The 230,686-nt window shown below is 40.6% G+C and carries 217 protein-coding genes, 40 pseudogenes, 1 riboswitch and 1 other annotated feature (2 of these 259 running past the window's edge); of the genes and pseudogenes, 74 read left to right on the forward strand and 183 right to left on the reverse strand.

Going from position 1 to position 230,686, the window contains the following annotated elements; genetic code table 11:
• On the forward strand, positions 1-542 hold the 3' end of the coding sequence (locus tag M5V91_RS13885; RefSeq protein ID WP_284522226.1) for an ATP-dependent helicase. Its footprint begins 1,348 nt before the window's first position; 542 of the gene's 1,890 nt are visible here — the last part of the coding sequence; its start codon lies beyond the left edge, outside the window; it ends in the stop codon at positions 540-542.
• Between the two features lie 37 nt (positions 543-579).
• Here M5V91_RS13885 and spoVIF read toward each other — a convergent pair whose 3' ends face one another.
• The 8 genes and pseudogenes from spoVIF to M5V91_RS13925 all read right to left on the reverse strand — a co-directional run bounded on the left by spoVIF (position 580) and on the right by M5V91_RS13925 (position 4,290).
• Entirely contained in the window at positions 580-834 is a 255-nt protein-coding gene (spoVIF, locus tag M5V91_RS13890; protein WP_009331176.1) for a sporulation-specific transcription regulator SpoVIF, read from the reverse strand.
• A 144-nt stretch (positions 835-978) separates the two neighbouring features.
• Positions 979-1,092 (reverse strand): YjcZ family sporulation protein, encoded by a 114-nt coding sequence (locus M5V91_RS13895; RefSeq protein WP_019381501.1) that lies wholly within the window; start codon positions 1,090-1,092, stop codon positions 979-981.
• Between the two features lie 158 nt (positions 1,093-1,250).
• Entirely contained in the window at positions 1,251-1,610 is a 360-nt protein-coding gene (gene spoVAE / locus M5V91_RS13900) for a stage V sporulation protein AE (RefSeq protein WP_284522227.1), read from the reverse strand.
• 24 nt (positions 1,611-1,634) lie between these two features.
• Positions 1,635-2,648, reverse strand: a complete 1,014-nt coding sequence (spoVAD, locus tag M5V91_RS13905; protein ID WP_009331178.1) for a stage V sporulation protein AD — start codon at positions 2,646-2,648, stop codon at positions 1,635-1,637.
• 4 nt (positions 2,649-2,652) lie between these two features.
• Positions 2,653-3,117, reverse strand: a pseudogene (gene spoVAC, locus M5V91_RS13910) (stage V sporulation protein AC); the annotation flags it as partial.
• Positions 3,118-3,132: 15 nt separating this feature from the next.
• Entirely contained in the window at positions 3,133-3,603 is a 471-nt protein-coding gene (locus tag M5V91_RS13915) for a YhcN/YlaJ family sporulation lipoprotein (protein WP_009331180.1), read from the reverse strand.
• 12 nt (positions 3,604-3,615) lie between these two features.
• Positions 3,616-3,831 (reverse strand): hypothetical protein, encoded by a 216-nt coding sequence (locus M5V91_RS13920; protein ID WP_284522228.1) that lies wholly within the window; start codon positions 3,829-3,831, stop codon positions 3,616-3,618.
• 105 nt (positions 3,832-3,936) lie between these two features.
• Positions 3,937-4,290, reverse strand: coding sequence for a DUF1360 domain-containing protein (locus M5V91_RS13925; protein WP_071156859.1), 354 nt, complete (start codon positions 4,288-4,290; stop codon positions 3,937-3,939).
• A gap of 136 nt (positions 4,291-4,426) precedes the next feature.
• Here M5V91_RS13925 and M5V91_RS13930 point away from each other — a divergent pair, with 136 nt between their 5' ends.
• Positions 4,427-4,924, forward strand: a complete 498-nt coding sequence (locus tag M5V91_RS13930; protein ID WP_284522229.1) for a CotY/CotZ family spore coat protein — start codon at positions 4,427-4,429, stop codon at positions 4,922-4,924.
• 65 nt (positions 4,925-4,989) lie between these two features.
• Here M5V91_RS13930 and M5V91_RS13935 read toward each other — a convergent pair whose 3' ends face one another.
• The 4 genes and pseudogenes from M5V91_RS13935 to mgtE form a co-directional block, all read right to left on the reverse strand.
• Entirely contained in the window at positions 4,990-5,532 is a 543-nt protein-coding gene (locus M5V91_RS13935; protein ID WP_071156857.1) for a CotO family spore coat protein, read from the reverse strand.
• A gap of 116 nt (positions 5,533-5,648) precedes the next feature.
• Positions 5,649-6,419, reverse strand: a complete 771-nt coding sequence (gene fabI, locus M5V91_RS13940) for an enoyl-ACP reductase FabI (protein ID WP_284522230.1) — start codon at positions 6,417-6,419, stop codon at positions 5,649-5,651.
• A gap of 137 nt (positions 6,420-6,556) precedes the next feature.
• Positions 6,557-8,415 (reverse strand): annotated as a pseudogene (locus M5V91_RS13945) (monovalent cation:proton antiporter family protein).
• A gap of 11 nt (positions 8,416-8,426) precedes the next feature.
• A pseudogene (gene mgtE / locus M5V91_RS13950) lies at positions 8,427-9,805 on the reverse strand (magnesium transporter).
• A 386-nt stretch (positions 9,806-10,191) separates the two neighbouring features.
• Between mgtE and prpE the strand changes: the two are divergent.
• Positions 10,192-10,926, forward strand: coding sequence for a bis(5'-nucleosyl)-tetraphosphatase PrpE (gene prpE, locus M5V91_RS13955; protein ID WP_071156853.1), 735 nt, complete (start codon positions 10,192-10,194; stop codon positions 10,924-10,926).
• A 26-nt stretch (positions 10,927-10,952) separates the two neighbouring features.
• On the opposite strand, the pseudogene M5V91_RS13960 reads toward prpE, so the two are convergent.
• From M5V91_RS13960 to M5V91_RS13975, 4 genes and pseudogenes are all read right to left on the reverse strand, one after another.
• Positions 10,953-11,836, reverse strand: a pseudogene (locus tag M5V91_RS13960) (RluA family pseudouridine synthase).
• Between the two features lie 77 nt (positions 11,837-11,913).
• Positions 11,914-12,708: an NAD kinase gene (locus M5V91_RS13965; RefSeq protein ID WP_009331194.1), complete on the reverse strand. Its 795-nt coding sequence runs from the start codon at positions 12,706-12,708 to the stop codon at positions 11,914-11,916.
• A gap of 25 nt (positions 12,709-12,733) precedes the next feature.
• Positions 12,734-13,372, reverse strand: a complete 639-nt coding sequence (gene yjbM / locus M5V91_RS13970) for a GTP diphosphokinase (protein ID WP_009331195.1) — start codon at positions 13,370-13,372, stop codon at positions 12,734-12,736.
• A 119-nt stretch (positions 13,373-13,491) separates the two neighbouring features.
• Entirely contained in the window at positions 13,492-13,857 is a 366-nt protein-coding gene (locus M5V91_RS13975) for a UPF0738 family protein (protein ID WP_009331196.1), read from the reverse strand.
• 223 nt (positions 13,858-14,080) lie between these two features.
• Here M5V91_RS13975 and M5V91_RS13980 point away from each other — a divergent pair, with 223 nt between their 5' ends.
• From M5V91_RS13980 to M5V91_RS14000, 5 genes and pseudogenes are all read left to right on the forward strand, one after another.
• Positions 14,081-14,671 (forward strand): CYTH domain-containing protein, encoded by a 591-nt coding sequence (locus tag M5V91_RS13980; RefSeq protein WP_009331197.1) that lies wholly within the window; start codon positions 14,081-14,083, stop codon positions 14,669-14,671.
• Positions 14,672-14,704: 33 nt separating this feature from the next.
• Positions 14,705-15,345 (forward strand): annotated as a pseudogene (locus M5V91_RS13985) (lytic transglycosylase domain-containing protein).
• A gap of 461 nt (positions 15,346-15,806) precedes the next feature.
• On the forward strand, positions 15,807-16,211 hold the full coding sequence (locus M5V91_RS13990; RefSeq protein WP_071156849.1) for a globin domain-containing protein: 405 nt from the start codon (positions 15,807-15,809) through the stop codon (positions 16,209-16,211).
• Positions 16,208-17,082: pseudogene (locus M5V91_RS13995) on the forward strand (ClpXP adapter SpxH family protein). The gene M5V91_RS13990 and the pseudogene M5V91_RS13995 overlap by 4 nt, the downstream one beginning before the upstream one ends.
• Positions 17,083-17,383: 301 nt before the next feature.
• Positions 17,384-17,557, forward strand: a complete 174-nt coding sequence (locus M5V91_RS14000) for a hypothetical protein (protein WP_019381491.1) — start codon at positions 17,384-17,386, stop codon at positions 17,555-17,557.
• Positions 17,558-17,659: 102 nt separating this feature from the next.
• Here M5V91_RS14000 and pepF read toward each other — a convergent pair.
• From pepF to M5V91_RS14025, 6 genes and pseudogenes are all read right to left on the reverse strand, one after another.
• Positions 17,660-19,476 (reverse strand): annotated as a pseudogene (gene pepF, locus M5V91_RS14005) (oligoendopeptidase F).
• A gap of 121 nt (positions 19,477-19,597) precedes the next feature.
• Positions 19,598-20,545 (reverse strand): competence protein CoiA family protein, encoded by a 948-nt coding sequence (locus tag M5V91_RS14010; RefSeq protein ID WP_305137866.1) that lies wholly within the window; start codon positions 20,543-20,545, stop codon positions 19,598-19,600.
• Entirely contained in the window at positions 20,524-20,661 is a 138-nt protein-coding gene (locus tag M5V91_RS30980) for a competence protein CoiA family protein (RefSeq protein ID WP_305137867.1), read from the reverse strand. Before M5V91_RS30980 ends, M5V91_RS14010 begins: the two co-directional genes overlap by 22 nt.
• Before the next feature lie 312 nt (positions 20,662-20,973).
• Positions 20,974-21,636: an adaptor protein MecA gene (gene mecA, locus M5V91_RS14015; RefSeq protein ID WP_009331203.1), complete on the reverse strand. Its 663-nt coding sequence runs from the start codon at positions 21,634-21,636 to the stop codon at positions 20,974-20,976.
• Between the two features lie 414 nt (positions 21,637-22,050).
• Positions 22,051-22,446 carry a transcriptional regulator SpxA gene (gene spxA, locus M5V91_RS14020; protein ID WP_009331204.1) on the reverse strand — a complete coding sequence of 132 codons (396 nt, stop codon included), beginning with the start codon at positions 22,444-22,446 and terminating at the stop codon, positions 22,051-22,053.
• 474 nt (positions 22,447-22,920) lie between these two features.
• Complete coding sequence (locus M5V91_RS14025; RefSeq protein ID WP_009331205.1) at positions 22,921-23,496, reverse strand: GNAT family N-acetyltransferase; 576 nt, start codon at positions 23,494-23,496, stop codon at positions 22,921-22,923.
• A gap of 248 nt (positions 23,497-23,744) precedes the next feature.
• Here M5V91_RS14025 and M5V91_RS14030 point away from each other — a divergent pair, with 248 nt between their 5' ends.
• On the forward strand, positions 23,745-23,933 hold the full coding sequence (locus M5V91_RS14030; RefSeq protein ID WP_009331206.1) for a hypothetical protein: 189 nt from the start codon (positions 23,745-23,747) through the stop codon (positions 23,931-23,933).
• A gap of 115 nt (positions 23,934-24,048) precedes the next feature.
• Here the strand turns inward: M5V91_RS14030 and M5V91_RS14035 are convergent.
• The 7 genes and pseudogenes from M5V91_RS14035 to M5V91_RS14065 form a co-directional block, all read right to left on the reverse strand.
• Positions 24,049-25,115: pseudogene (locus tag M5V91_RS14035) on the reverse strand (putative glycoside hydrolase); the annotation flags it as partial.
• Positions 25,115-25,252: a hypothetical protein gene (locus M5V91_RS14040; RefSeq protein WP_284522231.1), complete on the reverse strand. Its 138-nt coding sequence runs from the start codon at positions 25,250-25,252 to the stop codon at positions 25,115-25,117. The pseudogene M5V91_RS14035 and the gene M5V91_RS14040, both read right to left, overlap by 1 nt.
• A gap of 399 nt (positions 25,253-25,651) precedes the next feature.
• Positions 25,652-26,586, reverse strand: a pseudogene (locus M5V91_RS14045) (ABC transporter ATP-binding protein).
• Between the two features lie 2 nt (positions 26,587-26,588).
• A pseudogene (locus tag M5V91_RS14050) lies at positions 26,589-27,655 on the reverse strand (ABC transporter ATP-binding protein).
• Between the two features lie 12 nt (positions 27,656-27,667).
• Positions 27,668-28,585: an ABC transporter permease gene (locus M5V91_RS14055; RefSeq protein ID WP_026041682.1), complete on the reverse strand. Its 918-nt coding sequence runs from the start codon at positions 28,583-28,585 to the stop codon at positions 27,668-27,670.
• Positions 28,585-29,520 carry an ABC transporter permease gene (locus M5V91_RS14060; RefSeq protein ID WP_009331211.1) on the reverse strand — a complete coding sequence of 312 codons (936 nt, stop codon included), beginning with the start codon at positions 29,518-29,520 and terminating at the stop codon, positions 28,585-28,587. Before M5V91_RS14060 ends, M5V91_RS14055 begins: the two co-directional genes overlap by 1 nt.
• Positions 29,521-29,615: 95 nt before the next feature.
• Positions 29,616-31,262: a peptide ABC transporter substrate-binding protein gene (locus M5V91_RS14065; protein ID WP_071156841.1), complete on the reverse strand. Its 1,647-nt coding sequence runs from the start codon at positions 31,260-31,262 to the stop codon at positions 29,616-29,618.
• Between the two features lie 614 nt (positions 31,263-31,876).
• Positions 31,877-32,096 (forward strand) — a binding site (T-box leader).
• A 110-nt stretch (positions 32,097-32,206) separates the two neighbouring features.
• On the opposite strand from M5V91_RS14065, the gene trpS reads away from it, so the two are divergent.
• Entirely contained in the window at positions 32,207-33,196 is a 990-nt protein-coding gene (gene trpS / locus M5V91_RS14070; RefSeq protein WP_009331213.1) for a tryptophan--tRNA ligase, read from the forward strand.
• Positions 33,197-33,228: 32 nt separating this feature from the next.
• Here trpS and M5V91_RS14075 read toward each other — a convergent pair whose 3' ends face one another.
• The 10 genes and pseudogenes from M5V91_RS14075 to M5V91_RS14120 form a co-directional block, all read right to left on the reverse strand.
• Entirely contained in the window at positions 33,229-33,975 is a 747-nt protein-coding gene (locus tag M5V91_RS14075; RefSeq protein ID WP_009331216.1) for a YjbA family protein, read from the reverse strand.
• 135 nt (positions 33,976-34,110) lie between these two features.
• Positions 34,111-34,326, reverse strand: a complete 216-nt coding sequence (locus M5V91_RS31125) for a YuzI family membrane protein (protein WP_009331217.1) — start codon at positions 34,324-34,326, stop codon at positions 34,111-34,113.
• A gap of 153 nt (positions 34,327-34,479) precedes the next feature.
• On the reverse strand, positions 34,480-35,400 hold the full coding sequence (opp4C, locus tag M5V91_RS14085) for an oligopeptide ABC transporter permease (RefSeq protein WP_009331218.1): 921 nt from the start codon (positions 35,398-35,400) through the stop codon (positions 34,480-34,482).
• 12 nt (positions 35,401-35,412) lie between these two features.
• Entirely contained in the window at positions 35,413-36,378 is a 966-nt protein-coding gene (gene opp4B / locus M5V91_RS14090) for an oligopeptide ABC transporter permease (protein WP_019381485.1), read from the reverse strand.
• A gap of 98 nt (positions 36,379-36,476) precedes the next feature.
• On the reverse strand, positions 36,477-38,207 hold the full coding sequence (gene opp4A / locus M5V91_RS14095; RefSeq protein ID WP_009331220.1) for an oligopeptide ABC transporter substrate-binding protein: 1,731 nt from the start codon (positions 38,205-38,207) through the stop codon (positions 36,477-36,479).
• A 34-nt stretch (positions 38,208-38,241) separates the two neighbouring features.
• Positions 38,242-39,261, reverse strand: a complete 1,020-nt coding sequence (locus M5V91_RS14100; protein ID WP_009331221.1) for an ABC transporter ATP-binding protein — start codon at positions 39,259-39,261, stop codon at positions 38,242-38,244.
• Positions 39,258-40,282 (reverse strand): annotated as a pseudogene (locus M5V91_RS14105) (ABC transporter ATP-binding protein). The gene M5V91_RS14100 and the pseudogene M5V91_RS14105 overlap by 4 nt, the downstream one beginning before the upstream one ends.
• A gap of 107 nt (positions 40,283-40,389) precedes the next feature.
• Positions 40,390-41,106, reverse strand: coding sequence for a DUF2268 domain-containing putative Zn-dependent protease (locus M5V91_RS14110; RefSeq protein WP_369425968.1), 717 nt, complete (start codon positions 41,104-41,106; stop codon positions 40,390-40,392).
• A gap of 242 nt (positions 41,107-41,348) precedes the next feature.
• Positions 41,349-42,586, reverse strand: a pseudogene (gene fabF, locus M5V91_RS14115) (beta-ketoacyl-ACP synthase II).
• Between the two features lie 48 nt (positions 42,587-42,634).
• Positions 42,635-43,567, reverse strand: coding sequence for a beta-ketoacyl-ACP synthase III (locus tag M5V91_RS14120; protein WP_009331225.1), 933 nt, complete (start codon positions 43,565-43,567; stop codon positions 42,635-42,637).
• A gap of 215 nt (positions 43,568-43,782) precedes the next feature.
• On the opposite strand from M5V91_RS14120, the gene M5V91_RS14125 reads away from it, so the two are divergent.
• Positions 43,783-44,166: a hypothetical protein gene (locus tag M5V91_RS14125; protein WP_009331226.1), complete on the forward strand. Its 384-nt coding sequence runs from the start codon at positions 43,783-43,785 to the stop codon at positions 44,164-44,166.
• A gap of 10 nt (positions 44,167-44,176) precedes the next feature.
• On the opposite strand, the gene M5V91_RS14130 is transcribed toward M5V91_RS14125, so the two are convergent.
• The 5 genes from M5V91_RS14130 to M5V91_RS14150 all read right to left on the reverse strand — a co-directional run bounded on the left by M5V91_RS14130 (position 44,177) and on the right by M5V91_RS14150 (position 49,061).
• Entirely contained in the window at positions 44,177-45,178 is a 1,002-nt protein-coding gene (locus M5V91_RS14130) for a nuclease-related domain-containing protein (RefSeq protein WP_232292456.1), read from the reverse strand.
• Between the two features lie 932 nt (positions 45,179-46,110).
• On the reverse strand, positions 46,111-46,305 hold the full coding sequence (locus tag M5V91_RS14135; protein WP_009331228.1) for a ComZ family protein: 195 nt from the start codon (positions 46,303-46,305) through the stop codon (positions 46,111-46,113).
• Between the two features lie 26 nt (positions 46,306-46,331).
• Positions 46,332-47,291, reverse strand: a complete 960-nt coding sequence (locus M5V91_RS14140) for a BMP family ABC transporter substrate-binding protein (protein ID WP_071157530.1) — start codon at positions 47,289-47,291, stop codon at positions 46,332-46,334.
• A gap of 117 nt (positions 47,292-47,408) precedes the next feature.
• Complete coding sequence (locus M5V91_RS14145) at positions 47,409-48,242, reverse strand: hypothetical protein (protein WP_071157531.1); 834 nt, start codon at positions 48,240-48,242, stop codon at positions 47,409-47,411.
• Positions 48,243-48,323: 81 nt separating this feature from the next.
• A complete protein-coding gene (locus tag M5V91_RS14150) occupies positions 48,324-49,061 on the reverse strand; it encodes a serine aminopeptidase domain-containing protein (RefSeq protein ID WP_009331231.1) in 738 nt (245 codons plus the stop codon).
• Positions 49,062-49,275: 214 nt separating this feature from the next.
• Between M5V91_RS14150 and M5V91_RS14155 the strand changes: the two genes are divergently transcribed.
• A complete protein-coding gene (locus M5V91_RS14155; RefSeq protein WP_009331232.1) occupies positions 49,276-49,467 on the forward strand; it encodes a DUF2929 family protein in 192 nt (63 codons plus the stop codon).
• Positions 49,468-49,536: 69 nt separating this feature from the next.
• Here the strand turns inward: M5V91_RS14155 and clpB are convergent.
• A pseudogene (gene clpB, locus M5V91_RS14160) lies at positions 49,537-52,133 on the reverse strand (ATP-dependent chaperone ClpB).
• Between the two features lie 165 nt (positions 52,134-52,298).
• Positions 52,299-52,478: a YjzC family protein gene (locus tag M5V91_RS14165; RefSeq protein ID WP_009331234.1), complete on the reverse strand. Its 180-nt coding sequence runs from the start codon at positions 52,476-52,478 to the stop codon at positions 52,299-52,301.
• 171 nt (positions 52,479-52,649) lie between these two features.
• On the opposite strand from M5V91_RS14165, the gene M5V91_RS14170 reads away from it, so the two are divergent.
• A complete protein-coding gene (locus tag M5V91_RS14170; RefSeq protein ID WP_372675459.1) occupies positions 52,650-53,462 on the forward strand; it encodes an undecaprenyl-diphosphate phosphatase in 813 nt (270 codons plus the stop codon).
• A gap of 36 nt (positions 53,463-53,498) precedes the next feature.
• Here M5V91_RS14170 and argF read toward each other — a convergent pair whose 3' ends face one another.
• From argF to M5V91_RS14220, 10 genes and pseudogenes are all read right to left on the reverse strand, one after another.
• Entirely contained in the window at positions 53,499-54,455 is a 957-nt protein-coding gene (argF, locus tag M5V91_RS14175; RefSeq protein WP_192908359.1) for an ornithine carbamoyltransferase, read from the reverse strand.
• Positions 54,452-57,577 carry a carbamoyl-phosphate synthase (glutamine-hydrolyzing) large subunit gene (carB, locus tag M5V91_RS14180; protein ID WP_192908358.1) on the reverse strand — a complete coding sequence of 1,042 codons (3,126 nt, stop codon included), beginning with the start codon at positions 57,575-57,577 and terminating at the stop codon, positions 54,452-54,454. Before carB ends, argF begins: the two co-directional genes overlap by 4 nt.
• Entirely contained in the window at positions 57,570-58,649 is a 1,080-nt protein-coding gene (locus tag M5V91_RS14185; protein WP_192908357.1) for a carbamoyl phosphate synthase small subunit, read from the reverse strand. Before M5V91_RS14185 ends, carB begins: the two co-directional genes overlap by 8 nt.
• Positions 58,650-58,726: 77 nt before the next feature.
• Positions 58,727-59,882, reverse strand: a pseudogene (argD, locus tag M5V91_RS14190) (acetylornithine transaminase).
• Positions 59,879-60,652, reverse strand: a complete 774-nt coding sequence (gene argB / locus M5V91_RS14195; RefSeq protein WP_192908356.1) for an acetylglutamate kinase — start codon at positions 60,650-60,652, stop codon at positions 59,879-59,881. The pseudogene argD and the gene argB overlap by 4 nt, the downstream one beginning before the upstream one ends.
• 12 nt (positions 60,653-60,664) lie before the next feature.
• Positions 60,665-61,894: a bifunctional ornithine acetyltransferase/N-acetylglutamate synthase gene (gene argJ, locus M5V91_RS14200; RefSeq protein WP_071157539.1), complete on the reverse strand. Its 1,230-nt coding sequence runs from the start codon at positions 61,892-61,894 to the stop codon at positions 60,665-60,667.
• 13 nt (positions 61,895-61,907) lie between these two features.
• Complete coding sequence (gene argC, locus M5V91_RS14205) at positions 61,908-62,939, reverse strand: N-acetyl-gamma-glutamyl-phosphate reductase (RefSeq protein ID WP_192908354.1); 1,032 nt, start codon at positions 62,937-62,939, stop codon at positions 61,908-61,910.
• A 196-nt stretch (positions 62,940-63,135) separates the two neighbouring features.
• On the reverse strand, positions 63,136-63,855 hold the full coding sequence (locus M5V91_RS14210) for a YwiC-like family protein (protein ID WP_192908353.1): 720 nt from the start codon (positions 63,853-63,855) through the stop codon (positions 63,136-63,138).
• A gap of 156 nt (positions 63,856-64,011) precedes the next feature.
• A complete protein-coding gene (gene mobB / locus M5V91_RS14215; RefSeq protein WP_192908352.1) occupies positions 64,012-64,554 on the reverse strand; it encodes a molybdopterin-guanine dinucleotide biosynthesis protein B in 543 nt (180 codons plus the stop codon).
• Complete coding sequence (locus M5V91_RS14220; RefSeq protein WP_019381466.1) at positions 64,542-65,807, reverse strand: molybdopterin molybdotransferase MoeA; 1,266 nt, start codon at positions 65,805-65,807, stop codon at positions 64,542-64,544. Before M5V91_RS14220 ends, mobB begins: the two co-directional genes overlap by 13 nt.
• Positions 65,808-66,320: 513 nt before the next feature.
• Between M5V91_RS14220 and ric the strand changes: the two genes are divergently transcribed.
• Complete coding sequence (ric, locus tag M5V91_RS14225; RefSeq protein WP_009331248.1) at positions 66,321-67,013, forward strand: iron-sulfur cluster repair di-iron protein; 693 nt, start codon at positions 66,321-66,323, stop codon at positions 67,011-67,013.
• 112 nt (positions 67,014-67,125) lie between these two features.
• On the opposite strand, the pseudogene moaA reads toward ric, so the two are convergent.
• Positions 67,126-68,140, reverse strand: a pseudogene (gene moaA, locus M5V91_RS14230) (GTP 3',8-cyclase MoaA).
• Between the two features lie 286 nt (positions 68,141-68,426).
• On the opposite strand from moaA, the pseudogene M5V91_RS14235 reads away from it, so the two are divergent.
• A pseudogene (locus tag M5V91_RS14235) lies at positions 68,427-69,099 on the forward strand (Crp/Fnr family transcriptional regulator).
• A 29-nt stretch (positions 69,100-69,128) separates the two neighbouring features.
• Here the strand turns inward: M5V91_RS14235 and M5V91_RS14240 are convergent.
• The 3 genes from M5V91_RS14240 to M5V91_RS14250 all read right to left on the reverse strand — a co-directional run bounded on the left by M5V91_RS14240 (position 69,129) and on the right by M5V91_RS14250 (position 71,623).
• Positions 69,129-70,256, reverse strand: coding sequence for a TIGR04053 family radical SAM/SPASM domain-containing protein (locus M5V91_RS14240; protein ID WP_009331251.1), 1,128 nt, complete (start codon positions 70,254-70,256; stop codon positions 69,129-69,131).
• Positions 70,257-70,473: 217 nt separating this feature from the next.
• Positions 70,474-70,782, reverse strand: a complete 309-nt coding sequence (locus M5V91_RS14245) for a metal-sulfur cluster assembly factor (protein WP_009331252.1) — start codon at positions 70,780-70,782, stop codon at positions 70,474-70,476.
• Positions 70,783-70,855: 73 nt separating this feature from the next.
• Positions 70,856-71,623 carry an alpha/beta fold hydrolase gene (locus M5V91_RS14250; protein WP_009331253.1) on the reverse strand — a complete coding sequence of 256 codons (768 nt, stop codon included), beginning with the start codon at positions 71,621-71,623 and terminating at the stop codon, positions 70,856-70,858.
• A gap of 279 nt (positions 71,624-71,902) precedes the next feature.
• On the opposite strand from M5V91_RS14250, the gene M5V91_RS14255 reads away from it, so the two are divergent.
• The 3 genes from M5V91_RS14255 to M5V91_RS14265 all read left to right on the forward strand — a co-directional run bounded on the left by M5V91_RS14255 (position 71,903) and on the right by M5V91_RS14265 (position 73,190).
• Positions 71,903-72,721, forward strand: a complete 819-nt coding sequence (locus tag M5V91_RS14255; RefSeq protein ID WP_192908350.1) for a Cof-type HAD-IIB family hydrolase — start codon at positions 71,903-71,905, stop codon at positions 72,719-72,721.
• A 128-nt stretch (positions 72,722-72,849) separates the two neighbouring features.
• The gene (locus M5V91_RS14260; protein ID WP_009331255.1) at positions 72,850-73,002 is read left to right on the forward strand and encodes a hypothetical protein; all 153 of its coding nucleotides are present in this window, start codon (positions 72,850-72,852) and stop codon (positions 73,000-73,002) included.
• A 2-nt stretch (positions 73,003-73,004) separates the two neighbouring features.
• Complete coding sequence (locus tag M5V91_RS14265) at positions 73,005-73,190, forward strand: DUF3813 domain-containing protein (RefSeq protein ID WP_009331256.1); 186 nt, start codon at positions 73,005-73,007, stop codon at positions 73,188-73,190.
• A gap of 35 nt (positions 73,191-73,225) precedes the next feature.
• Here the strand turns inward: M5V91_RS14265 and M5V91_RS14270 are convergent, their stop codons facing one another.
• On the reverse strand, positions 73,226-73,981 hold the full coding sequence (locus M5V91_RS14270) for a BsuPI-related putative proteinase inhibitor (RefSeq protein WP_009331257.1): 756 nt from the start codon (positions 73,979-73,981) through the stop codon (positions 73,226-73,228).
• A 19-nt stretch (positions 73,982-74,000) separates the two neighbouring features.
• Positions 74,001-74,828: pseudogene (locus M5V91_RS14275) on the reverse strand (YitT family protein).
• Between the two features lie 356 nt (positions 74,829-75,184).
• Here M5V91_RS14275 and M5V91_RS14280 point away from each other — a divergent pair.
• Together M5V91_RS14280 and M5V91_RS14285 are read left to right on the forward strand one after the other, a co-directional pair.
• Entirely contained in the window at positions 75,185-76,039 is an 855-nt protein-coding gene (locus M5V91_RS14280; protein ID WP_009331259.1) for a DegV family protein, read from the forward strand.
• A 106-nt stretch (positions 76,040-76,145) separates the two neighbouring features.
• Positions 76,146-76,277 carry a DUF3941 domain-containing protein gene (locus tag M5V91_RS14285; RefSeq protein ID WP_009331260.1) on the forward strand — a complete coding sequence of 44 codons (132 nt, stop codon included), beginning with the start codon at positions 76,146-76,148 and terminating at the stop codon, positions 76,275-76,277.
• Between the two features lie 45 nt (positions 76,278-76,322).
• Here the strand turns inward: M5V91_RS14285 and M5V91_RS14290 are convergent, their stop codons facing one another.
• Entirely contained in the window at positions 76,323-77,186 is an 864-nt protein-coding gene (locus M5V91_RS14290; RefSeq protein WP_192908349.1) for a CvfB family protein, read from the reverse strand.
• Between the two features lie 158 nt (positions 77,187-77,344).
• Here M5V91_RS14290 and M5V91_RS14295 point away from each other — a divergent pair, with 158 nt between their 5' ends.
• Positions 77,345-77,836, forward strand: a complete 492-nt coding sequence (locus M5V91_RS14295; RefSeq protein ID WP_009331262.1) for a YajQ family cyclic di-GMP-binding protein — start codon at positions 77,345-77,347, stop codon at positions 77,834-77,836.
• A 119-nt stretch (positions 77,837-77,955) separates the two neighbouring features.
• Here the strand turns inward: M5V91_RS14295 and M5V91_RS14300 are convergent, their stop codons facing one another.
• A complete protein-coding gene (locus M5V91_RS14300; RefSeq protein ID WP_019381462.1) occupies positions 77,956-78,459 on the reverse strand; it encodes a GNAT family N-acetyltransferase in 504 nt (167 codons plus the stop codon).
• Between the two features lie 120 nt (positions 78,460-78,579).
• Here M5V91_RS14300 and M5V91_RS14305 point away from each other — a divergent pair, with 120 nt between their 5' ends.
• A complete protein-coding gene (locus M5V91_RS14305; protein ID WP_192908347.1) occupies positions 78,580-79,449 on the forward strand; it encodes an SDR family oxidoreductase in 870 nt (289 codons plus the stop codon).
• A gap of 182 nt (positions 79,450-79,631) precedes the next feature.
• Here the strand turns inward: M5V91_RS14305 and M5V91_RS14310 are convergent, their stop codons facing one another.
• The 5 genes and pseudogenes from M5V91_RS14310 to M5V91_RS14330 form a co-directional block, all read right to left on the reverse strand.
• Positions 79,632-80,678, reverse strand: a complete 1,047-nt coding sequence (locus M5V91_RS14310; protein WP_009331265.1) for a LacI family DNA-binding transcriptional regulator — start codon at positions 80,676-80,678, stop codon at positions 79,632-79,634.
• Positions 80,679-80,798: 120 nt separating this feature from the next.
• Entirely contained in the window at positions 80,799-82,337 is a 1,539-nt protein-coding gene (locus M5V91_RS14315) for an alpha-amylase family glycosyl hydrolase (RefSeq protein WP_009331266.1), read from the reverse strand.
• Positions 82,338-82,431: 94 nt separating this feature from the next.
• Positions 82,432-83,274: a sugar ABC transporter permease gene (locus tag M5V91_RS14320; protein ID WP_019381459.1), complete on the reverse strand. Its 843-nt coding sequence runs from the start codon at positions 83,272-83,274 to the stop codon at positions 82,432-82,434.
• Positions 83,275-83,276: 2 nt separating this feature from the next.
• Positions 83,277-84,559: pseudogene (locus tag M5V91_RS14325) on the reverse strand (carbohydrate ABC transporter permease).
• A 299-nt stretch (positions 84,560-84,858) separates the two neighbouring features.
• Complete coding sequence (locus M5V91_RS14330) at positions 84,859-86,151, reverse strand: extracellular solute-binding protein (RefSeq protein ID WP_009331269.1); 1,293 nt, start codon at positions 86,149-86,151, stop codon at positions 84,859-84,861.
• A gap of 317 nt (positions 86,152-86,468) precedes the next feature.
• Here M5V91_RS14330 and M5V91_RS14335 point away from each other — a divergent pair, with 317 nt between their 5' ends.
• Both M5V91_RS14335 and M5V91_RS14340 read left to right on the forward strand, forming a co-directional pair.
• Entirely contained in the window at positions 86,469-88,238 is a 1,770-nt protein-coding gene (locus M5V91_RS14335) for an alpha-glycosidase (protein ID WP_192908346.1), read from the forward strand.
• 125 nt (positions 88,239-88,363) lie between these two features.
• Positions 88,364-89,713, forward strand: coding sequence for an MATE family efflux transporter (locus tag M5V91_RS14340; protein ID WP_284521275.1), 1,350 nt, complete (start codon positions 88,364-88,366; stop codon positions 89,711-89,713).
• 176 nt (positions 89,714-89,889) lie between these two features.
• On the opposite strand, the gene asnB is transcribed toward M5V91_RS14340, so the two are convergent.
• A complete protein-coding gene (asnB, locus tag M5V91_RS14345; RefSeq protein ID WP_071157557.1) occupies positions 89,890-91,737 on the reverse strand; it encodes an asparagine synthase (glutamine-hydrolyzing) in 1,848 nt (615 codons plus the stop codon).
• A gap of 157 nt (positions 91,738-91,894) precedes the next feature.
• On the opposite strand from asnB, the pseudogene M5V91_RS14350 reads away from it, so the two are divergent.
• Positions 91,895-92,457: pseudogene (locus tag M5V91_RS14350) on the forward strand (DUF2777 domain-containing protein).
• Between the two features lie 355 nt (positions 92,458-92,812).
• On the opposite strand, the gene M5V91_RS14355 reads toward M5V91_RS14350, so the two are convergent.
• From M5V91_RS14355 to M5V91_RS14380, 6 genes and pseudogenes are all read right to left on the reverse strand, one after another.
• A complete protein-coding gene (locus M5V91_RS14355; protein ID WP_284521276.1) occupies positions 92,813-95,416 on the reverse strand; it encodes a bifunctional diguanylate cyclase/phosphodiesterase in 2,604 nt (867 codons plus the stop codon).
• Positions 95,417-95,460: 44 nt separating this feature from the next.
• On the reverse strand, positions 95,461-95,733 hold the full coding sequence (locus tag M5V91_RS14360; RefSeq protein ID WP_284521277.1) for an FIST N-terminal domain-containing protein: 273 nt from the start codon (positions 95,731-95,733) through the stop codon (positions 95,461-95,463).
• A gap of 203 nt (positions 95,734-95,936) precedes the next feature.
• On the reverse strand, positions 95,937-96,293 hold the full coding sequence (locus M5V91_RS14365; protein WP_009331275.1) for a YisL family protein: 357 nt from the start codon (positions 96,291-96,293) through the stop codon (positions 95,937-95,939).
• 195 nt (positions 96,294-96,488) lie between these two features.
• Positions 96,489-97,396: pseudogene (locus M5V91_RS14370) on the reverse strand (fumarylacetoacetate hydrolase family protein).
• 84 nt (positions 97,397-97,480) lie between these two features.
• On the reverse strand, positions 97,481-98,668 hold the full coding sequence (locus M5V91_RS14375; RefSeq protein ID WP_192908342.1) for a DUF418 domain-containing protein: 1,188 nt from the start codon (positions 98,666-98,668) through the stop codon (positions 97,481-97,483).
• A gap of 197 nt (positions 98,669-98,865) precedes the next feature.
• Positions 98,866-100,457 (reverse strand): annotated as a pseudogene (locus tag M5V91_RS14380) (long-chain-fatty-acid--CoA ligase).
• A gap of 205 nt (positions 100,458-100,662) precedes the next feature.
• Between M5V91_RS14380 and M5V91_RS14385 the strand changes: the two are divergent.
• The 6 genes and pseudogenes from M5V91_RS14385 to M5V91_RS14410 all read left to right on the forward strand — a co-directional run bounded on the left by M5V91_RS14385 (position 100,663) and on the right by M5V91_RS14410 (position 102,585).
• Positions 100,663-100,884 (forward strand): spore germination protein, encoded by a 222-nt coding sequence (locus M5V91_RS14385; protein ID WP_009331280.1) that lies wholly within the window; start codon positions 100,663-100,665, stop codon positions 100,882-100,884.
• 12 nt (positions 100,885-100,896) lie between these two features.
• Positions 100,897-101,115 (forward strand): spore germination protein GerPB, encoded by a 219-nt coding sequence (locus tag M5V91_RS14390; RefSeq protein ID WP_284521278.1) that lies wholly within the window; start codon positions 100,897-100,899, stop codon positions 101,113-101,115.
• A 44-nt stretch (positions 101,116-101,159) separates the two neighbouring features.
• Complete coding sequence (gene gerPC, locus M5V91_RS14395) at positions 101,160-101,777, forward strand: spore germination protein GerPC (protein ID WP_269721465.1); 618 nt, start codon at positions 101,160-101,162, stop codon at positions 101,775-101,777.
• Positions 101,774-101,950: a spore germination protein GerPD gene (locus tag M5V91_RS14400; RefSeq protein WP_009331284.1), complete on the forward strand. Its 177-nt coding sequence runs from the start codon at positions 101,774-101,776 to the stop codon at positions 101,948-101,950. Before gerPC ends, M5V91_RS14400 begins: the two co-directional genes overlap by 4 nt.
• A gap of 6 nt (positions 101,951-101,956) precedes the next feature.
• Positions 101,957-102,355 (forward strand): spore germination protein GerPE, encoded by a 399-nt coding sequence (locus tag M5V91_RS14405; RefSeq protein WP_009331286.1) that lies wholly within the window; start codon positions 101,957-101,959, stop codon positions 102,353-102,355.
• A gap of 12 nt (positions 102,356-102,367) precedes the next feature.
• A pseudogene (locus tag M5V91_RS14410) lies at positions 102,368-102,585 on the forward strand (spore germination protein).
• 35 nt (positions 102,586-102,620) lie between these two features.
• Here M5V91_RS14410 and hlpB read toward each other — a convergent pair.
• The 3 genes from hlpB to addB all read right to left on the reverse strand — a co-directional run bounded on the left by hlpB (position 102,621) and on the right by addB (position 110,366).
• Entirely contained in the window at positions 102,621-102,932 is a 312-nt protein-coding gene (gene hlpB, locus M5V91_RS14415; RefSeq protein WP_009331289.1) for an HNH nuclease-like protein HlpB, read from the reverse strand.
• A gap of 191 nt (positions 102,933-103,123) precedes the next feature.
• Complete coding sequence (gene addA / locus M5V91_RS14420) at positions 103,124-106,882, reverse strand: helicase-exonuclease AddAB subunit AddA (RefSeq protein ID WP_251174420.1); 3,759 nt, start codon at positions 106,880-106,882, stop codon at positions 103,124-103,126.
• Positions 106,860-110,366 (reverse strand): helicase-exonuclease AddAB subunit AddB, encoded by a 3,507-nt coding sequence (gene addB, locus M5V91_RS14425; RefSeq protein WP_251174421.1) that lies wholly within the window; start codon positions 110,364-110,366, stop codon positions 106,860-106,862. Before addB ends, addA begins: the two co-directional genes overlap by 23 nt.
• 147 nt (positions 110,367-110,513) lie before the next feature.
• Between addB and M5V91_RS14430 the strand changes: the two genes are divergently transcribed.
• Complete coding sequence (locus M5V91_RS14430; RefSeq protein ID WP_284521279.1) at positions 110,514-111,524, forward strand: MFS transporter; 1,011 nt, start codon at positions 110,514-110,516, stop codon at positions 111,522-111,524.
• 176 nt (positions 111,525-111,700) lie between these two features.
• Here the strand turns inward: M5V91_RS14430 and M5V91_RS14435 are convergent, their stop codons facing one another.
• From M5V91_RS14435 to fabG, 3 genes are all read right to left on the reverse strand, one after another.
• Positions 111,701-112,240 (reverse strand): GNAT family N-acetyltransferase, encoded by a 540-nt coding sequence (locus M5V91_RS14435; protein WP_071157656.1) that lies wholly within the window; start codon positions 112,238-112,240, stop codon positions 111,701-111,703.
• Positions 112,241-112,318: 78 nt separating this feature from the next.
• Positions 112,319-113,497, reverse strand: a complete 1,179-nt coding sequence (locus M5V91_RS14440) for a thiolase family protein (RefSeq protein ID WP_019381450.1) — start codon at positions 113,495-113,497, stop codon at positions 112,319-112,321.
• A 54-nt stretch (positions 113,498-113,551) separates the two neighbouring features.
• Positions 113,552-114,292, reverse strand: coding sequence for a 3-oxoacyl-ACP reductase FabG (gene fabG / locus M5V91_RS14445; protein WP_019381449.1), 741 nt, complete (start codon positions 114,290-114,292; stop codon positions 113,552-113,554).
• Positions 114,293-114,543: 251 nt separating this feature from the next.
• Between fabG and M5V91_RS14450 the strand changes: the two genes are divergently transcribed.
• Positions 114,544-114,870: a hypothetical protein gene (locus M5V91_RS14450; RefSeq protein WP_009331304.1), complete on the forward strand. Its 327-nt coding sequence runs from the start codon at positions 114,544-114,546 to the stop codon at positions 114,868-114,870.
• A gap of 147 nt (positions 114,871-115,017) precedes the next feature.
• Here the strand turns inward: M5V91_RS14450 and lepB are convergent, their stop codons facing one another.
• The 4 genes from lepB to M5V91_RS14470 form a co-directional block, all read right to left on the reverse strand.
• Positions 115,018-115,572, reverse strand: coding sequence for a signal peptidase I (gene lepB / locus M5V91_RS14455; RefSeq protein ID WP_192908339.1), 555 nt, complete (start codon positions 115,570-115,572; stop codon positions 115,018-115,020).
• A gap of 27 nt (positions 115,573-115,599) precedes the next feature.
• Positions 115,600-116,223 (reverse strand): TVP38/TMEM64 family protein, encoded by a 624-nt coding sequence (locus tag M5V91_RS14460; protein ID WP_251174422.1) that lies wholly within the window; start codon positions 116,221-116,223, stop codon positions 115,600-115,602.
• 131 nt (positions 116,224-116,354) lie between these two features.
• A complete protein-coding gene (locus M5V91_RS14465; protein ID WP_284521280.1) occupies positions 116,355-117,266 on the reverse strand; it encodes an LCP family protein in 912 nt (303 codons plus the stop codon).
• Between the two features lie 575 nt (positions 117,267-117,841).
• On the reverse strand, positions 117,842-119,827 hold the full coding sequence (locus M5V91_RS14470; RefSeq protein WP_192908337.1) for a S9 family peptidase: 1,986 nt from the start codon (positions 119,825-119,827) through the stop codon (positions 117,842-117,844).
• A gap of 232 nt (positions 119,828-120,059) precedes the next feature.
• Between M5V91_RS14470 and M5V91_RS14475 the strand changes: the two genes are divergently transcribed.
• A complete protein-coding gene (locus M5V91_RS14475) occupies positions 120,060-120,449 on the forward strand; it encodes a YhjD family protein (protein WP_009331313.1) in 390 nt (129 codons plus the stop codon).
• 98 nt (positions 120,450-120,547) lie between these two features.
• On the opposite strand, the gene M5V91_RS14480 is transcribed toward M5V91_RS14475, so the two are convergent.
• Positions 120,548-121,102 carry a competence protein ComK gene (locus M5V91_RS14480; RefSeq protein ID WP_019381444.1) on the reverse strand — a complete coding sequence of 185 codons (555 nt, stop codon included), beginning with the start codon at positions 121,100-121,102 and terminating at the stop codon, positions 120,548-120,550.
• A 199-nt stretch (positions 121,103-121,301) separates the two neighbouring features.
• Here M5V91_RS14480 and M5V91_RS14485 point away from each other — a divergent pair, with 199 nt between their 5' ends.
• Entirely contained in the window at positions 121,302-121,538 is a 237-nt protein-coding gene (locus M5V91_RS14485) for an IDEAL domain-containing protein (RefSeq protein WP_009331381.1), read from the forward strand.
• A 203-nt stretch (positions 121,539-121,741) separates the two neighbouring features.
• Positions 121,742-122,245 (forward strand): Type 1 glutamine amidotransferase-like domain-containing protein, encoded by a 504-nt coding sequence (locus tag M5V91_RS14490; RefSeq protein ID WP_284521281.1) that lies wholly within the window; start codon positions 121,742-121,744, stop codon positions 122,243-122,245.
• 45 nt (positions 122,246-122,290) lie between these two features.
• Here the strand turns inward: M5V91_RS14490 and M5V91_RS14495 are convergent, their stop codons facing one another.
• The 3 genes from M5V91_RS14495 to M5V91_RS14505 form a co-directional block, all read right to left on the reverse strand.
• A complete protein-coding gene (locus M5V91_RS14495; protein ID WP_009331383.1) occupies positions 122,291-123,583 on the reverse strand; it encodes a M48 family metallopeptidase in 1,293 nt (430 codons plus the stop codon).
• A 166-nt stretch (positions 123,584-123,749) separates the two neighbouring features.
• Complete coding sequence (locus M5V91_RS14500) at positions 123,750-124,055, reverse strand: AzlD domain-containing protein (RefSeq protein WP_009331384.1); 306 nt, start codon at positions 124,053-124,055, stop codon at positions 123,750-123,752.
• The gene (locus M5V91_RS14505; RefSeq protein WP_217026618.1) at positions 124,048-124,776 is read right to left on the reverse strand and encodes an AzlC family ABC transporter permease; all 729 of its coding nucleotides are present in this window, start codon (positions 124,774-124,776) and stop codon (positions 124,048-124,050) included. The genes M5V91_RS14500 and M5V91_RS14505 overlap by 8 nt, the downstream gene beginning before the upstream one ends.
• 135 nt (positions 124,777-124,911) lie before the next feature.
• Between M5V91_RS14505 and M5V91_RS14510 the strand changes: the two are divergent.
• Positions 124,912-125,462: pseudogene (locus M5V91_RS14510) on the forward strand (helix-turn-helix domain-containing protein).
• Positions 125,463-125,561: 99 nt separating this feature from the next.
• Here M5V91_RS14510 and M5V91_RS14515 read toward each other — a convergent pair.
• The 7 genes and pseudogenes from M5V91_RS14515 to M5V91_RS14545 form a co-directional block, all read right to left on the reverse strand.
• Entirely contained in the window at positions 125,562-126,356 is a 795-nt protein-coding gene (locus M5V91_RS14515; protein ID WP_019381441.1) for an ABC transporter ATP-binding protein, read from the reverse strand.
• A 162-nt stretch (positions 126,357-126,518) separates the two neighbouring features.
• Positions 126,519-127,247, reverse strand: a pseudogene (locus M5V91_RS14520) (ABC transporter permease); the annotation flags it as partial.
• Positions 127,248-127,406: 159 nt separating this feature from the next.
• Positions 127,407-128,417, reverse strand: a complete 1,011-nt coding sequence (locus M5V91_RS14525; protein ID WP_192908333.1) for an ABC transporter substrate-binding protein — start codon at positions 128,415-128,417, stop codon at positions 127,407-127,409.
• 191 nt (positions 128,418-128,608) lie between these two features.
• Positions 128,609-129,385: an enoyl-CoA hydratase-related protein gene (locus M5V91_RS14530; protein ID WP_009331393.1), complete on the reverse strand. Its 777-nt coding sequence runs from the start codon at positions 129,383-129,385 to the stop codon at positions 128,609-128,611.
• Between the two features lie 126 nt (positions 129,386-129,511).
• Positions 129,512-131,066: pseudogene (locus M5V91_RS14535) on the reverse strand (fatty acid--CoA ligase family protein).
• A 204-nt stretch (positions 131,067-131,270) separates the two neighbouring features.
• The gene (gene lplA, locus M5V91_RS14540) at positions 131,271-132,260 is read right to left on the reverse strand and encodes a lipoate--protein ligase (RefSeq protein WP_009331397.1); all 990 of its coding nucleotides are present in this window, start codon (positions 132,258-132,260) and stop codon (positions 131,271-131,273) included.
• Positions 132,261-132,272: 12 nt separating this feature from the next.
• A pseudogene (locus M5V91_RS14545) lies at positions 132,273-133,006 on the reverse strand (MBL fold metallo-hydrolase).
• A 237-nt stretch (positions 133,007-133,243) separates the two neighbouring features.
• On the opposite strand from M5V91_RS14545, the gene yhfH reads away from it, so the two are divergent.
• The gene (yhfH, locus tag M5V91_RS14550; protein ID WP_251174426.1) at positions 133,244-133,378 is read left to right on the forward strand and encodes a protein YhfH; all 135 of its coding nucleotides are present in this window, start codon (positions 133,244-133,246) and stop codon (positions 133,376-133,378) included.
• 52 nt (positions 133,379-133,430) lie between these two features.
• On the opposite strand, the gene M5V91_RS14555 is transcribed toward yhfH, so the two are convergent.
• The 5 genes and pseudogenes from M5V91_RS14555 to hemE form a co-directional block, all read right to left on the reverse strand.
• Positions 133,431-135,599 carry a YhgE/Pip domain-containing protein gene (locus tag M5V91_RS14555; protein WP_251174427.1) on the reverse strand — a complete coding sequence of 723 codons (2,169 nt, stop codon included), beginning with the start codon at positions 135,597-135,599 and terminating at the stop codon, positions 133,431-133,433.
• Between the two features lie 73 nt (positions 135,600-135,672).
• Positions 135,673-136,245: a TetR/AcrR family transcriptional regulator gene (locus tag M5V91_RS14560; protein WP_009331405.1), complete on the reverse strand. Its 573-nt coding sequence runs from the start codon at positions 136,243-136,245 to the stop codon at positions 135,673-135,675.
• A gap of 113 nt (positions 136,246-136,358) precedes the next feature.
• Positions 136,359-137,797: pseudogene (gene hemY / locus M5V91_RS14565) on the reverse strand (protoporphyrinogen oxidase).
• A 30-nt stretch (positions 137,798-137,827) separates the two neighbouring features.
• On the reverse strand, positions 137,828-138,760 hold the full coding sequence (gene hemH / locus M5V91_RS14570) for a ferrochelatase (protein ID WP_009331409.1): 933 nt from the start codon (positions 138,758-138,760) through the stop codon (positions 137,828-137,830).
• A 126-nt stretch (positions 138,761-138,886) separates the two neighbouring features.
• Positions 138,887-139,932: pseudogene (gene hemE, locus M5V91_RS14575) on the reverse strand (uroporphyrinogen decarboxylase).
• A 304-nt stretch (positions 139,933-140,236) separates the two neighbouring features.
• On the opposite strand from hemE, the pseudogene M5V91_RS14580 reads away from it, so the two are divergent.
• Positions 140,237-140,748: pseudogene (locus tag M5V91_RS14580) on the forward strand (antibiotic biosynthesis monooxygenase family protein).
• Positions 140,749-140,940: 192 nt separating this feature from the next.
• On the opposite strand, the pseudogene M5V91_RS14585 reads toward M5V91_RS14580, so the two are convergent.
• The 3 genes and pseudogenes from M5V91_RS14585 to liaF form a co-directional block, all read right to left on the reverse strand.
• Positions 140,941-141,578: pseudogene (locus M5V91_RS14585) on the reverse strand (response regulator).
• Complete coding sequence (locus M5V91_RS14590; RefSeq protein ID WP_251174432.1) at positions 141,575-142,621, reverse strand: sensor histidine kinase; 1,047 nt, start codon at positions 142,619-142,621, stop codon at positions 141,575-141,577. The pseudogene M5V91_RS14585 and the gene M5V91_RS14590 overlap by 4 nt, the downstream one beginning before the upstream one ends.
• A 6-nt stretch (positions 142,622-142,627) precedes the next feature.
• Positions 142,628-143,452 (reverse strand): cell wall-active antibiotics response protein LiaF, encoded by an 825-nt coding sequence (gene liaF, locus M5V91_RS14595; RefSeq protein ID WP_251174433.1) that lies wholly within the window; start codon positions 143,450-143,452, stop codon positions 142,628-142,630.
• 249 nt (positions 143,453-143,701) lie between these two features.
• Between liaF and M5V91_RS14600 the strand changes: the two are divergent.
• Positions 143,702-144,154, forward strand: a pseudogene (locus M5V91_RS14600) (hypothetical protein); the annotation flags it as partial.
• Positions 144,155-144,201: 47 nt separating this feature from the next.
• Here M5V91_RS14600 and M5V91_RS14605 read toward each other — a convergent pair.
• From M5V91_RS14605 to M5V91_RS14615, 3 genes are all read right to left on the reverse strand, one after another.
• A complete protein-coding gene (locus M5V91_RS14605) occupies positions 144,202-144,453 on the reverse strand; it encodes a hypothetical protein (protein WP_284521282.1) in 252 nt (83 codons plus the stop codon).
• Between the two features lie 4 nt (positions 144,454-144,457).
• Positions 144,458-144,724, reverse strand: coding sequence for a hypothetical protein (locus M5V91_RS14610; protein ID WP_284521283.1), 267 nt, complete (start codon positions 144,722-144,724; stop codon positions 144,458-144,460).
• A 108-nt stretch (positions 144,725-144,832) separates the two neighbouring features.
• Positions 144,833-145,021, reverse strand: coding sequence for a hypothetical protein (locus M5V91_RS14615; protein ID WP_284521284.1), 189 nt, complete (start codon positions 145,019-145,021; stop codon positions 144,833-144,835).
• A gap of 107 nt (positions 145,022-145,128) precedes the next feature.
• On the opposite strand from M5V91_RS14615, the gene M5V91_RS14620 reads away from it, so the two are divergent.
• The 3 genes from M5V91_RS14620 to M5V91_RS14630 all read left to right on the forward strand — a co-directional run bounded on the left by M5V91_RS14620 (position 145,129) and on the right by M5V91_RS14630 (position 146,010).
• Entirely contained in the window at positions 145,129-145,404 is a 276-nt protein-coding gene (locus M5V91_RS14620; protein WP_284521285.1) for an LITAF-like zinc ribbon domain-containing protein, read from the forward strand.
• Positions 145,401-145,667, forward strand: a complete 267-nt coding sequence (locus tag M5V91_RS14625) for a hypothetical protein (protein ID WP_284521286.1) — start codon at positions 145,401-145,403, stop codon at positions 145,665-145,667. Before M5V91_RS14620 ends, M5V91_RS14625 begins: the two co-directional genes overlap by 4 nt.
• 124 nt (positions 145,668-145,791) lie before the next feature.
• A complete protein-coding gene (locus tag M5V91_RS14630; RefSeq protein ID WP_284521287.1) occupies positions 145,792-146,010 on the forward strand; it encodes a helix-turn-helix domain-containing protein in 219 nt (72 codons plus the stop codon).
• Between the two features lie 42 nt (positions 146,011-146,052).
• On the opposite strand, the gene M5V91_RS14635 is transcribed toward M5V91_RS14630, so the two are convergent.
• A complete protein-coding gene (locus tag M5V91_RS14635; RefSeq protein ID WP_284521288.1) occupies positions 146,053-146,406 on the reverse strand; it encodes a hypothetical protein in 354 nt (117 codons plus the stop codon).
• A 241-nt stretch (positions 146,407-146,647) separates the two neighbouring features.
• Between M5V91_RS14635 and M5V91_RS30505 the strand changes: the two genes are divergently transcribed.
• A complete protein-coding gene (locus M5V91_RS30505; RefSeq protein ID WP_369425878.1) occupies positions 146,648-147,427 on the forward strand; it encodes a M23 family metallopeptidase in 780 nt (259 codons plus the stop codon).
• Between the two features lie 37 nt (positions 147,428-147,464).
• Here the strand turns inward: M5V91_RS30505 and M5V91_RS14645 are convergent, their stop codons facing one another.
• The 31 genes and pseudogenes from M5V91_RS14645 to M5V91_RS14795 form a co-directional block, all read right to left on the reverse strand.
• On the reverse strand, positions 147,465-148,154 hold the full coding sequence (locus M5V91_RS14645; RefSeq protein ID WP_284521289.1) for an N-acetylmuramoyl-L-alanine amidase: 690 nt from the start codon (positions 148,152-148,154) through the stop codon (positions 147,465-147,467).
• Positions 148,155-148,278: 124 nt separating this feature from the next.
• Complete coding sequence (locus M5V91_RS14650) at positions 148,279-148,545, reverse strand: phage holin (RefSeq protein ID WP_284521290.1); 267 nt, start codon at positions 148,543-148,545, stop codon at positions 148,279-148,281.
• 13 nt (positions 148,546-148,558) lie between these two features.
• Positions 148,559-148,822 (reverse strand): hemolysin XhlA family protein, encoded by a 264-nt coding sequence (locus M5V91_RS14655; RefSeq protein ID WP_252246294.1) that lies wholly within the window; start codon positions 148,820-148,822, stop codon positions 148,559-148,561.
• 36 nt (positions 148,823-148,858) lie between these two features.
• Positions 148,859-149,005 carry a hypothetical protein gene (locus M5V91_RS14660; protein WP_252245775.1) on the reverse strand — a complete coding sequence of 49 codons (147 nt, stop codon included), beginning with the start codon at positions 149,003-149,005 and terminating at the stop codon, positions 148,859-148,861.
• An 86-nt stretch (positions 149,006-149,091) separates the two neighbouring features.
• A complete protein-coding gene (locus M5V91_RS14665; protein ID WP_284521291.1) occupies positions 149,092-149,499 on the reverse strand; it encodes a hypothetical protein in 408 nt (135 codons plus the stop codon).
• Between the two features lie 19 nt (positions 149,500-149,518).
• Entirely contained in the window at positions 149,519-153,616 is a 4,098-nt protein-coding gene (locus M5V91_RS30985) for a phage tail spike protein (protein WP_284521292.1), read from the reverse strand.
• Positions 153,613-154,827 (reverse strand): distal tail protein Dit, encoded by a 1,215-nt coding sequence (locus tag M5V91_RS14675; protein ID WP_284521293.1) that lies wholly within the window; start codon positions 154,825-154,827, stop codon positions 153,613-153,615. Before M5V91_RS14675 ends, M5V91_RS30985 begins: the two co-directional genes overlap by 4 nt.
• Positions 154,828-155,044: 217 nt before the next feature.
• The gene (locus M5V91_RS14680) at positions 155,045-155,434 is read right to left on the reverse strand and encodes a phage tail tape measure protein (protein ID WP_284521294.1); all 390 of its coding nucleotides are present in this window, start codon (positions 155,432-155,434) and stop codon (positions 155,045-155,047) included.
• Entirely contained in the window at positions 155,431-157,446 is a 2,016-nt protein-coding gene (locus M5V91_RS14685; RefSeq protein ID WP_284521295.1) for a hypothetical protein, read from the reverse strand. The genes M5V91_RS14680 and M5V91_RS14685 overlap by 4 nt, the downstream gene beginning before the upstream one ends.
• Before the next feature lie 227 nt (positions 157,447-157,673).
• Positions 157,674-158,075 carry a hypothetical protein gene (locus M5V91_RS14690; protein ID WP_284521296.1) on the reverse strand — a complete coding sequence of 134 codons (402 nt, stop codon included), beginning with the start codon at positions 158,073-158,075 and terminating at the stop codon, positions 157,674-157,676.
• Between the two features lie 6 nt (positions 158,076-158,081).
• Positions 158,082-158,711: a major tail protein gene (locus M5V91_RS14695; RefSeq protein WP_284521297.1), complete on the reverse strand. Its 630-nt coding sequence runs from the start codon at positions 158,709-158,711 to the stop codon at positions 158,082-158,084.
• Positions 158,712-158,723: 12 nt separating this feature from the next.
• Positions 158,724-159,089 (reverse strand): HK97 gp10 family phage protein, encoded by a 366-nt coding sequence (locus M5V91_RS14700; protein WP_284521298.1) that lies wholly within the window; start codon positions 159,087-159,089, stop codon positions 158,724-158,726.
• Positions 159,089-159,418, reverse strand: a complete 330-nt coding sequence (locus M5V91_RS14705; protein ID WP_284521299.1) for a hypothetical protein — start codon at positions 159,416-159,418, stop codon at positions 159,089-159,091. The genes M5V91_RS14700 and M5V91_RS14705 overlap by 1 nt, the downstream gene beginning before the upstream one ends.
• Positions 159,408-159,739: pseudogene (locus M5V91_RS14710) on the reverse strand (hypothetical protein). Before M5V91_RS14710 ends, M5V91_RS14705 begins: the two are co-directional and overlap by 11 nt.
• Positions 159,740-159,752: 13 nt before the next feature.
• Positions 159,753-160,046 carry a head-tail connector protein gene (locus tag M5V91_RS14715; protein WP_284521300.1) on the reverse strand — a complete coding sequence of 98 codons (294 nt, stop codon included), beginning with the start codon at positions 160,044-160,046 and terminating at the stop codon, positions 159,753-159,755.
• A gap of 11 nt (positions 160,047-160,057) precedes the next feature.
• Entirely contained in the window at positions 160,058-161,440 is a 1,383-nt protein-coding gene (locus M5V91_RS14720; protein ID WP_284521301.1) for a phage major capsid protein, read from the reverse strand.
• Positions 161,433-162,011, reverse strand: a complete 579-nt coding sequence (locus M5V91_RS14725; protein WP_284521302.1) for an HK97 family phage prohead protease — start codon at positions 162,009-162,011, stop codon at positions 161,433-161,435. Before M5V91_RS14725 ends, M5V91_RS14720 begins: the two co-directional genes overlap by 8 nt.
• A pseudogene (locus M5V91_RS14730) lies at positions 161,980-163,186 on the reverse strand (phage portal protein). Before M5V91_RS14730 ends, M5V91_RS14725 begins: the two are co-directional and overlap by 32 nt.
• A gap of 37 nt (positions 163,187-163,223) precedes the next feature.
• Positions 163,224-163,433 (reverse strand): hypothetical protein, encoded by a 210-nt coding sequence (locus M5V91_RS14735; protein ID WP_284521303.1) that lies wholly within the window; start codon positions 163,431-163,433, stop codon positions 163,224-163,226.
• Positions 163,434-163,445: 12 nt separating this feature from the next.
• A complete protein-coding gene (locus M5V91_RS14740) occupies positions 163,446-165,167 on the reverse strand; it encodes a terminase large subunit (RefSeq protein WP_284521304.1) in 1,722 nt (573 codons plus the stop codon).
• Positions 165,164-165,601: a P27 family phage terminase small subunit gene (locus M5V91_RS14745; protein WP_284521305.1), complete on the reverse strand. Its 438-nt coding sequence runs from the start codon at positions 165,599-165,601 to the stop codon at positions 165,164-165,166. Before M5V91_RS14745 ends, M5V91_RS14740 begins: the two co-directional genes overlap by 4 nt.
• Positions 165,602-165,699: 98 nt before the next feature.
• A pseudogene (locus tag M5V91_RS14750) lies at positions 165,700-166,089 on the reverse strand (HNH endonuclease); the annotation flags it as partial.
• Complete coding sequence (locus tag M5V91_RS14755; protein ID WP_284522280.1) at positions 166,086-166,385, reverse strand: Rho termination factor N-terminal domain-containing protein; 300 nt, start codon at positions 166,383-166,385, stop codon at positions 166,086-166,088. The gene M5V91_RS14755 and the pseudogene M5V91_RS14750, both read right to left, overlap by 4 nt.
• A gap of 162 nt (positions 166,386-166,547) precedes the next feature.
• Complete coding sequence (locus M5V91_RS14760) at positions 166,548-166,829, reverse strand: hypothetical protein (protein WP_284521306.1); 282 nt, start codon at positions 166,827-166,829, stop codon at positions 166,548-166,550.
• 70 nt (positions 166,830-166,899) lie between these two features.
• Positions 166,900-167,085 carry a hypothetical protein gene (locus M5V91_RS14765; RefSeq protein ID WP_284521307.1) on the reverse strand — a complete coding sequence of 62 codons (186 nt, stop codon included), beginning with the start codon at positions 167,083-167,085 and terminating at the stop codon, positions 166,900-166,902.
• Positions 167,086-167,345: 260 nt separating this feature from the next.
• A complete protein-coding gene (locus tag M5V91_RS14770) occupies positions 167,346-168,545 on the reverse strand; it encodes a DUF3800 domain-containing protein (protein ID WP_284521308.1) in 1,200 nt (399 codons plus the stop codon).
• Positions 168,546-168,797: 252 nt separating this feature from the next.
• Complete coding sequence (locus M5V91_RS14775; protein WP_284521309.1) at positions 168,798-169,340, reverse strand: tyrosine-type recombinase/integrase; 543 nt, start codon at positions 169,338-169,340, stop codon at positions 168,798-168,800.
• Entirely contained in the window at positions 169,337-169,795 is a 459-nt protein-coding gene (locus M5V91_RS14780) for an ArpU family phage packaging/lysis transcriptional regulator (protein WP_284521310.1), read from the reverse strand. Before M5V91_RS14780 ends, M5V91_RS14775 begins: the two co-directional genes overlap by 4 nt.
• Positions 169,796-169,892: 97 nt before the next feature.
• A complete protein-coding gene (locus M5V91_RS14785) occupies positions 169,893-170,093 on the reverse strand; it encodes a hypothetical protein (RefSeq protein ID WP_284521311.1) in 201 nt (66 codons plus the stop codon).
• A 1-nt stretch (position 170,094) separates the two neighbouring features.
• Positions 170,095-170,277, reverse strand: coding sequence for a DUF3954 domain-containing protein (locus M5V91_RS14790; RefSeq protein ID WP_369425879.1), 183 nt, complete (start codon positions 170,275-170,277; stop codon positions 170,095-170,097).
• A 57-nt stretch (positions 170,278-170,334) separates the two neighbouring features.
• The gene (locus tag M5V91_RS14795) at positions 170,335-170,514 is read right to left on the reverse strand and encodes a hypothetical protein (RefSeq protein ID WP_284521312.1); all 180 of its coding nucleotides are present in this window, start codon (positions 170,512-170,514) and stop codon (positions 170,335-170,337) included.
• Between the two features lie 774 nt (positions 170,515-171,288).
• Between M5V91_RS14795 and M5V91_RS14800 the strand changes: the two genes are divergently transcribed.
• Entirely contained in the window at positions 171,289-171,456 is a 168-nt protein-coding gene (locus M5V91_RS14800) for a hypothetical protein (protein WP_284521313.1), read from the forward strand.
• Positions 171,457-172,515: 1,059 nt separating this feature from the next.
• On the opposite strand, the gene M5V91_RS14805 is transcribed toward M5V91_RS14800, so the two are convergent.
• The 13 genes and pseudogenes from M5V91_RS14805 to M5V91_RS14865 form a co-directional block, all read right to left on the reverse strand.
• On the reverse strand, positions 172,516-172,779 hold the full coding sequence (locus M5V91_RS14805) for a hypothetical protein (protein ID WP_284521314.1): 264 nt from the start codon (positions 172,777-172,779) through the stop codon (positions 172,516-172,518).
• A gap of 13 nt (positions 172,780-172,792) precedes the next feature.
• The gene (locus M5V91_RS14810; RefSeq protein ID WP_284521315.1) at positions 172,793-173,062 is read right to left on the reverse strand and encodes a hypothetical protein; all 270 of its coding nucleotides are present in this window, start codon (positions 173,060-173,062) and stop codon (positions 172,793-172,795) included.
• Entirely contained in the window at positions 173,059-173,478 is a 420-nt protein-coding gene (locus M5V91_RS14815; RefSeq protein WP_284521316.1) for a YopX family protein, read from the reverse strand. The genes M5V91_RS14810 and M5V91_RS14815 overlap by 4 nt, the downstream gene beginning before the upstream one ends.
• A 41-nt stretch (positions 173,479-173,519) precedes the next feature.
• Positions 173,520-173,639 (reverse strand): DUF3983 domain-containing protein, encoded by a 120-nt coding sequence (locus M5V91_RS14820; RefSeq protein ID WP_284521317.1) that lies wholly within the window; start codon positions 173,637-173,639, stop codon positions 173,520-173,522.
• Positions 173,623-173,766 (reverse strand): hypothetical protein, encoded by a 144-nt coding sequence (locus tag M5V91_RS14825; protein WP_284521318.1) that lies wholly within the window; start codon positions 173,764-173,766, stop codon positions 173,623-173,625. The genes M5V91_RS14820 and M5V91_RS14825 overlap by 17 nt, the downstream gene beginning before the upstream one ends.
• Before the next feature lie 174 nt (positions 173,767-173,940).
• A complete protein-coding gene (locus M5V91_RS14830) occupies positions 173,941-174,141 on the reverse strand; it encodes a hypothetical protein (protein ID WP_284521319.1) in 201 nt (66 codons plus the stop codon).
• Between the two features lie 225 nt (positions 174,142-174,366).
• Positions 174,367-175,281, reverse strand: a complete 915-nt coding sequence (locus M5V91_RS14835) for an ATP-binding protein (protein ID WP_284521320.1) — start codon at positions 175,279-175,281, stop codon at positions 174,367-174,369.
• A gap of 437 nt (positions 175,282-175,718) precedes the next feature.
• Positions 175,719-176,079 (reverse strand): annotated as a pseudogene (locus M5V91_RS14840) (replication protein); the annotation flags it as partial.
• Positions 176,080-176,544: 465 nt separating this feature from the next.
• Positions 176,545-176,742 carry a hypothetical protein gene (locus M5V91_RS14845; RefSeq protein WP_284521321.1) on the reverse strand — a complete coding sequence of 66 codons (198 nt, stop codon included), beginning with the start codon at positions 176,740-176,742 and terminating at the stop codon, positions 176,545-176,547.
• A gap of 205 nt (positions 176,743-176,947) precedes the next feature.
• Positions 176,948-177,211 carry a helix-turn-helix domain-containing protein gene (locus tag M5V91_RS14850; RefSeq protein ID WP_252221162.1) on the reverse strand — a complete coding sequence of 88 codons (264 nt, stop codon included), beginning with the start codon at positions 177,209-177,211 and terminating at the stop codon, positions 176,948-176,950.
• Between the two features lie 69 nt (positions 177,212-177,280).
• Complete coding sequence (locus M5V91_RS14855) at positions 177,281-177,511, reverse strand: ORF6C domain-containing protein (RefSeq protein ID WP_252221161.1); 231 nt, start codon at positions 177,509-177,511, stop codon at positions 177,281-177,283.
• On the reverse strand, positions 177,508-177,633 hold the full coding sequence (locus tag M5V91_RS14860; protein WP_284521322.1) for a hypothetical protein: 126 nt from the start codon (positions 177,631-177,633) through the stop codon (positions 177,508-177,510). Before M5V91_RS14860 ends, M5V91_RS14855 begins: the two co-directional genes overlap by 4 nt.
• An 87-nt stretch (positions 177,634-177,720) precedes the next feature.
• The gene (locus tag M5V91_RS14865; RefSeq protein WP_284521323.1) at positions 177,721-177,918 is read right to left on the reverse strand and encodes a helix-turn-helix domain-containing protein; all 198 of its coding nucleotides are present in this window, start codon (positions 177,916-177,918) and stop codon (positions 177,721-177,723) included.
• A 161-nt stretch (positions 177,919-178,079) separates the two neighbouring features.
• Between M5V91_RS14865 and M5V91_RS14870 the strand changes: the two genes are divergently transcribed.
• The 4 genes and pseudogenes from M5V91_RS14870 to M5V91_RS14885 form a co-directional block, all read left to right on the forward strand.
• On the forward strand, positions 178,080-178,478 hold the full coding sequence (locus tag M5V91_RS14870) for a helix-turn-helix domain-containing protein (protein WP_284521324.1): 399 nt from the start codon (positions 178,080-178,082) through the stop codon (positions 178,476-178,478).
• 151 nt (positions 178,479-178,629) lie between these two features.
• Positions 178,630-179,118 (forward strand): ImmA/IrrE family metallo-endopeptidase, encoded by a 489-nt coding sequence (locus M5V91_RS14875; RefSeq protein ID WP_284521325.1) that lies wholly within the window; start codon positions 178,630-178,632, stop codon positions 179,116-179,118.
• Positions 179,119-179,122: 4 nt separating this feature from the next.
• Positions 179,123-180,325: a recombinase family protein gene (locus M5V91_RS14880; RefSeq protein WP_284521326.1), complete on the forward strand. Its 1,203-nt coding sequence runs from the start codon at positions 179,123-179,125 to the stop codon at positions 180,323-180,325.
• A 244-nt stretch (positions 180,326-180,569) separates the two neighbouring features.
• Positions 180,570-181,544: pseudogene (locus M5V91_RS14885) on the forward strand (hypothetical protein); the annotation flags it as partial.
• A gap of 38 nt (positions 181,545-181,582) precedes the next feature.
• Here M5V91_RS14885 and M5V91_RS14890 read toward each other — a convergent pair.
• Positions 181,583-182,245: a phosphatase PAP2 family protein gene (locus tag M5V91_RS14890; protein ID WP_251174435.1), complete on the reverse strand. Its 663-nt coding sequence runs from the start codon at positions 182,243-182,245 to the stop codon at positions 181,583-181,585.
• 148 nt (positions 182,246-182,393) lie between these two features.
• On the opposite strand from M5V91_RS14890, the gene M5V91_RS14895 reads away from it, so the two are divergent.
• Positions 182,394-183,602: a M20 family metallopeptidase gene (locus M5V91_RS14895; protein WP_071157574.1), complete on the forward strand. Its 1,209-nt coding sequence runs from the start codon at positions 182,394-182,396 to the stop codon at positions 183,600-183,602.
• A 139-nt stretch (positions 183,603-183,741) separates the two neighbouring features.
• Here the strand turns inward: M5V91_RS14895 and M5V91_RS14900 are convergent, their stop codons facing one another.
• From M5V91_RS14900 to M5V91_RS14915, 4 genes and pseudogenes are all read right to left on the reverse strand, one after another.
• The gene (locus M5V91_RS14900; protein WP_251174437.1) at positions 183,742-183,909 is read right to left on the reverse strand and encodes a hypothetical protein; all 168 of its coding nucleotides are present in this window, start codon (positions 183,907-183,909) and stop codon (positions 183,742-183,744) included.
• Positions 183,910-184,215: 306 nt separating this feature from the next.
• Positions 184,216-184,941, reverse strand: a complete 726-nt coding sequence (locus tag M5V91_RS14905; RefSeq protein WP_251174438.1) for an EcsC family protein — start codon at positions 184,939-184,941, stop codon at positions 184,216-184,218.
• A 63-nt stretch (positions 184,942-185,004) separates the two neighbouring features.
• Positions 185,005-186,225, reverse strand: a complete 1,221-nt coding sequence (locus M5V91_RS14910) for an ABC transporter permease (protein ID WP_192908325.1) — start codon at positions 186,223-186,225, stop codon at positions 185,005-185,007.
• Positions 186,218-186,957: pseudogene (locus M5V91_RS14915) on the reverse strand (ABC transporter ATP-binding protein). Before M5V91_RS14915 ends, M5V91_RS14910 begins: the two are co-directional and overlap by 8 nt.
• Positions 186,958-187,605: 648 nt before the next feature.
• On the opposite strand from M5V91_RS14915, the gene M5V91_RS14920 reads away from it, so the two are divergent.
• The 3 genes from M5V91_RS14920 to M5V91_RS14930 all read left to right on the forward strand — a co-directional run bounded on the left by M5V91_RS14920 (position 187,606) and on the right by M5V91_RS14930 (position 189,937).
• Positions 187,606-188,025 carry an HIT family protein gene (locus M5V91_RS14920; protein ID WP_009331425.1) on the forward strand — a complete coding sequence of 140 codons (420 nt, stop codon included), beginning with the start codon at positions 187,606-187,608 and terminating at the stop codon, positions 188,023-188,025.
• A gap of 173 nt (positions 188,026-188,198) precedes the next feature.
• Positions 188,199-189,281, forward strand: a complete 1,083-nt coding sequence (serC, locus tag M5V91_RS14925; RefSeq protein WP_009331426.1) for a 3-phosphoserine/phosphohydroxythreonine transaminase — start codon at positions 188,199-188,201, stop codon at positions 189,279-189,281.
• 128 nt (positions 189,282-189,409) lie between these two features.
• Positions 189,410-189,937, forward strand: coding sequence for a tryptophan transporter (locus M5V91_RS14930; protein ID WP_009331427.1), 528 nt, complete (start codon positions 189,410-189,412; stop codon positions 189,935-189,937).
• A gap of 98 nt (positions 189,938-190,035) precedes the next feature.
• Here M5V91_RS14930 and yhzF read toward each other — a convergent pair whose 3' ends face one another.
• On the reverse strand, positions 190,036-190,134 hold the full coding sequence (gene yhzF, locus M5V91_RS31130) for a membrane protein YhzF (RefSeq protein ID WP_500797327.1): 99 nt from the start codon (positions 190,132-190,134) through the stop codon (positions 190,036-190,038).
• A gap of 224 nt (positions 190,135-190,358) precedes the next feature.
• On the opposite strand from yhzF, the gene M5V91_RS14935 reads away from it, so the two are divergent.
• The 4 genes from M5V91_RS14935 (at position 190,359) to M5V91_RS14950 (ending at position 192,693) form a co-directional block, all read left to right on the forward strand.
• Positions 190,359-190,715: a YtxH domain-containing protein gene (locus M5V91_RS14935; protein WP_009331429.1), complete on the forward strand. Its 357-nt coding sequence runs from the start codon at positions 190,359-190,361 to the stop codon at positions 190,713-190,715.
• A 287-nt stretch (positions 190,716-191,002) separates the two neighbouring features.
• Entirely contained in the window at positions 191,003-191,578 is a 576-nt protein-coding gene (locus M5V91_RS14940; protein ID WP_009331430.1) for an HTH-type transcriptional regulator Hpr, read from the forward strand.
• A gap of 230 nt (positions 191,579-191,808) precedes the next feature.
• On the forward strand, positions 191,809-192,357 hold the full coding sequence (locus M5V91_RS14945; protein ID WP_009331431.1) for a DUF3267 domain-containing protein: 549 nt from the start codon (positions 191,809-191,811) through the stop codon (positions 192,355-192,357).
• Positions 192,358-192,513: 156 nt separating this feature from the next.
• Complete coding sequence (locus M5V91_RS14950) at positions 192,514-192,693, forward strand: hypothetical protein (protein ID WP_009331432.1); 180 nt, start codon at positions 192,514-192,516, stop codon at positions 192,691-192,693.
• Between the two features lie 87 nt (positions 192,694-192,780).
• Here M5V91_RS14950 and M5V91_RS14955 read toward each other — a convergent pair whose 3' ends face one another.
• The gene (locus tag M5V91_RS14955) at positions 192,781-192,873 is read right to left on the reverse strand and encodes a YjcZ family sporulation protein (RefSeq protein ID WP_019381425.1); all 93 of its coding nucleotides are present in this window, start codon (positions 192,871-192,873) and stop codon (positions 192,781-192,783) included.
• Positions 192,874-192,938: 65 nt separating this feature from the next.
• Positions 192,939-193,022 carry a YjcZ family sporulation protein gene (locus M5V91_RS14960; protein ID WP_019381424.1) on the reverse strand — a complete coding sequence of 28 codons (84 nt, stop codon included), beginning with the start codon at positions 193,020-193,022 and terminating at the stop codon, positions 192,939-192,941.
• A gap of 359 nt (positions 193,023-193,381) precedes the next feature.
• On the opposite strand from M5V91_RS14960, the gene M5V91_RS14965 reads away from it, so the two are divergent.
• Positions 193,382-194,278, forward strand: coding sequence for a peptidylprolyl isomerase (locus tag M5V91_RS14965; protein WP_009331433.1), 897 nt, complete (start codon positions 193,382-193,384; stop codon positions 194,276-194,278).
• A gap of 59 nt (positions 194,279-194,337) precedes the next feature.
• Here the strand turns inward: M5V91_RS14965 and M5V91_RS14970 are convergent, their stop codons facing one another.
• The 8 genes from M5V91_RS14970 to M5V91_RS15005 form a co-directional block, all read right to left on the reverse strand.
• Positions 194,338-194,523 (reverse strand): sporulation YhaL family protein, encoded by a 186-nt coding sequence (locus tag M5V91_RS14970; RefSeq protein WP_009331434.1) that lies wholly within the window; start codon positions 194,521-194,523, stop codon positions 194,338-194,340.
• A 264-nt stretch (positions 194,524-194,787) separates the two neighbouring features.
• Complete coding sequence (gene yhaM / locus M5V91_RS14975; protein WP_019381421.1) at positions 194,788-195,732, reverse strand: 3'-5' exoribonuclease YhaM; 945 nt, start codon at positions 195,730-195,732, stop codon at positions 194,788-194,790.
• A 207-nt stretch (positions 195,733-195,939) separates the two neighbouring features.
• On the reverse strand, positions 195,940-196,629 hold the full coding sequence (locus M5V91_RS14980; protein ID WP_009331436.1) for an LrgB family protein: 690 nt from the start codon (positions 196,627-196,629) through the stop codon (positions 195,940-195,942).
• Complete coding sequence (locus tag M5V91_RS14985) at positions 196,626-196,883, reverse strand: CidA/LrgA family protein (RefSeq protein ID WP_232292469.1); 258 nt, start codon at positions 196,881-196,883, stop codon at positions 196,626-196,628. The genes M5V91_RS14980 and M5V91_RS14985 overlap by 4 nt, the downstream gene beginning before the upstream one ends.
• 253 nt (positions 196,884-197,136) lie before the next feature.
• Complete coding sequence (locus tag M5V91_RS14990) at positions 197,137-198,690, reverse strand: ATP-binding protein (RefSeq protein ID WP_284521327.1); 1,554 nt, start codon at positions 198,688-198,690, stop codon at positions 197,137-197,139.
• Positions 198,633-199,562 (reverse strand): coiled-coil domain-containing protein, encoded by a 930-nt coding sequence (locus M5V91_RS14995; protein ID WP_284521328.1) that lies wholly within the window; start codon positions 199,560-199,562, stop codon positions 198,633-198,635. Before M5V91_RS14995 ends, M5V91_RS14990 begins: the two co-directional genes overlap by 58 nt.
• 17 nt (positions 199,563-199,579) lie before the next feature.
• The gene (locus tag M5V91_RS15000; protein ID WP_284521329.1) at positions 199,580-200,128 is read right to left on the reverse strand and encodes an AAA family ATPase; all 549 of its coding nucleotides are present in this window, start codon (positions 200,126-200,128) and stop codon (positions 199,580-199,582) included.
• 23 nt (positions 200,129-200,151) lie between these two features.
• Positions 200,152-201,372, reverse strand: coding sequence for a metallophosphoesterase family protein (locus M5V91_RS15005; RefSeq protein WP_251174440.1), 1,221 nt, complete (start codon positions 201,370-201,372; stop codon positions 200,152-200,154).
• 212 nt (positions 201,373-201,584) lie between these two features.
• On the opposite strand from M5V91_RS15005, the gene M5V91_RS15010 reads away from it, so the two are divergent.
• Complete coding sequence (locus M5V91_RS15010) at positions 201,585-202,217, forward strand: LysE family transporter (protein ID WP_009331440.1); 633 nt, start codon at positions 201,585-201,587, stop codon at positions 202,215-202,217.
• A gap of 342 nt (positions 202,218-202,559) precedes the next feature.
• Here the strand turns inward: M5V91_RS15010 and M5V91_RS15015 are convergent, their stop codons facing one another.
• Together M5V91_RS15015 and M5V91_RS15020 are read right to left on the reverse strand one after the other, a co-directional pair.
• The gene (locus tag M5V91_RS15015; protein WP_019381418.1) at positions 202,560-203,810 is read right to left on the reverse strand and encodes an ABC transporter permease; all 1,251 of its coding nucleotides are present in this window, start codon (positions 203,808-203,810) and stop codon (positions 202,560-202,562) included.
• Positions 203,803-204,701: pseudogene (locus M5V91_RS15020) on the reverse strand (ABC transporter ATP-binding protein). Before M5V91_RS15020 ends, M5V91_RS15015 begins: the two are co-directional and overlap by 8 nt.
• 180 nt (positions 204,702-204,881) lie before the next feature.
• On the opposite strand from M5V91_RS15020, the gene M5V91_RS15025 reads away from it, so the two are divergent.
• Entirely contained in the window at positions 204,882-205,067 is a 186-nt protein-coding gene (locus tag M5V91_RS15025; RefSeq protein WP_009331443.1) for a YhzD family protein, read from the forward strand.
• A 201-nt stretch (positions 205,068-205,268) separates the two neighbouring features.
• Here M5V91_RS15025 and M5V91_RS15030 read toward each other — a convergent pair whose 3' ends face one another.
• From M5V91_RS15030 to M5V91_RS15045, 4 genes are all read right to left on the reverse strand, one after another.
• A complete protein-coding gene (locus M5V91_RS15030) occupies positions 205,269-206,060 on the reverse strand; it encodes an enoyl-CoA hydratase (protein ID WP_019381416.1) in 792 nt (263 codons plus the stop codon).
• A gap of 164 nt (positions 206,061-206,224) precedes the next feature.
• Entirely contained in the window at positions 206,225-207,850 is a 1,626-nt protein-coding gene (locus tag M5V91_RS15035; RefSeq protein ID WP_251174441.1) for a long-chain fatty acid--CoA ligase, read from the reverse strand.
• Positions 207,851-207,997: 147 nt separating this feature from the next.
• Positions 207,998-209,512, reverse strand: coding sequence for a coproporphyrinogen III oxidase (locus tag M5V91_RS15040; RefSeq protein ID WP_009331446.1), 1,515 nt, complete (start codon positions 209,510-209,512; stop codon positions 207,998-208,000).
• A 215-nt stretch (positions 209,513-209,727) separates the two neighbouring features.
• Complete coding sequence (locus M5V91_RS15045) at positions 209,728-210,594, reverse strand: Cof-type HAD-IIB family hydrolase (RefSeq protein WP_009331447.1); 867 nt, start codon at positions 210,592-210,594, stop codon at positions 209,728-209,730.
• A 229-nt stretch (positions 210,595-210,823) separates the two neighbouring features.
• A riboswitch (TPP riboswitch) is annotated at positions 210,824-210,925 on the forward strand.
• A gap of 88 nt (positions 210,926-211,013) precedes the next feature.
• Between M5V91_RS15045 and M5V91_RS15050 the strand changes: the two are divergent.
• The 5 genes and pseudogenes from M5V91_RS15050 to M5V91_RS15070 all read left to right on the forward strand — a co-directional run.
• Positions 211,014-211,609: pseudogene (locus tag M5V91_RS15050) on the forward strand (YkoF family thiamine/hydroxymethylpyrimidine-binding protein); the annotation flags it as partial.
• Positions 211,610-211,618: 9 nt separating this feature from the next.
• A complete protein-coding gene (locus M5V91_RS15055; RefSeq protein WP_009331449.1) occupies positions 211,619-212,215 on the forward strand; it encodes an ECF transporter S component in 597 nt (198 codons plus the stop codon).
• Positions 212,199-213,899: an ABC transporter ATP-binding protein gene (locus M5V91_RS15060; RefSeq protein WP_019381413.1), complete on the forward strand. Its 1,701-nt coding sequence runs from the start codon at positions 212,199-212,201 to the stop codon at positions 213,897-213,899. Before M5V91_RS15055 ends, M5V91_RS15060 begins: the two co-directional genes overlap by 17 nt.
• The gene (locus M5V91_RS15065; protein WP_009331451.1) at positions 213,886-214,665 is read left to right on the forward strand and encodes an energy-coupling factor transporter transmembrane component T family protein; all 780 of its coding nucleotides are present in this window, start codon (positions 213,886-213,888) and stop codon (positions 214,663-214,665) included. Before M5V91_RS15060 ends, M5V91_RS15065 begins: the two co-directional genes overlap by 14 nt.
• Positions 214,666-214,904: 239 nt before the next feature.
• On the forward strand, positions 214,905-215,105 hold the full coding sequence (locus M5V91_RS15070; protein ID WP_009331452.1) for an alpha/beta-type small acid-soluble spore protein: 201 nt from the start codon (positions 214,905-214,907) through the stop codon (positions 215,103-215,105).
• A 70-nt stretch (positions 215,106-215,175) separates the two neighbouring features.
• Here the strand turns inward: M5V91_RS15070 and M5V91_RS15075 are convergent, their stop codons facing one another.
• From M5V91_RS15075 to M5V91_RS15085, 3 genes are all read right to left on the reverse strand, one after another.
• On the reverse strand, positions 215,176-215,700 hold the full coding sequence (locus M5V91_RS15075; protein WP_251174442.1) for a D-glycero-alpha-D-manno-heptose-1,7-bisphosphate 7-phosphatase: 525 nt from the start codon (positions 215,698-215,700) through the stop codon (positions 215,176-215,178).
• Positions 215,701-215,829: 129 nt separating this feature from the next.
• Positions 215,830-216,180, reverse strand: coding sequence for a YlbF/YmcA family competence regulator (locus M5V91_RS15080; RefSeq protein WP_009331454.1), 351 nt, complete (start codon positions 216,178-216,180; stop codon positions 215,830-215,832).
• 105 nt (positions 216,181-216,285) lie between these two features.
• Positions 216,286-217,431 (reverse strand): DUF445 domain-containing protein, encoded by a 1,146-nt coding sequence (locus M5V91_RS15085; protein ID WP_217026652.1) that lies wholly within the window; start codon positions 217,429-217,431, stop codon positions 216,286-216,288.
• Positions 217,432-217,655: 224 nt separating this feature from the next.
• Here M5V91_RS15085 and M5V91_RS15090 point away from each other — a divergent pair, with 224 nt between their 5' ends.
• The 4 genes from M5V91_RS15090 to M5V91_RS15105 are packed head-to-tail and all read left to right on the forward strand — an operon-like array spanning position 217,656 to position 222,609.
• On the forward strand, positions 217,656-219,071 hold the full coding sequence (locus M5V91_RS15090; RefSeq protein ID WP_009331456.1) for a YheC/YheD family endospore coat-associated protein: 1,416 nt from the start codon (positions 217,656-217,658) through the stop codon (positions 219,069-219,071).
• The gene (locus tag M5V91_RS15095) at positions 219,031-220,134 is read left to right on the forward strand and encodes a YheC/YheD family endospore coat-associated protein (RefSeq protein ID WP_009331457.1); all 1,104 of its coding nucleotides are present in this window, start codon (positions 219,031-219,033) and stop codon (positions 220,132-220,134) included. Before M5V91_RS15090 ends, M5V91_RS15095 begins: the two co-directional genes overlap by 41 nt.
• Positions 220,112-221,476 carry a YheC/YheD family endospore coat-associated protein gene (locus tag M5V91_RS15100; protein WP_192908319.1) on the forward strand — a complete coding sequence of 455 codons (1,365 nt, stop codon included), beginning with the start codon at positions 220,112-220,114 and terminating at the stop codon, positions 221,474-221,476. The genes M5V91_RS15095 and M5V91_RS15100 overlap by 23 nt, the downstream gene beginning before the upstream one ends.
• On the forward strand, positions 221,473-222,609 hold the full coding sequence (locus M5V91_RS15105; RefSeq protein WP_284521330.1) for a YheC/YheD family endospore coat-associated protein: 1,137 nt from the start codon (positions 221,473-221,475) through the stop codon (positions 222,607-222,609). The genes M5V91_RS15100 and M5V91_RS15105 overlap by 4 nt, the downstream gene beginning before the upstream one ends.
• A 119-nt stretch (positions 222,610-222,728) precedes the next feature.
• Here M5V91_RS15105 and M5V91_RS15110 read toward each other — a convergent pair whose 3' ends face one another.
• Positions 222,729-222,902, reverse strand: a complete 174-nt coding sequence (locus tag M5V91_RS15110; RefSeq protein WP_009331460.1) for a hypothetical protein — start codon at positions 222,900-222,902, stop codon at positions 222,729-222,731.
• Positions 222,903-222,998: 96 nt separating this feature from the next.
• Here M5V91_RS15110 and M5V91_RS15115 point away from each other — a divergent pair, with 96 nt between their 5' ends.
• Positions 222,999-223,205 (forward strand): YheE family protein, encoded by a 207-nt coding sequence (locus M5V91_RS15115; protein WP_009331461.1) that lies wholly within the window; start codon positions 222,999-223,001, stop codon positions 223,203-223,205.
• Positions 223,206-223,294: 89 nt separating this feature from the next.
• Positions 223,295-223,480, forward strand: coding sequence for a hypothetical protein (locus M5V91_RS15120; RefSeq protein ID WP_009331462.1), 186 nt, complete (start codon positions 223,295-223,297; stop codon positions 223,478-223,480).
• A gap of 311 nt (positions 223,481-223,791) precedes the next feature.
• On the opposite strand, the gene M5V91_RS15125 is transcribed toward M5V91_RS15120, so the two are convergent.
• Entirely contained in the window at positions 223,792-224,052 is a 261-nt protein-coding gene (locus tag M5V91_RS15125; protein ID WP_009331463.1) for a metal-sensitive transcriptional regulator, read from the reverse strand.
• Between the two features lie 127 nt (positions 224,053-224,179).
• On the opposite strand from M5V91_RS15125, the gene M5V91_RS15130 reads away from it, so the two are divergent.
• Positions 224,180-225,073: a PucR family transcriptional regulator gene (locus M5V91_RS15130; protein ID WP_009331464.1), complete on the forward strand. Its 894-nt coding sequence runs from the start codon at positions 224,180-224,182 to the stop codon at positions 225,071-225,073.
• A 113-nt stretch (positions 225,074-225,186) separates the two neighbouring features.
• Positions 225,187-226,296 carry an ABC transporter ATP-binding protein gene (locus M5V91_RS15135; protein ID WP_009331465.1) on the forward strand — a complete coding sequence of 370 codons (1,110 nt, stop codon included), beginning with the start codon at positions 225,187-225,189 and terminating at the stop codon, positions 226,294-226,296.
• Between the two features lie 49 nt (positions 226,297-226,345).
• On the opposite strand, the gene M5V91_RS15140 is transcribed toward M5V91_RS15135, so the two are convergent.
• The gene (locus tag M5V91_RS15140; RefSeq protein ID WP_019381408.1) at positions 226,346-226,588 is read right to left on the reverse strand and encodes a hypothetical protein; all 243 of its coding nucleotides are present in this window, start codon (positions 226,586-226,588) and stop codon (positions 226,346-226,348) included.
• A 292-nt stretch (positions 226,589-226,880) separates the two neighbouring features.
• On the opposite strand from M5V91_RS15140, the gene M5V91_RS15145 reads away from it, so the two are divergent.
• Positions 226,881-227,099, forward strand: coding sequence for an alpha/beta-type small acid-soluble spore protein (locus tag M5V91_RS15145; RefSeq protein ID WP_009331467.1), 219 nt, complete (start codon positions 226,881-226,883; stop codon positions 227,097-227,099).
• Between the two features lie 68 nt (positions 227,100-227,167).
• Here the strand turns inward: M5V91_RS15145 and fumC are convergent, their stop codons facing one another.
• Positions 227,168-228,550: a class II fumarate hydratase gene (fumC, locus tag M5V91_RS15150; protein WP_217029802.1), complete on the reverse strand. Its 1,383-nt coding sequence runs from the start codon at positions 228,548-228,550 to the stop codon at positions 227,168-227,170.
• A 427-nt stretch (positions 228,551-228,977) separates the two neighbouring features.
• Positions 228,978-230,686, reverse strand: a pseudogene (locus tag M5V91_RS15155) (ABC transporter ATP-binding protein); it runs 302 nt beyond the window's last position.

Raw genomic sequence — 230,686 nt, forward strand, 5'->3', positions numbered from 1 at the left:
TCCCTGTTACCAGATCAATCTCAGGACTTAGTCCCATCACTGCAATTGAAACTGTTGAAAAAGAACTGGGCTTCCAGGACTTTATAAAAAAACGCGGCAATGAAGGCAATAAAATGGATAAAGGCTCTGATGATATAAAAGATTTGAAGGTCGCTGCGCGCAACTTTCAATCTCTTCATGAGTTTCTGGAGCACACTGAACATATGAGAGCCATGAACAAAGAAATCAAGCGCCTCAGCAGGAATAATGATAATGCCATTACATTAAGCACTATCCACCGTTCAAAGGGGCTTGAATATAATGTGGTATATGTTGCCGGTGCAGTTGAAGGAAACCTCCCGCATGATCATGCACTGGAAGCTTACCGTTCAGGTGAGTCTGCACCGCTGGAGGAAGAACGAAGGTTAATGTACGTTGCCGTTACAAGGGCAAGGAAGGACTTATACATTTCTGTGCCGGAAAAAAGGCGGGGACGGAAGGCATATGCCTCAAGGTTCCTTGCCCCCATTACAAGAAGCGGCAGGAATAAAGGCGGAAAATAAACAGAAGACCTGGCTGCAACCCGGCCAGGTCCTTCTGTTATTTTTTATTCATCATCTGGGAAATTGTATTAAAGTCAAGCTGCTTTCCATCAGCAACAATCGATTTCACAATCTTATCTTCCATATCCTTGGAAACGGGTTTATTAGCAATTTGCGAAACTCTTTTGATTACATTTCGTACTGTTTTTTCATCTTTAAAATTTGCATTCTGCAATGAGCCGGCCAGTTCCAATACATCCTTCATATTTACGCCTGTTTTCTTTTCAAGGTTTTTAAAAAAGTTGTTATCCATCCTGCTCAATCACGCTCCTTCATTTACTCCTTTATATCTTATGAAGGTGGGCGAAAAACGTGAAATGTATTAAAAATTTATGTACTGATACGCAAAAAAGCCAACACAAAACCTGCTGCCGGTTCTGAGTCAGCCTTTGTGAATCTAATTGTAGAAACTTGCGCCGACGATAATGAGTAAAATGAATAGGACGACGATTAGAACAAACGTATTCCCATAGCCCCCGCCATATCCGCAGCCTCCATAGCCATAGCCCATGCCTCTCACCTCACTTGGATTTCTTCCTACAACATATGTGAAAATAAAGCAGGGGTATGGGCAAGCTCCCAAGGCAGGCTTGGTTTATTCAGTCAGATTGAAATAAGAGGCTTGTTTTTAAATAACTTGAAGGCATTCTTGTGTATTTACCATATCATTTACCCTTTTGGCTTGAAAATTAGTGCACCGATAAAACCGAAAATTATCGCAGCTGAAATACCGGAGCTGGTTACTTCGAACATTCCGGTCAATACGCCGACAAGCCCGTGCTGATCAGCTTCCTGAAGGGCTCCATGGACGAGGGAATTGCCAAAGCTTGTTATAGGGATTGTCGCTCCGGCCCCCGCAAAGTCCGCAAGCGGTTCATAAAGGCCAACACCATCAAGAACAGCTCCCAATACAACCAAAAGACTTAATGTATGGCCAGGTGTTAACTTAAAAACATCAAATAATATTTGTCCAAATACGCAAAATAGGCCTCCAATTACAAAAGCCCAAAAAACATAGGCAGCATACAAATATTCCTCCTTTTAACATCCTCTTTAAGTCATTTCGATTGAAACTGCATGTGCAATACAGGGGATGCTTTCACTCTGCTGGAATGTCAATGGTGATAATAAAGCGCCCGTCGCGACAACAAGGATTCTCTTGTAAGTCCCTTGTTTCATTTGATTCAAAAGGTGTCCGTACAAAACAGCAGCCGAGCACCCTGCGCCGCTTCCTCCAGACTGGACTGGCTGATCATCTTTATAAATCATTAATCCGCAATCTTTAAATTTCTCTCTATCTATGTTCAATCCATTATTTTTGAGCAGTTCATAAGCTGTTTCCTGGCCAATTCTCCCAAGATCCCCTGTGACAATCAGATCGTAATGAGATGGATCCAGCTGCATGTCTTTGAAGTGTGCAGTAATGGTATCTGCTGCTGCCGGCGCCATAGCTCCTCCCATATTAAAAGGATCTGTCAAACCCATGTCGATTACTTTGCCGATTGTAGCAGAAGTGGTAACCGGCAAATTCGAACCAGCTGCGTTTGCTGAGACCAGTGCCGCACCTGCACCAGTTACTGTCCACTGTGCTGTTGGAGGCTTTTGGCCTCCGTATTCTGTCGGGTATCTGAATTGTTTTTCAACAGCCGCATTATGGCTGGAAGCTCCTGTCAAAACGTGATCAGCACCACGGTAATTAACAATGAAGGATGCCAGCGCAAGTCCTTCCATTGAAGTTGAACAAGCTCCGAAAACCCCGAAATATGGGATTTGTATCGTTCTTGCACTTAAACTTGAAGGTGTTATCTGATTGATTAAATCCCCGGCAATATAAAATTGTACATCCTCCTTTTGGACATTTGCCTTATTTAAGGCAGTCTGTCCCGCCTCTTCCAAAAGGATCCGATGTGCTTTCTCATAAGAGTCTTCACCCATCCACAAATCATCATGCAGAACATCAAAATCCTCTGACAGATTGCCGTTTGCCTCAAATGGCCCGCCGGAAACACCTGCAGCTGCAATTACCGGACGGTTTTGAAAGACCCAGGATTGTTTTCCCTTTAGCATTAAATAACCCCCAAATAATTAATAGCGTTTTAATTAGGGCCACAACGAAAGCCGAAAACACACCAAAAAGAATAACCGACCCTGCAAGCTTGAACATGTTTCCCCCTACACCCAGGACAAAGCCTTCCGTTCGATGCTCAATAGCAGCTGAAATTACAGCATTTCCAAATCCCGTTACAGGAACTGCACTGCCTGCTCCGCCGAACTGCCCCAAACGGTCATAAACGCCAAAACCTGTCAGCAGCATGGAGATAAAGATCATGGTAGCAACAGTTGGATTTCCGGCTGTCTGTTCGGTAAAGTTAAAAAAGTAGATATAAAAATAAGTTATTGCCTGTCCAACAACACAGATGAGACCTCCCACCCAGAAAGCACGAATGCAATTTTTCAGGACTGGGCGCTTCAGCTCATGCTTTTGCTCGAGCTTCTCATATTGCTGCTGTTCCGGTGTTTTTGTTTTTTTACTCATGCCCCTGCTCCCTTCCTATGTCATTTCATTTTTAAGCTTTATGATTTTATCAAGTTTCTTTTTAGCCTTTTTGTCTGTAAAATTGGGATCTTTCATTTTTTCCTGGAGTTCTACTGCCTCAATAAAGATTTTATAATCGCTTGAAACAATGAAGTTCTCATCAGGGTATTTCTCCTCAAGCATTTTTGTCATTTTCTTTTCAATTTTTTTCATGTGGAATCGCTGCAAATGCTTCACTTTGTAAGCAACTAGAGTATCCCCATTGCTCTTTACCACTGCAACATCATAAAGTTCTTTCATTTTTTCGACGTCATGTTCAATGTTTTCAACTAAATCCAAATTTCCCTTTGTATTTTTATCAATTAATACAGCAGGGGGATTAGTCGTTTTGAGCAGCGCAAGGTCGCTCTCCGTCACCTTTCCATCTCCGCTGCAGCCTGATAATAAGATCAGTGAAAATGCAATAAACGATAAAAGTTTTTTCATAATAGTCCCTTCCTATGTAGAATCTTTAATTATATTGTCCTCGAATAGTTTTGGATTTATGAATATTACTTCCCATCCTATTTTTCCCAGAAGAAAACAATAAAAAAAGCCGGGACCTCCGGCTATTGAGCTTTCTTCGTTTTTTTCCGCAGCCGCACCCTTTTTCTTTTTCTTGCTGACCGGCTGTGTTTTTTCCGCGTGCTGATCCTTATGATTCTTTAACATCATTGAGGCCCTCCATTAACAATAATTTTCCTCTTTTTAATTTATGCTGAGCCTCAAAGCTTGTGTAAAACAAACGCCCACATGCTGGAACAAATAGCTATAAGCAAATTAATTAATTAATTTTTGCACCAGAGATTCTATAATAGCTGCAAGTCCGGCAACTGCTAAAATCAGCAGCACCGGAGCTGCCAATGATGCATAGAAGTAATATAACAAATATAAAAAAACCGCACTCCACACACCAGTACACCAGTAACAGCTTAAAAGTTCTCCCAAGAAACCTCGCAATTTTCCATCTTTCACAACCAAAAAAACTTCAATTTCGCCGTTTTCATCCTTTTCTTCAACCTCTTCCAAAAAAGGCTTGCGCAAAAACTCGGTAATTTTATCAAATACAATCAGTCTGGTCAGCCTGAAGCTTGCAAGAGCAAAAATCAGCAGTTCCATAGGTGTTATGTCCATTTTTTTCACCTCCAATGTAAAAAAATAGCCTATTTTTTCAAAAAACAAGGCGTTTGTCCGTAACCCATAGGGCACTTCGGCAATATGTTAGTAGTGTAGACCACAAGAAACAAACAAGGAGGAAAACAAAAATGGGTTGTGGAAAAAAGACGACTTCAAAGGCAAAAGCTGTGTATGTGAAGTAGTTCGTGCTATAAAAGATATTCAAGATAACGCAGAAGATGTGTGCGAATGCCCTTCAAACTGTTTCCTGGAGCCGCTTGGAGCGATATCACCTTCAAACAGAAAGCGCCATAAGCGTCCGGATACACGCGTATTCACATTAAAAACTGCGGACGGTTCACCATTCCATGCATTCTTTACAGGAAATGACTGTGCATGTGTTTCGATCTTTTTTAGAGTAGAAGAAGTATTCGATAACTGCTGCGCGGTGCTTCGTGTACTAGAGCCGGTTAACAGAAAAGAAGGCCCTGACAAGACAGTAAACCTTGCAGATGACTGCTGCATCGACTTAAGAAAGGTTTGCGAAGTTGACTACTTCCGCAGTACAAATGACTGTGTTACCGTTGATTTAACATGTTTCTGCGCTGTTCAATGTATTGCAGATGTTGACCTGGATATCTGTGAAGACTAATTAAATGCAGCCAGCCGACCATTCGGCTGGCTATTTTTTTGGCCGATTTCCGCCAGAGTTTAGTTTTACCTTCTTAGTCCAATCATTTTAACTGTATTTAAAGATTGAAGATTTAATTGCTCAATTGTATCATCGAACAACTTAATCTCGATCCATTCTTCATTTTTTGAAACCAGAAATCCTCTTATTGCCTTCTCGCCGGTTTCAAATATACAGGGTATAGGCGGAAGCTGTTTAGGAAAATCAATTAAGTAATCCAGGCGCTCAAGAGTGTCCATTTCCTTAAAGCTTTTTACACGATTGAAAGCCGGCTTTCTTTTTTCCGACGTAAACGCAAAGGATGCACTTTCTTTTTTCTCTTCCCTGCCTGCTTGGAATTCTTCAATAGCTTCCTTCACCTTTATTTCGGTCATATTTTCGTTTTTTTCTTCGGGCATCGCCTGTTCATTTATTTTGTCTGCGGGTTCCGGTACACTTTCTTTTTGTTCCAGTTTACGATCCAGCTCTGCTTTTCTGCTGGAGTAGACTGTTTGCATCCTGGTTTCTGGAAATTGAAAACTCGGCTGCTGTATATAAAATAATGGTTCCTTCACTTTTTTCTCAGCCATTTTTTGCCCACCTCCGCTAATCTTATTGTTCGTCGTATTATATGTATGCAGAAGATGGGCTTTCGTTTCTGATGGAAATAAAAAAAGCCCGCTCACATTGGAGCAGGCAATTTCTATTACAGAATATGATAACCGGAATCTACGTGAATATTTTCACCCGTTATTCCTCGGGACAGGCTGCTGAATAAGAATAAAGCTGTATCCCCTACTTCTTCCGGTGTTGTTGTTTTACGTAGAGGAGCCCGTTCTTCAATTTCTTTCAGGATAGAATTGAACTCGCTGATTCCTTTTGCAGAAAGAGTCCTGATTGGACCTGCTGAAATGGAATTGACCCGAATTCCATCTTTACCGAGGTCGTTTGCCAAATATTTGACACTTGCGTCAAGGGAGGCTTTTGCTACACCCATAACATTATAATTTTTCACAACCTTTTCACCGCCAAGGTATGTGAGAGTCACAATGCTTCCGCCTTCTGTCATTAAGCCTTTTGCTTCCTTGGCAACGGCAGTCAATGAATAAGAGCTGATATTGTGAGCTAAAAGAAACCCGTCTCTTGTGGTGTTCATATATTCTCCCTGAAGTTCTTCTTTATGGGCAAAGGCGATGCAGTGGGCAATTCCATGAATTACACCAGCTTCCTCCTTAATCGTGCCAAAGCATTTCGCGATGTCTTCATCACTTGTTACATCACAAGGAAGAACTAATGAATGTGCATCCTCCAATGATTCAGCCAGTTCACTCACACTTTTCTCAAGTCTTTCTCCCGCATATGTAAAAATTAAACGGGCACCAGCATCATGAAGGGATTTGGCAATTCCCCATGCAATACTTCTTTTATTTGCCACACCCATTACAACGAATGTTTTGCCATTTAGTGAAAGAGTCATTTTAAAATCCTCCTGATTTATTATTACATGTTATTAGTACCTAGTACTAATTGTACATCAATTTACCTGAAAAGAAAAGCCGAAAAAATCCTGCTATTAAAGCAGAACTTTATCGGCAAGAAAGATGCCGGAGAGCCCTAACACCATTCACAAAATTCAAGTTCCCTTTTTAATTCATCAACGTACTCCTTAGATCCCGTAACAATCAGGCGGTCATTAACATGCAGTTCAGTATCCCCGTGCGGAACAATAGAATCCTTTCCTCTAAATATACGTACGAATATTACATCCCCTGTAAACGGGAATCGCCGAAGCATCATGCCTTCAAACTGCTCATTCTTTAATCGGATCTCGTATAAAGCTGTTTCCTGGTTCGTTAAAATGTTTACCACACTCGGTGATTCGATTAAAGCACGAAGCAGCGCCTTAGACGAAAGAATGGTTGAAAACAGCTCAATATCATGTTCCCGTAATGTTTCTTCCATATCAGGGCTTTCCATCCGGCAAATGACACGATCCACTCCTTTTTCTTTAAAAGCAATAGATAATGTGGCATTTGTCTCTTCATCCCCTGTCGAGATTACTACAATATCTGACTCAACTGCTTCTGTACCTTCAAAATTTTCAATATCAAATTCATCAATTTCAATGATATCAAACAAAGAATCAGCTATCTGCTTTTCCGCCTTTTCCTGCTTTTTATGATACAAAGCTGGTTCGTAAAGGGATGATTTAAGTTCATTATAGATCGGCATCGTCATTTGATTAGCACCAATGAACGATACTTTTAGCTTTTTCTCTTCGGCCGCTTCCATAGGGAATAGCTTTTTAAAGACTACAGGAGTAAATATACTCGTTATGACAGCGACTAAAATCAAGGTTCCGCTCATTTCGGCGGTAATGACATCCATTCTTTCACCAATAGTTGCTGCAGCAATAACAAGGGAAAGAGTTGACGTTAATAAAAACCCTGTAGCAATAACAGTTTTAATGTCATACCATCTTTTAAAATATAGATTGGTAAAAGTTTTGAAAGCAGCAGTGCAATCAGCAGCAACGGAATAAGCATTAGCAATTTAGGATCTCCAAACAATGTCCATACGTCGAGATCCACCCCTACCATCACAAAGAAAATAGGGATGAGGAATCCATATCCAAAGGAATCCAGTTTATGGATCATTTCCTGATTTGGCGCCAGCAATGATACGAGCACTCCGGCCAGGAAAGCACCTAATATATTCTCTGCCCCAACTGTTTCTGATAACGCCACCAGGAAAATGATCAGTGCAAATACTGCTCTTGTTCCAATCTGAACAGTCCCAGTAGACATCGCTTCAAGAAAATTAAGGTTTTTGAACCTTCTGCCTAGGAAATACAGCAATACTCCTACGCCAAATAGGACGAGAAGCAGCCAGGTATTCCCTCCGCCTGTGTCATTTAAAGAAACAAACACAGCCAGAAGAATCATCGTAGCCAAATCAGCAATAACGGCAATCAGCAGAATGATTTGGCCTATGCCTGTTTTCATTAAATGGGCTTCCTTAAGTGTTGGAACCACTACTCCCAGAGAAATGGTCGAAATAATTAATGTCATTAAAAAGGCATTATCAATGAATCCTGCCCAGACAAATAAATACGATAGACCTAATGAAACCAAAAATATTCCTATAAATACAATAGAAGACACAGCAAAAGAGTTTGGCTCAAGCTTCCCGCTTGGGAGCTTTACTCTCTTCTTTGCCGAAGAGAAAGCTGTAAAGTCAATTTCCAGACCGCTCAAGAACATTAGAAATATAAATCCAAGAGTCGAAAGAGTTTCCAGCCACATATCCTCATGCACGATATCAAAGCCGCTTTTACCGATAATCAAACCTATAAGAATCTCTGCCACCACTACAGGGATGAAATTAATTTTCAGCCGGTGCAGCAAAATGGGCGTGATAAAAGCAGCCAATATCACAATGACCAGCGAAGCTACCGATGCTCCATGTTCCATAACATAACCCCTTAACCTGTTAAGTAGCTCATAAATAATGTCGCCATTCCAAAATAAATTAAAATACTGATTAGATCATTAATAGTTGTAATAAATGGACCTGAGGCTACAGCCGGGTCAATTTTCATCCTGTGCATTAGCAATGGGATCAGCGCACCGGCAAGGGTGGCGACTATCAACGTAAACAAAATTGAAACGCCAACTAAAACACCAAGAAAGAAATTTCCTTTCCAGAAGTAAACAATGAAAGTTACAAGAACTCCGCAAATTCCGCCATTAATTAACCCAGTCCCGGCTTCCCTTATCACCAGTTTCCACTTATTTTCTTTCTCCAGGTCACCTGTAGCAATACCCCGGACAGCAACAGCCAATGCCTGAGTCCCTGTATTTCCTGCCATCCCTGCAATAAGAGGAATGAAAACAGCCAGAATGGCAACCTTATCCAGGGTATCCTCAAATCTTCCGATAAGGCTTGCAGTTAACATACCCAAAAACAGCAGGATGATAAGCCAGGGGAGCCGTTTACGTGCTGCAGAAACTGGATTCCTGTCAATATGATCCATATCCGATACAGCAGCCAATTTGGAATAATCATCAGATGCTTCTTCTTCCATGACATCCATGACATCATCAACTGTAATAATACCCAGCAAATGGTTTTGAAAATCCACAACCGGTACGGCGAGGAAGTTATAGTCCTTAATTTTTCTTGCGACTTCTTCCTGATCTTCACCAACTGATACGGAAACTACCCTGTCATTTGTAATTTCCGAAATCATCGTATCATCATCACTTACTATTAAATCCCTTAATGAAATAACGCCAATAAGTTTTTTTCGTCATTTACAACGTACACATAATAAATGGTTTCCGCTCTTGGCGCTTCATTTTTCAGGATATACATAGCTGAACGAACCGTCTGATTGGCTGACAGTGAGACAAATTCCGTCGTCATGATACTTCCTGCTGTATATTCTTCGTAATGAAGCAAATCCTTAATTTCTTTTGCCGATTCATCATCCATAATTGTCAAATAGCTGACAACCTGGTCTTTATCCAGTTCATTTAAAACATCAACGGCATCATCGGCATACATTTCTGAAAGCATATCCGCCGCATAGTGGGGGTTCATCTCAGCAAGGACATCTTTATAATCTTCTTCCTCAATCTCCAGATTTTCAAATAGAGCTGCCATTTCTTCCGGAGAGAGATAAAGATAAATTTTCGCCCGGATTTCCTCATCCAGATCTTTAAAAAATGAAGCCTGATCATAAGGGTGCATATCAAGAAATTCTTTCCTGAAGATATCAATTTCTTCATTTTGTAAAGATTGGATTAAAAGACTGGTATTGATGTGGGAATCTGCCCTTTCCACTGTGTGATCTTCCATAGAGATTACCTCCTCTCATACAATGAAATCATCCTTTTGAAATTCATTCGCAGCACAGGAACCTGAGATAAATGGGAACAATTTCATTCTTGCTGTGGAACTGATATTGCCAGCGGTATTTTTGTTAAACACGAACCACGAGCATCTTGCCCGTTAAAAAACGTCACAGGAAAACGTACTTCACTATACTAGCAAATCTTTGTTTTTTTGTCGTCTCTGAACATTCATAACTTCAAATGAACGGTTATGTACTTTTCATAATTTTAATTTTCCCATTCCTTAAACTTAAAACCGTTAAAGCTTTCTCTGCAGGCTGAAAATAAACGTCATGATAAATATTATGAAAATTGATATCATAACAGTAGAACTATTAAAGGAGCCTATATATGAGACTTGATATTATTGGTGATATTCACGGCTGCTTTGCTGAATTTAAAGAACTGACTTTGAAAATGGGCTATAGTTGGAAGAGGGGATTTCCTGTCCACCCTAGTAATAGAAAACTCGCCTTTGTTGGAGACTTAACAGACAGAGGACCAGAATCTCTGGCAGTCGTCGAATCAGTATATAACCTTGCCGCAAATGACCTGGCGTACTATGTCCCGGGCAATCATTGCAATAAACTATACCGCTACTTTCTAGGGAATAAAGTTCAAATTACACATGGCCTGGAAACCACAGCAGCTGAATACGAGCAGCTGGACCCGCAATCACAGATGGAAATTAAACGTAAATTTATGGAATTATATGAAAGCGCACCGCTATACCATGTACTTGACAACAATAAACTGGTAATCGCCCATGCTGGAATTAAGGAAAGCTACATTGGGAAGCATTCATCCAAAGTTAAAACCTTTGTTCTTTACGGAGATATAACTGGAGAAAAAAATCCTGACGGGACCCCCGTGAGACGGGATTGGGCTAAACAGTATGAGGGTAAGCCAGCGGTCGTCTATGGGCATACTCCTGTAAAGGAAGTCAGGAAAATCAATAACACCTATAATATTGATACAGGTGCTGTTTTTGGAAATAAATTAACCGCAATTAGATATCCGGAAATGGAATTAATGTCTGTCCAATCAGGCATGCCTTATGCAGAAGAGAAGTTTAGGAAGATTTAATCCAAAAAGCCGGCAAATGCCGGCTTTTACAATAGACAATTCATATCTTCTGGGAGCTCCTGTTCAAACATGAGGGTTCTGTGCAGAAAGGGATGATAGAAGGAAAGGCTGCAGCAGTGCAGTGCCTGCCTCCTGATTAACTGTCTTGTGCCTCCATACAATTCATCACCTGCAAGAGGATAACCAAGCCATGCCAAATGGACTCTGATCTGATGAGTTCTGCCAGTTTCAAGCTTTAATTTTACATGTGTAAATTCTTTGCGCCGGCTGATTACCTGATAATGAGTACATGCATATTGTCCTGCCTCACTAACTTCCCGCTCAATAATACTGTCTTTTTTCTCGCAATCGGCTGTTCTATAGTACCCGCATCCCGGCTGATTGTCCCTTCTGCAAAGGCTTCATACGTCCGCTGGATTTTACGGAAGCGCTGCTGCTGGCTAAACAAATGATGCACGTGCCTGTGTTTCGCAATTAAAACCAAGCCAGAAGTATCTCGATCGAGTCGAGTCACGATATGCGCAGCAGACTTTAAGTCTATTCGCTGATAGTATCCAATCAGCCGATTAGCCAAACTTCCCGAAGGATGTTCTCTGGAAGGAATGGTACTCACACCTGCCGGTTTATTTACTATAAGAAGATAAGCATCTTCGTAAAGAATATCAAGGGGCAAGTCTTCCCCCTTCATACCTTTACTGGGAACTTCTTCAGGGAAACCAACCTGAAGAATATCTCCTTCCTTTAGTTCATAGCGGACATTGACTTCCTGATTGTTCACTTTAATGAAGCCCCCGGCAAATTTTATGTCAGTGAGTGCAGTTTTAGAAATATCATTTTCTTTTAAAAATCCCCTGATTAACGAGCCCGCCTGCGGGGCAGTAATTTTCCATTGTAATTCAAAACGCGCCATGAGCTATAGGCTCCTGTTCTGTTAGAAGTAACGGGCTTATTAAAATAAGCGATTCTAAATACTGCAGGGTTTCTTTTTCAATCAGCAACAAAGGAATCGTGTACCCTTTTCCAGAATGGGAATGGCCTGAACCTGGCAAAACGGATTTTTTCATCCGCCACTCTGAATTGTATTGATTTTACATCTTTATGAAGAAGAGTCAAATGATCAATAGTAATTTGAAAATCCGGCTCGTTCACAGGCTTCAGCATGCATGTATGGTGTGCCGGCAGTACGAGCGGAGAGCCCACTGTACGGAATACCTTGTTATTAATGGAAGCCATTTCAGCAAGCTGGATGGCAGGCAAGGAAGGATGCAGAATGGCACCCCCCAGCGCCTTATTATAAGCTGTACTCCCTGATGGAGTAGAAACACAAAGACCATCTCCCCGGAACCGTTCAAAATGCTGGCCGCGTATTTCCACATCCATTACTAATGTACCTTCCACCGCTTTGACTGTCGATTCATTCAATGCAAGATAACGGGTTTCTTTGCCTCCATGCTGGTAGCGGATAATCACTTCCAGGAGCGGATATTCAATCACCTGATACGGGGTTTTGGCAATTGCAATGACAAGCTTTTCGATTTCCTCCGGAACCCAGTCTGCATAAAACCCGAGATGCCCTGTATGTATACCCACAAACGCGGTCTTGTCCAGACGGCTGCTGTATCGGTGAAAGGCATAAAGCAAGGTGCCATCCCCGCCTACCGATATGACTATATCAGGCTCTTCTTCATCATATGTAAGCTCGAAGTCCAATAAATAGGTTCTCATTTTGTGCATGAGTGTATTAGATTTTGAATCTCCTTTTGAGGTAATGGCAAATTTCATCTTATCCAAGCTCCTCTTTTATACGTTAGTTTTCTCCCTTTTGCTGTTTTTCCTTTTTCCTTGTAAAGAATGCCTGGGCATCCTGAATCTCACCGCGAATGAGTGACATTTCTTCATCAAGCCTGAAAGCAGCCTCTGCCGCTCTCTGGAGCCTCATCTGGATATCTTCAGGGAATTGGCCCTTATATTTATAATTTAAGGAATGTTCAACCGTGGCCCAGAAATTCATGGCAAGCGTTCTAATTTGAATCTCTGCCAGGATTTTCTTCTCTCCTTTTATTGTCTGAACAGGATATCGGATCACGACATGGTAAGAGCGGTAACCGCTTGCTTTTTTATGAGATATGTAATCTCTTTCTTCAACTATTTCAAAATCATTTCTTTGTCTTAATAGTTCAACCACTCTCTTAATATCATCTACAAATTGGCACATCATTCTAACACCGGCAATATCCTGCATTTCAGATTCCAATTTGTCGAGAGGAATGCCTTTTTGGTTTGCCTTATCAAGAATGCTTGCAATAGGCTTTACCCTCCCAGTAACAAATTCAATCGGGGAATGAGTAGAATCCATTTCAAATTGGCTTCTCATGCCTTTTAGCTTTATTTTTAATTCTTCGACGGCCTGTTTATATGGCGCCAAAAATAAATCCCAATGCTTCACCTGCAACACCACCAAATATCCGAAGTTAGAAAAGCGCAAGCGCCTCGTTCACCCCCGACTTCGAGAGGGGTAACACAGCCTATCTCTTTATCCAAGTTTTTCGTTATTGAAACATTTAATTAAAATAAGTTCTCTACTTTTTCTACCATTTCATTTCCATAATTGCTGTTCCCACGGATATTTTCTACTAAATCTCCTAATTCCTCATGAAAGCCTGCCAGTTCAATGCGAGCATGATTACGATCTGAAGCAAATACACGCATCTGGCCATCCAGTGCCTTTTTTAGTTCCGGCCAGACTATTTCCGGAAGCGATATATATGTATAATCATCATTTTGTTCTGCTATGTAAATAAATGAAAGGTTGTCGGAATCAGCCAATATTTGCTGCATGGCAGTTAAGCCTGAGACTGTTCCAGCTTCTATCCCCAAAATTAATTCATTTTCAATCCATTCTGCATTTACAACTGTAAGTTTCTGTTTCATTTTTCTACCTCCATTGTCACTACCTATTCTATCGCAGATTTTATGGACAGTAAAACCCCTGATTCAATTTTCACTGCCCACAGTCCTGCACCCCGAAAGTTCAGTTAAACATGCAAACTCCCCTGATGACTTTATCACAATAATAAAAAAAACTTCAAAGATTGAAGTCCATGCTGATTAAGGAGATAATACAGGAAATTACTTATAGCTGAGGTGTAGTGGCTTGTCTAACAAAAATATTGAAATTGAATTTAAAAACATGGTCAACAGAGAAGAATTTTCCTCATTAATAGATTTTTTTAATATAAGAAGCGAGGATTTTTCCGAACAGGAGAATCATTACTTCGATACACCGGATTTTTTATTGAAGGCTAAAGGAAGTGCCTTAAGGATTAGGGAGAAAAACGGCTCATTTGAATTGACTCTTAAACAGCCTCACCCTGAAGGGCTATTGGAAACCAATGAGAATCTTACTGAGTCCGAAGCTGCAGAGATGATCCGGACTGGGAAAATCCCGGCTGAGCTGATAATAAGATCCATAAAAGAGCTGGGCATAGAGACAGATAAACTTCAATACTTTGGCACTCTCGCAACAAAACGTGCCGAAAAGGAATACATGAAAGGATTGGCTGTTCTTGATCACAGCCGATATTTAAATAAGGAAGATTTTGAGTTAGAATATGAAGTGGATAACAGGAATGAAGGTGAATTGACATTTCTTAATTTGCTCAAACAGCTTAACATTCCTGTCAGGAAGACCGAAAATAAAATTAAGAGGTTTTATAACGAAAAATACAGACAGCAAAAGGATTAACAGAAGTACACCTTTTGCCAAGGAGCAATACTAATGAACGTAAATCAGTTAAAAATATTAATGGAGCTGCAGGCACTGCAAGGTTTTAATAGTTCTACGCAAACGAATACTTCAAACCCTCTGTTTCAAGAGCTATTGGCCGGGTTAGTTACGGAAAGTCCCGGTTCATCACATCAAGTCACAGGAGGACTAGGAGCAATTGCGTCTCTGGAACCTTATATTAGTTCTTTACAAACAGATACCCTTGCAGCTGCAGCTCTTCCACCCCTTAAACTAACCAAATTTGCCGAAACTTCCAAAAGTGATTTTGATGATTTGATTCAAAAAGCCTCAGATTTGTTTAATGTACCTGTTAACCTGATTAAGTCAGTCATTAAACAGGAATCAAATTTTAATCCGAATGCAGTCAGCCATGCAGGTGCTTCCGGGCTTATGCAGCTGATGCCCGATACAGCCAAGGGGCTTGGCGTTGAAAATATCTTCGACCCTGAAGAGAACATTTTTGCCGGAGTCAAATATTTACGGCAAATGATGGACAGGTATGGTGAAAATGTTGAACTTGCACTGGCTGCCTATAATGCCGGACCTGGAAATGTAGATAAATACGGGGGAGTCCCCCTTTTAGAGAAACACTGAATTACATAAAGAAAGTGACCTCTTCCTTTATGGCTTAAGGCTAATTTCCGCCGCCCGAATTTACCGGGCGGCTTTTTCATATCCTTTTCTGTGAATGTTTCGGATTGACGGCATGTGCTTAATCCATACTATAAGAAAAGCGCAAGCGCCTTGCCCATGAAGGAACGCAGACTAAGAACGCCACGTTCTACCAAAAGCTACTGCTTTCAGTCATACGATTATCGCTGCCACAGCTTACCTGTCCTGTGGCAACGTCTGCATGACCCCCATCCTGGGTGCCTCACCTCGAGGTGGCAGGCTGATTGCTCCAGACAGTTATCTGCTTAAGAATTTAACATTTTCTTTTTAAAAAAAGAATCAAAGAGCGGGCGAAAGGGCTCAGTAAGCTATTTGTTTGAGATATAAATCCCTCATTGATAGAATATAAAGAGATCACATCACTCAATATTAAATAGGAAGTTTTTTTCAAACGAATTAACTCATAAAAGGAGTTTTAAATATGGCCGAGAAAATGCACACTCCCTTCGACGCTATTGGTGAGGAAAGGCTTCACCAGCTAATTGACGCTTTTTACCGGCGCGTAGGACAACATCCTGATCTCGTTCCTATTTTTCCAGATGACCTGACAGAGACAGCCAGAATACAAAAGCAGTTTATGACCCAGTATTTAGGGGGACCTCCTTTATATACTTCAGAACACGGACATCCGATGCTTCGTGCTCGGCACATGCCTTTTCCCATAACGGAAACACGGGCAAAGGCCTGGCTTTCATGCATGAATGAAGCAATGGACGAAATTAGGCTGGATGGGCGCTTGAGGGAAGACTTTTTTGCAAGGCTTGTGCTCACAGCCCAGCATATGATCAATACACCTGAAAACGGCGTGAAAGGTGAAAGCTCGTGAATAAGCCAGAATCGAATGCAAACAAGCTTACATCTCCACATTGCCACGGCAGTGAAAAAAGCCAATAGAAGTCTATATGTTTGTTGATCCCCTTTGCCCAGAATGCTGGGCTTTAGAGCCAATTTTAAAAAAGCTCCTGATTGAATATGGCCGCTATTTTTCCATAAAGCACGTATTAAGCGGCAGGCTGGCAACGTTAAATATGGGTAAAAGGCAAAACTACGAAAACATTGCTGATTTGTGGGAGAAAACAGCAAGCCGCTCTGGAATGTCCTGTGACGGGAACGTCTGGTTCGAAAATCCGATTTCTTCTCCCCACCTGGCTTCAGTTGCCATTAAAGCCGCTGAATTGCAAGGGAGAAAAGCAGGCATCAGATTTTTACGCAAGCTTCAGGAGGTCTTATTTCTTGAAAAGCAGAATGTGTCTAATTTTGAAGTATTAAAGGATTGTGCTAAGGAAGTCGGCCTGGATGTCGTAGAATTTGTTTCTGATATTCATTCAGATAGTGCAGCAAAGGCTTTCCAATGTGATTTAAAAATCACTTCTGAAATGGATGTTCAAGAAATACCCACTCTTGTCTTTTTTAATGAAAATATAGAAGATGAAGGCATCAAAGTCACCGGTTATTATCCCTATGAAATTTATGAACAGATTTTGGAGGAAATGCTTCCTGCTAAACCTGAGCGTGCTGCTTTGCCGCCACTGGAATATTTCTTAAAATACTTTAAGCTAGTGGCCAGCAAGGAAATCTCCGTTGTATATAATATGTCAGACAGCGAAGTAAACAGGGAAATGAAAAAGCTTCAGCTAAAGCAAATAGCTGAATATGTACCTGCAAAATACGGTAATTTCTGGAGATATTCAGGGTAATGTAAAGCTGTGCAAAATGCACAGCTTTATTTTTATTCAATGAAAAAACCATGCATTTCATACGCACGGCCTTTTCGGGTTTTATACGAACAAAGGGGATGGGAGAAATTTTTCACGTCACAAACAAAAGGGGTAAATGTTTGTATGTGATCAACTTCACATCTGTAATATATCATGAGGTAACAGAAAATGACAATAAGTTTGTGCCTTATTTCACAATATTGTCAAAATCAAGTCATGACTGTCTGGACAACCGCATAAAATAATAGGGATGAAATCTTGCCAAGGAGGAGAATGCAATATGAAAAAACTGCCTGTATTATTGATGCTGATGCTCATCTTGCTCTCCTTTATTTTAAATATTTTCGGATTGATGAAGCTTATCCCCATTTTCATCACTTCACCTATTCTTTTTATTTCTCTCCTGATTCTATTTTTATATTTGAATGACCGAAGACGATTTAAGGGATTTTGAACAATACTTAAAAGGTGCCAGACAAACGCCTGGCACCTTTTTATGAACTGCTTCTTAGCACGCAGCCTGCCCCTCGAGGTGCCTGGGGCAAGGCACTTTCGCTTAAGAAAGCAAGCTTTCCATTTCGTTAAGCTTTTCCTCGAATACTTTGCAGGCATCTTCAATCGGCTTGCTGCTCGTCATATCAACACCAGCTTTCTTTAGCACCTCTATTGGATAATCTGAGCTGCCGGATTTCAGGAATTCAATGTATCTGTCAACTGCAGGCTGACCTTCCTGAAGAATTTGCTTGCTTAATGCAGTTGCCGCACTGAAGCCTGTTGCATACTGATAAACATAATAATTATAGTAGAAATGCGGGATTCTGGACCATTCCAGGCCGATTTCTTCATCAATAACGATGTCTTCTTCCCCAAAATACTTCTTATTGAGCTCATAATATTCTTTTGTCAATGAATCTGCGGTTAAAGCTTCATTGTTTTGCGCCTTTTTATGGATGAGATGTTCAAACTCTGCAAACATTGTCTGGCGGAAAACAGTTCCCCTAAAGCCTTCAAGATAATGATTCAGAAGATACAAACGCTTCTTATCATCATCTATTGTTTTGAGCAGATAATCATTTAAGAGGGCTTCATTACATGTGGATGCAACCTCTGCAACAAAAATTGAATAATTTCCATATGGATATGGCTGATATTTTCTTGTGTAATAGCTGTGAACAGAATGCCCAAACTCGTGAGCAAGGGTAAATAGATTGTTTACATTGTCCTGCCAGTTCATCAGTATATATGGATTTGTGCCATATGTTCCCGATGAATAGGCACCGCTTCTTTTGCCCTTATTCTCATGAACATCTACCCAGCGATTTTCAAAGCCCTCTTTTAGAATATTTAAGTAGTCCCCACCAAGCGGCTTCAGTCCTTTTAAGATTAGATCTTTTGCTTCTTTGTATGGGATTTCCATTTTTACTTCCTTCACCAAAGGAGTGTAAAGATCATACATATGAAGCTCCTCGACCCCAAGAACCTTTTTACGGAGTTTGACATATCGGTGAAGTAAGTGCAGGTTATCGTTAATGGTGTTGACTAAATTTTCATAAACACTTTCAGGAATATTGTTCGCAGCAAGAGCAGCATGTCGTGCAGATTCATAATTGCGGATCTTTGCATTGAAATTATCCTTTTTAATATTTCCGCTTAGAGTGCTTGCGAAAGTATTGCGGAACTTCCCATAAGTCTCATATACCGCTTTGAATGCATCATGACGGACACGCTGCTCATCACTTTCGAGAAAACGGATGAATCTTCCATGAGTAATTTCAACATCTTCGCCATTTTCATCCTTAATGGACGGAAACTCCAAATCAGCATTATTCAGCATGCCAAATGTATTGCTTGAAGCCCCAAGCACCTCGGAAGCCTGGGCAAGGAGGGATTCCTGCTCAGCAGATAATACATGAGGCCTTTGGAGATTAATTTCCTCAAGGGAGTGTTTATATAAATTCAGCTCCGTTTTTCCTCTAAAAAACCTGCAATCTTCGCTTCATCCTCAGCAAGCAATTCAGGAACAATATACGCGAGAACACTTGCAGCTTCTGAATATAAATTTTTAATTTTGTCATCCATGCTCTGATAAAATGAGTTTGTTGTATCCTGGTCATAACGCATATGGGCATATGTATAAAGCTTCCCAAGGCGCGAGAGTATATGATCCTGAAACTGCAGCGCTTCATATAATGTTTCAGCACTTTCCCCAAGCCTGCCTTGATACTTGCCTGCATTAGGGATTAGCTTTTGCACTTCATTATATTCCTTGTCCCAATCTTCATCAGAAGGAAAAATATCCTCCAAACGCCAGGTATCTTCTGGTGAAATCTCATTCCTTGCCGGCAGTTTCTTCACAGTAGTCTCATTAGCCATTCATTCATCCTCCATTCAATAGTCCCATTACACTATCTTCTCTTTCAAGAAACAAATTCCTTCTTTTCAAATAGCGAATGTGCAAATCCTAGATTATTTTATGTTAAATAGATCATTTTCATTAATTGACCTGCAAAGTGCTTTGCGTGATACTCCTATAAAAATCCTCCTCTCTTTGGAGAAGACAGAAGCAATTATCAGGCTCTCCACATGACGCAGTTCTTTTATATAGACCGTTTCCTGTCTGTTTAACAATGTTGAGGTTAATAAGGATATCCAGATATTCTTTAACTGCCAAGACTTCGGATCCGGTTTGAATGAGTGGAATAGACCTGACCCTAATATCATTATTCTTTACCCTATTGCGAAAGGCTGCAACCATCCGATCATGAGAAAAAGGTCTTTCTTTGCCGATGACATCCATGTACAAGTAGGTTTGCCACTGTATGGGCGGCGTCTCTATAAAAGGAGAATGACGGACAGGAAGGCCGATTTCAGGTGGGAGTGAAGCAGGAGCAATTGAGCGGGAGTATAAATCCTGAAGAAAGATATTTTTATAAGCACTGCTACTTTGAGCCAGGAAATTCTTTACTTTTCGAATTTCCTTTTTCCATTCACTTATGTTAAATTCATTTTTAAAATACGGATCAAATAAAAAATCTGGATCAGCATGGAAGATTGTTTTCACATCGTAATGCGCATAGGCATTTCTGACAGTTAGGGGATGGATTTGGCTGACATTGATAAAGGAATTTGTATTGGGGCAAAATGAAGGGATTACCCATTTGCCAGAAGGGGTTTGCCGAAGAAAAAAGTACTGGAAGCCAGATAAAGAAATTTTTGTTTTCCCAATGCGCTTAATATTTTTTCCTGCAAGTATCCATATTGGAACTATACCTGACTGAAAATATGCTTCTGACCGTTTTTTAAATAACTCCTCTGAGATGATTGAACATTGATATTCAAGAGCATAATTTACACCTTCATAATGGACACCTATATCTGGCCGCTGGCAAATGTCCGGATAGTATGGCTCCAGAATTGGATCTAACCCTTTTTCTTTAGCCATTGAAACAAAAGCAGCTTTCCAGAAATATGGTATTCAGACTCCCTTTCATAGCTTTCTGGACATTCAGAACCCTTTTTGTGGCTAAAATGCGGGATTCTCTTATTACCGATCTTCATAATTACTTCCTCTTTGCATTCTGGGCAAAAAAAGTGTGCTTTTCCCTATACTGTTGTAAATCCGGGATACTCTGTGAACCTAAAAGACTTATTTGAATCCCTTTCTCTGTTGCAGCAACTAACAAATGATCATCTCCTTTCTATGCTAAATGTTCTTTATTAAATTGCTAAATTCCTTTATAACACTGAAATTCTTTTTGAGATTTTTTGTGCAGCCAAATGCCTATGTTCATCGCTGCAATAAAACAGTGTCAGACACGAACGCTTAAACAAATTAAAGCCGATTTCAAAAATGAAATCGGCTTTGCTTTACTATTTAAAGTGTTTTCTAAGATTTTCAAAAACATCATTTTCTATAATCAATTTACCGTACTCCATTACACGGTGAATAGTTGTGCTCGTTTCGTGCCCGTACTCCAGAAGAATGCTTAGCATATTATCTATGTCATCCTCTTCAAAAAGCTCTTCAGGGAACTCTGCGAATAAATAATACTTCCCCTCAAAGGAATATAACTTTGTAGTAATGGAATCAAGAATTGACCGCTTTGATAATGAAATAACGTCTTCAAAATCTTTAAATGATAATAAGAACTCAAGATCGCCTTCATATCCAGGCTCATCTTCATCGGATTTACGGAAATGATGATCGAGCATTTCCTCAATATGTTCATCCACAGGCAAATCTTTCACTTTTTCATCCGGGACAGGAAGTTCAAACTTCTGACCATCCTTTGAAAGCTGGGCCTTTGTTACAAGAACCTCCAGACCCTTATCCAATGCCTGAACCTGAATCCATAAAGGTCCTTCAACAAGAAATTCTTCCTCCTGATGGACTTCATCCATCATTTCCCAAAAGAGTTCCTCACTCCGCTCACGATTGTACCAAATCTCTTCACGGTCAAAGCCTCTTTCTTCTATATCAAGATAAGAAATATAAAATTTAACTGTATGATCATTAATACGTTCGATTTCCATGCAGCAACTCTCCCTTCTGGCTATGATTGAAGGGACTAAATACCCCAGCAGTCATGTGTTATCCATTTACCCGTAAACCAATTGGTTAATCCCCGATTTAATTGAAGGTAAACTGTATTTTGTACCTTGTACTTTTATTTTATGACAAATTGAGCATAAAGGGAATTAAAAAGTCGTATGTTTAGAAAAACCGTTAAATGCCTATATTGTCGCAAGGTTTCATTCTTATCTAATCTGACTGTAACTATATATTCTCTTATTATATCCATTTTCCTTGTTCTTTTTCACATAACAGACAAAAAGACCTTCTTCTGTTAACAGAAAGAAGGCCTCTTAATTATAAGTATAATTGAGTGAGTTTGTTCATTAACAATCTGGTCTTGAGCTGATGTTCAGTTTTAAATCAAACCAGTTTTAGTTAACCATGCGCTGTGCTTCTCGCAACTGGTAGGTCCGAACTTTTCTTGGAAGGAAACGTCTTATTTCGTCTTCATTATATCCAACCTGCAAACGTTTTTCATCAAGAATGATCGGACGGCGAAGCAGCCCAGGGTTTTCCTTGATCAACTCAAATAAGTCTTGGAGAGGCATTGATTCAAGGTTTACATCAAGCTTTTGAAATGTCTTTGAGCGAGTAGAAATAATTTCATCGGTTCCATCTTCAGTCATGCGCAGAATTTCTTTAATTTCATCAATTGATAGCGGTTCTGAAAAGATATTTCTTTCTTTATAGGCAATCTCATGTTCTTCTAACCATGACTTAGCTTTCCTGCAAGATGTACAACTTGGTGAAGTGTATAATGTGACCATTTTACAAATTCACACTCCTTAAATTAGACATATATGAAACAATCTGAGATTTATATTTGTTTAATCAAATATTTCTAGAGTCTTCTAGATTAAAATTACTTTAATCAAGGAATTTATATTATTTATTATACACCAAACAATATCTATTTGGTATAACTTTTTATAAATATGATAAAAGTATTAAACATTTATTAAACAAATTGATTAAGAATTAGAATCTACTTAATAAGACGAATGAACAAGCAAAAAGTTTCATTTTTTTATATATTTTTTGCTATAATTTCTTCCATAAAGCTTCTTAAGCATTTAGCTCAAGGGAATTTTATGTATTAAATTCTTTTATTTATACTAAATTATTCTATATTTACCCATATGAATTTTGATTAAACCTAAAATAGATAATATTATTTTCTCAATTAATAAATGAAAATGAAAACACAGCCATTTACAAAAATGGCTGTGTTTTCCCAATTCTTAAAGATCCTCCAATACATCCGTCCCATTTTTATTTTCCTCAAAGGTCAGGACCTCTTCTACAGGCTGATAGGACTTCCCATAGAAATGTGCATCTCTGTATGTGTGTATCATTTCATATGTTTTCTTCATGGCTTCATAAATCATTTCTTCACTTTCATTCTCAGGAGACCAATATAGAATTTCCATTGAATTGATTTCATTGGTTGCAAGAGACCGGCGGCTGTATCCAATTGATTGCGCATGCTCAAACCCTTCTCTTTTATAGAACCGAAGGCGCTTTTCTGTATCCGTGTCTTCATAATCAACCGGCTCAACTTCCAAAATGATCGGCTTGCCTTTATCCTTCAGCTTTTGAAGTAATTTATGGCCAAGTCCCTGTCCTCTGGATTCCTTCGAAACAAACAAATAATCAATAAACACAAAGTTATCCAGTTCCACATACATAAGAACATGGTATGGACCTTCGTCTTTATGATAAATGTCTGACCGTTCCTTTAATAAGGTTTCCATGTGTTCTCTGGATTTCATTTCTTCAATAGGGAAATATTGATTCAGTTTTTCATACCAATGCATGGATCTTCTCCTTTTTTTGCTCACAAACGATAAACCGTTAATAGAGCATGAATATTTATTCCAGCATGATAAGCTCCCAGCTTTCCTTTCCACTCACTTCTAAGTTTAAGCCTTATATACTATTTCCAATCAGATAAAGTATTTGTGGAATTACCCCTTTTAATACTGGAAAATTTCGAATAAAATAAGATTAGGGATGTTTATACACTAATCACAGGAAACTGTGAAAAGAAAGATGGAGGTTTATCATGGTTGGTTACATAACTGATTTAACAATTGTTGCGCTGCTCATAATTGGATTTACTGCCTTATTAGGTGTACTAACTAATGGTATTGGAGAAAAGGTATTTGGCGGTAAAAATAAATCCGAATTCGTGGATCAATCTGCAAGGGTGCAGACTGGATGGAAAAGCGTAGGCGGAAAGAAAAAGCGGTAACCTATGCCTCTATACTATGATACCGTATTCAAGATTGGTGTCAAATGATATGTAACTTAATTAATTGATAAACAAAGCCAGAAGGAGGCCAAAAAAATCGGCCTCTTTCTGGCTTTTATGGTGTATAATCCACTTTTGGTGTATACGAATTACCCGCATTCCATAAAAGGAATTCATTAATTCCCTGTTCGTTCAGTGCCTTTATTTGAGCTTCAACCTCGGCCCTTCCATACTTCTTATAATTTCCGGCTCCTAAATATGATGCAGTAAAATCCTGCAGCCACGGTCTTGAAACAGGTGGACTATCCAACTCTTCCAACTTCCTATTCTCAAGTTTTGCATATTCAGAAACCAGCTTATAAGGTTCCAGATCTGGTTTGGCAAGTCCGAAATAGGAAGTCCAGTGGCTTGGATAAATCATAGAAGAAATTACGTCTACATGTTCTGAGATTTTAGAAAAATTCTGACCAATTCCCGGAGCTTCAGGAAGGGTAGCCGTGTAGCCAAAAATATCAACCGATACCTTTACTCCATATGGCTCAAGCTGCTTCCTTGCATACTCAACAAAGTCTGTAACCGCGCTTACACGCTTTTGAACATTTTCAATCTTAAGATCTTCATATTCACCCATACTGTATTTCAAAGAGCTGTCGCGGTGTTCAAAGCCTTCAGGAAACCGGACATAATCAAATTGAATTTCCTGAAATCCCATTTTTGCAGCTTCAATTGCAATTCCCACATTGTAATCCCAAACTTCTTTTAAAAATGGATTTACAAATGATTCACCTCTGCCATTCTTCCATACTGTATTTCCTTCTTTATAAGACCATTCCGGCTTTTTATTTGCAAGAACAGAATCTTTGAATACAACTACCCGGGCAATCGGATAAATTTGCTTCTCTTCCATGACTTTCATGATTTTTTTGTATCCTTTATGTAAGGTTTTCCAATCTCTTTATATGGTGAGCTGTCTTCAGGAATATAAGTAAGATTTCCCCAATCATCCTTAATATCGATTACCATCGCATTCAAATCGGTATCTTCCATCAATTTCACCAAGGTATTAAACTTTGTGCCGCCTGCAGAATGTCCGGTGACATATATCCCCCTAACAGCATCAGGATATTGAAAATGATAGCCGGAATCAAATTGGAATCGGCTTATTTTTTCTGGCAATGCCTTTACAAGCGAAACATGTTCCCTTTGCGGGTTTCGGCCTGGTTCCTGGTGTTCCTGTTCTTTTGCCTCCCCGGCTGGGCAGAAATGAATAGACCTGATACTAACATTAAGGCAGCAGCTAAATGTACTGGCTTTTTCAAATGTGTGATGCCCCCTTTATTTAAGTTCTGCTTGTTGTTACCCATTATAAAATTATTTCAATGAATTAAGAACTATCTATATACTAAATTATCTTAATAACTGTTCTTTAAACCAATAATATTTAAAAAATATTAAAATACAGTATAGTTAAATGAATTGACGGAAAAATATAAATAATCGAAAATTCTAATAGTAATATTCTAGAAAATGTTGTATTATATACTAAAGCTTACGTTAGCGAATAAACGTGTTAAAGAGATATTTCCAATATCTACATATATGACTGAGCCATTTACATCTTGGTAACTCCTTTTTACTAAAAAAAGGATTAACATAAGTTTAGCAAACACTGACTTTTCCAGGATGTAAAAAACGATCTCAGTTGAGATCGTTTTTTGTTATTTGGCATATTGAGCTTTTAATTCGTTATACTCTTTTTCAGAACAGTAAACAAAATGTCCCGGAGTAATTTCACGCATTTCCAGCTTATCATTGTCAGCATAATTGTGAACTGCTGTATCATATGATTTTCTTCTGCGGGAACGTTCCGTTTCCGGATCCGGAAGCGGAATAGCTGACAGCAGTGATTGAGTGTAAGGGTGCATCGGGTTTTTATATAAATCTTCTGCTGGCGCAAGCTCTACCAGTTTACCGAAATACATTACACCAATACGATCACTGATGTACTTAACCATCGATAAGTCATGAGCGATAAACAAGTATGTCAATCCTTTTTCACGCTGCAGTTTTTTCATAAGGTTTACTACCTGAGCCTGGATAGAAACGTCCAATGCAGAAATTGGCTCATCGGCAATAATGAAATCAGGGTCAACCGCAAGCGCGCGGGCAATCCCGATACGCTGTCTCTGTCCGCCAGAGAATTCATGAGGGTAACGGTTAGCATGCTCTTTGTTCAGACCAACTGTTTCCAAAAGCTCATAAACCCGCTCCATACGTTCCTTTTTGCTCTTTGCCAAACCGTGAATATCGATGCCTTCAGCAATAATATCGGCAACAGTCATACGCGGATTTAAGGAAGCATAAGGATCCTGGAAAATCATTTGCATTTTCCGGTTAAACTTTTTAGTTCTTTTGCAGACTTTTTACCATGAACATCTTCACCTTCAAAAAGAACTTGACCGTCTGTTGCATCGTATAATCTGATAATGGTTCGACCAGTAGTTGATTTACCGCAGCCAGATTCACCTACAAGTCCAAGGGTCTCTCCCTTATAAATATCAAAAGTAATTCCATCAACTGCTTTCACCATATTGGGACGGCCTACATTAAAATGCTGTTTTAAATTTTTAATTTCGAGCAATTTTTCTGCCATTATTATTTTCCCTCCTTCACTAATACAGGCTTTTCAAATGTGGAGGATAATTGGCGCATACGTCTTTTTACTGCTTCCGGCGGCTCAACCTGTGGAGCATCCGGGTGAAGAAGCCAGGTTTTTGCAAAATGTGTTTCTGAAATCTGGAACATCGGCGGCTCTTCTTCAAAGTCAATTGCAAGTGCATATTGATTTCTGGCGGCAAATGCGTCTCCCTTTGGTGGATTTGTCAGATCCGGAGGAGTTCCAGGTATCGCAGCTAATTCAGCTTTATCATCATTTTCTAAGCTTGGCATTGATGCCAGCAATCCCCATGTATAAGGATGACGAGGGTCATAGAAAATTTCATCCACAGTGCCCATTTCAACAATCTGGCCAGCATACATTACAGCTACACGGTCCGCAACATTTGCAACAACACCCAGGTCGTGCGTGATAAAGATAATGGATGTATCCATTTTATTTTGAAGATCTTTCATAAGCTCCAGGATTTGCGCCTGAATAGTAACGTCAAGAGCAGTTGTCGGCTCATCAGCGATAAGCAGCTTTGGATTGGCTGCAAGAGCAATCGCAATCATTGCACGCTGTCTCATACCGCCGGAGAATTCATGAGGATATTGATTAACTCTTTTCTCAGGCATCGGAATACCAACAAGTCTCAGTAATTCAATTGCTCTGTTTTTGCCATCAGTCTTCGTCATATTTTGATGTTTAATCAGCACTTCCATTATCTGATTTCCAACTCTCATCGTTGGATTCAATGACGTCATCGGATCCTGGAAAATCATACTGATTTCCTTGCCGCGGATTTTTCCATTTGTTTTTCTGTTTTTGGTACGATGTCTTCACCATTTAACAGGATTTGCCCGCCTGAAATTCGGCCTGGCGGCATAGGTATTAACTTCATAATAGACTGGGAAGTAACACTTTTGCCTGAACCTGATTCACCAACAATCGCAAGCGTCTCTCCCTTATGAAGGTCAAAGCTGACTCCCCGGACTGCTTTTACTGTACCTCCATATGTTTGGAATGAGACTTCTAAATTTTTTACTTCAAGTAATTTTTCCATGTTCTCACTCCTTTATTTACGCATTCTTGGATCTAGTGCATCACGCAGGCCATCGCCAACTACGTTAAAAGCAAAAATCGTTAAACAGATAAACGTAGCAGGGAAGAATAAGCGCCATGGGTAGTAACGCATAGCCGGCAATCCATCATTGGCCATTGTTCCCCAGCTCGCTATAGGCGGTGTTAAACCAAGTCCAATAAAGCTTAAGAATGCTTCAGTAAAAATAGCAGAAGGGATCGTTAGCGTCATTGTGACTAGTATAGGTCCCATTGAATTTGGAATTAAGTGTTTGCCCATAATTCTGCTTGTATTTGCACCAAGTGTTTTGGCTGCCAGTACATATTCCTGATTTTTAAGAGATAACACCTGACCGCGTACAATACGGGACATATTGATCCATCCTGTAATAGACATTGCAATGATCATAGTAGACAATCCCTGTCCAAGCACAACCATTAACAAGATTACTAATAATAAGTACGGTACACCATATAAAATATCGGCAAAGCGCATCATACCCTCGTCTGTGCGTCCGCCCTTATAACCGGCAATACCGCCCCAAAGCACACCAATAATTAAATCAATTACAGCTGCAGCAACTCCAATGAAGATGGAAATTCGTGCACCTTCCCATGTACGGGCAAATACATCACGGCCAAGATCATCTGTACCAAACCAATGTTCAGAAGAAGGCGGCTGGTTCTTGTTGCTCAGATCATTTGATGCATAATCATATGGAGTCATATATGGTCCAAAGATTGCCATGAAGATTAGCAGTCCTAATAATACTAATCCAAACAGGGCAAGCTTGTTTTTTCGAAATCGAATAAATACATCTTTCCAGAAAGAAAGACTGGGTTTTGAAATTTTTTCAGCTTCACCAAGCTGTGTTCCGACTAATTTGAACTTATCTTTCGAAATCTGCATAATTACTCTCCTTTCTTCCCGCCAGCAAGTTTGATGCGTGGGTCGATGATTCCGTATGCAATGTCAACAAGGAGAATAGATACAAGCAACAGAATACTGTAGAAAACTGTTACACCCATAATTACCGTATAGTCACGATTGTTGATACTTGTTACAAAGTGTGCACCAAGTCCAGGAATACCGAAGATTCTTTCAATAACGAAACTTCCAGTTAAAATACCTGCCGTTAATGGTCCCATATAAGTTACAACAGGCAATAGTGCATTACGGATCGTATGTTTTACTGTAATTACTCCCCTGCTTAAACCTTTTGATTTAGCAGTCTTAATATAATCATTCGCCAGAACTTCAAGCATACTGGAACGAGTTAACCGGGCTATAAATGCCATCGGTGTGGAAGCCAGTGCAACGGCTGGAAGAACGCTGTGCATAAATGATTCCCATCGTGCTACAGGGAAAATACCCATTTTTATTGCCAGGAAATATTGCAGGAATGATGCCATGATAAAGGAAGGAACAGAGATACCTAATACAGCAACAATCATCGCTGTGTAATCCGGCCATCTATTGTGTTTTAATGCCGCAATGATTCCTAATAGAACTCCTACTGCAACGGCGATAAAAATGGCTTCCATTCCGAGAAGAAATGAAACAGGGAAACCTTCATTAATCAGGTCGTTTACAGTTTGGCTTTTATATTTAAATGATGGTCCAAAATCCCAGTTGACAATTCGAACGAGATACTCCCAATACTGTGCATACCATGGCTTGTCCAGCCCAAAGTGGGCATTCAGGTTTGCTTCAATTTCGGGAGGAAGTTTTTTCTCAGATGCAAAAGGGTTTCCGGGTGCAATGCGCATGAAGAAAAACGTTGCTGTAACAATCATCCAAAGAGACAGAAGCATGTACACCAAGCGTTTTCCAATATATTTCGCCATTGTCAAACACCTCCAATTTATTACAATGCCTTAATCAGAAACGAAGGTATATGGGATTGAGCATCCCATATACCTTTCGTAAAGTTTAGCTATGTTTATTCGAAGTATGCCCACTTATATTGGACATCACCTAGACCGGATACTGCAACATCTTTAAGGTTCTCAGCCTGTACCCAGTTGTTAGTATAGAAATAGATTGGAGCTACTGGCATATCTTCCATGAAGATTGCTTCAGCATCCTTCAATAACTGCTGGCGAGCTTCAGGGTCAGTTTCTGTTGCAGATTTAGCAAGCAGATCCTGGAACTCTTTGCTTTCCCATCCAGTATTGTTGTTACCGCCATCAGCGTCACGGTACATTTCTAAGAAGTTGATTGCATCGTTAAAGTCACCCAACCAGCCCATACGCGCTACCTGGTAATCCATTTGGTTTACATTATCAAGGAATACATTCCACTCAGCGTTATCAAGTGTTACTTCTACGCCAAGGTTCTGCTTCCACATATCCTGGATTGCCTGAGCAATCTTTTGGTGTGCCTCTGAAGTATTGTAAGAAAGAGTTACTGCTGGTAGTTCAGAAGCATCTTTCAATCCAAGCTCTTCAAGACCTTTTTGTAAATATTCTTTAGCTTTTTCTACATCGTTATCAGGGAAATAACCCTTTTCGTTTTCTTCAAACATTGAAGGTGGAACAATTGCCATTGCAGGAAGCTGTTCACCCTGAAGGATGTTATCAATAAGCTCCTGACGGTTGAGAGCATGTGCAAAAGCCTTACGGATATTGACATTATTAAATGGTTCTACAGTTGTATTAAACTTGTAATTGTAAATACCTGCGATTGGCTGAGTAACTAAGCGGCCTTCGTCTTTAAGAGCCTGCATAGCGTCAGTTGGAAGGGCACCTGTTGGAGCTCCAGCCCAATCTAGTTCACCGTTGTCAAACATTGATAATTCAGTATTAGGATCATTGATCATGATCATTTCAATGCTGTCCAGCTTAACTGTTTCAGCATCCCAGTATGTTTCGCTCTTTTCAAGAACGATCTTGTCACTGTGAGCCCATTCAACTAAATGGAAAGGACCGTTAGTAGTGAAATTTTCACCAGCGTCAGTTGCCCAATCTGGGTTGGCTTCAGCAATTTTGCTGTTGACTGGCAGATAAGTATAGAAAGCTGTTAATTCTTCAAAATATGGCGTTGGATTTACTAATTTAACTTCTAGTGTTTTCTCATCGATAGCTTTAACACCAACTGCATCCTTTTCACCTTTGCCTGTGTTGAATGCTTCAGCGCCTTCAAGGTAGTAAAGCTGGTATGCATAAGTTGAGTTGTTGGCAGGATCTAATGCCCATTTCCAAGCATATTCAAAGTCTTGAGCGATTACAGGATCGCCATTTGACCATTTCGCATCGCGAATTGTGAATGTATAAGTTTTTCCGTCTTCAGAAACTTTAATGTCTTCTGCCATTGCTTTTTCAGGCTTACCATCTTGATTGATGCGAGTAAGACCTTCTAACACGTTACGAAGTACAGTTCCAGAAGTCGAATCTTCTGCAAGTCCTGGATTTAATGATGGTGGTTCAGTGTTGATGTTTACTCTTAACTCCTGCGGTACATCAGACTTTCCGCCGTCGTCTCCGCCTTTTTCGCCGCCGTTAGCATTGTCTCCGCCGCCGTTACATGCAGCAAGGAACATGCTTAGCACAAGCAGCATGCTAAAAAAGATCGATAATCTTTTGTTCACGGTATAACCCCCTATTAAATTTCCTCAAACAATATCCTTACGCTTGCCTTTCACAAAAAACACAACTGTGCGCCCCAGATATATTGCTCAAATAGTCTGTTAATTCAATTTAAAAAATTTGCAGACTATTTAGAAGGCAACAAAAAAAGCAAGTTTATATTCTCTTAAAGATAGATTATCCTTATATTCTGATAATTCAGATTAAAAGGAGTAATCTATAAGATGTAAGCTATAAACTTACTCATTATGCACCATACTCTCGCTATCTGGAGTGATATAGTTTTGTTGTAAATGTAACAAAAACGTAAAGATTATGTTTGTTACGTTTATTATAAATAGTTTAAAAACTTATTGCAAGTGGCTCTTTGTACATGCAATCCAATCGAGTATGACATTTTTCGTCAAAAAGTCTTATAAATTAAGAATTTTTGAGATTTAAAAAAATTTTTCTTTTTAAGATTTTTTGCTATTTTAATAGGAATCATCACCCATATATTGTCAAATGCAGCCTTGAAATAGAGGCTATCGCTGACTTTTATTTTTCCCTTTATTAACTTGATTTTTGTATCCGGATAGTTTAACTTATTATATAATACAAATATAAATTAATTATCTTGTCGGCAATGAAAAAAGAGTAGTACATTTACTTAGGGTTTAACAGAGAGTCTGTGGCAGGTGCAAACAGGCAGCCCGGTAAATCGAATGGACTTTTGAGCTTCTGAATTTTTCAGGCGCTTCCCTGCGTTATCGGGGACCTATGCATTATTCTGCATAGGGCAGAGTGACTCAGTATTTGAGTAATTAGGGTGGCAACGCGGACCATTCGTCCCTATTTTAAAGGGATGAATGGTTCTTTTTTATGCTTTTTTATGCTTATAGCACAAAAATTCCCCTTCACCGCCTGTCAATTCATGATCTTTTAAGCCGATTAAAGGAGGAAAAACATGAAAACTATATTTTCCGGCATCCAGCCCAGCGGTACAATTACCCTTGGGAATTACATCGGTGCCATGAAACAATTTGTTGAACTGCAGAATGACTACAATTGCTATTTTTGCATTGTTGACCAGCACGCAATAACAGTACCCCAGGACAGACTGGAATTAAGAAAAAACATCCGAAGCCTTGCTGCACTATATTTGGCTGTTGGGATTGATCCTGAGAAATCCACCCTATTCATTCAGTCGGAAGTTCCGGCCCATGCTCAGGCAGGATGGATGATGCAATGTGTTTCTTACATCGGTGAGCTCGAACGCATGACCCAATTCAAAGACAAATCAGAAGGTAAAGATGCCGTATCTGCAGGACTGCTGACCTATCCCCCTTTGATGGCTGCCGATATCCTTCTATACAATACTGACTTGGTTCCGGTTGGAGAGGATCAAAAGCAGCACCTGGAATTAACTCGCGATCTTGCAGAAAGATTCAATAAGAAATACAACGATATCTTCACCATTCCTGATGTAAGAATCGCCAAAGCAGGCGCTAGGGTTATGTCTCTTCAGGATCCATTAAAGAAAATGAGCAAGTCTGATCCCAATAAAAAGTCATTTATATCATTATTAGATGATCCAAAACAAATTGAAAAGAAAATAAAAAGTGCTGTAACAGATTCTGAAGGCATTGTTAAGTATGATAAGGAAAACAAACCTGGAGTATCCAATCTCCTTTCCATTTACTCAATTCTTACAGGGAAAACTGTTGCGGAAATCGAAAAAGAATACGAAGGCAAAGGATATGGAGATTTTAAAGCCGGCCTGTCAGATGTTGTTGTTGGAGCAATTAAGCCAATTCAGGATAAATATTATGCGCTAATGGAATCGGAAGAACTTGATCTTGTACTTGATCAGGGAGCTGAAAAAGCGAATAAGGCTGCATACAAAATGATTAAAAAAATGGAAAGTGCCATGGGACTCGGCCGTAAGAGAAAATAAAAAACAGCCTTTTGGCTGTTTTTTTATTTTTTCTAATTCACTTTTGGACCATGCTCCATTTCCCACATCTTCTCAAAAAACGGCTGCCCTTTAATTAAATTTTCACAAAACTTCTCGTGTTTACCTGACCAGCCGTATTTACTTTCATCGTAAAGTTCATACCATGCCTCTTCAAAGTTCATTGACTGTATTTTCGAATAGCGTTCCGGGCTCCACTCCGTATACCAATAACGGATCTCAGCATCATTTTTGGAAGAGTGAAGCTGATCCAGCGCCATAAACAGCAGCTGTTTAAGCTGTCTTTCTTTTCTCGTCAGGCCTGCCATCAAATCCGGAGATGGAGAAAGGATATGAAATTCCTTTAATGCTGTTTGATCATTAAACGAATAGGCTGCCGTTTCCTGATTTTCAAGCATTTCATATGCCAGCTGCTCCTGCCGCGGGATAAGTCTGCTTTTTCTGATAGGGATATTGTAGCCGATCGTATCGACTGCCAATATGCCTGTCCCGTCTGAAACAACAAAACAATACTCCAATTGAATGCGTTCATGATTTTTCCTTAAGTAAGCTTTTTGATAAATATCGTCTAGCAGTTGTTGTGGCAGCTCAGAAAGATCATTTTCAATATAATTAAAAAGAACCGGGTCAATCTTTAACAGCGGAACCTGATCAAGCAGTTCTACGCCATCATCTTTTCTCCATTCATGAAAATGGCATACATTGTATCCATTCTCCTCTCCTTCAAACCAATTCACCCAAACATCATGAAGATACAACATTTTTCAACCCCCACTTCAACAAACTATTTGTCACTCAGTATGGGCAGTAGGCCGTAAATTTATTCCTATATTGCACTCGCAATCCATTTTTTGTAATAAATTTTGTAATGACATTGCTGAATAAATACCTTCCCTTTATTCATTCACACTTGAATAAGGAAAATATATGCTTAAAGTTATAATAATAATACCGATCGGAAGCAAATAACATTCTGGACGCGAGATAATAAAATAGAGATATTCTTTGAAGGTATGTCCAGTTGTAAGCAAATTTAAATACCCTATTACACTGACTCCTCCTGAAACAGAAATCCCAAAACCAGTTAAAAGCCAAAATGCCCTAAATAACATTTTCTTTACTATATGCGTGAGTCCCAAAAGGTCTTAATGCTGCCATAATCTCACTCCCAGTCTTTTTTTACATGTATATGAAGGAAGCTGTTCGGATATGTACAAGCTATTAGCCTGAAAAACAAAAAAACGCCTGAAATAGGCGTTTCTTAACTATCTGTTGGATTTAGGATTGAAGGCATCTTTTAAGCCTTCTCCAATGAAGTTGATCGATAGGATTGTAAATGTTAAAACCGCAGCTGGCGGAATCCATATCCACCACTTACTGGTTAAAACATCCGGACTTCTTGCTTCCTGAAGCATATTCCCCCACGTAGGAATGTTGATCGGAACACCGAATCCCAAGAAGCTTAGGCCTGTTTCAGCTACAATCATCGCTGCCAGTGTAATGGTTGCCTGAACGATAATGGTTGACATTACATTCGGCAGCAAGTGTTTAAAAATGGTCTTTGGTGCAGAGCATCCGATGGAAACCGCACTCATAATATATTCATTTTCCTTCTCAGCCATGACCTTGCTTCGCACAAGACGGGCAGTTCCTGTCCAGCTGAGTACACTTATTACGAATATAAGGGTTCCTGTACTTGATTCGATAAAAATTGATTTTAATACGATAACAAATAGCAGGAATGGGAAGTTCATCATAAAGTCTGTAAATCTCATTAGGGCATTATCGACCCAGCCGCCAAAATACCCCGCAGTAGCACCAACAAGAGTACCAATAGTAATAACAGCTAGCGTGATAGAGAATGCAAGCAAGAGTGAAGTCTTGCCGCCGTGCAGAGTTCTGGCAAAGACGTCTCTGCCTGACTTGTCAGTGCCAAAGTAGTGTTCAGCAGATGGTTCTTTACTCATTTGTGTTAAATTGATCTTAGCTGTCTCCTCAACTGGCATAGTTAGCGGCTCAGCCAATATGGACATTGCACAGACCAGCAGCAGGAAGACCAGACTGACCATTGCTACTTTATTGCGCAAAAACTTGCGGCGGGCGAGAGCCCATGGTGATTGACTCTTCGGAGGTTTAACAGGTTCTGCTAAACCTGGCGAAGTTTGCTGTGATATTGATGGTTCCATACTCCCACCTACCTAACTTAAACGAATACGCGGATCTACTAGACCATATAGTAAATCTGCAACTAAATTTCCAATCAGGGTCAAAATAGTCAGCATCATGGCAATGGCCATCATGACAGAATAATCACGTGCATTAACTGATTCTACGAATAAATAACCGATGCCAGGGTATGTGAAAATGGTTTCTGTGATAATTGCCCCTCCAAAAAGATTGGCAATATCGAATCCAAGTAATGTAACAATAGGTATGATTGAGTTTCTTAGAATGTGCTTATTATAAATCGCAGATTCTTTCGTACCTTTAGCTCTTGCTGTACGAACATAATCCTTGCGAGAGCTTTCGATCATATCATTTCTCAAGAACTGTGTGTAAGCGGCTGTAGCCATGGCTCCCAGGACAATAGCCGGCAATACTGTATGTTTTGCTTTACTTAAATAATATTCCAGTGTTCCCGCTTCTACCCCGCTGCCGATACTTCCACTGGCTGGAACCCATCCAAGATTGATGGCAAAAATATAAATGGCAACCAAAGCTGCAACAAAGCTGGGAATTGCAAGTGCTAGATAGTTAAAGGCTGATATTAAATAATCTCCCATGCTATAGGCAAATCGCCCAGAGTATCTTCCCATTAAAAAGGCTAATAAATAAGTAATTAAAAGAGCTGATATTCCTAAAATGATCGTGTTCGGCAAACGGTCACCAATTAATTCCATAACCGGGCGCTTATGAACAAATGAATCTCCAAAATCTCCTTGGACCACACCACTCATCCAGCGGACATACTGCACAGGAATAGGATCATTCAATCCCATCTGCTCACGCATTTCTTCAATATACTCCGGATCTGAGTTTAATGGGTCAATTTTTCCAGATAGGGCATCACCAGGCATAAGCTTTGCGAGGGTGAAAACCACTACTGAGATAAGGAAAATTATTGGAATCATACCTATGAGTCGTCGAATTGTGTACTGTAGCATTTCCATTCCCCTTACCAAACAAAAATTTATTCGCTGGTTAAACTTGTATTCCTTGGGAGAACAAAATCCCCCAAGGAATACAGGTTCCTTTTACCCTATTACTCTACAATGTGCCACTTGTGGAACTCATCAGTTCCAAATGGAGTTACTTTCACTCCGCCAACACGCTTGTTGATCGCCCATGGATCTACACGCTGCTCGAAGAAAATGATCGGCAATTCTTCGTTAACAAGCTTTTGCCATTCGTTGTAGACTTCCTGACGGTGTTCAGTTACATCTTTACTAGCATCTTCAGGGAAAGATACCCCTTTCTTGATTAGCTCATCAGACTTTTCACTGTACCATCTCCACATGTTCCACTTGTCAGTAGATAACCAGATTCCAGCTGGATCTGGATCATTAGCAAGTCCCCAAGCACCCATGAATGTTTCAACAGATGGGTCATCTGCTTCAATAGTGTCATAGAATAGGTTGAAATCTTTTAATGAACCGCCGTTTAGCTTAGCATTTAAGCCAACTTCCTGCCAGGATTGAAGGATGAATTGAGCACGGGCTTCTGAAGTTTCAGCGCCTGCCATTGCATCAAAATTAATTGTAAATGGCTTGCCTTCTGGATCTTCACGGAAGCCGTCGCCGTCTTTATCTACATAGCCTGCTTCGTCAAGTAATTTCTTTGCTTTCTCTGGATCATACTCATACTGATTGAGTTCTGAATCATCAATTTTTGCCCAAGATACTGATGGGAAAGGAGTGTTTAATGGTTTTCCTAATCCGTTTGCAAAGCCATCGATAAATGCCTGACGGTCAATTGCGTGTGCCATGGCATGGCGAAGGGATTTGTTCTGGAATTTCTTGTTATCAGAAACTACTACACCTTTTTTAGTGTCATAATGACCCCAGTCAAAAGCGATATAGCTGTAAGACATGGCATCTGCTTCTACTGGATTTACATTGTCAAGAGCTTTTATAGCTTCCCACTGATCTTTTGGAGCTTCAATAACATCGATTTCTCCGTTTTGCACTAAACCTTGCGCAAGAGAACCATCAATAATTTTGTAAACTACACCATCCAATTTAGCTGGTCCTTGCCAGTAATCATCAAAACGCTCAAATTCAATCATTTCACCAGGTACGATGTTTTTCACTTTAAAAGGCCCTACACCGATTGGAGTTTTACGGATTTGATCTGAGTCCGGAAGCTCTTTAGAAGAAATATCCCCGTAATGGTGCTTTGGCTCAGGATAAACCCAAATATTTTCCAATAAGTTAACAGAAGGCTCAGTTACTGTCACTTCAATTGTATAATCATCAACTACCTTGATCCCTTCAATTGACTCAGCTTTTCCGTCTTTATATTCTTGAGCACCTTTGATCATTGCTACGTTAGCAAAACGTGCACCTTCATAAGTTGGATCAGCAATTAAATACCATGCAAATTCCATATCTTCTGCTGTTAATTCTTCACCATCATGCCATTTAACTCCTTGCTTAAGCTTGAAAGTTAATTTAGTATTGTCTTCAGATAACTCATAATCTGCCAGATTCGGTTCAGATATAAGCTCATCATTTACTTTGAGCAAGCCTTCATGCATAAACTGAAGGGCATTGACATCATCTTCACCCTCGTAATAAGCATAAGATAAAACACCTTTAAATGGCTGAGTGTAACCGAATGTTACTGTTCCACCCTCTTGAGCTTCTCCTGATGCTTTCCCATCATCTTTTGGTTCCTTTTCAGTGCTGGCTTTCTCTCCGCCGCCAGAACATGCTGCCAGGAATACAGACATGACCAGCAGAAGTGATAGCAGCCAAAATGCTGATTTCTTCATTAGTTTCCCCCGAAAAATATTTTTTGACAAAGCCTTATTTATATAAGTGACAAGCGACTCTATGCCCAGGCTTCACCTCCTTTAAGTGCGGTTTTACACTTTGGCACTCCGGCATTGCATGCGCGCAGCGCGGATGGAAGGTACATCCTTTTGGAGGATCAATCGGGCTTGGCACATCCCCCTCTAAAATAATTCTTTCCTTTTTCTTGCGCGGATCCGGTTCCGGGATCGCAGAGATTAGAGCTTGAGTATAAGGATGCAAAGGCTCTGCATAGAGGCTGTCCTTTTCAGCGACTTCTACAAGGCCACCAAGATACATAACCCCAATCCGGTCACTCATATGTTTAACTACACTCAAATCGTGGGCTATAAATAAGAAAGTAAGATCAAATTCATCCTGAAGCTCTTTCAGCAGATTCAATACCTGAGATTGGACCGATACATCCAGGGCGGAAACAGGCTCATCCGCAATAATGAGCTTTGGTCTTAAAGCCAGTGCCCTTGCGATTCCGATACGCTGTCTTTGCCCGCCGGAAAACTCATGCGGGTATTTATAGTAAGCATCTTCAGGCAGCCCAACTTTCGCAAGAAGATCCATTACTTCCGGCTTAAGTTCTTTTTCGGATTTGCTGTTATAGTTCCTGATGGGCTCTGACACAAGATGCCCAACCATCATCGTGGGATTTAATGATGCATAAGGATCCTGGAAAACCATCTGGAAGTCCTGGCGGATTTTCCTTAGACTGGTTCCTCTTACATTTGTGATATCCTGTCCGTCAAATATGATTTGTCCGTCTGTTGGTTCTAGAAGTCTGAGGATCGTTCTGCCTGCGGTTGATTTTCCGCAGCCTGATTCCCCCACCAGCCCCAGCGTCTCCCCTTTCTTAATTTCAAAGGAAATATCGTCGACAGCCTTAACGACCGCCACAGTCTTTCTAAGGATTCCGCCTTTTATTGGATAGTAAGTCTTTAAGTTCTTAACCTCTAAAAGCACTTCATTGCTGCTTTTATCCTTTTTTAAAACAGCTGTGTTATTATGCTCTGTACTCATCATGCGTTCACCTCTTGTTTCGGCTGGCTTGTCTCGTAAAGCAGACAGGCAACCTCATGTCCTGCTTCATTTTCTGCCAATCGAGGTGTAACAGTCAGGCATTCAGGCATTGCCTTAGGGCAGCGCGCCGCAAATTTGCACCCTGTTTTAGGCATATTTTTTAATGAAGGCACAATTCCTTTTATTGTGCTTAGCTTTTCCACTTCTTCATCCATTTTCGGAATAGCTCCCATCAGGAGCTGAGTATAAGGATGTTTTGGATTGTGAAATAAGGAATCTACATCAGTCCGTTCTGCTATCTTTCCTGCATACATAACAATGACCTCATCACACATCTCGGCCACAACACCCAGGTCATGAGTAATCAGAATGACGGACATATCGTTGACTTCCTGGATTTCTTTTAAAAGCTCAAGAATTTGGGCTTGTACAGTAACATCCAGAGCAGTTGTCGGCTCATCGGCGATCAATAGCTTCGGCTGGCAGGCAATGGCGATGGCGATCATGACCCTTTGCCTCATACCTCCTGAAAGCTGATGCGGATATTCATCTACAATTTTTTCAGGCCTTGAAATTCCCACACTTTTTAGAAGTGCGATACTCTTAAGCCGCGCTTCTTTTTGGAGATTTTCATATGATTGAATAATACTTCCTGCAGCTGGAACCCAATAGAAAAAACAGGATTTAAAGAAGTCATAGGCTCCTGGAAAATCATTGCGATGTCTTTTCCCCTGATTTTATTAATCTCTGAATCTGTCATCTTCTCCAAATGAATACCCTCAAAGATGATTTCTCCATTTCGGATTTGGCCAATTCCTTTAGGCAGGAGCTTCATGACAGAGAGGCTCATTACAGATTTACCGCAGCCCGACTCTCCTACGATTCCAACTATTTGTCTAGGCTTAACTCTAAAAGAAACATTATCAACTGCATTATAGTATGTACCATCTATGGAAAAAGCCGTTTCTAAATTCTTCACCTCTAGTAATGGTGCGTCTTTATGTTGACGGGGATTTGCGCTCATAGGACACCTCTTACCTTTTCGAATTATTCTGTTAATTCATTCTATTTGTCTAAAATATTATTACAAAGTTATTACAATTGCAAGATTTTTTTAAAATTTGTCAAGATTCATTTTTCTCCACTAAAAAAAAGCCCACATTTTAGGGCTTTAAAGCGATTACGACTCCAGTTTATATAAAGTTTGATCCACAAAATATTCGGATGGCGCACTAAAAGATAGTTTTGTAGAAAAACTTTTTTCTCTCTAAATCCCCTTACAATTTCGTAGCCAGCAGCATAACCAATTAATGGAGGGTAGGGTCTTTCACCATACAGTATCTTCTGATGAAGCCTCTCATTCTTTTTTAATTTCAGATGAGTTTTAATCAATTTATCCCAGAAATTCCTGATTTCATCTTTTGAGTATCTGCTGCACCAGGATCCTCTGAATTTCTTGCCACAGTGAATTTCTACCGCATGTTCGGCAAGCCCTTCCAATATGATGGAATCTAGCAGCGTAAATTCTTCAAGCGTTTTTTTCTGTGAGTTAATTCTGCAAGCATGGTGATATTCATGCACAAATAAAGCCTCTATTTCGTCCTCTTCTATATCAGAAGGAAGAAACAGAAAGAGCATATTCGCAAATGAAACTCCCGATTTTCCGGAATGCCGCGAAAAAGGGCCTCCTCCTGCCGACGGGAATATATAAACATCAATATTAGGACCGCCCCACTTCTTCCTATACTTTAAGTATATTTTTTCTGCTAGATTCCATGTTTCTTTTTCTTTTAATTCCTTAAAATCATTCCTGCTGAACCGGTCAGGTTTATACATGCCGAAATCCATTAAGTATTCGTATATTTTTTTGGGGTTATGATCATTAAAGGGTCCTGTAAGTTTTTCACATATTTTAAGCGGTTCATTAAAACTTTCTTCGAGCCATAAATCTGTTTTGACTATCCCATTTTCCCACCTCCATTTATTCGATAGTTAATAAATTTTATGTATGCGGCAGCATTTTGTTCTTCAAAATAAAAAGCCGATTCAAAGGAGGTTCATCTTCCATTGAATCGGCTCTGGTTTAGTTTTTATTCATATCTTTTAAAGACGATGGTTGCATTGTGGCCGCCAAAGCCAAGGGAATTGCTCATTGCAGCTGTTATTTCTTTTTCCCTTGCCTTATTTGGAACATAATCCAGATCACATTCAGGATCCGGGTTTTCAAGATTAATGGTCGGCGGCAGGATCCCTTCCTTCATAGCCAGAACTGTGAAAATGGCTTCAATTCCGCCTGCAGCTCCCAGAAGATGTCCCGTCATGGATTTAGTCGAGCTTACTGCCAATTTATAAGCATGCTCCCCGAACACCTCTTTTATTGCCAATGTTTCAAATTTATCATTATAATCTGTACTTGTACCATGGGCATTAATATAATCAATATCTTCCGGCTTTAAGCCGCCGTCTTCAATCGCCATTTTCATGGCTCTTGCTCCGCCTTCTCCGCCTGGAGCAGGTGCAGTGATATGATAAGCATCCCCGGTAGCGCCATAACCGACGATTTCAGCATAAATTTTTGCGCCGCGGGCAAGTGCATGCTCCAATTCTTCAAGTACGACAATCCCTGCACCTTCTCCAATAACAAATCCATCACGATTTTGATCAAATGGACGGCTTGCTGTTTTTGGATCTGGATTGGTTGAAAGCGCAGTGTTGGCACAAAATCCAGCCACAGACATTTTTGTGATTGGCGCTTCTGCTCCCCGGAGATCATCGCATCGGCATCGCCGCGCTGAATAACCTTAAAGGCATCGCCAATTGAGTTTGTACCAGTGGCACATGCAGTTACAGTGCAAGAGTTAAACCCTTTCGCCCCTAAGTAAATGGAGACCTGACCCGTTGCCATATCCGGAATCATCATTGGAACGAAGAAGGGGCTCACCCTTCTGTACCCGCGTTTCATAAATGTCTCATATTGATTTTCAAAAGTTTCCATACCGCCAATGCCTGAACCAATCCAAACACCGATCCGATGCGCATTTTCATCTGTGATCTGAAGGTTCGCATCCTTTACAGCCATAAAGGCTGAAGCAACAGCATAGTGTGTGAAGCGGTCCATTTTTCTGGCATCTTTTTTGTCAATATATTCTTCGGGATTGAAATCCTTTACCTCAGCAGCTACCTTAGCCGGATATTCATCTGCATTTAATCTAGTCAGAGGACCAACACCCGAAACCCCTGATTTAATATTGTTCCATGTCGTCTCTGTATTATTTCCAAGCGGTGTTACAGCTCCGATGCCTGTAACGACAACTCTTCTTTTATTCATTTTGATGCAGCTCCTTTTAAATTATCATCATATTTAAAATGAGGTATCTTATCTTCCCCATCTCATCGCAATGGCTCCCCAAGTTAGCCCTCCGCCGAAGCCGACCATCACGAGCAAATCATCATCTTTAATTTTACCCGCTTCCAGTTCTTCCACCAATGCAATTGGAATAGATGAGGCAGAAGTATTTCCGTATTTATCCACTGTTTTCGACATCTTCTCAACCGGGAGTTCCAATCTTTGGCGGGAAGCTTCCATAATGCGGATATTCGCCTGATGAGGAATTAGGAAATCTACATCTTCTTTGGATAATCCAGCCTTATCAAGTACGTTGATGCAGCTTTCACCCATTTGGCGAACCGCAAATTTGAACACTTCGCGTCCATTCATAATGATATATTCATCCTGATATAGGTGTTTTGCTCCTGTACCATCTGCACCTAATTCAAAGGATAATATTCCTCTGCCATCTGAGACTGGCCCGATTACAGCTGCACCTGCTCCGTCTCCAAATAATACGGCTGTATTACGATCATTCCAGTCTGTAACTTTTGAAAGCTTTTCAACACCTACTACTAATACATGTTTGTATGTCCCTGTTTCAATAAACTGTTTTGCCGTTATGATACCATACATAAAACCTGCACATGCAGCGCTAATATCCATTGCCGCCGCCTTGCTTGCTTTTAATCGTTCCTGAAGCATGCATGCAACAGATGGAAATGGATGATCCGGTGTAACCGTTGCAACTAAAATAAGATCTAAATCCTCTGCTTCAATGCCTGCATTTTCCAAGGCTTTAAGTGCTGACTCATAGGCCATATCAGATGTATCTATGCTATCGTCCGCTATTCTTCTTTCCTCAATTCCAGTCCTGGTCCGAATCCATTCATCAGAAGTATCAACTATTTTCTCCAAATCTGCATTTGTTACCACTTTTTCAGGAAGATATCTTCCGATTCCTATAATACCAGCATTCATGGAGTCCCACTCCCTTTCATATTTACAAACCCATAAGCATTCTCTATTTTAATATTATTATCAATTATTATGACTTGGTACTAATTTTATCAAAAGTATATATAATAACGCAACACTTTTTACCGTCCTTTACTTATTACTGCACAAATGTCTATACCCAGTTAACTTTTCTTCATATGCTGTTGTATAGGCATCTGAAAGGAGGAGAATGACATATGTTTGATAAGGATGATAAAGTCAAAAAAAATACAGAAGACCCTTTAAGCCATTTTCTTTTTGGTGATAGAGTAAGAAGACATGAGTCAGATGAAGTTGAAAAAGAATTCGAAAAAAGTGAAGAAGCTCAGGGAAAAGGTGACTGGCTTTTTGGGGACAGGAGCAGTAATGCACATGAAGCCGATGAATGGCTGCTTGGCGGAAGAAGCAGAAAAAGCGATGAAAAGGAAGATCCCCCTAATGAAAACGGAAAAAATATCCTGAATAACATCAACTTTGAGGAACTAATGGGCAACATTGATACACTCATGACTTCTGCTCATCAGTTAAAGCCATTGCTGAAAAAAGCAGGGCCTTTGCTGGAGATGTTTTTGAAGAAGTAGGGGCAGGGGGCTATTCTGGATTATTTTCTATATAAACCCTGGACTTTGTGACACCTTTGTTTTTGAGATTCATTGAAGATAAAAATTTATAGGTCATGTGCCTGGATTTAATATTGAGGAACTCGCGGCAATCCGTATTCGATATTTGATCGTTAATAAGAAGGAAATAGTCATAGATAGCTTGTCGATGAGCAGTGTTGGATATATTTTGACATATAGAGCAATGCCACTTCCGATTTCTCCTTATAATATTAAAGGAGTTGCAAGAGTTACACTGAACCCCTCGAATTAATTCTTTCTCCGCTATTCCATATATTTCGAGAATTTTCTTATTGGATGGGGTATGTTTTAAAAGAAGTTTTTTATTAATTTCTTTTATCTGATGGGGGTAAAGTAATTGTTTTTGATAGTGATTTTTGGCTTCCAGCAGCCTGTCTATTATTTTCTCGGCATGGATTACTGTGTTTAAAATATCTCTATTTTCCTTCTCGGTTTTTATATAGGTTAATGGATTAGCCATTACTACAAAATGTTCAATAGGTACGACTGGCAGTTTTTCATTTTGCATCCAATCTATGAACTGTGCTGCTTGCCGCTTTACCTGTGAAATAGGATTAGGGATAACCAGTTCTTTTTCAGCGTGTTTTTGAATCACTTGATCAGAAAGAGGTTCAAAGTACAAAGTACCGGTATAATTCTTCACTTCAATAATAGCTGTAAAAAAGGGAGTTATTAGAAGGGTATCGATTTGAAAGGCAGTGTGGTTTTTAAAACGGAGATCATTATATACTTTAAATTCATTTGGAAGAAAACCTAAAAAGTAATCAAGCTGCCTTTCTCCTTTATATCCACTAATTCGATTTCGGTTATCTTTTTCAATTTCATGCCTCTTACGATGAAATTCGGGCAGTCTCCGCAATAATGCTTCATTTTGCAGAATTCTTCTTGGAATAGTTCTTGGCTTCATTATCATTACATTACCTCCTTTAGTTTTCTCAGTTAAAATTCGCAATAGATAAGTAAATTCCCTTTTTGATTTTTGAATGTTATGTAATATTTTTGTCTCTCGAAATCTAATTGCTTCGTTATTCTATTGATTTGCGCAAATACTTTTATCATTATTTAGGTTTTTTGCGTCTTCCTCTTGTTTATATGCGCCCTCGGGACCTAATTGCAGCGTAATTTACTTTAATTGCGCTGTTCTTTTTCTTTATTGCTCCGTTATATAAGTCATTTGCGTCTTCCTCTTACTTTTTTGCGCCCTCGGGACCTAATTGCGGCGTAATTTACTTTAATTGCGCTGTTCTTTTTCTTTATTGCGCCGTTATATAAGTCATTTGCGTCTTCCTCTTACTTTTTTGCGCCCTCGGGACCTAATTGCGGCGTAATTTACTTTAATTGCGCTGTTCTTTTTCTTTATTGCTCCGTTATTTAAGTCATTTGCATCTTCCTCTTACTTTTTTGCGCCCTCGGGACCTAATTGCAGCGTAATTTACTTTAATTGTGCTGTTCTTTTTCTTTATTGCTCCGTTATTTAAGTCATTTGCGTCTTCCTCTTACTTTTTGCGCCCTCGGGACCTAATTGCGGCGTAATTTACTTTAATTGCGCTGTTCTTTTTCTTTATTGCTCCGTTATTTAAGTCATTTGCGTCTTCCTCTTACTTTTTTGCGCCCTCGGGACCTAATTGCGGCGTAATTTACTTTAATTGCGCTGTTCATTTACTCCTTTGCTCCATCTTCTATGATATTTGCGTTTCCTCTGGCTTAATTGTGCTCTCAAAACCTGATTGCGGCCTTAATTACTTTATTTGCGCTGTTCTTCATCTTTATTGCGCCATTATATTAGTCATTTGCTCCCTCAGCTAACCTCTTGGTGTCATTTTTACAATCATTAAAATCCCGCAGAGATAAGATCCCAAACAAAAAACCAGCCTAAAGGCTGGTTCACTCACTCTCTTTCAAAGCATCCGCTTTACCCATTTCGTAGGCTTCGTTCATGACTTTGGTGAATAGGTTCATGAATGGCTGGATCATTTCCATGGATAGTTCAATGCCTGCTTCGTCAAGCTGCTGTTTGGCTTCTGGCAGGTATTTCATGGCGATTTGCATGAATTCCATATTTTTTTCGTTTAGCTGCATCATGTAGTACCTCCTATGTATAAAAATTACTCGTTGGGCAGTTTGCCTGTTTTTTTGTAATTCTCAATGGCAGCGTTTAGTTCTTTTTTGAATTCTTCGTCGACGTCAGGGCTGAATTTCCCAAGTGAAATAACTTCATCCTCGAAATCAAAGGTTAGATTTCCTGATTCCAATTCGCCTTCGTTGAATTTTTTTGCCACTAGTTCATACAAAACATCGACATGCTGAACCGTACTGGTCAGGACGACTGATTCACCCAGATCAGCCTGGTCGGAAATATAGCCGATGGCGTAGAGCCCTTCCTCTTTTAGTTTCTCGATGACAGGAACATTATACCCATCTCCAGCTGGATAGACAACATCTGTCTTATTGGCAATCATTTTGTCCAAGAGAGCTATGGCTTTATTATCATTGTCCCAGTTGCCGACATATTGGATTTGCACGTTTATACCTTCATCAATTTCGCTTACACCTTGATAAAAACCTTCTACCTCCGGCTGCCATTCAAAAGCTGCGAGTATTCCTATGTTATTGGTTTTCGTCATATGGCCAGCAACCATGCCGCCAAAGAATCCCATTGCATAGGCTTCAAAATTCAAGCTGGTGGTGTTGTCATTTTTGGCATCGCCATTAAAGCTGACAAAATGAATGTCAGGGTATTTTTTTGAAATGTTATTAAAGTATGCCGCGTATTCATTGCCATGTCCAAAAATCAGGTTTACACCTTTTTGATCAAACTCTTTAACAGCTCTTTCAACAACCATCTCAGAATTCATGCCCTCTTTATAATAAACCTCCACATTATAATGGGATTGAATCTTTAACATGCCTTTATAGCCTTTCGTCCCCCATACCTGATCATTGACGGTATCGGGCACTAATAATCCAGCTTTTTCAAGTTTTCCTGTAGACATCGATTGTCCGCAGGAGGCCAATAAAAGAAGGCACAAAAGAAGGATCCCGAATTTCACTAATGTCTTATGCATCTCCTCTTTCTCCGCCTCTCTGTCTTTCACTTCATACTAATGGTATGACCGGTTTATTTTACCAGACTAATTCAATTCTACCTTGTCTGTATGTTAATTGAAAAGTTTTTTTCTAGTTTACAAACCATCCGGGATCTCTATAGAAAGAATATGGCTTCTTTGCTTCTCAAGACCTTCGGAGTATTTCACGGAACACACAATCGCTTTTTCAATTACTTTTCCTTTTGCCAGATCGGGACTGTCCCAATTATTATTATAGTCAAGTGAAAGGTAATCTGCACATTTTTGCCAATGCCCAGTGACGCTGCTCATTAAAAGGCAGGATTCTCCTAAAAGCTTATCTGAACAATTCGATAAGAAACAGATAAGATCCTCAATGAAAATAGCGTCATGTATCCATTCCCTTTCATTTATCTTTACTCGTTTTATATTAGCAAGAGCCTGGTGAAAACTAAATTCCTTTGGCTGCCAGGGACCGTATATAACAGGCAGGTAAAAGCATGAAACTGAAATATTGTTTTCTCTAAGGATGTCAATAGCATCTTCCAAGCGGCTGTGTGTTCTGCTGATGTCTTTAAGCCACTGAATAGGGAGAAGGAATGCAATTTTCACTTGCAGGTCCTTGAATTCATCCAAATTTTTTATAAGAAATTCCTCAATAAGCTCCTTCTCCCTTAAAGAGGCAAGCTCATTCTTTATATATAAATCGTATATATCTATAAAAATTACATCATTTTTTACTATTTCTCTTTTAGAATTAATCCATGATGAATAGTTTTTTTCATAGAAGTTGGCATTCCGTCCGATTGCCAGGCGTTTTTCGTTGATTAAAGCATCTTCTTTTTCCTTATTATAATGAATTCCATCTATCTCACAGCCCTGTTCAAGCAGGTGCTTGCACAGACTGAATCCTATAAATTCAAACGTCCCTACTATTACTGCCCTGTCCATTTTCAGTCCTCCTTAGAAGCATATTAATGTATACTATGCTTCAGGGATTGTCTTTATTTCTTTGCGGAATGGCAGCTGTTTTTATAGAACTTTTTCATATTTTCTAAAGAAGTTAGTCATTTGAGAAGACATTCGCTGTTTTTTATCTGGAAGGGTATAAAACACAGAGATAGGGCTATTTTCATTTTCCCATTGTATTGATCGTTTCTTTAAATAATCTGATTGCTTGTAAGCTCTTCCGCCCGCCAGTACCTGAATGATTCTGACTGGCACTTTAAGGCCCGTTGTAAGGTTTTTTTCATGCCTGCTGAGCAGATCCGCTATTTTATCCGATTCTATTTCATATGAAACTGCCAGTTCTTTTAATAGTTTCTTGTAAAAAAACTTATGCTCTTTTTCCTGCTCGAGATGGTGCTTTAGTGAAAGGATGGGATTGATTAATACAGCTGAACGGATTAAATCGCTCATTTCATGCAATAATCTAAGGGCTACCAATGCTCCCATGCCCTCAGCAATAATATGGATCTTTTCGTTAATAATTTCCGTTCGCAGAATATGTTCATACAAGCATTTAGCCTTATCAACAGCCTGGTCGTTCCCCCAGTGCCTCCCGTAAAGATTTGAATAAAAAATCGTATAGCCATCTTCCCTGAGCTTCTTAATTAATGAATATTTCCCTTCATTTTGAGTCCAAAAACTGCAGTTTCTGTCAACAAAGTGCCGATCATCCCCAATAATCAGGATACCGAAACCACTAGGTTTATCTGGGTAATGAATCATGCACCATTCTGTATCCAGCTGGAAGTTCCGGCTTTCCATAGTAAAACTCCTTTGCAAGTTTGTTCATAATAATGTATGTGAGTAAAATTAAAATGAATGGGGGATTTGCCTAGTTTTAGACAAGTTCAATATGAAGCAGGCTGTATCCAATCAGAGAGTTGAAAAGTACATGTATAGGATGTAAAAATAAATTTATTTCTTTAATAGCTTATGCTAATATGAAAAGGGATTAATTATGTTAGAGGTGAAATAGATGAGATTCTTTTGGACATTCTTCTGGACTTTCCTTCTTGTTCAAATGTTAACGTACGTAGTTTCTTCAATGCTAGGAGCGCCATACGATTTTGTAACCGGCTCCATTCTGGCGGTTGGGACAAGTGTTTTAATTTTTGTTGTCGCTTCCATCATTCCTGAAGGTCCTGTTGAGAAAGAAGGACTTCATTAATCTGCTGCTTATGCAGGAAATGAAAAGAGTCATCCTGATTGATTCAGGATGATTCTTTTCATTTGTTCCCTATTTTACCAGCAGTTCCATTTTGCCGTTATCTGCGGATATGACAACTTCACTGTAATCCTTAATTTCACCTGCGATTATTTTGCGGGCGAGTGCTGTTTCAACGTTCCTTTGGATAAAGCGCTTGAGCGGCCTGGCTCCATAGACGGGATCAAATCCGTTTTCTGCAATATATTCTTTGGCATTATCATTTATACTCAACTTAATATGCTGATCGGATAATCTTGCTTGAAGCTGAGTAATTAATTTTAAAACGATACTCTTTATTTCATTAAGAACCAAAGGCTTAAACAGAATAATTTCGTCCACTCTGTTCAGAAACTCTGGACGGAAATGGCTCCGCAGCTGTCCAAGGACAGTTTCTCTTGTTTCTTCAGATATATCTTCTTCACCAGAAGAACGTTCCAAAAGAAAATGGGAGCCGATATTGGAAGTCATAATGATAACCGTATTTTTAAAATCAACCGTACGGCCCTGTGAGTCAGTGATTCTTCCATCATCAAGCATCTGCAGAAGGATATTGAATACTTCAGGATGGGCTTTTTCAATTTCATCAAGCAGGATTACTGAGTATGGCTTCCTTCTGACAGCTTCTGTCAGCTGACCGCCTTCCTCATATCCTACATACCCCGGAGGAGCACCAATCAATCTTGATACAGCATGTTTTTCCATATATTCGGACATATCAATTCGGATTATTTGTTCTTCACTATCGAATAGTGACTGTGCAAGTGCCTTTGCCAATTCTGTCTTTCCTACCCCAGTAGGGCCCAGGAAGATGAAGGAGCCAATAGGGCGGTTAGGATCTTTAATTCCTGCCCTTGCCCTAAGGACAGCATCTGACACAAGCTGGACAGCTTCATCCTGGCCAATCACTCTTTCGTGAAGAATGCTTTCAAGACGAAGCAGCTTTTCGCGTTCTCCTTCAACAAGTTTAACTACTGGAATACCTGTCCACCTTGCCACAATGCCGGCAATTTCTTCTTCTGTTACTTCCTCTCTCAGCAGCCTTTCCCCTTGATTCTCGTTAACAGCACTTTCAAGATCTTTCAACTCCCTTTCCAAAGAAGGGATTCTTCCATGGCGCAGTTCTGCAGCTTTATTCAAGTCATAATTATTTTCTGCTTCTTCCAGTTCACGGCGTATTTTCTCAAGCTGCTCCCGTTTTTCCTGAACTTTCTGGATTCCTTCTTTTTCAAGCTGCCATTTTGCTTTCATGCTGTTAGCCTGGTCTTTTAATTCAGCCAGTTCCTTTTGCAGGTCTGCAAGCCTCTGCTTGCTTCCTTCATCACTCTCTTTTCGTAAAGCTGCTTCTTCTATCTCAAGCTGCATGACTCTTCTTGTAACTTCATCCAACTCCGATGGCATTGAATCGATTTCCGTCCTGATCATGGCACAAGCTTCGTCAACCAGGTCAATCGCTTTATCAGGAAGGAACCGGTCAGTAATATATCTGTCTGACAAGGTTGCGGCAGCCACTATAGCCCGATCGTGGATATTGACTCCATGATGGATTTCAAAGCGCTCCTTCAGCCCTCTGAGAATTGAGATTGTATCCTCTACATCCGGCTCCTGCACTAATACCTGCTGAAAACGCCGTTCCAGGGCTGGATCCTTTTCGATATATTTGCGGTGTTCCTCAAGAGTGGTAGCTCCTATACAGTGCAATTCACCTCTTGCAAGCATAGGCTTCAGCATATTCCCTGCATCCATTGCTCCTTCTGTCTTGCCCGCTCCAACAATGGTATGAAGTTCATCAATAAAAAGAAGAATTCTGCCTTCGCTTTTCTTAACCTCATTTAATACAGCTTTCAGTCTTTCCTCGAATTCCCCCGGAATTTGGCTCCAGCAATTAAAGCGCTCATATCAAGGGCAAAAATGGTTTTATCCTTAAGGCCCTCAGGCACATCTTTACGTACTATTCTTTGTGCCAATCCTTCGACAATAGCTGTCTTTCCTACCCCAGGTTCGCCTATTAAAACTGGATTATTTTTGGTTTTCCTTGAAAGGATGCGAATGACATGCCTGATTTCACTATCCCGGCCAATTACAGGATCAACTTTCCCCTGTTTCACCTCTGCAACAAGATCTCTTCCATATTTTTTTAAAGCCTCATATGTTGATTCCGGATTTTGCGATGTCACCCTCTGATTCCCCCTAATCTCCTTAATCGCCTGCTCCACTTTTTCTTTATTGATTCCGTAAGCCTTTAAAACTGCTGCCGTTTCGGTTTCCGCTGCTGCAGCAGCCATGAAAACATGCTCAACTGACATGAATTCATCCTGATAGATCTTCATATAATTTTCTGCTTCCGCCAGCAGCCGCTGCAGTTTACCGGATATATACAATTTTCCTTGATCCATTCCTGAACCGGACACCTGCGGTTTTTTCCTCAGTGCTTCCTTCATTTTATTATTAAAAGAATTAGCCGGAATCTGCATTTTTGACAGTAATAATGATATCAGGCTGTTTTCCTGTCCCGTTAAAGCCAGGAATAAATGTGCTTCATCCACTTCCTGATGCTGCTCGCGTATTGCTATGGACTGTGCATTTAATAACCCTTCCTGAAGCCGCTCTGTCATCCGATTTAAATCCACTGTGCAACCTCCTATTTGACCTTTTTTGACCTTTAATTTTATTATAATCCAATCTTTTCATATGTAAAGTTTCCAGCAGTTTATTCTCAGTCTAAAAAGCCATCCGCAATTGGGATGGCTACTTTGTTTATACTATTTCCCCATCTTCTTTATCATTAATCAAAATCAAGGCTTTCTTTTATACGTCCAAAGCCGGTTATGATTGGATGTTTCCGGAAATTGATCCCCAGCTCTCATTTTAAGCATTTGAGGATTATTGACGTTACTTCCCGTTTCGCCAATTTCTATATAAATTCCATTATTAGGCGCTTTCTGGCCAGGCTTGAATTGTCTGTTTTGCCCCATGCTGAATACCTCCTTTAATCGTAAATCACTTATTATTATTTCCACTCTTGCATCTCTCATGAGGGAAACTATTGGCATCGCACAAAAGCAATGAAAAGGATATCACTTTACTCTGATGCCTTTTTTATAGTTAAATGGGTGGTATGAGATTTGATTATGGAGGATTTACTTGTGACTGATTTTCTAACATTGCTTAAATACTTGTTTTTGGGATTATTTCAGGGATTTACAGAGCCTATTCCCATTTCATCGAGCGGGCATCTGGAGATTGCCCAGCATTTTTTCGGGCTTGACATCAAAGGCCTTAGCTTTGCCCTCCTTGTAAATACAGCCTCATTATTAGCTGTGCTGCTTATATACAGGGAAGATATTATGAGACTCATCCGAAACGGCCTTGCATACATTACAACCAAAGATAAACAGGCGGAATCAGACTTTCGATTTATCATTTACTTGATTATTGGAACCATTCCTGCAGGTGTCATCGGCATTTTGCTCGAGGATTTTATCGATATGCACCTTGCAAATATAAAAACAGTTGGGATTACTCTTATCGTGACAGGACTTGCACTGTGGCTGATCCGCAATTTACGCGGACGGAAAAATGATGCTGAATTATCTTATAAGGATGCAATTATTGTAGGACTTGCACAGGCAGTTGCCCTGATACCGGGAATCAGCCGTTCCGGTGCCACTATTGTAGCGGCAATGGGGCTGGGGATGAAACAGGAAACAGCTCTAAGGTTCTCTTTCCTTTTATATATCCCGGTAAGCGCCGGCGGAATGATTCTTGGTTTTAATGACATTTTTACGGATCCCAATTTATCTGAATATGCGATTCCCTATACAATTGCCTTTGTTGCTTCACTAGTTGCATCTTACTTCTCTTTAAAATGGTTTATGAATATTATGGCTAAAGGAAACCTGAAGTATTTTGCGATTTATTGTTTTATTGTTGGACCGCTGGTTTATTTCCTATCTTAATGAAAAAGCCTTCTCTGTGCTGAGAAGGCTTTTTCATTATAATATCTCTGAAAGAATGGCTTTTTGAACATGAAGCCTGTTCCCAGCCTGCTGAAAGACAGCGGAATTATTTCCATCAATGACCTCCACTGTAACTTCCTCACCGCGATGGGCAGGCAGGCAATGCAAAAAGACGTAATCTTTTTTGGCTTTTTGGACAAGATATTCATTAACCTGATAATCAGCAAAGTCTTTCAGCCTCTGTTCATTCTCATCTTCCTGTCCCATGCTCGTCCAGACATCTGTATAGATGGCATCGGCATTAGCAACCGCTTCTTCAGGGTTAGATGTTATCTTTACCTTTGAACCGCTTTGTTCGGCAAACTCTTGTGATTGCTGGAGAACAAAATTATCTGGCTCATACCCTATAGGACAGGCAATCGTGATATTTACCCCCATCTTGGCAGAAGCAATCATTAAAGAATGGGCCACATTATTGCCATCGCCTACATATACCAGGTTTTGGCCTTTTAACTCCCCATTTTTCTCTTCAATTGTAAGGAGATCGGCAAGAGCCTGGCACGGATGATAAAGATCGGTCAAGCCGTTAATGACCGGAATGTCCGCATGATGAGCCAGTTCCTGGATCTTTGCATGGGAGAATGTGCGGATCATAATCGCATCAACATACTGTGAAAGCACTTTAGCTGTATCCGCAATGCTTTCTCCTCTTCCAAGCTGCAGGTCCTGGCTGTTTAAATATAAGGCATGGCCCCCAAGCTGCAGCATACCTGCTTCAAAGGAAACTCTTGTGCGTGTAGATGACTTTTCAAAAATCATGCCAAGAATTTTGCCTTTTAGGATGGGAGTTTCTGCACCCTGCAGATGAGCTTCTTTTAATTGCTTTGCTTTTTCCAGCAGCCCCTTAATTTCCTCTGATGAAAAGTCTGCAAGTGTTAGAAAATCTTTTCCTTTTATATTTATACCCTTATCCGCAGCCTGAATTGAAATCATAAGACGCCCACTTCCTTTTCTCCAGTATTATTTTTAATGCCCTGCCAATCTTCAATGGATTTAACATCCCAATCGCCTGCAGACATTGATTTTAATAATGCAATAAGCGTTTCTTTTTCACTGAAAGTCAAAATTCTGTTTTTGGTTCCCATTTCTCTCATTCTCTTATCTTCTTCACTTATGCCAGGATTATATAAGGCGAAGGTTTCCTGGACATTCCAATCCATATTGCCTTGAGTCAGAAAAACAGGTACTACTTTAGCCTTATTAATATAATGAGTTAGTTCTTCTGTTTCTGGAGAGTTTGCAATTACGACACATTTGCCTTTAGCATCATTTAAACCAGCATGGAAAGACTTTCTGATTGCCGCCTCAAAATTTGGTGCGAGTGAAATGGCCTCTCCTGTTGATTTCATTTCAGGACCTACTTTGCTGTCCAATCCCTTTAAAGCATAATTAGAGAAAACCGGGAATTTCACACATACAAATGGGAGTTTTGCAGCATCCGGAATTTCATCTTTCGACAAACTATATTTCCCAAGCAATATTTTTGTCGCAATCCCCACTAGCTGTACGCCTGTTACCTTGCTGATAATTGGTACAGTTCTGCTTGCACGAGGGTTTATTTCAAGAATAAATACTTCTTCGCCGTTAACGATATACTGAATATTCATGAGTCCTTTATACCGGAGCTTTTGCACAATGGCTTTTGCAAAGGCTAGCATTTTATTCTGGACATTTTCTGAAAGATTTTGCGGCGGGAGAACGGACATGCTGTCGCCAGAGTGAACACCCGTTTTTTCAATATGCTCCATAATTGCAGGTGCACAGATATGATTTCCGTCTGCTGCCAGATCAAGCTCAGCTTCTGAAGCATGCACGAATTGATCAATTAAAATCGGATAAGGGACATCACCTTTCGCTAAATAACCCTCCAGCTCAGATGATGAAGAAATACGTTCCATCCCTCTCCCTCCTATAACATAGGATGGGCGGACAAGAATCGGGAATCCAATGTTTTCGGCTGCTTCTTTTAGCTCTTCTTCTGAGTGGACAACATCACCTTTTATCCGCGGAATATTCAAATCATCCAGCAGCTGATAAAATAGCTTCCGGTCCTCTAATGCATCTATGGTATTTGAGTCAGTTCCAAGCAGGGTAACACCATAACTTTCAAGTGCGGATGCCAGATTCAGAGCTGTCTGCCCGCCAAGCTGCACAATGACTTCTGAAATCCCTTCTGCTTCAATAACATTTAAGATATCCTCAAGAATTAGCGGTTCAAAATAAAGCCTGTCAGCGGTTGTATAATCCGTACTTACCGTTTCAGGGTTATTATTGATCATGATTGTCTCAACGCCTTCATCCCTCAGAGCAAATACTCCCTGAACGGAGCAATAATCAAATTCAATGCCCTGGCCAATTCTGATGGGGCCGCTTCCAATAATCAGGACTTTCCTCTTATCACTCTTTACTTGTTCATTTTCGCCAAAATAACTGGAGTAATAATAATTAGATTGTGCTTCAAATTCAGCTGCGCATGTGTCAACCATTTTATAGGCAGGCAGAATGCCAGCCTTTTTGCGTTTGTCCCTGACTGCTTTTTCCGAAACTTTCCATTCCAATGCAAGAAACTTATCACTAAAGCCCTTTTCCTTAAATAGCTGCAGCTCTTCTTTTGTTGCTTCATCAAGTGTTAAAGCAGAGATTTGCCTTTCCAGCTTTACCATTTCATTGAGTATATTGAGATAGAAATAATCAATTTTTGTGATAGAGTGTAAAGCTTGCAATGAGTAATTTCTCCGGAGTAATTCAATTACGGTAAAGAATCTTTCATCAGTCTGCTTTAACAGCAGTTCCTCAAGTGAGGTAACCGATTTAGCTGATAAGCCAGGTGATTTCAAATCATTCACCTTCACTTCAAGTGAATGGATTGCCTTTAAGAGAGCCCGTTCGAGATTCCGGTCAATCCCCATTACTTCTCCGGTTGCTTTCATCTGCGTTCCGAGTTTGCGGTCCGCAGAAGGAAATTTATCAAATGGCCATTTTGGAAACTTAACGATGACATAATCCAGGGCTGGTTCAAAGCTTGCAAAAGTATCTCCTGTTACAGGGTTGATAATTTCCGATAAGGTATACCCGACGGCAAGCTTTGCAGCCATTCTGGCAATTGGATAGCCTGTTGCTTTGGAAGCAAGGGCAGATGACCTGCTGACTCGAGGATTGACTTCAATTAGGTAATAATTCTTGCTATGAGGATCAAGGGCAAACTGAATGTTGCACCCTCCAATAATGCCAAGCTCGGATATGATCTTGATAGAAGCTGTTCTCAGCATCTGATACTCATCATCTGTTAAGGTTTGTGAAGGTGCGACAACAATTGAGTCACCGGTATGAACTCCTACAGGATCAATGTTTTCCATATTGCATATAGTGATGCACGTATTCTGTGAATCCCGCATGACCTCGTATTCTACTTCCTTAAATCCTGCTATGCTTTTTTCAACCAGGCATTGGCTGATCGCACTCTCTTTTAAACCGCCCTGCACCAAAGATGTCAGTTCATCAAAATCTCCTGCTATACCTCCTCCTGTTCCGCCAAGAGTATAAGCTGGACGGACGATAATAGGAAATCCAATTTCGCGGGCAAATTGGATGGCTTCATTTACTTCATGGACAATGATGCTTTCGGGAACAGGTTCGTTAAGCTCGTTCATCAGCTTACGAAAAGCTTCCCGGTCTTCGCCTTTCTTAATGGATTCAATGCTGCTGCCCAAAAGCTTCACTCCATAATGTTCAAGCACACCTGATTCACTCAGTTTAAAAGCAAGATTTAAACCTGTCTGGCCTCCCAGTGTGGCAAGCAGGCCATCGGGACGTTCTATCTTTATAATCTTCTCAAGGCTGTCAGCTGTCATCGGCTCAAAGTAGACTTTGTCTGCAAAAGCTTTGTCAGACATAATGGTAGCCGGATTGTTATTAACAAGGATAACCTTATAGCCTTCTTCCTTTAATGCTGCGCAGGCCTGTGTTCCTGCGTAGTCAAATTCTGCTGCCTGCCCGATGACAATCGGGCCGGAGCCGATTACTAATATGGATTGGATGCTGGTGTCTTTAGGCATAAGCGAAAACTCTCCTATTCTCCTCTTGAATCATGTTCATAAACTCATCAAAAATATAATCACCATCCGCAGGTCCCGGATGGGCTTCCGGATGGAATTGGACCGTATGGATTGGCAGGACCTTATGCATTAGTCCCTCAATTGACTGGTCATGCAGGTTTACATAGCGGGTTTTAAACCCGGTATCTTTTATGCTTTCTTCATCAACCACATAGCTATGATTTTGTGATGACATAAATACTGTGCCCTTCTTCATGTCCGCAATCGGGTGGTTGGCACCCCTATGGCCGAAGGACAGTTTTTTTGTGTTGCCGCCAAATGCTAAAGCAGCCAGTTGGTGGCCAAGACAAATTCCCAATGCCGGATACTGCTCCAGCACCTTTTTTAATTCCGGAAGGATGCTTTTTAATTCTTTAGGATCTCCAGGCCCGTTTGAAAGCACTACACCGTCTGGATTTAGTTTTTTAATCTGTTCAAAGCTTGTATTGTAAGGAACAGATGTAACCTTGCACGCTCTTTTCAGCAATGAATCCACAATTGATTTTTTAGCGCCAAAATCGATGACAACTATATGAATGCTTCCCTCTCCACAGCACTCCATTGTTTGCGAAGATACTTTGCAAACTTTTTTATCCTTTCGAAGCAGCAATCCGCCGGGGGCAGTTTCCGAAGAAGACATTTTTGCCGGCATGCTTCCTTCTGAACGGATTTTCTTTACAATTGATCGGGTATCCATATGCCCTAATAATGGAATATTCCATTTCTGAAGGTATTCCTGAAGCGAATAAGCCGATTTGTAATGCGAAGGATTTCTGCTTCCTTCATAAACAATAACCCCTGCCACATGAGGTTTCTTACTCTCAAAATCAGACTCATTTATTCCGTAATTTCCGATTAAAGGATAGGTAAACACAATAATTTGGTCCTTATAAGAGGGATCTGTCAATACTTCCTGGTAGCCTGTCATTCCTGTAAAAAAAACGATTTCCCCTTCTACATCCTTTTCAGGCTGATCCGTCAGCCATTGGCCTTTATAGGAATGGCCGCTATTTAAATGAAGGTATCCTTCCATTATCAACACCCCAAAGCTATCTGTATATTTATATAACCTAGTTAATTTTTATTCATACACTTGAAAAATAATACAGCTTAAACAGCTGATTTTGAAAATTCCTTTAGTGTGGATTGCAGAATTTGCACCGCTTCATCTATTTCAGATTTTGATGCTGTCAGCGGAGGCAGCAGCCGCAAAACATTTTCCCCAGCAGGCAATGCAAGCAAGCAATTGGCTCTTAATTCCTTTAACAAAGATGGAAGGGGGATATCTAATTCAATACCGACCATTAAACCAAGATAGCGAATCTCCTTAACAGCTTCAATCTGTTCAAGCGATTCAGCCAATTTGTCAGCAAGATATGCACTCTTATCCTGAACGCCTTGTAAAAAATCATCATCAAATATTGTCTTCATTGTAGCAATAGCTGCTGCAATGCTGATCGGGTTCCCGCCGAATGTTGATCCATGGCTTCCTGGTCCAAATACTTCTTCCAATGCTTTTTTCCAATCACTGCGCCTATTGGCAATCCGCTTCCCAGGCCTTTAGCTGCGGTTACGATATCGGGCGTAAGGTCAAAATGCTGAAATCCAAAGGCTTTACCCGTTCTGCCAATGCCGGTCTGAATTTCATCTACAATCAGGAGCGCCCCATATTCTTTGCAAAGCTGCTCAGTTTTTGTAAGAAACTCCTGATTCCCAATGTGAATCCCGCCTTCACCCTGTACAATTTCCAGCATTACAGCCGCTGTTTCCGCGTCAATCTCTTCCTCCAATGCATTAATATCATTAAAAGGAACATACTTAAAAGTCTCAAGCATGGAACCATAGCCTTTTTTAATTTTTTCCTGGCCCGTTGCAGCCATTGTGGCAAAGGTTCTCCCGTGGAATGATTGCTGAAAAGTAATGATTTTTTCCTTCCCGAAGCTTTTCTTGCAAGCTTAATCGCTGCTTCATTTGCTTCTGCTCCGCTGTTGGCAAAGAATACAAGGTCCATGCCCGCAGCTTCAGAGAGAGTCTTTGCTGCAGCCTCCTGCTGATCCTGTATATATAAATTGGAAACATGCCAGAATTTATTCAGCTGTTCATTGATTGATTTTTGTACAGCTGCTGGACGGTGACCAAGATTGCAGACTCCAATCCCTGAGGTGAAGTCCAAATAGCGCTTCTTATTTTTATCAAAAAGATAACTTCCTTCTGCTTTTTCCGGCTCCACTTCCCACCGGGCATACGTTGGAAATAGATTACTCAAGTTAAGACCTCCTTCTTGGCAGATATATTCGTACCGTTCCATATGCCTTCCTCATAAAACTTTTCTTTTCCTGATACAATCATTACGCTATTTAGCCCTTTGCTGATTAGGTTCAAGGCAGAGGTAACCTTTGGAATCATTCCGCCTGTAATTTTTTTATCGTTAATATGCTGTTCAATTTCATCCGCGTCAAGCTGAGGAGAGAGGTTGCCGTCAATGGATATTCCCTTTACATCCGTTACAAAGATGCAATGTTCAGCTTTAATGGCATTGGCAACGGCTGCCGCCGCATAGTCGGCATTGATATTCAATTTCATCCCGCCTTCTGCAGCTGCAATAGGAGTAATGACAGGGACCAGGTCTTCATTAAATAACATTTCCAGTACCGACTGATTAACTGCCGTTATTTCACCAACCAGTCCAAGCTCATCCTGATTGATAAATTCTGCCTTTAGCAACCCCGCATCACTGCCATTTACGCCAAACCCTCTCAATCCATGCAGTTCGATCATTGAGGTAAGCTTGCGGTTGGATTGTCCTGACAAGACCATCTCTGCTACCTCCAGAACTTCCGGAGTCGTTTTTCTTAGCCCATTGACAAATTCATGAGGGATATTAAAAAGTTCCAGCATGCTGTTAATTGCCGGCCCTCCACCGTGAACAAAAACAATCTGGTATTCTTCCTTCTTCAACTCTAAAAGACTATCAAAGAAAGCATCTCCCAGCTCTTCCATTACACTGCCTCCGCACTTAATGACAATACTTTTCAAATGGCATCCCCCTCAGGTACGATAGCTTGCATTGATTTTGACATAATCATAGGATAAGTCACATCCCCAGGCCTTCCCTTTGCCTGCTCCCTGGTGAAGATTCACAGTAATCTGAATGGCGGCATTTGATAAGTACTCTTTTGCTTCTTCTTCAGAAAATGCCAGTGGAACACTATTTTTCAGCATGACTATAGGTCCGATTGCGATATCTACCGAAGACGGATCAATAGCTGGCTGGCTCTGTCCGATTGCCCCGATAATTCTGCCCCAATTGGCATCCGCTCCATATATAGCAGTCTTAACAAGGTTCGAGCCGACAATCTGTTTAGCAATCATTCTGGCATCGTCATCCGACTTTGTCCCTGATACCTCCACTTCTATCAGCTTTGTTGCTCCCTCACCATCTTTTGCAATCTGTTTGGCAAGACTTTCACTCGTTTGAGAAAGCATCTGTATAAATACATCCCAATCTGGATGGTTCGGCGAAAGTTTATTTATACCGCTGGTTCCATTGGCCATGACCAATACCATATCATTTGTTGAGGTATCTCCATCAACGGTTATCTGATTGAATGTTCGATCGGTAACCTGTTTCAATGCAAATTGCAAATCTCCGCAGTCTATATTTGCATCTGTTGTGATAAACGCAAGCATGGTTGCCATATTGGGATGAATCATTCCAGACCCCTTTGCCGAGCCGCCCATTGTAACGGTTTTCCCATCGATTACTGCCGAATAGCAGCACTTCTTCATCACTAAATCCGTTGTTAATATAGCTGTTTGAAAATCCTCTGAGTGTAATGCCTCATTGCCTGGCTTCAGCATCTTAATGCCCTCTTCTATCTTATCCATCTGCATATATTCTCCAATGACACCAGTAGAGGCAACCGCCACATGCTGTTCCTTTAAATTGAATTTATCTGCAGCTGATTTTCTCATTTGATAAGCATCCTTTAGCCCCTGGTCCCCTGTACAGGCATTGGCACATGCACTATTTACTATAACAGCCTGAATGAGGCCTTCTGCTGCAATGCTTTCCTGAGTAACTTTTAAAGGGGCAGCCTGAAAATGGCTTGTTGTATAGACAGCTGCACATTGTGCAGGAGTATCGCTTAATATAATTCCCAGGTCCTTTTTTGAATAGCGCAGCCCTGCATGGACGCCAGCTGCGGTAAAGCCTTTCGGTGTTATGATGCTTCCTGTCGGCAGTTCGGTTACTTCAGTTTGAGATACTAATTGCATTTATCTTTCCTCCTTATGGATAGAGCGGTACAAATCCGAGACCTGCTTTTTCATCCAATTTGCTCATAATATTGGCATTTTGTACAGCCTGCCCGGCTGCTCCCTTCATTAAATTATCAATCACTGAAACTATTGTCAGTCTGCCCGTTCTGGAATCCACATGAACACCTATATCGCAAAAATTAGAGCCTGCCACCTCTTTTACGGAAGGGAAAGAATTTTCAGGACGAATTCGAATAAACGGCTGTTTTTCATAAACTGATTGATAAAGTTCAAGAATTTGAGAAGAAGTGTATTCTTTTGTCAGCTGAACATAGCTGGTTGTCATAATGCCTCTTGTGATAGGAAGAAGATGGGTCGTGAATGTAATCGGCTTTAGAGCGGAATTCCATTTCATCAGCTGCTGTTCGATCTCAGGTGTATGCTGGTGCTGGTTTACCTTATAAACACGCAGGTTTTCATTAGCTTCTGCATAGCTTGTTGATCTTGAAAGCGCCCTTCCTGCCCCTGACACACCGGACTTTGCATCGACCACAATGCTATCGGGCTTTATTAAATTTTCTTTTACAACTGGTGCAAGACTTAACAGAGCAGCTGTTGGATAGCACCCAGGATTAGATATGATTTCTGCGGAAGCTATTTCGTCATGATGCCACTCAGGAAGCCCATATACTGCTTTTTCTACCAGAGATTCGTTAGCAGGAGTGTGTTTATACCACTCCAGATAGGCTTGAGCTGGGATTCGAAGATCACCGGAAAGGTCAATTACCTTTATATTCTTGCCTGAAAAATTTTCAGCAAGTTTCCCTGATACTCCAGATGGTGTTGCCAGAAAAACAATATCAGACTGGTCTGCTATTTGAGCTGGATCAATCCCCTGTAAGTTCTTGTCAATGATTTCATATAGATGGGGATATTCATTCCAAATGGGCAGATCTTCTTTCGTTGAATGAATCGATTTAATATTAAATTCTGGATGCTGTTTAAGGATACGGAGCAATTCCGCACCCCCATATCCGGTTGTTCCGATGATTGAAACGTTCATAATTGCTCCTTCCACACTTAATTGTATATTTAATCATTTATATACATATTTATGAATTTATGTTTCTCTTATTATAGAAACTGAAAGAAAAAATTGCAACCTATTTTACTGAAGTTTTAAAGATTTCTAATATTTATTTATACTCAGCACAGCTATTTCTGGATAAATTAAAAAACCGGCCTGGTCAGGCCGGTCTTTAATTATGAATGGCAAGTAATAACATGAAAAAGAATATGGCTGCATTCGCAATTTCATATATCCCAATTTTTTTAGGTGTAAATGATTTCCCATAAAATGTAATGGACCGAAAAAGGCTGGGAAGAAACGCTGCAGATACAATCCATCCACCTGCCAGCAGCCAGAGGATCGGTACCGCAGCATGAAAGATCCACGAAATCCATTTGAAGGAAATGTTTTTCTTTTCCCTGATCATTGATTTTACATAGAAGGTGCTTCCGGCAAAAAATGAAATGGAAGCTGCAAATACTGTCCAGGCCAGCGGTGTAATTTCCCCATGCGGCAAATAGCTGCTCGCAAGGCCTGCTATGGAAAAGGCACTAATGGCACTAAAGTCGTTACCCAATGCCCTATCTCTGTTATTAGACGAATAGCGTGCATTAATGATAAAAAAAGGAATCATAAGAAGTCCAAATATGATAATCGACGGCCTTGCCAGTAAAGGGAATAATAGCAGTAAAATAGCCGGAACCAAATAAATAATAGCCCACTTTGCATAAAAAGCCATCCTTTTTCTTTTAAATAGAAGAAGGCCAGGATAAGTAGCCAGATATAATAATATCCATCCTAAAAAAAACGGGATATGAGACCAAATAATATCAGATGCCGCCGCCCCGAGCCAAAATGGCAGGATCAGCATTGCCCAGGCTCCATGCTGTTTTGGCATAAATAACTTCATCCATAATACCTCCCCGCTGCTTTCTGCCAATAATATATAATTTTCCGCGTAAATAATAAGTGAAGATTATCACTGGTAAACAAATCGCCACAAAACGTTCAACTTTTAGAGAATTATTAAAAACAGCTCCAAAAAAATGGACTGTTTTGTTTAATTTTATTTCTTTTTCTTACTTTCGCTCACTAAATACTCAATAATCCACTCAGTGCCTTTGGGATCACGGATGCTGAAAAACGGAGTTTCCAAATCTGCAGCCTTGTGCTTAATCACTTTATCTTCCCAGCAGAAGAGTGCACAGATATTTGTCAGTTCCTCTATAAGGTACCTATCTTCATCACTTCTGAGCATGAGTGCTTTAGGGTATGAAGCCTTTTTATGACCTTCAATAAGCACTACATCAGGCTGCAGCTGCACGGCAATATTAATTTGCTCCTCCAGGCTCCAGCTTTTCTTCTCAGCTTGTAAAAGCAGTCTGCCGCCACCCTCAACAATTGAAGCGTCTGCTCCTGATTCAATATGATTGCTGGAATCCTTTCCTTCTGGGGTTTCGGGTTTGCCTCCATGACCATGATGCTTAATGGTAACGACAGAAAGGCCCTTCCCTTTTAATCCGGAAATTATTTTGTTAACCAATGTTGTTTTTCCACTGTTTTGATAGCCGGATACCTGAAAAATAACAGGTTCCTTTACCATGGCCATTCGCTTCCTTCATGGTCCTCAAGCAATAGCACCTCAACAATGTCGCCCATGCCATAGCCTCTAGTTCCGCCGGGCAGAATCATTAGTGAATTCGCGCCGGCGAGACTCATCACAATGTTTGATTTATCCACTCCGCTTGGCGCCGCAACCAGTCTGCCTCCTGAATAATTCACAGCTGTCCGGACAAATCGTGTAAATGGATTTGCTTTTGGAAACTCAGCCACGAGCTCTGCAGTTTCTTTTCTTAAATGCGGCTTCTCAGAGAACAGCATTTTCCGGATAATCGGTCTTGCAAAAAGCTCAAATCCGACATAGCAGGCAGAAGGATTTCCGGAAAGTCCAAACAAAAGCTTCCCTTCATGCTGGGCAACTGTAGTCACACTTCCGGGCCGCATCGCAACTTTATTGAAAAGGACCTCTGCCCCAAGCTTTTCGTAAATGCCCGGCAGATAATCAAAATCGCCTACAGATACACCGCCAGTAGTAATCAGTATATCCACGCTGTTCAATGCTTCTTTCACAGCATCGAAACATGTATCAAATTCATCAGGGAGCTTTCCATAATAAATAACTTCCGCCCCAGCCCTTTCAATTTGGGCTGTAATCATATGGGCATTGCTGTTTCTGATTTTCCCTGGCTGCAGCGGTTCGTGTACTTCCAATAGCTCTGTGCCTGTTGCAAATAATCCGATAACAGGCTTCTTTGCAACCGGTACTTCGGCATAGCCAAAGGTAGCAAGAATAGCCTGAATTCCCGGGTTGATTTTTGTCCCCTTCTTGACCAGTGAATCTCCTTTTTTCGCATCTTCGCCCTTGAAGGAAACATTGTCTCCACTATTATAGGAGCGTTTAATGGACATAAAATTCTTACCGTCTTCTTCATATGCTTTTGCCAGCTCGAGCATTACTACGGCATCACATTCTTCAGGCATTTGCGCACCAGTCATAATTCTCACAGCCTGGAATGGACCAATGTTTTTGGAAGTTACATGCCCTGCGCCAATATGATCTACTACCTCAAATACTGCGGGATTTTCCATTGAAGCTTCCTTTGTATCTGCTGAACGAACAGCAAATCCATCATATGGTGATCGGTCAAAATGAGGGACATCATGGGTCGCTTTTAAGTCTTCTGCAAGAAAACGACCGTTGCTTTCATTAATGGATATGTATTCTGCACTTCCTTTTAATTGATAGGCCATGATTTTTTTTACTGCTTCCCCAACAGGAATGGGAGTTCTTTTTTCCAGCATTATATCAGCTCCTATGTACTTTTCTTAACGCTTTTTCTATTTCAATTATTATAAACGTACATGAAAACTTATAACATGACAATCATCACACTTTCAGTTTCATATGTGCATGGTTTTACCCAAAGGCCGTTTTCGTAAGGTTTGTTGCTTTTTCTATATTATTTACTGAGTTGATTGTAGTGGAAGGTGCGAGATCCTCGAAAATGCACTCGCATTTTCTTCGTGCGGTGTTTACTCAAGGGAGCTTACTCAATGTCCTGCGGGAGTAGCGGGACAGGTGAGACCCCGCAGACGCGGAGCGTTGAGGAGGCTCACCGCCCGCCCCGCGGAAAGCGAGCAGCCTGGAGCGGAAATCAACGGACAACATTGATAGGCAAAGAACAACAATTTATGCGAAAATAGCCTACCCAAAAAACTTTATAAAAAGCCTGCAAGTGTGATGCCCGTCACCAAATTAAAAAGGAAATTCGTTTATTCTTTAGATAGTTCACAAGATAGAAGGAGGAAAATTCAATGACCATACATCTTACAGAAGACCGTCTGGTAAAAGATATTGTAAATGAATTTCCAAAGACAAGTGATGTTTTTAAACGTCATCGCATTGATTTTTGCTGCGGTGGAAATATTCCGCTGGTGCGTGCAGTTTCTGATCAGTCTGCAGATATGGAGGTTCTGATAAAAGAACTGAACGAGGTTATTCAGAAGGAAAACCAAACCGATGATTTAGAGGTTTGGACAGACAGTGCATCAGAAGACATTATTGAACATGTGATCAATCGATATCATCGTCCTCTTGAGGAGGAACTATCGCTATTAAGCCCGTATGTAACAAAGGTTTCAAGAGTCCATGGAGAAAGCCATGAGGAGCTTTTAAAAGTCCACCAATTATTCTTTGAGCTGAAGCATGAGCTTCTTGAACATACTTCTAAAGAGGAAGAGTCAGTTTTTCCAATGCTCCTGAAGCTTGAAGATCCTCAGGTTGAAAATCGCAAAGAAATCATCAGCTATATCCGGGAGCTTGAGAAAGAGCATGATCATGCAGGTTCAATTTTAAAGGAATTAAGAGAAATTACATCTGATTATACTCCACCTTCAGATGCATGCGGATCGTACCGTCTAGTGTATAAGCGGCTGGAAGATCTGGAAAGCCAAACCTTCATGCATGTTCACCTTGAGAATAACATTCTTTTTCCAAGATATTTATAAACATTACGATCTGCAGCCAATAACGGCTGCAGTTTTTTTGCAGTCTGAACGACAAAATAAAAAGCCTGCCCGCCTATGTCCATTTCTCGTGACAAAGCAAAGCATGCTTTTTTTATCCTCCAATATAGGACATTTCAATTTTTTCCTGCTGGCAATGGTCTCTTCAGTCCGTTCGTCTGAATATCTGTCTTTTCTGCCGTTCCAAATATTAACAATCCGATCAGTAATTTCTTCATCCGTGGCGCCTTTTCTCATAAATCCCTTCAGATCATGTCCTTCTCCATTAAATAGGCATGTAAAAATTTGGCCGTTTGCTGACAATCTTGAACGTGTGCAGCTTGAACAGAAAGATTCAGAAACAGATGTAATAAACCCAACATCTACATCAGTATCCTTATAACGGTATCGCTTGGCAACCTCTCCGAAATAATCCGGATCTACCGGTTCCAATAAATAATGTTCCTTTAAAATGTCATAAATTTCTTTTTTGGTAACAACCTCGTCCATCTTCCAGCCGTTTGTACTGCCGACATCCATGTATTCAATAAAGCGGAGCTGTAAGCCGTTATCTTTGCAGAACTTAGCCATCGGGACAATTTCAGAATCATTCAGGCCTTTTTTAACAACCATATTAAGCTTGACGCCAAGCCCTGCTTCTTTTGCTGCCTCGATTCCTTTAAGAACTGGTTTGACACCCACATTGCGTCCGTTTATTTTTCCAAACAGCTCATCATCCAAACTGTCCAGACTGATGTTAACCCTCACCAGCCCTGCTTCCTTTAAATCTTTCGCATGTTTGGGCAGCAATACACCATTTGTGGTAAGACCTATATCTTTTAAGCCCTCAATGTCTGAAAGCATTTTTACAAGTTTAGGCATATCCTTTCTCATAAGAGGTTCTCCGCCTGTTAACCTGATCTTCTCCACACCAAGGCTTACAAAAATTTTAGCCAGCCGTTCAATTTCTTCATAGCTCAGAAGTTCATTTTTGGAAGGAAAGCGAAATCCGGGCCGAAGACTTCTGCCGGCATGCAGTATTGACAGCGGAAATTACAGCGGTCAATGACAGAAATACGAAGATCTCTTAAAGGTCTATTCAATTTATCTTTAACGATTGTTTTAGCCATTTCGTTCAACTCCATATAAAGAGTGACTTAAATAAGCTTTCTATACAGATGTATATTTTAGCCTTTCCCTTAAAATAACAGAAATAACCCGGTATCTCAAATTAAGGGCTTCTACTATTAGAACATACAATCGTTTCAATGTTAATAGGGAATTGTTTATATAATAACAAAGACACACCATTTCAATAGAAAATGCCACAATAAAGACACAAAAGCCGGCAATGTTTTCACTATACAAATGATATTATTGTGAAAAAAGACAGTTGTTTTATGAAGGAGGATTAATATGGCTCGCACAGCCATTAAACCGACACATTCCATAGAGATTAAAGAGCTTCTTCATTTTGCAGACCGGCGTATGAAAACCTCCAAAGGGGCTTACATTTTTCAGGAAGGTATGGATGCTGCTGAACTTTATATTATACTTTCAGGCAAGATACAAATCAGCAAGATAACAGCTGATGGCAGAGAACTTACCTTCAGGTTATGCGGAGAAAATGAAATTATTGGCGAGCTTACCCTATTTACCAGTAACCCTAAATATTTAAGTAGCTGTGATAAAAAAAGATGTCCTGGAAAAGGAGATATTTAATAATAGCACATTGGCTTATGAATTTATGAAATGGATGAGCGACCACTTTCGTAATACTCAGACCAAATTTAGAGATCTCGTCCTTAACGGAAAAAAAGGTGCCCTGTATTCAACCCTTATCAGAATGACTAACAGCTATGGCATAAAAGTTAAGGATGGCATACTCATTGATCTGCCCCTTACGAATCAAGATCTTGGGAATTTCTGCGGCACATCCAGGGAAAGCACCAACCGGATACTGGGTGAACTGAAAAAAGACAGCATCATTACCATTCTAAATGGAAAAATCACAGTCAAAGATCTTCAATATTTAAAAAATGAAATAGGCTGTGAAAACTGCCCTGCCGTATATTGCAGCATCGAGTAGGAGTGCATCCAAACGGCACTCCCTTTCTTTTATGATTTTGCCGCTTTCTTTCTAAGTGCCTTTGGAATATAAACACAAAACGGCTCGCTTTCCATATAATCCCCTGTCATGGCAAATGCCCGTGACCTGGATCCCCCGCATACATAACGGAACTCGCATTGTCCGCATTTCCCTTTATATTTATCAGGATTTCTGAGGTCTTTAAAAATTGGCGATTCCCTGTATATTTCAGCAAGTGGCTGTTCCCTTACATTCCCTGCTTTAACAGGCAGAAGCCCGCTAGGATAAACATCCCCAATATGTGAAATGAAAACAAATCCATTTCCGTCATTCACACCTTTAGGAGCCCTGCCTAAACCATCTATAGAACCCGTTAGCCCTTGCTGTGTAAGTGCATCGAGATATTGAATGTCCTCATTCTGAGCCTTCGCTTCCTTCATTTTTTGCTGAATGACCACTCGGCGGTAATGCTGGGCAGCTGTTGTCTTGATATCGAAAGTAACTTTTTTGCTTAAGTTATACAGCCATGTAAATACCATCTCATGTTCAACCGGAGAAATCATATCTGTTTCCTGCCCTCTCCCTGTTGGGACGAGGAAGAACACACTCCAAAGAACACATTTGAGTTCTTCTACAACTTTAGCCATTTCCTCAAGATAATCGATATTATAACGCGAAATAACTGTATTAATCTGGACTGGAATTTCAAGCTCGTGCAAATATTTAATCCTTTCGATCGTTAAATCAAAGGAACCGGCAGTACCTCTAAAATGGTCATGGATTTCCGCTTTTGGCCCATCAAGGCTGAAAGCCCATCGAGCTAAGCCGACCTCTTTGGCTTTTTCAATAGCTTCTTTTGTTACATTCGGTGTCGCACTGGGCGTCATTGACACACGCACGCCTTTTTTTACAGCATATTCGGCAATGTCGAATACATCCTGCCTCATTAATGGATCACCACCCGTAAAAACAAGCATAGGGTTGTTCATTTCCTTGATTTGGTCAATCAAATACTTCCCTTCATCAAAGGAAAGCTCTCGCGGATCTCTCCTGTATTGCGCTTCCGCACGGCAATGCAGACATTTTAGCTGGCATGCCCTTGTTAATTCCCATATCACAATAAAAGGGTCTTTATTAAAATCTCTATCAAATCCCATTTGAGATGCCTCCTTAACAGCCACAGGTCCTGGATGTTTCATCAACGCAATTTTGTCTTTCCATCGTTAGTATAGGATAATCGGCATGTTAAATAAGTGAACTACCTCACATACAATGCTCATTTTCAAAGAATTTACAGAGATGTGTTCAAAGGAATTAAAGCAAGGGCATAAAAAAACAGCAGGAAAATAATCCTGCTGTTTTTAAGATTCAATCTTATTGTACGCCAAGTGCAATTTTTGCATAGCGGGACATTCTGTCTTTAGACCAAGGCGGGTTCCAGACAATGTTCACTTCAGTGTCCTTTACTTCGGGAATATCAGCCAATGCTGACTTTACTTGCTCAACAATTGTTCCTGCCAAAGGACACCCCATGGAAGTAAGAGTCATATCTACCACGGCTTTACCTTCCTCTTCCATTTTCACATCATATACTAAGCCTAAGTTCACAATATCTATCCCCAGCTCCGGGTCAACAACAAGTTCAAGTGCACCCATGATGCTGTCTTTTAAATCCTGGTCCATTTCTGCAGCACTCCTTCATTATTTACTTTATCTATATCTTAACAAATATTTAAATGAATTGAAAAAATGTTGGTTATAGATGTTCCCCAAACCATTTAACCGTTTCCAGCAGCCCTTCCCTGCTTACTTTGTGCCCCGCCTGTTCATCTGATATAAACATGAGGTTTTCAGGTGAGTCACTATATAAGGGCTGGATGGTCTCATAAAATTGGTATGTATAGGAATAAGGCACAACCGGGTCTTTTTTGCCATGCCAGAACATAAGCGGCCTTCCTCCAAGTTTTTCAGGCTGAAGACTTAGATCCCGCTCCCTTAAGGTCCCCAGCAGATCTGCTAGTTCTTCGCTTGAAAGCGGAATTTTAATATTATTCTTCTTCAATTCATCCAGCTGAAGCTGAGCAAATTTTTCATAATACGGCATACCCATAAGGCTTACTGCAGCTTTGACCCACTCATACTGGGTCAAGGCGCCCAAAGTGACTATTCCTCCCATGGAGGTGCCCACAAGCCCTATTCTTCCCTTGTCGATCAGATCTGCATCCTCATAGACATCCCTGATTATGTTCAATTCCGCAATTGTATTTAGAACAATATCCCATAGCCTGAAATTTAAATCGCTGCCTGATAAACCTTCAGATCTTTCCCCATGAAGCAAGGTGTCTGGAAGCACCACCCTGAACCCTTTTTCAGCTAGCAGATAGGCATAATGCAGATTATGTTCTTTGGCACTCGTAAAGCCATGAACGAAAATAATAAAAGGCAAGCGTTCCCCTTTTACTTCCTGTCTGGCCAGTTCAAGAACAGGAATTTCTTTGATATGCTTATGTTCAATAACAACCACAGTTCTTCCTCCTAAATCTGTTAGGGCACAAGTGAATTTTTTTACAAAATTATAATAATATTGATAACATATATGTATAAAATGATTTTGTAAAAGCTTACGCTCTTGTTTTGATGTAAATTCTTTCTATATTTTCAGTTTAACATGTAGACTTTTTTTTCCAAAACCTTTACACTTAAAAGAAAAGCGGGGCATACTTCAAGATAAGCAATTGGCTGCAGTGCGTAAACTGCAGTTAAATTCTTATAAAAAAGTGCTGAGCGCTTAGAAGGAGATCTTATGGCAGAAAAACATTTAATTGCACTGGACCTTGATGGAACATTATTAAAAGATGACAAAACCATCTCAGCTAAAACTAAAATGATTATTCAAAAGGCACGCGAACAAGGACATGAAGTGATGATTGCCACCGGAAGGCCATTTCGCTCCAGCGAAATTTATTATCGTGAAATGGGATTGACTACGCCAATTGTCAATTTCAATGGTGCTTACATACATCATCCTAAAGATCATAATTGGGGAGTTTATCATACACCTCTGCAAATGGACGTTGCAAAGGAAATTGTAGAAGCCGTTAATAGCTATACAGTGCATAATATTGTAGCAGAAGTTATAGATGATGTTTACCTGCATTACCATGATGAAAAGCTTCTGGATATCTTCGGTTTTGGCGATCCCAAAATTACGACTGGAGATTTACGCAATTATCTTAATGATAATCCGACAAGCATGCTGATCCACACAGATGAAGAACATGTAAAAACAATTAGAGCCCATCTTTCCGAAGTCCATGCCGAAGTGATTGATCACCGTCGCTGGGCGGCTCCATGGCATGTCATTGAAATCGTAAAAACAGGGCTGAATAAAGCTGTTGGCCTCCAAAAAGCAGCTGATTACTTCCAAATACCGCCTGAGCGGATCATAGCTTTCGGTGATGAAGACAATGATCTTGAAATGCTTGAATATGCAGGCTACGGGATTGCCATGGGCAATGCTATTGACCAGGTGAAAAATATTGCCAATGAAGTCACCTTAACCAACGAGGAGGATGGAATCGGAATCTATTTAAATGAATTATTAAACCTTAAAGCACTATAAGCAAATGACCAAAAGAAATTTAATGGCAACCAGTCCTTTAAATTCCCTTTTTAAATCATTCCTATAGAGCATACTAAAGGATGGAGCAGCACAATGCTGCTTTAAACTCTTTCATGGAGGGGATTCGAATGGGTAAACGTAATAAATCAAAACGCTTCGTACAACAGGGTGTTGATACTGTTAGTAAGCATGATGAACGTATCCCGTACCACATGACCTATGCAGAGGCGGAAGCCCAAAAATTAGCTAATGTGAAAGAATCATCCCTCGGAGGAATATAACGATGGGAAACAGATTATTTCAGGAAGCCAGAAAATATGTGGAAATAGCTAAAAGTTCTGCAGGCGAAGAAACTGTTTCCCGTGCGAAAAATGCTTTAAGTTCCGCGTTTGCCAATTCCACGGCGGCTGAACAGGCACAGCTGCGGGAGATGCAGCAGGAGCTTGAGCAATATTCGCAGAATCGCTAAAAGAAGCTGGCAGCCTCGATGGCTGCCAGCTTCTTTTACCTCCTTTCCAGGATAACAGGAAAGGGATTTATAATATGTCCGTCATTATGGCTTTTTTCATATAAATGCAAAATCACTGATCCGTTTTCAGGCAATTTATCAGCAGGAATGCTTACTTTTATATTATAGTTCTCCCAGTTATTTGAAAGAGCTGATACTCCCTTTTCAGGCAGCAGTTCATTATGGCCATCTTCAACTGTATACCATAGCTTTCCGTTTTTTGGACGCCCTTCAATTGATACTGAATATAAGCCATTCTCTCCAGTAACCTTAACATGGCGAAAGGCAGGATTTTGTCCTGGGATATAGACAGAGGCTTCTGATTCCGCTTTGGTCTCCAGTTCTTTGCCATTTAAGTTTGATGCCAAAAGCCTGGCTTTTACAATGTACTCCCCTTCCTTTACTCTTTTGCCATTGTGCCGATAATCCCACTGCTCTTTCCACACCTTGAATTCATCCGGTTTGACGGCAATGGTCTGTATAGCTTGTAAAAATGCTTTACCTTCTGAAGAGGAATATACCATTTCGCCATTTTGATTTAATATATTTACTTCGTAAAATTGGGAAGTCCTAAACTCAAAGCTTAGCGGGTAATTGGCAGTATTCCTCAGAAGCAATTCTATCTCCATTGTTTCCGTTCCTGCTTGAGGCATTACTTTAAAATCAAATGGCATTTCCTTTTTAGAAGCTTCAAAACTTTGCAAAGGCATAGTGAAGATAATCAGAGCAGCAGCAGTCAAAAGCCGAAGCATCCTTCATCCCTCCATTCATTTAATCCCTGCGGAAGAAACCATAAACACCAGCGGTTTGGACAATATTTGTAAAGGCATTCGGATCTACTTCTTTAATAATTCTTTCAAGGTCGAATAACTCATAACGGGTGATGACAATCATCATCATTTCCTTGTTTTCATTTGTAAAAGCCCCTTTGCCGGAATGGTTGTAATTCCCCTGACCAGATGGTCATGGATGGCTTTTTTCATTTCTTCCGATTTTTTCGTTATAATTAATGCTGTCAGTTTCTCATGTCTTGTATGAATGGCATCAATGACCCTGGTTGAGGCATAAAGGGTAACAAGAGTGTATAAAGCTTTTTCCCATCCATACAAAAAGCCAGCTGTTATTATAATAATGGCGTTAAGTGTGAAAAAATATGTACCGACAGGCTTGTCTTTCATTCGGGACAATACCATTGCGATGATATCCATTCCTCCTGTGGAAGCCCCCATTTCAGTGTTATCCCTACGCCAACAGCCGCAATCACACCTCCAAAAACGGCATTAAGCAAAATATCTTTTGAAACATGAATTACCGGTATGATTTCCAAGAAAAATGACATTAAGAATACGCTTAGAAAACTGTAAATAGTAAAAGACCTTCCAACCTTCTTCCAGGCTAAAATGGTTACAGGAATATTTAGAATGAACAGCAGAATTCCTGTTGATCCAAAATCCCCAAGAATGCTTGATAATAGCTGTGCCACACCTGTAAAACCGCTCGCATATACATTGGCAGGTATCAGAAAAAATTCATCGCAATTGCGTTCAATATCGCGCCAATCAAAACAATAAATACTTTCTTAGTTTCTAACCAAACCATTTTTTACCCCCTGAATTTTTTTATTATTTTCTTTACCCAGTAAAGTGAATCTTCAATCAGCGGGGGATTTTTCCCCGCTGATTGTTAGTTGAGGCACACAGCACAAGGAAGGCTTCGTCAGCATAATCATCAACCAAAAGCTGCAGCTTATGGGAGGAAGCGGGTCACAAAGACGTTTTCACAGCATACGGGCAGTTTGCCCCCGCTTATATCCCCTTCTATTCCTTTGATTCTGAAAGTAAGAGTCTTACTGCCCGTTGGACTTGCGAAAAGTGTCATTTTCAACACAATTCATTGTTTTTTCTCCTTGATTTCTATAAACTTAATTCATATAGTTTGAAAGCAGGTGAAAGAAAATGTCAGTAAAAATTTTAGCTGACAGTGCGTGTGATCTGCCGCTAAGCTTTTATGAAGAAAATGGCGTCACACTTTTCCCATTAAAGGTTCAACTGAATGATACAGAATATGAAGATTTAGTCACCATAGAACCTAAGGATGTTTATGATGCTATCCGTGAGGGCCAGGTGCCTAAAACATCTCAGGTATCCCCTCTCCATTTTGAGGAAACGTTCATGAAGATGGCAGAACAAAATGAAGACGGCATTTATGTTTCTTTTTCCTCCGGACTCTCAGGTACATACCAGACCGCTGTAATGATTTTGGAGCAAGTAAAAGAGAAATACCCGGATTTCAAATTATCCATTATCGATTCTAAGGCGGCTTCATTGGGATATGGATTAATCGTTAAGGCAGCGGCTGCTAACGCACAATCAGGCGCATCCAAGGAAGACATACAGCAAGATATCGAACTTCGATGCCGGCACCTCGAGAGTTTATTCACTGTAAATGATCTCGAATACCTGGCAAAAGGCGGCCGTGTTTCTAAAGCTTCCGCATTTCTAGGCGGACTTTTGAACATTAAACCTCTGCTAACTGTAGAAGATGGCAAACTTGTACCGATTGAGAAACTGCGCGGCAAGAAAAAGCTTCTTCGCCGCATCATTGAGCTGATGAAAGAAAATGGGACTTCGTTTGAGAATCAGACGGTCGGCATCAGCCATGCTGATGATGAAGACACAGCTCTTGAAATGCAAAAATTAATCCTGGAAGAGCTAAAAGCCAAAGAAGTCTATATTACATCCATAGGCTCTGCAATCGGGTCCCATACGGGTCCAGGAACAATTGCGATTTTCTACCAAAAGCAAATATAAACCTAGTGAAGAATACATACTCCATTTCATTCTGACAGACAATATGATTGTACTTCAGTAATATTCTGAAGGATAAACCTCTCAGTATGAAAGGAGTATTATTATTATGCCGCATACTTCCGATAATGATAAAAAAGCAAAAGACAATAATGCGCTTCTTCACGAAAAAAATATGATGCGCGAGAAAAACCGCAAAGCCGGGAAAAACCAATATTCCAAAAAGACAGATCATCTATAATAATAAAACGGGCAAGCATTGGCTTGTCCGTTTTTAGATTGTGAATTAGTCTTTCTTTATATATGTCCATCCATCTTCCTGATAAACCTTGCCTTCCTTCATAAGCCTTCCCAAAGCCCTTTTAAAAGAAGCTTTGCTTAGCTGAAAACGATCCTGTATATCTTCTGGCGCGCTTTTATCGCCAAATGGCATCGCACCATTGCGGCTTTCAAGATAAGATAGGATTTTTTCGGAATCATCGTCCAATACCTCATGTTTTCTGGGTATAAGGGAAACATTCACTGTTCCGTCCTCTTTCACATCAACAATCCGTCCCTCAACTTTTTCGCCAAGACGGGGCTCCCTTTTGCGCTGGGATTCATGGATAAAGCCTTTAAAGCCCTCAGCTGTAAAAATCCAGCTCCCAACCTTTGCAGTTCTATATATATGTCCGTGAATATTCTTATTAAAATCACTTTTGGCTGCCTTTATTGAAATATCTGTAATGACAGGATCAGTAGCCATTTTTACATAAATTCTGTTATTCTTATTCACCCGGAGTGTAATGTATAACCTATCCCCTTCAATCGGCCAGACGGCTTCATGTACAGGCAAATCTTCCTCACCGAGGAGCATGTCCTTCTGAATGCCGATGTTGATAAATACACCGATGCCGGGCTTTACATCACTTACATGCGCCCATCCATATGTACCAGCCTGAACTTCCGGAATCACAGTTGTTGCTGCAATTCTTCCCTGCGAGTCCATATAAAGAAAAGCCTCGACTTCCTGTCCTTCCTCCAGCTTTTCATCTGTCTCGTTCTGATGAAGAAGAACATCTTCCTCTCCATCCGTCAAAAAATAGCCAAAAGCCGCTTCCCTTGAAACAATCAGTTTAGCAGCACGGCCTAAATTCTCTTCTAAAGCCATCCCTTTTCCTCCTTCTTAGTTTCCAGTAAACAAATATTCATTATATTAAATCTTTCCCAATTAAGATCACATAACTCCTAAAGTTGTTTGAACTGCTATATTTTACTATAATAAGGACAAGAAGTGAAACTTAAAATGTTATCTCCAAGGAGGCTGTCATGTCTAAAGAAAGCTCATTTGATATTGTATCCAAAGTTGACTTTTCTGAAGTAACCAATGCCATCAATATTGCCATGAAGGAAATCTCCACCCGTTATGACTTTAAAGGCAGCAAAAGTGATATAAAGCTCGATAAAGAAGAGCTCGTGCTTCTATCTGATGATGAATTTAAAATGGAACAGCTTAAAGATGTTTTATTGAGTAAATTGATAAAAAGGGGCATACCTGTAAAAAATCTTGATTACAGCAAGATTGAGGGGGCATCAGGCGGAACTGTACGCCAAAGAGCAAAGCTTGTCCAGGGAATTGATAAAGACAATGCCAAGAAGATCAATACCCTTATTAAAAACAGCGGTTTAAAGGTGAAGAGCCAGGTTCAGGATGATCAGGTCCGAGTAACCGGCAAAAACCGCGATGACCTGCAGAAGATTATTGCTGCTGTTAAAGAGGCAGATTTGACTGTTGATGTTCAATTCGTAAATTATCGGTAATTTTAAGCAAACGGAGAAAATCCGTTTGCTTTTATAATTTTTCAGAAAAACCAGCTTGCTTTAAATGAATTTATTTGCTGATTTTTTAATTTTCACCGTTTGAGAAAGAATGCTAAGGGTTATTTTACAAATTTATACATCATTAATTCATCTGCATAAGACCCATCGCTTCTTTTAATATGTTTAATTTTGCGTCCTTCCTCCTGAAATCCAAATCGCTTGTACAGATGGATTGCTCTTTGGTTATACGAAAAGACTTCCAGGCATACTTTTTCAAGACCCGGTTCTTCTTGCGCCCACTTCAAAAATTGCTCCATCATTTTGCTTCCCAGTCCCTGGTTACAATGCTTCTTCTGTATTGTAATCCCGAAATACCCCAGATGGTTTACCTTTTTGCTTTTTGAACGCCGAAAGTTCAGCATTCCAATCACTTCATTGTCAACTTCCGCTAATAAAATAAGATCTCCAGTTCTAATGCTCTGCTCAAGCCACGCTTCCTCTTCTTCAATTGTTAAATTAAACTCATCCGCCTCAGTCATTAAAAAATCAGTTTCTCCAAAAGCTTTCCGGCAATGCGCCAAAATGGCTTCTGCATCACTTTTGTCAGCTGATCGAATCTGCAAATCCTGTTCCCCCACTCTTTTTTAAATCCATTATATAAGAGAAATGCAAATAATTTCCATGTTTTTTTACCATAATAAAATGGAATTAAAAGAGTATTAATGATTTGGAGGGATTTAGTAATGTCTAATACTCAAAACAATCCAAAGGAATTTCCGCCTCAGCATCAGGATCATCAGCCCGGCACAGAGGCGCCAATGCAGCCTGAGCCCCAAACTGTTGATCCAAATTATAAAGGGTCCGATAAATTAAAAGGAAAAGTTGTTTTAATAACAGGCGGAGACAGCGGCATCGGAAAATCAGCTGCCATTTATTTTGCCAAAGAAGGAGCCAGCGTGGCGATTGTCTATCTGGAAGAACATGAAGACGCAGAAAAGACTAAAGAGGCCATTCAGGCTGAAGGACAAGACTGTCTGCTGATCTCCGGAGATCTCGGAAGCGAAACATTCTGTAAGGATGCAGTCAGGAAAACACTTGATAAATTTGGGCAAATCGATGTACTGGTTAATAATGCAGCCGAGCAGCATCCTCAAAATAGCCTGCTTGATATCACTGCTGAACAGCTTGAAAAAACATTCCGAACAAACATCTTTTCATTCTTCCATCTGACAAAAGCAGTACTTCCTCACCTTAAAAAAGGGAGCTCAATTATCAATACTGCTTCGATAACAGCTTATGAAGGCAACGAGCAGCTAATCGACTATTCTTCAACAAAAGGAGCGATTGTCTCCTTTACACGCTCATTGGCCAAATCGCTGGCTGGACAGGGAATTCGCGTAAATGGAGTTGCTCCTGGACCTATTTGGACACCGCTTATTCCATCTACATTCACAGCAGATAAGGTATCAAAATTTGGATCAAATACCCCAATAGGCAGAGCAGGACAGCCTTATGAATTAGCTCCGGCCTATGTCTATCTTGCCAGTGATGATTCATCTTATGTGAGCGGCCAGATGATTCATGTCAATGGAGGCACTATTGTAAACGGGTAGAGTGAAACTTCAATCAGAAAGGGTTCAATTAACCCCTCTGATTGTTAGTTGAACCAATCTGGCTTATACGGGCAGTTTGACTCCCAATGATCTCTTATGAATCCTCTGAGTCTTCCATTGGAGAGTCTTACTGACCGTTAGACTGCGATAAAAAAGGGAAGCCTGCATCAGGCTTCCCTTTTTTATGATACAATCTGTGGTTCTTCAGTTTTCGGACTGCTGCATGAGCAGCGTTTTACAATTTTATGGGGAATAATAATGCGCTTTACAGGCTCCCGCGGGTTTTCAATTCTGTATATAAGGCTTCGGGCAGATTCAAATCCCAGATCGAATATATTGATATCGACAGAAGTTAGAGGAGGTCTGGACATTTCAGCCAGAAGCACATTATTAAAACTGATGATAGACATATCTTCAGGAACTTTTATACCCATTTCATCCAGAGTATTCAGGACACCCAATGCCATTAAGTCGTCGGCAACCACAAGGGCGGTTGGAGGTTTTGTCAGGGAAATGAGTTCTCTGACAGCTTCCTGGCCTCCTTCTTTTAAGAATTCTTCATGAACAATATATTCATTTACCAGTTCAATTCCAGCATCCCTTAATGCTTTTTCATAGCCGAGCAGACGTTCAACTGTAACGGTTAGATTCAAGTTTCCGCCGACAAACGCAATTTGCTTATGGCCCAGCTTAATCAAGTATTCCGTTACTTCTTTGGCTGCACGGAAATTATTATTATCCACGTAAGTGATTTCTTCTTCGTCCGAAAAAGGCTTGCCAATAACAACAAATGGGAAATCCCTATCTTTTAAGAAGGCCAGAACTTTATCCTCCACTTTTGAATACAGCAATATCACTCCATCTACCCGGCCGCCCTGTACCATTTGGACAACACCTTCATAGATCTCATCATCTGTTTTCCCGGTTGTCATATGGAGAGCATAATGCCTTTCATGGGCTCCCTCGCTCAGACCCCTAAGGACAGTTGGAAAGAAGGGGTTCTGAAATACAACATCCGTAGAACTGGGCATTATCAGCCCAATTGCGCGGGTTGATTGGCTTGCAAGGCTTCGGGCAATAAAATTCGGATGATATCCTAACTGTTCCATTGCTTCCCTGACTTTTTGCTTAGTTTTCTCGCTGATGCGAGGATTGTTGGCAATTACCCTTGAAACAGTAGAAGGCGCAACTTTTGCCATCTTTGCTACATCTTTAATTGTGACTGCCAATAGAATCACCCTCTCCGTGAGGTCTCTGTTATTAATATTATAATCAAAACAGGTTTGATTTTCTTTCCTTTTTTAAACAGTTAACAGGAATAGGAAGAAGGGGAGGCTCTAATGCCAAAATTACTCGGATTTCTTCTGTTTTGACCGCTTCCATAAAAGATAGATAAAAATCATAAAGGCTGAATAAACTGCTGCAAGTGCTGCAATCAGCGGAATATTCAATCCCGATTTTTCTGCCAGAACATATACTTCAGCCTCTTCCCGGTCAATGATCATCTCATATTTTCCGTCTTTATCTCGGATGAGATCATCAGCAATCATGCCGCGAAGCTCTTTTCCTTCTTCTAATTGAGTGGAATCAAGTACCGCTTTCTGTGACTTTGTTGAATTATTGATCACAATAACCGTTGTTTCATCTTCGTAATTCCGTTTATAAACGGCAAAACCGTCCTTTTCCTCCAGCAGTTCCATGTCGCCCCTTGTTAAAGATGGCAGCATTTGCCTAACTTCCCCAAGTTTTGCGATATAATCAATCAGTTCTTTATCTGTACGGAAATCCATTTGCCTGCGGTTGTCAGGGTCCTCACCGCCATCCATAGCTATTTCACTTCCATAATAAACAATTGGAATCCCAGGTGTGGTATACATGTATGTTAAGGCAAGTTTCCACCTTGGACCCGGATGATGATTTTTTGTGATAGCATCCCGAGTGAACCTGACAGTATCATGATTATCCATGAAGCTTCCCATTAGATAGGGATTTTCATAAAATGCCTTATTTCGGTCCCAGTTTGCAAAAAGCCAGCTTAACGATTTGTCAGGCTCTGCAAAGGCAGTTCTTAAATGATCATTTAAAGGATAATCAACAAAGCCGTCTATTCCTGTTTTTTCATATTCAGCAATATATTTTGGATCATCCGACCATACTTCCCCCAGCAAATAAAAGTCTTCTTTGACTGACTTTACATTTTTGGCGAATTCGGTCCAGAATGATTTTGGAACATGCTTTACAGTATCAAGACGATATCCATCAATATCCGTTTCTTCGATCCACCACTTTGCTGCATCAATTAAATAGTTTTGTACCTCAGGGTTTTCCTGCTTTAAATCAGGGAGTCCATAAATCCAGCCATTTTCAATCTCAGATTGATTCGTCCAGTTGATGATATCTTGTTTTTCATGGAACCAGTCCTTTTTCCCGGGGTCATTAACCCATTCGTGATTGGTGCCCACATGATTTACAACAAAGTCCAAAATCACTTTCATATCTCTTTTGTGAGCTTCTTGGACTAACTGCTTGAATTCATCCATTGTGCCAAAGTGCTCTTCCGTGTTATAAAAATCTTTAATCCAATAACCGTGATAGCCCTTCTCTTCATTATCAAAAACGGGAGTCAGCCAAATTGCGGTAAACCCCATATCTTTAATATAATCCAGGCGTTCTGTAATCCCCTTAAAATCTCCGCCATGATAAGCTTTTGGGTCCTGAACATCGACTTTAAAGTCATTGTTGGGATCTCCATTGCTAAATCGGTCAACCATTAAGAAATAAAATGTTTCATCTTGCCATTTACGCTCTTCTTTTTCAGCTGCTCCTGCCGGCAGGGCATAAAAAAGAAGAAACGGGATTAAGATGAAGGTTATGATTCCTTTATTCATCGCCGCTCCTCCTTCATTTTTCAAGCCGCTGAGAGACTGCAATCCAGTTCAGTTCGCAGACTGCAGCGGCCAGTAAAGTTTCAGCCCTTTAAGATTAGCCTTTTGTTCCCCCTGCCGTCAAACCAGATACAAAGTATTTTTGGAACATAAGGAACAGTGCAGCAATCGGAATGGCAATTAAAACAGAACCAGCAGCAAACTTTGTAAATTCATTTCCAAATTGCTTCGCAACCATTTCATACAATCCTACAGCCATTGTGAACTTTTCATCTGTTCTTAATAAAATTCTTGCAAGGATAAAATCCCCAAAAGGAGCTATGAATGAAAATAGCGCAACTACCGCAACAATTGGTTTTGCCAGCGGCATAACAATTTGCCAGAAGACACGCAGATGGCTCGCACCATCCATTTTCGCAGATTCATCAAGTTCTTTTGGAATCGTATCGAGATAACCCTTCATCAGCCAGGTATTCATTGGAATCTGTCCGCCGACATACACAAGGATTAATCCAAGATGTGTATCAATTAAACCTGTTCTTGTCGCTAATACAAATATGGCAATCAGCGCTGCAAAGTTGGGTATCATTTGCAGTATCAGGAAAGTTAATAATCCATTTTTCCTTCCGATAAAGCGGTAACGGGAAAATGAGTACGCAGTGAAGGATACTGTAATAACCGTTAAAATCATGGTCAATGTACTTATTTTCAAAGAATTCCAGTACCATTTAACATAATTGGATTTATCTGAATCAAAAAGGTATTTGTAATGGTCTAATGTCGGATTTTCAGGAAACATTGTGGATCCCGACAAACTTTGGCCTGGATTTAAGGAAGAACCCACTACCCACAAAAGCGGATAAATCACAATAAAGCTCATCAAGGCAATGATGACATAGGAAAAAGTCAGCCGGATAATTTTATTTTTCTTCATGCTCATAGCTACATCAAATCCTCTTCTTGGAATGATTTTGTTCTTCTAAACTGCCATAGGGCTACCGTGATGACTATGAGTGATAGGATCATGGTAACTGCAGCGGCTTTGCCGTATTGGGCAGAAGTCATTGTCAGTTTATAAATCCAGGATATAAGAATATCCGAACCGCCGGCATTTTGGCCCGGAATGGCCGGTCCCCCGCCATTGAACAAGAAGATAACATTAAAGTTGTTGAAGTTGAATGTATACTGAGTAATGATAATGGGTGCCGTTGCAAAAAGAACCAGCGGCAGAGTGATTTTTGTGAATTTCTGCAGGATCGTTGCACCATCCACTGTTGCAGCTTCATAAAGCTCATCCGGAATGGACTGCAGCACACCTGTTGTCATAGCAAAAATGAACGGGAATCCAAGCCATGACTGAATGAAAATTAATGCTAAACGTGTCCAATTTTCCTCTGTCATCCATGGAACAGGACCGATGCCAATTGCATCCAGAATCGTTTTATTAATCACACCAAATGTCTCATTGAACATCCCTGAGAAAATCAGGATCGATATAAATGCAGGAACTGCCCAAGGGAGAATGAAAATTGTTCGGATAATCGCTTTCCCTTTAAGATCCTTCTGGTTAACGAGAATTGCCAGGAAAATACCCAGAGCTACCTGCAAAGAGGTAGCTACAAAAGTCCAGACTATTGTCCAGCCCATTACGCCAAAGAAGGTTTTTCTCCATAAATCCAGCTTGAAGATATCGATAAAATTCTGAATGCCAACCCAATCTACCAGTTTTGCAGGCGGAGAATGATATAGATCATAGTTTGTAAATGCAAGAAGAACTACGAATAAGATAGGAAAAATAACTACGAAAACTAAGAGAAAAATCCTGGTGATATCATTAAATATGGAAAACCATTATCAAGGAGATTGTGGTACTGTTCCCTGACACTGTTTAATTTCAGCCCCAAATCACGTTTTTTTCCATTATTATATGCATCATAAATATTGAAAGCATATATGATAAGTCCCAATGCTGTTACAATCAGTGCGATAATTCCATCGATCAGGAGAAAAATTGAGTGGTCCAGAACTGGAATTTCCCCCAGTGTAATAAGTCCCCAGAATCCCCAATTTAGTGTGTCATAGAATGCTGCAAAGAACGAAACAGTAAGAATTAAGAATATGGCACCTTTCACGAATTGTTTATTATAAAACTGTCCAAATCCAGGCAGGATGGATAATAGAGCAGCATTTCTTCCATGATTGGATGTCATTTTTTTTGTTTCCATATGGCTGTGGCCTCCCTTTCTTTATAGGAGAAAGTATTTTCTATTATTATAATTCATTTCCAAAATAATAGCGGCTGTTTTTGTGCAAACGGTTGCTTTAAAGAGGAACAGGAAAGCGGCTTCTGCCGCTTCAATTTAAAGATATGAATGTATTAATTCTGAAGTTGATTAACTGTCTAGCTCCAGACGACAGCGGCTCTTGGAGCTAAGCCGAAGCGGGCTCCTTCTGCTTTTTTTGGCATTATATAAAAATGATGGGCAATACCTCCTGGGAGGTACCGCCCTTTGTCTGTCAAGATTTACTTGGCAGGGTGATTTGTTTCGATATTTGTTTTAATCGTTTTTACTGCATCGTCAAGTGCTGCCTTTGGTTCAGCTTTTCCTGTTGCAATCGTTTGAAGTGCAGAGGCCATTGGTCCCCAGACTTCAGCCATTTCAGGAATGTTTGGCATTGGAACAGCATATTGAGATTGCTCTGCGACTGCTTTTGCAGCTTCATTGTCTGCAATTACAGGATCTTCAATAAGAGATTTTACAGGAGGGATTTCCTGAGTTGTCTCGAAACGGATTTTTGAGTTTTCTTCATTTGTAATATGCTCAACAAATTTTGTTGCCCAATAAGGGTTTTTAGTGAATGCAGTTACATGCCAGCCTTTAACACCCATGAATGTTTTAACAGGCTCACCGTTAGGAAGCTTTGGCATTACAGAAACTCCAACATCAATTCCTGCATCCTTCATGCCTTGAAGTGCCCATGGACCATTCATAACAGAAGCAGCTTTTCCTTCATTGAATAAGCCATCCATTGCTGCTCCGCCACTTTCCCCGATGATTCCTTTAGGGAATAAGCCCTCACTGTACCATTTTTGAATGAACTCAGCACCTTCAACAGCGCCTTCGTTGTTTAAGCCTACATCTTCACGGTCTAATGCACCGTCATTTTCCTTGAAAACATATCCGCCCATGCCAGCAATAGGTCCGTGTGCGAAATAGAAGTTATCGAATAGAGCCAGGAATCCGTACTGTCCGCCAGCCGTCAATTCTTTAGCTTGAGTGTAAAGCTCATCCATTGTTTCAGGAGCTTTTTCCATTAATGCTTTATTATAGATGAATACTGGTGTTTCAGTTGCTTTTGGAAGACCATATAATTTTCCGTCAAACATTTGAGCAGTGATGGATGATTCTGTGAAAGTATCAAGAACACTGTCTTCTACCTGGATTTCCTGAAGAAGACCTTCAGTTACAACCTGGCCAATCTGGTCATGAGGAAGTGTAACAACGTCAGGTGCATTTCCCGCAGGTCCATCAAGTCTTAATTGGTCACGGATCTTATCTGCCATGCCCAACTCTTTAAATTCAACTTTAATTCCATATTCTTTTTCAAAAGACTCAATGGCAGGCTTTAAAGCTATGCCTTTATCTGTGTCTTCCCAAACTACTAATTTTTCCGGTTTTGGCTCTTCAGCCTGGTTTTCGCTTGTGCCGTTATCTTTATCTGTGTTTTCCGGCTGTGCCTCACGCTGAGGACCGCAAGCTGCCAGCATTCCGATCACTAATACCAGCATCATAAAGAAAGATAGTGACTTTTTCATGATATTGCCCCCTTTAAATAAATCTGTTGAGTAATGCAAAAAGTACAACCGTTTGCACAAAAGTGTAAACGCTTTTATCTATTTCTAAAAAATATGAGCGTTCACTTAAACTTTTACCCAATGAAACCGCTTAATGAAAACGATTGCACAATTTCTAATTTTTATTATACAAGGTTTTTGGGCTTTTACAACTACTTTTTTCTAAATATTTTTAAGCGAAAATTAATTTCAAAAGATTGATACTCATTTCTATACTATATTTTCATTTCTTTCATATGGTATAATGCAAGCGATTGCACTTTGAAAGGGGAATTTCAATGGAAAAAGCAGCTATCATACATTATCCTGCTGATCATTATGTTTATCCCATCAGCAAGAAAACCTTACATATTAGACTGCAAACAAAGAAAGAAGATGTTTCTGAAGTCACTTTAATACACGGTGACCAATATCTTTGGGCAGATGGAAAATGGCAGTATGAAAAAACGGAAATGAAGAAATCCGGATCTGATGGCATTCATGATTATTGGCATGTATATATTGACCCGCCACATAGAAGATCCAGATATGGCTTTCAATTAAAGTCTGGTGAAGAAAAATTAATTTTGACCGAAAAAGGTTTTTACGAGGAGGCTCCTTCTGATTCAGGTTATTATTTCAACTTTCCTTATCTGCATCCTGAAGAAGTATTTAAAGCTCCTTCCTGGGTGAAGGATACAGTCTGGTATCAGATTTTCCCAGAAAGATTTGCTAACGGGAATCGCGGCAATGACCCCGAAGGAGTTCTTCCCTGGGGCAGTGAACAGCCTTCTAAGGATAACTTTTTTGGCGGTGATTTTGAAGGTGTCATTGAACATCTTGATTATCTTCACGAGCTTGGCATCACCGGCATCTATTTCACGCCTGTTTTTAAGGCATTTTCCAACCATAAATATGATACAATAGATTATCTGGAAATTGATCCCCAGTTCGGTTCAAAGGATACATTAAAAAGACTGGTTGCAGAATGCCATAAGCGGGATATTAGAGTGATGCTCGATGCTGTTTTCAACCATAGCGGATACTATTTTCCCCCTTTCCAGGATGTGCTTGAGAAAGGAGAAAAATCAAGATATAAAGATTGGTTCCATCCTCATAGTTTCCCGCTAAAAGGCGGGGAGTATCCTAATTATGAGACCTTCGCTTTTGTTGAGCAGATGCCAAAGCTGAATACACATAATCCAGAGGTAAAAAATTATTTGCTCAAAGTGGCCAGTTACTGGATTGAAGAATTTGATATCGACGGCTGGCGGCTGGATGTGGCCAATGAAGTTGACCATCAGTTCTGGCGTGAATTCAGACAGACTGTTAAACGAATTAAACCAGATCTCTATATTTTAGGGGAAATCTGGCACAATTCTATGCCCTGGCTGCGCGGAGACCAGTTCGATGCTGTCATGAATTATCCTTTTACCACGAACTTGCTTAATTTAATTGCAAAAAAATCCATTACCGGAACTGAATTCGCCAACAATATGACCGCTGAAATCCACAGCTACCCGGCCAATGTCTATGAAGCTGCATTCAATCTGGTTGGAAGCCATGATACACCCAGAATTTTAACGGAATGCAAAGAGGATAAAGACAGGGTAAAACTTATTTATACACTTTTATTTACCTTTATGGGTTCACCATGCATATATTATGGTGATGAAATTGGGCTAAGCGGTGAAATGGATCCCGGCTGCAGAAAATGCATGGAATGGGATGAGGAAAAACAGGATCGTGATTTACATTCTCATATTCAAAGGCTGATTAAGCTGCGGAAAGAGGAAAAGCTGCTGGCAAATGATGGCCATTTTGAATTTATTCAAACTGATTCTAATGTAGTTGCCTACCGCAAATACGATGACTTTAAAACAATCATCGTGCTCGCCAATCCTGCGGATGAAAATGCGGAAGTTACTTTGCCTTATCCGCTGAAAGGTGTAAAAGTTACTAATATGCTTACAGACGAAGAATTTGCAGCAGAAGCGGAGAACCTTAAAGTTCAGCTTGATGGGTTTGGGTTTGAAATCCTGTCCTTCCCCGCCAGCTTCAATAAATAGGAAACCTGATTGAAGTAAGGAAAGTTCTTAAGGGCAAGACCTTAAGGCTTTTCTTTTTTCGTTTTTAATTGTCGTCGGCCCCTCCTATTTACATGAAAATTTATTTACAAACAGGGAGAATAACCATGACTAAGAACCAGAAAAAATTGACATTATTTGCATTAACCTGGCCGATCTTTATAGAAATATTGCTTCACATGCTTATGGGGAATGCTGATACGCTTATGCTCTCGCAATATTCGGATGAATCCGTAGCTGCAGTTGGTGTGGCAAATCAGATCCTTTCTCTCGTGATCGTCATGTTTGGATTTGTTGCAACTGGGACGTCCATCCTTATTGCTCAAAATTTAGGTGCAAAAAATAATAAAACAGCTGCTGAAATTTCAATTGTCTCCTTAGGGGCAAACCTTGTATTTGGAATCATCTTAAGTATCCTTCTATATGTATCTGGCAAACCGCTGCTCCGGATGATGGATTTGCCGGTGGAACTTTTAAGCCAGGCAAACGCCTATTTGGTCATCGTTGGCGGCTTATCCTTTGTCCAGGCATTAATTATGACAATTGGAGCCATCATCAGAAGTTATGGGTTTACCAGAGATGTTATGTACATTACCATCGGCATGAACATATTAAATGTTATAGGCAATTACTTATTCATTTTTGGCCCATTCGGCTTTCCTGTATTGGGTGTAGAAGGAGTGGCGATATCCACTGTCATCAGCAGATTGATCGGATTTGCTGCTGCTGTCGCTTTCCTGCTTAGAAGAACAGAAAAAGCGCTTCCGTTCCGCTTACTTTTCCGCTTTCCAAAAAAACATATCAAAAATCTTTTAAGAATTGGGATCCCTTCAGCAGGTGAACATTTATCCTATAATGGGTCGCAGATGGTCATTACCATTTTCATCGCTGCTCTGGGTACAGAAGCTCTGACTGCAAAAGTTTATGCACAAAATATTATGATGTTCATTTTCCTTTTCAGTGTTGCCATCAGCCAGGGCACTCAAATCTTGATAGGCCATATGGTAGGTGGAAAGGATTATGAGGCAGCCTATAAAAGGTGCATGAAAAGTCTGCGCCTTGCCATCATGATTTCGTTCGGAACAGCCGTTATTTTCTCCTTATTCTCAGAAGAATTGATGGGCATATTCACTTCTAATCCAGACATCATAAAGATTGGCAGTGTTCTCATTCTTCTAACCATACTCCTGGAGCCCGGCAGATCGTTTAATTTGGTCGTCATTAACTCCCTCCGCGCAGCCGGCGATGTAAAATTCCCCGTTTATATGGGGATCCTGTCCATGTGGGGTGTAAGCGTCACCCTTTCCTATGTTCTTGGAATTCATTTTGGACTGGGACTTGCCGGCATTTGGATCGCTTTTATTGCCGATGAATGGCTTAGAGGATTACTCATGTTATGGCGCTGGAGATCCAGAGTCTGGGTTAACAAATCGTTTGTGTCATCAAAAGCAGTCTAAATAAGAAAAGCGGAAGCGCCTTGCTCACTGAGGAACGCAGACTAAATACGCCACGTCCTCCCAAAAGCTACCGCTTTCGGGTGTGCGATGTATCGCTGCGGCAGCTTTCCTTATCCTGCGGCAGCGTCTGCATGACCCCCATAATGAAAGCGGCAGTTAAGACTGCCGCTGTTTTTTCATTCTAAAATATTTATATTATAGTCTTTAAACCAAATATGAATCTGTGCAAGGTGTGCTAACAGCTGAGGACCAGTCATAAGCTGCCCAAACCATGGTTCCTGGAATGAGTCACCGCCCGATTCTATTATATTCTTCAGCTGGCTGTAATCAAAGAATTCATACAGAGCGGATGACCGGTCTTCCAGGTATCCAGTGAGCATCTTTTGGACTGCTCCCGTATATTCCGGATTATGCGTTTTGGGGTACGGGCTTTTCTTTCTGTATAAGACTTCATTCGGCAGTATGCCTTCGAGTGCTTTGCGCAGGATTCCTTTTTCGCGGTTTCCATGCATTTTGATCTCCCACGGAATATTCCATACATATTCCACCAATCGATGATCGGCAAAAGGCACCCGGACTTCAAGGCTCGCCCCCATGCTCATTCTGTCCTTACGGTCCAAAAGGGTCGTCATAAAGTAAATCATATTAATATAGAAAAGTTCTCTCCTGCTTGCGTCTTCCTTGCTTTCCCCGTCTAAGGCAGGGGTTTCAGAGATTGCCTGAAGATATTTTTCCATGGCATAGTCATGGATATTTAATTTCTTCCTCCAATCTTCTTTCAATAGCCCCTGTCTGGCTTCGAGCGACCTCATCCACGGGAAGCCCTTACGCTTTAAGTCTTCCTCTCTATGGAACCATGGATAGCCGCCAAATATTTCATCCGCGCATTCACCTGATAAGCTTACAACAAAATCCTTTTTTATTTCCCTGCAAAACCATAGCAGGGAGGAATCGACATCAGCCATGCCCGGAAGATCCCTTACATGCACGGATTCGATTAAATCCTCTGCCAGCTTCTGCTGGGTGATTATACAGCTGTTATGTCTCGTATTAAAGGACTGGGACATTTTTCGGATAAATGCTCCATCCGAATTGGGCTGAAACTCATTTGCCTTGAAAAACTCTTCATTTCCCTCATAATCTATCGAATAAGTGTTCAATTGGCCCTTTCCATCTCTTTCGTAAGCTTTTGCCGCAATAGCGGTAATCGCACTCGAATCCACACCGCCGGAAAGGAACGTGCATAAAGGGACATCCGAGACCAGCTGCCTTGTTACAGCATCCGTAAATAATTCTCTCACTCGTTCAGCAGTTTCCTCAACATTATCCCCATGATGCGCACTTTTTACATTCCAATAACGCCATACCTTCAGTCCATTTCTCGAAAAGGTCAGCGCATGTGCAGGCCTTAATTCATCAATGCCTCTGAAAACTCCTGACCCTGGGGATCTTGATGGCCCCAGTCCAAAAACTTCTGCCAGACCTTCCCTGCCGATTTCAGCCTTAACATCAGGATGGGCCAAAATAGCCTTCAATTCAGATCCGAATATAATGCCCTGCTTCGTTTCTCTATAAAATAAAGGTTTTACCCCTAAACGGTCCCTGCCTATAAATAATTGTTCTTTCTTCTCATCCCATACAGCGAAAGCATAGATGCCATTCAAAAATTGAAGGCAATTTTCTCCCCATTCTATATAAGAAGTCAGCAAAACCTCAGTGTCAGAATGGCCATCAAACGAATATCCTTTTATAAGGAGTTCTTTACGGAGATCCTCCGTATTATAAAGCTCTCCATTATAGCAAATTGTATAGCGGTTTTGATGTTTTTCCCTAGTCATTGGCTGTTTTCCGCCTGCCGGGTCTACAACAATTAACCTTTTATGGCCGAATCCAGCATGCACATCTGTCCATATGTTTGTTTCATCTGGACCCCGCTTTGCCAGCGTATCCGCCATTTTTCCAATTGCTGCCGTTTCTTTTCTCATATCTTTTTGGAAATCAATCCAGCCGGTAATTCCACACATTTTACATCATCCTTTCAAAGCGGAATCGCATGGGCACATTTTTCATGATGCTATTGTATGCACAGCCTAGAAAAAAGTTAATTGTCCACATACAAGCGGTTATAAAAATCGCCAAAACTGTCTAAAAAGAAGTTGAGGAAGTTAATGGAGGTTTTATATGAATAGACAGCAGCGAACAAAGCTTATTGAATATCAATCCCGTGCTTTTACAGAAGGCACTGTAGAGTATATTAATGAACAATGGGTTTTTTCGACCATGAAACAGATGAAGCATCATTATTGGATGAATTCCTCCATCAGGAAATGGAAATATTTCGCTTTAAACGGTGGAAGAAAGGCATTTTATTTGAGGATGGCAAAGTGGCCTTTGATGATGAAATATTCCACTTAAAGAATCAGGACTCGATCCGCATCCGAAAACATCTTGTTTTCTCCCTCGAGAGATTACTGGAGGAAATGAATGATGATGCCTTTTACCAGTTCGTAACCACTTTAAATTCCATGCAATTTTCGGTTTATGACTGTATTTATTGCTATAATCAGCTGGCATTTTTCAATGATAAAGACAGAAAAAGCGGTGTGAATTTTATCGTTTTTGATAATCAGGATCATATTTGCAATGTGCAGCACCATTTTTGCTATTATGAAAAAATGAGTGATCGGTTTGAATTTACCTTAAACAGCGGAAAAAGAATGGTTATTGAAAAGATTTCTTCATAAGAAATGCGGAAGCGCCTTGACCACGAAGGAAAGCAGACTAAGAACGCCACGTCCTCCCAAAAGCTAACGCTTTCGGTCGTGCGAAGTATCGCTTCCGTAGCTTTCCTTGTCCTGTGGCAACGTCTGCATGACCTGCATCCTGCGGGCCTCAGGCATAAGCCGTTTCCTTTCAGAAGGTGTTCTTCCTTCTGAAAGGAAACGGCTTATGACCCTGAGTCCCTATGAGCCGAAACAACACAAGCTTGTGATCTCGAGGGGGTAGTCAGATTGCACTAGTTCGACGTTCAAAATCTTATACTTTTTTCATAAAAAAACAGCAGCCTGCCTTTAATGGCGGTGCTGCTGTTTCTTTATTCTAGCTGTGCGTTTGGGCATATTTAGATAAGCCTTCCTCAAACTCACTGGTCATAAGCGGCTTATGAATATAGAAGCCTTGTGCATAATGGCATTTCAATTCTTTTAACAGCTCAATCTGCTCCTGTGTTTCCACCCCTTCTGCCACGACTTTAACAGCAAGTCCGTGTCCCATGGTGATGATGGCTTTTACAATGGCAACATCGGATGTGTTTAATCGCAGATTATTAATAAAAGACCGATCGATCTTTAATGTATTGATTGGAAGGTCCTTTAAATAACTTAGGGAAGAATAGCCTGTGCCAAAATCATCAATTGATACTTTGACTCCTATATTCTGCAGCGACTGCATGACTTGTATACTGTGCTCAACATTTCTAAGCATCGTGCTCTCCGTCAGCTCCAATGTTAAATATTGCGGCTCCATACCGGAAAGTTCCAATGCCATCTTAACTTCTTGAAGAAATCCTGGCTGCTGGAATTGATAGGCCGATACATTCACAGAGATGGAAAGCGATTTATAGCCAAGCATTTGCCAACGTTTATTCTGTTTACAAGCCGACCGCAATACCCAGCCGCCGATATCCTTAATGAGACCTGTCTCTTCTGCAAGAGGAATAAATTCACCGGGTGAAACAAGTCCAAGTTTTGGATGATTCCAGCGGATTAGGGCTTCGCTCCCGTATAAATTGCCAGTTTCAAGATCAATTAAGGGCTGATAGCATAGAAAGAATTCATTTTTCTGCAAAGCTTTTCTTAAGTAGCTTTCAAGCTCAAGTCTGACCATTGCCTGCTGATTCATTTCCATTGAGAAAAAGGTGACCCTGTTTCCTCCCTGCTGCTTGGAGCGATTTGTGGCAATATCCGCATTTTTCAGCAGCAAATGCTCATCGGCCCCATCATCTGGATGCAGGCTCGCACCAATGCTGGCAGTGACAATAAACTCCTGATTCGACTGAGATATAGGATGCGATATTTCATCTAATATCTTTTTGGAGACATTCATAACCTTCTCGATAGTTGCTTCCCTTGATAATACTAAAGTAAACTTATCACCGCTGAACCTTCCCAAATAAGAACCCGATGGCAAAACCCTTTCTATTCTTTCGGAAATTTCCTTTAACACCATATCCCCAGCAAAGTGACCCAGACTATCATTTATGATTTTAAATCGGTCGATATCAATAGAAAGAACGGCAATTTTCTTCTGTTTTTTTCTGGCTCTCTTTAATTGCATTTCCAATTGTTCTGTAAACTTCATTCTGTTTGGCAGCCCCGTATCCCGGTCAAAAAAAGCCAGTTCTGTTATCTTCTCTTCAATCTTTTTCTGTTCTGTAATATTTCTGCCAATTCCATAAATACCTACACATTCCCCATTAACAGTAATCGGAATATTTTTGAGCTGAAAAAGATTGGTTTCGCCAGATTTTGTATTGATATAAACGTTATAATATTGCTCTTTCCCTCTTAACGCCCGGTAAAAGTGCATTCTGACCCTTGGCACATCCGCATCACGCACATATGAAAGAGCTGTTTTTCCGATTATTTCATCCTGCATGAACCCAAAAGTTTTCTCGAATGCAGGGTTAATACTTGTGAAATTCCCCTTCAAATCGGTTGAATAAACAAAATCTGCATTATTATCAAATAGAGATTTATAATATTGTTCAGACATTTTCAGACTGCTGTTTAATGCATTAATATCATCCTGAGAAGCATGCATTAAATGAGTCAAAGAAGTAATCGTTTTAAATTGGGCCGTCTTTTCATAAGAATATAGTTTTGGCTGATTCTTTTTTGATTCAGCAACATTTTCTGATAGAGCAAGATATGTAAGAGAATGTCCGACCATCTGCGGCACTCTGCCTTTTCGGAAAGAAATTTCCCCGTATGAAAAGAACCCATTCGCCGGGGCTATCCCCTGGAACATCTCCAGTTCTTTTTCCGTAAAATCTCTTGCAAACTGTTTTCGTGCCATACAATTGTATATAAATATGCTTTCAGGAGCTAACTGGTCAAGCTCTTTTAATTCCTGTAAAGACCGTTCAATGATGTCTTCCAGATTAGCATAAGCAAACGTGAGTGTGTCTCCTTCTTCAACCTTCCTGTTTACTTTAATAGCACCATTTTCGAGTGGTTTTATAATAAAAACAGAAACTTTTTCCCCGCGGTACTTTAACAGGAAAGGGAATTCAGTACCTGATTCCGGTAAATCCTTAATAAAAGCCTCACCCAAATAGTGCTTTAGAATATTTAAGGGCTTCTTATGATCTAAGGAATAGATGATAGATCCTTCGGCCTTTGTAACAGTAAAGCTTTTTCCAATCTCCTGCCACTGATAATTTGCAAACGGACGGACTGAAAGATGGCCGCTTTGAAGCGCAACTGCTGCAAGCCCATCGCTGGTGAGTCCATCTTGAGTAAAAGCTAAGCCCTCCTGAAATAAGCCATTATCTCCCGCAAGGCCCCCTGAAATCACTATATCTGGATGGGTTTCATTAATCCCCTCCAGCAAGGCTGTGGAATCTACATCAAATCCAGCAGGGAAAATAATTACAGCTTCTGTATTGAAGATAGCAAGTTCCCGTGCTAAGGTCTTGCCCATTTCATAACTATTCTTAAAATCAGTCCTGTTAAACAGGAAAGATTTTAATTCTGTTTTTCAAAGACAGTAAAGCAGATCACTGTTTGTTTTTCCGTAATCCGGCCTTCATGAATTTCACCAGAAGTCGAACAGCCTGCTATTTGTGCAAATGGAAGCTTGTCTGCCAGTTCTTTTTGAAGTTTCGCGATATTTAGACTTTCAGGGTTTCCTGTAAAAACCTGCACCAGCAAATTAGGATATTCATCTAATTCGTTCAAGTCTATAAATCTATTCAGCTGGCTGGTATTCTTATATAAACATGAAATCGTCTTTGCCATAAAAACCCACCATCACAGTAAGATCATTAGAAAAATGCCAGTTACCCGCTAAAGGAACGCTCCTTATACAGCAGAGACTCCCATTTCTAATTTTTTATCATAGAGTTAGTTATATTTTTAAATTACCATATTTAGTGAAGTCATGACATGACAAAATTAGAAAAAGCTGCCTTTTTGGCAGCTTTCTCAAAAAATATCTTTATTTACGTCATAAATGTTAATGGCAATTTAACAAAGCCTAAATATAAAACCAAAATTAAAGCAACAACAAACTGCCCCCATAAAATAGATGTCTTTTTCCCTTTAACAGTTCGGATAATAATCATTTCAAACATAGCTATTACCCAAATGCCTACCAGGGACTTCAGCACATAAAGAAGGTCAATGCTGTTAAGGCTGCTTAAAATCCAAACCCCTGTTCCAATAATCAGCAAATAGAACAGTCTCAAGATCATGTGAACGACTTTTAAACCTTTTTGCTTGCCGCTTTTATGCATCATAAGGGCAATAATAAATAAAACTAGTGCCAAAAACCAAGTTGTTATATGGGCATGTATCATTCCAGTGCCTCCTATAGTAAAATTCGATACCATCATACCATATTGGCATAGAAAATCCTAAAATTATGGTGCTGCTAAGATCATTTAAGAACAACTTTGTGAACTATTTAAGGCAATATGTGATATTTTTCATGGACACTCTGAAAATATAAATTAATACGTAATGGCCTGTGATTTTGTACACAGGCCACCTGTTTATTTTTCTATACAATTTGTTAGAGTTCCTATTTTTTCAACTGTAATTTCCACTTTATCTCCCGGCTGAAGAAAGCGTGGAGGCTTGAAGCCTTTGCCTACACCTGCGGGAGTTCCAGTAGCAATAATATCTCCCGGCTCAAGGGTCATGCCTTTTGACAGGACCGAGATGATTTCTTCGATTGGGAAGATAAAGTTCTCAGTATTTGAACTTTGTCTCAATTCTCCGTTTACCTTTGTTTGAATATCAAGCTGATTCGGGTTTTCAATTGCAGATGAATGGACGATCCATGGACCCATCGGGCATGTGGCATCCAGGCTTTTTCCGATAAAAAATTGCTTATGGCGTGACTGCAGATCCCTTGCTGTCACATCATTAATAATGGTATAGCCAAAGATGTGATCCAATGCTTCTTCTTTGGGGATAGCCCGTCCTTTTTTCCGATTACAACGGCAAGCTCTCCTTCATAATCCAGCTCTGCTGTAACATTATGATGATTTAATACCGTTTCATTATGGCCTATTACCGTTGTTGGCGATTTCGTAAATACCATTATATGCTCAGGAATGTCTTCTTTGCTTCCCATCTCAATTGCATGCTCGGCATAATTCTTGCCTACACAAAAGATATTCTTATCGGGACGGGGAATCGGGGCCTCCAATGCAACAGAAGCGAGCGGCCGGAAGAGTTCTTCCCTGCCGGGATTGCTGCTTAGCCAATCTTTTAATCTATGTACCTTCTCAATGAACTTATCTCCTAAGGCAATACATTCCTTCAAAGCCGCTGGCAAATCACTTTTGCCTTCCATTTTTACTAAAGCTGCATTTAGCGGAACAACCTTTGTGCCGGTTCCGTCCAATAAACCTGCCACACTTCCGCTGCCATCCTTAAAAGTAACAAACTTCATTCCCATCACCTCATTTTATTTTTCACTTTTTTAGTATAATATAAATTTTCAGATTTTTGGACTATTTATAAGTGAACCCAAATATTAACCCTTTCTCTTCCAACTAGGGATTTTCAAATAGGTGAAGCTCCTCCAAAGCCATTCAATCGGTCCATAATAATAGCGGGCAGCCCAGAAGCGGCTGATTATTACCTGAAAAGCGAAAATGAAAATAACCAGAAGTGTCCCCCAAAAAACAGATACCTTTCCATAGAAACCTAATCCATAACTATAAAAAATAAAAGTCGAGATAATAGACTGGAAAAGATAATTTGAGAGCGAAAGTTTCCCAACATATGAGAGCGGCAGCAGAAATCCGGGACCTTGACCATTTTTTATCATCACTGCTATCCCTAAACCATAAGCAATAGCCAGCAGCGGGCCTCCAAATATATCCTGCACGTAATCCAGTCCCAGATTGCTTTCCATCATGTATGGCAGCAATTTAAACAATACCCCTGCAGCCAAAGAGACCAGCATTATTTTCGTGAGGAATGCACGATTTTTTTCCGGTTCCTCCAGCCATTTCAGCTTGGCAGCTCCTCCTCCTATTAAAAATAAAGGAAAAATAGAGGCAATCATGATAGGCAGTGAAGCAAGATTATTAACTCCTGACCAGTCCTCTGCCCGCTGTACGGTAACCTCAGTAAAGCTTCCATTTTGATAGACCTGTAAAGAAGCTAATGCCGCTTGAGGGTCATAGATTGATAGCTCATCAGCAGGAACAAACAGAACAGTTGCAAAAAACAAAAGGGAAAATAACAGATTGGGAATGATGTAAAGCAATATTCCGGTCAAAAGCATATTTCTTCCGGACATCTTTACAAACAGTAAAAACATAAAGCCAAAGATTGCATAATTAATTAGAATATCCCCATGCCATATGAGAAAAGCGTGAATGATGCCTAACAGCAGCAGAAGGGAAAATCTCCTTGCAGCCATTACTCCAAATCCAAGGCCTTTAGCCAGTGCACTCTCCCTCAGAATGACTAATCCGTAACCGAACAACATGGAAAATAATGGATAAAAGCTGGCCTGCACAAAGATATCAATAAAAGCATAGGCTGCTTTATCTGCCGGGCTGTCCCACCATTCAAAAGGATCAATGTATAGATATGGCGAATGGAAAGAAAGCATATTAACCAAAAAGATCCCGAGGATGGCAAATCCCCTCATAATATCCAGCGAAATGATCCGATCCTTCTCCAGCACCGGACTGACTTGCCTGTCCATAAAACGCCTCCTTCTTTGGAAAGAAAATCTAACCTTAATGATAGAGAGCAGAATTCTAATTGTCCAGAAAAGAAATGCGGAAGCTCCTTGCCCACGAAGGAACGAGAGACTAAGGGGGCAGGCTGCTTGTGCTAGACAGCTATCATCATTCTTTTTGAAAAAAAGACCCCAGCAAATGCTGTAGTCCCGGCTTTCAGTTAATTAACAAAACGGCCTGTTTTCCCTTTCAACTCCCAGTAATCATTCCGAAGATGGATTTTTTGGATTTTCCCCGAAGCTGTTTTCGGCAGCTCTTCGACAAAAGTCACTCCCGTTACAGCTTTAAAGTGGGCAAGTTTCTCCCTGGTAAAACTGATAATTTCCTGCTCAGTCAGTGTTTTCCCGTTTCGCAGCACGATGAACGCGTGCGGCGTTTCCCCCACTTTTCATGAGGTACAGCTATAACGGCTGCTTCCAGTATTGCAGGATGCTCGTATAAAGCCCCTTCAATTTCGATGGATGAGATGTTTTCACCGCCGCTGATAATGATATCCTTTTTACGGTCTACGATATCGATATTTCCGTATTCATCTACATTTGCCATATCACCGGTATGAAGCCAGCCGCCTCGAATAGCTTCCATTGTTGCCTCTTCATTTTTCCAATAGCCTTTCATCACTCCGTTGCTGCGGACAACGACTTCACCGATTTCCAGGCCATTATGGGCCACTTCTTCACCCTGTTCATTAATTACCCTGACTTCACAGCCTATCATCTGGTGTCCTGCCTTTGCTTTCATCCGGTACTGCTGAGCAAGTGGAAGTTCTTTAAGATGAGATCGAATCGTCGATACAGTGCTTAATGGAGATGATTCAGTCATTCCATATACCTGTATGAACTCCCATCCAAGCTCCTTTTCTACTCTTGTTACAAAAGCTGGCGGTGGGGCGGAACCAGCTATAACAACTCTGACATCTTGTTCAACAGCCGGAACAAATTGTTCATAATGCTGCATCAGCGAATTCAGGACTGTAGGAGCCATATGCATGACGGATACTTTATGTTTTTGCACTTCATCAAAAATCCTTTCCGGAGTCGCTTTTCTTATACACACCTGAGAAGCTCCATTTGCCGTGTAATAAAAAGGAGAGCCCCATCCATTCACATGGAACATCGGGAGGACATGAAGCAATACATCCTGATCACTGACCCTTAAATGATGCATAGTTGACAATGCATGCAGGTAATTGTTGCGATGGGTCAGCATGACACCTTTTGGATTGCCTGTTGTACCGCTGGTATATAGAAGGCTGCACACATCATTTTCATCGAGGACTTCCCTCTGATATGGACTGCTGTCCTGGCTGCTGAGCCATGAATCATAATCACTCTCTTCAGTCTCTTCCTCTTTATAATGCACGAAGATTTTTTTCACAGTTTTCAGCTGATCTTTCACGGGAAGTATAAGGTGATAAAGATCCTGGTCTACAAATAGAATTTTGGATTCACTGTGATTTAATATATACAGATAATCTTCCGGCTTCAGCCGTATATTTAGAGGGACGATAATTCCTCCCAGCTGAAAAATGCCATAAAAGCCCTCCAGCATTTCGACGGAATTTGGTGCAAGAAAAGCCACCCTGTCCCCTTTTTCAATCCCTGAAGCCTTTAAGCCATGGGAGAGCTGATTAACTCTCGTATTCAATTCCTCATATGTAAAAACTCGATCATCTGCAAAAATGGCTTTCTTTGAACCGTAAAGAGACACAGCACGATCTAAAAACTGCGTTACTATTAATGGGACATTCATCTTATGGCCACCTCACTGAAAATTTAGTGAATTCTATATTTTCTATATTATCATAAAAAATATGACAGTTTCACCTGAATTTTGTCTGTTATATAACATTTGCAGGCCTTCTTATTAAACGCATTTCAGATATTTGGGCTAATTAATCACAATCAGCTAGCAGGCACATACGATATACAAGAAATCATTTTAAAGGGTGTTATGTATGCCAGCTATTGTCGGAGTCGCACAGGTCATATCAATCGGAAGCAGTTCTGTCTTCAACATTGGGGATGTCTATAAAATCATGCCTGTTTCTAACGCTAAGACCTTTTCAGGCGCTGGATCGTTTAACACAGGGGATGGCCTGAATGTCTACAATCACCGGAGCACAACAAACACTTATGATTGTGATGGCGTGGATCAGGGCAATTATTTCAATGCTTAAACGGGTGATCTTATGAATTTTTATATACAGCAATCCATTCATATTAATTTTATTAAGATAGGCGGGATTTCAAACTCTTCCGTCATGCAGATTGGAAGTGCAGGCATAATAAAGCCAGCGTCTTATTTGTATAACACTGGCGGCTTTACTGAGCCTGCACCTGAAGCGGAATTGCCAACGCCGGCGGGGCCAGCAGGGGGAGTGTTTTGCTGGCACCTTCTGTCCCTTTGACTGGAGCGCAGAAACGTTAAGTTCATTTTTAATAAAGCGAGGTGGTGCGCTTGAATCAGCAATTAAATACCTATCTTCAGCAATTGCATGCTTTTGTGGAGGCACAGGAAAAACGAATACGCAGCCTGGAAGCAGCGGTCAAAAAACTTCAGGAAGAGACTGAAGTTCTGAAAAACCGCCCGCCGATGCAGGTCGATCGGATTGAATATAAATTCGACCAGCTTAAGGTAGAGTCTCTTGAAGGAACTTTAAATATTGGCTTAAATCCTTCTGAGCTGCAAAACATTGAAGATTTTGCCGTAGATAACAAAAACATCAAAGCACCTATTTCGCCTAAGAATCAAATGAAGAGAACAATGGAAATTGAAGATGCCATCTATCAATATTTAGAACGGGAACTTCCTGACATTACAGCTTCTGTACAGAAGAAGTTAAATGTCAGTGTGGATGATTCCTATATTGCATTTATCAAAGAGGATATCAAAAAGCAGCTGCCTAACAGGATTGACTTCTATATTAAACAGCAGCAGGCTTCAAATCGATCAGGGCAGGAAAATGATAACGCAGAAATTATTGAGCTTATTAAAAAGGAAATTTACAATGGAGTCCATGCCTTTATCTCGCATTTGCCGGAGAATATGAAAGGGATGAATAACGAATGAATTATCAGGTATATAACAGAGATTTGTGTGTTGGCAGCATAAGAGTGCTCGGTGTATCCAGTTCATCTGTTTTAATGGTGGGAGATACGCAAACGATCCAGCTGGCAGCCACCTTTGATACACCACCAGAATCACTTCTGATTGGGCCGTTTGTGCCTCTGACACCGGAGTAAGCTGCTATGCTGCAAAGAACTTCATCCGTTGACAGAATCAATATTGACACCATCGCCTTTTCTTCTGTATTTGAAATTGGGGACTCCTGTTTTATTAAAGGATTCTCCAGAGCAATTGCCGATCAGCGTGAAGCTGAATATTTCAACGCAAAGGAAGGGAATTTTTCAGTCTATCCCGTATTCAGTGAACCCATTCCTTTAATCCCAATTGAAGAAGACATAACCATGCAGACAACACAGCTCAATCCGATCATTAGGGTTCAAAACATTGATATTATCGGGGTTTCCTCATCATCTGTCGTTCATATCGGCAACAGCGGAAATATTTCAATGGAAGCCCGGGTCAAGCATATCCGTCAGGTTTATCCCAAAACGGCGCTTCTTAAGGATGAAAATTTTTCATAAAGGATGTTTTACATGCCAGCTATAATCGGACCGGTACAAATCATCAATGTCGGCGGGGGATTGTGCAATTTGGGGACTCCCTTTATATCTCTCCAAAAAGCAATTCAAAATCAACGACCGGACAGGGTGCCGCAAATACGGGCGGCTTAGTCATTACAAACAATGGCCTGAGTGCCAGCAATGTACTGGATACCAGTCTGGTTGATCAGCCAAATGTCGGCAATAACTAATCCATTATCAGAAATTCAGGACGATAGCACATTTGTTATCGTCCTTTTGATTTCCTGTCATTGGACTTTTTGGCTTTCGTTAACTTGGTTGAAGGCTGCTTCCTGATCCATTTCAAATATTTTCGGATTTTATCATCCTGCTGCAATAACTCTATTGAATTCAGCCTTACAGCTAGCTCTGCATTCGTATATAAAGCGTGAATCTGCTTATGGCAGGGTATGCATAATTTCGCGGTGGGCAGGAAGGTGCCTCCCATTTCTTTCGGCGTTAAATGATGGACTGTTATATCAATATCCTCCCGCAGGCATAATTCGCAGGTTCCCGCCTCTATTTGCCTTTTTCCCATTGCAAGCCTCCTTTATATTTAAATTACCCTTTATATTGGGGCGGCAGTAAATTTATATTCTCGTTTTTGCGCGCGGTGATGTTTCCTTTGCGCGCGGGAATTCACTGGTTGTGCGCGGCTTTTCGGCTATTACGCGCAATACCATTCCTAGTAACGCACAAAAAACCGGCAAGTTCTCTTGCCGGCTTTCCCTATAACTTAAGTGTATGAGCCCCGTCAAAGAAGAATAGGTATCTTTCATTGACTTCTCTCTTTAATATTTGTTCCAATGCTCTGGTGTACATATCAATTTGAACTTTGTACCTGTTTTCGAGAACGGGTTTGGCTTCAGCAAAGCCTCCCTTAAACCGGCCGCTGATTCCATCCGTTTTATAATCCAGAAGCACCAGGCCCTGCTCATCTTCAATTACACAGTCCACAATCCCCTGGATGAGAACCGTTTCATCTTCTCCCTTCCAATCTGAATAGATTTCCCGGGCTGGAAAAGATAGACTGAATGGGATTTCTCTTCGTACCGATTTAGCCTGAACGATTCTTTGTCCCAGTTTGGTTTCGAAAAACTGTACAATCAGCTGTGGTTCAATGCTGGCATGCTGCTCTTCTGTCAGCAATTCGTTTTGAAGCATCTCTGCCATTTTGGAAGATATTGTTTCCACAGTTGCAGGCCTGCTGAAATCAATATGCTGCATGACAGCATGCATAGCAGTACCCCGTTCAGCTGGAGAAAGAGATTTTTCTTGCATGAATCGAGGCCTGCCAAGCAGGGGTTTATTGATTTTACGGATTAATTCAGTTCCGCTGTCTTCTTCAGAAAAAATCTCCCGCTGCCGCTTCACTTCCGAAACGGATTGTTTAGATCTAGCTTGAGCAGCCTGCTTAAAGGAATATTTCCAGGAAAGCTGTTCCTCAACTTTATCCTTATAAGCCGATTCAGCCGGAACAGGTTTTCCTTCATAAACCAATTGCAGCAAATCCGTTTCGCCCTCATTGGCTTCTTCTGAAAGAACTGCAGCTTCTTCGCTTTTGATTATGGTTATATTCCAGCAGGAAGGGTGTTCAAGTATTTCTGCAGGAACGAGAGGATGAACCGGCCCTTCTCCTCTCAATGCCTCACAATCTCTATGTCTGACAAGCGATGGACCAATCCAGTCCAGGTAACTGTTTGCAGAAGCCCTGTCATACTCATTCAGGAGCCACTCTTTATGCTCCGATGCCTGCAGCCACTGATTTAATTTTTTATCTGCACTTTTGACGGACGATACCAGGAAAAGCTTTTCCTTCGCCCTTGTTAAAGCAACATATAGGACCCGCATTTCTTCAGCAAGCATTTCCATTTTCTTTTTTCGTTTAAAAGCAATCTGCGGCAAAGAGGGGTAAGAAATTCTCTTCTCGGCATTTACATATTTTGCAGCGAATCCAAATTCCTTATCAAGCAAGTATGGCTTTTTCAGATCCATCGTATTAAAATTGCGGGCAAGCCCTGCAATGAAAACGAAAGGAAATTCCAGCCCTTTGCTGCTGTGGATCGTCATAAGACGGACAACATCTTCCTGCTCACCCAAAGCACGGGCAGCGCCAAGATCATCGCCTCTGTCCCGCATTCGTTCAATAAACCTTAAGAAGCGGAATAATCCTCTGAATGATGTTGCTTCATACTGTCTTGCTCTATCGTACAATGCGCGAAGGTTTGCCTGCCTCTGCTTTCCGCCCGGCATGCCGCCGACGAAATCATAAAATCTGGTTTCTCTATACAGATGCCAAATCAGTTCGGAAAGCGAACCCTGGCGGGCCATCACACGCCAATCTTTAAGCTGGTCAAAAAACGGCCGCACTTTCTCATATAATTCTTCTGTTTCCAGGGTTGGGTCATTCCGGCAAAAAGAAGTCAATGCTTCATAGAAAGACCCTCTTTTATTATGGATTCTGATTTGTGCAAGCTCTTCTTCTGTCAGCCCCAAAATAGGAGATCTTAGAACTGATGCCAGCGGAATATCCTGATACGGATTATCAATCACTTTTAGAAGTGACATCATAATCGCTACTTCCGTTGCTTCAAAATAGCCGCTGGAGAGATTGGCATAAACAGGGATTCCCTGCTGTTTGAACTCCTCCATTATTTGCGGAGCCCATGTCATGGAACGAAGCAGGATGACAATATCCCTGTACTTGGCAGGCCGCCCGGATTCGGTCTTTGTGTTGTAAACTTCTTTCCGATTCCCAATGATTTCTTTTATTTTCGACGCCATAAATCTGGCTTCGAGCTGTGACTGGGCTAACTCTTCGCTGTCAAAACCCTCATCCATTGATTCAGGCTCAGGTTCGTTTTTTTCATTTCCTTCAAGATCAATAATGGCTATTTCCACAGGGTGTTCCTGACTCTCTGAATAAGGTGCTCCTTTAATAAGCTCAGCTGCCTGATCATACTCAATTTCACCAACAGATGTCCCCATAATTTGCTTAAAAATATAGTTGGTCCCGTGGAGGACTTCTTTACGGCTTCTGAAATTTCGCGCCAGATCAATTCTAAGGCCTGTCTCTTCTCCGTCCCGTCCGAACCGGGTGTACTTACTCAAAAACAGATTAGGCTCTGCAAGGCGGAAACGGTAGATCGACTGCTTTACATCGCCTACCATGAAAAGATTCCCGTTTTCTTCTGAATCTGCTGTTACCAGCTGCAAAATAGCTTCCTGCACCATGTTGGTATCCTGATACTCATCAACCAGGACTTCTTTGAACTGATTTCTGCAGGCAAGAGCTGCTTCTGATGGCAATAGCCTTCCCTCTTCATCTGATGATGAAAGAATTTCAAGGCAATAATGCTCAAGATCGGCAAAGTCAACCAGCCCTTTTTCAGTTTTAACCTGGTCAAAGCGAATTGAGAATTCTTTAACTAACGAAACAAGCGATTCTATATGGGGCTTCATTTCCGCCATGTCACGCATGAAGCTTTCCTGTTTGCGGAAAAACAGTTCTTCCTGCAGGCCGGTTATGATTTTCTTGGCCTGGTCCCTGAGTTTCTTTGCCTTTTCAACCAGCCCTTCATCATAATCATTGCCTTTACACGTTTTGGCTCTGCCAAAAGACCATGATTGCATCGCTTCATATAGCATCGGCCACGAATCGTTTTTCGCTTCGATTAGAGTATTGACAACGTGCAGATCTGCGATAAAGTTTTCTGCTCTCGGAGCCGGTCCTCCAGGAAGCTTGGTCAGCTCCAGCCCATATTCCAGCAGCTGCCTGGCCCCTTTCAGCTGAAGATCTATATCCTCCAAAAGGGAACGGACAAATGGAAGCTTTTCAAGACTTTCAACACCGTCCACGTTATACATCTCAACAATTGAATCAAGATATTGATCAGGTGAAGGGTTGGAGCGGGCAAAATCGTATAAGTCCCTTATTATATCCTGAAGGGCAGTGTCACTTCTGTCATTTGTAAAAGTATCCACAAGTGCAAAGAATGCTTCGTTTCCCTCTTTACCGTATTCCTCTTCAAAAAGCTCCTCGAGTACTTCATCCCTTAAGAGCTGTGCTTCTGTTTCATCAGCGATTCGAAATCCGGGATCAATATCGGTCATGTAGTAATATTTACGGATCATCTCTAAGCAAAATGAATGCAAAGTCGAGATGGATGCCCTGTTTAATAAGCTTACCTGCTTTCTGAGGTGAGCAGACTTCGGATCGGCATTAATCGCTTTTTCAAGCGCCTCGCCGATTCTGTGCCTCATTTCGGCAGCTGAGGCATTTGTGAAGGTCACAACAAGGAGTTCATCGACATTAATAAGATCTTCATCAGCGATAATCTTATTGATAATCCTTTCAACCAAAACAGCCGTTTTCCCTGAACCGGCTGCAGCAGCCACCAGAATATCCTGTCCCTTGGCCATAATTGCTTTCCACTGGTCATCAGTCCAGGTTGCATCTTCCGGCTTAGGCGGTATGGCCATTTTCATCGCCCTCCACCTCCTTCTTGATGATTTCAATCATGTCTTCTTTTGGCTTAGGCACAAATAACCTGTAATCATTGGTTTCGAGCGATTCGTCAAATTGGCATACAGATTTATAGGCACAAAATGTACATGGTGTTTTTTCCTTCATTTTATATGGGGCAATTTTAACATCGCCCTCTGTAATCATATTGCCAGTATTCCTATACATCTTTCTTACGTAGCGGCGCAAATAATCAAACTCCTGCTTGCTTGCCACTTTTGATCGCTTTGAAAGTGTCCCGTCTTTTTTAAATCCGGCTGAGATAATGGATGAATCGCCTGTCTCAATTGTCTGGTCCATTAACCTGATGACATTTTCATCTCCCAGCAGCAGGCCATTCATTTTAAATTTCTTATAGAGTTCCTGCTCGATATCCTCTAATGTCAGCATTTTTGAAGTGCTGACGATTGGATTATGGACATGGAAATAAAGGACTCCTGCCGGATCGGCTTCAGTCCCGATCAAAGAATTGGAATGGGCAATAATGATGTCCAGATACGTGAGCATCTGCAGAGCAATCCCATAATATACCTCACTGACATTCAAATCCTTGGAGCTGGATTTATAGTCAATTACCCGTAAAAATGTCCCGTTTGTATCCTGAGCCTTGTCTACTCTGTCAATTCTTCCGACAAGCTCCATTTTAGTCCCATTTTTAAGAGGAAAAACAAGCGAAGGGAGTTCTCCTTTTGGTCCAAACCCCAATTCCAGCCCCACTGGCGAGAATCCGCTTGATTTGGCATGCTCACTGATAACATAGGAAGCCCTGCTGATGATTTGCTCAAGCTTTCTCTTAATATAGTGATGTCTGTTCGAGCTTAAAAGAATTTCATTTTGCAGTTTAGGAGCAAGCATTTCAACTGCTTCTTTTGCAAGGATTTCACACTGTTCCCTTGTCATATCTGTCCATGAAAGCTTCTGGGTCATAACTGTTTCTGCGATAAATTTTAAAGCTGCATGGAATAAATCCCCGATATCCGGAGCTTCTAAGCGGTATACCTGTCTTTCCCGCAGCCTTAGTCCATGCTGTGCAAAATGGGAAAATGGACAGCTATGGAATAATTCCATCCTGGAAACACTCGCCTGAATATGATCACCATACAATTCTTTACTGATGTCTGCGCCAAGCTGAAGTGTCCGGTTTTCATAATTCAGGCTGGAAAGAACCTTTAATGCCGGCCTTCTCCAATGCTCATTGTTAAGATAGCAGTTATAAACATCCCACCACAGGTCATAAATTGGATAGCTGCGTTTTTTCAGCTGAAGCTGTGAAGTCAAATACGAAAGTGCAGTATTTAGATTATCCGCATATTCCAGCTGCTCCGTTTCCGGCAGTTCTGCCGGATCCGACATGAAGGAATGCTGCCTGCAATCAGGGAATAAATCTCCCAATCTCTTAATATAAGGAGAAGGCATAAGTGCTTTACCTTCTTCATTTGCCAGCGGGTAACTGATAAAAAGTTTTTCTGATGGAGTAACAAACGCTTTATAGGCTATAAATTCTTCATCAAGAAGTCGTGTACGGCTTCCTGGCGCCAGTTTCATTCCGTTTGTGTTCAGAATTTCTCTGTCATCATCCGCCAGCACACCGTCCTCTGAGAATTTGGCAGGTATTACTCCTTCATTCAGACCAATGACAAAGGCAGCTTTAATATCAGTTAGCCTTGACCTTTCCAAATCGGCCGCCATGACCTGATCGATGGCAGGCGGAACAAGTGTAAATCGAAGCGACTCCAGACCGGCATCCAGAACGGAAGCAAAGCGCTTTAGCGTCACTTCTTCTTCACCAAGCATTTCTACATACTGATCGAGAAGCTCCATAATGGCATTCCATGCTTGTCCATGCTCCCTTGATTTAACAAGGTTCCCTTTTTCCTCTTCAGCTGATTTCCACTTTTCAATCTTCACAGGCACATCCAATTCTTCCAGGTATAAAAATAAAGCTTCACAATATCCGCGGCCATCAGCAGCTTTTTTTAAGCGCCTGTGCAGCCTTAATATTGGGCCTGTAATCATTTCGCGCAAATCACTTAACTCATCTTCTATTCTCTTCTCGGAATCTGTCTGGGCAACCGCTTCAAACTCCAGCCCCCTGATTCTCCTGTATATCCATCTTTTCTTCTTCGTCCATTTGTCTCCTTGAATTCCATAGGCAAGAACATAGTTCTCAAGTCTGTCCATTTGCTCACGAAGCTTGCCGGCGTTTAATTTGGACGGAAAAATCAGTTCCGTTTTTACTGCTCTGAAGATCGGTTCATACCGCCAATTCCCATTGATGATTTCAAGAGTTGACCTAATTAACTCCACAAGCGGATGATTCAGCATAGTTCTTTTTTGGTCAATAAAAAATGGGATTTCATAGTCATGGAACACTGTTTCAATCATGTCATGATAATCCTGTCCGTTTCTTGCAAGTACTGCAATATCACGATAGCGATAGCCATCTGTGCGAACAAGCTTATTTATTTTTCTGGCAACGCCCTCGATTTCAGCCCTCCTGTTGACAGCCTGTCCGATGTGAATGTCTGCTTCCCCCAGAAATGCCTCAGCAGGCCTGCTGTCAAAATGTGCCTCAAGGTGCCTAAGAGAAGGGCTGCACCACCTTTTTTGCTCAGTAATGACCATTTCTTCAATACCCAATCTGTTGCGGGAAGCCATTTCTTTGATTGTCTGATAGTTTTCTCCGGCCATTCTGAATAAATGAAGTTCTTCAGTTGCACTATGTTTAAACTGCTTGTCAAGTGTCAGTGTAATAGTGACGTTTTTACACTGCTTCATCAGCTGTTCAACAATCGAATATTCCTGTGATGTAAAGCTGTAAAAGCCATCTATATAAACCTCGGCATTTTTTAGATACTCTGAATGGGAGGCCTTTTCAGCAAGAAGGCGGAAGTAGTCTTCTGAATCAGTATATTTGCCTGCAAGGGATTCTTCAAAATTTTTATAGATTAACTCAAGGTCATGAAGCTTGTCCTGAAGTGCCTTGTTCGATTTTCCTGTTCCTGAGAGCTGCTGCTGCCTTTCAGCCAGTTCATCGGGTGCTACACAATAACGTTTGAATTCAGTCATCATTTGTTCAATTTGCTGAATAAAACCATTTTTATCGGCAGCCCTCTGAAAAAGCTTCAGCTCATCCTTTTTATCTTCGATGATCTTGCGGATAAGCATGCTGATGCCAACACTGTTAAGATGATATCTGCTCATGCCTCCTGTTTCCTGAAGAATTCTCCAGGCAAGGCGCGTGAAAGAATATACCTGGCTGCGTATCATTCCGCCAAGGCCGGGCGTGGTAATTAATTTATATTCTGAAAGGAACGTCATTTGTTCCGGAACTAAATAAATGATTGGATCTCCATCCGGGTTAAGCCGCAGTTCATCGCGGATTTCATTTAGGCAGTATTCCGTTTTGCCGCTTCCGGACCGGCCTATCAATAAACGTACGGTCATATTTTTCCTCCTTAAAAAAACTCTCACTCTATCATTATTTTATCATATAAGCTGTTCAATTTTTCGAATGGGGTTCTTCAAAATTGTGGAAATGACAACTTACCTATACGAGGTTTTGTGCATAAAGTATATCGGCAGGTGATAAGGATGATTTCAAAACAGATCCTGATTGCAACTTCAGTCATTTTGACAGTTACAGGAGTTTTTGTGGCCAGCAATATTTATACACTAATCCCTATTTACGGGGATATTGCTGACTCTTTTCAGGTAAATGAAAATTATATTGTTGGCGGTGGAAGCCTGTTTGCATTTTTTTATGCAGCCGGCCTGCTATTCTTTGGCCCTGCTTCCGATACCTTTGGCAGGCGCAGAATTATTATTACAGGTTTGTTTGCTTCTGCTTTGTCCACTTGTGCTGTAGGGCTTTCTCCTAATGTAGAGGCTCTCTATATAACCAGGTCGATTCAGGGGCTGACTCTTGGGAGCTTTGCTCCTGTTGCCTTCGCTTATACCTTTGATCTTTTCAGGCCGAGGGGCCGCACCCTGCTGCTTGTTTTTATCAATACAGGATTCCTTGTCGCCGGCATTCTTGGACAGCTGATCAGTTCGACAATTACTTTTTATTTTAAATGGAACTATGCTTTTTATTTCTTTGCGTTTTGCTATTTTATTCTTTTCCTTGTATCGTATAAAATACTTCCAGGCACTTCTCCTCCTTCCAAATCAGGGGTTTCCGTTATTTCTATTATGAAAAAACTATTAATGAAGGGAAGCCTGCTCCAAAGCTATGCTATTACCTTTACTTTGCTGTTTGCCTTTGTAGCTTTTTACGATGCAATAGGAAGGAATTTCGAGGGAACCATGGAGGAGCTGTTCACATTAAGAGCTGTGGGACTAATCGGGGCGCTGCTGTCTCTCTTTACGGGAAAATTAATTGAGCGGATTGGTGCCCATTCGACATTAAAGCTTGGTTTACTTTTAGGGATTTTCAGCATTATTAATATGTTTTTCTTCAGCAGCACTATTGCCTTAATGGCAATTTCCATTATGTTTGTGGCTTCCATATCCCTTCTTGTTCCCACTGTTATCACACTGATTGGCATGATTGCAGGGGCTGACCGTGCAAAAGCGCTTTCTCTCTATTCTTTTTTCTATTAACCGGAGCAAGCCTTGCCCCGCCGGCAGTTATGATTCTTGAATATTATTATGTACTGTATCTGCTTCTTGCCTTTTTCCTGACGAATATCATTCTTAGCTATTACTTGTCAAAAGAATTTACTTTTGTCAGTCAGCCAGAATAAATCTTATAAAGCGCGGAATTATTCCGCGCTTCTTCACTCTTTCCACTCCTTTCTCAGGAGCCCGTATAGATACATATCATGCCGTTTTCCATCGCGCTCAAGAAACTCTCTATAGCAGCCTTCTCTCTGGAATCCAAGACTTTCATAAAGAGTTTTTGCTCTAGTATTATAGGAAAATACAGAAAGCTGAAGCCTATACAGATTCAGCTCCATAAAAGCATAGCGAATCAGGCATTGCATGGCTTCCTTTCCATACCCTTTACCCCATTCGGCTTCATCTGCAATGGCAATGGTGATCCAGCTTGTTCTGTGTGGCCATAGAATGCCGTTTAGCTCCGCATATCCTATCAGTTCATTTGCTTCTTTTAACCTAAGCGAAAATCTGAAGGTGTTTTGCGGACATTCATCAAGCCATTTCTTAATTTCCATTTCCTGTTTGGGTTTTACCGGCAGAGCATCCAGGTTTCGCATGATTTTTTCGTCTGCATGCCACTGGATTATCTTTTTAATATCATCCTCAATAAACGATCCCAGAATGATCCTCTTTCCAGACAATATCGTACTGCTTATCACTTTCTTCACCTCCGGAAAAATCAATTCTGCAGGATGGGATCCGCTTATTGGATAAATAAAGAGCCCCGAAGGAACTCTTTATTCGTACGTTTCCACAAATATTGTGGCTCCCATCCCGCCTCCGACACATAGAGAAGCTATTCCTTTATGGCCGCCTCTTCTCTTTAATTCATGAACGAGACCCACAACAAGGCGCGCACCGGTACATCCAATAGGGTGTCCCAGACTGATTCCGCTTCCATTTACATTTACTTTGTCCCGGTTTAAGCCTAACTCTTTCTCAACCGCCAAATATTGGGCTGCAAAAGCCTCATTTATCTCAATCAAGTCTGCATCATCAAGCGACCAGCTTACATTAGCAAGACCTTTTTGTACTGCCGGCACAGGCCCTATTCCCATTACTTTTGGATCTACTCCTGCCACGGAGAAGCCAGCAATCTTTGCCAGAGGCTTCAGTCCCTTGTCCAGAGCCAGATCTTCCGGCATCAGGACAAGTGCTGCTCCGCCGTCATTCAGGCTTGATGCATTTCCTGCTGTAACAGAGCCACCCTTTCTGAAGACAGGGCTCAAGCTTCGCAGCTTTTCGGCTGTTAAATCTGCCCGCGGGTTTTCATCTTTTGTAACGGTTACTTCTCCTTTCCTGCTTTTCACAGTAATTGGAACGATCTGCGAATCAAAGTAACCGTTTTCAATTGCATGCAAGGCTCTCCTGTGGCTGAGCAAGGCTGCTTCATCTTGTTCTTCTCTTGTAATGGCATGCATTTCTGCCAGGTTTTCTGCCGTTTCCCCCATCATAATATGATGGATTGGATCTTCGAGAATTTCCCATACGGTATCGGTTACCTGCCCATGCTGCATGCGGGCGCCCCAGCGATGCTGTTTTAATACATAAGGGCTGGAGCTCATGGCTTCAACTCCTCCAGCAATCACGATATCTGACATCCCTGACTGAATCTGCAGTGCTGCAGACATAATTGCCTGCATACCGGATGCACACTGCCTCTGGACTGTGAACCCTGTTGTTGTATCGTCAAAGCCTGCAAGCAAAGCTGCTGTTCTTGCTGTATTCGGTTCATCTGTACGCTGAATGCAGTGTCCCAATATCACTTCATCCACCTCATTGCTCTGCAGGCCGCTTCTCCCGGCAGCTTCTTTTAATACAGGCACAATCAAATCCGTCGGCAGCAGATCCTTAAACGCTCCTCCAAACGTGCCAACCGGTGTTCTGACTGCTGATGTTATGACAACATTTCTCATCTTTTCCACCTCATTAATCTTCTGATTATCGAGCACAGGCTCGAAGTCAGTTCATTACATCATGATGCCGCCATCTACATGAAGGACCGTGCCATTCACATAATCCGACTCATCGGAAGCCAGAAACAGGTATGCATTCGCAATATCTTCCGGTTTTCCAAGTCTGCCCAGGGGAACCATGCCCTGCATTTGGCCAATAACCTTTTCCGGTACTTTTGCTGTCATACCGGTTGAGATGAATCCTGGGGCAACGGCATTTACGTTGATTCCTTTTCTGCCGAGTTCTTTTGCCCATGTTTTGGTCATCCCCAATACACCCGCTTTGGCTGCCGCATAGTTTGTCTGTCCGACATTCCCATAGACTCCCGATACAGAGGACGTATTGATTATTTTTCCGCTTCCCTGTTCCAGCATGAATGGAAGGACTGCTTGTGTACAATGAAAGACACCTGTCAGATTCACGTCCATAACCGCCTGAAAATCATCTGCAGCAAGCTTTGCCAGCATCCCGTCCCTCGTAATTCCTGCATTATTGATCAGGATGTCAATTTTTCCAAATGCCGCTTTTACAGCTTCCGCCATACTGTCTATGCTTTGCCTGTCCGAGACATTAACCTGAAAAAACTCAACCTGAAGACCTTTTTCCTTCAGCTCTTGTGCCCTGGTAATTCCCATGTCTGCATCATAATCAGCCATAGCTACCACCGCTCCTTCACCTGCAAACTTTTCGGCAGCAGCCAGACCAATTCCATTCGCCGCACCTGTAATAATGGCGACTTTATCCTTCAGCCTCATCAATTGCACCTCCGTGATATATTTAAATATTCCGACATTGGATTCTGGAACAGATCCTTTGCGTTTACTCAGGCTATTATTCGACAAAGCCTGCAGTTTCTCCTTTGTCCCCTGCAATATAATCTCATGGTTAAAAAGCTTTCCCGGTCTTCCAGGGAACTGATGGTAATTTTTTGAATCGGTTTAGCCGCTGTAAAAAAAGGCTAAGAAATATAAAACAAAAGACAGCAAAATTGAAAGGAGCATTTATCATGAAAGTTGTTTATGGCTTGATGGCTCAAAACGGAGATGCCCAGGAGCTGTTATGGGATTTGGGATTTTGGGAAAGTGAAGAAACGGCAAAGGAATATTTAAATGCCGAAATGGCCAATACACGCGGAGTTACCGTAGAACCCATTACAATTAATGACGCTATCCCAATTCCCCCAGAAGAAATGGAAGAAGAAAAAATGGTTGCCTGCTCCCTTTGCGGAATTGAATACAATCGTGAAGATGTCAATATGACTGATTATGATGAAGACGTATGTGTAAACTGTGAACCTGAATATAGGAATAATCCTAATTTGCATGTTATCTGAGATGTCTTGCCTGCAAATTAGAAAAGCGCAAGAGCCTTGCCCACCCCCGACACCTCGAGGGGAGGCGCTGCGAAAGCTAGACAGTAAAATAAAAGGGACTCGAATAATTAGTATTATCGAGTCCCTTTTTTCACAAGATAAGTTAGTTTAGAATGACGCATCCATTTCATCAAGCGGCCAATAGCGCAGGTTTACTTTTCCTACAACCTGGCCGGCTGAAATAAATCCAAAATGTCTGCTGTCCCAGCTTCCGAGGCGATTATCTCCCATAACAAATAGTTTTCCCTCTGGAACCGTTTCAGTGCCCGTCATCTCCAGGAGTGTAAAATCACCTGTCAGTTTGCCGCCCAATGTTTCTTTCCGGTATTTCTCCAAGTATGGCTCATCCACTTTTTTACTATTTATAAATAGTTCATCATTGCGGTATTCGATTTCATCCCCTGGCATCCCTATAATTCTTTTTACAAAATCCTCTTCATCATTATGATGAAAAACAATTACGTCAAAGCGCTCTAAGTCGCTGACCTGGTAACCGATTTTATTCACAATCAGTTTATTTCCATCCTGAAGAGTGGGCATCATGGATTCACCTTCCACAACATAATTGGAGAAGAAAAAAGTCCGTATAAAAGCAAAGATAATGATGCCAATTGCAAAAGCCTTCAGCCATTCCGCTCCTTCTTTTCTCAATCCTTCCTTCACATTTCATCTCCCCCAATGCTTATGCATTCATTGCTTTTTATTCCCGCGATCTTTTTCTACGCTCATATTCATCTTTATTTCAATGATTTTGCCGACATACCAAAGAATGAAAATGACCAATGCAACAATGGCTGTCCGAATTGGCTGTGTTACTAATGATTTGATATCATATCCGACAAAGCTTATTGTAAAAATCATCACTATTTTGCCACTCAGGACTGCCAGCATATATTGAGCCATGCTGATATTCGAAAGCCCTGCGACAATATTTACGACTGCCGAAGGAGTAAACGGAAAACAGAGCAGGATGAACAATGGTCCAAACCCATGCTTTTCCACCCATTTCATAAGCCTCTGTACCTGCTTATGCTTCTTCAAAAAACGGAGTATTCGTTTCTGGCCATATTTCCTGACCAGCAGGAAAACGAGCAGCGCTCCTGCGACCGCGCCGAGCCAGGAGTATAAGAAACCCAGCCAGAGACCAAATGCACTCGCATTTGCCATAACAAACAAAACCAGGGGCAGAAAAGGCAAAAATGCTTCTAGCATTGGAAGCAGAATACCGGGGAGCGGTCCAAATGAACGATATTCCCGAATTAAATCCATTATATTATCCAATGTTAACCAATCTTTGAACAGTTCAAAATCCATTTAATATCTCCTTGTCCAATATGCAGCAAAGTCCTATTCGTTCGATTATCATTAAAGGGAAGTTTCCCCTAGTTTTACCACTTACCCTTTTATTGTACACCTAATCCGCCAAAAACTGTGTTTCTACCTTTTTATTTCGAAAGAAACTCATGGATAGCCGCTTTGTTTGCCTCTTTATCAATGCCTAAAACAGCAGCACCATTAATTCTCTGGTTTTCAAATGTTCCATCAACAGGAACACGAAGAGTCTCTACATTCCTGTTATCCTTAGATAAGAAATCTTTCCCGATATAAAGAATATCTCCCGTATCCATATTAGTATTTACAAATGGAGTTACTACCCCGATTAGTTTCGGAAGCTTTGTAATGGTCTGAAGGCTTGTAAACTGGCTTGCTACTTCTTTCATTACCTTCTGCTGGCGTTCTACTCTTCCAAAATCCCCTACGGCATCCTGCCTAAACCTGACATACCCAAGGAGATGCTCTCCATCAAGGCGCTGCAGACCCGGTTCCAGAGTAACACCGATATTGGCAGACATTCTTTTTTCTACATCAATTTCTACCCCTCTTGGAAAAGCTTCATCAATTAAATGAACAAAGCCTTCGAAATCAACAATTGAGTAATATTTAATATCTATATCAAAGTTTTCCTTAATCGTTTGCCTTAATAACTCAGGACCACCATAAGCAAGAGCTGAATTTATTCTGTTTTGCCCATGGCCCGGTATGTCCACGTACATATCTCTCATAAAAGAAATAAGTTTATATGTTCCCTTTTCAGGATGATATTGGGCAACCATGATGGTATCTGCCCTTGATTTCTCTTTTCCCCTTGCGTCACTTCCAAGGATCAGAATATTCGTTCCTCCATATTTATCTTTTTCACCGTTAAATTCAAACTCTTCTGTCTGTATATTTGCCTCTCCCTCTGTCTGGGAAACACCTTGCTTGAACTGAAAATACGAATAGCCAAGGGTTCCTGCAATCAAGAGAAACAGAATCAGGAGGACGGACTTCCATTTTTTTCTTTTTCTTCTTTTCATGTCTATCTGATCTCATAAGAATAAGTCCTTTCTTTGCAGTTAAATTATCATTCTGCCGCGGGTATGAAAATACCTTCACCTATATTCGACTTCGGTTTCCATAAAAAAGTTTCGATATCACTGCTGGTATATCCTGTATACCCTTATACTTTGCAGATGAATGGGTTTCGTTGCAACTTATTTTAAATAGTTTCTTTACCCTATATGAAAACTGATTTCATTGATATATCGGCGATTTTGATGTTACTTTACAGCTCTATTAGAAAAAGCTCCTTGCCCACCCCCGAAAAGCACAAGTCGAGCCTCACAGAAAGGCGTCCTTTGCCTTTTGGGAGGATTGCCCGAAATGTAGAGGCGACTGCCCAGGGACGACAGGCATAAGACGGTTCCTGTAAGAAGGCGTCCTTCCTTCTGGAAGGAAACGGCTTATGACCCCGAGTCCCTAGGAGCCGAAACAAGACAAGCTTGTGACCTCGAGGGGGTAGGCTGCTTGCGCTAGACAGCTCTCGAAGTACAAAGGTATAAATTTTGATATTATCAAAAAACCGCAAACCCAAAGGCCTGCGGTAACTTTTTTATAGATATTCATTAAACCAGCCGGCAATGTAATTCAGGCGGCTGATTCTTAAATTCGGTTTTCCGCTTCTGGAAAGCTCATGGTTGGCTTCAGGGAACCGCACAAATTTTGCTGTTTTCTTCCGATGCTTTAAGGCTATGAATAATTGCTCTGCCTGCTCAATTGGACAGCGATAATCCTTTTCGCTGTGCAAAATCAGCAGAGGTGTATTCATATCATTCACATAAGCAAGCGGGGAATGTTTCCAAAGCTTTTCTATATCATTCAAATCACTCTTGATTTGCCAATCAGTAAAATAGTAGCCGATATCACTTACTCCATAAAAGCTGATCCAGTTGGAGATGGATCGCTGAGTGACTGCCGCCTTAAATCGGCTGGTGTGTCCAATAATCCAGTTGGTCATAAACCCGCCATAGCTTCCTCCCGTTACGCCAAGCCGGTCTTTATCGATAAAATCGAAGTTTTCCAGCGCATAATCGACTGCATCCATAATATCTTCATAATCCTTGCCCCCGTAATCTCCTCTTACAGCATCTACAAAATGCTGGCCATATCCATGGCTTCCCCGTGGATTGATAAATAAGACCGCATAGCCTTTTGCTGCGAGACATTGAAATTCGTGAAAATATGAATTGGCATACATGGCATGAGGGCCGCCATGGATTTCGAGCACAAGCGGTACTTTTTCGCCCTCTTTCAGATGGGCTGGTTTCATGATCCAGCCATGCAGATCCCAATCATCTGAAGATTTAAACTGAATTGGCTCCGCATCTGCCAACTCTACACCTTTCAGGAACTCTTCATTCACATTTGTCAGCTGTTTTAATTCCCCTGTTGGGACATCAAGCAAAAATAAATCCCCTGGATATGACGGCTTGCTAATGGCTACAACAGCTTTATTGACGCTTCCTCCTGTTGTCAATCCATATACATGCTGCTGATCCAGCAGCGCAGGATATAATTCCCCATCTAAAGAGCCATAATAAACAACTGTATTACCATGGTCAGTTGCCAGGAAATAAAAGCTTCTGCTGTCCTCTGCCCAAAGAATTCCCGGTGTTACTGTACCCTGCTGGAAATCCCCGATGGCATAATCACCAGCCAATATATCTGATTCTGCAGTAAGGCACTGCAGATTTCCAAATTCGAGATTATACACCCAGACCTTTGTATGCGTAGCATTTTCGTATTCCCTTTCATGCCCGAACAATCCTATGTATTTTCCATCCGGCGACCATGTGGCGCTTCCAAAATAACCTTTTCCATTTGTAATCCTTTTCATGTCTTTTGTTTCAAGATGGATAATATAGACATCGCTTAGAAAAGAGAAATCTTTGTCTTCACTTAAATCTGCCGTAACAGCAATCCATTTTCCATCTGGTGACCAGTCTTGCAATTGGTAGTCATGTTCTCCGGATGTCAGCTGCTCCATTCCGCCAGTTTCAATATCTATTAATGCAACCTGGCTGTACCTTCCGCTCCAAAAACCCTGGGCGTCTGATTTGTGCTTCATTTTTTCAATTTCAAGAGGAAGGGGCCTGTCTGTCTGTTTTTCCTGATTTTCCTTTGTTTCTGCATCTTCTCCAGGCTTTACTGAAAGATTGAAAACAATCTTCTTCCCATCAGGTGACCAAACAGGCTTTGAAGCGCCATTTGCACAGTGTGTCAGCTGTTTGGCTTCTCCTCCTGCTTTGCTCATCACATAAATCTGTGATTTTCCGTCTCTGTCGGATACAAATGCGATTGACTCCCCATCAGGAGACCAGCGGGGCGAATGATTACGATGTTTGCCGTAAGTCCATTGAACCGGCATATTGCCTTTAATGGTATTTAAGTAAAAAATATTTGAACTATATGTATTTTCCTCATCAAGCATTCTGGTCTCAACAAAAGCTAAGTCATTTCCATTCAAGGATAGCTGCGGATCAGCTACTGATTTTAACTGATAAAGGTCTTCCGGTTTAATTGTATTTTTTTGCGTCATTTATTCCATCCTTTCTAACTGTGCTGTCCTCTTTATTTCGACATCAGAAATAAAATCCCTTCTCAATACGCTGCCGGCTGAAACTCTTTTTAATTATTGGAAATGATGAAGAATAACAGCGTTTCGACAAATATAGGCTCTTGCAAGAAAAAACATTCCTTTGTAAAATTAAATGAGAACACTTGTTCTGTAACACTAACAGGATACTATTGATTAAGGGAGCAGAAAAAACATGACCAGAATTCCTGAGGAAGACCGTAATATCATGGAACAGGCTATTTATTTGCCAATGGTGCTAACCATTTTAAATCGCGACTCCATCGTCATTAATAAAAGCCCGTTTAAACTAAAACAGCCTTATCTTGATTTGGTTGAAGAAACAATGAAGGTCATTCAAAGTGAACTCTCTGAGGTAAAACGCTATATGAATAAACACCAGCTTAAGGTACAGGAAATAAAGAGAGATGAGGCATTTACTATGTTCATGTTCCTTTACAAAGGATATGAGGAGCATCATAATTACTTTAACCCCCGCATCCGCAATAAAGTCCAGGAGCTGATGACATATTATCTTATTAAAAAACCTATGCCCAGGCCAGGAAAAAATCTGAAGGCAAATTAATATTTGGAATAAGAAAAGCCTGCAGCTAATAATGTAATATACACACGAAAAACAGAAGCATGAAATTCCGCATGCTTCTTATTTATCCTTTCCCTTCTCTATTGGTAGGCTCCAGTTCTCTCCGAAGCATTCATTATTTTGGAACCATTCACAAAGTACAATGCCTTTCTCTCTGAATCCTCTATCCTCCTTATCAATGTCGTTTTTAGTAAAGCTGTTCTGAGCACCTGATTATTAAGCGTAGTATAAGATACTGGAATAATGAAGCTTTGCTTATTCTTAAAAACCACTTGAGTATGTGCGTTTTCCGCTCGCTTGAAATAATTGATATGATCCAATGCAATCCAGATGCATTCAGGATTGTTTGGAGAAGCCGTCGGGAAAAAATAAATGAAATTTGTGGGGTCTATCGTTATTGGAGCTTTATGGGTAATGCCGGTTAATTGGCGTGTACCCTCTTTTCTGCCTTCATAGCTTGATCCAAAATATTTGCAGCTGCTTTTAATTATATCGATCGGCTTAAAAGGGGAAGTCACCTCATCATCAAGCTCCCAGATTTGCGAATAAACTTTCAGCCCATAAGCGAGGGGTTTGATAATCATTGTATTTGGATTGACTTCATACTCCTCGATCATTTGGGTATTATGGCTCATATGTTTTCATCTCCTATCTATTTTCGCTCTCGCTTTTCCATATTAACACCAATTTATCTAAAAATTACTAATTTATTTAATAGTTTCTAATTTGTTCACAATTTCGACATTCTGAAAATATTTTCTTAAAATTTAAAAAACTTAGTTGAATATTTAGAAGCAATTCCATATAATATTAAAAAGCTCAGGGGTGATTTCCATGAAGGAAAAATCATACACCGAATTGATGAAAACCAGTGGGATAAAACGGAAAAACCATAAGGATTCTTTTGTTCTTGACCTTTATATTGATATGCTTGTTACCGAGATTCTGCTGAATACTGAAAAAGAAAAGCTGATGAATAAAATAGACGCAGCAATTGATGAAAGAAATAAACCGTCATTTATGCATTTATCAAAGCAGTACAAAGAACTTTCCAAACGTTTTGGCACTTAGTAAACCAGTTTGCCCCCGCCAATCGGCGGGGTATTTTATTTTTAATAAGGCAGGAGAAAATTATTGGACAGCAGGCATTTATTTTTAATGGGCGGAAGCCCTCCATTCGGGCAAAGGCTTGGAAAAAGTTTACGGAGCTGGCTTGTGGAGCGGCTGGCAAAATAGCTATACTCTTTTTGGAAAGGGAAGGCTGGGAAGGCTATATGAATAAGTATACTTCCGGCTTAACTCAAAATGGCGCAAGGAATTTCTGTTATCTGCCTCTTTCCCCTGCACCACCAGAATCTTTTCTTCAAGAATTGGTGTCCTGTACCGGGGTCATCATTGGAGGCGGTGAAACGGAAAAATACAGAAGTTATATTGTTGATACTGAAGTGGGAGAATACATTGGCAAGATGTACAAGAACGGTATTCCTGTAGCAGTTTTTTCGGCAGGTGCCCTAATTATCCCGGAGCATTGCATAATTCCCCCTATTGATACATCTGAAAAACAGCATCTCTTTCTGAAAGGTATCGGGTTAATCAGGGATTGTGTCATTAGTGTCCATTTCACTAAATGGAATGAAGGGGAAAATTTAAAGAGGGCAGCGGGGAAAACCAATGTCACGGCTGGTTATGGAATTGATGATGATGCAGGCATTTATTTTTATAATGAAATTCAGACTGATAGTGAAGGCGGCATACATATTTATAAGAATGAAATATAAAAAAGCAAGCCACATGGCCTGCTTTTTTCTCATATTATTGTCAAATCAGTCTGCCGCCTGCTTCCGTTCTTTTTGCCTCTGTTCCATTTCAAATTCTTCGAGCATGGAAATACGCTCCAGCATGGTTGGATGTCCATACCGGAATATTTTTACGAGAAGCGGCGGATTAACCTGGCTTAAACCGGCACGTGTCAGCTCCTGAAATGTTTCTATTGCTGCTTTTGAGTCCGTCGTCATTTCGATGGCATAGCGGTCTGCCCTTGTTTCCTGATACCGTGAAACAAAATTGGATAGAGGACTTGAAATAAAAAGCAGCATCGAAAGAATCATCAAAAACAGCGGCAGGGACCGAATATCATTTACCGCAGGAATTTTAAGCGCCCGTCCCCATTTATCGACTGCTTTCTCCATTATTTTGGCTGTCAAATAAAGGCCCAGCAGGGAAAGCAGCAAGTAACCGCCAATTCCGATATATATATGCTTTTCCACGTAATGGGCCATTTCATGTGCCATTATAAACAGGATCTGATCTTCAGTTAATTTATTCAGGGTTGTGTCCCATAGAACAATTCTTGAATTTGATCCGATACCAGTCACATATGCATTCAGCGCATTTGTTTTCTCTGCCATATCGACTTCAAAGACATGTTCCGCCGGTATTTTAGCCTGATTTGCCAAATCCAGAATTTTCGTTTCAAGTTCCTTGTTTTTCAAAGGATAGAAATCATTATAAAGAGGGTCAATGACAACAGGCTGCAGGAACATCATAAATAAGGTAAATGGAACAGACAATAACCAGGCATAAAGCCACCATCTCTTCCTGCTCTTATTAATCAGCCAGTACAATACAGACACTATGAGAACCATCATTCCATAATTAACCCAAAAATCAATGAGTTCATCCTTCATCCATCCGCTGAAGCTCTGTGTCGAGATATTATACGTTTTTGAAAGTGAAAAGCTGATATAGCTTAATGGCATAGTAGCAATAAACGCGAAAAAAGAAAGCCAAATCAAATAAATCGCCGTTTGCAGGAATTTATAAGGTGCAGTCTGTTCAGCCCACTTCTTAAAAGCCTTCGATAAGCCAAATAAGAGAATGAATAAATAGAAAATCCATTCAAAAGGTGTAGAAATAAAAAACAGCAGGTTTCTTATTTTAGAATATTCCTCACTGAGCATCAGTTCCCTGCCGTTCAGGAAAGTTGCCGGATCTGCCCGTGAGCCTTCATACTCAAAGGGCAGACTGCTGTCAGCAAAATAGAATAAATACCAATAAAAAAATAAACCGTATACAAAAAAGGCCAGCGCCCCGTAAAAGCCTAATTTCCGCGCCATCTGATCCCCCCTTATGGTACAACCTTTCTATATTTAGTTTAGTATAAAAATCTGGAATTAGAACTATTTTGATGGGACAATCCAAGTTATTAGCCTTTCACAGGAGTTCTATTGAAAAAGCCGGTTCTAGAAGGAACCGGCTAAAGAACATCAATAATAATCTTTTCTAAAATAAGAAAGAATATACAGATAACACAGCAATCGATCCTAATACAACAACAATCACATTTGCACCTAAAAAGGCTGCTAGAAAAGCAGCAGCTGCCCCGAGCAGCCCAAACCAAATATCTTCATTTATAAACAGGATGCCTGGAAAAATAAGTGCCCCTAAGGTCGCATACGGCACATTCTTTAATATCCCCTGAACGAACCCGGGAAGCTCCTTCCCCTTAAAAAGCACAAAAGGCAGCAGTCTTGGGATATACGTAACTGCTGCCATCCCAACAATCATCCACACGATATGGCTACTCATGCCCCTGCCCCCTGTGCCTGTTTTTTGCATTTTCAATCCATTCTACTATTACAGCTGACAAAAGCGTGGCCAGCACAATTGCCCAGCCAGTCGATAGCGTATTAGTCAAAGTGAAAATTGTGTTAAAACACGCTGCCAGTGCCGCAAGAAAAACAACTTTTGCACTCTTTTTCATAGACGGAACGAGAAGGCCGACAAACATGGCATAAAGAGCAACAGACATGCTTTCCTGCAAGGTTTGCGGAAGGCTCCCACCAATTAGGTGCCCAAGCCCTGAGCAAAAGACCCAGCTTAAATAGGAAACCGAGATAAGCCCAAGCATATAACCGCTTGTTACCTTTTCTTCACGTACTGCTGCAACTGAGAAAGTTTCGTCCGTAATCCCAAAAGATAAAATTACCTTGTTAGCAGCCTGTTCATCATCCCACTTTTCATTAAGAGAGGTTGACATTAAGAAGTGCCTGATATTCACGATAAAAGTTGTCAAAACAATTTCAAATATGCCCGTTCCCAATGAAAGAAGGCTCAGGGATATGTACTGTGCTGCCCCTGCAAATACGAGCAAACTCATTAAAGCTGTTTCACCAATTGAAAGACCAGTTGTTTTGGCGAGCAGCCCAAATGTTAAAGCGATGGGTGCATATCCTATCGCGATGCTGATTCCCGACTGCACCCCTTTCCTATACTCCCCGGAAGGCTTGCCGACTGCAAGTTCTGCCATAATGCTCACCGCCTTAAAAAATATAATACCAGCCTGAAAATTATACTATAATAGACTTAATATTAAAGCATGATGCGCTGGTATAGTATATTATACATTCGTGCGTTATATTACACAATAAACCTGGAGGATATAATGGAGAATATTCAAAAAAGTATTGGGGAAAACCTAAGGAATATTCGAAAAACAAGAGGATACAGCCTGGATGCAGCGGCAGAAATAACCGGGGTCAGCAAGGCGATGCTGGGACAGATTGAGCGGGGGAATCCAACCCGACTGTCACCACGCTTTGGAAAATCGCGAGCGGCCTTCAAGTTTCATTTTCCTCACTTATTCATGAGGAACCATCAGATGTCCAACTCATAGAATTGAAGACTCTAACTCCAATAATGGAGAGCATGGGCGATTACAGGGTTTATCCCGTGTTCCCTTTTGACCCCCGCAAGAAATTCGAGATCTTCACAGTCGAAATTGAATCGGGCTGCCAGCATACATCTGATAAACATAATGAGGGTGTTGAAGAATATATCACTGTCATGTCCGGAACTCTTGAAATAGAGATCGGAGACCAGCGAATCACTGTCCGCTCCGGCAATTCAATAAAATTCTCAGCAAATAAAGCGCATACGTATAAAAATATCGGAGCCGAACTGATTCGCTACCAGGCAGTCATGTATTATCCATGAAAAAGTTGGCATATCGCTTCGGGCGGTATGTTTTTTTACTGGAATATTTCCAAAACAAACAAGCCGGACAAAGCCAAAAGCCTTTTGTCCGGTCTCCCTTTAGATTAATACAGCCTTGTCACTGCTCATTTTCTCTCCACGGATTTTTTGGAATTCTTCAAGCAGTTTTTCGACGGTCAAATCTTTCTTTTGGTCTTCATTTGTTTCAAAAATGATCTGGCCCTTGTCCATCATGATCAGCCTATTTCCCAGGTCAAGTGCCTGCTGCATATTGTGGGTCACCATTAATGTAGTAAGTTTATATGTTTCCACAATCTCTTTCGTAAGGCTGGTAATCAATTCTGCACGAGCCGGGTCCAAGGCAGCGGTATGTTCGTCTAAAAGCAATATTTTAGGCTCTGTAAAAGTCGCCATCAACAGGGATAATGCCTGCCTCTCCCCGCCTGACAGCAGTCCAACTTTTGCTGAAAGCCTGTTTTCCAATCCAAGATGCAGCATTTCCAGCTTTTCCTGGAAAAAGTCGCGTCGTTTCTTGGAAACTCCTTTGCGAAGGCCACGTGCCATAGTTCTCGAATAAGCAATGGCAAGATTTTCTTCTATGGTCATGGAAGGGGCTGTTCCTGCCATCGGATCCTGGAAGACACGTCCGATCAGCCTGGATCTTTTATGTTCTTTCACAAGAGTGACATCAGTGCCATCAACCAGCACTTCTCCTATATCAGGAATCAATTTGCCGGAAATCATATTCATAAGAGTAGATTTTCCCGCTCCATTACTGCCAATAACCGTCATGAAGTCGCCTGGCTTTAAATGAAGATCGATTCTGTGAAGTGCTGTTTTTTCGTCTGGAGTTCCCTCATTAAACACTTTATGAATCTGATTTAATTGCAGCAAGATGTTCACCACTTTTCCCGTAGGCATTAGTTTTTTCGCTTCCGCTAATCTCCGCCGCTTTCTCTGCTTTTCTTTTTGCTGCTGAATAAGCTTTGGCAGAATCAGCGCACCAATCACGATTACTGCTGTGATTAGCTTCATATCTCCTGTTTCAAGAAATTCAACTCTCAATGCAAGAGTGACTATAATACGATATAAAATGGCTCCTCCAATGACAGCCAGTGTTGCTCGGACAATAGTTTTTGCGCCAAAGATTGCTTCTCCAATGATTACGGATGCAAGTCCTATGATAATCATCCCGATTCCCATTCCGACGTCACTGAATCCGTTATACTGTGCCACTAATGCTCCAGAAAAAGCTACAAGTGCATTTGAAATGCCCAAGCCAGCTATCTTCAGGATATCTGTATCAGCTGAAAAGCTTCGGATCATCGTCTCATTGTCGCCTGTTGCACGTATAGCCAGACCAATATCTGTCTTTAAGAAAAGATCAATCAATACTTTCGCAGCAAAGGCTAATATTAGCATTAAAATCAGAATCCCCCAGGTCTTTGGGATGAAACCCATTCCCAATGCCCCAAACAGGCTTTGAATAGCCTGATCAATCCCAAGTCCCTGCCAGAATGCTGTAAGCTTTGTGATAGCCGTTTCCTCAGACAGCAGTGGAACATTTGACTTGCCCATAATCCGGAGATTGATAGAGTACAATGCGATCATCATTAATATTCCGGACAAGAGGGCATTAATTTTTCCTTTTGTATGAAGAAGGCCTGTAAGGCAGCCTGCTGCAAACCCCGCAAGCAATGCTGTCATTGTTGCCAAAAATGGATTGTATCCTCCTACTATCATGACAGCTGCTACAGATGCGCCCGTTACAAAGCTTCCATCCACCGTCAGATCGGGAAAATCCAGTATTCTGAATGATAGGTAAACCCCAATGCCATTAAGGCATAAATTGCTCCTGCCTCAATGGAACCAAAGATCGCTGTTGGCATAGTAATCTCCCTTTCTATTAGAAAAGCGCAAACGCTGGTGGGTTATTTACAGGTATTACTCCACAAACTCAGCAAGATCGCTCCATTCCTCTTTTAAGTCAATGCCCATTTCTTCTGCAGCCTTTTTATTGATTACCAGCTTTAGATTCTGCGGATATTGGACAGGAAGTTCGGATGGCTTCTTGCCGTCTTTTAAAATTTTTGCAGCCATTTCCCCAGCTTCATATCCGATATCTTCATAGTCAAATCCGTAAGCAGCAAAGCCCCCGCGTTTAACAGAGTCCAGTTCTCCCACGAAAAGCGGGATGTCATTGTCGTTTGAAACCTGAATGACAGATTCCAAAGCGGAAACAACAGTATTATCCGTAATAATATAGATGGCATCAGCTTTTCCGACAAGAGATTCTGCAGCCTGTTTCACTTCGGAAGAATTGGATACGGTTGCTTCAGCCAATTTCATATCTGTACTTGAAAGAGCTTCCCTCACCTTTTCAATCTGCACCTCTGAATTTTGTTCTCCAGAATTGTAAATAACACCCACTGTGCCTGCCTCAAACTGTTCATTTATAAATTTAACCATGTTGGGTATCGCATCAGGATGCGTATCTGTTGTACCTGTTATATTTCCTTCAGGAGAATCCATTGATTTTACTAATTGCGCACCCACTGGATCGGTTACTGAAGTAAATACAATTGGTATATCCTTTGTTGCATTCAGTGCACTTAATGCACTGGGGGTAGAGTTGGCAAAGATCAGGTCTACTCCATCTCCGGCAAAATTATTGGCAATGGATTGATTATTATTCTGGTCCCCTTGTGCAATCTGAACATCGTAGCTTGCTTCAATACCAGAATCCTCCAATGCCTTCTTAAAGCCCTCGAGTGCCGCATCTAACGAGGGATGCTCGACAATCTGCGTAACTCCTATATTAAATGATTCTTCCTTTTCTTTATCAGAAGAGCCTGCATCTCCATTTGTACTTTCACTCCCGCAGCCGCTTAGAAGCAAAGTTCCCATAAGACCTGCAGCAGCTATTGCTTTAAATGATTTTATTCTCTCTAACATACTAGATGATCCCCCTTTTATCTCTATCTTTTCACTTCAGCACTTTTATGCTTTTATGCTTTTATTCACTAAATTATATAGTTAATAGCGACACTATTCAAGATATTTTTTAATAATTTTCTAAAAATTTATTATTTTAATAGAAAGGACACAGCCAAATATTGCCGTGTCCCATTACCCGCTTATTCATTTTATTTCCCTTTAAACTCCGGTTTTCTTTTTTCAGCAAATGCTGCAAGAGCTTCAACTCTATCTTCTGTTGGGATAATTACTTCATATGCCTTCCTTTCAATCTGCAGCCCAGTCTGCAAATCGACACCCATGCCATGTTTTACAGCAAATTTAGCCTGCTGCAGGGCAAGCGGGCCGTTATTAAGCATTTGTCCGGCAAATTCAAAGCAATCATTTAAGAGATTATCTTTTTCAGTCACTTTTGTAAGGATGCCGTATTCAAGCGCTTTTTCAGAAGTAAGCCTTTTAGCCGTCAAAATTAATTCCAGGGCTTTGGCCTGGCCTATCAATCTTGGAAGTCTTTGAGTGCCGCCTGCCCCTGGTATTATGGCCAAACTTGTTTCTGTAAGTCCCATTAAAGTGCCTGAAACGGCGATGCGGAAATCGCAGGATAGAGCTAACTCCATCCCGCCCCCGAAGGCAAAACCGTTAATAGCAGCAATAGTAGGCTGCGGAAGCTGATCAACCAGTGAGAATACCTCACCTATTTTATATATATTTCTGCGGACTTGCTCTTCTGATAGTGTCCTGCGCTCTTTTAAGTCTGCACCAACACTGAATGCTTTTTCTCCAGCCCCTGTAAAAATCACTGCACGCACATCAGGGCTGGTGCGCAGCTTTTCAACTGATTCCTGAAGCTCCGATAAAGTATCAAAATTAAAAGCATTCAATGCATCAGGGCGGTTAATCGTTACGACCGCAATATGACCTTTTGTTTCGACTGCAATAGAACTCATATGTATCTCTCCTCTTTCAAGTACTATCTAATAATTCGATGAATTTCGTGAAAACCCTTTCAAATTTAGTCAATTTGAAATTGGAATAGAAAAGGACAGACACATCCCATGCCTGTCCATAAAAACCTATTTAGTCTGTAGAACCTGATTCTTCAATGCTCTCCTCAAAATTTTACCAGTTGTGTTCTTTGGCAGCTCTTCTAAAAACTCGATCGATGACGGCACTTTATATTTAGCCAGATGCTCAGCACAGTATGCAAGCAGCAGTTCTTCTGTCAGCTGAGGATTTTTAGTTACAACATAGCATCTCACCGCTTCACCCAGATTTGGGTCAGGCACACCCAATACAGCAACTTCAACTACATCCTCGTGATTATAGAGCACCTCTTCAACTTCCCGCGGGTACACATTATATCCGCCGACTAAAATAAGGTCCTTTTTACGGTCAACGATATAAAAATAACCTTCCTCATCCCTTTTTGCGAGGTCTCCTGTATAAAGCCAGCCATCGCGAATAGTTGCCGCGGTTTCTTCCGGCAGCTTGTAGTAGCCTTTCATCACGTTGGGCCCGCGCACAATCAGTTCACCTACTTCGCCAACGGAAACTTCCTCTCCCAGTTCATTTACGACCTTATTCTCAACGTTCATAATGGATTGCCCGATTGAGCCTGCTTTCCGCGGCTTATCAAGCGGATTGAAGCAGGTAACCGGAGAAGCTTCTGAAAGACCATATCCTTCTGAGACAATGACATTGAATTTTTTTCAAAGCCATGAAGAAGTGCAACAGGCATGGCAGCACCGCCCGAAATGCAAAGCCTTAACGATTTCAGATCTTCCGTATTTCCATCATCAAACTGAAGAAGGAAATTGTACATGGTCGGAACGCCGGCAAAAACAGTAGGTTCATATTTTTTAGCGAGTCTAAATATTTCTTTCGGGCTGAATTTTGGATCTATTAAAATAGTAGCCCCATTCATCAGCGGTGCATTGAGAGCAACCGTTAAACAGAAGACATGAAACATAGGCAAAGTAGTGATAACCCGGTCATTTTCGTTCATGTGCAAATAGTCGCTGACATCCTTTGCATTGCAGTAGAGGTTTTTATGTGTCAGCATGGCACCCTTCGGCTTGCCTGTCGTACCGGATGTATATAGGATAACGGCTGTTTCATCATCTTTGAGCTCAGGGCCTTTAAAATCCAAATCTCCTGAAGCTATCACTTGTGTAAACGATTTCATTTTTGAGAAAGCTGATAATGCAGACGGATCCGCTTTTGAAGCCTGTCCCTGCGGGGTTTCACAAATAATAAAGTTCTCCACTCTTGGAAGAGCCTGATGCATCTTCTCAATCAAAGGCACTAACAGGTCAAGCGTAACAAGCGCTTTTACATCACCATTATTAACAATGTAGCCAATTTCATCCGGTGTATAAATTGGGTTGATCGGTATAACAGTTGCTCCAAGCCGCAGTGCTCCATGCAGGCCGATGACAAAATGCGGCGAATTCCCAAGTAAAAGAGCAATATGATCTCCTTTTTCACTCCCAGCTTTGAGAGCCCATCCGCAAATTTAGTCACAGCACCATCAAGCTCCCCATATGTACTGGACTGGTCCATAAAATAATAGGCAGTCTTATTGCCCATTTTGATCGCCGTTTCATGCAGATGCTCTGTTAAATTCATTTACACTCCCCCTGTAATGAATGAATAGTCATTCATTTTTATTAAATAAATTTTCTAAATATATTATATTGAAAGAAAGTTTTGTATTCAAGTAGGAAAGCGAATTGTTCACAATTTCTTTTTTATAGAGGACTGCCTTTCGCAAAACTTTATATAAATATAAGAAAAGCCGGCATAATGCCAGCTTTCCAATAAATGATCCCATTAATAAACCAGGTTGATAAATTCGGTCTTTGTCACATTTCCGAAGTAATGCTTAATGTCCACTCCTTCAAGGGCATTTTCAATCTCTGACTTTTCATAGCGAATTCCTGTAAGCTTGCTTTCAATTTCGCTTACATCTCCAACCCCAAAGAAGTCTCCGTAAATTTTACATTCCTCAATTTTCCCTTTTGTGACGTTAAGTCTAATATCAATTTGCCCCACTGGGAAACGATGCGAGTGCTGAAGATCAAATTTGGGTGATTTTCCATAATTCCAATCCCAGTTTTGATAGCGCTCCTTGGACAGCTGATGAATTTTTTCCCAATCATCATTCGTAAGCCTGTACTCTGCAATTTCATCTAAATCACCAAAAATATTCTTAAGCAGCAAAGTGCGAAATTCTTGAATTGTGATTTTTTTATCCAGGAACTCTGAGATATTAGCAACACGGCTTCGAATAGACTTAATGCCTTTCGATTCAATTTTATCTTTCTTTACCTTTAATGCCGAAACGACATTTTCTATTTCGGAATCAAACAAGAGGGTACCATGGCTAAACATTCTGCCTTTGGTAGAAAACTGGGCATTCCCGGATATCTTTCTGCCTTCTGCCATCAGGTCATTTCGCCCGCTCAATTCAGCATTAACACCAAGCTTCTGCAAAGCTTCTACAACCGGCTCGGTAAACTTTTGGAAGTTGTGGAAGCTTTCTCCATCATCTTTTGTGATAAAGCTGAAGTTGAGATTGCCTAAATCATGATAAACAGCCCCGCCGCCAGAAAGCCTTCTGACCACATGGATACCATTGTTCTCGACATATTCAGTATTAATCTCTTCAACTGTATTCTGGTTTTTTCCAATAATAATGGAAGGTTCATTAATATAAAAAAGCAAATAGGTTTCTTCAATATCAAGATTCTTTAGTGCATATTCCTCAATAGCAAGGTTAATTCTGGGATCTGTGATTCCCTGGTTGTCAATAAAAAGCATCTGTTTTCCTCCTCAAAAAGTATGGGACCATTGATAATCCGCAATAGAAATAGGACCGGTATATTTTGTTGAAGCCTCTTCCTTCAGCTTTCGCAGTTCACCATAATGAGGCAAATGAGTCAGCAGCAAATTTTTCACCTTTGCTTTGCTGGCCAATGTTCCAGCATCCAAGCTTGTCATATGCCCAGCATTTTTTCCATTTTGATGACCGTAAAAATTGCATTCGCAAACTAATAAATCAGCATTTTCGCTAAATGCTGCCAGCTCTTCTTTATATGACGTATCAGCCGTATAAATAAGCGTTTTGCCGTCTGCTTCAATTCTCATTGCATAGCAAGGCACAGGGTGATTAGTCTTTAAAAAGCGAATTTGAAACGGGCCTGCAAAGAGAGTGCCATCAGGATCATAGCAGACTCCTTTTGTGATATCCTTGTATGTAAATTTGGCAAATTCATACTGATCAAGAGAATGACCATAGATCGGGAGGGTATCTGTTTTCCTGCCTAAAAAACTCTGAATGAGCCTGGCATGCTGCAGAACCCCTATATCCGCAATGTGATCTGGATGGTAATGCGAGATAATCACTGCATCCAATTCTTCTGGCTGAAAAAATTCTGCATTTTTGAAAGTACGCCGCTTCCGCAGTCGATCAGCAAATGAAACCCATCATGCTCCAGCAAATACCCTGAACTCGCCCCATCAGCTTTAGGATAACCGCCCCAGCTCCCAATTACAGTTAACTTCATCACGTTTCCTCCTTATTAATAAAGCGTAAGTTCCTACGCTATGACTGATAACCAAACTCTCAGGGAAAGGCCCATCTTTACTATGTCCAATATACTCGATTATGCCTATTTTTTCACTTTTTTAATATTGTATTGAAACAGATGTTGACACAAAGATACTGTTATAATACAATCGACTTAAATAATCAAATTATTTAGAACAATATCACAAATTATCTCAAATTAGGAGGCTTCAACATGATTCAAAACATTATGGAGTTTTTCAGAAACCTGCCGGCAAAACAATGTTCAGAATGCGGGAAGTCGATCGACGAGCAGCATGAATGCTACGGAAACAAGTGTGATAAATGCATGGGAATAACAGATTTATAGAATAATATATTAAAAGCCAGCCCTGTGGGCTGGCTTTGTTTTTTGCTTATAATCAATCAGCCTTCCCTGCAGCAGCTGCAAATCTTTTCTTGTGCATTGCAGTAAAGTAAACAAAAGTTCCTGCAATGAACAGGGCAGCGAAACTCAATAGAATGACTGCATTCTCCCACATGAAATCAAAATTCCCGCTAGAAATGACAGCCTTTAGTCCGGAAACGGAATAGGTCATAGGCAAGTATGAACTGATTGGCTGAAGTGCATTAGGAATCAGCTCAAGCGGGAAAGTACCAGCACTTGTTGTCAGCTGGAGAATTAATATGATAATTGCAGCAAACCTGCCAGGATCACCCATTACGGTGACAAAAAATTGAATAAGCGCGATGAACGTAATGCTGGTTATGATGGTAAACAGAAGAAACAAAGGTACACTCTTCACTTCCAGGCCAAGTCCCAGCAATAGAATCAAGGCTGCAATGAGACCCTGAATAATGCCTATTCCAGCAAGAATCCCAAACTTGCTTGCAAACCAGCTAAATCCTGACCGTGGAACACCAGCCGGTTCACGAAGCGGGAATACAATAGAAAGAAGCAGAGCACCTACGAAAAGGCCAAGAGACAGAAAATAAGGCGCGAACCCAGTACCATAGTTAGGAACTTCTGTTATCTTCTCGTTATCTATTTCTACCGGATTTGCCATCATATTATAAGTTTTATCGCTGGCATTTACAGATGAGGCATTTTCAGCGCCATCCGCTAATTTATTTGCTAACTCAGCAGATCCTTCATAGATTTGTGCATTACCTTCGGCTACTTTGCCTGCGCCATCTTCAAGCTGCTTTGTGCCATCTGCAAATGCAGCTGAACCTTGGGTCAGTTTGCCAAGACCTCCTGACAAATCTGCTGCACCGCCTGCTAGCCTGTCTGCTCCGGCTTGGGCTTCACCAAATTTCTGAGCAAATGTTTCCATTCCAGCACCGAAATCTTTATGTCCCTGTACAAGCTGCTGAGAACCAGTTTCCAGATCGGATGCCCCTTGGGCAAGCTGATTTATTCCCTGCTGGAGCTGCAGCTGTCCTTCATTTAGCTGCCCCATTTTTTGGGATAATTCGGCTCCTCCCGCAGATAGTTTACCAGCTGACTCAGCAAGCTGGGCTGATCCAGCCTTCAGCTGGGCAAGCACAGTCTGAAGCTCAGCTTTTTCAGGAGATCCATCAGGAAGCTGCGATATAAAGCCCTGCAGCTTTTGCTCTAAAAGAGCAGTGCCTCCACTGAGTTTTTGTGCCTCCGTTTGCCATTGTTCCAGAGATGAAGATAAGGTTTTGACTCCATTTTCCACCTGCTCGGTTCCATCAATCATAACAGGAAGTTTTTCCTTTATTGTAACAATCCCTGCTTTTGTTTGTGTAACACCTGCTGACAGCTTTTGACTTCCAGATTCCAGCTGATCAGAAGCTTTACTTAATTCTGATTGGCCTTCAGCTAATTTCCCTAAACCTTCTGAAAGGGATTTAGCTCCCTCTGTCATTTCTTCTGAACCTTTTCTTGCTGAGCTTACACCATTATTGAACTCAATGGATTTATCGGCTAAAAGCGCCAGCTTCTCATGCAGCGTGTCAGAACCATCCTTTAAATCTGCAGCTCCTTCACTGATTTGAAGGGCCCCATCACTTGCCTGTCCAATGCCATCTGCCAGTTCCCCTACCTTATCGAACATCGTTTCAGCATATGTTTCAGTCACTTTTTCTGACAGAGACGCTTTAATTTTTTCTACAGCTGTTCCGCCAATTTGAGCTGATAAAAAATTGTAGCTCTCATTGGGAACGTAAATCAGGTTCATTTTCTGCGGATTGTCTTCCAGGAGAGTGGTTGCATTCTTGGAAAAATCCTTAGGGATTTCAACAAGCATATAATATTGCTGATCATTTAGATCTTTATATGCTTCCTCTTTATCAACAAATTGAAAATTAAAGTCCTTGCTTTCCTTTAATTTATCAACAAGATCATCGCCCAGATGCAATTCATTATCTTCAAATGCAGCACCGGCATCCTCATTAACGATAGCAACAGGCAGATCATCTAAATGATCGTATGGATCCCAAAATGCCCAAAGAAACATTCCGCTGTATAAAATAGGAATAAACACTACTGCGATAATAGGAATCAGCAGTTTTTTGTTTTTTAAGATTGCTGAAAATTCCTTCAAGAAAAGTTTGTTTTTCACCGTAAATCCCTCCGTAATAACTTAATGACTAATTTCCTCATTCGGTCATTTCTCTGAAAAAATAGAGGACTATCTAGTTCGATAATCCTTTCATAATGTATTGTTCAAACAGCATAGCTATTTTTTCTTTTTCCAAAGGTTCATGACGCTGCTCCCAATCAAATATGAGAGCAATATAAAGCTTCAGCATCACAAAAGATGTCAGTTCCGGATCGCATTTCCGGATTTCTCCTTTTTCAATCGCTTGTGTGACTTTGTCTTTTAAATAACTTAATATCGCATCCTCTACTTTCCCAATTACATCTGTAACAGCAGGAGTTCCCATTTCCTTTGCTTCCTGGAAAAGCTTGATTGTCAGCTGATGCTTCATGCGGAATTCAAGTATTTTATACAAACCCCGATGAACATTTTTATGAAAGGGCAAAGAAGGATCAAGCGCTTCATCAGCTGCGCTTTTCATTTCCATAATGAGCGTATGGATAATTTCATCAAACAGCTCTTCTTTATTTTTAAAGAAATTATAAATAGTGCCTTTTCCAACATTTGCAAGCTTTGCAACTTGATCCATAGTGGTTGCTTTATATCCAAATAGAGAAAATGATTTAGTGGCAGCCTCAATAATTTGCTGTTTCCGATCTGCTGACATGAACTCACCTCTTTAGAAAATGACTAAATGAACAATTTGGTCATTAGTACAAAAAGAAATTTACCATACTCTAAATGAAAAAGCAAGCTGAAATGATCCAATATAAAAAGCTGTCACACACGGACAGCTTTTTGCTTGTTGCTTTGCAAGTATTCAACTGCATTTCGAACTGCCTCTTCTGCCTGATCTATGCAGTCAGGAACGCCAAGACCTTCAAATGAACTTCCTGCCAGAAAAATGCCCGGCAGCTTTTCCTGTGCCTGTTTCTTTGCCAGCCCGACGCGTTCTTTATGTCCTACAGTATACTGTGGCATTGAATCCTTCCATCTTGTTACATAAACAAAGTCCGGATTCATTTTAATATTCATTGTTTTATTTAAATCATCAAGTACAACTTTAACAATTTGGTCATCTGACAGATCCACCACTGCTTCATCACCGGCTTTGCCAACGTAACAGCGCAGAAGCACTTTTCCTTTGGGGGTCGAATGAGGCCATTTCTTATGTGTCCAGGTACATGCAGTAATGGTGTAATCACTATGGCGTGAAACAACAAAACCGGTTCCGTCAATATCCCTTTCAATCGCTTGCTCAGGAAAAGCCAGCGCTACAGTTGCCACAGAAGTGGAAGGCATGTCTTTGAACTGCCCAAAAAGTCCCCAGCCAGAGAAAATGCTGCACAGAGCATGGTGGGGAACAGCCATAACCATGCAATCTGCCTGAAGGTTTTCTCCGCCATTCATTTCAACTGTATAGCTTCTGCCAGTCTTCTTGATCGATTCAATTCGATGGCCTTTTAGTACAGTTCCAGGTTCAAGCTTGCTCTCTAGGGCATCGACAAGCGATTGAAGCCCCGATTTGAAAGTAAGGAACATCCCTTCTTTGCTTTTGCGATTTGCGGCTTGTTTCGGGTGAGAGCCTGTGGACTTCTTCATTCCCAGAATTAAACTTCTATACTTCTGCTCAACCTGATAAAACTGCGGGAAGGTGGCCATAAGGCTTAATTGATCAATATCGCCAGCATAAATGCCAGAAAGAAGCGGTTCAATCAAATTATCGACAACTTCGTCACCAAGCCTTCTCCTGAAAAAGGCACCCAGTGACTGATCATTGGAAGAAGCGGAGCGCGGCAGCACAAAATCTGCCGCAGCCCTTGCCTTCCCTGCGGGAGAGAATAAGCCGGTTGTAATAAAGGGAGCAATTTGTGTAGGAATGCCCATGATTGATCCGCCCGGCATTGGAAATAGGCGCTGTCTTACAAGAACGTAGGACTTACCGGATGTATTTCTCACAAGATCTTTTTCCAGCCCTGCTTCATTGGCAAGCCGGGACGCACTTTGTTTACGGGCCAGAAAGGAATCTGGTCCTCTTTCGATCACAAAACCGTCTCGTGTTATTGTTTGAATCTTGCCGCCAAGACGATGTGAAGCTTCTATGAGCTTAACATCCAGGGCCATTCCTTTTTCTTTGGCTTCCTTCTGCAGATAGTAAGCTGCAGCAAGACCAGTAATTCCCCTCCGGCAACAACAACTTTCTGTCTCTCTCCCTGCACGGTAAATCGCCTTCTTTTCTAATTTTTTGCTTATCTATTCAGCAACTTAAAAATGGCATCAGACATCGCATCAATAAACTCTGGCTGTGAATTTGGCATTTCTGGACGGTAATAGCTTGCACCAAGCTCATCAGTGACAACTTTGCATTCATAGTCATTGTCGTACAGCACTTCAAGATGATCTGAAACAAAGCCGACAGGAGCATACACAAATGCCTTGTAGCTCTTGTTTTCATATAGGTCCCTTGTCAAATCCTGCACATCAGGACCAAGCCATGGTTCAGGTGTGTTTCCTGCACTTTGCCAGCCAACGGCATAGTTTTTGACGCCAGCCTGTACGGCAATCAGGTCAGCTGTTTCCTGCAGCTGATGCGGATATGGATCCCCTGATTGCAGAATCTTTTCCGGCAAACTGTGTGCAGAAACAATTAACACAGCTGAATCTTTTTCTTCAGCAGGCATTTTATCGAATGTTTCCTTTACACGATCAGCCCAATATTTGATAAACTTAGGCTCTTTATACCAGCTTTCAACTGATTTTATAACAGGACCGCCAAGCTTTTCAGCCTCTTCTTTGGCTCTGCCGTTATATGATTTTACACTAAAGGTTGAGAAATGAGGTGCAAGAACAATGCTGACAGCCTCTTCAATCCCATCCTCATGCATTTGTCTAACTGCATCTTCTACGAAAGGTTCAATATGTTTTAATCCTAAATACATTTTGAATTCATAATCGTCCTGAATTTCATTTAAATGCTGTTCAAGTTTTTCAGCCTGATCTTTAGTAATTTCTGCAAGCGGTGATATTCCGCCAATCGCTTCATATCTGCTTCTTAAATCTTCAAGCATTTCCTCAGAAGGCTTTCTTCCCCTGCGGATATGTGTATAGTAACGCTCAATGTCTTCTTCCTTATAGGGAGTTCCATAAGCCATTACAAGTAAACCAACTGTCTTTTTACCCATGTCTTCCACCTCAAATAGTTTTGTCTCCAGTCCTTATTGTGCCAAAAATTAAATTGATTACCAAAACTAATGCTCAAGCAATGTGCCAATCGGTTTACCAGACATTGCTCAAAGCTGTCCTAAAGGTTACTTGTTTAGTTTGGAAGCAGAGTACTCATGAATAAAAGCAGTTAATTTCTTTAATGTGTCCGGATTAACCTCCGGGAAAACACCATGCCCAAGATTAAATACATAACCAGGCTGGGCCATTCCCTGATCGAGAATAGCTTTTGCTCTTTCCTCTATAACCTCCCATGGTGCAAGGAGAATAGCCGGATCAAGATTGCCCTGGACTGTTTTGGTGATGCCTTTTGCCCTTGCTTCCTGAATCGGAAGTCTCCAATCCAGCCCAACTACATCAAGCGGCAGATCATGCCACTCCAATGCCAGGTGGCTTGCGCCTACACCGAACATGATCAGCGGAACATTCTCTTCTTTTAAGGCAGAGAAAATACGATTCATTACAGGCTTAATAAAATAGCGGTAATCCTCCACATTTAAGGCGCCAACCCATGAATCGAAAATCTGGATAGCTTTCGCACCTGCTTTGACCTGGGATTTCACATATGTAATAGTCATTTCCCCAAGTTTATCCATTAAAGCAAACCAGGCTTTAGGTTCTGCATACATGAATGCTTTCGTTTTGTTGTAATTCTTAGATGGTCCGCCTTCAATCATATAGCTGGCAATAGTAAATGGAGCCCCTGCAAAACCGATTAGAGGCACAGTCAACTGCTCTTGAGTAAGAAGCTTAATAGTCTCCAGGACATATGGAACGTCCTCTTCCGGATTGATTTCCCCAAGCTTTTCTACATCCGCTATGGAACGGATAGGATTTGAAATAACAGGGCCGATTCCTGATTTAATTTCCACATCAACCCCAAGGGCAGGAAGAGGTGACATAATATCTTTATAAAGAATGGCAGCATCATTGTTATATTGCTCTACCGGCAGCCTAGTAACATAGGCACAAAGCTCAGGCTGGTGTGTAATTTCAAATAGGGAGTATTTTTCTTTTATCGCTCTATATTCCGGTTGCGAACGGCCAGCCTGGCGCATATACCAAACAGGAACATAATCTGTCTGTTCCCCCTCGCTGCCTTCAGAAATGTATCGTTAAATGAGTTCGTCATTAAATTTTATCCACCTTTCAAGACTTGTCTGCGTATTATTGTAATATATATATACCAAAATTAGAAATCGCCAGTATCTATCCTTTATGACTATATCCTTTTTTCTCTGTTTTTGTATAGATTTGAAGGACAAATGTCAAAAAATTGACGTTTTTAACTATCTAAATAAGGGAAAATTAAAGATTGTAAGGATATTAGCTCATAAAATTTTTCAATTAATGAATGAAATGTTTAACAGCATGATATTTTCACTGAAATGACTTTCAAAAAACACTATAAACTTTTCCAAGTGGAGTGAGAAAAAATGAAGATATATATGGCAAGAGGAACTTACGATTTTTTGAAAAAAATTGAAAAAAGCACTCCAATGAAAACATGGTTGCAATGCAGAATACTGAAAGTGCCTTATTAATCCATGAAACAGCAGGAGCCTCCATCTTTAAAGAACCTCGTTCCTATGAAGTAATTGATTCTTCCGGTACATTCAATGATGCAGGATTTGCAGTTCTGAATAATATACCTGTTACAGATGAAGGCAGGCCGCTTTTTGACCACCGGTTTAAAAACAGGGCAGGACTTATTGAAAATGAACCGGGATTTATTGCCATCCGGGTTCTGCGGCCACTTGAATCAAACACATATATCATTCTAACACTATGGAAGGATGAAAAATCCTTTAAGAACTGGCAGAATTCCAAAGCATATGAAAAAGCACATGAAAAACGCGGGACGGAAAGCGGCATCGATAAGACACCGAATATATTCTCCAGCCCTTCATATGTGACCCAATATTATATCCCTGAAGAAGAGAAATAAGAAAAGCGGAAGCGCCTAGCCCACCCCCGACAAGCACAAGACGAGCCTTCCGGAAAGGCGTCCTTTGCCTTTTTGGGAGGATTGGCTTGTGACCTCGAGGGGGTAGGCGCTGGAGCTAGACAATTATCTAACTTAAGAATTCATACATTCTTTTAATTTAATAAAGGATGAGCTGCAGCAGCTCATCCTTCTCTATGCCTGTCTTTTAATTATGCCATTTCGATTGGCATAAACTGCTGCCTGAGTACGGTCAGTCACACCCAGTTTACTGAGGATATTGCTTACGTGTGTTTTGACTGTTTTGATGCCAATGAACAATTCCTCACTGATTTCCTGGTTTGTCATCCCTTCCCCAATGCAGAGCAGAACATCAAACTCCCTTTCAGTTAAATCATCGTGAGGCTTTTTTCTTTTTCTCTAAAACGGCTTACCATTTTCCCCGCAACCTTTGATTCAATAACGGAATCTCCTTGTGCAGCTTTCTTAATTGCATTCACAACCTCGGCAGCATTTGCTGTTTTAAGCATATAGCTGAACGCACCCGCTTCAATTGCCGGGAAAACTTGTTCATCATCGTAATAGCTGGTTATGATTATAATTTTGCACCCAGGATAGCTTTTTAAAATCTCCCTTGTGGCTTCAATTCCGTTCCCATTTTCCATCAGCAGATCCATCAGAACGATTTCCGGCCGTTCATTGAGTACAAGCTTTACAGCTTCATTTCCGCTTTCTGCTTCCCCAATTACCTTTATTCCAGCTTCCGTTGCCAAATAAGATATAATGCCTTTTCTTACCATTTCATGATCATCCACTACAGCAACACTGATCATTTCAGCCTCTCCCCTTTTGCCGGAATTTTAATATCTATATAGGTTCCTTCATTTTTCTTAGAACGTATTTTGAATATTCCTCCAACTTCTTCACAGCGTTCCCTCATTGTCTTCAGCCCATAGGAGGTGATCCTCTCTTTATGAGGATTAAAGCCTTTTCCATTATCAGCAATAAAAAGATAAATGTAATCTTCTTCTTCCGTTAAGGTTATTTTTATATTCCCTGCATCAGCATGGCGGAGTACATTGGATAGGGCTTCCTGCACAATCCGAAACAAATGCTCTTCCGCTGCTTTTGAAAGATTTTCAATCTCATCAATGCTTGCATTAAAATCGATGTTTGTCTTTGCCTTTAACTCCTGTATCAGCTTAATAATTCCATCGCATAGCCTGTCATCACTCAGCTGCACGGGTCTCAAATGGAGAAGAAGCGCCCTCATTTCCCCCTGCGCTTTCGCAGCGATTTGAGAGATTTCATTTAACTGCTCTCTTGCTTTGTCGCTATCTAAATCGAAAACTCTTAGGGCAGCTGAAGACATCATACTCAAAGCGAAAAGCTGCTGGCTCACTACATCATGCAGATCCCTTGCCAGGCGCTGTCTCTCTTCCATCACAGCAGCTGAATGGGCTGTTTGTGCCAGGATAGACTTTTCATCAGCTAGCCGCTGCATGGAAAAAACCTGCTCCTGGATATTTTCCGCCAGCTGATTCAGTTCATCTGAAATTAACCCTATCTCATCTTTTTCATAGGATTCCATCCGATCAGCATACTTGCCGCTCCTTAATGTTGAAACAAATAATAAAATATCACCGAGCCTGCCTTTAATTAAGTAGCTGCCCTTAAGTCCAAAGTAGGCTCCTGTAAGAAGTAAAATGGTTAAAGCATACAAAAAAAGCGAGAAGGTGCTCTTTATCGTCATTGGCGATTCAGGATTATAAAATAGATACACCTGTAATCCGACAAAAAAGATTAATGAACTTATAATGGCCATCATAATAAAACTCTGTACAAACCAATACCTGATCCCGGCTTTTCTCATCATATACCCCTATACTTTATCGATCCGGATGGATCCAATTTTTACTTGTACAGCGATTCTCAGCTTTCTTGATGCTTCATCGTAACCGGGCGACTTATATTGAAGACTGCGGTTAATGTCACCTGTCTTTTGATCAAAAATGCGAATGTCCCCTATATTAATATTTGACTGGATCATCACGGGAATGTTTTCAGGAATGATCATTTTTACATCCCCAATCCACCCTCTTACAATGACAGATGTCTCTTTCTCCGGGATGAAGGCCTTGCTGAAATCAATAAAATAATCACCGATCATTGTATATAAATCCATTGGCTCCAGAGACCAATTTGGCTGTTTAAAATCCACATCGCCAATCGAAAAACCTCTTATATTTTTAAGCGGCTGCGGGCTTTCGTATTTTGATATATTAATAACCTTCTTCTCCGCTGCACCCTTGTTTTTTTCATATATATCCGCTGGGAAATCCTGTTCAAAATGAATCTTCAAACGATCTCGTTTCAATAAAATATTAATGCCGAAAAAAATAAGGAACAGGGGCCAAAGTTTCCATATTTCCATAAACCTAAATTCAGTTACTTCAAAACGATCAAGGATTAATAGAAAAGAAAATACTATTAGAAATAACCCGGGAAACATTCCGCTCCGGCTTTTCTTCAACATGTATGACAGCAGGTAATGGAGTCCTGCAGCCAATAAAATAAAGGGGTAAATTACGACAAATACCTCTTTTATTTCCAAGGAAATGACACCTATGTTCATAAGGAGAAGCAAAACTCCAACTGCTGATAAAGTTACCGCGAAGATGATCTGATTAACTGACCTGTATCTCATAGGCGTTCCCTTCCTTCTTTTCTCCTATTCTTGTATTCGCTAAAATAGAAACCTTTTCCTTCAATATATTCATTTTATCACTCAGCTGTTTTACCGAAACATTCCGCAGAGTGGTTCAGCCTCCGCCTCCGGACGGATGCAATTCATATCACCATTTATTTCTTCCCATCATATTCTGTACTACATTCCAAATCGGGTGATTCGCCTAAATCGGCGCTTCTCTATGGAATTATGAAAGGGGGAAAATAGATGGGAGTTGAACTTACAGCCATCCATTGGATTTATGTTCTTTTTATTCTGTTAATTATTGGTTTCATGATTATGCGGAGAGATACAACCCTTGTCTGTATTGCAGGCATCTTTTTAATTGCCATAACGGCTACCGGCTCCTTAAGCAGTTCAGTCAGCAGTATTTTTACCAGTTTTATTTTTGCCATTACAGAACTCCTTTCCACCATACTGGTCATTTCGATAATTGTCGCCATGAGCCGGACACTGACCATAACTGGAATCAATGATGTCATGATCTCTCCTTTTACCAAATTAATCAGGACACCAGCGCTCGCCTATTGGACTATTGGGATTTTGATGATGGTCATCTCATGGTTTTTTTGGCCATCTCCTGCAGTTGCATTAATGGGAGCAGTACTTCTCCCAGTAGCCATCCGGGTTGGATTGCCTGCTTTGGGCGTAGCGAACGCCTACAAAGGGGAACTAATATTACGCAGATTATAATAGGAGGAATTAAATTAAGAGGCTCTAAGATCAACATGTCTTTTGCATTTACAACATTGATATAGATTAGACTTGATTTCTTTATGTTTTTTCAATTTTCGGCACGTCTGGCATGACAGTGTTACATGGCGACCGGGAGCTCCATTAATAACAAGATCATCTTCCACTATTTCTTCATCGAGTTCATCTTCCTCTTGTGAGTTAGAAAATAACGCAAATGCCATGGCGGCTGCCATTAACCCAGTCCCGAAACTAATCCATTCCATTCGCTTATCTCCTTTCATTTAAAACATATTCAATTTCACCTTGCCGGCTGATTGGCAGCACTCTATAAGCTGTGTGTATAGCGAATTCCCGTTGCAATTCCGATACCAGCTGAATATTATTCAAACTCTTCTCAATAAGCAAACAAGCAAGAGAGGTGGGGCGCATGTTACATGCTGTGGCCAACTTGTTCAATTTTTGATGTTGTTTGTTTGTCATCGACACATTCACTCGGTTAATTTTCTTTCCACCTAGACACTTCCCTTCAATCATGACTCAAACCTCCCTTCCAATCGGAATGACAATTGACAATGACAACCGTGTTACAGTGTACCAAATGGGATTGGTGGGGGAGTAGGTATGACTGCTACCCTCCCACCACTATTTTGATACCACCATTAGAAGTTTTTTTACAATTTTTAAATCTTGTTGCCTTTTCAACATGTCAGCTGCAATCAGTTCTTTCACGTATCCAGAGAAATTGATTTTTTCAATGTGACTTAACATTTGGTTATCGAGATCATTTGTAATATTGAATGAAACTGACTTCCTGATTTTATTGCCGCTCATTGCCACACCTCCCTCCTGCTCTTAAATAAAAGGTATGACCGGTATGATCTAATTATGCTAATATGAAATAAAAAATGGTTTATTTTAGAAAAATAGGAGGAGTATAAATGAACGAAACAAAAGGTCAGCAAATCATCCACTGTCCTCAATGCGGAGAAAATAAGGTGAAAAGTACGGCATCTGCATTTAAAAGTATGCTTACTTTAGGAATATTGGCTTGTGTTACGATCATTGGAATTCCAATCGGAATAATTTTAATCATTTCTGCCTTTGTAATGAAACACTCTAAGAAGAGACTTATCTTTCGTTGCCAGGAATGTAAGCATGATTTTAAAGTGAACGATAATACATATGATGACTATCTAAAGGCTATTGGGCAATGAAAGTAGTAATCCAAACAATCCTAAATGTGGAGGGTAACCGCGGATTTAGAAACGGAGAGTTTCATGTGAAGGATAGCGAATTTAAGAAAGACCCGGGTTTTGCGGTTGCAGTAGTCGCTTTTGAATGGATCCAGCAGCAGAAAAAGGAAACTGGCCAGAGAGATACAATTATTGAAGAAGTAATCTGGAATGAGAAAAATGATATAACACAGATAGTCAGAGAAATTGAGCCGGTATTACCGGAAGATAATTTGCCGTTTTAATCTTTATATTCTATAATGATTTTGCAACATTGATGTTGCTATGACTAGATAAGCCCTTTCTTCGGATTGGGCTTTTTATATTGCCTGCTGGCTTAAAGTCAGGTAATTCTAGCCGAAATAATTATTGGGTGATAACATGTATGGAAGCATAGGTATCAATTTAAGAATGTTAAGGTTCGAAAAGAACAAGACTCAAAAAGAAGTAGCAGAAGCTACTGGGATTTATAATAGAAAACTCAGTTACTACGAATGTAACAAAATTAATCCCTCCCTGGAGGACCTTGAAAAGTTGGCGAGATATTATGGAGTACCCGTGGAGAAAATAAAAGATGTAATATACTAAAGCCCCTCTCGAGTGAGAAGGGCTTTTTACTATTTCCTTTATTTAATCATTGAGAGCTCCTGAAGCACTGCATAAATCGTCAACCTCACATTTTAAAATTAAAAAGTAATTCCCTTCAGGCACCCCGCGAGAATATGCTTTTGGAGTGGAATCAGTTACCGTCCCACTTGTAATTAATTTCATATTACTATCGATTACTCTATATGAAACCGGCAAGTTTGTTGATGTAACTTTCACATGTAAATCATGTCCTGCTCTAACATATAGTGGGTTCTTCGAGATACTTTGCACCATACCTTTTGTCAACAAAACATAGGTGCTATTAGCATAGGCCGAAGTTGCCATTGTAAATACTATTAAAATTACTCCGATAAACATTAAAAATTTTTTTCTCATTTCCCTACTCCCCATTCAAATAATTTAATTTAATAAAAGTAACATAGATTAAAAGTCTTTTTTCCTCACCTTAGGTCTTTCCCATCACTCTTAAGTTGTCTATATAGTATCACTTTTTTGGTTTTTATTTTACATATTTCGCTATATTATTCCAAATTAGTACAAATTTACTAGATACATATTTTTGTAATTAATGTAATATTTTCACTGTTGCAAAATACATAATTTTAGGAGATGCATAATGTTGAACAAACGATTTTTACTTATGGCAGTAACTTTGATTTTATTTGTTACATCTTTAGGAATTACTACCCCTACAAAAGCTGCGGGGAACTCTTGTCAACCTTATATTTGGCCAGCTCAAGGAACTTTGACATCAGGATTCGGGAATAGATCAGGTGGCTTTCACTATGGTATTGACATTGCAAAGTCCGGTTCTGTTCCTGTAAGAGCTGCATACGCTGGAATTGTCTCAGAGGCGTATAATAGTTCTAGCTATGGTAATGTGGTAATGATTGAGCACAGGGGTGGGACAGCAGAAACAGTTTATGCTCACTTATCGAGCTTCTCGGTAAAAAAAGGAGATGTCGTAAGCCCCTCACAGCAAATTGGCTATATGGGTAACACCGGGGATTCTTCTGGTCAGCATTTACATTTTGAAACTCACAGTGGCTTATGGAATGGATCAAAATCCAACGCAGTGAATCCAATTCCATTGCTTCCAGACTCAACTACTTCAGATATTTGTTGGGATGGCTTAATGATGAATAAAGGCCAGGTTGGTCGTTTAACAATCTTAAAACCTATTAAGCTATGGAAACGCGAGGCAGATGGTAGTCTCACTTATGCTAGAGGATTAAACCCTGCTGAAGTTTACCGTGTTTATGGGTATGACGACAAACATGGCGGCCAATATAGTGTTGGTGGAGGCTACTATGTAACAAATATGGCAGGCTACGTTAAGTATGAAACACCTTCACAATGGAGAAAAGATGCCTTAAAAGAATACTATGGCGAATAAAATTAAAGCCCTTCTCAATGAGAAGGGCTTTCTATATTTATTTTACACGAAGCACTTGCCCTACATAAATAGTGTAATTTGCATCTAGATTATTCCAATCTCTAATCTGCTGAATTGAACTACCGTAAGTTCTGCTTAGAGAATAAACAGTATCACCAGAGACAACAGTGTGATAGACTGCTGAGTTCTTCTTAGAAAGATTAAAGCATTTCACAATCCCATTCACATGGCCGCGGGCAAGATTTTCAATAAAGGTACTTGATTTTAATTTAGCTGCATCATTGGCATTATCGATAAATCCATTTTCCGTTAAGAGGGCCGGCATTGCAGATTCCCTTAACATATGAAAATCAGCCTGCTTCTTACCTCTATCATAGAAATCTACGAGCTTAATTACCTCTGAATGGATGTTATTTTGGTAAGTCGTTGTAGGCGCCCCTACTCCTGGGTAAACATAATCTTCATATCCTGTACCGCCGCCTGCGTTAATATGAACTGACAATAAGAAATCAGCTCCCCATACATTGGCTGCGTTTGTACGTTCAGATAAGGAAACAGTCTGATCTCCAGTACGACTCATTTGAATTGAAACATTATCATATTCAAGGGTCAAAATATCCTTAATACGTGTAGCAATCTGAAGTGTTAAATTCTTTTCCTGTAGTCCGTTTCCAACTGCACCTGGATCTGTTCCGCCGTGTCCTGGATCAATAAATACTTTTACCATGTTTAATCACCTCTAATATTATTTTTATTCCCGTTAATATTTAACTGCTTGTACTCCTGTCCTTCATTCCTACATGACAATCACCCCTTTCAAGACATAAGAAAAGCCACCCCTGAAGGGCAGCTTATTTTGGCCATTGATATCGTTTAGCTTGTTGACTATCCTCGATACCCCTTGTTGTTGGATCATTTAAGGCATTCCACACACTTACCACAATCAAAAACAAAACATAAGGATTTGAAATTGCACCAGTTAACAAATTAAAAACAGAACCCCAAGTAGTGAGGTCCTGTGCCGTCAAACCAAAATATCCGAGTATTGGAGCAAAGAATGCGAGAAATAGCTGTGAGAGAAACACAGGGTTTTTAAATCGTATTTTCCAATTAATCATTCTAATTTCCTCCTTATGCTTTAAATACCTCAAATACAATTGCTATACTACCACCCACAATGGCGACAATTGTAGCTGTAATTAGTGCAGTAGTAATAGTACGCTTAAGCCACTTGGTATCCTCTTTTATCTCCTTTAAATCACCCTGGATGTTCTGAATGGACTGATCTTGCAGTAATGTCTTATCCTGCAATCGGCGAATATCACCTTTCATATCCTCTATATCTTTTCTAACTGACTCTTGCCAAATATCCAATGTGCCCGCCTCCTGTGTCACCCACAATCCCCCTTGAAGGCAAAATAAAAAGCCCTATTAGGCTTCTTTCTTTTCTTCTATTATTTTTATTAGCGCATCTTGCTGAGCAAGCAATACAGCATTCTCTCTCTCAAGCTTTGCAATTCTTGATGTTAATGTGTCGACAATTAAATCCATGTCAATTGGCAGCTGGTTTGGATCCACTCATTTCACCTCCTTCATTTAGTCTCGCCTCTAGTTCGGCAATTTTTGTTTCTAACTCATTAACCCTTTCCTGCAGGTTCTCCGGTTCAGACTCCTCCGGATTCGGACGTTTCACTACGGGATTCAACTTTACCATCATCAATCACCTCGATTACTCTAGGCTCGATGTAAACGAAATCTCCACTGTATGAGCCATCAGGCATCGTTTTCACAGTCATTAGCCGATGGAATAGCTTGCCGTCCTGGTCGTAGAATGCGAGGGTGTCCCCGCCCAGGTACGTCACTAATAGCCGGTAGTCATAGCCCTCACCGTCTTCAACGATGTACAAGTCGTGAAGGACTGGCATTGTGCTATCGTAGTACAAGTCGAACTCAACCGCCGGAAGGGCGAAGGAATCGAGTGTTCCCTCTCCTACCTTAACGGCTTCATTCGTATAATCAAGTTCAAAACCGGTCATAAAACGGCGGTTCTGAATAGTAATACGTTCGATCATTTAAACGCCTCCTGTCGGTTTAAGGTTCGAATAAAATTAACAAGCGTACGGGGATGGAGTAAGAATTCGACGTGTCACCTACAACGCGGTTCAAGTGTATGCGGAAACCAGAACCAGACTGATTGTAGACAGCTGCCGCGAACCTGTATGAGTTATTTCCAGACACCTGTGCCTGTACGTGGAAGATGTTCTCAGCACCACTGAAGTTGTAATCGCGATATCCGGTAGTTTGGCCTGCGTCACAGGTGACGATAAGTTCATCGACGAAGAAAACGTTGTTGGCGTTCTGAACTCCATGAATGCCCTCGATATAACTTGATATTTGGACACCCGCGGCCCAATAGTACTGATTGTTATCTGCCCGAAGTAATGGCCGAGGTAGATACGATTTATCCGTATAGAAAGCAGCGTAGGTCGTGCCGTCTGTGTCGGTGTCTAACCTCATCATCTGTATATCCGCGCCATTTCCGGTTCCTCGGTACTGCCACACTTCGAATCCAAAGCGTTTGTTTGAAGCATTTGGGGTACTGTTATCTCGACCGGTAACTATCGATACGCCAGACCAATACGTAGGATTAGAGGTGCCCCCTCCTGTCGTGTAGTTGTTAAGGGCGATAGACGGGATAAGACCGTCCGTATTGCCGTCCTTAGTAGCCCTCATTATTAAGCGACCGCGGTCGACGCCTGCGATATTTGTACCGTATATCTCCGTCCTCTCGAGGTCCTTACTTGCCCTGTACCAAGACCTTGATGTTGTGCCGTCGCTTTCCATGAACCCTAACCGTAACTCGTCGCGGAAACTGTGAATACCAAGACTTAGTGTTCCGTTACCGGTGTCACGCTCGTCTCGGATGATCCCCACGCCAGCTCCGTTCACCTGGTCGTCGAAAATCCAGAAACCTAGCTTATTAATCGCGGCTATCTTGTTTCCATTTCGGAATGCTTCGATCTCCCCGTTGTTAATGATAACTTTACTTCCAAGTCCATCATCAGTTTCAAGCTTTACACCTGTTAGTTCACCTGCGGTAACCTTACCAAGATTGGCGACAATCGCGGATAAATTCGATACGTCGATGTGATTCGCTTTGATGACGTTAGCTTCGATTTGCGTAGTGCTGTCAACGATGTTTGGGCCTTGAGGGCCCTGAGGACCAGTGGCTCCTGTAGGGCCTTTTGGACCTGTAGGTCCTGTGTCACCTTTACTTCCTAGTGGACTAAAGTAAATATCGTAAATTTGATAAGTAGACTTTACACCGTTAAAGGAACTGTCTACATGAAGAACTAAGTTTGCTGGAGCAGCTACTGTACGTAATAGATTCCCATTATGATAATACCTTATATTCACATTGTCATAAGTTATGGCAAATACGTCACCAGCTGAATAAGTGGCAAATGTGGAACCTCTGCTGCTGCCACTTTCATAGATCCCGACATTTCCATTTGATTGTAGATAGAAGGCATAATCTAAAGATGTATAGGAAACATTGGTGGTAGGGTCTGTATTAAGCCCAAACATTATAGATTGATTATTTTGTGCTGGCTTAAACGTTAAGAAAGCTCCTGAAATATAAGATTCCGTGGAATAAGCTTCACCAGTCCAAGTTCCACTTCCTGTTGGCTTAAACAGCCTGTTTTGGTCATCTACAGTAACGCCGTTTACATTCCAAGTTAACGCAAATCCTGGAGTGCCTTGAGGTCCTTGTGCTCCGGTCTCTCCTTTTTCTCCCTTCATCAGCACCCAATTGTACTTAGATGGATCTGTCGAATCTGCAGCAGTGTAATCTGTGTAAGTGCCGATATAAGTTTTCCCTACTGAAGAGGTAGTACTGAAACCTGATGTCCCTGTTGAATTAGTGGCCCACGCTGTATGGAAGTATGGAGTCCTCCCATCAGCCCCAGCAGGACCAGGCAAACCTTGTTCCCCATCAGCTCCCTTTATCAGAGTCCAGGCATATTTAGTTGGATCCGTTGAATCTGCAGCAATATTATCTACATAGATACCAATATACAATTTATTAGTAGAATCACTCACAGAAAACCCTGTTCGTCCATCCGCACTATTTGCATAGGCAATATGAGTGTAAGAAGAAAGGCCATCAGTACCCTTTGGCCCTTGAATACCTTGGTCACCCTTGGGACCTTGCAGCCCTTGTATACCCTGTGGTCCTTGAGGGCCTGTGTCTCCTTTTTCTCCTTTAACTAACTGCCAAGTATATTTTGATGGGTCACTAGAGTCTGCTGCCGTAAAATCGGTATAGGTTCCAATATACGTTCTGCCAGTTGCATCAGTCGTACTAAACCCTGATGTACCTGTAGCATTATTAGCCCATGCGGTATGAAAATATGGAGTTTTACCATCTGCACCCTTAGGCCCGGGAAGTCCTTCAGCACCATCGGCGCCCTTAAAAAGTGTCCATTTATATGAACCAGGATCCGTTGAATCATCGGGGATGTTATCAACATAAACCCCAATGTATTCTTTGTTAGTTGAATCAGAAACCGAGAATCCGACCGTTCCGTCACTGCTGTTGGCGTAGGCAATGTGGGTGTACGATGATATCCCGTCTTCGCCTGGCGGTCCTTGAATACCCTTATCACCTTTCGGTCCTTGTAAACCCTGCAATCCTTGTGGACCTTGTTCCCCTTTAGGACCTTGGGGGCCTGCAGGACCTTGCTCGCCGTCCTGTCCATCATATAAATCAACAATGGTAAATTGGCCTGTTTGAATCACTTCTCCCTGGAAACCGATGTCCACAAAAAATGTTGCTTTTGTGTCTACATCAGAAGACGCAACTGCCATAGACTTTCCTGCACGTGCAAACACCATATCGCGTAAACCGTCTTTATCATGCTTAGTCCAGCTGTATGAATAAAGATCTCCGTCTGCATCTACCTCGGTTCCGGTTAGAAAAACACGAGCTGATAAAGTTGTGGTGCCGACTCCGTTCTTAAACACATCACCTGCAGAGGATTCAACATTAACGATAAGCAACTTTGCCAACTTGCGCTGAATCTCAAGCTGCATCGAATTCCAGAGTGCGTGAATGTCTTCCTCGCTGTACTCGATGAAATCACCAAGCAAGAATTTTTTCTTCGATGGATCGCTTATTGAACGCTCCTGAGTATGCACACGGGCATCAAGGTAAATCGGAGGCTCGAACTTTGAATCCTTAACACGAATCGTATCGCCAAAACGAACCTTTTTATTTTTATTCCCAAGTATATTCTCAAGGTCAACCGCTTCAGCTGTATACTCGACAATTGCATTAATCCTCTTCTTTAGCTCATTCTCAGTCAGCGTGGTCAGCATTTCCACTGTCATGTCTTGATCATTTGACTGTGGCTCGTACTTTTCGATGATGTGAGCCCGCTGACCAGTCGCAGGGTCTATCCTGCCCCATCGCTGCCATGCATCAGAATCAGAAACCATCACTTCTAAACGGGTACCATCTTCACGTTCGGGCCCGATACCCACAAGAGCAGTGAGGATATTGTCCGTGTCCTCGTTGCGCTCAATGCCTATTAAATCTTGGCCAAATTCTACCTCGCGTCCTCTCCACTCACCTACACGCTGAACCAGGTCAACATACCTTCCAACAATTCTGTTAGATCTGACTTCAATACGGAACTGCAGTTCCAAGTTAAATTCAGTCGAAATCATCTGTAAAAGCGAGTAAGGATCTGTATGCTTTTCAATATCAATTGTCCGTGTTCCATATCCTTCAAGCCTGCCTGCCCGCCATTCAGTACCTCCGACTGCTAGTGTTACAAGTATAGATAGTGATTGTGACGAACGTTTACCAGGTGATATTACTTTTGCTTTCCGGAGTTCTAAATACGATGCATTTGATTTGACCGATGTGAATAGACCACCTTGTCCACTTCGGTATTTTCTCGCGTTACTAATAATAAATTCAAGGTATCTGCCGTCTTCATCAGGGATAATAACTCGGTTTCTTTTTCCTAAATGACTTGCAAACTGCTTATCCCCAAACGTAAGAAAGTCATACGTTTCCATTGAATCCCGGAGCGATTTATGATGAATATCATTCCAAAATTCACCAATGTCAATGACGGACAGTATTTTATCTGTTAAACCGTCCACTACATGAATCATTTAAACCTCACCTTAAACGTGACAGACGGATTAAATGCACCTGGAGGTAATAACGTCAAAAGGTTATTTCCTTTATTGAGCATAAAGTATCGAGCCCCAAACGCTTTAAGATCTGTGCGATCTATTCCGTTGATCAAAATGTCTCTGGTTTCATGGTTGAATGTGATTATATCCCCTGGGTAGGCAATGTATGGCGTTTGGTCAATTGCTGCCTTTGATAAACTGTATACTCGAATATAGTCAATCCGGTTAGTGTGGGGTGATGCACTGTTTCCGTGCTTCTCGATGAATATCGCAACATATTTCAACTTGCCACGATGTGCGTCATCAACTGTCGTCCACGTTTGGGTTAACTGATTCACATGTGTACCGTCCCCCATAACACGTGCCACATAAAATTCGAAGGTGTCACCCGTCCTTCTTAACCTTAGGTAGACTGGGAAGTTCTCCCACTCGTACCGGTAATTACGAGAGCTGACTGCGTAATTAACGAAATCCCCGACATAAGGTCCAACTCGTCCCTCAGCTGACTTACGGTGCATTGAAGTGATAATATCAACTGCATTCATCATCGCGATGTTTTGCAATTGATCGTCAAATAAAGAGAATCCTACACGACCTGTTTCCGGAATGCCTGACAATAACTGACCTCTCAGCTCAACCTCAAAGTCGCCCGTTAATGGCACCTCTTTGTAAACAAAAGGACCATGATATGAAGAACCAGTACCGTAAGAAGGTGCAGTGATCCCGGCTCCGTCGTAGCCTATCGTTCCTTCTGATGATCCCATTCCAGGAACCACTGGCTGCCATGTGCCGATTGTAGATCCGTCCTCAGAAAGTAATGATGTACGAGTGTCGACCGGAGTGGTTGTGACCTCTGCCGGTTCACCAATTAACATATATTCCTCCACACCTTTTTGAACCATAGCAAATGTGACTTTCTGTGTAACTTCCAGGTTAATTACTGGGGGAGTCTCCGCAGAACCACTATTTGTGATAATACCATCTTCAGGGAAGGGATCCGTTTTTTCTTCTCCGTATTTGTATGGATCCGGACAGACAAAAGTAATGATTCCCTGCCCAATATGAAGGGCTTCTTCTATATCAAAAGAACCGTCAACCACAGCATAATAAGTTCGATTCGGTCTTTTATCAAATATCAAAGGAGCAGGCCTTTCAGTAAGCAACCACTCTCCAAGTTCCTCTTCCATATTACTTAGTTCATCATCATCAATTCCTTGAAAAAAACCGGTTGCTGAATCACTCTGACTAAGGTATCAGTGCTTTCCAAATGGGCACCAGGCATCCCTGGTAGAGTTAGTAAATTTCTAGATACAGGGGCAAACACAGACTCCTTTCGTCCCTCATCTTCACAAAAAAGAAAAGGTTTCCGAATCCCGTTAAAAGAAAATGAAAAAGTCAACGCGCTCACCCCTTTGAAAACTTACTTTTTCTGTCTTGATTAAACTCTTGTAATTCCGTAATATCATCGACAACCATTTCAGCCAGAACTCTTCTATCTGGAGTAACCATTTGGATGATCATAGGCTGTCTTGTGCCCATAGTGGATGCAATACCTCTTCCAATAGCACCTAGGGTTTCCTCGTTTAATGGAAGTGCTGCTTCTGGTCCAGCTTCTCCAGCCCCCTGTAGCATGCCCCCGTGCATTCCGAAAATAGTTGGCTGTGTAAAAATAGCTCCCTTTGCGTTCCACTTAATACCTATCTTAGGTACTCTCGGTGGATTCAGGCCAAAGTCGCCTGAAATCGTAAATTTAGGTAGTTTCGGCATTTTTATTTGCGGAATCGATAGTTTCATACCTGTGAAAAATCCTTTAATATCGGAAACAATCCCACTGATTTTTTCTTTTGCCGATTGAATGGGGAGAGAATTTTATCCTTTGCTTGATTCATAACCCTGGATGCTCCATCTCGCAAACTATTAAATTTGCTAATCGCCCCATCCTTCAGTTCATTGGCTTTATTCACAAATTTTGTTTTCAACTCCTGTCCTTTCCTCACAGCATCTACAGTTAATTCAACAACCTTTCTCACAGCCTTCACCTTTAATTCATCTACTTTTTCCACCGCCCCATCCTTCATGTTGTTAAACCATTTTACAAAGTCCTTCGCTAATTTCGAGGTTGTTTTTGATATCCAAGAAGTGAACTGATCCCATTTCTTGCTTAACCAGTCCGAAATTTCGCCCCAATTTTTAACAGCATACACAATCCCAATAATGGCAGCTACTACTGCCGCAGCAATTGCAATAATAGGAAGAATCGTGGTCATCAGTGCTCCTACACTAATACCTGCAGCTCCCGCGGTAGTTGCTATTGCAGTGAATATCGGCGCCAAAACTGCTCCTACTGCCACCAATGCTCCAATGGCAGTTGTTGTTATGACAATCCCTTTGGTCAGTTCTGGATTTTCACTGGCCCATTCAATAATTTTTGTTGTGAACTGTGTAACATCTGTTACAAGAGGACGCAAAGTATCTCCCAACTCTTTTAGTGCCATTTGATGTTCAACCTCAGCTTCATTTGCTTCTATAAGGGCTTTATTGGATTGCTGATAAGATTCATAAAAGCTCTTTACCCCTGTATCTGACAGAGTTTGCAAAACATAATCGGTCTCTGAGCCATTCTTTTTAGCCTTTGCCAATCCTTCATTAAATGTTTCAAGGGACATTCCGCTTCGCTCTAATAGCTCAGCAAATGAACCTGCTGCTTCGCCAACCGCAAAAGTCTCTTGAATACCATCTGCAATACCTTCAGTGGATAATGTGTCAGAAAATTGGACGTATGCACCATTAACGTACTCAATCGCTTCCGCTAATTGATTATCATCGAATCCTGTCGCCATAAGGTTAGATACGGTCTCTACTGCTGCACCTGTATCTCCGCTTACTGCGGCAACTTTTTTAAATGATTCCTCAATTTTTTCACCCGTAAAACCCCATGTTTCAGCATTGGACTGTAATCTTGAAAGTTCAGTACTTAGCTCTTTTGTGCTTTCTGCAAGACCAGCGACAGCTGCAGCTGGGAGGGCTCCAGCTAAAGCCTGTGCTCCTCTACCCAGCATACCTAATTTACTTTCTGCTCCTTCAGCACTTTCCTCAACATCATCCAATCCCCTTGAAAAACGTGTCATTTCGGAACGCGCTTGGTTCAGACGAGTTTCTAACTGCATAACTTCCACAGAATTTTCTCCGTAAGCACGACGGGTTGCCTCTAGTTGTTGCTCTAAATTATCGACTGCTCTCCTGGCCATATTCATCTGTTGGGTATATTGTTCCTGGGCAAGTGCAGCTCGATCAGCTTCAGTAGCATTCTCTCCAAGTTGAGCTCTCTGAAGTTCAAAAGCACTGGTTAATCGCCTTTGCTCTGCTTCAAGTGTATTGGCATCATCCTTTAGCTTATTAAGCTCATCTTGTGCTTCTCGGGCAGCTATTGCTTCATCTGTCAGACCAGCATTAACACGCTCCATTGCCTGCTCCAATTTGGTGTGGGCATTTTCTGCAGTAAGCAATTTATTGTATAACTTCTGCAGATCTTCTGCAGTAGCACTTGAGTCATTGGACATGGCTTCAAATTCTTCACGGAGCATGCGCACCTTTTCGCTTGAAGCAGTCATCTGTGTTTGAAGCTTCTGCTTCTCAGCTCGAAGCTTCTCAGTTTGGGAAGCATTTTTTCCCATGGCTTGAATCTGATTTGTATATTCCTTGGCTGCAGTCTGCATGACCATATTGATCTGTTTAAGCGTTTGGGCATACTGCACCTGCCCATTCATTCGGAAATTAAGCACAACATCTCTTTGTCGTTCTGCCATTTATCTCACCTCCTAATTAAAGAAATGGCGTTTGGTCAAGAGTGTATATTACTGATGATTTTTCTTTCACTAATGCATCTGGATTCGTATACTTCAGATGCATAATGAATTGCTTTAGCAAGTGATTAGGAGTTATGTTGAAAAAATCGTCCATAGCCAACCCTAAAATCGTATTCCCGACATAAAAATAAAAATCCCAATCCAATTCGGATTGAGATTTAGTTTTGTCAGTGAATACGTTCTTTACTTTTTTCGGTTTTAATTTTCTCCATATCACTTTTCTGGAAGTTTTGATTACTGAAGATATCAAGTACTTTTTGAAATATACCAGGTAGATCAGAAAGTGGAATAGAAGTTTCAATTTCTCTTGGGGTACAATCTGTACCACCGGCTTTTACCATGGCATAGATTAAGGCATTCATTAATCTGATTTCGGTTTTACCTAATGTTAGTTGCTTTTTCTGCAGCATCCGATTGATATCTTTTTCAAACACATGGTATGGCTTACCGTAAGCTTCTTCAACAAGAGGAAAGCTTTTAAATGTAAAAATAACAGGAATCGTAACACCCTGGATGTTAATGGTGTCTCTATTAATATTAACATTTACTAAATCCCTAAGCTTGGCCACTTATAATCACACTCCAGTTGGGAAAAGAGTTTCTAATTGAGACTGATCTGCTACAACTTGCTCCATAAACTCTTCAGCAGTAATGCCAGTCGCACTATCACGAGCAGAATTAAAGTCAACCTTTGTAACTTTATTAAATAATAACGGTGAAGCTGTCATGACCAACTGCTGTGTCGGAATGGTCGATTCTTCAGTAGCAGATGTATAAGACTCTTGTGGTGGTGTCACCTGGACTCGAGGATACCAGCGAGCGATTTTAGACCCATCATTCAACGGAGCAATAAAACCTACTGCAAAATATGGCAGTTCCTTAACATCTGAAGTTTCAAATACAATCCCTTTTGTGGCCAAGTACCCCATAATTTTATCTGTCACCTCAACCGGAAGAGCCGTGTGATCTAGAGTTAAGGTGAAGGTGGAGTTCTTAGTAGCATTAACAAACAACTTGTTTGAGGCCCATTTTGTGGCCGTTGTTGGATTCCCTTGAATTCCAATTGTTTCAATCGTCGGTAAGCTATAAATCTGTGTATCATAGGCTGGAATTGATGCTGCTGTATCTTTCCCACCAGTCATAGTTGCAATATATAAATTTTCTACTCCAACCGGATAAAGCATTTCTTGAGCTTTTGTCATCATAACCATCCTCTCCTATCTAAACATTCTTTGAGCCATAATATCTATAAGCCTTTCCTGCTCATCATCGACTGTGTTACGGACAAAATGTTGCCCTTTGACTCTTCCTTTTCCGCTGGCTTTTTTATGACCGTGTTCAACCATGTACCAGTAGTAAGCATCTTTTTCAAACTGGACCGAAACATAATCATTTTTAATAACTATCTTCAGACTGTCCCTCAAGTGCTTCTTATTTTTAGCAGACGTTTTAATCCTGCTTTCCAATTGACTAACAAAGTATTCAGCAGCTTGCACCAGTTCATCCTTTTCAACTGACTGATTAACATTAATCATCGTTCTTAAATCATCTAAAGCCTGGGCAAAACCATTGTTATTGGCCATTAGTTTACGCACCTCACATTAGTAATGAATTGCGTGATGGTGTTGTCATTTTCATCATATGGGAAGCCTTCAAAACTACTGTATTCTACTTGATGCTTATTAAAGGCCGCTTTTAATGGTTCGTAATCAATCTCTGTCCCATTAGTAATTAAGGCAATTTGATACAGAGGCATGGATTTAAGAACTTTTGAGGATGACCGCTTTTGAGTCTCATTAACAAATTCATAAATGATATAAGGATAATCCGCAGTTGTTGGAGCGTCATCCCGATAAACTGGGATTCCGGATTCTTTCATGATGGAACGCAGCTGTTGGAGATTAACCTGCATAAGATAAACTCAACTCCATCAATCGCTCATCTTCTTTCGTGTAGATGCGTTCGATATTATATTTTTTCCTTTGATTTCAACGCGATAGTCTTTCTGATTGTCTTCTATCGCGCGATCCAGCCGGACCTCAATTTTTTTAACCACTTCATTAACGTCTCGTTCGGCAAATATTTTGTCGGTGGATGTTACTCCTAGATTTCTATATTTGATTTCACGATCAAATGGATACCCCATAACAACCCGATCAGTGGCTGGATCGATGGTCTCGCCAAGCCTCAAAAGATTTGCTGTCCATTTTAATTGATTAGTTCGTCTCGGCATCAGAATACAGCTCCTATGTGACCATTGTATTATCAGTTTCTTGTGAGGTAGTATCCAATTCTGAATAATTCTCCTGGACAAAGAAAGGAGTTAAAGCATCAAGTGCCTCTCCAAGTTCCTTTTCCGAAACCCGATACTCATAAAAGATTCCAGCAACCATAATCACTAAATACTCCACCTGACGGCCAAGTGCATTTTGCACATATGTTTTTGCCTGCTCCACATAAAAAGGGAGCATGGATTCATCCATGCCCTCTTCCCAGTGAATATGTGATTTTATCTTAGTGACATATTCCTCGTTGGTCATACCATCACCCCTTAAGGTGTAACCGGAGCAGTCGCACCTACTTCATAACGGTAAACAGCCGGTTCAAATGGAGAGTAAACAAGCTGACCATCAAGCAGGTTATAAATCTTAAAACCTACCCGGTTAGTACTAGCATAAGTTTCAATTAGCTTCTGCAATTGCATGCCTCCGATAACATCTTGAATGTGGAATGCCTTGAAATCTCCAAAGTAGAATACTGGCTTAGTTGGATCCGTTCCGTCTGCAGCGTCAGTGAAGTCCAATTTATGACCAAGCAATTTGTAACCAACTCCGTCAGTTGCATCTTGGTGCAATAGTGGCCGACCAGTTGTATCAGTCATGTCTTCCAAGATAGTTAAAGCAGCACGGTTTACAATCCACATGGATTTCTTTAATACTTCCGTAACCGGTTGGCCTTTGAATTTCACCAATTGTGAGTATAGTTTTTGAGAGTATCCAGCTGCAGTAATATCAACAGGAGTTGTTTCGTAAAATGCTACAGCTTTTTTAGCTAATGCTCCAGGGTTTTCATTCCCAACATCATCACCGTTAAACATGTAGTTTGTTTCTTTACGGACATAAGCTTTTTTCAATTCGTCAATTACAATTGTTTCGACTGGTGCACCAGACATATTTAATAGTTTTTGAGTAACAGTAGCAAGTGCATCAAATTCAGCAGGGCTCAATAGAATTTCGTCAAACTCAATTGTAGTTTCAGGAATAGGGTTTCCAGCTGCACGTTCTTTCTTGTTAACGTTAGCATCGGCTTTCTTAACAAGAACTGGATATTTTACATTTCCCTTTGTTTTATGAACGGATCCATATTTTCGAAGCAAGTTTTCTTCTTGGGCATAAGTAATAACCTCTGACGCAACAACCTCTGGTACCGTTACTGAGCCATTCCCTGTTTCAATCCCTAGTGAACGAGCCTCAGCTTCAGAAATCTTACCTGCTACAAAGTTCGCAAATGCAGAACGAATCTCTTTTTCTTTCTTTTTTGTGGATTTAGAACCACGAGTGGAAAGCCCCTTTGAAATGGCAGTCATAACTGCTGAACGTTGTTCAGAGGAAATACCAGCTGAACGCTGACCTTCATCTTCACCTTCTTCATCACCCGATCCTTCTTCTCCATCCTCCTCACCGCTACGGCCTTCCTCACCTTCACCAGCACCAGACCCTTCCCCTGATTCCTCACCTGCTCCTTCGCCTTCTTCATCTTGCATATTTGCAAGAGCATCGGCAATATCTTGTGCTTCATCAGCAAGCTCTTGGACTTCTTGTTGAACGGTTTCTAAATCTTCTGCACGTACTTCATTATTTTCAAGTTTAGAGCGAAGATCAGTAAGACGCTTCTTGTTTCTTTTTTGCATGGCAAGTAATTGTTTTTTATTCATTGTCCAAAACTCCCTTTATCTGATTTAATATTTTGATCCGTTGTTCTACGGTTTTATCTACCTCTTTACTCCTCACCAAAGTCACTTCAGTGTCTTCATAGGCAGGTATAGATACTACAGAAATTTCATATAGTTCAACCTCGTGAATGGTCCTTAAAGCTGGCTCTACAGAATAATCCCAAGTTTCCTCAGTTGCAAAGAAACCGAAGGAACATTGATTTATATCTCCTCTGGACATGCTCTCTGCTAAATCATTGGCAAGGGAGGTGTTTGGCAACTCCACTTCAAATTTGAGCCCTCTATCGTCCTCTGACAGCCTCAACGTGCCACTTTTCGTTCTTCCTAAGACATTGTTCCAGTCATGGTTGAACAAGGCCCGTATATCGCTGTTTGTAGCGATAGAATTGCTAAATGCTCCAGGCATAATTATTTCCTCAAAGAAATCTCCAATGCTCGTCTTAGAATTAAACACGGCAGCATAACCGCTGATAACGGCCGGCTGATCATTAACCGCATCCCGCGTCCTCAAATTGGTGATGTCAATTGTCCTCAGTTCCCTTTTCTTCGTCATTTCCATCACCTCCCTTCAAGCTATCATCAGTTGCCTTTCTTAAATCCTCTCCTGCAATTAAATCTTTAGAGACATATAGCTTAGTTGCTTCAGGTGTATTTAACCTGTCAGCACCCAGCATTTCTCTTGAGTCATCTGGAGTGAATACCATGGTCCTTACCAAGTTGTAGGCAATGTTTGTTTTTGTGCTATATGGTACAAAGTCAAGAATATTAATCTTGAATTTAATACGCTTTTCGGAATTTGGTCCAAAAAAGAAGACTCAAATGGTCCTCGAAATTTTTCATTATGGGCTTCACGGCTTTGTTATGAAGATACATCATAGCTTTTTCCAGATCAGAGATTGTAAGTTTAATATACGTATCCACATTGATACCTAAAAACTTACCAAGGTCTTTCTTATAGACATTTAGATAAGCTAAAATTTTGTCATCTTCAATGGGACTTTTCATTGTATCGATGGTATACCCTTTTCCAAGTGGAATCATTTTAACTGATCGTGATTCGTCAATAGCTTCCAGTTGGTCAAGAATAGCTTTTATCAATTTTGACTGGGCAGCGTTTTGTGGGTTGATGTGTGCATCCAGTTTAAGCAAGAAGGCTAATAAACCACCTTTAGAGTATTTTTCCGTCAGAACCTTTTCAGCGCTCATAACGCCCTCCAGAGTGTTCTTGCCAAGCTGTAAAAGTCCCACTCCTTTAAGATGATCCGTACCGATATTTTTAATATGACGAATCATAAAGGCTGGAATCTCGGTACCGCCAATTTTGTAATGCTCTATCAATCTCTCATCTAATTCAGTATAGACATTAGCTGCCAAATGAAGTTGATTAGCATCCAGGACAGGAAACACTTCACCATGAAGTAGATATGAATTAGTCATCAGCTTGAAAAATTCAGACCTTGTCAAATAATGATTAGGCTTTTTAAGAACTTTCAGGGCAGGATCGTTTCTTACTTCATTTCCTTCTAGATCTTCCACAATAATTTCAGCCAACATCATCTGATTGCTAATGTCCTGTAGCAATTCATAAACGTCACTTGATTCGAGAATGTTATCATCATTAACATACCGACCACCATAACGAATAGTACTTGAGTAAATATCCTCAAACCATCCGCGTTTTTCGGCTTGCTTGTAAAGGTAATTTGAAAACCTGTCTCGCAATCCCAATTTTTCACCGCCTTTCTATGAAAATATAAAGAGGTTGTTAAACCACCATATATCCGACTATTTGAATGTCCGTATTATGCTTCAATCGAAAGTCATCATCGTATGTTTTAGCATAATACCGAGCCTTGTTTTCCAGGTCTTGAGTATTTGTAATTACTTCAATGGCACCACTAGGCAACTTTACAGCCATAGAAATAATTTTTAGATCATCTTTCTTACTCACTTCTTTAATAAATTCTTCTTTCATTTCTCCCACTCCTTATCTATAAATTTCACTGATTAAATCATCCATTCCATTTTCATCTATGTCATCCATAAGCATCATGGTTTCTTTATGAGCAACTAAAAAAGCCACAAATCCATCAATCTTCTTTTTGGACTGTCGCTTACTCGGAGCTTTCATGCCATTCATATTCGTAATAACGACCACATTCAGAGCGCAATATACAAATAACGGATTATCTGTATACAATCTTTGCTCATAAATGATTCGTTCAGCATCATCAACCATCGCATTCATAACTGATGGGTATTGGTTAACCGCTAAACACTCTATTCCAAGGTTTTCACATTTCTCAATAAGCTTCTGGGACATGGCAGGATCATAGTTAATCTGCTGAACATCATATAAATCCATACATTCAGTAATGTATTCAAGTACCTGGTCCTGATCAATCATCTTTCCATCACAGAATTGGACATAACCGCGCTCTGCTAAATCGGTATAAGGTACATTGTCCTCTTTTTCCCTATGCTCAATATCTGCATTCGGAATAAAGTACATTTGTTTAACCTTTATGATCGACTTGCCTTCATCATCATGCAGTGGAAAATTCAAACTCACACAAGTTAAGTCAGTTGTTTTCGATAAATCCAAACCTAGATAACAGGTCTCGCCAGCCAGGTCCCCAAGATCCTTAACAAGAACATGTTCGACCTGGTCTTGTTCAAAGAAGTTATCAGCTCCATTTACAAATACATTCAGATGCTTGGATAAAAACTCCGCCTTCTTATGAGCAGAACGTGCAGCTGTAATGAATTCTGATTCTAATGCACTCATAGAAACAGAAACACCGATATTAGGATTGACCATTGCCCAGACTTTTCGGTCTGTCCAGTCATACCCTTTGTTCGGCTCGTAAATCATAACAAAGTTTGAATCGTTGTCATCATTCTTTAGAACTTCTTTAGCTTCCCGGTACACACGCATCCCCACAGAGGAGGACCCTTTACCTGCAGTAGAGATATTAAACATGATTGGCTCATCACGTGCAACCTGAGCTGACTTGAAGTTGTCGTATTGATCCATGTTCTCTTGCTTATGAAGCTCATCATTTAAAACAAAGTGAGGGTTTGAGCCCTCAATGGAATCAATGTTTTTAGACATAACAATAAATTGATTCTGATATGCCAATCCCTCGAAAATATAATCATACGTAACAGAGGAGACAGTACCTTTCGGACCTTTATATACGGTTGATGCATTCATAAGAGCATCATGGTTTAAAATTGTTGCAGCGAATGGCTTTGCTGCATATTGGGCCTGGTTAAAATCACTGGCACAACAATAACAATCCGCACTTAAGACGCCTTCTCCAAACATGGAGTAGCCCAGGGCACCCACAGCAACCAACGTTTTACCGTTTTTCTTGGGTATCTGTATGTAACATTCCCGAGTTACACGGACTACTTTGCCTTTTTCATTCTTGTGAACCCATCCATAAATCCATGAATAGGCGAACTTCTCCCAATCTTCCAGAATAAATGGCTTACCAGCTAAGTCGCCTTTCGTATGACGGACGAAGGTTTCTACCCAGTCCATCATTTCATTGGCTCGATCTACATCAAACCAAATGTCTTTTCGCTTCTTCCATTTGTACCACCGATCTATCATTTTTTTGATAGTATCAGGGTATTTCTTTGGATTCCTTCTTACCTTTTTTGCAAAAATATCAGCGTAATTTACTCCGCGTTCAATCATTTTACATTCCGCCATTTATTTCGATGGGCTGTAAGTTCATCCTCCACTGGTTCCGGCTTTTTTAACTCCTCCTCTTTTCGAACAGAAGATCCGCCAGTAACAATTTTCCCTGGCTTAGACTTATTGGTTAAACCCAGCAAATCAAGAGCCTTTGTTTTTTTATCTGACCAGGTCTCAACCTGCTGCGCAAGAGGATGCTTTGAGTTGTTTGTGGCACCGGCTTTATTCGTATGCCGCTGCGTTGCTGGGTACCCTTTTTCTTTCCACTGCAAAAACATCGTCATATAAATTTCATAGATATCAAGATAGGATTCTATCAACGGATCCAGGGTGAGGGTGTAAATTTCGGCATCACGCATTACCTTTAAAATTCGCTGCTTCTCTGTCTCTGTTTTTTCTGCAACGATTTTTTGACGCTCCTTTTTTGTGGCCATTTTTTACACCCCCTTTGTTTTTTTCAAATTTCATCCAACGATACGTTTTCCGCCCATGCTACCCTATCTTCCCACCGGCCCAGATTTAAAATTTGGCAGGGGGCTTGAAAATATTTTGGAAAAACCGGCTGAACTTTTTCTTTATCTTTATTTTCTTCAATGATGTGACATTGCGGACAAAGTAGCATGAGGTTGTTTTCATCCAGCTTCAATGTTGGATTCTTTTTTATCTCAATGATGTGATGGACGTGAGCTCTTCTGCCATGTACAAATCTGCCACAGTTCTGACAGCAGCCACGTTCTCTTTCATAAACAAAAGACCTGGTATCTTTCCAGGCCTTCGAATTATAGAACTGCTTATTGTCATGATGGTAAATGTGTTTCTTCTTTCGCTTCTTCTTTAATGACTTCTTTGACCTCTTGTGGTCCTCACAGTAAGTGCCACGACTTATCTTGTTCCTGCAGCCATTGAAATCACAGTACTTCATTCAGCATCAGACAATACTTTAATAATGTCATCTTTCTTCTTAACTTCTGCTGGGATTTCAACATTATGCTCAGCTGCATATGAGCGCAGTTCCTTAATTGTCATATCTTCTAAATTAATTACAGTAACTGCAGTAGCATCTGGCTCCTTCGCACTATCAACATCCGTAATCATACTCTCAGGACTAACAGCTACATTAAAGTTCGGCTCTTGGCCTGCTGGTACAAATAAACTTCTCTTTTCTTTCGTGTCCCAGTACTCAGTTCCCTGCGCAGTTCTTCTGATTTCTACTTTCACCATTTAGCTCCCCTTTGCTGAAGTTTTTTGTAAATCACAATTCCAATGAATTTAAATGTAGTAACAATATACGACTGTTCGGACTTCACTGTTATCTTAAACACCGCAACGCCTCCTTTAACAAAAATAAAAAGCACCCCCGAAGGGATGCTTTTAGCTTATTTATTTATTTATTTTTTTGAAATCAATTTTATTAGGATTTATTGATTCAGGACCTATTATATATAAAGCTTCGCCAGTGTCTAACTTTTGCTCAATTTCATAAACTCGTACTTTATCATCATTGAGATGAAAGGAATCACCAAGGCTAAACCCATCCCAATCATATCCAAATTGTTGCTCTCTTACCTGAAGGGCTGTACCATCAAATATTAAAACTTGATTCGATACCTCTTCATCGGAAAAGTAAATTATTTTGATTTTTGCTTCATCTTTTACTTTCAATACTATCACCTCCTCCTGCTATTCGAACATATTCGACAACTCGGAGGATGGTTCCTTCAATCATTGGAAGTCACTTTCTTCTAACAGCGCCATTCACTCTTTTATAAGTATCACGCCTGGTACCCATAAGATCTTCTAAGTCTCTTCGACTAAGCTTTTCCTGGCTCTTTGGTTTTTCTTCTTTATCCTCCGCAAACCTTCTTAGCTGATTAAATTGTTGAATATGCGCCTTTGTTAAATGATCAGCAAACTTCATGAGCCCCACCTCTTTTATGCATAGAAAAAAGACGCTGCTGGACCCGATCAGCAACGTCTTCATGCACAGGTTAACCGCCCCGTACCAGCGTACTCTTTAAAACAGACAGGCAAACCAACCTATCAGCCATCGTCCTGCCGTTTCCGCAACAGGATTAGATGGGACTAAGATTTTGTCGTTAATATCATAATATCAGGTTTAATCCAAAACAAACTGCCATAAGTCTGCCAAAATCCTGCCAAAATATTGCCGTTAAGTACTTAATCAAAAAGATAGAGGATTGACATGTCACCATCAGTCTCATCTTTAATTAACTCATTATAATTTTCAACATCGTACTTAACAATCTGTAAATTAAGCAATTCAAGTATATAATCAGCTAAATCATCTTTGGCATTTCTGTTTTCATTTTTTGGCTGGAAGTTTATTCGCCTATTAATGCTGGCAGTAAATAAATCTGCTACTTGTAAAAACCTTTCAATCTTTGAATCTATTGGCATATAGGTATTTAACTTCAGTCTATCTTCATATTGCATCTTAAGATTATCAGTTATTTTTTGAGATAGCTGTTCAATATGAAACCGACTTTCATCCCCTTCTTTATCTTTTATGTAGCTAATTTGTTTTGGGAAATCAATACGCCCTGTTCTAACCTCATGATCAATTCCAATACGAATCATCTGATAATATAATTCATCCAACAAATCTTGGATCCTGACTTTTCTTAATTTAGTTCTATTAACACCAATAGCTTTAAAGCTAAAAACATCGCCAAGACCCACTGCTTTATTAAAAAACTCTTTATAGGCTTCAATATTTGAGCCATCATTTTTTAAATCTTTAAAATGAAACTCCGAAGGGAAATTTGGAAGGATTTCTTTAAATTCATTGATCCAATCAATTAATCCTTTCTTTATTTGTCCGTTCCTTAAATCATCTAAAATCCAAAAACCACCTACAATAAGATATTCATCTGTCTTACCTGTTTCGTCTGCATAGATATGAACAATTGGCAGAGCTGGTTTTGTTGCAATTTGATATTCTGACTCTTCCTCAGCCAATGCTTTTCTGTACTTTCTGACCTTCTCATCAGTAGGCAAATAAAGTTTGTATTCATTTTGAATTTTCGCCCGTGCCCTTGCAATTGTGGTAAGCCTTTGTAATTTAAATAATTGTTGATGTGAAACCGAATTACCTGTATGTCCCTCAAATATCTCCCAAAACTTTATCATTAAAGCTATATCTGAATTTCTAGTCTCATCAAAACGATTTAATATTGCGCCAACCTTTTGAGTTACATGTTTAGTTTCACCATTCTGCACAGCCTCCCAGAGTGCTGCTGCTTTCTTAAGCCTTTCAGCCTCCTTTATGGGATCTACCTCTTCCTCTGCTGAATCTTCATCACTCTCGTTAAGTACTTCATCTTCTATTTCTGACAACAATTTTTCTTTTTCATCCATTAAATTCACCCTCCAGAATTAGTCATATATAACTATTTTCTTTATTTAAACTGATTTTCCTTTAATTTACTTTTATTTTCACACCCAATTACCCATATCTTATATTGTGTGTAATTCACTGGAATGCTGAATCCCTTGTCACACATATATTTAAAGCATTTCTTAAAAATGAATTACACATTAGTAAAATGAGGGTAATCGTGTAATAAATGAAATAAAAAAAGCACTACAGGTATAAAACGCTGTGTGCCTTTAAATCTTAAATGACTTTATTGCCTGGTTCATCATGTCATCACTAATACCAATATATCTCAGGGTAAATGCTGGGTCTGAATGGTTAAGAATCTTCTGGAGTAATGCTACGTCTCCGGTTTTTTTATATAAATGATATCCAAATGTCTTTCTCATTGTATGTGTTCCAATATCATCTAAGCCCACATAATCAGCAGCATGCCGAAGAATTTTATAAGCCATACTTCTACTGATAGGTCTATTTAACCCTTTTCTACTCCTGAAAAGAAATTCATGATCTTCTTTACCCTCAATATACCACTTGAATTCTCTTTGAAGTTGCGTGGTCATATCAATTCGCTTTTTCTTTTTGGTCTTTATTTCAATGATGTTAAAATATGATTTTTTCACATCTCTGACTCTTAGCTGCAAAATATCAGAAATTCTTAGCCCGGAATTAATTCCTGTTACAAATAGCATGTAGTTTCTATCTGATTGTTCCTTTAAGAACTTCTTCATGTATAAAATCATGTCTGGATCGCGAATAGGCTGTACAAAGTTCATGCTCCAGTCACCGCCTGTTCTTCGTAAACTTCTAACCTTAGTGCAAATGCAAGCTTATAAAAAGCCTTGGATTTGTGACGCTGATACGTCCTCTCGCTCATATGAAGTTCATTAAACACCTGGTAATCATAAATTTCATCTTCCGTCATATAGCGCCGTATAATAATGGCTCTCTCTTTATAAGCAAGACGATTTACTGCCATGGAGATTCGCTTTATATATTCACTACGTTCTCTTTCATATTCTGCATTCTTTATTGCAGCTTGTTCAGTGGATGAATGGAATTGATTTGTATAGGTTGGAAGTTCCAAAGAGAAATGTTGTGTAACTTTAGGCAATTGATTCAATTCCTGTGTTAATAGCATAATCCGATACTTTTCTAAGGCATTTTCCACTTTCCTTTTTGTTTCATCGCGATTAATTACAGCTAATTGAAAATCTAATTGTTCCCTCATTCTCTAACCCCCTGAATTTTGATAAAAATATAAAAGGGCACCAAATAACACCTATGCGTTATTCAGTGCCCTCGGTTTTTCCGTTAGGCTCTTATATTCATTTGTATATTTTTGAAATTGCTTTACCTGAAGCATTTACACTTTGGTCAAATAACACCATTAATCTATAACCTTCATTTTCTGGCAATAATTTAGAAATTTTATAAATTTCTTTTCGATTTTTTTGTATCTTTTCTATTTCTGGCTTTGCGTAAAGAAATTTTCTTGCTACTGTAACCAACTGCTCTACTTGTTCCATCCTACACCTTCCGTTTCACCGTCGTTTCTAGACGATCAACCTTTCCTCCAAGGGATACAATAAGAGTTTCACCGTAATCTGGGAGGTCATGTACTATAAGCCGGCCGTCTTTTACAACATACATTTTTGTATTATCCATTAAATCGATTTCAACTGTGTTTCTTTCTATATTAGGTTTCACCATGACCCCTCCCAATGGGTTATAATATATTTGGGTGGCCGGGAGAAGTCCTGGCTTTTTTTATTTCCCGTATCGAGCTTCTGTGCCTTTTTTGCTTCTCCATCGATAATCCGTACCAAGGTTTGCAAAAGTGGTGTCGGACTTTTTCACATTCTTTGCTGGTCGGATAGGATGCTTTTTGATGTATGCCTGACGCTCTTCCTCTGTCATAACCCAGACCTCAACTTTACCGATCATCAATAATCAACTCCCTTATCTTCTGTATATTTACATATCAGGGCAAATCCTTTACAATAATCCCTGGAGAGTTGCAAAAACATGGATCAAATGGGAAGACCCCAACCATTGCGCAGCTCTCTTTTTGTTTGTCTTTTAATCAACTCTCCTATCATTTTTTAACAAACATTTACAAGCTTGCTCAATTTTATTAATGAACTCATGCTAATTTATATTCAGGTGTACATTTCAAAACATAACTGAAAGGATATTAACTAATGAAAACAAGAAAATCCTTCTATAATATCACACTTATTTTTTGGTTAATTTCTACTTCTTATTTTCTTTATAAGTATTCTTTAGATGCTGGATACTGGAAAAACCCTCTATTAATCTCTGTCTTCTTTTACATAGTCGCCATTGTAATTAACAAAGGCTTTAACAAACTAATTACTTGTATTGCTGTGTTCTATTTCGGATTTGCCGTGTGGTTCATTATTGATTTACTATTAGCTATCGGTGATGTACTTTCAGTACAATAATTGAACCTTTCAAAAATGGATACACTTCTATCATTTTGTTTTCTTTTTCTTTATCACACATAAACTTCCTGGGCATATAGTGATGAAGTAAGAACTTCCAATTCGTGTCTACCTACGGATTTCCCCTTTAACTAGGGGAATTTTTTATTTCAGATCTTTATCGAACTGCGACTTAAAACCCCTCACCTTATTCCTGCTATCCAAAAGTTTGTCTATATAATACAATGTTGATAGTTAGGAACCTTGGAGGGATAAAGTGGATAATCAATTTGAGAAAAAATTCAAAGTTACATTACTAGCACTACTAGCTATAATTGCTTTTAGTCTTGTTTACATAGGCTATTGTCTTACTATTGGATTTTCTAGAGTTTCAACAAAGTTATTTGAACTTAGTGGTGTTTTATCCAGTTTATTAGGGGGCTAATGCCTCTTTTTTATTTCGCAATATAGGTCAAATGTATATATCTGTAATTAAATGGAAATTTTATTTATACCGAGCAAGGCCAACTGGCATAGATCAACCCACTTAAGATTCCGGACCTTGCTCGCAGCCTATACGTATATTTCCAAAAATAATGGGCAAGCTGTACATCAGAGTAGGGGCACCCTTTCATGTTTTCCACATTGAAAAAGTTTCTGCCCTTACTCGTATCTTCAGAGGTGATATCATGCTCAATTGGATTGATCAATACACTTTAACAAATATATATTTCGTATCACTTGGAGTTCCAAGTATTTTGGCAGCTTTATGGTTCTTAGCTGTTATTTTGACTTTTAGAGCTGAGAAAAAAGGTAAATGAAACTGATTGCTTATTCTATTTTCCAAAAGCCCCGCACCATTAAGTATTTATTTATATTTATTTGAACAGCCCTACTACTCCATGTGGTATAATTATCCAAAAACATTAGGAGAATTATACTTAATGACTGCTACTCTTGTGACAATCCTTCCACTTTTATTATCCATAGCCCCTATTTTGTTTATTGTTTGGTTCCTAATTAAAATTCTAAAGATACAACAGGAGAAGAATATTATTCTTAAATCTATCTCGGACAAGCTTGATAAACTAAAGAATTAGACGGGGAAACTCGTCTTTTTTACTTCGTAGTTTATGTCAAATGTATACTTCTGCAATTAAATGGAAAGTTTATTTATACCGAGCAAGGACACAACCCCATTCTTTAACCCCATAAGATTCCGGACCTTGCTCGCACCCTTTTTGAATTATTGGCATATAATACAGGGCACACATTCCAATACCCTAGAATCTTGCCGCGAGCCTGCGGCTTCTTTTTGTCAAGAATGCATAAAGCAATTTAGCCCGGCATCATACCTATGTGAGCAAGGGCTCTTCCACTTCAGACTCCATATTTCTGACCTTTGCTCAATCCTATATAGGTTCGTGTTTTTTAGAGTAAGGGCAAATCAATTTCTCCTACAGCCTTTCAGCCCTTACTCGCAACACAATACTTATTTTGTTAATCAAATATCCAATTTAAGTTGACCCGTAATTTCCTCAACGTGATCATTCCACGCAATATGACCATAGATATTGTCAGAATCAGCAGGAACAAAGTATGTCTGCTTTAAATGTCTGCCCAAACCATTACTGCCGTACCATTTAGAAATCCGTTTTAAAACAATACCTGGCTTCCATCCATATTGCTTTTCATAATGAGGTGAGGTGTTCTTCAGCAATACATATTGCTTTTGTTCTTCTGGAGGAATTCTATCTTTTGCATCCATCTAGGAACCTCCTTTACTCTTTTGTTTCCCTCCAGCTCTGGCCATCCAGCCACCGTTCAATGCTTGCTACAAAGATATCTAATCCACCAGATATACCTTTTTTATCAATGTGGAGGGCATATCCAGAGAAATCTGACCCCTGATAAAAACAAACGTCCTTGTACTTCTCATGCTTCCGGACCAGCAGACGTTCTTTTCCTCTGAAGAACTCCATCTCCTCGCCCTGCTTTAGATCGATGATTTGATCTTCCAGGGCGAAGGAGAATAGATCTAATTGCTTCACACCTCTAACAGCTCAGGATTTTCGTGTATATTACCGATTACTTCAAATTCATCAGTTTCAAGGTAGTATGGCATTAATAAATATCCTGCTCCATTGGCTGCCTTAACTGCCCACATCGTTTCATGCCAATAAATCCGACCAACTATTTCAACTGTTTCATGGATTTCGTTTCTACTGCAATCCGTATATGAAATTCGAGTCCACTTTACAACATCAGCATCAACAACCTCTTTGCCGTTCTTGTCTTTTAGGCCGATATATTGCCCTACCGTTTCTTTATCAACATGATATTGAACGGAACCACCGATTAAATTTTGCGGGAGGATATAATGCATTCCGGCACCTGTTTTTACATGGCTACCATGCACCCAATCGCCAGTTAAAACCTCTAAGCCACGATATTTGATTTCTCTCATTACGAACCTCCTGTTATTAGGAAACTTAATACAAATTTTGTTTATCCTTTCAGCACACCAGCAGATACAAATAAATTTCTCCAAGCTCTGGCTAATCTTTCCTTACGACGACGGGCAAGTGATTTTCCCAAACGTCTTTTCTGTTTAATTTTGTTTGCCATCTGATACACCTGCCTCCTCATTTCTTGACTGGAGCTCCCTAGCTGCAGCATAACGATCTTTCATTCTGGCGTATTCATCTTTTGCAATATCATAAAGTTGCTGATTAGTAGCCTTTGATAAATCCATGTCAGCACACCCACTTTACATCCCTTTCACTTATCTTAAAAATGCTGTGATTTTCTTGGCATTCAACCGAACAATATAAAACTTCATCAGTTGTCACCAAAAATGATTTTCCACAACATGAACACTGGCTATTTTTTCCCATTGAGTTACCTCACTACAGATTTTGTTGATGGTTTACTCTCCTTTTAAGCCTGTTTTCCGTCTGTCTATGAGATCTTGTCGAGCAAGGTGAATGAGAGCAAGCAAGACTTCATCTGGATCTCTTTCAAAATAATTTCCAATCCAAGTAATGCTAAATTCTCTATCCCATAAATCCTTGAGTACAACGAGCTCAGCATCATCCCAAATAAAGTCCAACTCTTCAAGAACAATCACTGTTTTCCTCCTGGCGTCCCTTAGAAGAGATTCCTTCCGAAAACCCATCAACTCACTTCTTTCACAAGTCTTGCGCCTTCAAGTTCTGCTTTTCTCATGGAGATTCTTTGGCAAAACTCCTCAAACCTTTTATCCTGAGCCGGTGCTGGTCCACAGTTGGGGCAGTTATGATAAACAATTGAAAAACTGCCCACCTCATGAATAACGTGTGTGCCATTGCATAAATTACACATGCTTTTTTGCTCCCTTCTTCAATCGCCAGTCAGTACCTTCAGTTTCTAACAAAAATTCATCTGCTTGACCTATAAGTCTGCTTGCAGCTGCATAGCCTATCTTTTCGGCAAGGCTTCCTCGATCTTCGTTTGAATTAAACACAATTGGCTTCTGAGATCTATATCGCTCATTGATGATGGTGTAATACATTCTTTCTCTTGGTTCTGTCCAGTTCACTTTTCCAATGTCATCCCAGATAAGAACGTCTGCATTTAGAACGTTTCTCAGCAATTGGTTATAAGATTCACCTTCATCACTCATCATTTTTGCTTGCATCAATTGTTCCATGAACATAACATCAGAAACGATCACAACGTTGAACCCGTCTTTGATTAGCCTCTTAGCCAAAGAAACTTGTAAATGCGTTTTACCAATCCCGTAGTTATTATGTTTTTGTTTAACCGCAGGCCTTTCAGAAGATGGCAATTCCTTTAGTCTTTGTTCACCAAAAACAGCTACAAAACCGAAATTCCAAGACGGAATGTTCTTCTTTTTACGTCCTTCTGTGTCAGTTTCAATTTCAAAAAGCTTAAGATAATCAAAGGTTGATTGATACATAGCTTCTTGTTCCTGTGATAGACGCTGGTAATTTTCAAAATTTGCATTCGTAAATTCATCCGGAATCATAGAGTTTTTAAATCGCCTTTTCCATGCGTTTCTTTCTCGGCAATCACACGGCCTGGCAACATCATAGCCATCTTCATTCTTGTAAAGAATAAATTCAGTGTCTTTACAAACTGTGCAATTATAATTATCCGCCCCATGCTCTTCTTGCTGCTTCTGCTTCTCTGATGGCCTGTTCTGCATTTTTTGGTGCAGGTCTGCCAAAACCTGATCCATGCTTGTAAACCTTTGATCGTTTCTCATTATTCGCATCCCCTTCACCTTGATTTTCCATGAATTTATCGAGTATATATCCAACACAGTAGCCGAGGCTGTTAATACGATCTCGATGATGTTTAGGCTCAAAGGTGTCAAACCTTTGCTTAAGTAGTGAAAGAGCTTCATCCAGAGGAACGGTCGAGAGAATTTCAGCAGCAGCATCCTCATCTTTCGGAGAGTGGGCAAACCCATGGCCTCTTAGAGAAATAAATTGATTAATGAGCGTTGCTCTATTAGCTGCTTCTTTTTCTTTTTCTTCTTCTTTTTCTTCTTCTTCTTCTTTTTCTTGTCCACTTATCGTGGACGTATCGTAAAAACCTTGATCTAATAAGGTTTCACTTTTTTACCATTTTTTTCAGTACGTATCGTGAACGAATCGTAAATGAATTTGATCTCTTCCTTCTCGATTCGTTCACCTACAAATGAGATAAGGGAAATATCCTTCACATTTTTAAGTTCAGCCCTCACACAATCGAGTACTGGCTTTCCTCCTCGATTGAAGTTGTAGCGCCCCCAATTTTTGATAGCAATTTCCCTTGTCTCAGCGTTATAGAGGACCAATTTATGGTGATTAATAAACCGATCTAGAAGGGCATTGACGCTTTCTGGGGAATACCCCATGTCAAATGCCATTTGTTTTTTTGTAATTTGGTAGATTCCAATTTGAGTAGTATTAGAGTTAGTCAGCAGGTAAAGGAAAAAGTATTTATCTTCTGCTGTCATTTCCTCAACTACTTTAGGATCATCCCAAAAGTCTGTGTGGATCATTCTAAATTTAGCCATTTTCTTATCCTCCCTTTAGTCTTTCGCAAACAGCAAAACCATCTTTAATTTTTAATAACTTGTAATCTGGATAGCGAGTTAAATATTTCCGCACTTGGTCTAAAAAAAGATGCTCGGGGAGCAATTGCTCTATTTCGAGCAGCCAGTTTGGAAGTACCACACTTGAATGATCGTTAAATGATCGCATCAATGTTCAATAAAAATGTGAACATGATGATTTTTACTTTCAGGAAGACTATCTTTAATTTCCTGAGCCACTTCCCTACATTCAGAGACACTTTCTGCAGGAATGAATGCCCAGTGCACTGTTTGAAAGTTCTCATTCACTTGGATAGAAAAATCAACTGAAAAGAGCATAACTTGTCCATCCTTTGCATAAAATTTAATAAGATGTTCAGCAAGTCAGATTCTTGCTGAGAGTATTAGCCATATGCTAATATGAAATTAATCAACTTTTTTGTTTCCCTATCTTGCAGTGAGCTGTGGTGAGCTTGCTGCTTTTTTCTTTTTGTTTAATGTTTTAAATCCTATCTCTTCATAGACTTCTAACAAACTGGTAAGAACATTTTCTGCAGTGAATTGCTTCGGGTATTGCTTATGAAGTTCAGCCAAAGATTTTGCTTGCAATCCCATTTCGAAATACTTCTCTCTCCTTTCGCTCACTTTTTCACGCGCCTTTCTGTAGCAGTAAAATCCCCAATCAGAATACCCATGATAAACACAAGCTGAGTTCCAAGAATCATTGCAAAGACATAACCTAGATCCACTAATTAACCCTCCTTAGAGATTTTGAATTTAGCAGCCCAATCAATTTTTACACCTTGGCTTTTTAGCTTGCTGATCAATTGATCTAATTTCTGTTTCTTAGTTAAAACCATGCTATCCATCCTCCAATTATCGGCATTAGTTGCTGAATTAAATTAATCCCGTCCAGTCCATACATAAATGCAACAGCTACTTCTGGAGATTGAGTGTTTGTCATCCATGCTTGAAACAGCGACATTGTTGGTTCTTTTCTATCAGATTCGTATTTTGAGATGTCAGACTGATTGATAAATAGTTTTTCTGCTAATTCTTCCTGGCTGAATCCAGCCCGTGTCCGACACGCCTTTAATATCGCGCCGAATTTCATATGTAATTGATCACCTCCTTATATTCCAAAATGGAATACTTTTCAAAGGAAAATCTTGCTAATATTTAATTAAGAAATCTTCCTAGGCTTCCAATTTTCAATGAAGTTGATAACTGACAACATTTCATCCCGGGTAAGCTCTTTGTAGCTGCTGACGTTATATCTGTGTTTTATATCCCGGTAAAGTGCTGAAAAGAGTTTCGATGATTCATCTTTATTACGTGAAAGCTTATAGACCCTTTGCGTTACGCCGTTTCTCAAACGCTTTTGTTCACCAGGGTAAAGTGTTTGGCTGCTCATTTTGAATTGGCCACCTTCTCACTTCTGGCTTCCTTTTGCTGATCAGAAAGACTCCTGAGCAGTCCAGGCAATAAATATTTGTTTACCGCCTGGGCCAATTTATCAGCTGGAACTTTGATCATGGAAAATCGCCTCCTTAATAATGTTTATGTGGTTTTGATTGTCCGTTATTGCTACATTAGATTTGCGCTTCTTAATTTAACCTGCAGTTAAATTGGTGGATAAAAAATTTTATCCGGAGTTGTTCCTAAGATCTTGGCTATTCTAATAGCCATTTCATATGAGAGACCACGCTTGCCATTTTCAATCATCCAATAATATTGAAACGACACATCCAACTTTTCAGCCATTGATTTACATGAAATATTTTTGTGTTCTCTTAGTTTCCTTAAATTGTCGAGATTCATTAACTCACCTCTCATTTAACTTGTTGTTAAATACATATTAATTTAACCGTAAGTTAAAGTCAACAAAATATTTCACATTTAGTTAAATTTATGTATTTCAGTATCCTACCTATTCCGTTTAACGATTAGTTAAATTATAATTACATGAGAGGTGAAGACATGTGTTAGGTGCCCGTTTAAAAAAATTAAGAGCAGAGAAAAAACTTACGCAAAGGCAATTGGCTGATAAGATAAATGTTACTCATGTATCAATATCCGGATATGAAAATGGAAATCGGAGTCCTGATACTGAAACATTAGAAAAATTAGCCGACTTTTTTGAAGTATCTGTTGATTACTTACTTGGTAGATCTAGTATTTCAAAAGGTTCTGATTTAGATGAAACATTTGACTCCCTTGCAGAAATAACCAGGCTAGTTAAGGAATACGGCATTGAACAGATTGGGTTTTTTGACATAGAAGAATGGAAAAAGCTTACTCCTGAAGATGTGGAGGATATCCGCAATCACTTTGAATGGGTTGCACATAAGGCTAAACAGAGGAATAAAGAAGATAAGTAAGCACCTAAACCAAGAACTGGATAGGTGCTTTAGTTTTATAAAAAATGAGCCTATATCACATAAGAAATAATAATATCCAATACACTAGGTTTTAAATCATATTGCAGAAGGGAACGTATGTTTGTATAATAATGTCAAAAGGAGGCATATTATGCAAGCAACAACCCGCCTTTATCCCACCACAGCACTTGAAGATTGGGTTACAGATTTTTATAGCCGATTAGGAATCGTGAAGCCAGAACATATTAAAGAGGAAGTTATCGCAAGAAAATGCGATATATACATTCACAGAAAGCCTCGATCATCTTTTTATGAAATCGTTGGCCGATATAGAGGAATTACGGTTGATAACAGAGTGTTACCGTCAATACAGCGTGAAATGTTTTTCCATGAGCTTAGTCACATTTTAAGGCATGCTGGAAATCAGCTAATGATGCCAAAAGCATTCAAGGAACTCCAGGAAAGAGATTCTTACCATTTTACCAGATATGCAGCAATTCCCCACCACATGATTCATTTTATAGACCTGGAGGATCCTTATGTTATAGACCAGATGACAAGTTTATTTAAAGTAACACCAGAGCTCTGTATAGAAAGATTAATGCAAATACAGAAAAGAATGAAAAGAGATGTGTGGTGAAAAAATGAAAGCTGCAGTTTATGCCCGTGTTTCAACAGATGAACAATTTAGAGAAGGATATAGTATCGATTCTCAGAAAGAAAATATAATTAACTTTATCAAATCACAAAGCTGGGACGTTTATGATATATATACCGAAGAAGGATATAGTGCTAAAAACTTAAATCGCCCAGCCATGCAAAGACTAATCAAAGATGTAAAAGATCGAAAGTTTGATGTAGTAGTATTTTACAAGCTTGATAGATTGGTTCGTTCAGTAAGTGATTTGGATAAGCTGCTGCAATTGTTTGATGCAAATAAAATTGCAATTAGATCAGTGACTGAACCTTTTGACACGACCACAGCGATGGGTAGATTCTTAATTACACTAGTTGCTGCTATTGCACAATGGGAAAGAGAAACCATTTCAGAACGAGTTGTAATAAATATGACCAAGAAGGCAAATATGGGGGAAAGAAATGGTGGTAAAGCTCCCTTTGGTTACAATTTAAAAGATGGTTTGTTAGAGGTTAATCCAGAGGAAGCAAGATTTGTAAAAGAAATCTTTCGTATGTACACTTCTGGAAAGGGTATGAGGTCAATTACCTTATACCTAAATCAATTTGGAATTAGTAAAGACATTAGAACTATTGGCAGAATGATCGAAAATCCTGTATACGCTGGAAAGCTTAGATGGGCCAACAATTCGAAGATGGACGCCATTGTATCTGAAGATATTACTCATACACCTATTATTGATCTCGAAGTTTTCGAGGCAGCTCAAAATATGAGAATAATTCGAGCTACCGATGGAAAGAAAGCAACATCGCCATTCCATTTTTCTGGTGTGTTAAAATGTGCTCGTTGTGGATCTTCCCTCTCTGGTTATTATAAAAAAGCAAGAAAATCAAAGCATTATGTCTGCATTGCAAAAAAGAACAAAGGCACATGTGACCTCCCCATGTTTACTGAGAGTGCATTAACGAATGAGTTCATTAATAATATCTCTCCAGACGATCCTGAAAAGTTTTTTCGTTTAACAAAAGACTTTGATTTTAATACTCCTGAAGAAACAGATCAAAATGACCTTATTAAAGAGCTAGAAAATAGCCTAGCTGCTATAAAGACACGAAAAAAGAATTGGCTAATGGCACTAGGAAATGGAGTAATTACACAAGATGAATATATTTCGATGACTCACGAGGATACAAAAAAGAGGAGTTATTGAAGGAACAACTGAAGGAAATTTCTCATGACCAAGTTTCCCTAGATAAGGAGACTATATTACAATTATTGAAAAGCATCTCCCAATTATGGATCACTGCAACGGACTTTGAAAAGAAATCTTTTATTAATGACCTTTTTCCTCTATCATAGTCGATGTCCCACAAAGTTACACCAGAGGTCGAGGTAAGACCCCTTCTGTAATTATTGATGAGGTAAAGCTTAGGTCTTAAAAGATTCCTTTGTAGGCGTTATGTGTGGCAATGGCCATGAACCTATTCGGACACGGCATTGCATTATCCGGGGATTTTATAATCCAGGCTGCACCGAAGTTAACTGCCGATGCAGCCGGGCTTCCTGTCGGGGAAGTCATATCAGCCAGTATTCCGCTTGTTATTATTATGGGAGCAGTGACAACTATTACAGCTTTTTATCTTATAAAGAGAGACATGAAAAGCGGAAAGCTGAATGCAGCAACAGGACTCAACGTGGATACCCCTGCCGAACTTCAGTCTGACGCCAGTCAACAACATTTGCTATCACTTAATCAAAAGCGTTTTTTTGCCCTATTCATTCCTGTCTTATTTGCTGCTGATGTTGCTGCCATGTTTGCACTCGACCTCCAGGGCGGTGACGCAACAGCTTTAGTAGGCGGGACATCGATTTTCATCCTTCTGATGATTTCGCTATCTGCACATCGGAATAAAGGCCTTGAAAAAACAACTGGCTATTTAGTTGAAGGCTTCCAGTTTGGTTTTAGGGTTTTTGGCCCTGTAATTCCAATTGCAGCTTTCTTTTATCTGGGGGACGCTGGATTTACTCAAATGATAGGAGACTTTCTGCCAAAAGACTCTCATGGAATCGTTAATGATCTTGGAGTTGGCCTGGCATCCGCTGTACCTTTAAGCAAAGAAGTAGGGGCCATTACATTAACAGTGGTTGGCGCCATTACCGGCCTGGACGGATCTGGTTTTTCCGGCATATCACTTGCCGGCTCGATTGCAAGCCTGTTCGCGGCAGCCATAGGCACAGGCGCGGCAACCCTAACAGCTTTAGGCCAGGTAGCCGGAATCTGGGTAGGCGGAGGTACGCTTGTTCCTTGGGCCCTCATCCCTGCAGCAGCCATCTGTAATGTAGACGCTTTTGAACTGGCACGCAGGAATTTGCTTCCGGTGACAATTGGTTTAATTGTGACAACTATTGCAGCCATGTTTCTCATTTAAAAAGCAGCAAAGAGACTATCTGCGATAGTCTCTTTACTTTATGCCGAGTCTCTCTGGTGTGAATTTCTTCTGAACATTGACTTTAGTGCTGCGTAAAGTGAAATCGTAATAAATACCCAAATATATCCTGCTGCAAATCCCGCTGCAATATCTGACGGATAATGTACACCCATCACAATCCGGCTGATTCCCATTAGAAAAATCCATATGCCAGCTAATATCGCCGTGATCCATTTTGCAGACTTGGACTTTAATTCGTCAATGATAAAATAGGCCATAACCGCATAGAGGATCATCCCAATCATTGCATGTCCGCTCGGAAAGCTGAGACTCGCCACATCAACCAGATGTTCCTGATCAGGGCGCGGCCTGCCAATAGCCTCTTTAAGCCACTTATTTACTTCATTTCCCGCTGCAACAGCAAAAACAACTGATGCCATCGCTTCATAATTCCTATATTTAAACAAAAGTAACAATAAGAATGCCAATGTGATAATTCCAACACCGGCTTTATCTCCCAAAGTGTCCATAGCTTCAAAAAATGGATGGGTATTTTCTGAAAACAAACCTGTAAAAAATTTCGAAAAATAACGATCAAATTCCAGTGATTCTCCGATATTAACAGAAGCCAAAAAATAGAGAAAAACTGCCGCAGATACAGCCAGGAAAAAGTATGCCCATTTAGATTTATGCGTTTCCAATCTTACTAATACCTCCCATTTAGCATTTTAATTTATAGTATCATCTCTGATTCATTTGTATTATGTTAAGTTTTAAAAAGATTTCCCCCTTTAACCTATTAAAGAATGTTATAATAATGAAAAAATTATAAAGATAGGAGAGGAAATCATGTCCGAAACGTTATTTAAAAAACTGGAAAGCTATTACGATGAAATGGTCTCCATCCGCCGCTATCTTCACCAGAACCCTGAAGTATCCTTTAAGGAAGAAAAGACGGCTCACTATATCAAAACCTATTATGAAAATCTGGGGATTGAAGTCCAGGGGCATATAGGAGGTAATGGGGTTGTTGCTAAGATCTATGGCAGCAAACCAGGAAAAACCATCGCTTTAAGAGCCGACTTTGATGCACTGCCTATCCAAGATGAAAAGGATGTCCCATATAAATCATTGGTACCAGGTGTTATGCATGCTTGCGGACATGATGGACACACAGCAACCTTGCTTGTGCTGGCAAAGGCACTCAATGAACTTCGCGATGAACTAGAAGGTACATATGTCATGATTCACCAGCACGCCGAGGAATATGCCCCAGGCGGCGCGAAATCGATGATCGAAGATGGCTGCCTTGAGGGAGTCGACGCCATTTTTGGAACTCACCTATGGGCATCCGAACCAACAGGGAAAATTCAATATCGAGTCGGTCCATTTATGGCGGCAGCAGACAGGTTTGAAGTTTCCATCCAAGGAAAAGGCGGACATGGAGCACAGCCTCACAAAACAAAGGATGCTATTGTAACTGCGGCTCAGCTGGTCGTGAATCTTCAGCAAATCGTCAGCAGAAAAGTAAATCCCATTGATTCTGCAGTAGTAACAGTTGGATCATTCGTAGCTGATAACGCATTTAATGTAATTGCCGATAGAGCAAAATTGATCGGAACCGTCCGTACATTTAACGAGGACGTCCGCACCAATATCGAAGAGGAAATCGAGCGCATTGTTAAAGGAACATGCTACACAGCAGACAGCTCCTATGACTATCAATTCCATAAAGGCTATCCTGCTGTTATTAATCATAAAACAGAAACCGAATTCCTGGCTGAACTTGCAGGGAAGATTGATGAAGTCAAGTGGGTAGAAGAAACAGAGCCGGATATGGGCGGGGAAGATTTCGCCTACTATCTCCAGCAGGTTAAAGGAACCTTCTTCTTTACAGGTGCAAGACCGGAAAACACAGATGAAAATTACCCGCACCATCATCCAAAGTTTGATATCGATGAAAAAGCCATGCTGATCGCAGCCAAAACATTGGGATCAGCAGCTTTAAACTATCATAGCTTTCATGAAAGCAAGGATTCTGTCGAGGTAGGATCGTAAGAGGTAATATAGATTGGGCCAGGCGACTGGCCCATTTCTTTTGTGGTGTGGACCTTTTTATCAGCGGATTTTATGTTTGGAGCTATTGTCTCAATCAATTTCCCATTTGGCGCATACCGGAATATTTTCAGCGCTTTCCTCAACCGGCTTGGCGCAATTCCTTCGTTTCAGCGCAATTAACTGCTTTTTTGGTGCTCTCTTCTCCTCTTTTGACGCATACCGGAATATTTTCAGCGCATTCCTCAACCGGCTTAGCGCAATTCCTTCGTTTCAGCGCAATTAACTGCTTTTTTGGTGCTTTTTTCACCTCTTTTGACTCATACCGGAATATTTTCAGCGCTTTCCTCAACCGGCTTGGCGCAATTCCTTCGTTTCAGCGCAATTAACTGCTTTTTTGGTCTCTCTTCTCCTCTTTTGACGCATACCTGAATCTCTTCGGCGCAATCCCCGGCCGGGCTAGGCGCAATTCCTTCGTTTCAGCGCAATTAACTGTTTTTTTGGCGCTTTCCTCTCCTCTTTTGACGCATACCCGAATCTCTTCGGTACAATCCCTGGCCAAATTGCGCAATAAACTCACTCGCCCCCATCTAAAATTGCCAAAAAAACCCCAAGCCTAATCAGGTCTCGGGGCAGTCTTTAATATCCTCAGACGATAAGCATTTTTAGCGGTTTCTCCTAAATGGTCAAGCAAATTATAGTTCGCATATGCTCCAACAGCAGCACCTATACCGGGCACCAGCTGGAGCATCTTAACGAAGTCGATATAATCACGGTATTCCTGCTGAAATACCTTCCAGTCCATGTCTGCCAGTGCTTCCTTACGGTCATCCCATTCTTCAATCAGCTTCAGTGTTTCTTTCCTTTTGTCATCGCTGGAAAATGCGAGCTGAAAGACGTGCAGGAGAAACAGGCGCTCTTCATAATCATTTGTATCAAACCCATATACGGCGGCAGCTTCAAAAAGAAATTTCATCTTTATGCTCAGCAGTAAAGGAAAATCTGCCAAGCCAAGGAGAATTCCTCCTGCTCCAGTCCCGGCCCCTTCGACCGCAGCTGTTTTGCGGTAGGTGGAAACCTTCTCTTCAAGCATGTGATCCATTACTTCAAGGCCACGGCTGGCGGAATGTTTTTTTCTGGTGGTTACATTTGATCCAATCAGGGTTGCCTTCACCATATTCTTTATGCTGTCTGTAATAATTTGATGAGCTTTTTCGGGTATTATACTATTTACCTTTGTTTGAGCTTTTTTCGAAAGGCGGTTCAGCATACTGGAACGCTTATTTATTCGTCTCTTCCACTCTTCAATTTCGTGATACGCTTTTAATTCATACTCCCTCATTTTCATACCTGCCTTCATTCAGGATGACTATATATACGTATGCCAGTCAGCAATGGTTTCATTTTATGCCCGGCTGCCCGCCAGCCGTTTCTGAATATAGAAATGGGTATATACATATGCAAATAAAATCCCTAATGCCAAAGACAGCAGTGATGCCATCCATCCGCCATTGGCCAGGACAGCCAGCGATAAGAGGAGTGCCTGAACATATAGGATGCCAGTAAGCAGCTGTTTAAAGGACTTCTCCTTTATGTCCCCTTTAACCGGGTATAAATTCACCCACAGCTTATCCTGGTGATGATTCCATAAAGGCAGGAGCTGAAAGCCTGTTAAGTACATGAAGAGCGGTACAAGCAGTATTTGTCCCATTCCATATGAGATTAAATAAATCGCTCCAGCACCAATAAACGTTAAACGAATGAATATACCGAAGTAATCACCAGAACGGAGAAACGTTCTAACAAAAAGGTTTTTAAAAGTCGCATCCTGTTTGAAAGGAATGCCTGATATCAGCCAATCAAGCCATTTCCGCCTTTTTACGCGATCTTTCAGTTTTGGAACATCTGTAAACATATTGGCAAGCCTATAGAAAGACGTCATTCTCCTCTCTTCCTGGTCAATCAAAATCTCCCATTTTAGTCCTTTATCCCTGGATTTCATGCTGAAGAACAAGTACAGCAGAATCAGCAGCACGCCTGCAGCCAGCATAAAAATGGGGGAAGCACCGCTAAAAAGGAAATATAGAAACACAGCGTTTACTGCATAGCGGACACATGCATCCAGGATATGCACGCTAGTTTCAATGTAATATTGTATCTTCCAGCGGATCAGCAAATTGATAATTTTTAACGACAGCAGGATAAGCAGAAAAGGTAAAAACGTATTAAAACTGCCATCATTCACTCTGGCATACAAGGGCATAAAAATCCCCAGCCCCATTACCAGGATGTATGCATGCACCAAAAAACTGACTGCCAGCGAGCGTCTAAAATAACTTGAGAGCCTATCTTCAAGCGGCAGAAGAAAAATTTTGTCTGCCTCAGAAAAAAATGTATAAATCGGGCTGTATGTAACCAGAAGGGCTAAAATAATTGCCATTACCGCTGCAGCAGGAAAATGACTGGGAAGTGTCTTTATCCACTCCTGATAATAAAAAGCGGCAGTACCCAGAAGGAACACCATGACAATGACAATATGGCCATTAAAAATATAACGGAGATAGCGGGAAAGCTCTTTGACTGTCCTCCCGAATCTCTCCTTCCATAACTGTTTTTCATCAAACATAATCTTCTTCCTTTGTGAGCTGGATATATAAATCATCAAGGGTTGCTCCCGGCATAGCAAATTGCTGCTGCAGCTCTGCTAAAGTTCCCTTCGCCCTCACTTTTCCTTCATGCAAAATCACAAAACGATCACAATATCTTTCAGCAGTTGCCAGTATATGGGTGGACATAAGGATGCCTGAACCGCTTTCTTTCATTTTTTTCATCAAATCAAGAAGTGATTGAATGCCCAGCGGGTCAAGACCTACAAACGGTTCATCAACAATGTATAATGAAGGCTGCACCAGAAAGGCGCACATAATCATTACCTTTTGTTTCATCCCTTTAGAAAAATGGGCAGGAAACCACTTAAGTCTTTTTCCATTCTGAATTCCTTTAGGAGTGTCGCCACTCTTGATTTATAGTCTGCTTCAGGCAGGCCGTATGCCATGGCTGTTAAACGCAAATGTTCTTCCAGTGTTAATTCATCATACAAAATCGGCGTTTCCGGAACAAAGGTGAATTGCTTGCGATACCCTTCCTTATCCTTAAGGAACTGCGTGCCATTGATCGTTATTTCGCCTTCCTTTGGTTCCATTAAACCAATTACATGTTTGATGGTCGTACTTTTTCCGGCTCCGTTAAGACCAATCAGGCCGACAATTTCTTTTTCTGCCACATCAAAGGAGACATCCTTCAAAACCGGGTTTCTTGTATAGCCGCCGGTAACGTTTTTAATTTCGAGCAGCGCCATTTTCAACGTCCTTCCTACTATATATGTAAGACCATTGTAAAAAAAGCCAAAGGATATTGTCCAGTTTGGGGATAATCCCTGCATATAAATCCCGAATCCGGACATTCTAATCTATGAAGGGGAAACAAATCATTTGAACAACATTCAGATGATCAAAACTTGAAATGAGGTGTCTGTCGCAGACAGTTTCCTTTCAGTATAAGCTTCAAACGTTCCTAATAAGGGGATGGTTGCATTGCACATGAAACCTGATGATCTTAAACACTTGATCGCTTCATCAAAAGTGGTCACTAAGTCATTTTATAAATGAGGTGTTTGTTAAAGACTATCATCCATGCTTTATACGCCCGTGAATGCATATAAAGATAATAAGGGGATGGTCCGATTGAACAAAGATCGATTTTCTCTAGATATGAACACAATTCATTCATAAATGAGGTGTTTGTTAAAGAGAATTTACCTGAAGTAGAAACGTTCCAATAGAAGCTTCCCCTTCACCGAAGGCAGGATTCCAAGCGGATCCTGCCTTTTATTTTATTAATAGGACAATGCAATCATCCCTTCTCCGCAATAATATGTTTCACTTTTTTGTTTTTTGGCGGATATGGTAGAATTGTGTAAAAGTATATTTGGTTAGGAGCTGACATAATGAACGATTGTATTTTCTGTAAAATAATCAATGGCGAGATTCCTTCGGCCAAAGTTTTCGAAAACGAGCATGTGATGGCATTTCTGGACATAAGCCAGGTTACTAAAGGGCATACACTTGTTATCCCGAAAGTACATAAAGAAAATTTATATGAAATGGATGCGGAAACAGCCCGCAGCTATTTCGAATCTGTTCCGGAAATTGCAAGAGCCATCAAGGCTGAATTTGATCCAATTGGTTTGAATTTAATTAATAACAATGGTGAACATGCCGGGCAGACCGTTTTCCACTTTCACTCCCACCTTATTCCCCGTTATGGAGAAGGAGATGGCTTAGGTGTTGTGTGGAAATCACACCAATCGGAATATTCAGCCTCAGATCTTAAGGAGATCTCTGAAGCCATAGCAAAACACCTGTAACTCTCGCATCCTCCTGTTTTTGCAGGGGGAATTTTTTACCTCCTTCATCCCCTAATTTTCAAAATGTTCATTTTTTTCTCTGTACAAATCAGTAAATTTTGTTAACATATTAAATATCTTTATTTCTTTACAGCGTTATAGTGAATTGATTTTATATTTTTGGAGGGAGAAAAATGTACCGAGCTCTAAATTTTAATGCAGGTCCCGCGGCCCTGCCGGAAGAGGTATTAAAAGAAGCGGAAAAGAATTTACTGAACTTCAGCAATACCGGAATGGGCATAATGGAACTAAGCCATAGAAGCAAAGAGTATCAGGCAGTACATGATCAGGCAATAACACTTTTGAGAAAACTGCTGGCCATTCCGGATGATTATGAAGTGCTATTTATCCAGGGAGGTGCAAGTCTCCAGTTTTCTATGGTTCCGATGAACCTGCTGGGAAAAGATCAAGAAGCCCATTATATCCTCAGCGGCTCCTGGTCGGAGAAAGCTTTAAAAGAAGCAGATAAAATTGGCAAAACCGTTATTTCTGCCTCCAGCAAGGATCAAAAATACCGCTTCATCCCAGCATACAATCAAAATGACATTCCTGATAATGCTGCCTATCTTCATATTACCAGCAACAATACAATTTACGGCACACAATGGAAAACATTTCCTTCAAATAAAAAAACACCACTTGTAGCTGATATGTCCAGCGATATTTTAAGCCGTCCATTGGGAGTGGAGCAATTTGATTTGATCTATGCAGGCGCCCAGAAAAATCTCGGCCCTTCCGGTGTAACAGTTGTCATTATCCGCAAAGAACTATTACAAAGATCATCAGAAAATCTCCCTGCAATGCTGAATTATAATACGTTTGCCAATAATAACTCTTTATATAACACACCTCCCACTCTGGCTATTTATTTGCTTTCCCTGGTGCTTGAATGGGCGGATAAGAAAGGCGGCCTTCAGCAGATTGAAAAGGCCAATGAAAAGAAGGCGAAAATGCTTTATGATGTAATAGATGAAAGCGAAGGCTTTTACATAGGGCATGCTCATAAAGACAGCAGATCCCTTATGAATGTCACTTTTAATCTTCAAAATGAGGACCTCTCCAGGGAATTTCTGCACCAGGCAAAAGAAGCAGGGTTTGTTGGGCTCGGAGGACACCGTTCTATAGGCGGCTGCCGCGCTTCCATTTATAATGCTGTGCCAGAACAGCATGTTGAAAAACTGGCCGCATTTATGAAAGCCTTTAAGAATAATAGTTAAAAATATAACACCTTTTCATCCCGGGGTTATGTGTTATAATTAGTTAAAGTTTTTCGCTGCAGGCAAAGAGTGCACTGCAGGAGAGACGAACAGAGCCTAGTCAGAGAATAGCAGAGGAGAGATGAGAAATGAATACAAAAAATTTAGTGGCCTTATCCCTATTGGTCGGGATGGGCGCAGTGCTTCATGCAGTGGTTCCAGGGTTCTTTCTTGGGATGAAACCGGACATGATGCTTACCATGATGTTTTTGGGCATAATCCTTTTTCCAGACAGCAAAAGCGTTTTGCTTTTAGGTTTGGTTACAGGCCTGATATCCGGACTTACCACAACTTTTCCTGGAGGATTAATCCCGAATATTATTGATAAGCCTGTTACTGCATTCACCTTTTTTGTTTTGTTCCTGAGTTTAAAGAAATTCCGCAAGAATATTATCAGTGCAGCTGTCTTAACAGCAGCAGGAACAATTGTATCCGGAATTGTGTTTTTAACTTCCGCATACCTGATTGTCGGACTGCCAGGGCCATTCACGGCACTATTTGCAGCAGTTGTACTGCCCGCAGCTGCAGTTAACACGGCTGCAATGGTTATCCTATATCCAGTAGCACAATCAATTGCTAACAGAACAAAGCTGACTCAGCAGACGATCAGCCAGTAATAGACAAAGCCCGCAAAATAAAGCGGGCTTTTTATATTTATATTATTGGAAACTTCCTACAATCATTCCCAGCAGGAACAACAGTGCACCGCCTGCCGCTAAAGCAGCTGCCCTTTTTTTAGAACATACTTCGGAGGATAGACTCCGGGTTTCTTTATAGAAAGAAAAAAATGAATACCTCCTAAAAACAGAACCACACTCAATGCAAAAATTCCAGCCGCCGCTCCGGACAACCTCTCTCCCCTTTCGCTTTATACCCCTCTACTGAATTGTATGTCTGTATACCGGGAGCTATGAGGATGTGGTTTACCCTTCTAATTTTTGTGATATAGATAAGAAACGGGAACTTTTCATTTTCCGCTTTAGAAAAATGAGTAATGTAGTAAAATAGACATATATACAGGATTTTGAGGTGATGGTTATGAAAGCCAAATCGTTATTGCTTGGACTATTAGCTGGCGGCGCTGCAGCCGGCATATCAACCCTATTGACTGCACCTGCTTCAGGAAGGGATACAAGACAGCAGTTAAAAAATACTACAAACACCCTGAAGGAGCAGCTGATCGAATTAAAATCCGAATTGCTCGCCATAAAGGATTCAGCATCATTTGCTTCGAAGGAAGGAAAAACCGCATTTAAGGAATTCTCAAACGACATCAAATATTCCATCAGCAATTGGAAAAACGAAATCCTTCCACATCAGCACAGACTGCAAAGAGAATTGCAGGAAATTGAAGCGGCCATCCATGAACTTGAAACAAATTTAAATAATAAGTGAATAAAAAAATCCTTCTTTTTCTTAAGTAAAAAAGAAGGATTTTTTTATTTTTGACCGAAAACCAATATATTATGAAAATGCTTCAAATTTTTATAAAGCTTTGAACAAGCTCTCATCCCTTGTTCTTAAGCCTTTTATAGAAATATCCAATTATATTTCTAAAAATTTTGTAAATTTATATCTTTATTAATTTTTGTTTTATTGGCATAATGATACTATAAAAAGAAAATGAACTTCTGGCTGTTTGACCAGAAATAATTAATCTTACAAAGTAGGTGAATTTTTGAATGTCGGATAAACCAATTTCTATGAAGGAAGCAATGATCTTCAGCCAGCGAGTGGCACAGCTGAGTAAAGCCCTGTGGAAGTCTATAGAAAAAGATTGGCAGCAATGGATAAAACCCTACGATTTAAATATTAATGAACACCATATTTTATGGATTGCCTATCATTTAAACGGAGCATCGATTTCCGATGTTGCCAAGTTTGGCGTAATGCATGTTTCTACTGCATTCAATTTCTCCAAAAAGCTTGAAGAACGAGGCTTTCTTCAGTTTTCTAAAAAAGAAAGCGATAAAAGAAATACCTATATTAAATTGACTGATGACGGCGAAAAGGTGTTACTAAGTCTTATGGAAACCTATTCACCTGAGAAAAATGCCGTGTTCTCAGGTGCGATGCCATTAAGGGATTTGTATGGGAAATTTCCAGATATCATTGAGATTATGGCGATCGTCCGCAATATATACGGTGACGATTTCATGGAGATTTTTGAAAAGTCTTTTGCTAACCTTGAAAATCAATTTGATGAAGATGAGGGTAAATTAAAGAAAAAAACATCAGCTGAAAAGGAACTTGTTTAAATAGATAAAGTTCCTTCTATCCATATGTAAGCCCTTACAAAGCGAATACATACTATTCGCTTTGTATTTATGAATTCAGTTGCTCATAGTTTCACATTAGTTTCATTATATAAAAAATGTTTTTCGACAAAATGTGTTAGCTTTCCCTATTGATTTTTTTATTTATTCATCGTAAAGTATCTTAAGTAAGTTTGAAAGATTACTATTTTACTCCTTCTGGAGGTATTTTTATGATGAATTGCTGGAAGACGATTAACTTCACGAAGCAATATGGATCGCAAAGGCTTTTTATACTGTCTTCCTTAACCATGCTGGCCACTTTCATATTTACATATGTTCCTGCAACGTATGTATTTGTACCGGGCTCCTTTTACGATAATTATTTTATTTTCTTTGCAGCCGGCTTATGGCTGTTGTATCCTGTGCATAAGCTGCTTCACTATCTGCCTATTGCACACCTTGGAAGTATCGTTAAAAAACAGCTGAAAATTAAATATGGCTTTATGCCAATTCTATATATTCGAATAACGGAGCCTATTTCAAAACGGCTATTCCTGACTGCCACTTTGGCCCCTATGTTTATCATAAACAGCATGCTCCTGGCTGCTTGCTTTATTTTTCCGCATTATGTTCATTATTTAATAATTCTGTTTGCTTTCCATGCAGGCTTATCTTTTTCTGACATTGTGTGCGCCAAAAATGTGCTGACTGCGCCAAATCAATCTTATGTTGAAGAAAATGAAGATGGGTTTGAGATATTGCTTCATTCGAACCAGTAGCATAAACATAAATCCCGGGTATCCTGACAAAGGATACCTTTTACTTACCGGACAGGCAATCTTTAATACTATCTTTTTTTTGTGAACTTTGTTATTGTAAATAACAGACAAAACATGTAAAAGCAATAATATGACTGCCCAAGGAGGGAATCTTGGATGATCTCCATCTTTATTATTTTTGCCGTTTTTATTTTATTTTATATCAACAAGATGACAAATTCGCTTTGTCTCCAAAAAGAGATTCCTGAGGAACGGCAGCCCAAAGTATTCAGAACCATTAACATTCTTATTACCATATTGCTAATCTCTTCTTTTGTAGAAATCTTGTATGCTTAGGATATCCTGAGAGCTCTTAAACATGAGCAAAAGCGGCGGAAATTTTCCGCCGCTTTTTTATATACATTAATTGTAAACATCAAAAGCTTAGCAAAAACAAGCAGCTCCAATGATGATTAACAAAATGAACAGCACGACAACTAACGCAAAACCTCCGCCACATCCATGTCCTCCAGACATATGGTTGCCTCCTCTCAAATTCTGGCACAGGGCCCTCTTTGACTAGACCCTATGCCCATCTTAGATTACAGCCACGCGCATCCTACAATGATTAATAAAATAAACAATACAACGATTAGCGCGAAACCTCCGCCGTATCCAGCACCCATGGATAACACCTCCCCTTCAGGTCGCTACCATATCCTATTCATTTGCCTCTGTGGTCGGATAGGCTTATATCCCGGCTACCCTAATTTTTTTAGGTGTTTGAACCTCCCATCAGAGGGTTCCATGTATCATATGTACAATTGTCCTGAAGGGGATGGGCGAATACCCAGATTTTTATAAAAAACGCTGTGTTTATCGACCAAACATTACTTTCTTCTTTTGTTATTTTTTACATTTATGGTATAGTAGGGATTGTGATAAATGCAGGCTCTGTGAAGGAAATTGCTGTTATTGAGAAGTATAAAAATTCCAGTTCCAGCTCACCAGAGCCGAATTGAAAATTAATTTAGGAGTGTTCAACATGAAAAAATGGATGCTATCCCTCTCCATTGCAGCCGGAGTAATTGGATTAAGTGCATGCAGCAGCACCGGCGGGGAATCAGGAGATGTTGTCGTTGAAACAAAGAGCGGAAACATTACGAAGGACGAGCTTTATGAAGCAATGAAGGAAAAGTACGGCGAACAGGCGCTCCAGGAGCTCATTTATGAAAAAGTTCTTTCTGATAAATACGAAGTAACAGACGAGGAACTTAACGAGAAAATCGACGAATTAAAACAGCAGCTTGGCGCTAACTTCGAGATGGCGCTTATGCAATATGGCTATAAGGATGAAGAAGACCTAAGAGAAACTTTCAAAACAGGCTTGCTTCAGGAAAAAGCTGCTATTAAAGATATTGAAGCAACAGAAAAAGAAGTTAAAGAATACTACGATAACTACAAACCGGAAATTAAAGCACGCCATATCCTTGTAGAGGATGAAAAAACTGCTGACGAAGTAAAGAAAAAGCTGGACGAAGGCGGAAAGTTTGAAGACCTGGCCACAGAATATTCAAAAGACCCAGGATCTGCTGCAAATGGCGGAGATTTAGGCTGGTTCGGCCCAGGTAAAATGGTTCCTGAATTCGAGGAGGCAGCTTATGCCCTTGATGTGAACGAAATCAGCGCTCCTGTTAAATCTGAGCATGGTTTCCACATCATTCAAGTAACAGAGAAAAAAGAGAAAAAATCATTTGATGAAATGAAGAAGGAAATGGAATATCAAGTGAAAGTGTCCAAGCTTGACGGTGACAAAATTCAGCAGGCAATGGATCGTGAATTAAAAGCTGCTGATGTTGATATTAAAGATAAGGAACTAAAAGGAGTTCTTGAAGAACCGGAAGCTGGGGCTGAAGGTGAAGCAGGGACTGAAGAAAAATAATGAATAACGGGGCTCCAGGCTGGAGTCCCGTTTTTTATGTTTTTTAGATGGATTCCAAATCAGCCTGCAGATTGCTGAGTGGATTTCCGCTCTTCTTTTTCCCTTTCAAGACGCTTCATATAAATTTCACCCTCACGTTCAATGCTGTCCTGCTCCACCTTTTTCTCTTCCCTGCCCGTCGTCACCGCCATATATGCACTTACAACGATTCCGGCTGCAACAAAATATACCCAAATTGGAATCATCTGTTTCCCCTCTTTCTTTTCATAATGGTTGTCCATTTACTATAAATGTATGTTAAACCAGGAAAAATATGATAAACAGGAAAAAAGAAAAGCGCAAGCGCCTTGCCCAAGAAGGAACGCAGACTAAGATCGCCACGTCCTTTGGCAACGTCTGCATGACACCTCGAGGGGGTAGGTGCTGGAGCTAGACAGTTATCTAACTTTAGAATTTTATATGGATATCTATAAAAAAGCCACCCTTTCCATTAGGAAGGATGGCGGTTATTATTTATGAAAACTAGGCTTATAGAATGAACGGTTATCCAGAGCAAATACCCGCTCGGAGAACTCTCCTGGTTTCACCCTCTCAAGGGCTCTATCAAGCATGTTCATTTTTGCATCAATGTTATCAATGTAATGAAGAATTTCTGCTTCCTTGATAAGCGGCGGTTTTGGACTGCCCCATTCCGCTTTGCCGTGATGGGATAAAACCATATGCTGAAGGATCATAATCTCTTCACCACTGATTCCCAGCTCCTCAGCAGCTTTTCCAATTTCATTGATCATAATGGTAATATGTCCAAGCAAGTTTCCTTCTATTGTGTAAGATGTTGAAATCGGTCCAGACAGTTCTGTAATCTTTCCTAAATCGTGCAAAATGACTCCAGCGTACAATAAGTCCTTATCCAGGCTTGGATACAAACCGGAAATTGCCTTTGCCAAATCCAGCATGGAAACTACATGATAGGCAAGACCGGATACGAACTCATGATGATTTTTCGTAGCGGCCGGATATTCAAGAAAGTCTTTTTGATGCTTCTTCAATAAATGGCGAGTAACCCTTTGGATATTCGGGTTTTTCATTTCAAATATATATTGAGTGATTTTACTCATCATCTCATCTGTACTTAATGGCGCTGTTTCGAGAAAGTCTGCCAGCTTGACCGGGTCTGTTGGGGACGCCGGCCGAATTTGGCGGATTCTTAGCTGATTGCGTCCACGGTAATTTAAAATATCCCCTGCCACTTTTACAATGGTTTCAGGGCTGTAGTTTTTCGCATCATCATCAGACACATCCCAAAGCTTTGCTTCAATTTCGCCGCTTTGGTCCTGGAAAATTAGGGTCAAAAACGGTTTTCCATTACTTGCAATCCCTTTAGCTGCACTTTTGATTAGCAGAAAAAGCTCGATTTGTTCTCCTACTTCGTAATAAACAATTCCTTTTGACATACGCGCACCGACGCTCCCTTCACGAGGTTGTTTAAAAAGGGCACTATGAACCGGACCAGACAGTCTTTGGCAGCCTCCTTAAACATGCAATTCTATTAAACTAGTATACCACACAGACCCTGCACTCTCCTAAATTAATCATGACTTTTGCTCGCTATAAAAACCCATTCACGTTTTCATGAATGGGTTTTTAATGGTATTTGAAGGTTACAGCAAAAGAAGCAATATTGGAATGAATAACGAAAGGATAATTGCAGAAGTTGTCATGGCTATACACCCCATGGCACCTTCTTCCTCTCCCCACATAAGTGAACGGCTGGCTCCCAGCATCTGTGCTGAAGTGCCCATTGCCAATCCTTTAGCGGCTTTACTATTTATTCCAAGCCACTTCAATAGGTTTGGGCCCAGCATAACGGAAAAAAGACCAGAAAATAGCACAAAGAAAACGGTAAAGGCTGTAGACCCTCCCAAGCCATCAGAGACCGTTAAGGCTACCGGGAGTGTTACTGAACGCGGAATAAGAGATGCAATAATCTCCTGATTAAATTGAAAAACCTGTGACATGATGTAAACCGAAAATATGCCTAAGGAGGTTCCGGCAAAGACTCCTGAGAATATTTTCTTAAGATGTCTTTTCATTAAGGGCCACTCCTTATATAAAGGAACAGCAAAAGAGACAACCGAAAGCTGAAGGAGCAGCTCAAACAGACTGCTTCCTTTTTGATAGACTGTTAGTGGGATGTTGCACAATAGAAGAATGGTAATCAAGAGCGCAGTTCCGGTGTATAAAGGATTTAACCAGCTCTTCTTAAACTTCCTGAAAACTTGCAGGCTTGCGATATAACTGGCAAGAGTCATCAAGATGCACCCTATACTATTGAATAAAACAGAACTCATTTTTGGCGCCTCCTTCTTGTATTCTCATACATTTGAACAGAATACGCTGTGCCCAATAAACAGCAAAAGCTGCTTAGAATCAGGACCAAAAGGAAATGAAAATTTAATAGAGGAATAAAATTGGGAGATAAGAATAATCCAATGACAAAGGGGATAAACAGCAGGGACATGTGTTTAATTTGAAAAGATGCTGCTTTCTCTATCCATTCTAATTTAATTGAATTGGTTACCAATAGGATTAATAACATAAGCATCCCTATGACACTTCCAGGAAGCGGAATATGAAAGAACGCAGCCGCAAAGTTCCCTGCAATCAGAAAAATAGCGAGTAACAATACTTGAATCAGCCAGGGCAAATTTTATTCTCCTTCCTAACCGCTTTTTATCATCTTACTGAATAACAAAAGAAAAAACATGATATTTGTAAGGTTTCTTTACACACTTTTTTAATGTTTATGAGTTTTTGTAAGATTTACTTACCATACATATAAAAAAGCTGCCTGTTAATTAGACAGACAGCTTTTCCTTTGCAACGGATTGTATTTGTTCTTCCTGAAAATGCGGCAGAAGATGCTTATGACAGGTGAAAAATAAAATTTGCCTGCCTGTAAGGTTCTTTAACAGGTTAATCATTCTTTCAGTGCGGACATGATCAAAATTCACGAAGCTATCATCTATAATAATAGGGAAGGGATACTTGCCATAAATCGTCATGGCAAGTGCTAGCCTGAAGGATACGTATATCTGTTCAGCAGTCGCCTGACTCAGTTCTTTTGCTTCAAAAACTGCTCCTGTCTTGCTTTCTATAAGGAACCCGCTTCCTTCTTCTTTAGGAAAAATCCGTACATAGCCTCCATTGGTTAAAAAAGAAAGAAATTGCTCTGCCTTTGCCAGCATTTTTGGCAAACGCTCATTTTTAAAACTGTTTATCGTTCTATCTAATATATCCTTGGCAGCAGCATATTTTGCCCAATCCCTTGCCTCTTCTTCAAACTCAGATTTCAGCAAGGCGAACTTATGAAGGAGTTCCGCATAGGTTCCGCCCTCTTCAAGGATTTGAATTTCATATTTGACCTCTGCAAGTTTTCTCTGCAAACCAGGAATGCTTTCCTGGAGCAGAACAGCTTCTTCACTGACAGCTTGGATCTCTGCTTCTGGTTTTGTTACATTGGAATATTTATTAATTTCTTCCTGTGAAAAAGAGTTAAGATTAATTTGCTTGCGGACCTGTTTAATCTTTTCTTCTAGTTCTGCTAATTTCTGTGCTTCAGCAGCCTTTTCCCTGTACTCTTCGGCTGCATCGGTTCCGGCAAGGGAAAGCTGATGTTCGTAGTCTTTTTGAAAGTGGCTAAGTTCTGCCAGCACTGTGCTGTGTTCTAGCTTTAACTCATGAAGCGCCGCTTCCCTTTCACCCTGCTTAATATGTTTTTCCGTTTCTTCTTTCAGTCTTTTTTTCAATTGATAGCCAATTTCCTGTACACTCCCAGGCTCGCTATCCAATAAGCCTTTTAGTTTATGAAAAGTATGGAGCTTCTCATTGATTCCCTTTTCTGCTGATGCCTTTCTTTCAGCAGTGTATTTCTTTTCCCTATAGAGGACTTTTAACTGTTCAATCATATTAAAAGCTTCACTCAAAAAGGTTTTGGAGATATCATGAGGCAGAAATAGCTGTTTACCCAGCTGCAGCAGTTCATTTTCAAGTTCGGCACATTCATTCTCCCATTTTTCAAATGAGGCAATGACCTTTTCGTATTTTTCATTTGCCTGTTCGAGCTGAAACAGCAATTGGATAAGCTGATTTTGCCGGTCGCTGTCTTTCTTCAGCTGTGCCTCCAGGCTGGCTGCATGCTGAATGTCAGGCTGCTTTAATTTATCAAGCAGTGAGCGTTCTTTTTCATTCAGAGCTTTTATCTCATTTTTAATAAAGCTGTCTTGCCCCTTAGGCTCTTTTTTATTTACAATGGCAAAACAAAAGGCTGCACCTGCAAATCCTGCACCTGCAATCACCCATGATTCGCTAAAGATTCCCCAGCCGAACAAAGCAGCAAAAAGGACTCCCAAAAAAAACAGCTGCCTTTTCTCCTGATATGTTTTTTGCCGTCTTGTTTCCTGTTCCTTTTTTCTGCTCTTTGAAGGAACTGAAGTCTTTCCTGTGTATCCTGCAGTTCTTTTTCGATATTATGCCTATCTGCAGTGAAGCTTAATGTTTCCTTAATGGCTGAAAGTTCCTCTTCATTAAGAAGCTGTTCTTTCAATTCGCCAATTTTTCGTTCCGTGTTCTCCAGCACTGACTTTTCATCGTTAAATCGATCATCCAATTCCTGTTTCATTGCTTGAAGACGGTTACGGCGATTTTGCGCATTTTTAACCTTTTCCATCATAAAAACACTCGTATCAACTTGTTCAAGCTGCTGTTCGTCAATTTGAAGATGAAGTCTTTCCTGAAGGTTTAAAATTTCTTCTGTAATATTTTCCAGCTTAATTGATAATTCTTTTTCTTCTTGGTTTAACTTTTCCAAAAACGGCAGCCCCTCTACCGCTGCATTGATGGAATGCTCATGCTTAAGGAGAAAATGATCTGGCTGATTATTTTCCAGCTCTTGTTCCAGGAGGATTATTCTCGATTCCAGACTAGCTCTGCGCCCTTCCAGGGGCTGAATCACACTTTCAAGTTTCTCCAAAAGAGAAAGCCCATTTGCCGGGAAGGAAATGTGTGCAAATTTTTCCCGTTCTTTAATCAGCTCTTGCTCCTCTGCTATTAATGGATATAAGTCCTGCCATTCTTTTAAACGGAAAAGCTCCTGCTGAGCATGGTCCAGCCTCTGATGCAATCTGTTTAAATCGTTTTCAAGATTTTCTTTTTCACGAAGCAACGTCCAATACTGCTCATTATTTTGCTCCGCTTTTTTCAGATCCTGATGCAGCTGCTTCATCTCTTTTAGCTTTACATTCAGAGAAGGCTTTTTCCGTTTGGCTTAAAGCGGCTTTCCAATTCCTTTTGAAGTATATTTTCCGCAGAAACCAGATGATCCGTTCCCAGTGAACCTGCTGAAAACAAATACCTCCCCAATTCTTCACCCTTCATTTGATTTACATTTTGCAGCCCATGAATATTAAAGGAGAAAATAGATTGATACAGCCCTTTATCAATGTGATGAAGGAGATCGTTTAAAAGCTCTTCCCCTCCCTTTGTTCCATCTTCAAGCAAGACACTCACATCTCCGGATGCTTTTCCTTTAACACGCTCTATGACCGCCTTCCCTTTATCAGGAAAAATTGCGGTAAGCCTGCCGCCATATTTTGCTCCTTCCTTGGGCTCATACCTTAATTCCGATTGGACCTTTGCTGGAAAGCCAAAAAGAATACTATGTATAAAAGACATGATGGTAGATTTACCTGCCTCATTTTCCCCGTAGATCACCTGCAATGATTGAATACCGGTTAGCATAAAGTCAGTAAGCTTTCCATATCCGTAAATATGTATATCTGTAATTTTCAAAGTTCCACCTCCATTCAATGTCCTTAAGCTTTGTGTAGAAGATCCACAAGCAGTGCTTCGGCTTCCTCTGCGATTCTTTGCTTGTCATCCTTAGTGAGCTCACCCAAAAATCTTCTTGCCAGGGGATGTGCATACAAGATCAGGGCACTTTCACTGCCCTCTGCAAAATGACCCGCAGTTTTAAAAAGCTCACTGAAAAAATCCGATTCATGTGCCAGCTTTTCTTTATTCCACATCCTTTTTTCATTCACGGCTAGGCCGGAAATCCATACAAAAGACTCCTCTCCTGCCTCTTCCTCCTGCAAAGATTCGAGCAGCTCACCATTCGTTATGCTTCTTAATTCGTGATCCGACAAGCCTACTTCGTTGAGTGTCAGATTTATAATTGTTCCCTTTCTGTTTTGGCGCTTTTCTTCAATCAAACTTAAGCAAAGCTCATAAATCTCCTGATAGCTTTCCGATTTTGAAGCATCTATTTCTGCATTCTCCCATATAACAGGAGCTGCCTCCAGAAACTCCGTCTTTGCACCAGAACTATCCAGCTCAACTAAATAGCATCCTTTGGGACCAGTTTCTTTCCGGTTCCTTCCCTGTATATTACCAGGGTAAATGACGGGTGGCTGGGTGATTAAGATTTCTCGTTTATGTATATGTCCGAGAGCCCAATAATCAAAGTCCTTTTCAAGCAAATCATTTATTCGGAATGGGGCATATTGAGCGTGATCACTGCTGCCTTCAAAAGAACCGTGAAGGATTCCAATATGCAGATCAGCTCCATTTTCCCTGCTATATTGATCGATCATCCGTTCCGCCACATGTCTTTTAGGGTAGCTGAAACCATAAAGGTGAACGGATGTACCATTTTCAGCAATATGCTTTGCCACTTCGACTTCATGGGAAAAGATATGGACATTCTCCGGCAATGGCAAGTGTGCCCATCTCCCATCCATATGATCATGATTTCCATGGACCGCATATACAGCAATCCCGCATTCAGCCAGCCGCTCCATCTCTTTCCGAAAACGTGTTTGTGCCCTTATACTTCTGTCTTCACCATCAAACAAATCTCCGGCTAAAATGATAAAGTCTACATTATGGAAAATGGCTGAATCAACTATTTTCGTAAATGCTTCAAAAGTACTTTCCTGGAGCTTTTTAAAAATGGATGGGGGCAAATGCTTCAGTCCAGACATTGGACTATCCAGGTGCAAATCAGCTGCATGAATAAACGTAACCCTTTTCATGTTAACTTCCTTTCATTCCTTTTCTCTCATTTTACCTCATCCAAAAAGCGAATGCACGTTCCTATTCGAAATTAATTTGCTATATGTGCCGTCTGAAAATTTTCCTGAAGTTTGTTTTAGACCGGGAAGCTTGTGCATAAAAATGTACAAGAACTCTTTCCTCGAGGACAGGTTTGCAGCCTCAAGGAAAATATAAAGGGCGGAGTGGTATATTGGGAATTGGAATATATTTAAGTTATGTGTTTCTCGGACTATCTTTGGCAGCTCCAATCGGGCCGGTAAATGCTGTCAGGCTTGAAAAGGGGATAAAAAATGGATTTTGGCATGCCTGGATTGTTGGAGTTGGCTCCATGTTTGCTGATGCCTTTTATATGCTTGTTGTATACCTTGGGCTTGTCCATTTTTTGGACACCCCTATCGTTCAGATCTTCCTGTGGCTTTTTGGAGGATTTATACTCTTATATACAGGGATCGAGAGCATTGCAAATGCCAATAAAATTTCCCTGAGCTATGTGCGAAGCCGGGATTCATTGTTTAAATGCTTTTTTTCCGGATTTATTATGTCCATATCCAGTCCTCTTTCCATTTTGTTCTGGCTGGGTATCTACGGATCAGTTCTTGCAAAAACAGCAGCATCCTATGGAAAAACAGAGCTCTTTTTATACAGTACAATGATTTTTCTGGGTCTCATGCTCTGGGATTTGTTTGTAGCTGGACTGACCACAGGGTTTCGCCGATTCCTTACTTCAAAAGGAATTATCGTCATCTCGATTCTTTCAGGAATATCGCTGATTGGATTTGGGCTTTATTTTGCATTCGAAGGATTAAAGGCATTGTTTGCATAAGAAAACCCTATTGAAAAAAGCTCCGTTTCTAAAATACGGAGCTTTTTTCAATAGGGCCTATTCTTATAGATAGTAATTTTTCTTATAAATTCTGTCCGTTGATTTCCAATGCAGGCACTTGCTTTCCCTGGGGCGTGAGGTGAGCTTCCTCGACACTCTGTGTCTGCGGAGGCTCACCTGATCCGCTGCTTCCTCATGACATTGAATAATCTTCCCAGAATCGGCGGCTCACAAAGAAAATGCGTATGCATTTTCGAGGATCAAGCGCCGTCCGCTCCAACCAACTCAGTGGTTAAACTAAATTAACCGTCTTCAAGACATAAACTTTGATAAACAGCCTGTTTATTCGTTTTTAGTAAGCTGTAATGCTTTTTTGATATCTTTAAAGGAATTTGACTTCCCATACATCAATACTCCGCCCCTGTAGACTCTCGCTCCGAAGACAGCCAGTACTATTATGGCAGCCAGCAGGATCACGATCCCGAGAATTGGCTCCCATACAGGCAGTGACAGCATCCCCACTCTCATGAACATGAGCATTGGAGTGAAGAATGGAATATAAGAGGTGATTGTTACAAAAGGTGCTTCCGGCTGGCCTAAGCCAAACATAGCAATCATAAAGCCTGCTACAACCATCATGGTCATTGGAGTAATCATCTGCTGGATATCTTCAATCCTGCTTACCAGCGAACCAAGAAAAGCAGCCAGTGTGGCATAAAGGAAATATCCAAGAATGAAAAAGATGATTGCATAAGCGATGGTCGAAGCCGGAATGTTTCCAAAGCCAAAGAATTCAAAAAAACCGCCTTCCATCGTATCAAGATTTTGTTTGACTGAAAAATAGCCTACTAATAGAATAAGTGCCATCTGTGTCAGGCTAAGCAGCCCAATCCCCAATATTTTCGCGAACATCTGCTTGATTGGAGAAACACTGGATATTAAGATTTCCATGACACGGGAAGACTTTTCTGTTGCTACTTCCATGGCAATCATATTGGCATACAAGATTACAGCAAAATAAATGATAAATAATAGAACATAAACAAGCCCTCTTGCCTGATTCAATTCTTCTTCTGTTTTGGCGTTTTCTTCAAGAGCGGTCTTATCAAAAGGTACCGGCTCATATAGCTTGCTTAATTGCTCTGGACTAAGATTAATTTGAGTGGCAGCCATTTGTGTTTTCAGCTGCTGCAGCCCGCCCTGCAATTCGGATGGGATGGCTGAATCGGCTATACTTCTGGCTTTATAGGCCGCTTCAGGGAGCTCATCTGTGCTAAAGGATAACAGCAAAAGCCCTTTATAATCTCCATCTTTAACAGCAGTTTCCCCTTCTGCCTCAGACCCTTTGTATTCAATTAAAGTTATCTTGTTATTTAGGGCATCCATTTGTTCCTGAAGAGGAGTTAACAGCACACCAGTCTCATCGATCACTGCAACTCTTTCTTCATCATCCTTATTAAAATAATCAATAATACCTGATAAATTGGCAAGCCCTGCAACAATCACCACAGTAATGAGTGTCGTTGCAATAAAAGACTTGGTCTTCAGCTTGCTTAAATAAGTATGAAGAAGGATCGTCATAAAATTATTCATAGGAAGCACCAGCCTTTTCTATAAAAATATCATTCAGGGACGGCTCTTCCAGTACAAATTTACGGACAAAACCCTTCTCTGCAACCTCCCTGAAAATGTCTTCAGCTGCTTCTTCTCCGGAAATCTGCAGCTGAATTCCCTCAGCTGTCTGCCTGGCTTTCACCACTCCCCTGCTATCCGCCAAAAAGCTTAAATCATAGTCTGCGTGGATAACAAGATTCTTCCTTCCAAATGAACGTTTAATTTCTTTTAGAGACCCGTGCACAACAGGCCGTCCTTTTTGCATGATGCATAAATGCTCACAAAGTTCTTCTACATGTTCCATCCTATGGGAGGAAAAAACAATCGTTGTGCCGCTATCCTTCAAATCCAGCACAGCATCCTTCAGCTGTTCTACATTAACCGGATCCAGCCCGCTGAATGGTTCATCCAATATTAATAGCTTAGGCTTATGTATAACTGCAGTAATAAACTGGATTTTTTGCTGGTTGCCTTTTGATAGCTCTTCAATTTTTTTATTGGCATATTCGGGAACCTTAAAGCGCTCAAGCCAATATGTTAATTCCCTTAAACAGTCTTGCTTTGCCATCCCCCTCAGCTTAGCTAAATAGACTACCTGATCCTTGACCTTTAGCTTTGGATATAGGCCTCTTTCTTCGGGAAGGTAGCCTATCAGCGGACTAGTTGAATAATCAATTGGATTTCCATTCCACGTAATCTTTCCCCGCTGGGATCCAATAGCCCCAATATCATTCGGAAGGTAGTCGTTTTACCGGCGCCATTCGCCCCCAGAAACCCAAACATCTCACTTTCGGGAATAGTTAGAGATAAATCATCAACTGCAGTAAACTTGCCAAAACGCTTTGTTACATGTTCAAGCTCTAAAGCCATATCGAACTCCTCCTTTGCCTAATAGGTAATACGGCCATAACATAAAAAAAGGTTCACTATTTTTAAAAATTTAGCATTTTAATTTACGGCATTTCTTTTAAAAAATATTTTGCACATTTATAAAAATTATGCAAGAATAATAGTAACTATCTGAATTTTATAATAAAGGAGTATCTTATTATGAAAACATACAAGCTAACTGCATTTGAACAGGATGGAGAAAAGATATTGGATGAAGCATTTCAGGCAGCTACAGATGACGAAGCTAAAAGTGTGGGAGAAAACCTCCTTAAGGAAAAAGGTTTGGATGAAAAAACGCACCGCTGCACCTCACCGGCCGGCAAGCTGATTTTGTTTCATAGATAACAAGAAAAAACGGAAGCGCCTTGTCCGCCCCTGCACCTCGAGGGGTAGGCGCTTCTCCTAAAAGCTAAAGCTATTAGCCGTGAGAGATTGATGCTGTCAAAGCGCTCCTTTTGGAGCAGGACAGCTTAGATAGTTCACCGATGTGCATTCAGATTAGAAAAAAAGCAAAGGGCTCAGCTCTTTGCTTTCTTCTTTCCATTCTTATTTCCCCTTAAACACAGGCTTTCTTTTTTCGATGAAGGCCTGGATTCCCTCTTTGTGATCTTCTGTTTGCCTCATTTTATGCTGGCCGAGCTTTTCAAGCTCAAGCACTTTCAGTAGAAGGGGGCGGTTTTTATCAGCAAGAATTTTCTTTGTCTTAATCATTGCTTCAGTTGGGCTGTTAAGCCATTTGCTCAATTTTGCATCAACAGCATTATTTAAATCAGCTTCTGCTATTTCGTGAATCAGCCCCATTTGTAAAGCCTCATTTGCAGTCAGCACTTTTCCTTCCCAGATTAAATGCTTGGCTTTATCCTCGCCGATTCGCTGCTGCAGGAAGAAGTGAGACCCTCCATCAGGAATTAATCCAATTCCAATAAAATTCATGGCAAGCTTGCTGTTCTTGTCTGCCAAAATATAATCAGTAGCCAATGCCAGACTTAAGCCCAAACCAGCTGCTGCGCCTGTTACAGCACTGATTGTCAGCTTCGGCATGCTATAAAGAGACACAACCAGCTCGTTGATGCAATCCATCACAACAGGGAAATCGCTTTCATTTGTTTCCAAAAGCATTGTTTTAATATCTCCGCCTGAGGAAAATGCGCGGCCCTTTCCTTTTAATACAACGATATCCACCTCATCCATTTGGCTTATATCCTTCATCGCAGTCAAGAGCCCCTTAATCATTTCCACATTCAATGCATTCAGTGATTCCGGCCTGTTCATCTCAACTGTGGCCACTCGGCCATCAAGCTGTACGCTGACAGTATCAGTTACAAAGTCTGTTGTCAAAATCCTTTCCCTCCTTTTTGTGCTTCTTTTATTATAAAGAGTATTATTATATTTAAAAAGCGTTTTGTCTAAAAATTTTTAATTTTGTCACTTATTAAGGTATTGTGCTGTATTCCAAAACCTGCACAAAAAAACAGCATCCTCAGAAGGATGCTGCACTATATTTACTTTGCATTACCTGTATATTCTTTTTGGACCTGATCTCTTAATGCCATTTTGAGGAATTTTCCTACAGATGTTTTTGGTATTTCTTCAAAGAAAAGAATTTCATCCGGAAGCCACCATTTTGCAAATTGCGGCTTCAGGAATTCATAAAGGTCTTCTTTTGTTGTCTGTCCTTTAAATGGTTCTTTCAGAACAACGCATGCCACCGGCCGTTCCTGCCATTGCTCATGCGGGACAGCAACAACCGCAGCCTCAAATACCGATTCATGAGCCATCATGGCATTTTCGATATCAACAGAAGAAATCCATTCCCCTCCGCTTTTAATCAAATCTTTTGTCCGGTCAACAATTTTCATAAATCCTTCTTCATCAATGGTTACGACATCACCCGTGTAGAGCCAGCCATCTCGGAACGCCTCATCTGTCCGCTCGTCCTTGTAATATTCAGAAGCAATCCATGGTCCTCTTATGGCGAGTTCCCCCATTTCCTTTCCGTCCCATGCTGCTTCGCCATCCTTGCCGGCAATCTTCAATTCCAATCCGGGGACAAGTATGCCCTGCTTGGCTTTTATGTCCAGCTTCTCATCGGGTGATAACTCTTCCTGATAGCTTTTTAAAGTCGAAATAACAACAAGAGGGCTTGTTTCAGTCATTCCGTAAGCATGCATGAATGGAATATTGTGTTTTTGCTCGAAAGCTTTAATCATGCCTTTTGGTGCAGCCGATCCTCCACACAGAACCGATCGGAGTGAACTCATGTCATATTTATTTTCATCCAGCTCTTTTAATAATCCGAGCCAGATTGTCGGCACTCCGGCTGTTATCGTAACTTTTTCTGATTGGATAAGCTCAGCCAAAAGTTTAGGTGTAAAATATGGGCCCGGCAACACAAGAGTCGTTCCAAACCAGACAGCAGCAAAAGGGAGCCCCCATGCATTTACATGGAACATCGGCACTACCGGAAGGGCGATATCTTTCTCGCTTACCGCTGCACTATCTGCCATTCCCAGTGCCATACTGTGAAGGACGATGCCCCTGTGGGAATAGACGACACCTTTAGGATTGCCTGTGGTCGCAGAGGTATAGCACATTCCAGCTGCTGAATTTTCATCCAGATCATCAGGATATTCGTATGCACCGCTTGCTTCATTGATAAGCGTTTCATAGTGATAAACCGGCGAAAGAGTAGTCTCAGGCAATTCATCTTCATCAGTCATAATAATGAAAGCCTTGACCGTTTTCAGTTCATCCTTAACCTTCTCAATTAAAGGGACAATATCAGGATCAATCAAAAGCACCTTATCTTCAGCATGGTTAATTATATAAGTAATATGCTGAGGTGACAGTCGTATATTAATCGTATGAAGAACGGCTCCGCTGCATGGAATGGCAAAATAAGCCTCCAGGTGGCGATGATGGTTCCAAGCAAGTGTCCCGACCTTGTCCCCTCTTTCCACCCCTATGTTTTGCAGGCTTTCTGCCAGCTTCCTTGTCCGTTCTGCAATCTCCTTATATGTAAATCTCTGAATTCCGCCGGCTGTTCTTGAAACGACTGTTTTCCTTGGAAAATACTTTTCTGCACGCTTTATCATTTGCGTCATTGTCAAAGGTGTCTGCATCATCATTACAATTCCCCCTTTTTAGAAAACGCTTACATTCGGATTCATAGAATTCTATGATCTTTATTACCTATATTCATTCTCTTTATTTTCAGTAATTCCTTTAATTTCCTTCTGAATTTTCAAAAATATAAACTTTAAAAAAATCCCCGCCTATTCGGCCAGGGATTCGTGTTTATTAAAAAGTTCTTTTAATATTTTCAATTTCTCGTTTGTATAATGCTCAAAACTGTCATTATACGATTTAGGATCCTTCGGGTTTGCAAAATGAGTGATTTTCCCTGTCTGAGGATCAATGAACTTACTGGAGGCCCCGCATCCAAGCCCGATGATTGTCTGCTGTTCTTCCATAATCATGATGTTATAGATGCTTTCCTGATTCGGAAGGGCATAGCCGACATTTTCAAGATTGCCGAGAATATTTTTCTGACGGTAAAGATAATAAGGATGGTAATTATGCTGTTTTGTCCAATCCTCAGCCATGTCCATCATTTTTTCAATTTCTTCCCGCTCGGCAACTTTATATTTTTGCTTGTTCTTCGTCATTTCCGAAGCCCGTTTAAAGGATAAAGTATGAACTGTCAGAGATTCCGGCATTAATTTCTCAGTTTCATCCAAAGTATGCGAAAATTCCGGCACACCTTCTCCAGGAAGCCCAATAATCAGATCCATATTGATGTTATTCATTCCCATATTGCGGGCCAGATGGAACTTATCCACGGTTTCTTCCACTGTATGGTGGCGGCCAATGGCTTTCAAGGTCTCCTGAATATAGGACTGAGGATTGATGCTGATGCGGTCAATGTTCCATTTTTTCAGCACTTCAAGCTTTTCGGGTGTGATTGTATCCGGACGTCCGGCTTCCACAGTGACCTCCCGTATGTTTTCGACATCTGGAAAAGAGTCGTACATTTCCTCATAAAGCATATCCATCTCTTCCGCCGTAATGCTTGTCGGAGTCCCTCCACCATAATAGACAGTAGTAATTTTCACATCATTTTCTTTCAGCCACTCGCCAATTTTACGCATTTCGAAATGCAGGCCGCCAAGGAACGAGTTTACTGAACCCTGCCTGCCATTAATCGCATATGCAGGAAAAGTGCAATACGCGCATTTTGTCGGGCAGAATGGAATGCCAATATATATGCTGACTTCATTTTTTAAGTTATAAAGATCCGGTACGACAGCAAGCTGCCTGTCTACGATATTCTGCATAAGCTGGATCTTTTCATCTGTAATCAAATACTCTTCCTTAAGCTGCTGATGGGCTTCATGGAGAGGTGTCTGATGCTGTATGGCACGGTGAAGCAATTTTGTGGGACGTACCCCAGTCAGAATTCCCCACTTCTGGGTAATGCCTGTCCATTCCTGCAAAACAGTCAGATATACGTGGGATACTGCATTTTTTATTTGTTTAAAATTCTCTTTTTCTGTCTCAGACGGTACGAATTCCTTCTCAAAATTCGCTGAATGATTCTTGCCATCTTTATCAGAAAGCTCTGCAATGGCTTTAATGTGCTTTCCATGTTCAAGCTGAAGATTAATTGTAAGGTCGGCTGCATCATTCTCACCCAGCATCACTTCACATTCTTCAAAAAAGAGGTTCCCGATCAGCCGGAGCGGACGATGGAAACGTTCATCCTGTACACCTAAAATTGAAATGTTCAAATTGATCACCTTTTTTAGAAAATATATTAATCTGCCGATGTCTTTGTTTTCTTAGGGGCAGCTGCATAGTGTCTATTTTTCATGTTGACAAACTTCTTTTAGTGTACAGAAATGGGGAAACAAGGTCAATATAAGGGAAATGATTCCTAATGGATACCCAGTATCGCAAAGCAAAAAAAGAGCCGATTTACTAATCGAGCTCTCTTTGATTGATTTTATTTTAATAGATTCATTTTCTTCAGGAAATCAATTGGATGCTGTTTGCGGAAATGTTCTTTGACCATGTAGCTTACACCGTTCTGGTCATTGGATCGTGTCAGCCAGTCTGCTGCTTTTTTGACTTCGGCAGGTGCATTACCCATAGCCACACCGAGGCCGGCGGCTTCAATCATTTCCAGATCATCCTCCGAGTCGCCTATAACGACCATTTGGTTTCGGGAAATTCCGAGATGTTCACATAAATAGAGCAAACCATTCAGCTTTGAAACTCCGGCAGGTACAATATCCATCCGCAGATCACTTAACTTAATGACTTCTACATTTTCAAACATGCCCCTAATGGCTGCCTGGGCATCCTCAAGGTCGTCTTTATCTTCAAAATACACTTCAATTTTTGGCGGTGTGACCGGCTCATCTAAAATGGTGTCACTTAATGAATCCACAAATTGCTGCGAGTAAAAAATGGGATCGCCGGTTGTAAAAACAGTTTTAGCAAGCATATTGGTATTGAGCTTGGTTTTGTTGGCAAGGGAATATTTTTCGTGCACCAGCCTGATTTGACAGGTAAAGCCTTCAAGCAGGCGCACGATTTCAAACGTTTCATCTTCCTGTATCCTTTTTACAAATATCGGCTTTTCCTGAGAAGCTGCAATATAAGCTCCCCTGTGTGTGACCAGCAAGGAATTGATTTTCAATGCTTTGGCCGCTTTTTTCGCGGATGGAAAGCTTCTGGATGTGACAAGTGTTACATAAATTCCTTTTTGCTGCACATATTCAATCGCTTCTTTTGTTGATTTATGAAGTCTTCCATTTGATTGGAGTAGTGTTCCGTCAATATTTAAAGCAAGCATTCTATATATCATCCAATTTGCCCCCTATTCTCGGTGTAAAATTGTCCTATTACACTTTTATGAAGGGAAGGATTGGATTAGAACATGACATGGACAATGCAGAAATTTTTTCATAGCTTATCTGTGTTATTGAAGGCGTTTATCTGTTTTCATAGATCATTTGATTTAAAGAATTGTAAATTAGTCATTTACAATTTGGATGCTCCGTATTAAGATGGAGTCAATAAAAACTGCATATCTTATTTTGCACTAGGGGAGCTTTTAGGCTGAGAAGAACAATCCGTTCTGACTCTTATCACCCGATCTGGATAATACCAGCGTGGGGAAGTGCAGGTGAACGGCTATCATTTCTAGTGTATTGATATCATTCAACTGCATTTCCTTTTGGGAATGCAGTTTTTTAATTTTATATAAACCAGGAGGATGGCAAAATGCAGGAAAATTTCTTATGCGGAACAAGCGAGATTACAGGGTGCAGGTTTTCGATTTATCCAATGACTGACAGGTTTGTGGATGTTATTTTATCTGCTCTAAAAGAAGTGGATACAAGCAAGATATGGATGGAAACAGATGATGTGAGCACTTGTGTGCGCGGCAGGTCCATTCATGTTTTTGATGTAGTCAAAGCGATTTATCTTGAAGCTGCTAAGCATGGTGATCATGTAGTATTTAACGGCACATTTTCAAATGGATGCCCTGGCGATACTGCCGGAGATGCTTATCTTGCTGAAAATGAAGAGAAGGCGAATGAAAAAAATCTGCTGGAATCAGCCAGGAAGTCGCTGTCCAGTTCGCACTTTATCCGATGGGGATTCCTGGATACATGAACGTCATTATGAACCAAGTCGAGCTTGCAAAGGCTCAGGGAACGTTTACTGAAGGAGTGCATTATGCTTCAAGATTAGATGGGAATGCACACGATGTTTTTAAAACGCTGGAAGATGCTTTCGAAAGCTGTAAGAAAAGCGATTCCACTCATATTATCATGACGGTTAATATGTCTGCAAACAGTCCTTCCAAAAAGGGGCTGTGTAAAATGCTCGAAAAATGGAAGCTTCGTGAGGTCATTGTCCTATCTGTACTCGCTGTTGTGTTTGCAGTTGTATACCTGGTGTTCATGCAATTTGGCAACGTGTTATATGGGATGTTTGGCTTAATTGGCTATGATCTGATTTTTGGCATTTGGTTTATTGTTTCAATCATCGCAGCGTACATAATCAGAAAACCCGGAGCAGCCTTTTTATCGGAAACCATCGCAGCGGCCATTGAAGTCATGATTGGCAATGCAGTAGGCCCTCGCCTGATTCTTTCAGGCATGATTCAGGGGATTGGAGCAGAAGCTGTTTTTGCGGCAACTAAATGGAACAATTACCGGACATGGGTTTTAATTGCTGCCGGCATGGGCTCTTCTGTTACGAGCTTTATTTGGGGCTATTTCATTTCCGGCTACGCAGCCCTCTCACCCGGTTATGTAACTGCCATGTTTTTTGTGAGACTGGTTAGCGGTGCTTTGCTCGCTGGATTACTGGGGAAATGGCTGAGTAAGAGTCTTGCTAAAACTGGGGCATTAAACAGCTTCCCTATCGGAAAAGAGCTGAGAAGGGAAAAATCACAAAATGGCATTTCAGCATAACCAGCCTTTATTAATAACAGAAAAGCTGTCCTTCCGGCATGAAGATGTGAAGAATCCTGTTTTTAAGAATGTGAATTTCAGCCTTAATTCAGGGGAAGCTGTTCTATTATTGGGCCCCAGCGGCTGCGGAAAAAGCACGCTTGCTTTCTGCTTAAATAAATTGTATCCGGAAGCCGTTGATGGCGACTTGGATGGCACCATTTCCTTCAAAGGAAAGATACTGGATGAATTCCCGCCAGGTGAAATTAATCAGCACATTGGCATTGTGTTTCAGGATCCTGAAAGCCAGTTTTGCATGACAACAGTTGAAGAGGAGCTGGCATTCGGCCTTGAGAATATGAAAACACCTCCTGCAGAAATTGAGACCAAGATTGATGAAGCACTGGAACTTGTTCATCTTCTGCCATTTAAGCACGCCTTAATCCACACCCTTTCGGGGGGACAAAAGCAAAAACTTGCACTTGCATGTGTATTGTCATTAAAACCGGATATCCTGATTTTGGATGAACCGACAGCAAATCTTGACCCGGCTTCAAGCTATGAACTTACCCGTATCATCAAAGAGCTAAAAGAGGAGCAATCCTTTTCCCTTCTAATCATTGAGCACAAGCTGGATGATTGGATTGATTTGACCGACCGCTGTGTGGTGCTAAACCGGGAAGGCGAAATTTTATTTAATGGAAGCACTGCAGACTGCTTTAATAAATATGCAGAAGAACTACTGCTTGAGGGTATCTGGCTTCCAAGCACAGTAAGAGCAGGTCTATTAGGAAAAAAGGCAGGGATTTACAAAGGGGAAAAGCTTCCGTTAACTGACCGGGAATTAATTGCTGGATTTGTAAATCCCTATGCTGCACTTCAGATTTTAGATAACAGGAAGACTATACATCAAGTCTTTGAAGATCAGGTCATCCTGTCGGCGGAGAATCTTTCTTTTCATAAGAATGGGAAGGATTTGCTTAAAAATATTAGTTTTTCAGTTAGAAAAGGTGAATTTGTGGCAATAGCCGGTTCAAATGGATCTGGAAAAACAACGCTTTCCAGACTGCTTGCAGGATTATATGCTCCATCCAAAGGCAACATCCTTTTTGATGACCGCTCCCTTTCCCAGTGGCAGGAGCAAGAGTTAAGACTAAAATTAGGATACGTTTTTCAGAATCCCGAACACCAATTTATTGCAGATTCTGTTTATGATGAAATTGCCTTCAGTCTGAAAATACAGAGAATGACAGATGCCGAAATACAAAAAGTGGTTCAAGCTGTTCTGCATCAAGTGAACTTGCTCCAGCACGCTGACATGCATCCTTTTTCCTTAAGTCAGGGACAGAAGCGGCGGCTTAGTGTTGCATCGATGCTGGTGAATGAACAGGATTTGCTGCTCCTTGATGAACCAACATTTGGACAGGATGCCAGGACCTCTGCTGACCTAATGGCGCTTTTGGAAACAAGGATCCATAGCGGAGGCTCCGTGGTGATGATCACTCATGACATGGAAATCCTGCATTCCTATGCCGATAAAGTGATTGTCCTTTCAGAAGGAGAGAAGATATACGAGGGATTGCCTGATTCATTATGGAAGGAACATGAGATTATGAAAATTGCTTCTCTAAAGGTTCCTTACACAGAAAAACTCAGGAACGAACTGGCTGCCGTGGAAGGGATGAACAAGCTTGCTCTTACATGAATTTAACCCAAGCATAAAAGCTCTGACTGTGATTGTCTGTGTATTGATTTTGTCCGTTTTCTTTGACCCGGTTACTCCTTTTCTGACCTTAGTGGTGACTGCAGGAACCACCTTTATTTTTGGTAATGTTTCATTCAAAAGATGGATTTTGCTTTTCTCGCCATTTATCTTCATGGCTATAATATATATTTGGTCAGCTATGATTTTTTCAAAGACTATTGAAGGTGAAACCATCCTATGGACATGGGGGATCTTCACATTGACTGAAGAGGGCTTTCAGCGTGCCCTATCTCTTGGAATGAGGGTTTTAAGCTTTACCTCGCTGTCCCTTCTGTTCATTTTAACCACCAAGCCGACAGAGTTCCTGCTAAGTCTCATGCAGCAATGCCGGCTCTCTCCAAAGCTTGCATATGGAATCATGGCAGGATATCGATTTCTGCCATTAATGAAAGAAGAATTTGAGATTATCAGAAGCGCCCACCGGATTAGGGGGATACCCAAAGCCCGGACACTTTCTGAAAAAATGGCAGAACTTAAGAGGTATTCAGTTCCTCTTCTTGCCGGAGCGATTCGTAAAGCTGAAAGGACGGCAATGGCGATGGAATCAAAAGGGTTTACCGGAGATAGGAACCGGGATTTCTATCAAAAAATTTCAGTTTCCTGGAAGGATTGGGCATATTTCGCCTTTTTTATAGGTGCAGTGCTGGCAAGTGCCTATATTTCATGGCTATTCGGCTTTCTGCAGCTTTATAATGGCGAACTTTAGAAAGCTATGTGCGAATGGCATTTATTTATGTGCGGATGGAGGAAGTTTATGTGCGGATAAGATTTTTCTGTGCACCTAGGCCCAATTTATATGCGCACAGCTGATTTCAAGTCAAATCCACATTAGAGTCCGCAGGAAAATTCCATAAATTACCACATGCAACTATGAATAAATCTTATTTTCTCTCCTAAAGCTATTAGTGTAACAATCAAGAAAACTACACCAAGGAGATGATTTACATGGCAAGAAACAGCAATTCTAATCAGCTTTTAGTATCAGGAGTCAGCCAGGCAATTGATCAAATGAAGTATGAAATCGCAACAGAATTCGGTGTGAACCTTGGCCCGGAAACATCTTCAAGAGCAAATGGATCAGTAGGCGGAGAAATTACAAAGCGCCTGGTGCAAATGGCTGAGCAGCAGCTTGGCGGAGCACGCTAGTCTTTTTCGTGCAATCATAGTAAAATAAAAAACCGCTTCCAGCCAATCCTGGAAGCGGTTTTTCACTCCCCTATTTAAGCATTTGCAAAATATCTTCCACTGCCTCAAAAAGTGATGAGGCCTGAATATCTGCACTTGTTGGATCAGAGCCGATGAAAACAGTTTTACAGCCGGCCTTCTTGCCTGCCTCAATGTCCCGCTCGTGATCGCCTACCATAATGCTCTTAGCCAGATCAAGATGGTGCCTTTCCGCCAAATCCACCAGCATGCCTGCATTTGGCTTACGGCATTCGCACCCTGCTTTTGGTTTATGAGGGCAATAGGCCACCTCTTTAATATGACCGCCTTTTTCTGCAACAAGCTCCTGCAGTCTTTCATGGATTCTCCTTAGCACTCTTTCTTTCAAAAAACCGAGTCCTACGCCGCCCTGATTGGTCACAACAAAAATCTCATATCCAGCTTGGGTCAGCTCTGCCACAGCTTCTGCTGCCCCTTCAAGTAAGTATAACTGCTCAGGCTTATTAACGAATTTCACCCTCTCTGATAAAACCTCGTTCAAAACGCCGTCCCGGTCCAGAAAAATGGCTTTTTTCAATTTGCTGCCCCTTTCTTTAAATCAATATCTATCATAAAGGTACCCAAACCTCGTTCAGTTTAATATAAGATGATGCTTTTTCTTATTAAAAAACCCCCGAAATTAATTCCGGGGGTTTCCAATGCTGATTTATTCAACTGCACCATAAAGATCTTCAAGAGGCTTCATGATGATTTTGTTCATTTCTGCAATCATCATGCTCATGCGCTGTTCTGCTTCCATAAGCTTTGAGATTTGGGCGTGCTGCTGTACAAGTGCGACTGTCTTTTGTGCCTGTTCTACTTCTTCCTGTGTAATATCCTGGCCCATCATTTGTTTTTGCTGAAGTTCCATCTGGATTTTACGGAAGTTATCAAACATTGCCTTGGCAGACGGATCTGCATTTACATCATCGTATGCTTGTTTTAATGCCTTATATTCATCGCTTTCCCGCACCGCTTTTTCTAATTCATAGGCTGAATCATATAAATTTACTGCCATAAAAACACTCCTTCCGATTCTCATTCAAAAGGAAAATTCATCTTCCCCGTTTTGAACATCCACTACACTATAACAAACTATGACAGTAAACGCGAGGCGATACCCTTAATTAATCAATATGGCTATGAATCCCTGAATGAGCCCGATAATCCCCCCAAGGAGGACCCCTAAATTAGTAATCATTTTTAACTCGCTTTTTATTATGGAAAAGACCATTTCTTCCAATCGTTCTACCGAAAAATTGCTGACTTGTTCACGGACAATTTCAGCGAGACGAAGTCTTTCCATGAACATTTCAGTTTTTCCTGAAAGCCAATCAGAAAGCATCTGAACACTTTTAGGAGCCAGTTCATCTATTAATACAGTCCTATAAGGGGCCATAAAAGATGATAAAGGCGTTTTAAATAAACTCTCCAGATTAATGACCTTATGGGCAATATTCTTTATTACTGAAAGAATCTGTTCTTTTTCAAGCTGCTCTTCAATAACTGCAGCTTCCATTTCAAGAACTTTACTCCACTCATTTTTCAAAAGGGTTGTAATCAAATCCGACGTTCCCTCATTACTTAAAAACTTTATGATTTCCGGCTGAATTTTATCTGCAATATTGATGTTCCCCATGAACATCTGCAGCATGTTGCTCAGCATTCCGCTGCGTTCACGGACAAAATCATCTGCCATTCTTTGAATTCTCATTTTGCCTTCAATGCTGGAAAAATAATCAATCCCCTTTTGAAGGATCGTTGAACTGATTGCCGGGATTTTTTCATCCATTTTATCCAAAAGAGTCTGAGGAATAACATCTTTAAGGGGCCGGCTCCGATATTCACTAATGATTTTTTCATATTTCTGCTCAATTAATAAGTTAATGCGGTTTTCTGTTTTCGCTTGCCCATCCGTGATTCCAAACGCTTCAAGTATGTCTTCTGCTGATTTTTCCGACAGCATGATAGTTTCAAGCTCTTTTTGTACCAGCCCAGTCATATCACGCTGAAATTGAGCATTGATGAACTTTTTCTTGATGCTTTCCGGTGTCAAAAGATGATTGACAACAAGCTTACCCATCTGATCAGCCATTTCATCCCGTCGTTTAGGAATCAGTCCCGGGGTAAATGGCACCTTCCATTTACCTATGTAAACGGCATTATAAGGTTTAAAGAGCATTTTAATAGCCAGGTAATTAGTAAACCCGCCAATGAGAGCCCCAATTAACATCATCAAAATTATTGTCATTGCAATTTCCATACTCATCTCTACCTTCCTTAAGTTACAAGCGCCTCTCCAGACGCACCATTTTATTGCCCAGAACATACGATATGGCATCAGCTTTTGCCTATTTTTTCATTATACAGTGAAAACTTAGTCAATGGGAGTTTTGCACTTTCTGCCGCAGGTTAAAATTAGCATTCAATTTGTACACAGCATGCGGATTTTTTGAAAAGGCTCAAATAAAGTTTAGCAAATGAGGAATGATCATGTCAGTTTCTTTATTGCCTATTACGATTGTTCCGGTAAAAATGTTTCAGGAAAATCAATTTCGCATTAAAATTAGCCATTCTCTCGTCCATTACTGGAATATTGATTTGCAAATGCCCCATTTGCTGCAGATCGGCAAGCACACCTTTCAGATAACCATTGAAGGAGCAAACATTACGAAAGATGAGCTTGGTTTCAGTGAGCCGCTTCTTCAGGAATGCTGCTTGCCAATTGAAGATCTCCATTTTGTTGCCAGTTATTCCAGAAAGGACCTTACTATTACTGCCGGACCGATTATAGGGCTGATGACAGATTTCAATGATAATGGCGAAGAGCCTGATTTCCGCTCTATTCATTCTTTTTGCGAAGAATTGCATGAAGTTGTTTCAAATATGGGAGGATTTTTTTATGTGTTTCACTTTCGGGACTTCATTGCAGGCAGTCTGCATGGATACTGCCTGCAGGATAGAAAATGGATAAAAAGTCCGGTTCCTTTGCCGAGTGTAATCTATAACCGGATTCACTCCCGAATACTTGAAGCAAGTACCTCTTTTCAATCATTTAAAAACAGCCTTATAAAATTTAATATCCCAGTGTTTAATGACCGTTTTCTATCAAAACAGGAAGTTCATGACCTGCTCTTTTCTGAGGATCATATGCAGCCTTATCTGCCTGATACGGCCATTGCAAATGAACAAACCATCAAAGATATGCTGGCCAGACACAGATTATTATTCCTAAAGCCCGTCCACGGCAGCCAGGGCCGGAATATTATCAGGCTAAGTTTAAACGGCGAAGAAATCATGACAGAACTATCGACCGGAAACGGCAGGGAGAATACAATCACTTTCAAAAATTATACCCGTTTTGTACAGTGGTTCCAGCAATACCAAAGAAAATCAATTTTTCTGGCTCAGCAGGCCATCCCTCTGCAAACCTTTAAAAACAGGCAGCTTGATTTCCGGGTGCTCTGCCACAAAAATTTTCAGGATATCTGGAAAGCCACTTCTGCAGTGGCAAGGATTTCTGCTGAGCAGCAATTTGTTTCAAACATTGCCAGAGGCGGTGAAATCATGAAGCCTCTCAGAATTTTCTCGTTGCTGTCTGATCAGAAAACAGCGGTTCAGCAGCTGGCCTTATTGAAAGAGCTTGCTGTTGAAACAGCAACAATCATCAGCCAGAAATGCGAAGGGCTTGTCGGAGAACTCGGAATTGATATTGGTTTAGATACAAATGGAAAGCTATGGATCATCGAAGTGAATTCTAAGCCCTCTAAAAATTTCGAAGACAAAGAAAAAAGAGTAAGGCCATCAGCCAAGGCGCTGATCGAATATGCAACGGCTTTATCATTTATCCAAAAAGGAGGATTACAGCATGCTTTCATTCGGAATCATGACATTGAACAAACGGAGTGAACAGCCATATTTTATGGAATTGGCCAGAAGAGCTAATGAATATAACATTAACTGCTTCCGGTTTGTGCCTTCAGATATCAATCCTATTACAGAAAGAATTACAGGTGATTTCTATAACCCTGCTTCAGACGGATGGGAGCCAGCAGAATTTACAGCGCCAGAAATCCTTTATGATCGCTGTTTTTACGGAAATGATTCCCACTCGAAACAATGCATGTCCATCGTGAATTGGCTCAAGGCAAGAAGTGACATCCAATTTCTTGGCTACGGCTTGCCTAATAAGCTTGAATTATATGAAATCCTCTCCTGCACAAACATTTCACCCTATTTGCTGAAAACAGCACCCTATACTGATGCTGACAGGTTCTTAGACAGCCTCCTGCCTGATCATCCCCTCATCTTAAAACCCGCTAGCGGTTCACAGGGGCACGGAATCTATTATATTGAGAAAACAGGCAAAAACATTCTTGTTAAAACAGATAAAAAGAATGCTCAGGTTTCCCGCAGCTTTGAAAGCGCTGAAAAAGCAGCGGGCTGGCTTAATAACCTGACCGCAAAACGGCAGTACCTCTTCCAGCCATATGTGAATCTATCGAACAAGGAAGAACAGCCCTTTGATATAAGGATTTTGCTTCAAAAGGACATGAATGGCACCTGGAAGGAGCTGGGCCGGGGCATCCGGGCAGGCAGAAATGGCGGCATCGTTTCCAATTTAAGCACTGGCGGCAGCAATATTTCTTTTGAGGACTGGATTATTGAATACCCATCTTCATTGAGGAGTTTTCTTTGCGATGAGCTTTATGACATTATCGATACTCTTCCCGCTGCGCTTGAACGAAAGCTTCCTCCGCTATTTGAAATAGGAATTGATATTGGAGTGGAAAACAACGGCTCCATTTGGATTCTGGATATTAACTCAAAACCAGGCAGAAAAACCATCCTGAACAGCCAGCCTGAAAAGAAGGAAGAATTATATACTGCTCCCCTTCACTATGCCAAATTCCTGGCAGCCAATAAGGAATTAGAAAGGAGTACGAATCATGAGAAAACAATATCAAATTGAAATTTCCGATTCTGCCTCCAAAACAGTTTATATTCCTAACGAGCTTAACCTTCATACTCATTTGACGAAATTGGCCTTTGGCACACACTCAAAAGATGCCGCTTTCTTACTTCAGAAAACAAAGAAAAACTCCATCGTCATAAGTAAAGATGTGGCAGATGCACTGCATTTCCCTGATCTCAAGATTCCTTTGCATGCATTTGCCAATAAGGGGACACTGTACCTCGGCCCGCTTGTAGGAATCTTCACATCAGGCTTCACCTCCTTTCCTTTAAGGCCAGTCGGGGACCGGACCCTGTTTTTTGCCAAGTTGCTTTCTGTCAAAAAAACGGTTGGAGCAATTCCGTATTTGTTCGGTGACCAGCATATCAACTGGGAACAAGGAACAATCAGGGGGCTTTTCTATCATGAGGAAGGATGGGAAACGTTTGAAGTGCCTTTTCCGAATGTTGTATATGATCGGCTTCCCAATAGGAAAAGCGAAAGAAGAAACGAACTTAAAGAAGTTCGTGACCGCCTGCAGAAAGACTATTTAATTCCCTGGTATAATCCTGGATTCTTTAATAAATTGGATGTTTATGAAAGACTGCAGAACGATGAGGATATTAGTCACTACTTGCCGGAAACCCACCCTTTTTCTTCATTTTCTGTCATTGAAAGAATGCTGGCTGATTATGGTCATGTTTTCCTAAAACCGATTAATGGAAGCCTGGGGCTTGGAATTCATCAAATAATTTATGATAAAAAGGATGGGCATTATTATTGCCGGTATAGAGTTCGGGATGAAAACCGCCTGAGAAAGTTTAACAGTCTGGAAAATTTGATGGGGAATATTTTTGCAGGACGGAGTTTAAGCCGGATGCTTGTTCAGCAGGGAATCCACTTGCTCCGCCATGAACAGAGGACAATTGATTTCAGGATTCATACGAATAAAGATGAAAATGGGGAATGGAATGTAACAGCTTCAGCTGCAAAAATGGCTGGACATGGCAGTGTTACAACTCATGTTAAAAGCGGCGGTGAAATCAAAACCCTGGAAGAGTTGTTTGAATCCGATGCTGAAAAAGCGGCAGCAGTGGAAAAATTGAGTGAGGCGGCATTAAAAATCAGCAAGGCCCTGGAACGGAACATGGAAGGAATCATTGGTGAAATCGGCTTTGACTTTGGGTTGGACCGAAATGGCCATGTATGGCTTTTCGAAGCAAACTCAAAGCCTGGCAGATCTATATTTAAACATCCTCAACTCCGGGAGTTCGACTTTCTTACCCGCAAGCTTTCGCTTGCATTTGCAGTCTTCCTTGCCGAAGCATCCATTATGAAGCCCCAGGAAATATTCAGATGAAGATTTATTATGACTGGGCCAGCAGGACATGGTTCAGCAGCACCAGCTGTACACTTGGAAGGGATCCTCATCCTTTAAGCACCATTGGACCGAAGGCGGAACAAAATTTGATTTCCTTTTCATTGTCAATGCAAAACGATAATGCAGGACCGGTGATAGGCATCCTGACCGGAAAAGGAAAGGACCAGTCTATCGCAGGCAATGGCCCTTTATTTAAGGCACTGCAGAAAAACATACTACAGCAAAATGGAGTTTCCTTTGTATTTACGGCAGAAGACCTAGAGGAGAATTCCGTAAATGGCTATATTTATTTTCCCCAGCTGGATAAATGGATTGAGGCAAGATGCCCTCTTCCTCATCTTGTCTACAACAGGGTGCCTTTCCGGAAAATTGAAAAAACAGAAGCCTTTCATAAAGCGAGCCGTTTTTTTAAGGAACATAATATTCCATTTTTCAACCCGGGTTTTCTGGACAAATTCGAAGTTTTCCAGTTATTTAAGGACCATCCCCCGCTGCAGGAGTATATTCCTGAAACCATTCTTGTCTCAGGTCCAAAAGAGCTTAAGAACTTTATCCGCAAATATAATAATATCTACTTAAAGCCCGCAAACGGGTCCAAGGGCAAAGGGATTTATCATTTAAGCCAGCTGGGAAATGGAATGCGATTGAACGGTCTGCACGATTCATTCAGTTACACTGATTATAAAAATTTCTGGAACCAATGGGGTATTCTCCTGACGAATAAACCTTATATGGCACAGAAAGCGATCAGCCCTGCCAGAAAGGAAGGGAAGCGATTTGATTTTAGAATTCTGGCCCATTTCAGCGAAGGCAACTATTCTGTTACAGGGATAGGCATCAGGCAGTCTAAGGAACAGGATATTACAACACACATACCGAATGGCGGTGTAATGATTCCATATGAAAGTGTCCGTACGCAAGAACATGATGAGTTTATTCATTCTGCAGTTGTGGAAGCAGGAAAGCTCCTTGAGAAGACAAAAGGTTTTTATGGAGAATACTCTATTGATGCAGGATTAACTGACCAGGGCACTTATGTAATTTATGAAATAAATTCCAAGCCAATGAGTTTTGATGAAGTCTGGATAGAAGAAAAAGAATTGAAGAACTGACCCGCTTATTTTTCTCGCTGGCGGGGTTCTCGCACATCAATAAAAATAGCCGTACACCATAGTGTGCACGGCTATTTTTATGCGATTTTTTACAAGTGCCATCCAAAACCGCAAAAGGATTAATAAGTCGTTACAGGGCTTTTCGCTGTCTTCATTTTATCTTTTTTAGAGGCACTTCCGGCGAATGATTTAAACTGGTCTTTAAGCTTTTGGCGTGCCTCCGGATTTCTCATTAAATAAGCTGCTCCAAGTGCCATGGCTGACATCATAAATTTATTGTTTCTCTTCATCATCTTTGCCTCCTTTTAATGTTAAAATGTTTCTATATCTATTCCATTCCCCTTTTGAGGAACATTAAACGGGATATTACAACATCTGGAGGAATCCTAATGCTGACACACTTTCAATTCAAACCTTTATATGAAAATAAACAATTGCCGGGATGGACATTTTCTTTTTATTTTAAAAAGCAAAAAATGACTGGCATCTATCATCCTGACGGCAAAATTGAATGGACTTCCGGTGACCCCGCCGGGCAGGAGGATAGCCTGAAATCCCAAATCCACGAATTAATGTTATTTCATGTGTATGAATGAGAAAAAGTTAGAGAATCCATGTATGACCTTATAGCTCTTTTGGAAAAATAATCCCGCCAGGATATATCATTTAAAGGAGCGATTCAAACATGGATAAGAAACGCCAGGTTTCAGAGGACGTGAACTATGAAGGCAGGGACAAAGCTTATATGGATATAGACAGAATCATAAACGAAGGTCTTTCTGGAGGCTCCGTTCATGGACGCGGTGATGATGTTAATATTGAACAGGCTAGGGAATTGCATGAGGAAGAACCTCCAAATGAGGCAGACTAATATTAAAAGGCACCTGACTTCAGGTGCCTCTTAATACGGATTAAATTGTATTAATTCTGAATTAGATACCGTTTAGCTCCTGTACCATCGGCTTTCGGGTCTAAGCCAATCCGCCCAAAAGGTTAAAGTACAACCTTTCAGCATGCTCGTCTTATGCTTGAGTCCCACAGGACAAGGAAGGCTTCGTCAGCATAAACATTGCACGACCGAAAGCGGAGCTTTTGGGAGGTGTGAGTCATGCAGACACTGCCACAGGCGTGGCGTTTTTAGTCTAAGTTCCTTTAATAAGCGGGCGCCTTCCGCTTTTTTAATCATCTGCTTTTCACAATCATATTCACTGCTTCCTGAATTGCATTCTCCGCATTTTTGCCTTCGTCAGCAGCTTCCCGAATGCATGTCTCAAGATTTTTAGCTACAATATATCCCATTGCACGGTCAACTGCAGAACGGACAGCAGATAATTGCGTTACAACATCCTTGCAGTGTTTTTCTTCTTCCATCATTCGGATAACACCCCGCACCTGCCCTTCCAGCCTCTTCAAGCGGTTTTTCATTTCCGGTGAATATTCCATGAGTCTCCCCCTTACACTTTCAATTCATTTTATAGAAACATTCACAGAATAAGTTAATTTTTTCAATTAAATTATAACTGCTATAATATAAGAAACACAAAAATTTATCAAACTAAAGGGTAATGATATGTTAAAAAAATTACATGACCAATATCCGGGCTCTCTGCTTGAAAATGAAAAACCTGATTTTAGCTTTTATTCTGATATGTACTGGCTTCATCATGAGGATTCAGGCCAATGGCTGGGCATCCCATCTCAAGAGGTATCAGCAGACAGTCTGATGGTCTTAAAAACTTTATTTGAATTCCATGACTGCTCCATTCACCATGCTCCCGCTTCCCAGGCCTGGTTTCAATACCTATTTTCCAATGGGGAAATTCCATCATTAGCAAAAGATGTTCCGTACAGGCTTGTTCAATTTAAGATGTCTGAAGGCGATTGGATACGCGAGGATATGGAAGCTGCTTTTAAAGGTTTTTTTGAAAAGGACATTTTGATTTTATGGAACGGACCAGCTAGAGGAGTCATTGTAGAGGAAGCTAACGCCCCACTAGCCGAAGAAGAATTCCTTGCTATTTCCAATGCTTTTGAAAGCGATTTTTTTGTAAAAACGGCCTTTTACATCGGCATTCCGAATAGGTTCGAGGCACATTTGCGCAATTATTTTAAAGAAGAACAGCGTTTTTTTGAGCAAGCCTCCTCTTTGCTTCCAGCCGAAAAGGTGCTGAAATACGAAACGCTATTTCCATCTCTTGTCACCGGAAGTATGGATGCAATTTTAAAAAAGAGCCTGCTTTCACGCCTTTCTTTACTGCAAGAAGACTCTGAACTTCTGCACACCATAAAAGTTTTTTTACAGAACAGCTCCAACGTTTCATTAACTGCGAAAAAATTGTATGTCCACCGAAATACGCTGCAATACAGGCTGGATAAATTCACTGAGAAAACCGGCCTTCAATTAAAAGATTTCAACAGTGCCCTGACTGTTTACTTAGCTTGTTTGCTGGTCGAGCAAAAATGATTGAGCACATTGCATAAAAACGCTTTCAGCTTTTTTGTGCAGTTTGGCCATATGGGAAAACCCAGATATCCATTAAACTGTTATTAAGAAAAGAATATTGGGAGGCAACCCTGATGGCAGAATTAAAGCTCGATAATATTTATAAAATTTATGACAATAAAGTAACGGCAGTAGAAGATTTTAACCTTCATATACAGGATAAAGAGTTTATCGTATTTGTCGGTCCTTCCGGCTGCGGTAAATCCACAACTCTCCGTATGATTGCTGGCCTTGAGGAAATTTCTAAAGGCGACTTCTATATCGATGAAAAACGTGTCAACGATGTCCCTCCAAAAGATCGTGATATTGCAATGGTTTTCCAGAACTATGCACTTTATCCGCATATGTCTGTATACGATAACATGGCTTTCGGTCTTAAGCTCCGTAAATTTCCAAAAGACGAAATCGACCGCCGTGTTAAGGAAGCAGCTAAAATTCTTGGTCTGGAGCCTTATCTTGACCGCAAACCAAAAGCATTGTCAGGCGGTCAGCGACAGCGTGTAGCCTTAGGCCGTGCGATTGTCCGTGATGCAAAGGTATTCCTGATGGATGAACCTTTATCAAATCTTGATGCAAAGCTTCGTGTTCAAATGCGTGCAGAAATTGCCAAACTTCATCAGCGTCTTCAAACTACAACCATCTATGTAACCCATGACCAGACAGAGGCCATGACAATGGCTACCCGCCTGGTTGTTATGAAAGATGGAGTGATTCAGCAGGTTGGCGCACCTAAAGAAGTTTATGAGAAGCCTGAAAACGTATTTGTAGGCGGATTTATTGGTTCACCTGCCATGAACTTCTTTAATGGAAAGCTTGAAGACGGCAAGTTTGTCATTGGCAAAACTCAGATTGCTGTCCCAGAGGGTAAAATGAAGGTGCTTCGTGAACAAGGGTATACAAGCAAAGACATTGTCCTTGGCATTCGTCCAGAAGACATTCATGATGAGCCGGTATTTATTGATGCTTCTGCCGGTTCTAAAATCAATGCCCGCATTGACGTTTCCGAACTGACTGGGGCTGAAACAATGATTTACTCAAGCATCGAAGGCCAGGATTTTGTTGCACGTGTTGATTCCCGCACAGATATTAAGCCAGGCCAAAATCTTGAGCTTGCTTTCGATATGAATAAAGCTCATTTCTTTGATGCAAACTCCGAAAGAAGAATTCGTTCTGAAAAAGAATAATATTGAAGCCCCGTCGAAGACGGGGTTTTTTAATACTGTCAGCTCCATTCTACTCTTTGATAAACTTTACTGAATCCTGACCGCATGATGGACACTTCAGCAAATGCGGACATTCTTCCCTTTGATAATCCTGGGGATAGCCATCTTCCAGTTTCATCTGGTCAATTGGCATATAGGCACTGTAATCATCGTAAAAATCCATTACTCTTCCACTGTCCTCCATACTGCTTCCACAGGTGCTGCAGGTTGCTTCCAGTTTCTCAAACCCGTTGCAGACAGGGCATATCGCCATTTCCAATCCTCTCACTTTCGTTAACTTATCTGATATTTACTATGGTTTGTTTGTTTAAGCTTCGTTATGTAAAACTCCTAATCAGAAAGTCTCTTCAGGAAAAATTCCCGATTTTCTAAAAGAATAAACTATAATAAATCAAACATAATAGAGAGTAACAAAGCGACATCAAGCACTCGCAAAAAAACGATGGGTTACGCCAGGCAGTGGAGCAGGATAAAATCCTTGCGCTGGTGCAATTCCAGCTAACCCAACCAAAAAACCAACACTTATATTTCGAGGAGGAAATCACATGAACAACCAATCATCTAGCAGAAGCAATTCCTCAAACCAATTATTAGTACCAGGAGTATCACAAGCACTTGATCAAATGAAGTACGAAATCGCTACTGAATTTGGTGTAAACCTTGGTGCAGAAACAACTTCTCGCGCTAACGGATCTGTTGGAGGAGAAATCACAAAACGCCTTGTACAAATGGCTGAACAACAACTTGGCGGCGGTTCTTTCTAATAAAGCAAGATAACAATTGAATAAATATGGCTTTGGCCCTCCTTTCTTAAAGGAGGGCCATTTAATAGTTAGATCATTTTTTCGGGTACTACCCAATTCTCATATTGTTCTTCAGTAATATAGCCAGTTTTTAATGCTGCTTCTTTCAATGTTGAATTTTCTCTAAATGCGAGTTTTGCTATTTCCGCTGCTTTTTCATAGCCAATATGCGGATTAAGTGCTGTTACAAGCATTAGTGACCTTTCAACATGCCCTTTAATCACTTCTTTATTAGCTTCCAGTCCCATCATGCAATTTTCATTGAAAGAGGCCATTCCATCTGCAAGAATTCTGATGCTTTGAAGAAGATTATAAATTATAACAGGCTTGAACACATTCAATTCGAAATTCCCCTGACTGGCAGCAAATCCAATCGACGCATCATTTCCAAAGACCTGGCAAACCACCATCGTAAGGGCTTCACTCTGTGTCGGATTTACTTTGCCTGGCATGATTGAACTGCCAGGTTCATTTGCTGGTATCGATAATTCCCCAATTCCGCTGCGCGGCCCGCTTGCGAGCCAGCGGACATCATTCGCGATTTTCATTAAATCTGCTGCAAGCCCCTTCAATGTGCCATGAACATGGACAATTTCATTATGGCTGGTCAGAGCCTGAAATTTATTTTCAGAAGAGCGGAATGAATAGCCTGTAAGTCTGGATATTTCGTTTGCCATTTCAGATCCAAATGACTTATCTGCATTAATGCCTGTACCGACTGCAGTACCGCCAATGGCTAAGTCAAGCAGGTAATGCTTTGCATCCATCAGCATTTTTTCGTTCTTTTCAAGCATGGCACGCCAGCCGCTGATCTCCTGGCCCAATGTAAGAGGAGTTGCATCCTGTAAATGAGTCCTTCCTATTTTCACGATTGTATTAAAGGCTTCCTCTTTCAATTTGACTGTCTTTATTAATTCCTTTAAGGATGGAAGCAGTTTTTCCTCCACCTCGGTATAAGCTGCGATATGCATGGCAGTCGGAAATGTATCATTCGAGCTTTGAGACATATTGACATCATCATTTGGATGAACTTTAATTTCTTGCTGACCCTTCTTGCCCAGCAATTCGTTTGCTTTTTTCGCGACAACCTCATTTACATTCATATTTGATTGTGTGCCACTCCCTGTCTGCCAGACAGCCAGCGGAAAATGAGAGTCAAATTTATGATCAAGAACTTCATCACAGGCCCTTGTGATGGCATCCTTTTTATCATCAGACAGTTTCCCAAGTTTATTGTTGACCACTGCAGCTGAACGCTTTACCTTAGCAAAAGCATAAATCACTTCCATCGGCATTTTTTCAATGCCGATTTTAAAATTATCCTTGCTCCGCTGCGTCTGGGCTCCCCAATATTTATCCGCAGGCACCTTCACTTCGCCAAGTGTATCCTTTTCAATTCTGAAATCAGCCAAATTTCATACCTCCTTAAATTAACACTATGATTCATATTTATTCTTTTCCCTTATTTCCAAACTTTAATGATAAAAATTGGAATAAAAAAACTGCCGGGCGGTAAAGCCGGCAGCTATGCTTTCACAATAGTATATCCTATGAAGTATCCAAGTACCATAATACTTGCAATCACCAAAGTAATAGAAAGTTCCTCCATATGAATCTCCTCCAGATATGTTTGATAATATCAAAGTACCATGAAATGACTGATCAGAAATTTTTTGCCCAGTACTATTTTGTGTCTGAAAAGTGAAATTTTATTGAACAAAATGTTTGTATAAATTACTTGGAATGCGATTTGCGGATAAATCCAAATTCTCTCGGATATGCTCATCATATCAAGGTAGCCTCAAAACAAAAAAGAAAGCGCCATCCGGCGCTTTCCTGCTATCCAGCAAGTGTTGATCCTTGCTGGAGCTGATACATTTGATAATATTTACCCTTTTGCTCCATTAATTCAGCATGGTTGCCTTTTTCAACTATTCTACCTCTATCCAGAACGAGGATTTGATCAGCATTTCGGATTGTCGATAGACGATGGGCGATAATAAATGTGGTTCTCCCTTTTTCAGCACATCCATGGCTTCCTGGATAATCAATTCTGTCTCAGTATCGATGCTTGATGTTGCTTCATCGAGTATCAGGATGGCCGGGTCAAAAGCAAGGGCACGCGCAAAGGAAATGAGCTGCCTCTGCCCGCTGGAGAGCGTGCTTCCCTTCTCGATAACCGGCTCATCGAAACCTTTTTCAAGATGCTGAAAAATCTTATCTGCTCCCACATCCTTTAGAGCCTTCTCCACTTTGTCTCGCGTTATTTCTGGGTCATCAAGACTGACATTGGAAGCAATAGTTCCTGTGAACAAAAAAGGATCCTGCAGGACGATGCCCATATGTTTGCGGAGCTCCTGCCTTGGAATCTGTTTTATATCCATTCCGTCGATCATAATTTTGCCTTCCTGGCAATCATAAAAACGGAAGAGAAGATTCATGATTGAACTTTTCCCTGATCCGGTATGGCCTACCAGAGCAACTGTCTCTCCGTGGTTTGCTTCAAAATTTAGATCCTTCAGCACATATTCCTTCTCTTTATAGCCAAAGTGCACATGATCGAATGTCACATCCCCTTTATAGCGGGATATTATATTATCACTAATATCAATGCCCTTTTCATCAAGCAATTTGAACACTCTTTCACCGGCAACAAGTGCCTGCTCCAGATTGGCCAATTGATTAACAATACCCTGCACCGGCTGAAACAGGCGGTTAATGTAGTCTACAAATGCATAAAGCATCCCGAGTGAAATGACAGATAATGCATTTAGCGACTCTCCCCCAAAATACCAGATAAATGCAACAAAGACCACGTTTCTCAGCACTGCCACCAGATTATGTGAGGTCAGTGAATTGAGGCTCAAAAGTTTATTCTGGAAGGTAAAATGCTCTATATTCAGCTTTTCAAAATCCTTTTGTGTATCTTTTTCGCGGCCAAACGCCTGGATAATGTTCATTCCCTGTATCGATTCGTTCACCATGCCATTGATATCACTCACCCTGGAACGGATTACATGATTGTATTTCGATGCATACTTACGGTACACAATCGCCCAAACATATAAAATCGGGAGCAGGATTAAACAGATTGCAGCAAGCTTGGCATCTAAAATAAATAAAGCGATATAAATACCTGAAATATATATGGCACTTGTAAAAAAGGTTGCCAGTACTGTCACATAAAGCTCACGTATGGCTTCTGTATCATTAGTTATTCGGGCAACCACCTTGCCTGCCGGCAGAGTGTCAAAGTAACTGATTGGCAGTCTTTGAATCTGCCCAAAGACATCCTCTCTCATTTGCTGAATGATCCTATTTGCCGACTTTTGCAGAAAAAACCGCTGACCGTACTGAAAAAAGCAGCGATGACCAGCAATCCAAAGTAAAAGGCCAAAAGCTGAACGATCTTAGGAATCTCAGGTGAATAAAAAAGCATCAGTTCTTCACCAGTCAAAGCCTTCCCTTCATATGTTTCGGTTTGGCCGCTTTTTTCTATAAGCAGTTTGCCGTCTTTATAGGTTCGTTCTCCATCAAAAGCAATGTCA

Source organism: Cytobacillus pseudoceanisediminis (assembly GCF_023516215.1).
In the GTDB taxonomy this organism is placed as follows: Bacteria; Bacillota; Bacilli; order Bacillales; family Cytobacillaceae; genus Cytobacillus; species Cytobacillus pseudoceanisediminis.

Bases quoted from the DNA above. Each gene is read 5' to 3' on its own strand.
- M5V91_RS15035 (WP_251174441.1), bottom strand. From the start codon at position 207,850: ATGATGATGCAGACACCTTTGACAATGACGCAAATGATAAAGCGTGCA.
- M5V91_RS15045 (WP_009331447.1), bottom strand. From the start codon at position 210,594: ATGATATATAGAATGCTTGCTTTAAATATTGACGGAACACTACTCCAA.
- carB (WP_192908358.1), bottom strand. From the start codon at position 57,577: ATGCCTAAAGACACCAGCATCCAATCCATATTAGTAATCGGCTCCGGC.
- M5V91_RS14700 (WP_284521298.1), bottom strand. From the start codon at position 159,089: ATGGCCAATAACAATGGTTTTGCCCAGGCTTTAGATGATTTAAGAACG.
- fabI (WP_284522230.1), bottom strand. From the start codon at position 6,419: ATGACTCTTTCACTAAATGGCAAAACATTCGTTGTAATGGGTGTGGCA.
- M5V91_RS14000 (WP_019381491.1), top strand. From the start codon at position 17,384: ATGAAAAAACTGCCTGTATTATTGATGCTGATGCTCATCTTGCTCTCC.
- trpS (WP_009331213.1), top strand. From the start codon at position 32,207: ATGAAAACTATATTTTCCGGCATCCAGCCCAGCGGTACAATTACCCTT.
- M5V91_RS14665 (WP_284521291.1), bottom strand. From the start codon at position 149,499: ATGATCGAACGTATTACTATTCAGAACCGCCGTTTTATGACCGGTTTT.
- liaF (WP_251174433.1), bottom strand. From the start codon at position 143,452: ATGAGATACAGGTCAGTTAATCAGATCATCTTCGCGGTAACTTTATCA.
- M5V91_RS14955 (WP_019381425.1), bottom strand. From the start codon at position 192,873: ATGTCTGGAGGACATGGATGTGGCGGAGGTTTTGCGTTAGTTGTCGTG.
- M5V91_RS14910 (WP_192908325.1), bottom strand. From the start codon at position 186,225: ATGTTTGATGAAAAACAGTTATGGAAGGAGAGATTCGGGAGGACAGTC.
- M5V91_RS14930 (WP_009331427.1), top strand. From the start codon at position 189,410: ATGAATACAAAAAATTTAGTGGCCTTATCCCTATTGGTCGGGATGGGC.
- M5V91_RS14865 (WP_284521323.1), bottom strand. From the start codon at position 177,918: ATGAATCTCGACAATTTAAGGAAACTAAGAGAACACAAAAATATTTCA.
- asnB (WP_071157557.1), bottom strand. From the start codon at position 91,737: ATGTGTGGAATTACCGGCTGGATTGATTTCCAAAAAGATATGAGAAAA.
- M5V91_RS13925 (WP_071156859.1), bottom strand. From the start codon at position 4,290: ATGGACATAACACCTATGGAACTGCTGATTTTTGCTCTTGCAAGCTTC.
- M5V91_RS14025 (WP_009331205.1), bottom strand. From the start codon at position 23,496: ATGCATTGGTATGAAAAACTGAATCAATATTTCCCTATTGAAGAAATG.
- opp4C (WP_009331218.1), bottom strand. From the start codon at position 35,400: ATGGAACCATCAATATCACAGCAAACTTCGCCAGGTTTAGCAGAACCT.
- M5V91_RS13990 (WP_071156849.1), top strand. From the start codon at position 15,807: ATGGCCGAGAAAATGCACACTCCCTTCGACGCTATTGGTGAGGAAAGG.
- M5V91_RS14285 (WP_009331260.1), top strand. From the start codon at position 76,146: ATGCCGCATACTTCCGATAATGATAAAAAAGCAAAAGACAATAATGCG.
- M5V91_RS14805 (WP_284521314.1), bottom strand. From the start codon at position 172,779: ATGGATGCAAAAGATAGAATTCCTCCAGAAGAACAAAAGCAATATGTA.
- M5V91_RS14725 (WP_284521302.1), bottom strand. From the start codon at position 162,011: ATGACGAAGAAAAGGGAACTGAGGACAATTGACATCACCAATTTGAGG.
- serC (WP_009331426.1), top strand. From the start codon at position 188,199: ATGTACCGAGCTCTAAATTTTAATGCAGGTCCCGCGGCCCTGCCGGAA.
- M5V91_RS14740 (WP_284521304.1), bottom strand. From the start codon at position 165,167: ATGATTGAACGCGGAGTAAATTACGCTGATATTTTTGCAAAAAAGGTA.
- M5V91_RS14860 (WP_284521322.1), bottom strand. From the start codon at position 177,633: ATGATCAAAGTTCCAGCTGATAAATTGGCCCAGGCGGTAAACAAATAT.
- M5V91_RS15015 (WP_019381418.1), bottom strand. From the start codon at position 203,810: ATGAATAATTTTATGACGATCCTTCTTCATACTTATTTAAGCAAGCTG.
- M5V91_RS14490 (WP_284521281.1), top strand. From the start codon at position 121,742: ATGAATAAGTATACTTCCGGCTTAACTCAAAATGGCGCAAGGAATTTC.
- M5V91_RS15070 (WP_009331452.1), top strand. From the start codon at position 214,905: ATGGCAAGAAACAGCAATTCTAATCAGCTTTTAGTATCAGGAGTCAGC.
- M5V91_RS14715 (WP_284521300.1), bottom strand. From the start codon at position 160,046: ATGACCAACGAGGAATATGTCACTAAGATAAAATCACATATTCACTGG.
- M5V91_RS14590 (WP_251174432.1), bottom strand. From the start codon at position 142,621: ATGATGAGAAAAGCCGGGATCAGGTATTGGTTTGTACAGAGTTTTATT.
- spoVIF (WP_009331176.1), bottom strand. From the start codon at position 834: ATGGATAACAACTTTTTTAAAAACCTTGAAAAGAAAACAGGCGTAAAT.
- hlpB (WP_009331289.1), bottom strand. From the start codon at position 102,932: ATGGGAAAAAGGCAAATAGAGGCGGGAACCTGCGAATTATGCCTGCGG.
- M5V91_RS14290 (WP_192908349.1), bottom strand. From the start codon at position 77,186: ATGGCTTTAGAAGAGAATTTAGGCCGTGCTGCTAAACTGATTGTTTCA.
- M5V91_RS13935 (WP_071156857.1), bottom strand. From the start codon at position 5,532: ATGGCTGAGAAAAAAGTGAAGGAACCATTATTTTATATACAGCAGCCG.
- M5V91_RS15120 (WP_009331462.1), top strand. From the start codon at position 223,295: ATGGATAAGAAACGCCAGGTTTCAGAGGACGTGAACTATGAAGGCAGG.
- M5V91_RS14675 (WP_284521293.1), bottom strand. From the start codon at position 154,827: ATGGAAGAGGAACTTGGAGAGTGGTTGCTTACTGAAAGGCCTGCTCCT.
- M5V91_RS14465 (WP_284521280.1), bottom strand. From the start codon at position 117,266: ATGAAAAGAAGAAAAAGAAAAAAATGGAAGTCCGTCCTCCTGATTCTG.
- M5V91_RS14100 (WP_009331221.1), bottom strand. From the start codon at position 39,261: ATGATGAGTACAGAGCATAATAACACAGCTGTTTTAAAAAAGGATAAA.
- M5V91_RS14010 (WP_305137866.1), bottom strand. From the start codon at position 20,545: ATGGCTAAAGAAAAAGGGTTAGATCCAATTCTGGAGCCATACTATCCG.
- M5V91_RS14335 (WP_192908346.1), top strand. From the start codon at position 86,469: ATGGAAAAAGCAGCTATCATACATTATCCTGCTGATCATTATGTTTAT.
- M5V91_RS14155 (WP_009331232.1), top strand. From the start codon at position 49,276: ATGAGATTCTTTTGGACATTCTTCTGGACTTTCCTTCTTGTTCAAATG.
- M5V91_RS15145 (WP_009331467.1), top strand. From the start codon at position 226,881: ATGAACAACCAATCATCTAGCAGAAGCAATTCCTCAAACCAATTATTA.
- opp4A (WP_009331220.1), bottom strand. From the start codon at position 38,207: ATGAAGAAATCAGCATTTTGGCTGCTATCACTTCTGCTGGTCATGTCT.
- M5V91_RS14635 (WP_284521288.1), bottom strand. From the start codon at position 146,406: ATGAGAAAAAAATTTTTAATGTTTATCGGAGTAATTTTAATAGTATTT.
- M5V91_RS14390 (WP_284521278.1), top strand. From the start codon at position 100,897: ATGAATTTTTATATACAGCAATCCATTCATATTAATTTTATTAAGATA.
- M5V91_RS14960 (WP_019381424.1), bottom strand. From the start codon at position 193,022: ATGGGTGCTGGATACGGCGGAGGTTTCGCGCTAATCGTTGTATTGTTT.
- M5V91_RS15115 (WP_009331461.1), top strand. From the start codon at position 222,999: ATGCTGACACACTTTCAATTCAAACCTTTATATGAAAATAAACAATTG.
- M5V91_RS14815 (WP_284521316.1), bottom strand. From the start codon at position 173,478: ATGAGAGAAATCAAATATCGTGGCTTAGAGGTTTTAACTGGCGATTGG.
- M5V91_RS14770 (WP_284521308.1), bottom strand. From the start codon at position 168,545: ATGGATGAAAAAGAAAAATTGTTGTCAGAAATAGAAGATGAAGTACTT.
- M5V91_RS14440 (WP_019381450.1), bottom strand. From the start codon at position 113,497: ATGAGAAATGTTGTCATAACATCAGCAGTCAGAACACCGGTTGGCACG.
- M5V91_RS14695 (WP_284521297.1), bottom strand. From the start codon at position 158,711: ATGATGACAAAAGCTCAAGAAATGCTTTATCCGGTTGGAGTAGAAAAT.
- M5V91_RS14185 (WP_192908357.1), bottom strand. From the start codon at position 58,649: ATGGAAGGATACCTTCATTTAAATAGCGGCCATTCCTATAAAGGCCAA.
- M5V91_RS14610 (WP_284521283.1), bottom strand. From the start codon at position 144,724: ATGATTGAAGGGAAGTGTCTAGGTGGAAAGAAAATTAACCGAGTGAAT.
- M5V91_RS14605 (WP_284521282.1), bottom strand. From the start codon at position 144,453: ATGGAATGGATTAGTTTCGGGACTGGGTTAATGGCAGCCGCCATGGCA.
- M5V91_RS30980 (WP_305137867.1), bottom strand. From the start codon at position 20,661: ATGAAGATCGGTAATAAGAGAATCCCGCATTTTAGCCACAAAAAGGGT.
- M5V91_RS14060 (WP_009331211.1), bottom strand. From the start codon at position 29,520: ATGGCGAAATATATTGGAAAACGCTTGGTGTACATGCTTCTGTCTCTT.
- M5V91_RS14265 (WP_009331256.1), top strand. From the start codon at position 73,005: ATGGGAAACAGATTATTTCAGGAAGCCAGAAAATATGTGGAAATAGCT.
- M5V91_RS14385 (WP_009331280.1), top strand. From the start codon at position 100,663: ATGCCAGCTATTGTCGGAGTCGCACAGGTCATATCAATCGGAAGCAGT.
- M5V91_RS14625 (WP_284521286.1), top strand. From the start codon at position 145,401: ATGAAAGTAGTAATCCAAACAATCCTAAATGTGGAGGGTAACCGCGGA.
- M5V91_RS15100 (WP_192908319.1), top strand. From the start codon at position 220,112: ATGAGAAAACAATATCAAATTGAAATTTCCGATTCTGCCTCCAAAACA.
- M5V91_RS14935 (WP_009331429.1), top strand. From the start codon at position 190,359: ATGAAAGCCAAATCGTTATTGCTTGGACTATTAGCTGGCGGCGCTGCA.
- M5V91_RS14145 (WP_071157531.1), bottom strand. From the start codon at position 48,242: ATGGACAGGGCAGTAATAGTAGGGACGTTTGAATTTATAGGATTCAGT.
- M5V91_RS14875 (WP_284521325.1), top strand. From the start codon at position 178,630: ATGCAAGCAACAACCCGCCTTTATCCCACCACAGCACTTGAAGATTGG.
- M5V91_RS14705 (WP_284521299.1), bottom strand. From the start codon at position 159,418: ATGCAGGTTAATCTCCAACAGCTGCGTTCCATCATGAAAGAATCCGGA.
- M5V91_RS14270 (WP_009331257.1), bottom strand. From the start codon at position 73,981: ATGCTTCGGCTTTTGACTGCTGCTGCTCTGATTATCTTCACTATGCCT.
- M5V91_RS13915 (WP_009331180.1), bottom strand. From the start codon at position 3,603: ATGAAAAAACTTTTATCGTTTATTGCATTTTCACTGATCTTATTATCA.
- M5V91_RS14470 (WP_192908337.1), bottom strand. From the start codon at position 119,827: ATGACGCAAAAAAATACAATTAAACCGGAAGACCTTTATCAGTTAAAA.
- M5V91_RS14485 (WP_009331381.1), top strand. From the start codon at position 121,302: ATGAAGGAAAAATCATACACCGAATTGATGAAAACCAGTGGGATAAAA.
- M5V91_RS14940 (WP_009331430.1), top strand. From the start codon at position 191,003: ATGTCGGATAAACCAATTTCTATGAAGGAAGCAATGATCTTCAGCCAG.
- M5V91_RS14460 (WP_251174422.1), bottom strand. From the start codon at position 116,223: ATGGATTTTGAACTGTTCAAAGATTGGTTAACATTGGATAATATAATG.
- M5V91_RS14315 (WP_009331266.1), bottom strand. From the start codon at position 82,337: ATGAATAAAGGAATCATAACCTTCATCTTAATCCCGTTTCTTCTTTTT.
- M5V91_RS14650 (WP_284521290.1), bottom strand. From the start codon at position 148,545: ATGATTAATTGGAAAATACGATTTAAAAACCCTGTGTTTCTCTCACAG.
- mobB (WP_192908352.1), bottom strand. From the start codon at position 64,554: ATGGCCATGGTAAAGGAACCTGTTATTTTTCAGGTATCCGGCTATCAA.
- M5V91_RS14120 (WP_009331225.1), bottom strand. From the start codon at position 43,567: ATGAATGCTGGTATTATAGGAATCGGAAGATATCTTCCTGAAAAAGTG.
- M5V91_RS14985 (WP_232292469.1), bottom strand. From the start codon at position 196,883: ATGCTTATGTTATTAATCCTATTGGTAACCAATTCAATTAAATTAGAA.
- M5V91_RS14745 (WP_284521305.1), bottom strand. From the start codon at position 165,601: ATGGCCACAAAAAAGGAGCGTCAAAAAATCGTTGCAGAAAAAACAGAG.
- M5V91_RS14375 (WP_192908342.1), bottom strand. From the start codon at position 98,668: ATGGACAGGCAAGTCAGTCCGGTGCTGGAGAAGGATCGGATCATTTCG.
- M5V91_RS14505 (WP_217026618.1), bottom strand. From the start codon at position 124,776: ATGGCAGAACTTGCAGTCGGCAAGCCTTCCGGGGAGTATAGGAAAGGG.
- M5V91_RS14360 (WP_284521277.1), bottom strand. From the start codon at position 95,733: ATGGCAAAGACGATTTCATGTTTATATAAGAATACCAGCCAGCTGAAT.
- M5V91_RS14895 (WP_071157574.1), top strand. From the start codon at position 182,394: ATGTCCGAAACGTTATTTAAAAAACTGGAAAGCTATTACGATGAAATG.
- M5V91_RS14260 (WP_009331255.1), top strand. From the start codon at position 72,850: ATGGGTAAACGTAATAAATCAAAACGCTTCGTACAACAGGGTGTTGAT.
- M5V91_RS14970 (WP_009331434.1), bottom strand. From the start codon at position 194,523: ATGATTCCAATTTGGGTATATTTTGTTGCAGCCGGAATCGTTGTAAGT.
- M5V91_RS14150 (WP_009331231.1), bottom strand. From the start codon at position 49,061: ATGGAAAGCCGGAACTTCCAGCTGGATACAGAATGGTGCATGATTCAT.
- M5V91_RS14720 (WP_284521301.1), bottom strand. From the start codon at position 161,440: ATGAATAAAAAACAATTACTTGCCATGCAAAAAAGAAACAAGAAGCGT.
- M5V91_RS31125 (WP_009331217.1), bottom strand. From the start codon at position 34,326: ATGTTATTTAGGGCATTTTGGCTTTTAACTGGTTTTGGGATTTCTGTT.
- argF (WP_192908359.1), bottom strand. From the start codon at position 54,455: ATGATTTCAATTCAGGCTGCGGATAAGGGTATAAATATAAAAGGAAAA.
- M5V91_RS14880 (WP_284521326.1), top strand. From the start codon at position 179,123: ATGAAAGCTGCAGTTTATGCCCGTGTTTCAACAGATGAACAATTTAGA.
- M5V91_RS14355 (WP_284521276.1), bottom strand. From the start codon at position 95,416: ATGGGCAAGACCTTAGCACGGGAACTTGCTATCTTCAATACAGAAGCT.
- M5V91_RS30505 (WP_369425878.1), top strand. From the start codon at position 146,648: ATGTTGAACAAACGATTTTTACTTATGGCAGTAACTTTGATTTTATTT.
- M5V91_RS14365 (WP_009331275.1), bottom strand. From the start codon at position 96,293: ATGATACATGCCCATATAACAACTTGGTTTTTGGCACTAGTTTTATTT.
- M5V91_RS14430 (WP_284521279.1), top strand. From the start codon at position 110,514: ATGATTTCAAAACAGATCCTGATTGCAACTTCAGTCATTTTGACAGTT.
- mecA (WP_009331203.1), bottom strand. From the start codon at position 21,636: ATGGAAATCGAACGTATTAATGATCATACAGTTAAATTTTATATTTCT.
- M5V91_RS30985 (WP_284521292.1), bottom strand. From the start codon at position 153,616: ATGATTCATGTAGTGGACGGTTTAACAGATAAAATACTGTCCGTCATT.
- M5V91_RS15110 (WP_009331460.1), bottom strand. From the start codon at position 222,902: ATGATGAAGAGAAACAATAAATTTATGATGTCAGCCATGGCACTTGGA.
- M5V91_RS15140 (WP_019381408.1), bottom strand. From the start codon at position 226,588: ATGGCGATATGCCCTGTCTGCAACGGGTTTGAGAAACTGGAAGCAACC.
- M5V91_RS14255 (WP_192908350.1), top strand. From the start codon at position 71,903: ATGGCAGAAAAACATTTAATTGCACTGGACCTTGATGGAACATTATTA.
- M5V91_RS14165 (WP_009331234.1), bottom strand. From the start codon at position 52,478: ATGGGGCAAAACAGACAATTCAAGCCTGGCCAGAAAGCGCCTAATAAT.
- M5V91_RS14855 (WP_252221161.1), bottom strand. From the start codon at position 177,511: ATGAGCAGCCAAACACTTTACCCTGGTGAACAAAAGCGTTTGAGAAAC.
- addA (WP_251174420.1), bottom strand. From the start codon at position 106,882: ATGAAAATGGCCATACCGCCTAAGCCGGAAGATGCAACCTGGACTGAT.
- M5V91_RS14825 (WP_284521318.1), bottom strand. From the start codon at position 173,766: ATGGATTTATCAAAGGCTACTAATCAGCAACTTTATGATATTGCAAAA.
- M5V91_RS14245 (WP_009331252.1), bottom strand. From the start codon at position 70,782: ATGGACCAGGATTTAAAAGACAGCATCATGGGTGCACTTGAACTTGTT.
- M5V91_RS14210 (WP_192908353.1), bottom strand. From the start codon at position 63,855: ATGAAGTTATTTATGCCAAAACAGCATGGAGCCTGGGCAATGCTGATC.
- yhfH (WP_251174426.1), top strand. From the start codon at position 133,244: ATGATTCAAAACATTATGGAGTTTTTCAGAAACCTGCCGGCAAAACAA.
- M5V91_RS14475 (WP_009331313.1), top strand. From the start codon at position 120,060: ATGACCAGAATTCCTGAGGAAGACCGTAATATCATGGAACAGGCTATT.
- M5V91_RS14280 (WP_009331259.1), top strand. From the start codon at position 75,185: ATGTCAGTAAAAATTTTAGCTGACAGTGCGTGTGATCTGCCGCTAAGC.
- M5V91_RS14340 (WP_284521275.1), top strand. From the start codon at position 88,364: ATGACTAAGAACCAGAAAAAATTGACATTATTTGCATTAACCTGGCCG.
- M5V91_RS14320 (WP_019381459.1), bottom strand. From the start codon at position 83,274: ATGAGCATGAAGAAAAATAAAATTATCCGGCTGACTTTTTCCTATGTC.
- M5V91_RS15105 (WP_284521330.1), top strand. From the start codon at position 221,473: ATGAAGATTTATTATGACTGGGCCAGCAGGACATGGTTCAGCAGCACC.
- M5V91_RS15060 (WP_019381413.1), top strand. From the start codon at position 212,199: ATGGCATTTCAGCATAACCAGCCTTTATTAATAACAGAAAAGCTGTCC.
- M5V91_RS15025 (WP_009331443.1), top strand. From the start codon at position 204,882: ATGAAAACATACAAGCTAACTGCATTTGAACAGGATGGAGAAAAGATA.
- M5V91_RS14680 (WP_284521294.1), bottom strand. From the start codon at position 155,434: ATGAAACTATCGATTCCGCAAATAAAAATGCCGAAACTACCTAAATTT.
- M5V91_RS14850 (WP_252221162.1), bottom strand. From the start codon at position 177,211: ATGAAATTCGGCGCGATATTAAAGGCGTGTCGGACACGGGCTGGATTC.
- ric (WP_009331248.1), top strand. From the start codon at position 66,321: ATGACCATACATCTTACAGAAGACCGTCTGGTAAAAGATATTGTAAAT.
- M5V91_RS14820 (WP_284521317.1), bottom strand. From the start codon at position 173,639: ATGGCAAACAAAATTAAACAGAAAAGACGTTTGGGAAAATCACTTGCC.
- M5V91_RS15090 (WP_009331456.1), top strand. From the start codon at position 217,656: ATGTCAGTTTCTTTATTGCCTATTACGATTGTTCCGGTAAAAATGTTT.
- M5V91_RS15125 (WP_009331463.1), bottom strand. From the start codon at position 224,052: ATGGAATATTCACCGGAAATGAAAAACCGCTTGAAGAGGCTGGAAGGG.
- M5V91_RS15085 (WP_217026652.1), bottom strand. From the start codon at position 217,431: ATGAGTATGGAAATTGCAATGACAATAATTTTGATGATGTTAATTGGG.
- M5V91_RS14075 (WP_009331216.1), bottom strand. From the start codon at position 33,975: ATGTTGTATCTTCATGATGTTTGGGTGAATTGGTTTGAAGGAGAGGAG.
- M5V91_RS15095 (WP_009331457.1), top strand. From the start codon at position 219,031: ATGCTTTCATTCGGAATCATGACATTGAACAAACGGAGTGAACAGCCA.
- M5V91_RS14945 (WP_009331431.1), top strand. From the start codon at position 191,809: ATGATGAATTGCTGGAAGACGATTAACTTCACGAAGCAATATGGATCG.
- fabG (WP_019381449.1), bottom strand. From the start codon at position 114,292: ATGAGGCTGAAGGATAAAGTCGCCATTATTACAGGTGCGGCGAATGGA.
- M5V91_RS13920 (WP_284522228.1), bottom strand. From the start codon at position 3,831: ATGATGTTAAAGAATCATAAGGATCAGCACGCGGAAAAAACACAGCCG.
- M5V91_RS14780 (WP_284521310.1), bottom strand. From the start codon at position 169,795: ATGAGGGAACAATTAGATTTTCAATTAGCTGTAATTAATCGCGATGAA.
- M5V91_RS15055 (WP_009331449.1), top strand. From the start codon at position 211,619: ATGCTCGAAAAATGGAAGCTTCGTGAGGTCATTGTCCTATCTGTACTC.
- M5V91_RS14950 (WP_009331432.1), top strand. From the start codon at position 192,514: ATGATCTCCATCTTTATTATTTTTGCCGTTTTTATTTTATTTTATATC.
- opp4B (WP_019381485.1), bottom strand. From the start codon at position 36,378: ATGCTACAGTACACAATTCGACGACTCATAGGTATGATTCCAATAATT.
- M5V91_RS14140 (WP_071157530.1), bottom strand. From the start codon at position 47,291: ATGCATAAGACATTAGTGAAATTCGGGATCCTTCTTTTGTGCCTTCTT.
- M5V91_RS14220 (WP_019381466.1), bottom strand. From the start codon at position 65,807: ATGCTGGAAAAAAGAACTCCCATTCCTGTTGGGGAAGCAGTAAAAAAA.
- M5V91_RS14615 (WP_284521284.1), bottom strand. From the start codon at position 145,021: ATGAGCGGCAATAAAATCAGGAAGTCAGTTTCATTCAATATTACAAAT.
- M5V91_RS14125 (WP_009331226.1), top strand. From the start codon at position 43,783: ATGTTTGATAAGGATGATAAAGTCAAAAAAAATACAGAAGACCCTTTA.
- argC (WP_192908354.1), bottom strand. From the start codon at position 62,939: ATGAACGTTTCAATCATCGGAACAACCGGATATGGGGGTGCGGAATTG.
- M5V91_RS15080 (WP_009331454.1), bottom strand. From the start codon at position 216,180: ATGGCAGTAAATTTATATGATTCAGCCTATGAATTAGAAAAAGCGGTG.
- M5V91_RS14525 (WP_192908333.1), bottom strand. From the start codon at position 128,417: ATGTTAGAGAGAATAAAATCATTTAAAGCAATAGCTGCTGCAGGTCTT.
- M5V91_RS14135 (WP_009331228.1), bottom strand. From the start codon at position 46,305: ATGCAGCTAAACGAAAAAAATATGGAATTCATGCAAATCGCCATGAAA.
- M5V91_RS14645 (WP_284521289.1), bottom strand. From the start codon at position 148,154: ATGGTAAAAGTATTTATTGATCCAGGACACGGCGGAACAGATCCAGGT.
- M5V91_RS14240 (WP_009331251.1), bottom strand. From the start codon at position 70,256: ATGGGATTTGATAGAGATTTTAATAAAGACCCTTTTATTGTGATATGG.
- M5V91_RS14295 (WP_009331262.1), top strand. From the start codon at position 77,345: ATGTCTAAAGAAAGCTCATTTGATATTGTATCCAAAGTTGACTTTTCT.
- M5V91_RS15135 (WP_009331465.1), top strand. From the start codon at position 225,187: ATGGCAGAATTAAAGCTCGATAATATTTATAAAATTTATGACAATAAA.
- M5V91_RS14980 (WP_009331436.1), bottom strand. From the start codon at position 196,629: ATGAGTTCTGTTTTATTCAATAGTATAGGGTGCATCTTGATGACTCTT.
- M5V91_RS14400 (WP_009331284.1), top strand. From the start codon at position 101,774: ATGAATTATCAGGTATATAACAGAGATTTGTGTGTTGGCAGCATAAGA.
- M5V91_RS14560 (WP_009331405.1), bottom strand. From the start codon at position 136,245: ATGTCAGCAGATCGGAAACAGCAAATTATTGAGGCTGCCACTAAATCA.
- prpE (WP_071156853.1), top strand. From the start codon at position 10,192: ATGAGACTTGATATTATTGGTGATATTCACGGCTGCTTTGCTGAATTT.
- M5V91_RS14765 (WP_284521307.1), bottom strand. From the start codon at position 167,085: ATGAAGTTTGCTGATCATTTAACAAAGGCGCATATTCAACAATTTAAT.
- M5V91_RS14965 (WP_009331433.1), top strand. From the start codon at position 193,382: ATGAAAAAATGGATGCTATCCCTCTCCATTGCAGCCGGAGTAATTGGA.
- M5V91_RS13965 (WP_009331194.1), bottom strand. From the start codon at position 12,708: ATGAAATTTGCCATTACCTCAAAAGGAGATTCAAAATCTAATACACTC.
- M5V91_RS14450 (WP_009331304.1), top strand. From the start codon at position 114,544: ATGAAAGTTGTTTATGGCTTGATGGCTCAAAACGGAGATGCCCAGGAG.
- M5V91_RS14480 (WP_019381444.1), bottom strand. From the start codon at position 121,102: ATGAGCCATAATACCCAAATGATCGAGGAGTATGAAGTCAATCCAAAT.
- M5V91_RS15130 (WP_009331464.1), top strand. From the start codon at position 224,180: ATGTTAAAAAAATTACATGACCAATATCCGGGCTCTCTGCTTGAAAAT.
- M5V91_RS14905 (WP_251174438.1), bottom strand. From the start codon at position 184,941: ATGAGGGAGTATGAATTAAAAGCGTATCACGAAATTGAAGAGTGGAAG.
- M5V91_RS14735 (WP_284521303.1), bottom strand. From the start codon at position 163,433: ATGAAAGAAGAATTTATTAAAGAAGTGAGTAAGAAAGATGATCTAAAA.
- M5V91_RS14685 (WP_284521295.1), bottom strand. From the start codon at position 157,446: ATGGCAGAACGACAAAGAGATGTTGTGCTTAATTTCCGAATGAATGGG.
- hemH (WP_009331409.1), bottom strand. From the start codon at position 138,760: ATGGGTAAAAAGACAGTTGGTTTACTTGTAATGGCTTATGGAACTCCC.
- M5V91_RS14620 (WP_284521285.1), top strand. From the start codon at position 145,129: ATGAACGAAACAAAAGGTCAGCAAATCATCCACTGTCCTCAATGCGGA.
- M5V91_RS13975 (WP_009331196.1), bottom strand. From the start codon at position 13,857: ATGAAACAGAAACTTACAGTTGTAAATGCAGAATGGATTGAAAATGAA.
- M5V91_RS14790 (WP_369425879.1), bottom strand. From the start codon at position 170,277: ATGGTGAAACCTAATATAGAAAGAAACACAGTTGAAATCGATTTAATG.
- yhaM (WP_019381421.1), bottom strand. From the start codon at position 195,732: ATGTCAAAAGGAATTGTTTATTACGAAGTAGGAGAACAAATCGAGCTT.
- addB (WP_251174421.1), bottom strand. From the start codon at position 110,366: ATGACCGTACGTTTATTGATAGGCCGGTCCGGAAGCGGCAAAACGGAA.
- M5V91_RS14330 (WP_009331269.1), bottom strand. From the start codon at position 86,151: ATGAAAAAGTCACTATCTTTCTTTATGATGCTGGTATTAGTGATCGGA.
- M5V91_RS14785 (WP_284521311.1), bottom strand. From the start codon at position 170,093: ATGGAACAAGTAGAGCAGTTGGTTACAGTAGCAAGAAAATTTCTTTAC.
- M5V91_RS14110 (WP_369425968.1), bottom strand. From the start codon at position 41,106: ATGGATTTCGGCATGTATAAACCTGACCGGTTCAGCAGGAATGATTTT.
- M5V91_RS14995 (WP_284521328.1), bottom strand. From the start codon at position 199,562: ATGAAGCAGCTGCATCAGGATCTGAAAAAAGCGGAGCAAAATAATGAG.
- spxA (WP_009331204.1), bottom strand. From the start codon at position 22,446: ATGGTCACATTATACACTTCACCAAGTTGTACATCTTGCAGGAAAGCT.
- M5V91_RS14775 (WP_284521309.1), bottom strand. From the start codon at position 169,340: ATGAACTTTGTACAGCCTATTCGCGATCCAGACATGATTTTATACATG.
- M5V91_RS14500 (WP_009331384.1), bottom strand. From the start codon at position 124,055: ATGAGTAGCCATATCGTGTGGATGATTGTTGGGATGGCAGCAGTTACG.
- M5V91_RS14920 (WP_009331425.1), top strand. From the start codon at position 187,606: ATGAACGATTGTATTTTCTGTAAAATAATCAATGGCGAGATTCCTTCG.
- M5V91_RS13895 (WP_019381501.1), bottom strand. From the start codon at position 1,092: ATGGGCTATGGCTATGGAGGCTGCGGATATGGCGGGGGCTATGGGAAT.
- M5V91_RS14835 (WP_284521320.1), bottom strand. From the start codon at position 175,281: ATGAGAAACGATCAAAGGTTTACAAGCATGGATCAGGTTTTGGCAGAC.
- spoVAD (WP_009331178.1), bottom strand. From the start codon at position 2,648: ATGCTAAAGGGAAAACAATCCTGGGTCTTTCAAAACCGTCCGGTAATT.
- argJ (WP_071157539.1), bottom strand. From the start codon at position 61,894: ATGCAATTAGTATCTCAAACTGAAGTAACCGAACTGCCGACAGGAAGC.
- M5V91_RS14530 (WP_009331393.1), bottom strand. From the start codon at position 129,385: ATGAGTTCTATTGCAGTCGAAACAAAAGGTCATATTGCGGTCGTAACG.
- M5V91_RS14405 (WP_009331286.1), top strand. From the start codon at position 101,957: ATGCTGCAAAGAACTTCATCCGTTGACAGAATCAATATTGACACCATC.
- M5V91_RS14495 (WP_009331383.1), bottom strand. From the start codon at position 123,583: ATGGCGCGGAAATTAGGCTTTTACGGGGCGCTGGCCTTTTTTGTATAC.
- lplA (WP_009331397.1), bottom strand. From the start codon at position 132,260: ATGCTTTTTATTGACAACCAGGGAATCACAGATCCCAGAATTAACCTT.
- M5V91_RS14030 (WP_009331206.1), top strand. From the start codon at position 23,745: ATGGTTGGTTACATAACTGATTTAACAATTGTTGCGCTGCTCATAATT.
- M5V91_RS14305 (WP_192908347.1), top strand. From the start codon at position 78,580: ATGTCTAATACTCAAAACAATCCAAAGGAATTTCCGCCTCAGCATCAG.
- M5V91_RS15005 (WP_251174440.1), bottom strand. From the start codon at position 201,372: ATGAAAAGGGTTACGTTTATTCATGCAGCTGATTTGCACCTGGATAGT.